The sequence below is a fragment of the Actinomycetospora sp. CA-084318 genome (genome assembly GCF_050955885.1).
In the GTDB taxonomy this organism is placed as follows: Bacteria; Actinomycetota; Actinomycetes; order Mycobacteriales; family Pseudonocardiaceae; genus Actinomycetospora.
Genome location: NZ_CP192098.1, coordinates 2,193,060 through 2,422,288, shown reverse-complemented (window position 1 = coordinate 2,422,288; position 229,229 = coordinate 2,193,060). Strand labels below are relative to the sequence as shown.

The 229,229-nt window shown below is 72.6% G+C and carries 214 protein-coding genes and 3 pseudogenes (2 of these 217 cut by a window edge); 73 read left to right on the top strand and 144 right to left on the bottom strand.

The genetic code is table 11. The annotated features are described in order from the left end of the window. The 10 genes in view from ACQPYX_RS11830 to ACQPYX_RS11785 are tightly spaced (at most 46 nt apart) and all read right to left on the bottom strand, a layout consistent with a single transcriptional unit that may run on beyond the window. Positions 1–792, bottom strand: partial view of a glycosyltransferase family 4 protein gene (locus ACQPYX_RS11830; RefSeq protein WP_433803106.1) — the 5' portion only. It extends 324 nt beyond the left edge of the window; only the first 792 of its 1,116 coding nucleotides appear in the window; its start codon is at positions 790–792; the stop codon falls past the left edge of the window. 2 nt (positions 793–794) lie between these two features. Further along, positions 795–1,499 (bottom strand): hypothetical protein, encoded by a 705-nt coding sequence (locus ACQPYX_RS11825; protein WP_433803105.1) that lies wholly within the window; start codon positions 1,497–1,499, stop codon positions 795–797. Beyond that, complete coding sequence (locus ACQPYX_RS11820) at positions 1,499–2,800, bottom strand: hypothetical protein (RefSeq protein WP_433803104.1); 1,302 nt, start codon at positions 2,798–2,800, stop codon at positions 1,499–1,501. The genes ACQPYX_RS11825 and ACQPYX_RS11820 overlap by 1 nt, the downstream gene beginning before the upstream one ends. Then, positions 2,797–3,531, bottom strand: coding sequence for an acyltransferase (locus tag ACQPYX_RS11815; RefSeq protein WP_433803103.1), 735 nt, complete (start codon positions 3,529–3,531; stop codon positions 2,797–2,799). The genes ACQPYX_RS11820 and ACQPYX_RS11815 overlap by 4 nt, the downstream gene beginning before the upstream one ends. After that, a complete protein-coding gene (locus tag ACQPYX_RS11810; RefSeq protein ID WP_433803102.1) occupies positions 3,528–4,304 on the bottom strand; it encodes a class I SAM-dependent methyltransferase in 777 nt (258 codons plus the stop codon). Before ACQPYX_RS11810 ends, ACQPYX_RS11815 begins: the two co-directional genes overlap by 4 nt. Then, positions 4,301–5,836 carry a polysaccharide biosynthesis tyrosine autokinase gene (locus tag ACQPYX_RS11805; protein WP_433803101.1) on the bottom strand — a complete coding sequence of 512 codons (1,536 nt, stop codon included), beginning with the start codon at positions 5,834–5,836 and terminating at the stop codon, positions 4,301–4,303. The genes ACQPYX_RS11810 and ACQPYX_RS11805 overlap by 4 nt, the downstream gene beginning before the upstream one ends. Beyond that, on the bottom strand, positions 5,833–7,383 hold the full coding sequence (locus ACQPYX_RS11800) for a hypothetical protein (RefSeq protein WP_433803100.1): 1,551 nt from the start codon (positions 7,381–7,383) through the stop codon (positions 5,833–5,835). Before ACQPYX_RS11800 ends, ACQPYX_RS11805 begins: the two co-directional genes overlap by 4 nt. After that, positions 7,380–7,988 (bottom strand): hypothetical protein, encoded by a 609-nt coding sequence (locus tag ACQPYX_RS11795; RefSeq protein WP_433803099.1) that lies wholly within the window; start codon positions 7,986–7,988, stop codon positions 7,380–7,382. Before ACQPYX_RS11795 ends, ACQPYX_RS11800 begins: the two co-directional genes overlap by 4 nt. After that, the gene (locus ACQPYX_RS11790; RefSeq protein ID WP_433803098.1) at positions 7,985–9,310 is read right to left on the bottom strand and encodes a glycosyltransferase; all 1,326 of its coding nucleotides are present in this window, start codon (positions 9,308–9,310) and stop codon (positions 7,985–7,987) included. Before ACQPYX_RS11790 ends, ACQPYX_RS11795 begins: the two co-directional genes overlap by 4 nt. Before the next feature lie 46 nt (positions 9,311–9,356). Next, positions 9,357–10,862: a sugar transferase gene (locus ACQPYX_RS11785; RefSeq protein WP_433803097.1), complete on the bottom strand. Its 1,506-nt coding sequence runs from the start codon at positions 10,860–10,862 to the stop codon at positions 9,357–9,359. Positions 10,863–11,271: 409 nt separating this feature from the next. Here ACQPYX_RS11785 and ACQPYX_RS11780 point away from each other — a divergent pair, with 409 nt between their 5' ends. Both ACQPYX_RS11780 and ACQPYX_RS11775 read left to right on the top strand, forming a co-directional pair. Further along, positions 11,272–12,897, top strand: coding sequence for a hypothetical protein (locus ACQPYX_RS11780; protein WP_433803096.1), 1,626 nt, complete (start codon positions 11,272–11,274; stop codon positions 12,895–12,897). A 70-nt stretch (positions 12,898–12,967) separates the two neighbouring features. Then, positions 12,968–13,777: a class I SAM-dependent methyltransferase gene (locus tag ACQPYX_RS11775; protein WP_433803095.1), complete on the top strand. Its 810-nt coding sequence runs from the start codon at positions 12,968–12,970 to the stop codon at positions 13,775–13,777. Positions 13,778–13,781: 4 nt separating this feature from the next. Here the strand turns inward: ACQPYX_RS11775 and ACQPYX_RS11770 are convergent, their stop codons facing one another. Both ACQPYX_RS11770 and ACQPYX_RS11765 read right to left on the bottom strand, forming a co-directional pair. Beyond that, complete coding sequence (locus tag ACQPYX_RS11770; protein ID WP_433803094.1) at positions 13,782–14,750, bottom strand: aldo/keto reductase; 969 nt, start codon at positions 14,748–14,750, stop codon at positions 13,782–13,784. A 121-nt stretch (positions 14,751–14,871) separates the two neighbouring features. Beyond that, positions 14,872–16,695, bottom strand: a complete 1,824-nt coding sequence (locus ACQPYX_RS11765) for an NAD(P)-binding domain-containing protein (protein WP_433803093.1) — start codon at positions 16,693–16,695, stop codon at positions 14,872–14,874. Positions 16,696–16,789: 94 nt separating this feature from the next. Between ACQPYX_RS11765 and ACQPYX_RS11760 the strand changes: the two genes are divergently transcribed. Beyond that, positions 16,790–18,535, top strand: coding sequence for an MFS transporter (locus ACQPYX_RS11760; protein ID WP_433803092.1), 1,746 nt, complete (start codon positions 16,790–16,792; stop codon positions 18,533–18,535). 133 nt (positions 18,536–18,668) lie between these two features. On the opposite strand, the gene ACQPYX_RS11755 is transcribed toward ACQPYX_RS11760, so the two are convergent. Both ACQPYX_RS11755 and ACQPYX_RS11750 read right to left on the bottom strand, forming a co-directional pair. Next, a complete protein-coding gene (locus ACQPYX_RS11755) occupies positions 18,669–20,123 on the bottom strand; it encodes a multicopper oxidase family protein (protein ID WP_433803091.1) in 1,455 nt (484 codons plus the stop codon). Position 20,124: 1 nt separating this feature from the next. Continuing rightward, positions 20,125–20,598 (bottom strand): hypothetical protein, encoded by a 474-nt coding sequence (locus ACQPYX_RS11750; RefSeq protein ID WP_433803090.1) that lies wholly within the window; start codon positions 20,596–20,598, stop codon positions 20,125–20,127. Between the two features lie 217 nt (positions 20,599–20,815). Here ACQPYX_RS11750 and ACQPYX_RS11745 point away from each other — a divergent pair, with 217 nt between their 5' ends. Next, a complete protein-coding gene (locus ACQPYX_RS11745; RefSeq protein WP_433803089.1) occupies positions 20,816–21,145 on the top strand; it encodes a PASTA domain-containing protein in 330 nt (109 codons plus the stop codon). Positions 21,146–21,209: 64 nt separating this feature from the next. Here ACQPYX_RS11745 and ACQPYX_RS11740 read toward each other — a convergent pair whose 3' ends face one another. The 5 genes from ACQPYX_RS11740 to ACQPYX_RS11720 all read right to left on the bottom strand — a co-directional run bounded on the left by ACQPYX_RS11740 (position 21,210) and on the right by ACQPYX_RS11720 (position 28,296). After that, complete coding sequence (locus ACQPYX_RS11740; protein ID WP_433803088.1) at positions 21,210–21,515, bottom strand: Dabb family protein; 306 nt, start codon at positions 21,513–21,515, stop codon at positions 21,210–21,212. 117 nt (positions 21,516–21,632) lie between these two features. Beyond that, positions 21,633–23,339, bottom strand: a complete 1,707-nt coding sequence (locus tag ACQPYX_RS11735; RefSeq protein WP_433803087.1) for a hypothetical protein — start codon at positions 23,337–23,339, stop codon at positions 21,633–21,635. A 189-nt stretch (positions 23,340–23,528) separates the two neighbouring features. After that, complete coding sequence (gene gmd, locus ACQPYX_RS11730; protein WP_433803086.1) at positions 23,529–24,584, bottom strand: GDP-mannose 4,6-dehydratase; 1,056 nt, start codon at positions 24,582–24,584, stop codon at positions 23,529–23,531. 103 nt (positions 24,585–24,687) lie between these two features. Further along, positions 24,688–26,952, bottom strand: coding sequence for a transglycosylase domain-containing protein (locus ACQPYX_RS11725; protein ID WP_433803085.1), 2,265 nt, complete (start codon positions 26,950–26,952; stop codon positions 24,688–24,690). Between the two features lie 111 nt (positions 26,953–27,063). Next, positions 27,064–28,296: a cytochrome P450 gene (locus tag ACQPYX_RS11720; RefSeq protein ID WP_433803084.1), complete on the bottom strand. Its 1,233-nt coding sequence runs from the start codon at positions 28,294–28,296 to the stop codon at positions 27,064–27,066. A gap of 306 nt (positions 28,297–28,602) precedes the next feature. Between ACQPYX_RS11720 and ACQPYX_RS11715 the strand changes: the two genes are divergently transcribed. Together ACQPYX_RS11715 and ACQPYX_RS11710 are read left to right on the top strand one after the other, a co-directional pair. Continuing rightward, on the top strand, positions 28,603–30,285 hold the full coding sequence (locus ACQPYX_RS11715; RefSeq protein ID WP_433803083.1) for a hypothetical protein: 1,683 nt from the start codon (positions 28,603–28,605) through the stop codon (positions 30,283–30,285). A gap of 105 nt (positions 30,286–30,390) precedes the next feature. Next, positions 30,391–30,624 (top strand): hypothetical protein, encoded by a 234-nt coding sequence (locus tag ACQPYX_RS11710; protein ID WP_433803082.1) that lies wholly within the window; start codon positions 30,391–30,393, stop codon positions 30,622–30,624. Positions 30,625–30,753: 129 nt separating this feature from the next. On the opposite strand, the gene ACQPYX_RS11705 is transcribed toward ACQPYX_RS11710, so the two are convergent. After that, the gene (locus ACQPYX_RS11705; protein WP_433803081.1) at positions 30,754–31,359 is read right to left on the bottom strand and encodes a hypothetical protein; all 606 of its coding nucleotides are present in this window, start codon (positions 31,357–31,359) and stop codon (positions 30,754–30,756) included. A 136-nt stretch (positions 31,360–31,495) separates the two neighbouring features. Here ACQPYX_RS11705 and ACQPYX_RS11700 point away from each other — a divergent pair, with 136 nt between their 5' ends. Together ACQPYX_RS11700 and ACQPYX_RS11695 are read left to right on the top strand one after the other, a co-directional pair. After that, a complete protein-coding gene (locus ACQPYX_RS11700) occupies positions 31,496–32,737 on the top strand; it encodes a hypothetical protein (protein WP_433803080.1) in 1,242 nt (413 codons plus the stop codon). A 34-nt stretch (positions 32,738–32,771) separates the two neighbouring features. Continuing rightward, on the top strand, positions 32,772–33,782 hold the full coding sequence (locus tag ACQPYX_RS11695; protein ID WP_433803079.1) for a patatin-like phospholipase family protein: 1,011 nt from the start codon (positions 32,772–32,774) through the stop codon (positions 33,780–33,782). An 18-nt stretch (positions 33,783–33,800) separates the two neighbouring features. On the opposite strand, the gene ACQPYX_RS11690 is transcribed toward ACQPYX_RS11695, so the two are convergent. Continuing rightward, positions 33,801–34,496, bottom strand: coding sequence for a maleylpyruvate isomerase N-terminal domain-containing protein (locus ACQPYX_RS11690; protein ID WP_433803078.1), 696 nt, complete (start codon positions 34,494–34,496; stop codon positions 33,801–33,803). 165 nt (positions 34,497–34,661) lie between these two features. On the opposite strand from ACQPYX_RS11690, the gene ACQPYX_RS11685 reads away from it, so the two are divergent. Genes ACQPYX_RS11685 through ACQPYX_RS11675 form a run of 3 tightly spaced genes read left to right on the top strand, consistent with a single transcriptional unit; the run spans position 34,662 to position 37,484 of the window. Then, positions 34,662–35,534, top strand: a complete 873-nt coding sequence (locus ACQPYX_RS11685) for an STAS domain-containing protein (protein WP_433803077.1) — start codon at positions 34,662–34,664, stop codon at positions 35,532–35,534. Beyond that, on the top strand, positions 35,531–36,397 hold the full coding sequence (locus ACQPYX_RS11680; protein ID WP_433803076.1) for a hypothetical protein: 867 nt from the start codon (positions 35,531–35,533) through the stop codon (positions 36,395–36,397). Before ACQPYX_RS11685 ends, ACQPYX_RS11680 begins: the two co-directional genes overlap by 4 nt. Before the next feature lie 37 nt (positions 36,398–36,434). Next, positions 36,435–37,484 carry a hypothetical protein gene (locus ACQPYX_RS11675; protein ID WP_433803075.1) on the top strand — a complete coding sequence of 350 codons (1,050 nt, stop codon included), beginning with the start codon at positions 36,435–36,437 and terminating at the stop codon, positions 37,482–37,484. On the opposite strand, the gene ACQPYX_RS11670 is transcribed toward ACQPYX_RS11675, so the two are convergent. Genes ACQPYX_RS11670 through ACQPYX_RS11635 form a run of 8 tightly spaced genes read right to left on the bottom strand, consistent with a single transcriptional unit; the run spans position 37,456 to position 46,225 of the window. Continuing rightward, a complete protein-coding gene (locus tag ACQPYX_RS11670; protein WP_433803074.1) occupies positions 37,456–38,163 on the bottom strand; it encodes a hypothetical protein in 708 nt (235 codons plus the stop codon). The genes ACQPYX_RS11675 and ACQPYX_RS11670 overlap by 29 nt on opposite strands. Next, on the bottom strand, positions 38,160–39,632 hold the full coding sequence (locus ACQPYX_RS11665) for a polysaccharide biosynthesis tyrosine autokinase (protein WP_433803073.1): 1,473 nt from the start codon (positions 39,630–39,632) through the stop codon (positions 38,160–38,162). Before ACQPYX_RS11665 ends, ACQPYX_RS11670 begins: the two co-directional genes overlap by 4 nt. After that, a complete protein-coding gene (locus ACQPYX_RS11660) occupies positions 39,629–41,065 on the bottom strand; it encodes an O-antigen ligase family protein (protein ID WP_433803072.1) in 1,437 nt (478 codons plus the stop codon). Before ACQPYX_RS11660 ends, ACQPYX_RS11665 begins: the two co-directional genes overlap by 4 nt. Beyond that, a complete protein-coding gene (locus tag ACQPYX_RS11655) occupies positions 41,062–42,318 on the bottom strand; it encodes a hypothetical protein (protein ID WP_433803071.1) in 1,257 nt (418 codons plus the stop codon). Before ACQPYX_RS11655 ends, ACQPYX_RS11660 begins: the two co-directional genes overlap by 4 nt. A 2-nt stretch (positions 42,319–42,320) precedes the next feature. Further along, positions 42,321–43,001 (bottom strand): acyltransferase, encoded by a 681-nt coding sequence (locus ACQPYX_RS11650; protein WP_433803070.1) that lies wholly within the window; start codon positions 42,999–43,001, stop codon positions 42,321–42,323. Then, positions 42,998–43,741, bottom strand: coding sequence for a class I SAM-dependent methyltransferase (locus tag ACQPYX_RS11645; protein WP_433803069.1), 744 nt, complete (start codon positions 43,739–43,741; stop codon positions 42,998–43,000). The genes ACQPYX_RS11650 and ACQPYX_RS11645 overlap by 4 nt, the downstream gene beginning before the upstream one ends. Further along, complete coding sequence (locus ACQPYX_RS11640) at positions 43,734–44,885, bottom strand: glycosyltransferase family 4 protein (RefSeq protein WP_433803068.1); 1,152 nt, start codon at positions 44,883–44,885, stop codon at positions 43,734–43,736. Before ACQPYX_RS11640 ends, ACQPYX_RS11645 begins: the two co-directional genes overlap by 8 nt. Next, positions 44,882–46,225, bottom strand: a complete 1,344-nt coding sequence (locus tag ACQPYX_RS11635; RefSeq protein WP_433803067.1) for a WcaI family glycosyltransferase — start codon at positions 46,223–46,225, stop codon at positions 44,882–44,884. Before ACQPYX_RS11635 ends, ACQPYX_RS11640 begins: the two co-directional genes overlap by 4 nt. Before the next feature lie 237 nt (positions 46,226–46,462). Here ACQPYX_RS11635 and ACQPYX_RS11630 point away from each other — a divergent pair, with 237 nt between their 5' ends. Continuing rightward, a complete protein-coding gene (locus tag ACQPYX_RS11630) occupies positions 46,463–48,610 on the top strand; it encodes a DUF222 domain-containing protein (RefSeq protein WP_433803066.1) in 2,148 nt (715 codons plus the stop codon). Positions 48,611–48,863: 253 nt separating this feature from the next. Here the strand turns inward: ACQPYX_RS11630 and ACQPYX_RS11625 are convergent, their stop codons facing one another. Further along, the gene (locus ACQPYX_RS11625; RefSeq protein ID WP_433803065.1) at positions 48,864–49,559 is read right to left on the bottom strand and encodes an HAD-IA family hydrolase; all 696 of its coding nucleotides are present in this window, start codon (positions 49,557–49,559) and stop codon (positions 48,864–48,866) included. A gap of 80 nt (positions 49,560–49,639) precedes the next feature. Here ACQPYX_RS11625 and ACQPYX_RS11620 point away from each other — a divergent pair, with 80 nt between their 5' ends. Continuing rightward, complete coding sequence (locus tag ACQPYX_RS11620) at positions 49,640–50,146, top strand: TetR/AcrR family transcriptional regulator (RefSeq protein ID WP_433803064.1); 507 nt, start codon at positions 49,640–49,642, stop codon at positions 50,144–50,146. 710 nt (positions 50,147–50,856) lie between these two features. Here ACQPYX_RS11620 and ACQPYX_RS11615 read toward each other — a convergent pair. Next, complete coding sequence (locus ACQPYX_RS11615) at positions 50,857–52,017, bottom strand: hypothetical protein (protein WP_433803063.1); 1,161 nt, start codon at positions 52,015–52,017, stop codon at positions 50,857–50,859. 57 nt (positions 52,018–52,074) lie between these two features. After that, a complete protein-coding gene (locus tag ACQPYX_RS11610; RefSeq protein WP_433803062.1) occupies positions 52,075–52,902 on the bottom strand; it encodes a FadR/GntR family transcriptional regulator in 828 nt (275 codons plus the stop codon). 173 nt (positions 52,903–53,075) lie between these two features. Here ACQPYX_RS11610 and ACQPYX_RS11605 point away from each other — a divergent pair, with 173 nt between their 5' ends. From ACQPYX_RS11605 to ACQPYX_RS11595, 3 genes are all read left to right on the top strand, one after another. After that, complete coding sequence (locus tag ACQPYX_RS11605; RefSeq protein WP_433803061.1) at positions 53,076–53,279, top strand: hypothetical protein; 204 nt, start codon at positions 53,076–53,078, stop codon at positions 53,277–53,279. A gap of 87 nt (positions 53,280–53,366) precedes the next feature. Then, the gene (locus ACQPYX_RS11600; RefSeq protein ID WP_433803060.1) at positions 53,367–53,843 is read left to right on the top strand and encodes a nuclear transport factor 2 family protein; all 477 of its coding nucleotides are present in this window, start codon (positions 53,367–53,369) and stop codon (positions 53,841–53,843) included. A gap of 38 nt (positions 53,844–53,881) precedes the next feature. After that, positions 53,882–54,595 (top strand): Clp protease N-terminal domain-containing protein, encoded by a 714-nt coding sequence (locus ACQPYX_RS11595; protein WP_433803059.1) that lies wholly within the window; start codon positions 53,882–53,884, stop codon positions 54,593–54,595. A gap of 9 nt (positions 54,596–54,604) precedes the next feature. On the opposite strand, the gene ACQPYX_RS11590 is transcribed toward ACQPYX_RS11595, so the two are convergent. Next, positions 54,605–55,483: an MOSC domain-containing protein gene (locus ACQPYX_RS11590; RefSeq protein WP_433803058.1), complete on the bottom strand. Its 879-nt coding sequence runs from the start codon at positions 55,481–55,483 to the stop codon at positions 54,605–54,607. 216 nt (positions 55,484–55,699) lie between these two features. Here ACQPYX_RS11590 and ACQPYX_RS11585 point away from each other — a divergent pair, with 216 nt between their 5' ends. Next, complete coding sequence (locus ACQPYX_RS11585; protein WP_433803057.1) at positions 55,700–57,043, top strand: dipeptidase; 1,344 nt, start codon at positions 55,700–55,702, stop codon at positions 57,041–57,043. 118 nt (positions 57,044–57,161) lie between these two features. Here ACQPYX_RS11585 and ACQPYX_RS11580 read toward each other — a convergent pair whose 3' ends face one another. Next, positions 57,162–58,022 (bottom strand): DUF4190 domain-containing protein, encoded by an 861-nt coding sequence (locus ACQPYX_RS11580; protein ID WP_433803056.1) that lies wholly within the window; start codon positions 58,020–58,022, stop codon positions 57,162–57,164. 179 nt (positions 58,023–58,201) lie between these two features. Here ACQPYX_RS11580 and ACQPYX_RS11575 point away from each other — a divergent pair, with 179 nt between their 5' ends. Both ACQPYX_RS11575 and mscL read left to right on the top strand, forming a co-directional pair. Next, positions 58,202–58,663, top strand: coding sequence for a hypothetical protein (locus ACQPYX_RS11575; protein ID WP_433803055.1), 462 nt, complete (start codon positions 58,202–58,204; stop codon positions 58,661–58,663). Positions 58,664–58,838: 175 nt separating this feature from the next. Continuing rightward, positions 58,839–59,222: pseudogene (gene mscL, locus ACQPYX_RS11570) on the top strand (large conductance mechanosensitive channel protein MscL); the annotation flags it as partial. A 247-nt stretch (positions 59,223–59,469) separates the two neighbouring features. Here the strand turns inward: mscL and ACQPYX_RS11565 are convergent. The 11 genes from ACQPYX_RS11565 to ACQPYX_RS11515 all read right to left on the bottom strand — a co-directional run bounded on the left by ACQPYX_RS11565 (position 59,470) and on the right by ACQPYX_RS11515 (position 70,977). Next, entirely contained in the window at positions 59,470–59,661 is a 192-nt protein-coding gene (locus ACQPYX_RS11565) for a hypothetical protein (protein WP_433803054.1), read from the bottom strand. 9 nt (positions 59,662–59,670) lie between these two features. Next, positions 59,671–60,348, bottom strand: coding sequence for an alpha/beta fold hydrolase (locus ACQPYX_RS11560; RefSeq protein ID WP_433803053.1), 678 nt, complete (start codon positions 60,346–60,348; stop codon positions 59,671–59,673). A gap of 10 nt (positions 60,349–60,358) precedes the next feature. Next, entirely contained in the window at positions 60,359–61,387 is a 1,029-nt protein-coding gene (locus ACQPYX_RS11555) for an LLM class flavin-dependent oxidoreductase (protein ID WP_433803052.1), read from the bottom strand. Further along, entirely contained in the window at positions 61,380–62,771 is a 1,392-nt protein-coding gene (locus ACQPYX_RS11550) for an MmgE/PrpD family protein (RefSeq protein WP_433803051.1), read from the bottom strand. The genes ACQPYX_RS11555 and ACQPYX_RS11550 overlap by 8 nt, the downstream gene beginning before the upstream one ends. Before the next feature lie 86 nt (positions 62,772–62,857). Further along, complete coding sequence (gene rutA / locus ACQPYX_RS11545; RefSeq protein WP_433803050.1) at positions 62,858–63,910, bottom strand: pyrimidine utilization protein A; 1,053 nt, start codon at positions 63,908–63,910, stop codon at positions 62,858–62,860. A 63-nt stretch (positions 63,911–63,973) separates the two neighbouring features. Then, positions 63,974–65,605, bottom strand: coding sequence for an amidase family protein (locus tag ACQPYX_RS11540; protein WP_433803049.1), 1,632 nt, complete (start codon positions 65,603–65,605; stop codon positions 63,974–63,976). Then, positions 65,602–66,765 carry an acyl-CoA dehydrogenase family protein gene (locus tag ACQPYX_RS11535; protein WP_433803048.1) on the bottom strand — a complete coding sequence of 388 codons (1,164 nt, stop codon included), beginning with the start codon at positions 66,763–66,765 and terminating at the stop codon, positions 65,602–65,604. Before ACQPYX_RS11535 ends, ACQPYX_RS11540 begins: the two co-directional genes overlap by 4 nt. Before the next feature lie 10 nt (positions 66,766–66,775). Then, a complete protein-coding gene (locus ACQPYX_RS11530; RefSeq protein ID WP_433803047.1) occupies positions 66,776–68,080 on the bottom strand; it encodes a CaiB/BaiF CoA transferase family protein in 1,305 nt (434 codons plus the stop codon). Beyond that, positions 68,077–68,607 carry a MaoC family dehydratase gene (locus ACQPYX_RS11525; RefSeq protein ID WP_433803046.1) on the bottom strand — a complete coding sequence of 177 codons (531 nt, stop codon included), beginning with the start codon at positions 68,605–68,607 and terminating at the stop codon, positions 68,077–68,079. The genes ACQPYX_RS11530 and ACQPYX_RS11525 overlap by 4 nt, the downstream gene beginning before the upstream one ends. Before the next feature lie 28 nt (positions 68,608–68,635). After that, on the bottom strand, positions 68,636–70,051 hold the full coding sequence (locus ACQPYX_RS11520; protein ID WP_433803045.1) for an MFS transporter: 1,416 nt from the start codon (positions 70,049–70,051) through the stop codon (positions 68,636–68,638). 113 nt (positions 70,052–70,164) lie between these two features. Further along, the gene (locus ACQPYX_RS11515) at positions 70,165–70,977 is read right to left on the bottom strand and encodes an HpcH/HpaI aldolase/citrate lyase family protein (RefSeq protein WP_433803044.1); all 813 of its coding nucleotides are present in this window, start codon (positions 70,975–70,977) and stop codon (positions 70,165–70,167) included. A gap of 78 nt (positions 70,978–71,055) precedes the next feature. Here ACQPYX_RS11515 and ACQPYX_RS11510 point away from each other — a divergent pair, with 78 nt between their 5' ends. Continuing rightward, positions 71,056–71,868 carry a FadR/GntR family transcriptional regulator gene (locus ACQPYX_RS11510; RefSeq protein WP_433803043.1) on the top strand — a complete coding sequence of 271 codons (813 nt, stop codon included), beginning with the start codon at positions 71,056–71,058 and terminating at the stop codon, positions 71,866–71,868. A 68-nt stretch (positions 71,869–71,936) separates the two neighbouring features. Here ACQPYX_RS11510 and ACQPYX_RS11505 read toward each other — a convergent pair whose 3' ends face one another. Both ACQPYX_RS11505 and ACQPYX_RS11500 read right to left on the bottom strand, forming a co-directional pair. Then, positions 71,937–72,677 (bottom strand): Type 1 glutamine amidotransferase-like domain-containing protein, encoded by a 741-nt coding sequence (locus tag ACQPYX_RS11505; RefSeq protein WP_433803042.1) that lies wholly within the window; start codon positions 72,675–72,677, stop codon positions 71,937–71,939. Positions 72,678–72,741: 64 nt separating this feature from the next. Beyond that, a complete protein-coding gene (locus ACQPYX_RS11500) occupies positions 72,742–73,467 on the bottom strand; it encodes a DUF4383 domain-containing protein (RefSeq protein WP_433803041.1) in 726 nt (241 codons plus the stop codon). Positions 73,468–73,608: 141 nt separating this feature from the next. Between ACQPYX_RS11500 and ACQPYX_RS11495 the strand changes: the two genes are divergently transcribed. After that, positions 73,609–74,529 carry an NAD(P)H-binding protein gene (locus ACQPYX_RS11495; protein WP_433803040.1) on the top strand — a complete coding sequence of 307 codons (921 nt, stop codon included), beginning with the start codon at positions 73,609–73,611 and terminating at the stop codon, positions 74,527–74,529. Between the two features lie 103 nt (positions 74,530–74,632). Here the strand turns inward: ACQPYX_RS11495 and ACQPYX_RS11490 are convergent, their stop codons facing one another. Further along, entirely contained in the window at positions 74,633–75,892 is a 1,260-nt protein-coding gene (locus ACQPYX_RS11490) for a hypothetical protein (protein WP_433803039.1), read from the bottom strand. 106 nt (positions 75,893–75,998) lie between these two features. Between ACQPYX_RS11490 and ACQPYX_RS11485 the strand changes: the two genes are divergently transcribed. From ACQPYX_RS11485 to ACQPYX_RS11475, 3 genes are read left to right on the top strand one after another with little or no spacing between them, the layout of a single operon-like run. Next, a complete protein-coding gene (locus tag ACQPYX_RS11485; protein ID WP_433803038.1) occupies positions 75,999–76,367 on the top strand; it encodes a hypothetical protein in 369 nt (122 codons plus the stop codon). Positions 76,368–76,411: 44 nt separating this feature from the next. Then, positions 76,412–76,735, top strand: coding sequence for a putative quinol monooxygenase (locus ACQPYX_RS11480; RefSeq protein ID WP_433803037.1), 324 nt, complete (start codon positions 76,412–76,414; stop codon positions 76,733–76,735). Positions 76,736–76,764: 29 nt separating this feature from the next. Beyond that, a complete protein-coding gene (locus ACQPYX_RS11475; protein ID WP_433803036.1) occupies positions 76,765–77,598 on the top strand; it encodes an NAD(P)-dependent oxidoreductase in 834 nt (277 codons plus the stop codon). Here the strand turns inward: ACQPYX_RS11475 and ACQPYX_RS11470 are convergent. After that, a complete protein-coding gene (locus ACQPYX_RS11470) occupies positions 77,564–78,115 on the bottom strand; it encodes an NADPH-dependent FMN reductase (protein WP_433803035.1) in 552 nt (183 codons plus the stop codon). The two genes, ACQPYX_RS11475 and ACQPYX_RS11470, sit on opposite strands and share 35 nt — an antisense overlap. A gap of 39 nt (positions 78,116–78,154) precedes the next feature. On the opposite strand from ACQPYX_RS11470, the gene ACQPYX_RS11465 reads away from it, so the two are divergent. Beyond that, the gene (locus ACQPYX_RS11465) at positions 78,155–78,328 is read left to right on the top strand and encodes a hypothetical protein (RefSeq protein ID WP_433803034.1); all 174 of its coding nucleotides are present in this window, start codon (positions 78,155–78,157) and stop codon (positions 78,326–78,328) included. Positions 78,329–78,335: 7 nt separating this feature from the next. Here ACQPYX_RS11465 and ACQPYX_RS11460 read toward each other — a convergent pair whose 3' ends face one another. From ACQPYX_RS11460 to ACQPYX_RS11450, 3 genes are read right to left on the bottom strand one after another with little or no spacing between them, the layout of a single operon-like run. Then, on the bottom strand, positions 78,336–78,941 hold the full coding sequence (locus ACQPYX_RS11460; RefSeq protein WP_433803033.1) for a TetR/AcrR family transcriptional regulator: 606 nt from the start codon (positions 78,939–78,941) through the stop codon (positions 78,336–78,338). Then, on the bottom strand, positions 78,934–80,517 hold the full coding sequence (locus tag ACQPYX_RS11455; protein WP_433803032.1) for a class I adenylate-forming enzyme family protein: 1,584 nt from the start codon (positions 80,515–80,517) through the stop codon (positions 78,934–78,936). Before ACQPYX_RS11455 ends, ACQPYX_RS11460 begins: the two co-directional genes overlap by 8 nt. Then, entirely contained in the window at positions 80,514–81,164 is a 651-nt protein-coding gene (locus tag ACQPYX_RS11450) for a nitroreductase family protein (RefSeq protein ID WP_433803031.1), read from the bottom strand. The genes ACQPYX_RS11455 and ACQPYX_RS11450 overlap by 4 nt, the downstream gene beginning before the upstream one ends. A gap of 132 nt (positions 81,165–81,296) precedes the next feature. On the opposite strand from ACQPYX_RS11450, the gene ACQPYX_RS11445 reads away from it, so the two are divergent. After that, positions 81,297–83,183, top strand: coding sequence for a flavin-containing monooxygenase (locus tag ACQPYX_RS11445; protein ID WP_433803030.1), 1,887 nt, complete (start codon positions 81,297–81,299; stop codon positions 83,181–83,183). Between the two features lie 18 nt (positions 83,184–83,201). On the opposite strand, the gene ACQPYX_RS11440 is transcribed toward ACQPYX_RS11445, so the two are convergent. The 8 genes from ACQPYX_RS11440 to ACQPYX_RS11405 form a co-directional block, all read right to left on the bottom strand. After that, a complete protein-coding gene (locus tag ACQPYX_RS11440; protein WP_433803029.1) occupies positions 83,202–84,716 on the bottom strand; it encodes a sodium:solute symporter family protein in 1,515 nt (504 codons plus the stop codon). Next, on the bottom strand, positions 84,713–84,976 hold the full coding sequence (locus ACQPYX_RS11435; RefSeq protein WP_433803028.1) for a hypothetical protein: 264 nt from the start codon (positions 84,974–84,976) through the stop codon (positions 84,713–84,715). Before ACQPYX_RS11435 ends, ACQPYX_RS11440 begins: the two co-directional genes overlap by 4 nt. Before the next feature lie 104 nt (positions 84,977–85,080). Next, complete coding sequence (locus ACQPYX_RS11430) at positions 85,081–86,442, bottom strand: carotenoid oxygenase family protein (RefSeq protein WP_433803027.1); 1,362 nt, start codon at positions 86,440–86,442, stop codon at positions 85,081–85,083. Positions 86,443–86,693: 251 nt separating this feature from the next. Beyond that, positions 86,694–86,885, bottom strand: coding sequence for a hypothetical protein (locus tag ACQPYX_RS11425; protein WP_433803026.1), 192 nt, complete (start codon positions 86,883–86,885; stop codon positions 86,694–86,696). Between the two features lie 23 nt (positions 86,886–86,908). Continuing rightward, positions 86,909–88,489: a hypothetical protein gene (locus tag ACQPYX_RS11420; protein ID WP_433803025.1), complete on the bottom strand. Its 1,581-nt coding sequence runs from the start codon at positions 88,487–88,489 to the stop codon at positions 86,909–86,911. 191 nt (positions 88,490–88,680) lie between these two features. Continuing rightward, positions 88,681–89,415 (bottom strand): hypothetical protein, encoded by a 735-nt coding sequence (locus tag ACQPYX_RS11415; RefSeq protein WP_433803024.1) that lies wholly within the window; start codon positions 89,413–89,415, stop codon positions 88,681–88,683. A 66-nt stretch (positions 89,416–89,481) separates the two neighbouring features. Beyond that, entirely contained in the window at positions 89,482–90,138 is a 657-nt protein-coding gene (locus tag ACQPYX_RS11410) for a class I SAM-dependent methyltransferase (protein ID WP_433803023.1), read from the bottom strand. A 37-nt stretch (positions 90,139–90,175) separates the two neighbouring features. Then, entirely contained in the window at positions 90,176–90,697 is a 522-nt protein-coding gene (locus ACQPYX_RS11405) for a hypothetical protein (RefSeq protein ID WP_433803022.1), read from the bottom strand. Positions 90,698–90,822: 125 nt separating this feature from the next. Here ACQPYX_RS11405 and ACQPYX_RS11400 point away from each other — a divergent pair, with 125 nt between their 5' ends. Further along, complete coding sequence (locus ACQPYX_RS11400) at positions 90,823–91,356, top strand: hypothetical protein (protein ID WP_433803021.1); 534 nt, start codon at positions 90,823–90,825, stop codon at positions 91,354–91,356. Positions 91,357–91,380: 24 nt separating this feature from the next. Here ACQPYX_RS11400 and ACQPYX_RS11395 read toward each other — a convergent pair whose 3' ends face one another. From ACQPYX_RS11395 to ACQPYX_RS11315, 17 genes are all read right to left on the bottom strand, one after another. Next, complete coding sequence (locus ACQPYX_RS11395) at positions 91,381–92,529, bottom strand: plasmid pRiA4b ORF-3 family protein (protein ID WP_433803020.1); 1,149 nt, start codon at positions 92,527–92,529, stop codon at positions 91,381–91,383. Between the two features lie 9 nt (positions 92,530–92,538). After that, positions 92,539–94,686: a DUF222 domain-containing protein gene (locus tag ACQPYX_RS11390; RefSeq protein ID WP_433803019.1), complete on the bottom strand. Its 2,148-nt coding sequence runs from the start codon at positions 94,684–94,686 to the stop codon at positions 92,539–92,541. Positions 94,687–94,782: 96 nt separating this feature from the next. Then, on the bottom strand, positions 94,783–96,045 hold the full coding sequence (ltrA, locus tag ACQPYX_RS11385; RefSeq protein WP_433798656.1) for a group II intron reverse transcriptase/maturase: 1,263 nt from the start codon (positions 96,043–96,045) through the stop codon (positions 94,783–94,785). Between the two features lie 660 nt (positions 96,046–96,705). Further along, on the bottom strand, positions 96,706–98,217 hold the full coding sequence (locus tag ACQPYX_RS11380; protein WP_433803018.1) for a hypothetical protein: 1,512 nt from the start codon (positions 98,215–98,217) through the stop codon (positions 96,706–96,708). Then, positions 98,214–98,906, bottom strand: coding sequence for a hypothetical protein (locus ACQPYX_RS11375; RefSeq protein ID WP_433803017.1), 693 nt, complete (start codon positions 98,904–98,906; stop codon positions 98,214–98,216). The genes ACQPYX_RS11380 and ACQPYX_RS11375 overlap by 4 nt, the downstream gene beginning before the upstream one ends. Before the next feature lie 8 nt (positions 98,907–98,914). Then, positions 98,915–100,483, bottom strand: coding sequence for a polysaccharide biosynthesis tyrosine autokinase (locus tag ACQPYX_RS11370; protein WP_433803016.1), 1,569 nt, complete (start codon positions 100,481–100,483; stop codon positions 98,915–98,917). Beyond that, entirely contained in the window at positions 100,480–101,883 is a 1,404-nt protein-coding gene (locus tag ACQPYX_RS11365; RefSeq protein ID WP_433803015.1) for an O-antigen ligase family protein, read from the bottom strand. The genes ACQPYX_RS11370 and ACQPYX_RS11365 overlap by 4 nt, the downstream gene beginning before the upstream one ends. 65 nt (positions 101,884–101,948) lie before the next feature. Further along, positions 101,949–103,157 (bottom strand): hypothetical protein, encoded by a 1,209-nt coding sequence (locus tag ACQPYX_RS11360; RefSeq protein ID WP_433803014.1) that lies wholly within the window; start codon positions 103,155–103,157, stop codon positions 101,949–101,951. Then, positions 103,154–103,837, bottom strand: a complete 684-nt coding sequence (locus tag ACQPYX_RS11355; protein WP_433803013.1) for an acyltransferase — start codon at positions 103,835–103,837, stop codon at positions 103,154–103,156. The genes ACQPYX_RS11360 and ACQPYX_RS11355 overlap by 4 nt, the downstream gene beginning before the upstream one ends. Beyond that, entirely contained in the window at positions 103,834–104,583 is a 750-nt protein-coding gene (locus tag ACQPYX_RS11350; RefSeq protein WP_433803012.1) for a methyltransferase domain-containing protein, read from the bottom strand. The genes ACQPYX_RS11355 and ACQPYX_RS11350 overlap by 4 nt, the downstream gene beginning before the upstream one ends. Then, positions 104,576–105,766, bottom strand: coding sequence for a glycosyltransferase family 4 protein (locus tag ACQPYX_RS11345; RefSeq protein ID WP_433803011.1), 1,191 nt, complete (start codon positions 105,764–105,766; stop codon positions 104,576–104,578). Before ACQPYX_RS11345 ends, ACQPYX_RS11350 begins: the two co-directional genes overlap by 8 nt. Next, complete coding sequence (locus tag ACQPYX_RS11340; RefSeq protein ID WP_433803010.1) at positions 105,763–107,064, bottom strand: glycosyltransferase family 4 protein; 1,302 nt, start codon at positions 107,062–107,064, stop codon at positions 105,763–105,765. The genes ACQPYX_RS11345 and ACQPYX_RS11340 overlap by 4 nt, the downstream gene beginning before the upstream one ends. Before the next feature lie 112 nt (positions 107,065–107,176). Beyond that, entirely contained in the window at positions 107,177–108,589 is a 1,413-nt protein-coding gene (locus tag ACQPYX_RS11335) for a hypothetical protein (protein WP_433803009.1), read from the bottom strand. Between the two features lie 141 nt (positions 108,590–108,730). Then, on the bottom strand, positions 108,731–109,897 hold the full coding sequence (locus ACQPYX_RS11330) for a hypothetical protein (protein WP_433803008.1): 1,167 nt from the start codon (positions 109,895–109,897) through the stop codon (positions 108,731–108,733). 92 nt (positions 109,898–109,989) lie between these two features. Then, positions 109,990–111,204, bottom strand: a complete 1,215-nt coding sequence (locus tag ACQPYX_RS11325; protein WP_433803007.1) for a hypothetical protein — start codon at positions 111,202–111,204, stop codon at positions 109,990–109,992. 21 nt (positions 111,205–111,225) lie between these two features. Further along, entirely contained in the window at positions 111,226–111,522 is a 297-nt protein-coding gene (locus tag ACQPYX_RS11320; protein WP_433803006.1) for a hypothetical protein, read from the bottom strand. Further along, entirely contained in the window at positions 111,519–111,857 is a 339-nt protein-coding gene (locus ACQPYX_RS11315; protein WP_433803005.1) for an SAV_915 family protein, read from the bottom strand. The genes ACQPYX_RS11320 and ACQPYX_RS11315 overlap by 4 nt, the downstream gene beginning before the upstream one ends. A gap of 291 nt (positions 111,858–112,148) precedes the next feature. On the opposite strand from ACQPYX_RS11315, the gene ACQPYX_RS11310 reads away from it, so the two are divergent. Beyond that, positions 112,149–112,859, top strand: coding sequence for a hypothetical protein (locus tag ACQPYX_RS11310; RefSeq protein WP_433803004.1), 711 nt, complete (start codon positions 112,149–112,151; stop codon positions 112,857–112,859). 64 nt (positions 112,860–112,923) lie between these two features. Here the strand turns inward: ACQPYX_RS11310 and ACQPYX_RS11305 are convergent, their stop codons facing one another. Beyond that, positions 112,924–114,288, bottom strand: a complete 1,365-nt coding sequence (locus ACQPYX_RS11305; protein WP_433803003.1) for an RNA polymerase sigma factor — start codon at positions 114,286–114,288, stop codon at positions 112,924–112,926. Positions 114,289–114,580: 292 nt separating this feature from the next. Here ACQPYX_RS11305 and ACQPYX_RS11300 point away from each other — a divergent pair, with 292 nt between their 5' ends. Continuing rightward, complete coding sequence (locus tag ACQPYX_RS11300) at positions 114,581–116,341, top strand: hypothetical protein (RefSeq protein WP_433803002.1); 1,761 nt, start codon at positions 114,581–114,583, stop codon at positions 116,339–116,341. Then, the gene (locus ACQPYX_RS11295; protein ID WP_433803001.1) at positions 116,338–116,469 is read left to right on the top strand and encodes a hypothetical protein; all 132 of its coding nucleotides are present in this window, start codon (positions 116,338–116,340) and stop codon (positions 116,467–116,469) included. Before ACQPYX_RS11300 ends, ACQPYX_RS11295 begins: the two co-directional genes overlap by 4 nt. 6 nt (positions 116,470–116,475) lie before the next feature. Here the strand turns inward: ACQPYX_RS11295 and ACQPYX_RS11290 are convergent, their stop codons facing one another. Beyond that, complete coding sequence (locus ACQPYX_RS11290; RefSeq protein ID WP_433803000.1) at positions 116,476–116,883, bottom strand: DUF1801 domain-containing protein; 408 nt, start codon at positions 116,881–116,883, stop codon at positions 116,476–116,478. Continuing rightward, the gene (locus ACQPYX_RS11285; protein ID WP_433802999.1) at positions 116,876–120,049 is read right to left on the bottom strand and encodes a BTAD domain-containing putative transcriptional regulator; all 3,174 of its coding nucleotides are present in this window, start codon (positions 120,047–120,049) and stop codon (positions 116,876–116,878) included. The genes ACQPYX_RS11290 and ACQPYX_RS11285 overlap by 8 nt, the downstream gene beginning before the upstream one ends. A 178-nt stretch (positions 120,050–120,227) precedes the next feature. On the opposite strand from ACQPYX_RS11285, the gene ACQPYX_RS11280 reads away from it, so the two are divergent. The 4 genes from ACQPYX_RS11280 (at position 120,228) to ACQPYX_RS11265 (ending at position 122,794) form a co-directional block, all read left to right on the top strand. Next, complete coding sequence (locus tag ACQPYX_RS11280; RefSeq protein WP_433802998.1) at positions 120,228–120,809, top strand: hypothetical protein; 582 nt, start codon at positions 120,228–120,230, stop codon at positions 120,807–120,809. Between the two features lie 141 nt (positions 120,810–120,950). After that, complete coding sequence (locus ACQPYX_RS11275; protein WP_433802997.1) at positions 120,951–121,505, top strand: DUF4190 domain-containing protein; 555 nt, start codon at positions 120,951–120,953, stop codon at positions 121,503–121,505. Between the two features lie 139 nt (positions 121,506–121,644). Continuing rightward, on the top strand, positions 121,645–121,917 hold the full coding sequence (locus ACQPYX_RS11270) for a hypothetical protein (RefSeq protein ID WP_433802996.1): 273 nt from the start codon (positions 121,645–121,647) through the stop codon (positions 121,915–121,917). 25 nt (positions 121,918–121,942) lie between these two features. Continuing rightward, entirely contained in the window at positions 121,943–122,794 is an 852-nt protein-coding gene (locus tag ACQPYX_RS11265; protein ID WP_433802995.1) for an alpha/beta hydrolase, read from the top strand. Between the two features lie 4 nt (positions 122,795–122,798). Here the strand turns inward: ACQPYX_RS11265 and ACQPYX_RS11260 are convergent, their stop codons facing one another. After that, the gene (locus ACQPYX_RS11260; RefSeq protein ID WP_433802994.1) at positions 122,799–123,164 is read right to left on the bottom strand and encodes a hypothetical protein; all 366 of its coding nucleotides are present in this window, start codon (positions 123,162–123,164) and stop codon (positions 122,799–122,801) included. Between the two features lie 105 nt (positions 123,165–123,269). On the opposite strand from ACQPYX_RS11260, the gene ACQPYX_RS11255 reads away from it, so the two are divergent. Then, entirely contained in the window at positions 123,270–124,019 is a 750-nt protein-coding gene (locus ACQPYX_RS11255; protein ID WP_433802993.1) for a hypothetical protein, read from the top strand. Positions 124,020–124,138: 119 nt separating this feature from the next. Here the strand turns inward: ACQPYX_RS11255 and ACQPYX_RS11250 are convergent, their stop codons facing one another. The 9 genes from ACQPYX_RS11250 to ACQPYX_RS11210 form a co-directional block, all read right to left on the bottom strand. After that, on the bottom strand, positions 124,139–124,546 hold the full coding sequence (locus ACQPYX_RS11250) for a type II toxin-antitoxin system VapC family toxin (RefSeq protein WP_433802992.1): 408 nt from the start codon (positions 124,544–124,546) through the stop codon (positions 124,139–124,141). 298 nt (positions 124,547–124,844) lie between these two features. Beyond that, positions 124,845–125,756, bottom strand: coding sequence for a hypothetical protein (locus ACQPYX_RS11245; RefSeq protein WP_433802991.1), 912 nt, complete (start codon positions 125,754–125,756; stop codon positions 124,845–124,847). Then, a complete protein-coding gene (locus ACQPYX_RS11240; RefSeq protein WP_433802990.1) occupies positions 125,753–126,763 on the bottom strand; it encodes a hypothetical protein in 1,011 nt (336 codons plus the stop codon). The genes ACQPYX_RS11245 and ACQPYX_RS11240 overlap by 4 nt, the downstream gene beginning before the upstream one ends. Beyond that, the gene (locus tag ACQPYX_RS11235) at positions 126,760–127,287 is read right to left on the bottom strand and encodes a UGSC family (seleno)protein (RefSeq protein ID WP_433802989.1); all 528 of its coding nucleotides are present in this window, start codon (positions 127,285–127,287) and stop codon (positions 126,760–126,762) included. Before ACQPYX_RS11235 ends, ACQPYX_RS11240 begins: the two co-directional genes overlap by 4 nt. A gap of 11 nt (positions 127,288–127,298) precedes the next feature. After that, a complete protein-coding gene (locus ACQPYX_RS11230) occupies positions 127,299–128,141 on the bottom strand; it encodes an NAD(P)/FAD-dependent oxidoreductase (RefSeq protein WP_433802988.1) in 843 nt (280 codons plus the stop codon). Continuing rightward, a complete protein-coding gene (locus ACQPYX_RS11225; protein WP_433802987.1) occupies positions 128,138–129,514 on the bottom strand; it encodes a UGSC family (seleno)protein in 1,377 nt (458 codons plus the stop codon). The genes ACQPYX_RS11230 and ACQPYX_RS11225 overlap by 4 nt, the downstream gene beginning before the upstream one ends. A gap of 9 nt (positions 129,515–129,523) precedes the next feature. Then, a complete protein-coding gene (locus tag ACQPYX_RS11220) occupies positions 129,524–129,838 on the bottom strand; it encodes a UGSC family (seleno)protein (protein WP_433802986.1) in 315 nt (104 codons plus the stop codon). 2 nt (positions 129,839–129,840) lie between these two features. Continuing rightward, the gene (locus tag ACQPYX_RS11215; RefSeq protein WP_433802985.1) at positions 129,841–131,124 is read right to left on the bottom strand and encodes an MFS transporter; all 1,284 of its coding nucleotides are present in this window, start codon (positions 131,122–131,124) and stop codon (positions 129,841–129,843) included. 105 nt (positions 131,125–131,229) lie between these two features. Next, positions 131,230–131,901 carry a GntR family transcriptional regulator gene (locus ACQPYX_RS11210; protein WP_433802984.1) on the bottom strand — a complete coding sequence of 224 codons (672 nt, stop codon included), beginning with the start codon at positions 131,899–131,901 and terminating at the stop codon, positions 131,230–131,232. Between the two features lie 128 nt (positions 131,902–132,029). Between ACQPYX_RS11210 and ACQPYX_RS11205 the strand changes: the two genes are divergently transcribed. Continuing rightward, complete coding sequence (locus ACQPYX_RS11205) at positions 132,030–134,090, top strand: acetate--CoA ligase family protein (RefSeq protein ID WP_433802983.1); 2,061 nt, start codon at positions 132,030–132,032, stop codon at positions 134,088–134,090. Positions 134,091–134,176: 86 nt separating this feature from the next. On the opposite strand, the gene ACQPYX_RS11200 is transcribed toward ACQPYX_RS11205, so the two are convergent. From ACQPYX_RS11200 to ACQPYX_RS11180, 5 genes are all read right to left on the bottom strand, one after another. After that, positions 134,177–134,776, bottom strand: a complete 600-nt coding sequence (locus ACQPYX_RS11200; protein ID WP_433802982.1) for a hypothetical protein — start codon at positions 134,774–134,776, stop codon at positions 134,177–134,179. Further along, the gene (locus ACQPYX_RS11195) at positions 134,773–135,651 is read right to left on the bottom strand and encodes a protein phosphatase 2C domain-containing protein (RefSeq protein ID WP_433802981.1); all 879 of its coding nucleotides are present in this window, start codon (positions 135,649–135,651) and stop codon (positions 134,773–134,775) included. Before ACQPYX_RS11195 ends, ACQPYX_RS11200 begins: the two co-directional genes overlap by 4 nt. A gap of 104 nt (positions 135,652–135,755) precedes the next feature. Further along, positions 135,756–136,475 carry a vWA domain-containing protein gene (locus ACQPYX_RS11190; RefSeq protein WP_433802980.1) on the bottom strand — a complete coding sequence of 240 codons (720 nt, stop codon included), beginning with the start codon at positions 136,473–136,475 and terminating at the stop codon, positions 135,756–135,758. A 24-nt stretch (positions 136,476–136,499) separates the two neighbouring features. Beyond that, positions 136,500–137,975 carry a DUF4407 domain-containing protein gene (locus ACQPYX_RS11185; protein ID WP_433802979.1) on the bottom strand — a complete coding sequence of 492 codons (1,476 nt, stop codon included), beginning with the start codon at positions 137,973–137,975 and terminating at the stop codon, positions 136,500–136,502. Next, positions 137,972–139,357, bottom strand: coding sequence for a hypothetical protein (locus tag ACQPYX_RS11180; protein ID WP_433802978.1), 1,386 nt, complete (start codon positions 139,355–139,357; stop codon positions 137,972–137,974). Before ACQPYX_RS11180 ends, ACQPYX_RS11185 begins: the two co-directional genes overlap by 4 nt. Before the next feature lie 224 nt (positions 139,358–139,581). Between ACQPYX_RS11180 and ACQPYX_RS11175 the strand changes: the two genes are divergently transcribed. Next, positions 139,582–140,049: a hypothetical protein gene (locus ACQPYX_RS11175; protein ID WP_433802977.1), complete on the top strand. Its 468-nt coding sequence runs from the start codon at positions 139,582–139,584 to the stop codon at positions 140,047–140,049. Between the two features lie 67 nt (positions 140,050–140,116). Here ACQPYX_RS11175 and ACQPYX_RS11170 read toward each other — a convergent pair whose 3' ends face one another. From ACQPYX_RS11170 to ACQPYX_RS11145, 6 genes are all read right to left on the bottom strand, one after another. Then, a complete protein-coding gene (locus tag ACQPYX_RS11170) occupies positions 140,117–141,238 on the bottom strand; it encodes a plasmid pRiA4b ORF-3 family protein (protein WP_433802976.1) in 1,122 nt (373 codons plus the stop codon). 111 nt (positions 141,239–141,349) lie between these two features. Next, on the bottom strand, positions 141,350–141,880 hold the full coding sequence (locus ACQPYX_RS11165; protein WP_433802975.1) for a GIY-YIG nuclease family protein: 531 nt from the start codon (positions 141,878–141,880) through the stop codon (positions 141,350–141,352). 509 nt (positions 141,881–142,389) lie between these two features. Then, a complete protein-coding gene (locus ACQPYX_RS11160; protein ID WP_433802974.1) occupies positions 142,390–142,620 on the bottom strand; it encodes a hypothetical protein in 231 nt (76 codons plus the stop codon). 574 nt (positions 142,621–143,194) lie between these two features. Continuing rightward, a complete protein-coding gene (locus ACQPYX_RS11155) occupies positions 143,195–143,575 on the bottom strand; it encodes a type II toxin-antitoxin system VapC family toxin (protein WP_433802973.1) in 381 nt (126 codons plus the stop codon). After that, positions 143,572–143,820, bottom strand: a complete 249-nt coding sequence (locus ACQPYX_RS11150; RefSeq protein WP_433802972.1) for a type II toxin-antitoxin system Phd/YefM family antitoxin — start codon at positions 143,818–143,820, stop codon at positions 143,572–143,574. Before ACQPYX_RS11150 ends, ACQPYX_RS11155 begins: the two co-directional genes overlap by 4 nt. A gap of 161 nt (positions 143,821–143,981) precedes the next feature. Further along, positions 143,982–144,281 carry a hypothetical protein gene (locus ACQPYX_RS11145; protein WP_433802971.1) on the bottom strand — a complete coding sequence of 100 codons (300 nt, stop codon included), beginning with the start codon at positions 144,279–144,281 and terminating at the stop codon, positions 143,982–143,984. Positions 144,282–144,555: 274 nt separating this feature from the next. Here ACQPYX_RS11145 and ACQPYX_RS11140 point away from each other — a divergent pair, with 274 nt between their 5' ends. The 5 genes from ACQPYX_RS11140 (at position 144,556) to ACQPYX_RS11120 (ending at position 149,199) form a co-directional block, all read left to right on the top strand. Beyond that, positions 144,556–144,876, top strand: coding sequence for a hypothetical protein (locus ACQPYX_RS11140; RefSeq protein WP_433802970.1), 321 nt, complete (start codon positions 144,556–144,558; stop codon positions 144,874–144,876). A gap of 94 nt (positions 144,877–144,970) precedes the next feature. After that, positions 144,971–146,413, top strand: a complete 1,443-nt coding sequence (locus ACQPYX_RS11135) for a protein kinase domain-containing protein (protein ID WP_433802969.1) — start codon at positions 144,971–144,973, stop codon at positions 146,411–146,413. A 132-nt stretch (positions 146,414–146,545) separates the two neighbouring features. Then, positions 146,546–147,604 (top strand): hypothetical protein, encoded by a 1,059-nt coding sequence (locus tag ACQPYX_RS11130; RefSeq protein WP_433802968.1) that lies wholly within the window; start codon positions 146,546–146,548, stop codon positions 147,602–147,604. Between the two features lie 61 nt (positions 147,605–147,665). Continuing rightward, complete coding sequence (locus tag ACQPYX_RS11125) at positions 147,666–148,532, top strand: hypothetical protein (RefSeq protein ID WP_433802967.1); 867 nt, start codon at positions 147,666–147,668, stop codon at positions 148,530–148,532. A gap of 58 nt (positions 148,533–148,590) precedes the next feature. Then, positions 148,591–149,199, top strand: coding sequence for a DUF2690 domain-containing protein (locus ACQPYX_RS11120; protein WP_433802966.1), 609 nt, complete (start codon positions 148,591–148,593; stop codon positions 149,197–149,199). Positions 149,200–149,631: 432 nt separating this feature from the next. Here ACQPYX_RS11120 and ACQPYX_RS11115 read toward each other — a convergent pair whose 3' ends face one another. The 7 genes from ACQPYX_RS11115 to ACQPYX_RS11085 form a co-directional block, all read right to left on the bottom strand. Further along, positions 149,632–150,228, bottom strand: coding sequence for a hypothetical protein (locus tag ACQPYX_RS11115; RefSeq protein ID WP_433802965.1), 597 nt, complete (start codon positions 150,226–150,228; stop codon positions 149,632–149,634). Continuing rightward, positions 150,225–150,941: a hypothetical protein gene (locus ACQPYX_RS11110; protein ID WP_433802964.1), complete on the bottom strand. Its 717-nt coding sequence runs from the start codon at positions 150,939–150,941 to the stop codon at positions 150,225–150,227. Before ACQPYX_RS11110 ends, ACQPYX_RS11115 begins: the two co-directional genes overlap by 4 nt. Positions 150,942–150,945: 4 nt before the next feature. Next, positions 150,946–151,212 carry a hypothetical protein gene (locus ACQPYX_RS11105; protein WP_433802963.1) on the bottom strand — a complete coding sequence of 89 codons (267 nt, stop codon included), beginning with the start codon at positions 151,210–151,212 and terminating at the stop codon, positions 150,946–150,948. A gap of 5 nt (positions 151,213–151,217) precedes the next feature. Next, positions 151,218–151,700, bottom strand: a complete 483-nt coding sequence (locus ACQPYX_RS11100; protein WP_433802962.1) for a hypothetical protein — start codon at positions 151,698–151,700, stop codon at positions 151,218–151,220. Positions 151,701–151,754: 54 nt separating this feature from the next. Then, complete coding sequence (locus ACQPYX_RS11095; RefSeq protein ID WP_433798860.1) at positions 151,755–153,068, bottom strand: ISL3 family transposase; 1,314 nt, start codon at positions 153,066–153,068, stop codon at positions 151,755–151,757. A 361-nt stretch (positions 153,069–153,429) separates the two neighbouring features. Continuing rightward, the gene (locus ACQPYX_RS11090) at positions 153,430–153,735 is read right to left on the bottom strand and encodes a hypothetical protein (protein ID WP_433802961.1); all 306 of its coding nucleotides are present in this window, start codon (positions 153,733–153,735) and stop codon (positions 153,430–153,432) included. Positions 153,736–153,981: 246 nt separating this feature from the next. Beyond that, positions 153,982–154,788 (bottom strand): hypothetical protein, encoded by an 807-nt coding sequence (locus ACQPYX_RS11085; RefSeq protein WP_433802960.1) that lies wholly within the window; start codon positions 154,786–154,788, stop codon positions 153,982–153,984. A 231-nt stretch (positions 154,789–155,019) separates the two neighbouring features. Between ACQPYX_RS11085 and ACQPYX_RS11080 the strand changes: the two genes are divergently transcribed. Both ACQPYX_RS11080 and ACQPYX_RS11075 read left to right on the top strand, forming a co-directional pair. Beyond that, positions 155,020–156,840 (top strand): DUF262 domain-containing protein, encoded by a 1,821-nt coding sequence (locus ACQPYX_RS11080; protein ID WP_433802959.1) that lies wholly within the window; start codon positions 155,020–155,022, stop codon positions 156,838–156,840. A gap of 2 nt (positions 156,841–156,842) precedes the next feature. Beyond that, on the top strand, positions 156,843–157,436 hold the full coding sequence (locus ACQPYX_RS11075) for a uracil-DNA glycosylase family protein (RefSeq protein ID WP_433802958.1): 594 nt from the start codon (positions 156,843–156,845) through the stop codon (positions 157,434–157,436). A 90-nt stretch (positions 157,437–157,526) separates the two neighbouring features. Here ACQPYX_RS11075 and ACQPYX_RS11070 read toward each other — a convergent pair whose 3' ends face one another. After that, positions 157,527–158,057: a hypothetical protein gene (locus ACQPYX_RS11070; protein ID WP_433802957.1), complete on the bottom strand. Its 531-nt coding sequence runs from the start codon at positions 158,055–158,057 to the stop codon at positions 157,527–157,529. Beyond that, positions 158,054–158,920, bottom strand: a complete 867-nt coding sequence (locus tag ACQPYX_RS11065; RefSeq protein ID WP_433802956.1) for a neutral zinc metallopeptidase — start codon at positions 158,918–158,920, stop codon at positions 158,054–158,056. The genes ACQPYX_RS11070 and ACQPYX_RS11065 overlap by 4 nt, the downstream gene beginning before the upstream one ends. A gap of 478 nt (positions 158,921–159,398) precedes the next feature. Between ACQPYX_RS11065 and ACQPYX_RS11060 the strand changes: the two genes are divergently transcribed. Then, positions 159,399–160,616, top strand: coding sequence for a hypothetical protein (locus tag ACQPYX_RS11060; RefSeq protein WP_433802955.1), 1,218 nt, complete (start codon positions 159,399–159,401; stop codon positions 160,614–160,616). Positions 160,617–160,710: 94 nt separating this feature from the next. Here the strand turns inward: ACQPYX_RS11060 and ACQPYX_RS11055 are convergent, their stop codons facing one another. The 3 genes from ACQPYX_RS11055 to ACQPYX_RS11045 all read right to left on the bottom strand — a co-directional run bounded on the left by ACQPYX_RS11055 (position 160,711) and on the right by ACQPYX_RS11045 (position 164,154). Beyond that, a complete protein-coding gene (locus ACQPYX_RS11055) occupies positions 160,711–161,376 on the bottom strand; it encodes a hypothetical protein (RefSeq protein WP_433802954.1) in 666 nt (221 codons plus the stop codon). A gap of 1 nt (position 161,377) precedes the next feature. Beyond that, positions 161,378–161,998 carry a hypothetical protein gene (locus ACQPYX_RS11050; RefSeq protein ID WP_433802953.1) on the bottom strand — a complete coding sequence of 207 codons (621 nt, stop codon included), beginning with the start codon at positions 161,996–161,998 and terminating at the stop codon, positions 161,378–161,380. Between the two features lie 278 nt (positions 161,999–162,276). Continuing rightward, positions 162,277–164,154, bottom strand: coding sequence for a hypothetical protein (locus tag ACQPYX_RS11045; RefSeq protein ID WP_433802952.1), 1,878 nt, complete (start codon positions 164,152–164,154; stop codon positions 162,277–162,279). Positions 164,155–164,383: 229 nt separating this feature from the next. Between ACQPYX_RS11045 and ACQPYX_RS11040 the strand changes: the two genes are divergently transcribed. Both ACQPYX_RS11040 and ACQPYX_RS11035 read left to right on the top strand, forming a co-directional pair. Beyond that, a complete protein-coding gene (locus ACQPYX_RS11040; RefSeq protein WP_433802951.1) occupies positions 164,384–167,269 on the top strand; it encodes an ATP-binding protein in 2,886 nt (961 codons plus the stop codon). A 77-nt stretch (positions 167,270–167,346) separates the two neighbouring features. After that, a complete protein-coding gene (locus ACQPYX_RS11035; protein WP_433802950.1) occupies positions 167,347–167,703 on the top strand; it encodes a hypothetical protein in 357 nt (118 codons plus the stop codon). Positions 167,704–167,731: 28 nt separating this feature from the next. Here the strand turns inward: ACQPYX_RS11035 and ACQPYX_RS11030 are convergent, their stop codons facing one another. Then, positions 167,732–168,916, bottom strand: coding sequence for a hypothetical protein (locus tag ACQPYX_RS11030; RefSeq protein WP_433802949.1), 1,185 nt, complete (start codon positions 168,914–168,916; stop codon positions 167,732–167,734). Positions 168,917–169,664: 748 nt separating this feature from the next. Between ACQPYX_RS11030 and ACQPYX_RS11025 the strand changes: the two genes are divergently transcribed. Further along, the gene (locus tag ACQPYX_RS11025; protein WP_433802948.1) at positions 169,665–170,057 is read left to right on the top strand and encodes a hypothetical protein; all 393 of its coding nucleotides are present in this window, start codon (positions 169,665–169,667) and stop codon (positions 170,055–170,057) included. Positions 170,058–170,218: 161 nt separating this feature from the next. Here ACQPYX_RS11025 and ACQPYX_RS11020 read toward each other — a convergent pair whose 3' ends face one another. The 3 genes from ACQPYX_RS11020 to ACQPYX_RS11010 form a co-directional block, all read right to left on the bottom strand. Then, on the bottom strand, positions 170,219–170,806 hold the full coding sequence (locus ACQPYX_RS11020) for a hypothetical protein (protein WP_433802947.1): 588 nt from the start codon (positions 170,804–170,806) through the stop codon (positions 170,219–170,221). A gap of 66 nt (positions 170,807–170,872) precedes the next feature. Further along, the gene (locus ACQPYX_RS11015) at positions 170,873–171,625 is read right to left on the bottom strand and encodes a hypothetical protein (protein WP_433802946.1); all 753 of its coding nucleotides are present in this window, start codon (positions 171,623–171,625) and stop codon (positions 170,873–170,875) included. Positions 171,626–171,913: 288 nt separating this feature from the next. Further along, positions 171,914–174,643, bottom strand: a complete 2,730-nt coding sequence (locus ACQPYX_RS11010) for an Ig-like domain-containing protein (protein WP_433802945.1) — start codon at positions 174,641–174,643, stop codon at positions 171,914–171,916. 76 nt (positions 174,644–174,719) lie between these two features. Here ACQPYX_RS11010 and ACQPYX_RS11005 point away from each other — a divergent pair, with 76 nt between their 5' ends. Beyond that, entirely contained in the window at positions 174,720–175,598 is an 879-nt protein-coding gene (locus tag ACQPYX_RS11005) for a hypothetical protein (protein WP_433802944.1), read from the top strand. On the opposite strand, the gene ACQPYX_RS11000 is transcribed toward ACQPYX_RS11005, so the two are convergent. Both ACQPYX_RS11000 and ACQPYX_RS10995 read right to left on the bottom strand, forming a co-directional pair. Next, the gene (locus ACQPYX_RS11000; RefSeq protein ID WP_433802943.1) at positions 175,526–175,972 is read right to left on the bottom strand and encodes a hypothetical protein; all 447 of its coding nucleotides are present in this window, start codon (positions 175,970–175,972) and stop codon (positions 175,526–175,528) included. The two genes, ACQPYX_RS11005 and ACQPYX_RS11000, sit on opposite strands and share 73 nt — an antisense overlap. A 134-nt stretch (positions 175,973–176,106) precedes the next feature. Further along, positions 176,107–176,400, bottom strand: coding sequence for a hypothetical protein (locus tag ACQPYX_RS10995; RefSeq protein ID WP_433802942.1), 294 nt, complete (start codon positions 176,398–176,400; stop codon positions 176,107–176,109). Between the two features lie 22 nt (positions 176,401–176,422). Here ACQPYX_RS10995 and ACQPYX_RS10990 point away from each other — a divergent pair, with 22 nt between their 5' ends. Next, positions 176,423–177,298 (top strand): FHA domain-containing protein, encoded by an 876-nt coding sequence (locus ACQPYX_RS10990; RefSeq protein ID WP_433802941.1) that lies wholly within the window; start codon positions 176,423–176,425, stop codon positions 177,296–177,298. A 140-nt stretch (positions 177,299–177,438) separates the two neighbouring features. Beyond that, positions 177,439–178,203, top strand: a complete 765-nt coding sequence (locus ACQPYX_RS10985; protein ID WP_433802940.1) for a hypothetical protein — start codon at positions 177,439–177,441, stop codon at positions 178,201–178,203. A gap of 25 nt (positions 178,204–178,228) precedes the next feature. On the opposite strand, the gene galE is transcribed toward ACQPYX_RS10985, so the two are convergent. The 11 genes from galE to ACQPYX_RS10930 all read right to left on the bottom strand — a co-directional run bounded on the left by galE (position 178,229) and on the right by ACQPYX_RS10930 (position 191,028). Then, positions 178,229–179,188 (bottom strand): UDP-glucose 4-epimerase GalE, encoded by a 960-nt coding sequence (galE, locus tag ACQPYX_RS10980; RefSeq protein WP_433802939.1) that lies wholly within the window; start codon positions 179,186–179,188, stop codon positions 178,229–178,231. 186 nt (positions 179,189–179,374) lie between these two features. Then, positions 179,375–180,271, bottom strand: a complete 897-nt coding sequence (locus tag ACQPYX_RS10975) for a glycosyltransferase family 2 protein (RefSeq protein WP_433802938.1) — start codon at positions 180,269–180,271, stop codon at positions 179,375–179,377. Positions 180,272–180,317: 46 nt separating this feature from the next. Next, the gene (locus tag ACQPYX_RS10970; protein WP_433802937.1) at positions 180,318–181,727 is read right to left on the bottom strand and encodes a polysaccharide biosynthesis tyrosine autokinase; all 1,410 of its coding nucleotides are present in this window, start codon (positions 181,725–181,727) and stop codon (positions 180,318–180,320) included. Next, positions 181,724–182,590 carry an O-antigen ligase family protein gene (locus ACQPYX_RS10965; RefSeq protein ID WP_433802936.1) on the bottom strand — a complete coding sequence of 289 codons (867 nt, stop codon included), beginning with the start codon at positions 182,588–182,590 and terminating at the stop codon, positions 181,724–181,726. Before ACQPYX_RS10965 ends, ACQPYX_RS10970 begins: the two co-directional genes overlap by 4 nt. A 434-nt stretch (positions 182,591–183,024) precedes the next feature. Further along, positions 183,025–184,167: a glycosyltransferase family 4 protein gene (locus ACQPYX_RS10960; protein ID WP_433802935.1), complete on the bottom strand. Its 1,143-nt coding sequence runs from the start codon at positions 184,165–184,167 to the stop codon at positions 183,025–183,027. A 59-nt stretch (positions 184,168–184,226) separates the two neighbouring features. Further along, entirely contained in the window at positions 184,227–184,841 is a 615-nt protein-coding gene (locus tag ACQPYX_RS10955; RefSeq protein WP_433802934.1) for a hypothetical protein, read from the bottom strand. A gap of 592 nt (positions 184,842–185,433) precedes the next feature. Then, on the bottom strand, positions 185,434–186,564 hold the full coding sequence (locus tag ACQPYX_RS10950) for a glycosyltransferase family 4 protein (protein WP_433802933.1): 1,131 nt from the start codon (positions 186,562–186,564) through the stop codon (positions 185,434–185,436). Then, positions 186,561–187,532, bottom strand: coding sequence for a GDP-mannose 4,6-dehydratase (gene gmd / locus ACQPYX_RS10945; protein ID WP_433802932.1), 972 nt, complete (start codon positions 187,530–187,532; stop codon positions 186,561–186,563). The genes ACQPYX_RS10950 and gmd (ACQPYX_RS10945) overlap by 4 nt, the downstream gene beginning before the upstream one ends. After that, on the bottom strand, positions 187,529–188,515 hold the full coding sequence (locus tag ACQPYX_RS10940; RefSeq protein ID WP_433802931.1) for a GDP-L-fucose synthase family protein: 987 nt from the start codon (positions 188,513–188,515) through the stop codon (positions 187,529–187,531). The genes gmd (ACQPYX_RS10945) and ACQPYX_RS10940 overlap by 4 nt, the downstream gene beginning before the upstream one ends. A 130-nt stretch (positions 188,516–188,645) precedes the next feature. After that, positions 188,646–189,563, bottom strand: a complete 918-nt coding sequence (locus ACQPYX_RS10935) for a WecB/TagA/CpsF family glycosyltransferase (protein WP_433802930.1) — start codon at positions 189,561–189,563, stop codon at positions 188,646–188,648. A gap of 46 nt (positions 189,564–189,609) precedes the next feature. Next, positions 189,610–191,028, bottom strand: a complete 1,419-nt coding sequence (locus ACQPYX_RS10930; protein ID WP_433802929.1) for a sugar transferase — start codon at positions 191,026–191,028, stop codon at positions 189,610–189,612. Between the two features lie 1,349 nt (positions 191,029–192,377). Between ACQPYX_RS10930 and ACQPYX_RS10925 the strand changes: the two genes are divergently transcribed. After that, positions 192,378–195,728: a protein kinase domain-containing protein gene (locus ACQPYX_RS10925; RefSeq protein WP_433802928.1), complete on the top strand. Its 3,351-nt coding sequence runs from the start codon at positions 192,378–192,380 to the stop codon at positions 195,726–195,728. 24 nt (positions 195,729–195,752) lie between these two features. On the opposite strand, the gene ACQPYX_RS10920 is transcribed toward ACQPYX_RS10925, so the two are convergent. Then, complete coding sequence (locus tag ACQPYX_RS10920; protein ID WP_433802927.1) at positions 195,753–196,982, bottom strand: hypothetical protein; 1,230 nt, start codon at positions 196,980–196,982, stop codon at positions 195,753–195,755. A 23-nt stretch (positions 196,983–197,005) separates the two neighbouring features. Between ACQPYX_RS10920 and ACQPYX_RS10915 the strand changes: the two are divergent. Further along, a pseudogene (locus ACQPYX_RS10915) lies at positions 197,006–197,392 on the top strand (FHA domain-containing protein); the annotation flags it as partial. 21 nt (positions 197,393–197,413) lie between these two features. Then, positions 197,414–198,064 carry an adenylate/guanylate cyclase domain-containing protein gene (locus ACQPYX_RS10910; RefSeq protein WP_433803844.1) on the top strand — a complete coding sequence of 217 codons (651 nt, stop codon included), beginning with the start codon at positions 197,414–197,416 and terminating at the stop codon, positions 198,062–198,064. A gap of 7 nt (positions 198,065–198,071) precedes the next feature. Here the strand turns inward: ACQPYX_RS10910 and ACQPYX_RS10905 are convergent, their stop codons facing one another. Genes ACQPYX_RS10905 through ACQPYX_RS10895 form a run of 3 tightly spaced genes read right to left on the bottom strand, consistent with a single transcriptional unit; the run spans position 198,072 to position 201,563 of the window. Continuing rightward, positions 198,072–199,379: a TldD/PmbA family protein gene (locus tag ACQPYX_RS10905; RefSeq protein ID WP_433802926.1), complete on the bottom strand. Its 1,308-nt coding sequence runs from the start codon at positions 199,377–199,379 to the stop codon at positions 198,072–198,074. Continuing rightward, positions 199,376–200,776, bottom strand: a complete 1,401-nt coding sequence (locus ACQPYX_RS10900; RefSeq protein ID WP_433802925.1) for a TldD/PmbA family protein — start codon at positions 200,774–200,776, stop codon at positions 199,376–199,378. The genes ACQPYX_RS10905 and ACQPYX_RS10900 overlap by 4 nt, the downstream gene beginning before the upstream one ends. Before the next feature lie 25 nt (positions 200,777–200,801). Next, positions 200,802–201,563, bottom strand: coding sequence for a hypothetical protein (locus ACQPYX_RS10895; protein WP_433802924.1), 762 nt, complete (start codon positions 201,561–201,563; stop codon positions 200,802–200,804). Positions 201,564–201,743: 180 nt separating this feature from the next. On the opposite strand from ACQPYX_RS10895, the gene ACQPYX_RS10890 reads away from it, so the two are divergent. From ACQPYX_RS10890 to ACQPYX_RS10855, 8 genes are all read left to right on the top strand, one after another. Further along, positions 201,744–202,421: a Crp/Fnr family transcriptional regulator gene (locus ACQPYX_RS10890; protein ID WP_433802923.1), complete on the top strand. Its 678-nt coding sequence runs from the start codon at positions 201,744–201,746 to the stop codon at positions 202,419–202,421. Between the two features lie 7 nt (positions 202,422–202,428). Beyond that, entirely contained in the window at positions 202,429–204,102 is a 1,674-nt protein-coding gene (locus ACQPYX_RS10885) for an MFS transporter (RefSeq protein ID WP_433802922.1), read from the top strand. Positions 204,103–204,207: 105 nt separating this feature from the next. Next, positions 204,208–204,648 carry a hypothetical protein gene (locus ACQPYX_RS10880; protein ID WP_433802921.1) on the top strand — a complete coding sequence of 147 codons (441 nt, stop codon included), beginning with the start codon at positions 204,208–204,210 and terminating at the stop codon, positions 204,646–204,648. 32 nt (positions 204,649–204,680) lie between these two features. Further along, the gene (locus ACQPYX_RS10875) at positions 204,681–204,878 is read left to right on the top strand and encodes a hypothetical protein (RefSeq protein ID WP_433802920.1); all 198 of its coding nucleotides are present in this window, start codon (positions 204,681–204,683) and stop codon (positions 204,876–204,878) included. 98 nt (positions 204,879–204,976) lie between these two features. After that, a complete protein-coding gene (locus tag ACQPYX_RS10870; protein ID WP_433802919.1) occupies positions 204,977–205,570 on the top strand; it encodes a GAF domain-containing protein in 594 nt (197 codons plus the stop codon). A 97-nt stretch (positions 205,571–205,667) separates the two neighbouring features. Next, a complete protein-coding gene (locus ACQPYX_RS10865; RefSeq protein WP_433802918.1) occupies positions 205,668–206,369 on the top strand; it encodes a S8 family serine peptidase in 702 nt (233 codons plus the stop codon). Beyond that, positions 206,366–206,986 carry a hypothetical protein gene (locus ACQPYX_RS10860; protein ID WP_433802917.1) on the top strand — a complete coding sequence of 207 codons (621 nt, stop codon included), beginning with the start codon at positions 206,366–206,368 and terminating at the stop codon, positions 206,984–206,986. The genes ACQPYX_RS10865 and ACQPYX_RS10860 overlap by 4 nt, the downstream gene beginning before the upstream one ends. A gap of 422 nt (positions 206,987–207,408) precedes the next feature. Next, positions 207,409–207,678, top strand: coding sequence for an acyl carrier protein (locus ACQPYX_RS10855; protein ID WP_433802916.1), 270 nt, complete (start codon positions 207,409–207,411; stop codon positions 207,676–207,678). Here the strand turns inward: ACQPYX_RS10855 and ACQPYX_RS10850 are convergent. Genes ACQPYX_RS10850 through ACQPYX_RS10835 form a run of 4 tightly spaced genes read right to left on the bottom strand, consistent with a single transcriptional unit; the run spans position 207,645 to position 212,512 of the window. Then, positions 207,645–208,610: an N-acetyltransferase family protein gene (locus ACQPYX_RS10850; protein ID WP_433802915.1), complete on the bottom strand. Its 966-nt coding sequence runs from the start codon at positions 208,608–208,610 to the stop codon at positions 207,645–207,647. The genes ACQPYX_RS10855 and ACQPYX_RS10850 overlap by 34 nt on opposite strands. Next, entirely contained in the window at positions 208,579–209,256 is a 678-nt protein-coding gene (locus ACQPYX_RS10845; protein ID WP_433802914.1) for a sugar transferase, read from the bottom strand. Before ACQPYX_RS10845 ends, ACQPYX_RS10850 begins: the two co-directional genes overlap by 32 nt. Continuing rightward, positions 209,253–210,476 carry a DegT/DnrJ/EryC1/StrS family aminotransferase gene (locus tag ACQPYX_RS10840; RefSeq protein WP_433802913.1) on the bottom strand — a complete coding sequence of 408 codons (1,224 nt, stop codon included), beginning with the start codon at positions 210,474–210,476 and terminating at the stop codon, positions 209,253–209,255. Before ACQPYX_RS10840 ends, ACQPYX_RS10845 begins: the two co-directional genes overlap by 4 nt. Next, positions 210,473–212,512 (bottom strand): polysaccharide biosynthesis protein, encoded by a 2,040-nt coding sequence (locus tag ACQPYX_RS10835; RefSeq protein WP_433802912.1) that lies wholly within the window; start codon positions 212,510–212,512, stop codon positions 210,473–210,475. Before ACQPYX_RS10835 ends, ACQPYX_RS10840 begins: the two co-directional genes overlap by 4 nt. Before the next feature lie 258 nt (positions 212,513–212,770). Between ACQPYX_RS10835 and ACQPYX_RS10830 the strand changes: the two genes are divergently transcribed. From ACQPYX_RS10830 to ACQPYX_RS10790, 9 genes are read left to right on the top strand one after another with little or no spacing between them, the layout of a single operon-like run. Then, entirely contained in the window at positions 212,771–214,606 is a 1,836-nt protein-coding gene (locus ACQPYX_RS10830; protein ID WP_433802911.1) for a polysaccharide biosynthesis tyrosine autokinase, read from the top strand. Beyond that, positions 214,603–215,880: a lipopolysaccharide biosynthesis protein gene (locus tag ACQPYX_RS10825; RefSeq protein WP_433802910.1), complete on the top strand. Its 1,278-nt coding sequence runs from the start codon at positions 214,603–214,605 to the stop codon at positions 215,878–215,880. Before ACQPYX_RS10830 ends, ACQPYX_RS10825 begins: the two co-directional genes overlap by 4 nt. Further along, entirely contained in the window at positions 215,877–216,641 is a 765-nt protein-coding gene (locus ACQPYX_RS10820; protein WP_433802909.1) for a sugar phosphate nucleotidyltransferase, read from the top strand. Before ACQPYX_RS10825 ends, ACQPYX_RS10820 begins: the two co-directional genes overlap by 4 nt. A 14-nt stretch (positions 216,642–216,655) precedes the next feature. Further along, positions 216,656–217,624: an NAD-dependent epimerase/dehydratase family protein gene (locus ACQPYX_RS10815; RefSeq protein WP_433802908.1), complete on the top strand. Its 969-nt coding sequence runs from the start codon at positions 216,656–216,658 to the stop codon at positions 217,622–217,624. After that, a complete protein-coding gene (locus ACQPYX_RS10810; protein ID WP_433802907.1) occupies positions 217,624–218,721 on the top strand; it encodes a DegT/DnrJ/EryC1/StrS family aminotransferase in 1,098 nt (365 codons plus the stop codon). The genes ACQPYX_RS10815 and ACQPYX_RS10810 overlap by 1 nt, the downstream gene beginning before the upstream one ends. After that, the gene (locus ACQPYX_RS10805) at positions 218,718–219,407 is read left to right on the top strand and encodes a DegT/DnrJ/EryC1/StrS family aminotransferase (protein WP_433802906.1); all 690 of its coding nucleotides are present in this window, start codon (positions 218,718–218,720) and stop codon (positions 219,405–219,407) included. The genes ACQPYX_RS10810 and ACQPYX_RS10805 overlap by 4 nt, the downstream gene beginning before the upstream one ends. A 24-nt stretch (positions 219,408–219,431) precedes the next feature. Further along, positions 219,432–220,133, top strand: coding sequence for a hypothetical protein (locus ACQPYX_RS10800; protein WP_433802905.1), 702 nt, complete (start codon positions 219,432–219,434; stop codon positions 220,131–220,133). Further along, positions 220,102–221,307: a glycosyltransferase gene (locus tag ACQPYX_RS10795; RefSeq protein ID WP_433802904.1), complete on the top strand. Its 1,206-nt coding sequence runs from the start codon at positions 220,102–220,104 to the stop codon at positions 221,305–221,307. Before ACQPYX_RS10800 ends, ACQPYX_RS10795 begins: the two co-directional genes overlap by 32 nt. After that, entirely contained in the window at positions 221,304–222,719 is a 1,416-nt protein-coding gene (locus ACQPYX_RS10790; protein WP_433802903.1) for a hypothetical protein, read from the top strand. Before ACQPYX_RS10795 ends, ACQPYX_RS10790 begins: the two co-directional genes overlap by 4 nt. Here ACQPYX_RS10790 and ACQPYX_RS10785 read toward each other — a convergent pair. From ACQPYX_RS10785 to ACQPYX_RS10770, 4 genes are all read right to left on the bottom strand, one after another. Next, positions 222,711–223,604, bottom strand: coding sequence for a glycosyltransferase (locus ACQPYX_RS10785; protein ID WP_433803708.1), 894 nt, complete (start codon positions 223,602–223,604; stop codon positions 222,711–222,713). The two genes, ACQPYX_RS10790 and ACQPYX_RS10785, sit on opposite strands and share 9 nt — an antisense overlap. Then, complete coding sequence (locus ACQPYX_RS10780) at positions 223,507–224,679, bottom strand: O-antigen ligase family protein (RefSeq protein WP_433802902.1); 1,173 nt, start codon at positions 224,677–224,679, stop codon at positions 223,507–223,509. Before ACQPYX_RS10780 ends, ACQPYX_RS10785 begins: the two co-directional genes overlap by 98 nt. A gap of 260 nt (positions 224,680–224,939) precedes the next feature. After that, the gene (locus tag ACQPYX_RS10775; protein ID WP_433802901.1) at positions 224,940–226,115 is read right to left on the bottom strand and encodes a glycosyltransferase family 4 protein; all 1,176 of its coding nucleotides are present in this window, start codon (positions 226,113–226,115) and stop codon (positions 224,940–224,942) included. Continuing rightward, complete coding sequence (locus tag ACQPYX_RS10770; protein ID WP_433802900.1) at positions 226,112–226,327, bottom strand: hypothetical protein; 216 nt, start codon at positions 226,325–226,327, stop codon at positions 226,112–226,114. The genes ACQPYX_RS10775 and ACQPYX_RS10770 overlap by 4 nt, the downstream gene beginning before the upstream one ends. Positions 226,328–226,683: 356 nt before the next feature. Between ACQPYX_RS10770 and ACQPYX_RS10765 the strand changes: the two are divergent. Beyond that, positions 226,684–227,181: pseudogene (locus tag ACQPYX_RS10765) on the top strand (protein kinase domain-containing protein); the annotation flags it as partial. Between the two features lie 71 nt (positions 227,182–227,252). On the opposite strand, the gene ACQPYX_RS10760 reads toward ACQPYX_RS10765, so the two are convergent. Together ACQPYX_RS10760 and ACQPYX_RS10755 are read right to left on the bottom strand one after the other, a co-directional pair. Beyond that, a complete protein-coding gene (locus ACQPYX_RS10760) occupies positions 227,253–227,753 on the bottom strand; it encodes an HAD domain-containing protein (protein WP_433802899.1) in 501 nt (166 codons plus the stop codon). Positions 227,754–227,815: 62 nt separating this feature from the next. Beyond that, positions 227,816–228,442, bottom strand: coding sequence for a peptidoglycan-binding domain-containing protein (locus ACQPYX_RS10755; RefSeq protein WP_433802898.1), 627 nt, complete (start codon positions 228,440–228,442; stop codon positions 227,816–227,818). Positions 228,443–228,645: 203 nt separating this feature from the next. Here ACQPYX_RS10755 and ACQPYX_RS10750 point away from each other — a divergent pair, with 203 nt between their 5' ends. After that, on the top strand, positions 228,646–229,229 hold the 5' portion of the coding sequence (locus ACQPYX_RS10750) for a serine/threonine-protein kinase (protein ID WP_433802897.1). 1,063 nt of this gene lie beyond the right edge of the window; the window shows 584 of its 1,647 coding nt (coding positions 1–584); its start codon is at positions 228,646–228,648; the stop codon falls past the right edge of the window.

Here is a 229,229-nt window from a genome sequence, read left to right as displayed (position 1 = left end):
CTCGTTGACGTAGCTCGACGGGAACAGGAAGACGTCGGCGGCGTCGAGCGCGGCGTTGACGTCGGCGGTGGAGCACGGGCCGAGCCACCGGACGGCGTCTCCTGCCGACCGGATCGCCGCGGCCGTCTCCTCGTCCCCGCACGGGCCGACGAGGGTCAGCGTCGCGTCCACGCCCCGGCGGCGCAGGGCCGCGCAGGTCTCGACGGCGGCCACCGACCCCTTGCTCACCGAGAGGTTGCTGACGTGCACCAGCGCGAGGCCCGACCGCGCCGCGCCTGGGCGGGCCGGGCACGGGTCGACGACGTGGGCGTTGCTCGCGAACCGGTGGTCGGCGCGCGAGGGGTACCGCCGCAGGAACGCCGTCCGCATGCTGGTGGACAGGAACAGGTGCCGGTCCTCCCGCCCGAGCAGCCGCGTGATCAGCACCATCGGCACCGCGCGCGCGGTGATGTAGGCGTACGAGTGGTGGTGGGCCACCACCCGCAGGCCGCGCGCCCGGGCCAGCGCGAGGACCGGCAGCTGGTACCAGAGCCCGAACCCGCCGAAGAGCGACACGTAGACGACGGCGCCCGCCGGCAGGCCGAGGACCACCCCGAGGGCACGCAGGTGGGCGCGGGCCCGCGACACGACGTGCCGGAGACCGTCCCCCCTCCCCGCGACGTCGACGACGCGCACGTCCTCGATCCGGTCGCGGACCCGCTCGAGCAGCCGGGCCGTCACCAGGCTGGCCCCGTGCACCGGGGGCGGGAGCGGCCCGATCCAGGCCGCGGTCGCGCTCTCCGAGGCGCTCATCGTCATCCTGCCCAACTGCGCACCAGGCGCACGTCGGCCGCTCCCGCGGCGTCCTTGTAGAACTCCCAGCACGCGAACCGCCCGCCCAGCGCGGCGATCCGCGGGTCGTCGACCGTCGCCGTCGAGCCGTCGGGCAACGAGAGCGACGCGGTCGACCCGGTGACGACCGCCTCGGCCGCGTATGACGTGCCGTCCTGCCGCAACCCCCCGTCGTGGAGGCCCTGCCGCAGGACCGTCAGCGATCCGGCGTCGATGACCCCGTAGAGCCACCGACGCGGCGTGATCACGAAGTGGCAGCGCGACCGCGGCACCGGCCCCTCGAGCGGGATCCCGGTGAACGCCGCCAGGCACAGCGACCCGGCCTCGGAGCCGGGGCCGAAGGCGAACGTCGCGCCGATCCGCACCACGTCGGCCCCCGCGTCCGCGAGGACGTAGGTGGCGGCGTGCGCGTCCGGCAGGCCCGCCTCCAGGGCCCCGTTCCGGACGACGGGTGGCGGCGCGTCGTGCGCGACCACCCGGAACGGCACGCCCTCGTCGCCGGTCACTGCGCCGGTGCCCGCCGCCCGCCGGGCCCAGTCGGTCGCGAGCCGGACCCCGGCCGCCACCGGCCGCAGCGCCGGCTCGACCGTGGACGAGCAGGCCACGAGCGCCGCCGGGACGGCGAGGGCCAGCGCCCCGAGGGCCGCGCGGCGGTCGAGCACCGGCATCACCGGGCCGCCTCCGGCACCAGGTCGACCGGCTCCGACGACGACATCGACGACGCCGGCCCCGACGACGACGCCGACGGCTCCGCGGCCCGCGGCCGCGCCCGGTACGCGGCGACGGTCTGCACCGCGACGACGAGCACCGCGGCGCCGGCCATCCCCCACGCCAGCCCGGGCACCCCACCCGCGAGCAGACCCACCGTGGCACCGCCGACGATCGCGAGGCTCGTGACGACCTGCAGCCCGGCCAGCAGCCGGCCGCGCCGCATCCCGCGCAGCGTCGCGGCCGCGGGGACCGACAGGCCCAGCACGGCGACCGTCAGCGCGGTCGGGGTGACCAGGGCGGCGTCGGCGACGTAGCGCGGGAAGAGCAGCCCCATGAGCACGTCGCGCAGCGGGATCGTGGTGCAGATCAGCAGGCCGAGGCCCGCCATCGCGAGGGTGACCCGGCGGCGCAGCGCCCGGAAGCCCGGCGGGAGGCTCCCGTCCGCGGCGACCGGGAAGCGGGCGAACATCGCGGTGGCGAGGACCAGCACGGCCGCCATGAGGGTCGTCGGCGGCTGCAGGACGAGCAGTTGCACGGCACGGAGCCCGGCCATCTCGCTGGTCGAGACCACGAGCCCGGCGAGCAGCAGGACCGCGTACATCTGGACCTGGCCGAGGACGGAGACGACCGTGAACCAGCCCGACAGGTAGGCGCCCTCCCGCAGCCACGCCCCGGGCCGGCCCGGCCGCTCGACGCCCACGGCCGCGAGCACGACGAGCCCGCCCAGCGCGCCGACGCCCCAGCAGGCGGCGAGGGTCGCCGGGCTCCACGCGCCCGTCACGGCGAGGACGGCGAGGCCCGCGCCCTGGACCAGCGCCCAGGCGCCGTCGACCGCGAGGGTCTCCCCCGTGCGCAGCCGGGCGAGCAGCACGTAGCGGCCGGCGTCGACGACGACCACCCCGACGATCCACGGCGTGAACGCGGCCAGGGAGGCGAACACGTCGCCGCCCGCGAGGCCGAGCCCGACGACGAGGACGGTCCCGCCGAGCCCGAACAGCGCGGCCGCGCCCAGCGCGGACCCGGCGAGCACGCGGCGCCGCTCGGGGGCGGCGACGGCGGGCAGGTGCGCGATCAGCGGCTCGGAGAGCACGGCCCGCGTGGCGGCCGTGAGCACCGTGACCACGGCGAAGGCGACGACGAAGGCGCCGAAGTCCCGCGGGGCGAGCACGAGGGACGCCACGAAGGCGGTGAGGTAGTTGGTGGCCGAGCTGACCACCTGGTCGGCGACCCCGAGCGCGGCCCGGCGGGACCCGCTCACAGGATGTCCACCTGCTCCCGGACGAAGAACGCGGACGCCGGGTCGATGGGGCGCACGGACCGGACCGGGACGCCGCCGTAGAGCGCGGGCTCCTCGGGCAGGGACCGGGCGACGACGCCGCCGGCCGCCACCAGCGAGGCGTCCGGCACCCGGCTGCCGGGCAGCAGGACCGAGCGGCTCATCACCAGCGAGTGGTCCCCGACCGTCACCGGGCGGGCGTCCTGGCGGACGGCGTCGAAGTCGACCGAGTGCGTCTGCACCAGCGAGCCGAAACCCGCGAGGGTGGCCCACGGCTCGAACTCGACCCGGGCCGAGGCGTCGACGACGTGCATCGTCGTGATGAGGGCGGCCCGGCGCAGGATCAGCGACGGGGAGCGCTCGACGCCCTCGTAGAACCCGGTGTCCTTCCGGACGCCGTTGACGAGGTTCAGCATCCCCAGCTTCGCGTCGCGCTCGAGGACGACGAGCTCGCACCCGCGGATGACGTTGCCGGCCGAGATCACCGCCCCCTCCTGCATGACGAGGCGGTCGACGTCGACCAGCGCCCGCCCGAGGTGGGCGCGCGGGTGGATGTCGTGCCCGAGCAGGCGCACCGCGAGCACGCGGCGGGCGCGGCCGGGGGCGAGGACCATCAGCAGCGCCACGAGCAGGCGCAGGCGGCGGTCGCGGAGGTGGCGGCGGGGGCTGGGCCCGATCGCGTCGACGTCGAGCGGGCGGTGGTCGTCGGTCATCGCACGTCCTTGCGGATGAAGATCATCAGGGTGGAGGCGGCCCGGGAGGGCACGATCCGCTGGAGGAGCAGGCCGGTGCGCAGGGCGGCCGGCGAGCGGCCGACGTAGCCCGGCTCGGCGTCGAACTCGTAGACGCAGTGCGCGTAGCGGGTGGTCGGGAACCAGCGGCGCAGCGCCCGGCGGGAGTTCAGCCGGTAGGCGGTCGGGAAGGTGTCGACCTCGGCCTTGGCGGGCTGGAGCCGGTGCAGCACGGTGGTGTGCAACGCGTTCGGGACGAGCCGGGTGGGGATCCCGATCGCGCCCCACTTGCGGGGCGTGCGGGCGCACAGCCAGCCGCCGGGGGCGAGCACCCGGTCGATCTCGGCCGCGGTGTGCGCCGGGTTCGCGACGTGCTCGAAGGTCCAGTCGCTGACGAGCAGGTCGACCGACCCGGTCGGCAGCGGGAACGGTCCGTCGGGCTCGATCACGTGGGCCTCGTGCAGGGCCGGGTTGGAGCGCACCGCCGGGTCGACGTCGAGGCCGATCAGCCGGGCGCACCGGGGCCCGAGGTCGTGCAGCGAGCGGCGGAAGGCGCTCGGGTCCTCGAGGAACGAGCCGCGGCCGGCTCCGAGGTCGACCACCGTCGCGTCGGGCGGCAGGACGGCGTTGACCCGGGACCAGAACTCGACGGACCCGTCGAGGCGGGTGTAGCCGCCGGCGGCCACCTCCGGGAACACGTCCGGGCGGACGTCGGTGGGGCGGACGTCGGTGGGGCGGGGGACGGACAGCGTCATGACGACCTCTCCTGGACCTGACGGTGGGGGCGGGACGACTCGGCGGCGGCGAGGCGACCGACGAGGTCGCCGACCGCGACCCCGTGGGTGGGCGTGCGGTGCGCGCCGCCGGCCACCGGTCGGTGCGCGGGCGCCGGGCGGGCGCGGCGGTGGCTCGCGGCGGCGCGCGGCTCGGGGACGGACGGGGCGATGTCGGCGTGGTAGCGGCCGGCGTACTGGCCCTCGACCGCGCCGGTCACCCCGTTGAAGACGACGCCGAGCGGGGTGACCCCCGCCGTCACGAGCTGTTCGTGGGCCCGGCGGACGAGCGGCGCGCCGGTCGACCCGGCGCGGACCACGAGGACGACGGCGTCGGCCCGGCGGGCCAGGGCGAGCCCGTCGGCGACCGGCAGCAGCGGGGGCGCGTCGACGAGCACGACGTCGTAGCGCTCGCGGGCCTCGTCGAGGACCGCTCCCATGCGCTCGGACTCGACCTCCTCGTAGGGGTTGCGGGGCAACGGTCCGCTGGCGAGGACCTCGAGTCCCGCCACCGGACCGGGCCGGACGGCGGCGGCGAGCGAGGCGCGCCCGGCGAGCACCCCGGACAGGCCCTCCCCCGCGGGCACCCCGAGGTACTCCGCGGCCCGGGGGCGGCGCAGGTCCGCCTCGACGAGGAGCACCCGGCTGCCGGCGTTCGCCTCGGCCAGGGCGAGGTTGACGACGAGGGTGGACTTCCCCTCGCCCTCGATCGCGCTGGTGACGGCGAGGACGCGGTCGGTGCCGACGCCGGCCGCCAGGTTGCCGTGCACCGCGCGCAGGCTCTCGGCGACGGGCGAGGACGGCCGGTCGCGCAGGGCCACCGGCGACCGGTCGAGCTGCCGGTCGCGGGGCAGCGTGCCGAGCAGCGGGCGCGGCACGAGCTTCGCGAGCTCGGCGAGGCCGAGGACGGAGCGGTCGAGGGAGCGCCGCACCACCGCGATCGTCACGCCGACGAGCAGGCCGGCCGCGAGGCCCAGGCCGAGGTCGATCAACGGCTGCGGCGACACCGGTCCGGGGACGAGCACCGGTCCCTCGACCACCCGGGCCGACACGGTCGGCGGCTGGGTGCGGTCGGCGGGCCGCTCGATGTCGGCGACCATGGCCGGGAACCGCCGGCCGACGGCGCCGGCGATCGCCTGGGCCCGCTCCGGCGAGGCGTCGGTGACCCGGGCGACGAGCAGCACCGTGTTCGGGGTGACGCTCGCGGAGACCTCGTCGGCCACCGACTGCGGGTCGTCGGGCAGACCCAGGTCGCTCACGACCTCCTGGCCGAGCCGGTAGCTGGAGAGCAGCTCGGTGTAGGACTTCACGCGGTCCTGGGAGAGCAGGCTGCCCTGGTAGGCGTCGGCGGAGCTGGTGTTCGACGCGGTGGAGACGTAGAGGGTCACCGTGGCGGCGTAGGACGCGGGCGTCAGCAGCACGACGACGCCGGCGAGGACGAACCCGACGAGGGCGGCGCCGGTGATCCAGCGCCACTGCGCGGCGAGGAGGGTGAGGTACTCGCGGGCGGTCACCGGAGGGTCCTTTCCGAGGGCGGCAGGAGGGTGGGGCCGGACCGCGCGTGGCGGCCGGTGCGGGGAGGGCGGGAGACCAGGGCGAGCAGGACCAGGAGCGTCACGATGCGGGCCATCGCCTGGAGCAGGGAGCCGCGGACGACGATGAACTCGTAGCCCGCGATGACGGGGGCGGCGACCGCGACCAGCGGCACCACGGGGGTGCGGACCCCGCGGAGGGCGACGAAGGCGTCGTCGAGCCGACGGGCCCCGACGCCGCAGAGCGCCAGCAGGCCGCAGGCACCGATCCAGCCGAAGTCGACGTACCCCTCGGCCCACAGCGGGGAGTCGAGGTTGCGGTTGGGGAAGCCGATCTCGTCCGCGATGAGGAACGCGGTGTTGTCGGGCTTGTCCGGCCACAGCGAGCGCGGCACCCAGAAGGTGACCGCGCCGAGCAGCTGCCGGCCGACCGTGTGCCCGTGGTGCTCGACGACGCGCAGGGCGACGCCGATGTCGGTGATCGAGGCGTAGTCGGTCTTGCCGAGCACGTAGTCGACCGGCTGGGAGTAGCTCGGGGTCCGGATGCCGTACTGCTTCATCGCCGACTCGGAGACCCGGAAGTGGTCGAGGTAGGGGAAGATGATCAACGAGCTGAGCGTGAACAGCGTGACGAAGGCGGTCAGCACGGCCGGCCGGGTGGAGAACCGCCAGCAGAAGAAGAACGCCAGGACGATCGCGAAGGCCCAGTAGCGGGGGTTCGAGAGCGGGTTGTTCATCAGGGCGTTCAGCCCGACGAGTGCGGCGCCGAGCACCCAGACCTCGGCCCGCCGCCGCTGGGCCGGGTCGTCCGCGAGCAGCTTCACCAGGCAGATCAGTGCGACGAAGGGCAGGACGTTGCCGATCACGGCGACCATGCCGCCGGTCGCGTTGGACGCCGAGGAGTAGAGCCCCGACGACGAGAGCTGGTCGAAGACCGCCTGGCGGTCCGACAGCAGCACCCCGGGCCCGCCGAGCAGCGCGACCAGCACCGGCGCGGTGACCAGCGAGACGACGCCGAGCGCCAGGACCCGCGACGGGTCGAGGACCCGGCCGCGCAGCCGTCCGGTCAGCGCCGTGGGCAGGAACGAGACCTCCCGCGGCCGCACCCGGGAGGCCACGTCGAAGGAGACCAGCCCGGCGAGGAGCAGCGCGGCCTGCTCGGTCGCGAGCGGGCCCAGCGTGAACCCGAGCGGGTTCTCGCCGGCGAGGGTCTGGGTCAGCCCCGCGACCGCCAGCCAGGCGTAGGAGAACATCCACAGCCCGAGCACCGCCCAGCGCGGCTCGGCCTCCCACATCAGCGCGCCGAGGCGCAGCGCGCAGTAGACGACCGACACCGCGAACAGGGCAGCCGCCACGCCGAGCTGCGCCGGCCCGCGCTCGAGGACGGGCGCGACGAAGACGGCGGCCGGGACCGCGAGCAGGATCGTCACCGAGAACAGCGGGAGCAGGAACTGCAGCCCGGTGAGCCGCCGCGGGCCCGACACCTCGGGGACGGTCTCCGGCGCCGCCGGCGGGAGGACGAGGGTCACCGGACCACGCCCTCCGCCCGACCCGGCACACGGCCGAGGGCCTCGCGGCGCTGCCGCGGCAGCGAGGGGATGACCGGTGCGGCGGGAGCGGCCGGGGCCGCCGGCGCGGCCGGGGTGTCCGGGGTCCGGGCGAGGACCGAGCCGGCGCTGACGAGCCCGTCGGCGGGCACGACGACGCCGCGCAGGACGATCGCCCGCAGCGCCACCCAGGCGCCGTCCCCGATGACGATGGGGGCGTTGTCGTAGGCGAACGCGGGGTCGCGCAGCCGGTGCGACCCGGTGCACAGGACGGCCTCCTGGGAGACGCAGACCTGGTCCCCGAGGGTGATCGCCTCGAGGTTCAGCAGCCACGCGCCCTCGCCGAGCCAGCAGTGGTCGCCGATCTCGAGCTTCCAGGGCCAGTGCACGCGGACGTCGTTGCGGATGTTCACCCCGCGGCCCACGCGCGCCCCGAAGGCCCGCAGGATCGCGGGGCGCAGGCGCGCCGGGCACCACCAGGCGCGGAAGACGAGGTTGGACACCGCCCACCACGCGATCTGCCACCCGGTGGAGCGGCCCTTGTCGTGGCCGGCACCGGTGAAGTCCTGCAGCCGTCGCGCGGTCACGACGCCTCCTCGGAGACCAGGGCGCGCACGGGCGCCGGGGCGGGGCGGTCGGTCACGACGACGGGTCCGGGACGCCGGGCCCGTCGGCCCCGGCGCTCGGCCAGGTCGGCGACCCACGCGACGTAGGCGTTGCGGGCCGCGACCTCCGACAGGGCGTCGCGGGCGAACAGCTGCCCGCGCAGCCCGAGGGTCCCGGCGGTGGCGGCGTCCAGGCCGCAGCGCAGGACCGCGCCGAGCAGCTCCTCCGGCACGCCGGGGTCGACCCGCACCCCGCCGCCGGAGGCCTCGATCTCGGCGCTCGCGGCGCTGCGGGGGCTCGTGGCCGCGACGACCGGGCGGCCGGCCGCGAAGTAGGAGGTGAGCTTGGAGGGGACGCACATCTCCTCGACCCCGGGCTTCTCGTTGAGGACGAGGACGTCGGCCGCGGCCATGGCGAGCTCGAACTCGGAGCTGGGCAGCGGGTCGAGGAACTGCAGGCTCGCGATCCCGTCGCCGTAGCGCTCGAGGTGGGCCCGGCGGGACCCGGTGCCCAGCAGGACGAAGCGCACCGCGGCACCGGTGGCGTCCGCGAGGCGGGCCGCCTCGACGACGTTCTCCAGGCCCTGCTTCGCGCCCATGTTCCCGGCGTGCAGGGCGACGACCTCGTCGTCGCGCCAGCCGAGCCGGCGGCGCAGCGCGAGCAGGTCGACCCCACCGGCCCGGACCGGGCGGACGTGGCTCCAGTTGCGGATCGTCGTGATGCGGCGGTCGTCGACGCCGAGGTCGCCCAGGGACCGCCGGAAGCTCTCGTGGATCGCGACGACGCCGTCCGCGCGGGTCAGCAGGGCCCGCTCCAGCGCCGCGACCACACGGGGGCCCCGGCCCCCGAGGGCGCCGGTCTCGGCGACCGCCCGGCCGTACAGGTCCTGGGTGACCACGCCGACCGCGGTCCGTCCCGGCGCCCGCCAGCGCAGCGCGGCGCCGACCGTGAGCAGGGCGGGGCTGACGGCGAGCACGACGTCGGGCCGCGCGCCGCGGTGCGCCCGCGCCGCGCCGGCGGCGAACGCGGCCTCCATGCGGATGCGGTCGGTGCCCGTCGGGTCGGCGGGGACGGGGTGCGCGATCCGGGTGAGGCGGACGTCGCCGTCGCGCTCGTGGAGGACGCCGTGGGCGCGGCGGTAGCCGGCGGCCACCTCCCAGTGCGGGTAGTGCGGGAGGCCGGTGACGACGTGGACGTCGTGCCCCGCGTCGGCGAGGAACCGGGCCATGCCGGTGGTGTAGGGGGCGATGCCGGTCGGTTCCGGGGCGTAGTTCAGGCCCAGGATCAGCACGGAGAGACTCATGGCGGGGGCTCCCGGGGCTCGTCGTGGTGGCTGGTCGGGGTGGCGGTCAGTACGCGCCGCGGCCGGTCAGCACGGCCGACACGGTGCGGGCGAGGATGTGGAGGTCGAGTCCGGGCGACCAGTTCTCGACGTAGCGCAGGTCGAGCCGCACGGTCTCCTCCCAGGAGAGGTCGGAGCGGCCGCTGACCTGCCAGAGGCCGGTCATGCCGGGGCGGACGAGCAGGCGGCGCCGGGCGTCGTCGGCGTACTCGACGACCTCGGCGGGCAGCGGGGGGCGCGGCCCGACCAGCGACATCGAGCCGGCCAGGACGTTCAGCAGCTGCGGCAGCTCGTCGAGCGAGTAGCGGCGCAGCACGGCGCCGACCCGCGTGACCCGGGGGTCGCGGCGCATCTTGAACAGCGGGCCGTGGGGGTCGTCGGACCGCAACGCGGCCCGCGCGGCCTCGGCGTCGACCGCCATCGAGCGGAACTTGACCATGCGGAACGGGCGGCCGCGCCGGCCGACGCGCTCCTGGCGGAAGAACACGGGGCCGCGGTCGTCGAGCCGGATCGCGATGGCGACCCCGATCAGGATCGGGGCGAGCACGACGAGCGCGGCGGCCGCGACGAACCGGTCGAGCAGGGCCTTCGACACGCGGGCGGCGCCCCGAAAGGTGGGCTGGGTCAGCCGGATCATCGGCAGGCCGTCGACCGGGGTCATGTGCAGCCGGGGGCCGGCGATCTCCATGAGCCCCGGGTCGACGACGAGGTCGAGGTCGGTGCCCTCGAGCTCCCACGCCAGCCGGTGCAGGTTGCGTCCGCTCCAGCCCGGGGCGGGCGCCACCGCGACCACCTCGGCCCCGACGCGGTGCACCTGCTCGGCCACGGCGTCGAGGTCGCCGACGACGGACACACCGGCGCACGTGCCGACCCCGGACGGGGTACAGGCGCCCACCACGACCCAGCCGTGTTCCGGCGCCCGACGGGTCCGGACGACGAGGGCCTCGACCGATTCCTCGGAGCCGACGACCAGCACCCCGGTCAGGCCCACCCCCTGCCGGCGCTGCCGGTGCAGCACGGCACGACCCAGGCCCCGCACCGCGAGGACGGCGAGCACGGCCGCGGGCAGGACGACCAGCGTCCAGGGGCGGAGCCGTTCGTCGTGCAGGGCCACCTCGCCCAGGGCGAGGACGAGCAGGGCACCGGTGCCGGCCTGGAGGACGCGGGTGTACTCGAAGCCGCCGGAGCAGACCACGAGCGGGTGCCAGCACCGCCGGACCGCCAGGGCCGCGCCGACGAGGACGACGAGCCCGCCCACGAGCGCGGCGCCCGCCGTCGGGCCGGTCACGCCCGGCACGAGCGCCGCGCCGACGATCCCGACGACCGCCACGGCGAGGAGGTCGGCGACCAGGATCCGCCGCGCCCACGCCCGGCGCACCCGCCGGACGGCGTCGATGCCGGCCCGACCGGTCGTCCCCGTGAGCGGGTCCCGGCCCGGGACCACCGCGTCGCGCCCACCCGTCGTCGGGAACGCCCCCGACGCCGGCCGGACCCGGTCGCTCGTGCTGGTCACCGGCACTCACCTCGTCTCGTCAACCCGTGTTGCGTGTGTCTTCGAGAAGCGACATCGACCGTTCAGCGGTAGGCGCTACAGCAATCGGAGTAGCCGAGGAGGTGCCGAAACCTGATCACGCACGGTGATATCCGTCGGAAAACGTCGTCGTGTTGGGAGTGGGTCGGAAATGACGCGGAAGACCGCCGACCCTGTCGCGGAAGGCCGCGAGTTCACCCGATAGGGGTGCTCGGGACTGGGCAGGGACGCGAACGCCCGGGGTGATGTTGTGCGCGATGCAATGGCGCATGTTCACCCGTCGGGGTGACCGGCCCGCGTCGAGATGGTGGCCCGGGTGGTCGGCGCACCTTCAGGTGAAGCCGCCGCTTCCCCTTCCACTCACACGAGCGGGCGGGCTACTCCTCAGGACATGGGAACCGGACCGAGCCGCCGTGAGCTGCTCCGCGCCGGCGGCCTCCTGGTCGCCGCCGGACTGCTCGCCGGCGCCCGACCCGCGGCCGCCGCGGCCCTCCCGGCACCCCCGTCCGGCTTCAGCGCGTCCACCCCGACGACCACCGCGGCGGCCCGGTCGGCGGGCTACGCGGTCGTCACCGACTTCGGGGCCGTCGGCGACGGCGGGTCCCGCCCGCTCTCCACCCGGTACGCCACGCTCGCCGACGCCCAGCGGGCGTTCCCCGCCGCCCGCAGCCTGTCCGACGAGCTCGACGGGGTCGCCATCCAGAAGGCCACCGACTCCGGCCGCGCGGGCGTCTTCTACCCGGCGGGGACCTACCTGCACTCGCAGGCGATCGTCGTGCGCGACCACCAGCGCCACCTCGGGGCGGGCGCGGCCGGGGCCTCCCCCACCGCCGTCCTGCGCAACACCCGCACGAGGACCACCGACTACGACTTCGCCCAGGCGCACAGCTTCCAGATCGGTGACATCCACCCGGCGGCGTTCGCGACCGGCCGCGCCGGGATCTCCTGGGCCACCCGCCCGCTGGCCCCGATCACGGCGGGCGCGCGGTCGGTGCGCCTCACCCAGTCCTTGGGCACGGTGCCGTTGAAGGTCGGCGACGTCGTCATGGTCCGCTGCGACAACGACCCGATGGTCAACCGCGAGTCCGTGGTCTACGACGCCCAGCAGTGGAACCGGGTGTCGTCGTACAACGCCGCCAGCGGCGTCGTCGGGCTGGAACTCCCCGTGCCGTGGACGATCGTCACGTCGTCGGCCGACCCGACCGTCCTCGACGGCCCGACGTTGTGCGTGAACGACGGCGCCGACTACTTCATGAACTGCCCCTGGTCGCTCTGCCAGGACATCGAGATCGGCCGGCTGTGGCTGGACTCCGCCGGGTTCACCGCCCGCAACGGCGTCTGGCGCGGCTGGTTCCACGACCTCGTGGTCGTCGGCGAGAACATGCTGGGGTTCAACGCCCTCGTGCTGTCGACGATCGAGCGGGTCAACGGGCGGTTCAGCTCCCGGATGATCGAGCTCAAGCACTCCTCGCACACGAGCACCGTCCGGGAGGTGTCCGCGTCCTGGGCGCCACCCTCGTCGGGCACGGTCGGGGTGGACGCCGACGCGGTCGACATCGGCGAGCAGAGCTTCGGCCTGACCCTCACCGGGATCCAGGTGAGCATCCCCGCCGAGGACACCGCGAACCGGCGCGCGCTCAACATCAGCACCGGCCAGGTCAGCTTCAGCGGGGCACTGACGCACCGCGGCACCGGACCGCAGCAGGCGGTGTGGGCGATCGTCGACTCGCAGGCCCCCGCCAACCCGCCGCGCGACCTGTCGCTCGCGCTGCTCGTCCGGACCCGTCCCGGGATGTACGCCTACGGCGTCGTCGGGTGGCCCGACCCGCGGCCCTCCTCGCCGGTCGGGGTCACGCTCAACCTGGACCAGGCGTCGTCGGGAACCCCGGCCGGACAGGCGTTCCACGTCGCCACCGGGCGGAACGTGACGGTCACGAGGATCGTCGGGGACCGGACCACGGCGTCCTGGTCGCCGCCCGGGCAGGCCCCGACCGGCTGCGCGAGCGTCCAGGTCTGACCGTCACCCGGCCGGGTTACTTCGGCCCGAACGGCCTAACGGCGGTCGGTCGGTCGGCGATGCGGGTCACATGACGACCGAGACCGTCGTGCCGATGCACGACCTGCAGGAGGCCGTCCACGGTGACGGCCACGACTACCTCTCCGGCTCGCCCCACCTGCGGCACGCCTACCTGAACCGCTGGATGCGCGACACGCTCAACGACGTGGTGGCCGGCCTCGCCGACCGGCTCGGGCGCCCGCCGCGGGTGATCGAGGTCGGCGCCGGGCACGGCGGCTTCACCGAGACGATGGTGTCCGCCGGCGCCGAGGTGGTGGTCACCGAGATGAGCGGCCCGAGCGCCCGCTCGATCGCCGCCCGCTTCCGGCACAACCCGCGGGTGCAGGTTCACCACGACCTCGACGGCCGGCTCGACGTCCACGGCGAGGCCGACCTCGTCGTCTACATGGCCGTGCTGCACCACATCCCCGACTACCTCGCCTCGCTCGAGGAGGCCGTCCGGATCGTCGCGCCGGGCGGCGCGATCGTCACGTTCCAGGACCCGCTGTACTACCCGCGCCAGCCGCGCACCGCAGTGGCCCTCTCCCGCGCCGCGACGCTCGCCTGGCGGGTGACCGAGGGCGAACTGGCCCGCGGCTTCCGCACGCTGTCGCGGCGGGTGCGCGGGATCTACGACGAGTCCCTGCCCTCGGACATGTCCGAGTACCACGTGGTGCGCGACGGCGTCGACGAGGACGCGATCGCCCTCCTGCTGCGCCGGTCCTTCGCCGACGTCGACGTGCACCGGTACTTCTCCACCCAGGGCGGCTGGACGCAGACCCTGGGTCAGCGGGTGCTGCGCCCGAACACGTTCGGGGTGGTCGCGCGCTCCCGGCGGTGAGCCGTCAGCGGTGCCCCGCGATGCCGCGGGGCTCGTAGGTCTCCGACAGCTCGGTGAGCTCGTGCTCGTCGAGCTGCAGGTCGACGGCCGCGACCGCCTCCTCGAGGTGGCGCAGCTTGGTGGCCCCGATGATCGGCGAGTCGACGACGGGCTGGGCGAGCAGCCACGCCAGCGCCACCTGGGCGCGGCTGACGCCCCGCTTCTCGGCGATCTCGGCGACCTTCTCGACGATGTGCCGGTCGGAGTCGCGGTAGAGCGTCTTGCCGAACTCGTCGGTTTCGCCGCGGGTCGTCGTCTCGTCCCAGTCGCGGGTCAGCTTGCCGCGCGCGAGCGGGCTCCACGGGATCGAGCCGACGCCCTCGTCGAGGCAGAGCGGGTTCATCTCCCGCTCCTCCTCGCGGTAGAGCAGGTTGTAGTGGTTCTGCATCGTGACGAATCGGGCCCACCCGTTCGCGTCCTGCAGGTGCAGCGCCTTCGCGAACTGCCAGGCGAACATCGATGACGCGCCGATGTAGCGCGCCTTGCCCGAACGCACCACGTCGTGCAGCGCCTCGAGGGTCTCCTCCAGCGGCGTCTCCGGGTCGAACCGGTGGATCTGGTAGAGGTCCACGTAGTCCATGCCGAGCCGGCGCAGCGAGTGGTCGATCCCGGTCATGATCGCCTTGCGCGAGAGGCCGGCGCCGTTGGGTCCCGGCCGCATCCGGTTGAAGACCTTGGTCGCGACGACGATCTCGTCGCGGTCGGCCATCTCGTTCAGCCACCGGCCGGTGATCTCCTCCGACGTGCCCTGCGAGTAGACGTCGGCGGTGTCGAAGAAGTTGATGCCGGCCTCGAGCGCGGCGGAGAAGAACGGCTTCGCCTCGTCCTCCGGCAGGGCCCAGGGCCACCGGTCGTTCGCCACGCCGTAGCTCATGGTGCCGAGGCAGATGCGCGAGACGTCCAGGCCGGTCGACCCGAGCTTCGTGTACTCCATGAACACGGTCTACCCGCGCTCCGGAGCCGCCGCACGCGTCGTCTCCGAAGCGGCCCGGAAACGCACGAACGGCACTTCCGCAGCATCTAGGTGCGCGAAAGTGCCGTTCGTTCGGATCAGGTCACTCCGTGTGGTGCGACTCCGCCAGCTTGTAGACCGGCGTGTCGATCCCCTCCTGGCGCGCCTTGAGCTGCAGCGCCAGGTAGAGCGAGTAGTGCCGCGACTGGTGGAGGTTCCCGCCGTGGAACCACAGGTTCCGCTGCTGGGTGGGCTTCCACATGTTGCGCTGCTCGCCCTCCCACGGGCCCGGGTCCTTCGTGGTGTCCGAGCCGAGGCCCCACACCTTCCCGACCCGCGTGGCCATCTCCTCGCCGATGATGTCGGCGACCGAGGTGATCATCGAGCGGTACCCGGTGGCGAGGACGACGAGGTCGGCCTCGAGGTGGGTGCCGTCGTCGAGGGTCACCCCGTCGGAGGTGAACTCCTTCACCTGCCCCTTGACCAGCTTCACCTTGCCGTCGGCCACGAGCTGCGCGGCGCCCACGTCGATGTAGTAGCCCGAGCCGCGGCGCAGGTACTTCATGAACAGGCCCGACTCGTCGTCGCCGAAGTCGAGGTCGAAGCCGGCCTCGCGGAGCTGGTCGTAGAACTCCTTGTCGCGGACCTTCGCCTCGTCGTAGGCGGGCCGCTGGAAGTCCGCCATGATCCGGTAGGGCAGCGACGCGAACGTCAGGTCCGCGGTGCGCGTGGTGATCCCGTTGGCCACGGCCTCCTCGGAGTACAGGCCGCCGAGCGCGAGCTCCATCAGGGTGTCCGACTTGATGATGTGCGTGGACGACCGCTGCACCATCGTGATGTCGGCGCCCGCCTCCCAGGCGGCCCCGCAGATGTCGAACGCGGAGTTGTTGGAGCCGATGACGACGATCTTCTTGCCCTCGTAGCCGGCCGGCCCGGGGTGCTCCGACGAGTGCTGGATCTCGCCGCGGAACGCCTCCATCCCCGGGAACTCGGGCTTGTTCGGCTTGCCGGAGACGCCCATCGCGAAGACGAGCTGGGCCGGCCGGAGCACGACCTCCTCGGGGCCGTTGCCGCGGTCACGGTGGACCGTGACGGTCCAGCGGCCCTCGTTCTCGTCGAACGTCGCCGACTCCGCCGTCGTCGAGCCCCAGTAGTTGATCTCCATGACCCGCGTGTACATCTCGAGCCAGTCGCCGATCTTGTCCTTCGGCGCGAAGACCGGCCAGTTCTCCGGGAACGGGATGTAGGGCAGGTGGTCGTACCAGACCGGGTCGTGCAGGGCGAGGCTCTTGTAGCGCTTGCGCCAGGAGTCGCCGGGCCGCTCGTTGCGCTCCACGACGATCGTCGGCACGCCGAGCTGGCGCAGCCGCGCCGAGAGCGCGATCCCGCCCTGCCCGCCGCCGATGATGACGACCTCGGGCTGGCGCGAGTAGCCGAGCTCCTCGGCCTCCTGCTCGCGGCTCTCCTTCCACGTCACGCGGTCGGGGTTCGCGCCGTGCTCCGTGCCGAACGGGCGCCGGTCGCCCTTGTTCTCCTCGTGGCCCTTGAGCTCGTCGAGCGTCGTCAGCAGGGTCCAGGCCTTGCCGTCCCTGAGCCGGACGTGGCCGGTCCCGCGACCGACCGCCGTCTCGAACGTCAGCCAGGACTCGTCGACCCCGTCGGCCGAGCTCGGCTCGCCGTCGACGGCGAAGTTCGTGGGGTCGATCCGGTCGAGCACGCTGGTCAGCAGGTCGGCGACCTCGTCGGTCCCCTCGACCGTGGCGATGTTCCAGGTGAAGGACACCAGGTCGCGCCAGTAGCACTCGTCGGCGAACAGCGACACCGCCGCACCGACGTCGCGCGCGGACAGGGCGTCCTGGAACGCCGACACCCATGCCTCGACGCGGTCGGCCACCTCGCTCCCGGGGCGATCCAGGGTCTGTGTCACGCGGCACCTCTTCTCGTGTTGCCCAGTGGTGAGGTGACCACGGTCACGCGTCGGGCCCGGTACGGGCAAGGGTTGCAGCGTTGTTGCGCGCTCTGTGACCCACCCGACCCCGTCCGCCGTCGAGCAGGCCCCGCGCCGCTGGTGGATCCTCGCCGTCATCGGCGTGGCCCAGTTGATGGTCATCCTCGACAACTCGATCGTGAACATCGCGCTGCCGTCCGCGCAGGCCGACCTGGGGTTCACCGACGCGCAGCGGCAGTGGGTCGTCACCGCCTACGCGCTGGCGTTCGGCAGCCTCCTGCTGCTGGGCGGACGGCTCTCGGACCTGTTCGGGCGGAAGGCGGCGTTCGTCGTCGGGCTCGTGGGCTTCGCGGTCGCCTCGGTGCTCGGCGGGCTCGCACCCGGCTTCGGGCTGCTCGTCGCGGCGCGCGCCCTGCAGGGCGTGTTCGGCGCACTGCTGGCCCCGGCCGCGCTCTCGCTGCTCACGACGACCTTCCCCGCGGGCCGCGACCGCGCCCGCGCCTTCGGCGTGTTCTCCGCCCTCGCCGGCTCGGGCGCGGCGATCGGGCTGCTGCTCGGCGGGACGCTCACCGAGTACGCCGACTGGCGCTGGTGCATGTACGTCAACGTCGTCTTCGCGGTGATCGCCCTGGTCGGGGCCCTGATCCTGATGCCGGCCCACCCGACGGGCGAGCGGCCGCGCCTCGACCTCGTCGGCACCGTCCTCGCCTCCGCCGGCCTCTTCGGCGTCGTCTTCGGCTTCGCGACCGCCGAGACCGACGGCTGGGGCTCCTGGCCCGTCTACGCCTTCCTGACGGCGGGTGTGGTGCTGCTGGCGGCCTTCGTCGCGGTCCAGCGGGTCCGCGCCGCGCCGCTGCTGCCGCTGCGTGTGCTGCTCGACCGCTTCCGGGGCGGGTCGTACCTGACGATCCTCGTCCTGACGACGGGGATGTTCGGGCTCTCGCTCTTCCTCGCCTACGTGATGCAGACCGAGCTGGGCCTCTCCCCCGTGCTCACCGGCGTCGCGTTCCTGCCGATGGTCGCCTCGATCATGACCGCGTCGACGACCGTGCCCGCGCTCGTCCTCCCCCGGCTCGGGCCGAAGCCGCTGATCGCCGTCGGCCTGCTGCTCGGGGCGGGCGCGCTGTTCTGGTTCTCGCACCTGTCGCCGGGGTCGACGTACGCGAGCGGCGTGCTCGGGCCGCTGATCCTGATGGGCCTCGGCATGGGCACCGCGATGTCGACGTCGATCAACACCGCGACCCTCGGCGTCGACCGGCAGGACGCCGGGGTGGCCTCCGCGACGGTCAACACCATGCAGCAGGTCGGCGGCTCGGTGGGCACCGCGCTGCTCTCCTCGATCGCCGGGACCGCCACGGCGACCGCCCTCGGGCTCGGCCTCGACCAGCGCGCGGCCGCCCTCGCCGGCTACGACCGCGCCTTCCTCGTCGCGTCGGCGATCTTCGTGGTGGCCGCCGTGGTGTGCGGGTCGATCGTGCCCGCCGGGCGCCCGCACGCGGTGGTGGCGGACTCGGGTCCGACGCCGCGGGAGCTGCCGGCCGCCCGCTCCTGGGGCGGCCCGGACACGGTCGACGCCCCCGGACTCTCCGGGCGGGTGCTCGACGGCGAGGCACCGATCGACGGCACGGTGACCCTGATCGACGCCCTCACCGGCGCCCAGGTCGGCACGGCCCGCACCGACGAGGGGCGCTACCGCCTCGAGGTGCCCCGCGCCGGGGAGTACCTGCTGGTCGTGTCCGCGCCCGGTCGTCGTCCGCTCGCCGAGCGGGTGCGCGTCGCGGCGCCGGAGCTGGCGGTGGCCCGGGACGTGCGGGTCTGAGCACCTCCCGGTGCAAGCAGTGCGTCACTGCTTGCACTCGACGCCAGGAAAGACGGCATCGTCGCCCGCGATCCGACGGTGCCGCTTTTCCTGTCACTGGGTGCAAGCAGTGACGCATTGCTTGCACCCGGCCCTACTCCGGGTCGTTCGGGGTGTCCGGGCCGGCGCGGTACGGGGTCGTCACGCCCTCGTACATCAGGTGCGCCACGAGCCCCTGCTTCGGATGGGCCAGGTTGTGGCAGTGGTCCATCCACACGCCGGGGTTGTCGGCGACGAACGCGACGTCGTAGGTCGCGCCGTCGGGGACGTCCAGGGAGTCGATCCACCACGGGCTCCCGGTCGCCGGCACCCCGTTGCGGGCGAGCACCACCGCGTGGTGCCCGTGCAGGTGCATCGGGTGGACCTCGCCGGAGGAGTTGCTGATGCGCATCCGCACCACGTCGCCCTCGCGCACCATGAACATCGGCACGTCGGGGTACATCCCGCCGTTGATCGTCCAGTACAGCCCCGGGACCCCGCCGACGAAGCCCGGGCGGCGGCCGATCGCGTAGTCGAACACGCGGTTCGGGGTCGTCGGGTCGAAGCCGAGCGCGACCGGTGAGCCGTAGCTCAGCAGGTCGACCGTCGCGGTCGGCACCGGCGCCGGGGCACCACCACCGCCCACGACGACCGCGGCGCCCCCGAGCTCGATGCGCGCCGGCGCCACGACCTCCAGGTCGGCCCGGCCGCCCGCGGTGACCAGGACGGCCGCGCCGGTCACGGGGGTCGGCGCGTGCACGTCGGTCCCGTCGACCGCGAGCACCCGGTAGGGCGCCGCCGACCAGGCGCGCATCGGCCCGTCGTCGGTGTTGGTGACCCGCACCCGCACCGTGCTGCCCGGCGCCGCGGGCACCGCGAGCTCCCCCGGCGCGCCGTTCACCGTGCGCCGCCCGTCGAACAGGTGCACGAGGGCGGTCGCGTCGGGTCCCACGCCCCCGGGCGGCTCCACCACGAGCGACCCGAACAGCCCACCCTTGACCTGCTCGTCCGCGACCTGGTGCGAGTGGTACCAGTACGTCCCGACCTGGTCGGCGCGGAAGCGGTAGACGAACTCCTGACCGGGCAGCACCGCGTCCTGGGTCACGCCGGCCACGCCGTCGTCCCCGTTCGGCACGTCGAGGCCGTGCCAGTGCAGCGTGATCCCCCGCGCCACGTTCTCGTTGAGCAGACGCACGACGACGACCTGGCCCGCCACGGCCCGGATCTCCGGCCCCGGCGTCCGGCCGTTCAGCGTGTAGCGCGAGCCGTCGGCCCGGGCGACCAGCGTGACCGTGACGTCCGCGGGGACCGAGGCAGGCAGCCGCAGCGTGTCCACCGGGCGCCCGCCCATGCCGTCGTGACCGTGACCGGTCATCACGGCCGGACCGCCCCCGTCGTCGGGAACGCCCATGTCGGCCACGGACCAGCTGCCCGCGGGCAGGCTCGCGGCCCAGAACCAGGCGATGGACGCGAGGACGACGAGCGTCGCCAGCACCGCGATCAGCGTGCGACGACGGGTGCGGCGGCCGCGCGCCGCGACCGCCGTCCTCGGCGGGGCCTGGGTGAGCACCTCAGGCGACGGGTGCGTGGTGGCTGCCCGTCGCGGCGGGCTCCCGCGTCGCGTCGGCGGCGCTGCTGCGACGCGCCGCGACGAGCGCGACCACGAGCAGCCCCAGGGCGACGGCGCCGTGCAGCATCCCGAGCGCGGGGATCGCGTGGGCGAAGATGCCGAGGGCGACCTGGACGACGGTCAGCACGAACGCCGCGGCGCCCCACGCGATCGCTCCCGGGAACCGGGCGAAGAACGAGGAGATGAGGAAGAGCAGCGCGAGCGCCGGCACGATGAGGGTCCCGTTCATCCCGTGGACCATGAAGCCGGTGACGCCGTCGAAGACGACGCTCTCGCTCTCCATCCCCGCCTTGTCCAGCACTCCCCCGCCCTCGATCCAGGCGGTGAGGCCGAAGATCGCCCAGGCGATGGCGGCCGCCTGGACGATGACCTCGAGCGCGAGCAGGTAGGCCAGGACACGGTAGACGGCGCGCATCACGTTCCCCCGGGTTCGATCACGGTGTGGTGGATCTCGCGTCCGCATCCGTGAGCCGTCGTCTCGATTCGCCGGATTCGAGCGGAGTGGCGGCTACTCTAAGTCCACATTGTGATCGACATCCTAGTCTTTACGGGTGAATCACCCTGTCCAGCGATCGTGACACGCCGCGGACACCCCGCCGACACGACGCGTCACCGGTCGGTACCGTTGGGGCATGGCCGACAGCCTCACCGACACGACCACGGTCCCCGAGCTCGTCGGGCTCGCCGCGGCCGACGCCCACGACGCGGCCCTCGACGCGCGCCTGCTGGCGATCCCGCAGAACGCCCGGCACACCGGCGCGGGGCGCAGCATCATCACCAACCAGCGCCCCAAGGCGGGTGCCACGGCGACGCCCGGCGACACCATCATGATCTGGGTCGACGACCCGGCCGCCGGTCCGAGCACCGACGAGGGTCCCGACGACGACGGGTCCGGCGGCGGTGGCGGCGGCTCCCGCCTGCCCGACGGCCCGAAGACCACCCCCACCGCGGGCGCCAAGTAGCGCCCACCGCTCCCGGGCCCGGCCCACGACCTCGTCGTGCGCCGGGCTCGTCGTGTCTCCGGGCTCAGTGCCCGAACTGCACCGCCGAGCGCGCGGCGATGAGCGGGGCGATCTGCTCGGCGATGATCCGCTTGTGCTCCGGGTGGTCGCGGTAGCGCAGGTAGGCGTCCTGGTCGGTGAACGTCGCCGACACGGCGAAGTGGGCGTTGCCCTGGTTCACCCCGAGGTCCGGCCCCGCCTGCCACGACTCGAGGCCCTCGAGCCCCTCCTTGCGGTCGATCCACTCCTGCAGGTTCCGCAGGATGTCCGCGACGGTCCCGGCCGAGGTGCCCTCGACCCAGCTGAACGTGACGACGTGCGTGACGGCCATGCCGCACACCCTGCCATCCCGGTCCCGACGAGTCGTCGGGTCGGCCTCACGTGATCACCGAGCACCTGCGGTGGTCGGCCGGACCTGCGCGCCACCGCAGGGGCTCGGTGATCACGGTCAGGGCTGCGACCGCGCCGCGAGCGGGACCACCCGGGCCGCCGGGGCCGCGTCGTCGGCCGGCTCGGCGGAGTCGGCCGACTCGACGGCGTCCGCGCCGGCCTCGTCGGGATCCTCGTCCCCGTCGTCTGACGATGTGGCGTCCCTGTCACTGGACGCAAGCAACGACGCTTCGCTGTCACCGGAGGGGGCGCCGGAGCCGGTGGTGAGAGGCGGCAGCGCCGCCAACCCCGTCCGCGCCCGCGCCACCACCGCCGGGTCGGCGGCCGCCAGGGCCGCCGTGAACGCCGCGCGGGCCGCGTCGGGGTGACCGGTCGACGACTCGAGCGTGCCGAGCTGGCAGGCCGCCTCGACGGCGAGGGCGGGGTCGCGGGAGCGGCGCAGCACCGTGAGCAGGGTCCGGGCGTCGGCGATCCGCCCCTGGCGCAGGGCGATGTCGGCGAGCACGACCTGCACGCCGAGCTGATCGGCGGCCTGGTCGAGGTGGCGGCGGGCGCGGTCGAGCCGGTCGTAGCGGTAGAACACGAGGCCGAGCCCGCGGTGCGCCGCCCGGGCCTGCTCCTCGTCGCCCACCGCGATGACGTAGGCGAACCACTGTGCGGCCTCGCGGTCGCGCTCCAGCCCGGCGTAGCCGCGGGCGATCCGCAGGGCGACGACGGGGCCGAGCGGGTCGGGCTCGAGGTCGGTCACCATCGCCGCCGCGAGGCTGTCCAGCCCGGCCGCGAGCATGGTGCGGGCGGCCGCGTAGCGCGCGTGGTGGTCGAGGCGGGCGGCGATGCAGGCGACGAGCTCGGCCGACGGCAGGCGGGCGAGGTCGACGAGCACCCGGGCGGGCGCGAGGTGCCGCTCCCCGCCGCGGGTCGTCCGCACGAGCCAGCCGGCCTCGACCAGACCCGTCACGATCGCCGTGAGGTCGCCGGCGGCGTCGTCGGGACGCAGGGCGTCCAGGGTCTCGAGGTCGAGCGCCGTGGGGATCCCCAGTCGGTGCCACACCGCGGCCAGGCGCACGACGTCCCCGGACGGCCCGGCGAAGGCCTCGCGGGCCGCCTCGAGCGGGGAGACCAGGTCGCCGACCCGGCGCCCGACCACGCGCGGCACGCCCCGGGCGGCCACCAGGGGGTGCGCCTCGCGCCCGACGACCTCGGCGGGCGTCAGCGGGGCGACCACGACCGGCGCGAAGCGCGGCGCGGCGAGCTCCCCGCGCGAGAGCGGGGCCAGCCCCCAGCGCACGGTGAACACGAGCCGCACCACGGTGTCGCGGTCGGCCCGACAGGCGGCGAGCACGTCCCCGCGGACCTGGTCGAGCAGGGCGAGCGGGGCGTCGTCGCACCAGACGACGACCGGGCGGGACGCGGACGCCCGCTTGCGGGCCCGCTCGACGACCTCGTCGAGCCGCGCGCGGTACGGGTCGTCGATCGCGACGAACAGGTCGTCGGCCCGGTGCCGCCGCACGCCGTGCGCCGCGGTGCGGGTGACCCCCGCCGAGGGCGGTCCGGTCACGACGACGACGGGGTGGGTCCGGGCGGTCAGCAGCTCGGCGAGCCGTTCGTCCGCGGCCCGCGGCAGGTAGTCGGCGTCGAGATCGCCGCGGCCGGTGTCGGGCAGCGCCGCCGTGGTGCCCACGCGGACGCCGACGAGCTTCTCGGCGACGCGCCCGAGGGAGGGCGCGCGCCGGGGACGGTCGGTCGGTGCCGAGGGAGCTCCCACGTACGCAGTGTGACGTATCGACCGCTTTTCGGTCACGTTTCGTCACGGTTCCGACCACCATCGAGCAGTCGCCGCCCGTGTGGTCGACCCGCAGGTCGACGCGTCGTGCACCGCTGTGGTGGGGCGTGGGTGACGGTCCCCCGGAACCCGGCCGGACCCGTCACACAGCGTGTCCGGCTCGTGTCCGGTTCAGCCCGCGATCGACCGGTCCTCGAAGCCCGGACCGGGGAACGGGGCGACCTCGGCGGTCGGTCCCTGCAGGTGCGACAGCTCGGCGTCGACCATGATGCGCGTGAGCTCGGGGGTGAACGTGCGGGGCCGCCAGCCCAGCTCGCGGGCGGCCTTCGACGGGTCGCCGATGAGGGCGTCGACCTCGGTAGGGCGCAGGTAGCGCTCGTCGAAGCGCACGTGGCGGGTCCAGTCGAGACCGACGTGCGCGAAGCTCAGCCGTGCGAAGTCCTCGACGGTGTACGCGGTGCCGGTGGCGAGGACGTAGTCGGCGGGCTCGCCGGTCTGCAGCATGGCCCACATGCCCTCGACGTACTCGGGCGCGAAGCCCCAGTCGCGCACGGCGTCCAGGTTGCCGAGGTAGACGTGCTGCTCGAGGCCCAGCGCGATCCGGGCCGCGGCGCGGGCGATCTTGCGGGTCACGAAGGTCTCGCCGCGGCGCGGGGACTCGTGGTTGAACAGGATGCCGTTGACCGCGAACAGGCCGTACGCCTCGCGGTAGTTGCGGGCGGTCCAGTACCCGAACACCTTGGACACGCCGTAGGGCGAGCGCGGGTGGAACGGCGTCAGCTCGTCCTGCGGCGGGGGCGTCGCGCCGAACATCTCCGAGCTCGACGCCTGGTAGAAGCGCACGTCCAGACCGATCATCCGGATCGCCTCGAGCAGTCGCACCGTCCCGACGCCGGTGGTGTTCGCGGTGAACTCCGGTTCGTCGAACGAGACGCGCACGTGGGACTGGGCGGCCAGGTGGTAGACCTCGTCCGGCGCGATCTCGGAGAGCAGCGACACCAGCCGCGAGGAGTCGGTCAGGTCGCCGTAGTGCAGGTGCAACCGTGCTCCGGGCTCGTGCGGGTCGCGGTAGAGGTGGTCGATGCGGTGGGTGTTGAACGTCGACGCCCGCCGGATCAGGCCGTGCACGTGGTAGCCCTTGGCGAGCAGGAACTCCGCGAGGTACGAGCCGTCCTGGCCGGTGATCCCGGTGATGAACGCGGTCTTCGTGGTCGGCGTCTGGTTCACGCGCGAGGTCCTCTCGTGGGGCGGTCGGGCCGAGGCGAGACGCGCCGACCCGCACCCCCTGTCGCGAACCACGGTCGGAACCACCCGATCGGGTGGTCCCGGCTCACGGAGAGGTGGGTGCCGCCGGCGGTGGCGCGACGTGCCCGGAGGACGCGACCAGCGCGATCGTCTGGCCCGCGATGCCCTGTCCGCCGCCCCCGCCAGGTGTCTGTCCCACCACGGTGCCCGCAGGTGACCGGTTGTCGACCTGCGACGTCGTCACCACGAACCCGGCCGCCCGCAGGGCCGCCGCCGCCGCCTCGATCGGCTGCCCGATCTCCTGCGGCACGGTGATCCGGTTGCCGCCGGTGACGAAGCGCGGGTCGGTCGCGGGCAGTGGCAGCACCGGCTGGCCCGCCAGGACGGTGGTCATCGCCTGGTAGTAGGTGGCGGCCGGGGTCTCGCCACCGAACAGGTTGCCGGTCGCGCAGGTGGTCGGCGGGGTGCCGTAGCAGATCGGCCGGGGCGACGACGAGTCGTCGAAGACGATGGAGGCTCCCGACATCTGCGGGGTCGCCCCGACGAAGGCGCCCGACTCGGAGATCTCCGTCGTGCCGGTCTTGGCCGCCGTCGGCCGGTTCCACCCGGCCGCCACGGCGGAGGCCGCCGAGGTGCCGCCGGGCTGGTCGTCCTTGGACAGGCCGGTCATGAGGGTGTCCGCGAGCTGCGGCGGGAGGGCCTGGTGGCAGGCGGTCGTCGGGACGGCCACCGGGGCCCCGGTGGCGTCGGTGACCGACATGATCGGGTCGGGCGGGCACCACGTGCCGTGCGAGGCCAGGGTCGCGCCGACGCTCGCGAGCTCCAGCGGGCTGGTCGGGGTCGGGCCGAGGGTGAACGACGCCTGGTTCTGGGCCTTCACCGTGTCGGCGATCGAGGGCCCGCCGTTCGCGGTCGGCTTCGCCAGGGAGGTCATGCCCATGTTCACGGCCATGTCGACCACCGGCGCCACGCCCGTCGTCTCCTCCAGCTTGACGAAGGCGGTGTTCGGCGATTGCGCGAGCGCGTCCTGCAGTGTCAGCTGGCCCGGGTAGTTGCCGTCGTTCGCGACGACGAAGCCGGGCGAGAGGGGCGAGGCGTACCCCGACGCCGGCACCGGGATGACGTTGGAGATCCCGCCGCCGCCCATGAGGTAGGTCGCGGCGGTGAAGATCTTGTAGACCGACCCGGCGCCGAGGTTCTCCGGCTCCGCGGGCAGGTCGTAGGTGGTCTGGCCGGCGGCCGCGTCGAGCCCGTAGCCGCGGTTCGCCGCGAGCGCCCGCACCGGGTGCGACGTCGCGCCGGGCTGGACGATCGCGAGGGTGTCGGCCACGTGCGGCTGCGTCGGCGGGACCTTCGCGTCCACGGCCTGCTCGGCGGCGGCCATCGCGGTCGGGTCCAGGGTGGTGCGCACGGTGTAGCCGCCCGAGCGCAGCTGCTCCGGGGTGATCCCGGCCTGGTCGAGGTAGTCGAGCACGTAGCTGCAGAAGAACCCGTCGTCGCCGGCCCCGACGCACCCGTTGGCGATCCCGTGCAGCGGGGCCGCGACGCCGAGCGGGGACGCCGTGGCGGCCGCCGCCTGCTCCGGGGTCAGCTCGCCCTGCTGGCGCATCTGGTCGATGACGACGTTGCGACGGCCGGTGGCGGCCTGCGGGTGGTTCACCGGGTCGTACGCCGTCGGGCTCTGCACCATCCCGGCGAGCAGGGCCGCCTGGGGCACCGTGAGCTGGTCGGGCGTCTCGTTGAAGTAGGTGCGCGCCGCGGCCGCCACCCCGTAGGACTGGTTGCCCAGGTACACGACGTTCAGGTAGCGGGTGAGGATCTCGTCCTTGGACAGCGAGTGGTCGAGCTGCTCGGCGACGCGCGCCTCGCGCAGCTTGCGCCCGAAGGTCGCCTCGGTGGCCTTGAGCTGCTCGGCGGGGGTCTTCGCCGCGACATACTCGTCGTAGTTCTTCACGTACTGCTCGGTCAGCGTCGAGGCGCCTTGCGTCGAGCCCCCGGAGCCGTTGTTCACCACGGCCCGCACGATGGAGCGCGGGTCGAGCCCGGACTCGCTGAAGAAGCGGCGGTCCTCGATCGCGACGATGGCCGCCTTCATCGTCACCGCGATCTGGTCGGACCGGACGATCTGACGATTCTGGTCATAGAGGTACGCAATGGGCGCACCGTTCATGTCGGTGATCGTCGTGATCGAGGGCATGTCGCCCCCGATCACGCCCGGCGCGGTGTCCTGCGCACCGACGATGGCCTCGCTCGACAGCAAGCCCAGGCCTCCGACCAGCGGGAACGCCATCCCCGCCACGAGAATCCCGGCAATCACCGTGACGGCCAGCAGCCGCACCTTCGACGTCATCGACCCCAGACCAGACCAATTCGGACGATTTCCCGACGACGGGTCCTCCCGCCCTCGCGACCATTCTGACGCGTCGTCGGGAAAAGCGGTGTCAGCGCCTCACCGCGTGCCTCACCATGTGACCGGAAGAGCATGGACGCCGTACACGACCATCGCGTCGCGGAACGCGATCTCGTCGAGCGGCGTGTCCACCCGCAGCGTCGGGAAGCGGCGCAGCAGCGCCGGGTAGGCGATCTGCAGCTCGACGCGGGCGAGCTGCTGGCCCAGGCACTGGTGCACGCCGTGACCGAACGCGACGTGGTGGTTCGGGGTGCGGTCGACGTCGAGGGCGTCGGGGTCGGCGAACACCTCCGGGTCGCGGTTCGCGATCTCGCCGGCCGCGATCACGCCCTCCCCCGCACGGATCGTCACCCCGCCGAGCTCGACGTCCTCGGTGGCCACCCGACGCCGGCCGAAGTGGGTGACGGTGAGCAGCCGCAGGAGCTCCTCGACCGCACCCTCGACCGACTCGCCCGCGCGCACCTTCGCGGCCTGTTCCGGGTCCTGCAGCAGCAGGAGGGTGCCCAGCGCGATCATGTTCGCGGTCGTCTCGTGGCCCGCGACGAGCAGCAGCAGTCCCATCGAGGCCGCCTGGTGGCGGGTGATCTCCCTGGTGAGCACGTGGCGCACGGCGAGCCGACCCAGCAGGTCGTCCTCCGAGCGCGAGGCCTCCCGCTCGGCGACGAGGCCCTCGAGGTAGGCCAGCAGTTCGTTGGAGGCGGCCACCGAGTCCTCCACCGAGGACCGGGTGTCGATCAGCGTGTGCGACCGGGCCTGGAAGAACGGGTGGTCGGCGTAGGGCACGCCGAGCATCCGGCAGATGACGAGGCTGGGCAGCGGGAGCGCGAAGGCCTGGACGAGGTCGACCGGCTGCTCCTGCGCGGCCATCGCGTCGAGCAGGTCGTCGACGGCCTCGGTGATCATCGGCCGGAGCCGCCGGATCGCCTTGACGCTGAACTCGCTGATCAGCATCTTGCGGAAGAACGCGTGCTGCGGGTCGTCCATCGCGATGAAGCTCGGCGCGGACCGCCGCCGGATCGCGACGCTCGGCGAGGTGGCGGGGTAGCCCGGGGTGAACACGTCGGCGGAGAACCGCTGGTCGGCGAGGACGGCGCGCACGTCGGCGTACCGGGTGACCAGCCAGGGGTGGCTGCCGTCCCACAGCGTGACGCGCCGGATCGGCTCCTGCTCCTGGATCGCGTTGAGTTCCCGCGGCGGGTCGAACGGGCACTGCCGCGCCATCGGGTAGTGCGGGTCCCCGGTGTCCGACGTGCCTGCCGCTGTGGTCTCCACGGTCGCCGTCATGACGGTCAGCCTCCAGTGGTGTTGGTTGCTGAGGCTAACGATAGACCAGGCTCGTCAACGTTGCAGACCGTGCAACGTTTCGAGCCGCCGGCCGGTGTAGCCGATGATCACTCGTTCAGCCGTACCGCCCGTCGAGGCCCCCCGTTCGTGTCCCTCGACCCCGGCGCGTCGACCTCGTGGGATGTCAGGGGCCGCGCCGTCGGGGGGCGCGCCGGACGGGGGTGTGTGGTGGCAGGGTCGTGCTCACGCTGCGGGGCGCCGCGGACGGACGACTGGGCGTTCTGCCGCTCGTGCGGGGCGGTCGACGTGCCCGCACCGCGGCAGGCGCCGCCGGAGGCCCGGGAGGCGCGCGCCGCGGTCGAGGCGCTCGCCCGACACGGGTCCCGCCCGGAGGAGCCCGTGGACCCGCCGTCGGGGCTGCTCCCGACGACGGGCCCCGCGTCCGGTCCCGTGGGACCGCGGTCCGGGCCCGTCCCGGCACCACGGTCGGCCCGCCACTCCGGCCCGATCCCGACGACGGACCGGGAGACCCCCGCACGCCCGGTCCCGCGGCCCCGCCGCCCGGAGGGCGAGGGCCGTCCCGCGGCATGGCCGACGATCGAGCCCGCGCCGCGCCCGGTCCTGCGCCCCGAGCCGTCCGGGCCGTCCGGGTCGTCCGGGCCGTCCGGGCGCCGCGGTCCGGTCGGACACCCGGAACGCGTCCGGGTCCCCCTGCACCACACGCCCGGCGCGGGGGTCCCCCGCGGGCCCGCGACGGTCGGGCGGCCGACCGTGCGCGTGGGATCGGTCGCCGACTGGGGCGCCGCGCTGCTGGCCGCCGTCGCCGTGCTCGCCGTGCTGGCCCTGCCGGGCGCACTGCTGGCGGTGACGCTCGGTGGCGACGCCGCGGGCGGGTCGCCGCTGCTGCTCCTGCCGATCGCCGTCGCGCTCGGGGTCGGCGGGTCGGTGGGCGTCACGGTGGGCTCGATCGGCCTCGGCGCGACCGTCGCCGCCACCCCGCTGCTCGTCACCGGCGCGGCCGTCGCCGTGGGCGCCGCCCTCGTGGTCGCCCGCACCCGGCCCGCCGCCGAGGTGCCGGTGCAGGCCGTCCGCGCCCTCGTCCTGTTCCTCGCCGGGCTCGCGGCCGTCGCCCTGGCGGGACGGGCCGCCGCGGGCGACGGCGCGCTCACCGTCGCCGTCGCGCCGACGCTGGTCGGCGGCGCCGTCTGGTTCGGCGGAGCGCTGGTCCTCGCGATCGCCTGGCGTCGTCCCGACGCGCTGCCGCCCGCCCTCCGCGGCCCGCGCGACCTGCTCGCCGGCCCCGTGGCCGGGCTCGCCGCGATCCTCGGGTCGTGCTGGCTCGCCGGCCTCGCGCTGGTCGTCGCCGCCGTGCTGGCCCGCGCCGGGGCCGTGCCGACCCCCACCGGCCTCGGCGGCACCCTCGGCGGGGGCACCCCGCCCGTCGTCTCCGTCCTGCTCGTCGTCGTCTTCGCGCCCGCGGCCCTGCTCGTGGCGTTCGCCGTCGCCCTCGGGGTGCCACTGACGCCCCGGCTGCCGTTCGCCGACGGCCAGGTCGGCCTGACCCACCTGCTCGGCGAGGGACCGTCCTGGTGGCTCGCCCCACTCGTCGCCGGAGTGGTGTGCACGCTCGGCGGGATGGTCGCGGCCCTGCAGGCTCCGGGTCCGGACGCGGCGGTGCGGCGAGGGTGGGCACTCGGCCCGGCCCTCGCGCTGCTGCTCGCGGCGGCGGTACCCGCGACCGCGGTGGTGGTCGGCCCGTTCGGTCTGCAGCTCGATCTCCCCACCGGCGTCGTGCTCGGTCTGGCCTGGGGCACGGTGGGCGGTCTGCTCGGCGCCGTCGTCGCGCCCGGCCTGCCGCCGGCTCTGCGCTCGGGCCGCCTCGGATCGGCCTCCACCCCGATGGGCCAGGTCACCGGGGTCGTGGTGGTGGTCCTGTTCCTCGCGGCCGCCCTGGTGGTCGGGTTCGCCACCGCAGCCCGACTCGGGTGATGGTTCCTCGTCCGATCGGGTGATCCGGTTAACGGCTGGACGGTCGTGGGCGACACCGACGGTGAGCCCCGTCCGGGGCCACCACACGATGTCGGGGGACACCACATGATCGCCACCGTCGCTGCCGCCGCCGGAGCCGCCGCAGGCGCCTGGCTCGTCGCGCCCTTCGTCTCGATGGCGCGTCGCGGCACGATCGACGACCGCGCCCGGGCCGCCGTGCGCGCCGAGGCCGACCGCGCGGACGCGATCCGCCGGGCCCGTCGTCGGGAGACCCTGGTCCTCGCCGCCTCGATCCCCGCCCCGCGTGCCCCGCAGCGCGAGGAGCTCCTCGTCTCCTGACCGGGCCCGGTGCCGAGCGGTGGCCCGCCGTCGCGCCGAGCGAGCACCTGCGGTGGAGGAGAGGGGTACGGCGCCACCGCACGTGCTCGATGATCATGGCGGTGGGAGCCCGTCGGTCTCCTGACCCCCTCAGGCGCGGAACAGGCGAACCGCGACCCCGTCCGCCACCGGCTCGACGTCCTCGAGCCGGAACCCGCCCGGCACCGTCAGCCCGCTCCCGGGCAGCGGGGGCAGGCGGGCGGGGAGCGGCCACCGGCGTCGTCGGGTGCGCAGCGCCGCCGCCCGCAGCACGAGCCCCTCCTCGGCGACCTCCGGACGCACCTCGAGCGCCACCGCCCGGGGCGCGCGCGACCAGCGCAGCACCGGCACGCCGTCCCGGAGCCCGACGAGCACCGGGGTCGTGGCGCGATCGAGCAGGGCCTGCACGGTCGGCGTCGGCAGCGTGCCCGTCACCGTCACCCCCGCGGGCTCCAGCGCCCCGGAGAGCCGGACGTCGACGGTCGCCACGTGCACCCGCACCCGGGGCACGCTCACCCCCGACCACTCGACGTCCGTCGCCTCCACCTGCACGTCGCGGACCCGCCCCGGGCGCAGCAGCGAGCCGCCCGCGAACGTCACCGACGCCACCCGCAGCCGCACCGGGCCCGCCGCGGTGGGCAGCGTGAGGACCCGGTCCCGCGCCCCGGCGGCCACCGCCGTGCGCAGCAGCGCGAACCACGCGTCCGCGAGTCCCATGATCGGCCAGTGTGCGGCGCCCGACGGCCGCACCTCCCGCCGGGTCCGTCCGTTCTGTGGTGCCATGGGTGCCATGGAGCAGTGCCGGCAATGCGGCGGGGGGCCGGTGCAGGGCGGATGGTGCCGGTCGTGCGGCATGCCCGCGGCCTCTCCCCCGGTCCCGACGACGGGTCCTGCCGCGGCTCCCCCGCCGGGCGGCACCCTCGTCCAGCACGGCGGGCCGTACCCCGCCGACCCGTACACCGCCGGCCCGCGCCCCGCCGGCCCGCCGCCCGGCCGCGCCCAGGCGATGCCGGTGCTGCTGTGGGCCGCGATCGGCGCCCTCGCGCTCGCGGCCGTGCTCTGCCTGACGACGCTGATCGGCACGCTCTCCGCCGCGGACGCCCTGTCCTCCGACGAGCTGGCTGTGCTCGCGAGCGCGGCCGGGACCGCGTCGCCCGGCCTCGCGCTGGTGGGCACCGTGTGGTTGGGCCTCGTCGCCGGGTTCCTGGCCCTGGGCAGCCGCCCGGCGCGGGCGTTCACGCTCGTCGGGGCGGTGCTCGGGGTGTGCGCGCTCGTCTCGGGGCTGCTCGTGGTCCCGCTCGCGGCGGCCGCCCTGCTGACGCTGGGCGCGGCCGTCGTCCTCGTGGTGGTCCCCGACGCGCGGGCGTGGTTCACCGGGCCGTACGGGCGGCCCCTGCGCGGCCCGGTGTCGGTGCTGCTGGTGCGCACCGGCGCGCTGGGCGCCGCCGTCGGGTGGGTCCTGGCGGCGGTGGCGCTGGGCGTCATCGGGCTGGTCGCGCTGGCCGGGGGGCTGGTCAGTGCCTCGGTGGGTGCCGACTCCGAGTTCGGCGCCGCGCTCGGCGGGCTGCTCGGCGTCATCGGCGGCTTCGTCCTCGTCGCCGCCGTGTTCTCCGCGGGCCTGGCCGCGGTGCTGTTCTGGGTGTTCGCGGCCCTCGCCCGCACGCCGCCGCGCTCGGCGCGCGGCGCGCGCATCACCGCGACCGTCCTCGCCGGGCTCGCCGGCCTCGCCGCGCTGCTCGCCCTCGACCGGTGGACGTTGCTCGGGCTCGCCGTCGCGGCGGCCGTCGTCGGTGCACTGTGGGTGCCCGACGACGCCCGGGCCCACTTCGGCGACCGGCCGCTGCCCGTCGTGCGGCGCCTGCTCGACCGGGTGCAGGCCCTCGGCCCGGCCCCCGCGGTCCCGGCGGTGGCCGGGCCCGCGACCGGGTCCGCCGCGGCGCCGGAGTGGTACGCCGCACAGGAGCCCGAGCGGACCTGGTCGGAGCGCCCGCCGTCGGGGGGTCCCTCGTCGGGCGCGGAGGCGGCCTGCGCGCTGTGCGGCACCCCGTTCCCGGCGTCGTCCTCCTTCTGCGGGAACTGCGGCGCGCGCAGGTGAGCGTCCCGCCGCCGCGCGGAGCATGATCGGCGGGGTGCGGCGCGCGGATCTGGTGCTCGAGGGCGGTGGGGTCAAGGGGATCGGCCTGGCCGGGGCGGTCGCCGCGGTGACCGACGCCGGGTACACCCCGCAGCGCATCTCGGGGACCTCCGCCGGGGCGCTCGTCGGCGCGATCGCTGCGGCCGGCGCGCGCGGGGACCGGCTGGGCGAGATCACCCGGCGCCTGGACTTCCGTGCGGTCGCCGACCGCCACGGGATCGGGCGGCTGCCGCTGGTCGGGCCGGGCCTGTCGCTGCTCACCGGGGCGGGCCTCTACGAGGGCGGCTACCTGCTCGAGTGGATCACCACCGAGCTCGCGGCGCTCGGGGTGCACACGTGGGGCGACCTGCGGCTCGACGACCCGGCCCTGCCGCCCGAGCAGCGCTACCGCCTCGTCGTGACCTGCTCGGACCTCACGCTCGGCCAGCTCGTGCGCCTGCCGTGGGACTACCGCGGCGTGTACGGGCTGGACCCGGACACCCAACCGGTGGCGGAGGCGGTGCGGGCGTCGATGTCGATCCCGTTCCTGTTCCGGCCGACCACGCTGGTGCACGCCGACGGACTCCGATCGACCCTCGTCGACGGCGGGCTGCTCTCCAACTTCCCGATCGACTCGCTCGACCGCACCGACGGCGCGGCCCCCGCCTGGCCGACCTTCGGGGTCACGATCACCACCCGGCCCGGTCTCGGGGACCGGGTGGCGCTCTTCCGCCTCCCGCTCGACGGCTGGCCCCAGCCGACCGCGCTGCGCCTGCTCGAGCAGCTCCTGACGACGATGGTGGTCGGCCGCGACCAGGCCTACCTGAACCGGCCCTGGGTCGCGGCCCGCACCATCCACGTGGACGCCGGCACCGTGGGCCTGCTCGACTTCGGGATCAGCCGCGCCCGCACCGACGCCCTCTACCGGCGCGGCTACGACGCCGCGGCGGCGTTCCTCGCCGAGTTCGACTGGGACGCCTACCGCGAGCGGTTCCGCGGCGAGGTGCCTGCGGCCCGTGAGCAGTGAGGGTCGCTCCAGCGACCGTCAGTGCTCACCCGGCGAAGCCACCGGCTGGTCGTCGGTCCGCGGGCCGAACACGCACAGCGGCGCCAGCCACGGCTCCGGGTCGCCGTCCCAGTCCCAGGCGCGCATCTGATCGAGGCTGCGGCGGCTGAACACGCCGCGCAGGAACTCCCACGGCGTGATCGTCAGGGTGGCGGCGGGACCGTCCCCGGTGCCGCCGGAGTACTCCTTCTCCCCCACCCGCACGGTCAGCGTCCCCGGCACGTCGAGCCCCTTGACGCGGCCGCCGCACAGCAGCCCCGCGACCCCGACCCACTCCTGGGCCGGCGGCACGTCGTCGCCGAGGGCCTCGACCAGGTCGCCGTCGTGGACGAGGACGTCGGCGCACGCCGGCGGCGGGATCACGCGGTCGTTGAGGCCCGCGACCATCGGGTCCACCAGCGGCGCCCACTCCGCGAGCACGTCCTCGACCGGGACGCCGAGCCGCGCGTCGACCTGGCCGGCGGTCCACTCGTCGTCGGGCGGGCCGGTGAGTCGCCCGCCGAGGGCGTCCGCCGCGATCCCCGCGAGGTGGGAGACCACGGAGTGCACCGTCCAGCCGGGGCAGGCGGGCACGGCGGTGCCGAGGGCGTCGGGGTCGAGGGCGGCGAGCGAGCGCATCCGCGCGTCGACCCGGGCGTGGGCGTCGCGGTAGGCGTCACCGAGGAGGACCGGCATGCCGCAGGACCCTAGTCACTCGGCGTCACGACCTGTGCGTATCGGGTGAACATGCGCCGAAAGTCCTCCCTGACGGCGGATGGCGGGTGATGCTGATCGACGGCTGCGGTCGTCAGGCCGCGCCTCGGACGTCGGGGGACGGACCGACCGGGAGTCACGCACGCGATGACGGTGGACGCGGGACCGGCACGCGCTCACCTGCTGCAGGTCGCCGAGAGCGACCACGCGCAGCGGGTCGGCACCGCCGCCTGGCTCGACCGCGAGCTCGCCTTCGGGGCCAAGGTCTTCTACAAGGGCTGGCTGGGCGACGACGGGCGGATCGAGAAGCACTGGATCGCCGGGCCGCAGGCCTCGGTGCGGACGCGGCGGGCCCTGGAGACCGGGCAGCTGGAGTTCATGGACTTCCCGCGCCTGATCGACGTCGTCGGCGGCACGGCGGAGGGGCTGCACCGGGTGCAGTCCGAGGAGCTGCACCGCGCGCTCGACGAGGGCTGGACGTCGGTGGCGATGACCCAGGAGTCCTCGCGCCGCCCGCTGGTCGACGCCGACGAGGTCGCGGTCTTCGCGCAGCAGGAGGGCGGCTACGACGAGCTCGCCGACCACTTCCCGCTGCACGTGCTCTGCCAGCTGACCACCGCCGTGGAGAACGAGGTCCACGTCGTGCACTCGCTGGGCATCCACCACCGCGACGTGGTCGACGTCGGGTGGGGAGCCCGGGAGTCCTGCGGGCGCTGGCGGGTCTCCGGCGACCTCGACGCTTACGTGGCCCAGCGGTTCGGCGGCGCGCTCACCGGGGCGATGCGCCGGGTGCGGGAGGTCGCCGACCAGGGCACCGGCGCGAGCCCGGACCTGCACGTGGACCTCGCCGGGGTCGGGTTCGTCGACGTCGCGTGCGCCCAGCTGATGGTCCTGGCGGCCCGCTCGGCGCCGCCGGGCCAACGGCTCGTGCTGCACGAGCCACCGCGGCTGCTGCGTCGCCTGCTCGACGCCCTCGAGCGCCCCGGCACGATCGTCCTGGACGAGGGCGGGACCGCGTGAGGTCGGGCGGGCCCGGGCTGCTGCACGCGGCCGTCGTCGCCGAGGACCCCGAGGACCTCGTCCGGCTCTGCCTGCCCGCGCTCGACGCCGCCCTGGCCGCCCACGCCCCCGCCGAGATCGTGCTCGACCGCCGCGGCGCCCGCGCCTTCCGCGACACCCGACCCGACGCCCCGCTGCACCTGCCCGCCCCGGTCGACGTCGACCCGCTCGGGCTGGCGCACCGACTGGCCGACCACCCGCCCGGCGCCGTGGTGATCGGCCGGAGCTGCTCCGACCTCCCCGCCCCCGACCGCGCGCTCGCCGAGGACACGCTGACCCTGCTGCTCGCCGACCAAGAGCTGTCGGTGCTCTGCGTGTACGCGCCGGCCCAGGTCGAACTCGCCCGCCGCACCCACCCGTGGCTGCTCACCCCGGACGGCCCGGTGACCTCCCCCGACCACCGCCCACCGGCGGCGACGAGCCCGGTGCCGGCCGCGGTGCTCGGGCCGTCGGTGGACACGGTGGCCGTCCCCGACGGGGCGGCGCTCGCCGACCTGCGGGCGCGATTCGCGGCGGCGGTGCGCGAGGCCGGACTGGACGGCGAGCGCGCCGAGGCCGCCGTGCTCGCGGCGCACGAGGCGATGCTGCTGGCGTGCGGGGTCGACCTCGTCCCCGGGCCGGTCGACCTCCCGCCCGGCGAGCACACCCTCGACGTCCGGGTCAGCACCGAGGCCGTCGTCGCCGAGTGCCGCGGGGTCCCGGGCGGCGCCGGGGAGGCCGCGGACGACCCGCGCTTCGCCCACCTCACCCGCTTCTGCGACCACGCGACCGTGCACGACGACCGCCACGGCCGCACCGTCCGGGTCCTCACCGGCACCCGCTGATCTTCCGGCCCGGCCGGGCACCTGACACGATCGGGTGATGGGCGTGCGGGGCGGCCGGGTCGTGCTCGCGACGACGCTCCTCGGGCTCGCCGCCGCGGCCCTCGTCCTGCACGTCGACCCGCCGGCACACGCGGTCGCGCTCGACGCCGCGGTGGCGGTCGCACCCGACGCCCCGCCCCTGCCCGCCCCCGACATCGGCCCCGACGTGCGCGCCGACGCGTCCGCGCTGCTCGGCGGCGTCCCCTCCCCCGCCGAGCTCGCCGCGAGCACGTCGGTCGAGCTCGTCGGCGCCACGCTCGCCGTCCGCGCCCGTGCCGCGTCCGCCGAGGAGGCCGCGGTCGTCGCCCGCGCCCTCGCCACGGCCGCGTCCCGTCGGCTCATGCAGGCCACCGCCGCCGGCCGCCCGGCCAACCGACCCGCCGTCGTGATCGCGGCGGCCGAGCCGCGCCCGACCGGACCGGAGCCGCACCCCGGCCTCGTCCTCGCCGCCGGGGCACTGCTCGGGCTGCTGCCCGGCCTCGTCGCGCTGCGCCGTGGTCCCGACGACCGGTCGGACCGGCTGCCGCGGTCCGCGCGCGACCCGGTGGTGCTCACACCGGGAACCGGTCGTCGCCACGCCCGGCGGCGGGCGGCGGTCCGCGAGGTGGCCGGGTCGGTGTGCACGGGCCGGGTGATCGCCGTGGTCGACACCGTCGAGCGCTCCCCGGTGTCGGCGGCCGTCGAGATCGCCACCGCGCTCGCCGCCGACGGCGCCCGGGTGCTGCTCGTGGAGGCCGGGCCACGTTCGCCGTCGTCGCGGGTGCGCCGGGTCGCCGACCCCTCACCCGGTGTCCGCGAGGTGATCGCCGGGACGGCGGTGACCGACCGGGCGATCCGGCCGTGGGCGCGCGGCGGCCTCGACGTGCTGCCGACCGGGCGCACCGGTCCGCCCCTGGCCGACGACGACGTGGCCGCCGTGCTCGCCCCGCTGCTCGAGCGCTACGACCACGTCGTGCTCGACGCGCCCGGCCCGGCCGATCTGACCGTGACCGTGCACGGCTCGCGCGTGGACCAGCCCGTCAGCCGGCCCACGTCTCCGCGAACGTGACGTCCGCCGAGTCGTCGGCGTCCCGGTAGAACTCCCACACCGCGACGGTGCCGCTGCCGGTGCCGAACCGGGGGTCGCGGACCGTGGTCGTCGTGCCGTCGGGCAGTCGGAGGGTCACCGTGTCGCCGACGGTGACCACGTCGACCGGGCGCGGGGTGCCGTTCTGGGGCAGCGCGAGCCCGTAGTCCGCGCGGGCGATCTCCTCAACCTTCCCGCCGGCGAGGACCCCCGCGATCCAGCGGTCCGGGGTGAACACCATGTGCAGGTGGCCCTGCACCTGGTCGACGCTCGGGGCGCCGTTCCAGGCCACGAGCGCCGCGGAGCCCGAGGTGCTGCCCGGGCCGAAGGCGATCCGCGCCCCGATCCGGCGGACCGGCGCGCCGACCGGCTGCGTCAGGTACGCCGCCGACGCCGCCGGCGGCAGGTTGCCCACGAGCACCCCGCCCCGCAGCGAGGGCGGCACGGTCGAGTTCGAGAGCAGCGTCGTGAACGGCACGCCCTCGTCGCCCACCGCGGGGAGCGGCCCGTCGGGACGGCCGGTCCACCGGGTGTGGCGCAGCAGCGGGACGTCCGGGACCGTCCCGGCCGTCGGCACCACCGCTCCGGAGCCGCACCCGGCGAGCACCCCGAGCAGGGCCGCGCCGCCCAGCCCGAGGACGCCGCGCCGGGAGAGGCTCACCGCGCGGCCCGGTGCGCGCCGCCGCCCGACCGGCGGGCGGAGAAGAGCTCGAAGCTCGCGACCGACGCCGTCGGGCGGGGCTCCAGGCCGACCAGGGCGCTGCGCCGCGGGGCGGGGCCGTCGAGGATCGAGGTCGGTCCGCCCCAGCCGTCCACCTCCGACGGGGCCGCGGTGGGCACGCTCCGCGCCTCGCCGTCCCCGGTCAGCACCGTCCCGACGATCCGGGCGCCGACCGCCTGCAGGGCCTCGGCCGCGGCCGTGACGGCCTCGGCGGGGGTCGTGCCGGCCCGGCAGAGCAGCACCGCGCCGTCCGAGCCGGCGGCGAGCACGGCCGCGTCGGCGACCGGCCCGAGCGGCGGCGCGTCGACGAGGACGACGTCGTGCGTGGCGCGGAGCTGCTCGAGCACCGTGCCGAGCGCGCGGGAGGTGAGCAGGCCGGACGGGTCGGTCGGCACCTCGCCGCTGATCAGCACGTCCACGCCGGCATGGTGCTGCAGCGCCGACCCCAGGGCGCAGCGCCCGCGCAGCACGTCGGTGAGCCCGAGGTGGCCGCGGAGCCCGAGCCGCTCGCGCAGGACCGGCGTGCGCAGGTCGCCCTCGACCACGGCGACCCGACCCGTCGTCGCGAAGGCGTGCGCGAGGGCCTGCACCAGGCTGGTACGCCCCTCCCCCGCGACCGCGCTCGTCACCGTGATCACCCGGACCGCCCGGTCGACGTCCGCGAACGCCAGGTTCGTGCGGACCCGCCGCACGCCCTCCGCGTAGCCCCCCTCGGCGTCCGGGACGAAGGCGCCCCGCACGGTCGGGAGGCTGCCCAGCGACGGCGCCCCGGCGAGGCCCGCCAGCTCGGTCGGGCGGCGCAGGGAGCGGTCGGTGGCGGCGGCGGTCACGGCGGCGGCGATGCCGAGCAGCAGCCCGACCACGGCGCCGACGACGAGGTTGACCGACCAGCGCGGCGACACGGCCGTCGGATCGGCGACGGCGGCGTCCACGGTGGCCACGGTGACCGCGGGCGCCTCCCCGGCGCCGGCCGGTCGCTCGAGCTGGCCGACGACCTGGGCGAACCGGGCGGCGACCGCGTTGGCGAGGTCGGCCGCGAGCGGCGCCGAGTCCTCGGTGACGGTCACCTTCATGACCGTCGAGTCGGTGTCGGTGGTGACCGCGACGTGGTCGGCGAAGTCGGCCGTGCTGCCGGGGATGCCGGCGGCGTCCATGACCGGGCGCAGCACCCGCTCCGAGGTGAGGATCTCGGTGTAGGACTTCACGCGCTGCTGGGAGAGCAGGACGCCCTGGTAGGCGTTCTGCGCGCTCGTGTCGTCGACCGCGGAGACGTAGAGGCTCGCGGTGCCGGCGTAGGTCCGCGGCAGGAACGCGGTGACCCCGGCGGCGACGGCCAGCCCGACGGCGAGGCCGGCGACCAGCAGCAGCCAGCGGCGGCGGATCGCGGTGAGCAGGGCGACGAAGGTCATGACGGTTCTCCCGGGGAGCGCACGAGGGTCGGGGCGGGGGTCGCGGGCCGGGCGCCGACGGTCACGGCGAGCCCGGCCAGCAGGGCGAGGGGGACGTAGAGGTAGAGGTCGGCGATCTGGTTCTCGACGACGCCGACCACCAGCCAGGCGCCGAAGGCGACGACCAGGGCCCGGGCGAGCCCGGCGGCCGGGCCGCCGGCCCGGGCGATCGCGCCGCCGTCGGCGAGCGCGCCGACGGCGGTGGCCACGAAGCCGAGGAACAGCAGCGCCCCGCCGGACGCGCCGAGCTGCAGGTAGATGCTGTGGCCCTCGGTCATCACGTGCAGCCCGATGCCGCGCAGCGGCGAGTGCTCGATGTCGAGCAGGGCCTGGGCGTGGATGCGGGCTCGGATGGCGTCGGACTCCGCGGCGCTCTCCGCGCCGGTGAGCCGCAGCTCTCGCCCGAGCCGGTCGAGCATCGTCGGGAAGAAGGCCACGAGGAGCGTGCCCGCGCCGACCGCGGCCCCCGCGAGGGGCAGCAGCAGACGGCGGCCGAGGCGGTCGACGAGCAGGGCGACCCCGACGGCCCCGAGGGCGACGACCAGCCCGCCGCGGGACCCCGAGACGAACAGCCCGCCGCCCATCACCGCGGTCGCGCCCGCCCAGAGCAGGCGCTCCCGGCCGCGGGTGGAGAGCAGGAACCAGACGGCCACCGGCGCGGCGAGGCCGACCGAGAGGGCCAGGTGGTTGGGCTGCGCGGTCAGCCCCGCCTGCCGGCCGCCGACGTCGACGCTGATGAAGTGCGCGCTGATCGCGGTCAGCCCGGTCTCGTCGGCGAGGGCGACGGCCGCGTTCACGGCCGCCCCGAGCACCCACGCGGCGGTGAGGGTCCGGACGAGCCGCGTCCGGACGCCGGGTTCCCGCCCCGCGACGGCGAGGCAGACCGCGAGCGGCAGCGCGAGCGCCGGGACGATCCAGCGGACCCCGTTGAGCAGGTTGGCGATGCCGGGGCTCGGGATGGCGGCCGCGGTGGCCGCGTCGATCGGCACGCCGAAGCGGGCGCTGAGGTAGCCGCGGTCGATCGGGAACAGCACCGAGCACGCCACCACCAGCAGCAACGCCGTCGGGAGCGGCCACACCCACGCGGGCACCGCGAGCCGGGCGCCGGAGCCGATCGCGAGCAGGGCGAGCACCCCGAGCGCCGCCGCGAGGAACAGGTGGCCCAGCGGGAGGCCGAGCGAGACGCCGTTCCAGGTGGCGGTCGCGACGGCGAACGCGAGCAGCGTGACCCCGACGTCGCCCGCGCCGCGCAGCACCACGACGACGCCGACCACGACGACGGCCGCCAGCGCCGGCACGGTCAGGTCCACCCCGACCAGGCGGGTCGCGTCGAGCACCAGCGCGCCCGCGACGACGAGCGCGACGAGGCCGCCGAGGACCAGAGTGCGGTTCACGCCGGCACCTCGGCCGTCCCGACGACGCGTGCGGGTCGCGGACCCGTCGTCGCGAACGCGGCGGCGCCCAGCGCGACGAGCGACGAGGCCGTGAGCCCCCACGCGAGTCCCGTGACCCCGGAGCCGGCCGCGCCCCCGACGACGAGGCCGGCTCCGGCACCGGCGAGCATCCCGGCGGCCGTGACCACCTGGAGCCCGAACAGGGAGCGTGCGCGGCGCTCCCCGCGGATCTGGGCGAGGAAGGGCACCGCGAGGGCGGCGAGCGCCGTCTGCAGCACGATCGGCACGACGAGCCCCGCGTGGCCGACGTACTGCGGGAACAGCGCGCCCATCAGGACGTCCCGCAGCGGGATGGCGGCGAGCAGCACCACCGCGAGTGCCCCGGCGCCGGCGAGGGCGACCCGCCGGGCGCGGAGCAGACCCGTGCGGTCCCCGGCGGCGGCGAGGCGCGCCATCACCGGGGTCGCGAGGACCAGCAGCGCCGCCAGCACCGTCACCGGCGGCTGGAACACCAGCAGCTGCACGGCGCGCAGGCCCGCCACGTCGTCGGCCACGAGCACCGCGCCCGCCACGAGCAGCACCAGGTAGATCTGGGCCTGCCCGAGCACCGAGGTGAGCGTGAACCAGCCGGCGAGGTAGCGGGACTCCGCGAACCACCGCTCCGGCGGGCCGACCCGGCGCGCCTCCGGCGTCACCGCCACGACCACGCCGAGCGCGATCAGGGCTCCGATCCCCCACGCGGCCGCGACCGACGCGACCGACAGCGCCCCGCCGGTCGTGAGGAAGACACCGAGGACGAGGCCCTGGGCGAGCAGCCAGACGACGTCGACGACGAGCGCCCGGTGGGTGTCGGCGCGGGCGAGCAGGACGTACCGGCCCGCGTCGACCACCAGGGCACCCGGCACCCACACCGCGAGGGCGAGCAGGGCGTCCCCGACGGGTCCGTCCCAGGCGAGCCCGCCGACCACGCACACCGCGAGGCCGCCGGCGCCGAGCACCGCCGCGGCCGCGAGGGCCGAGGCTCCCAGCGATGGGCGCCGCGCCGCGTCCACCGTCGGGAGGTGCGCGAGCAGCGGCTCCCCGATCACCGCGCGGGCCGCCGCGCTGAGCACCGTCACCACCGCGTACGCCGCGACGAACGCCCCGAACGCCTCCGGCGCCAGGACCGCCGACGCGACGAAGGCGGTGAGGTAGTTGCTCGCCGAGCTGACGAGCTGGTCCGCGATCCCGACGACCGCCCTCCCCCCGCGCATCGTCAGGCGATCTCGGACGTGGTGCGGTGCAGGAAGGGCATGTCCGGGTCGAGCGCCCGCGCGGGGCGGGCCGGCGACCCGGCGTAGACCTGGTGCTCGAGGCGCAGCGCCTTCGTCACCGTCGAGCCGGCGGCGACGATGCTGCGGGCGGGCACGACGGCGCCGGGCAGCAGCAGGCAGTGCGTGGAGACCATGGCGTAGTCGCCGAGCCGGATCGGCCGGGCGTCCTGGACCATGTTCGCCACGTCCACGGCGTGGGTCTGCACGATCGAGCCGAAGCCCGCGATCGCCGCGTAGTCGCCGAGCTCGACGAGGTCGCAGGCGTCGATGAAGTGCAGCGCCGAGATCATCGCGTGGTCGCCCAGCACGAGTTCCGGACGACGACCCTCGAGCCCGGCGAAGTAGCCGGTCGAGCGGCGGACGGCGTTGACCCAGACCAGCATGAGGATCACGGCGCCGGTGCCCATCGACACGCGCTCGCAGCCGCGGATGGCCACCAGGTGGCCGATCCGGGCGCCCTCGCCCATGACGAGGTGGTCGACGTCGACGAACGAGTGCCCGATCGACGCGGTGGGAGCCAGCTCGTGGCCGAGCAGGCGGGTGTGGACGAAGCGGCGCAGTCGGCGCGGGGCGACGACGGCGGCCGCGGCGGCCAGGGTGCGCAGGGTGCGGTGGGTGATCATGCCGCGACCCCGATCCAGGGCTGGTCCACCGCGAGGTCCTTGCGGACGGTGAAGCCGAAGATGTTGCCCTGGCTGCGGGCGAGGGTGTTGAGCCCGCCGTTGAGCAGGCCGATCACGCGGTCCCGGCCGCCGATGGCCGAGCGCACGCCCGGCGTCAGGGCGCGGTCGGAACCGATCAGCCAGCGGGAGTGGAACTCGATCGGCACGACCCGGCCCGGGTCGAAGCTGGCCACCGTCTTGCGGACCTCGTGGCGGGTCCAGCGGTAGACGTGGTTCGGGACGCCGCTGCCGTCGACACCCCCCGTGGTGCCGCCACCGTCGGCGACCGCGTCGTGCTCGTAGACCCCGGCGAGGCCGAGCGAGCAGGCGAGGCGCATGAGCGGCGAGTCCTGGTTCTCCACCGCGACCACGGTCTGGCGGGCGATCCGGTACATCTCGTGCAGCGCCTGGTGCGGCCGCGAGCAGTGGTGCAGCCCGGCGTGCCCGATGACGTGGTCGAAGCTCGCGTCGGCGTAGGGCATCGCGTGGGCGTCGCCCGCGGTGGCCCGGCGCAGCCGCGAGGACGGCGAGTCGGGCGCGAGGTTGGAGAACGTGCAGTTCGTCAGGCCCACCCGCGCGGTGACGTCCTCGTCGAACGCCCCGGCGAACTGGACGAGGATCGCGTCGTCGCGGCCGAGGACGCCGCGGTCGAGCAGGTCGGTCAGGATCGCGGCGTAGGTGCCGCCGCCGGCTTCAGCCATGGCTGGTCTCCCGGTAGAGGTCGGTGAGGGTCGAGACCCAGGCGCGGGTGGAGAAGTGCTGGTCGTAGGTCGCGCGAGCCCGACGGCCGAGGGCCGCGCGGTCGCGCTGGACGTCCTTGAGGGCGACGCCGAGCTCGTGCGCGTCGCCCGGGGGGACGACGACGCCGGTGCCGTGCCGGGCGACGTCGTCGGCCGCGCCGTTGCCCGCGTAGGCCACGACGGGCACGCCGGAGGCCAGGGCCTCGACGTAGGTCAACGGCGGCCCGGCCTCCGCCCAGAGGCTCGGCACGACGAGGCCGGTGTAGCCGGCGAGCCGGGCGCGCACCTGGCCGTTGCCCGTGCCGCCGAGGAAGCGGACGTTCGGCCGGTCCGCGTGGCGGGCCTCGAGCTCCTGCTGCTGGTCACCGGTGCCGATGACGTCGATCGGCAGGTGCGCGGGCCACGCGTCGAGCAGGGCACCGACGCCCTTCTCCGCGGAGAGCCGGCCGACGAACAGCCACCGGGGGTCGTGCACGTGGTCGGTGTGGTCGGGCGTCTGCTCGACGTCGGCCACCGCGTTCGGGACGACGACGACCTTGTCCCGGCTCACGCCGGCGGCGAGGTACTCGTCGGCGGCGCGTTGCGAGATGGTGATCAGCCGGTCGGCCCGCTTGATCACCGGGTGGTTGACGGCGCCGCCACGGGTGGCCACCGCGAGCGGGAGGGTGGCCAGCCGGGAGTGCTGGAAGCAGCGGTGGGTCACGGCGGCCCGCGGGGTGTGGACGCAGTCGGTGCACCGCTTGCCGTCGCGCAGCAGGGTGCCGGCGGGGCAGATCGGCCGGAAGTTGTGCAGCGTCGCGACCAGCGGCCCTTCCCACCGGGCGAGCCAGCGGGTGCCGAAGTTCGGGAAGAGGTTGTGCACGTGGACCACGTCCGGCCGGATGCGGTGCAGCATCTCGGTCGGGTCGGGGCCGATCCCGGTCGCGACGGTCGCGGCGGCCTCGAGCGGGTAGGTCCGACGCTGCCGGCGGAGGTCGTTGTGCTGGGCGACGACCACGACCTCGTGGCCCGCGTCCTGCAGCGCCTGCACCTGGGCGTCGACCACCACGTTCTCGCCGGAGGGCACCTCGGTGTGGTGGTAGCTGTGGACGAGCGCGATCCTCACGCCGGTTCCACCCAGGAGTTCGGCAGGCGTCGCGACCCGTTGTCGAGGACGCCGATGTCGACGGTGTCGGCCGGGCGCGGCTCGTGACCCGGGCGGCGGCGGGCGGCCGCGAGGCCCTCGACCCAGGCGACGTAGGCCTCGCGGGCGGCGTCGACGTGCAGCACGTCGTGGGCGAAGAGCTGGCCACGCAGACCCATGGCCTCCGACTCCCCCGGCTCCAGGCGGGTGTCGACGATCGCGTCGAGCAGGGCCCGCGGCGCACCCGGGGCCACGACGACGCCGGCGCGCGAGGCGGCGATCTCGGCGCTCGCGGCGGAGAGCGCGTTGGTGGCCGCGACGACCGGGCGCCCCGCGGCGAAGTAGGAGGTCAGCTTGCTGGGGACGCACATCTCGGCGACCCCGGCCTGCTCGTTGAGCACGAGGACGTCGGCGGCGGCGAGGGCGTCGGTGAAGCGCTCGGTGGGCAGCGGGTCGAGGAACTGGACGCGGCGGACGCCCCGCGCGAGGGCGCGCAGGTGGTCGCGGCGGCTGCCGTGGCCGAGGAGGACGAACCGGACCGGACACCCGTCGGCGTCCGCCTGGCGGGCGGCCTCGACGACGTTCTCCAGACCCTGCTTGGCGCCCATGTTGCCCGCGTGCAGGGCGATGACCTCGTCGTCGCGCCACCCGAGCTCGCGGCGGACCGCGGCGATGTCGGCGGGACGCCGGGTGACGGTCGGGACGTGGGTCCAGTTGCGGATCGTCGTGATGCGCTCCTCGTCGACCCCCATGGCGGCGAGCGACGAGCGGAACCGGCCGTGGATGGCGACGACCCCGTCGGCGCGACCGAGCAGCCGGCGCTCGAGCGCGGCGGCTCCCGCGGCGGCACGGCCGGAGCCGATGCCGGTCTCGGCGAGGGCGTGGCCGTAGAGGTCCTGCGGGACGACGCCGACGGCGGTCCGGCCCGGACGGCGCAGCGTCGCGGCGGCGGCGACCGTGAGCAGCGCGGGGCTGACGACGACGACGACGTCGGGGCGCGGCCCGGAGGCGACGACCCGTGCGGCGCGGGTGGCGAAGGTCGCCTCCATCGCGACGCGACCGGGCCCGACCGGGTTCGTCGGCACGGGGTGCGCGACGCGGGTGATGCGGACGCCGCCGTCACGCTCCTCGAGCCGGCGGCCCGTGTAGCCCGGCTCGACCTGCCAGCGTGGGTAGTGCGGGAGGCCGGTGACGACGTGGACGTCGTGGCCCGCCTCGGCCAGGAACCGGGCGAGGCCGGCCGTGTACGGGGCGATGCCCGTGGGTTCCGGGGCGTAGTTCAGCCCCATGACGGTGACCCGTAGCCGCGACTGCGGGGACATCCTTCACCTCCGTCGGAGTCGATCCACCAACTGGCGTGCACGGGCGTGCACGGACGTGCGCTGGATCGCTGGTCCCCGACAGACAGCAACCGTGTGGAACCACCGTTCGGAGGTTCACGCTGCCCCGTTCGGGGTAGCTCACGCCGGAGGAACGCTGATGCAGTGACTCCGTGACGCCGGAACTCGGAGAAAGTTGAAGAACTACTGGTCGTCACCGGAGAGCTACGCACCGATCGGGTGACGGAGGTCACGGGGCGTGATTGCTCCGGATGGGTACTGGATCTTCTCGAACTGGTGTTCGATCATAGGGGTATGGCGATCGAGGCAGGGTGGGACCCCGAGGCGGGGTCGCCGCTGCCTACGCCGCCGCCGTGGGAACCGGAGGAGCCGGCGTGGGTGCCGCCCTCGGCGGAGGACGTCGCCCGCTGGGAGGCCGAGAACGTCGCCGTCCTGCGGGACGCGGTGTTCCCGTGGGCTGAGTACGAGCACGAGGAACCCGCTGCCCCGGCCGCTGAGCCCGGGTGGGCGGTGCCCGGGGTGTCCTCCGACGCGGAGCAGTCGGGCGACGACGGCCTGTCGCCCGAGTCCGCCGGTCTGTTGGCCGAGGCGGCTGCCGCGGTGCGTGCGCAACGCCTGGCCGGAGCGCGGGTCTATCGGTCGCTACGGGCGCTGCGCCGTTCCGAGGTGCTGGCCGAGACCGGCTACCGGCGGATGAGCCGGCTGCTCGAGGACCACCTGCGGCTCGACCCGAAGACCGTCACCTACTTGGAGCGGCAGGCGGACGCGCTGTCCGAGTCGGTCATTCCGACCGGTGCCACCACTCCCGCCGATCTGCCTGCCACCGCGGGGGTGGTGGATGACGGGTTGGTGGACGAGCACCACGTCGAGATCATCCGCAAGACGATGGAACGTCTCGGCAAGGTCCCCGACCTCGAAGACTCGGTGCGCGCGGTCGCCGAGGAGCAGCTGGCTGGGTTGGCGGCGACGTTGTCGCCGAAGGGGTTGGCGTCGGCGGCGCGGGCGATCGCGGACCGGCTCGACCCCGACGGCGCCGCCCCGAAGGACGACAACGCCGCCGGGAACGAGTTGCACTACACGAAGCGGCGCAACGGGGACCTGCACGCCAAGCTGATCCTGCGGGAGTCGACGGCGGCGGCGTTGTTCGAGGACGCCATCCGGGCCGCCACCCCCGCCCCCGCCTCGTCGGTGGTCGCCGACCCGGAGACCGGCGCGGCGCCGGTGTCCGACGACGGGGCGCGGGGGCAGGACCCGCGCGACGAGGCCGACCGCTCCAAGCCGTCCCGCCAAGCCTCCGGGCTACTGGACCTGATCGCCGCCAGCCATCACGCCGGGCTGAACGAGCCCGAGCACCCGGGTGCGGTGCCGTTCCCCGACCTCGACCGTGACTTCGACACCACCGCCTGGCCCCCCGACCCCACCGACCCGGCCGAGGACACCGTCCCCGCTCACCCTGACGACGAGGCCGACCCGGCCGAGTCGGCCGACGAGGCCGACCCTGCCGATCCGGCCGAGGCTGGTGAGCACGGGACTGGCCCCGGGGGCCATGCCGGAACCGATGCCAATGGCACCGGTTCCCGGGATGCCGGAGAACCCGGGGCGGATGCCGCCGGCGAGCAGCGGCCCGACGAGCACGGGACCGACGAGCACGGGGCCGACCCCGGGAACCACGCCGGAACCGGTGCCGCCGGCACCGGTCCCGGCGATGCGGCCGAGCCGGAGCCCGAGCCTCCGCTGTTCGGCCCCGGACCACCAGACCCCGGTCCCGACGCTGACGCTGATCCCGAGCGGGAGGCCGAGCCGCCGCCGCGTCGCCCGTGGACACCCCCGGACTTCGACGCCATGGCCCTACCCGGCCGCGAACGGGTCACCCTCACCGTCACACTCGACTACGAGACGCTGCGCCAACAACTCGGCGACACCAGCACAGCGCTGGCACTGCTCGGGGACTCCACCTGGATCCGCCCCGAGACCGCGCGACGGTTGGCGTGCGACGCCGACCTCATCCCCATGGTCCTCGGCTCCAAAGGCGAGGTCCTCGACGTCGGCCGCAAAACCAGGGCCATCCCCACCGCCACCGGCCGCGCCGTCGTCCGACGCGACCGGCACTGCGCCTTCCCCGGCTGCGCCAAGAAAGCCCGGCACTCCGAAATCCACCACATCATCCACTGGGCCCACGGCGGCCACACCGAACCCGACAACCTCGTCTGCCTCTGCCGATACCACCACGACCTCGTCCACCACGGCGGCTGGCAGGTCCACATGCTCGACCACCTGCCCTGGTTCACCCCACCCCAGTGGCTCGACCCCACCCGACAACCCAGACACAACCGCCCCTGGCAGACCGGGACCGACCTTTCGGCGTGAAAGCCCCACGAAAGGCGGGACCGGTGTGATCGGACGCGTGAGCCGCCCGCGCCGACGCACCGCCCCGCCGGGGGGAGGGGGCGGTCGGGCGCCGGGGCCACACCGCGCGGCGACGGTGGTGCTGGGCACCGCCGTCGTCGCAGCGGTCGGGTGGCTCGCAGCGCCGTGGATCGCGATGGCGCAGCACGGCACCGTGGACCAGCAGCACGTGCGGTCGTGGGTGGAGGAGCCGGACCCGCCGCCGGCGATCCCGTTACCCCGCCGCCCGACGGTCCTGGACCAGGTCCGCGCCCTCTAGCTCGGCGAGCGAGTGGACGTGCAGGTCGGGTCGGGTGACGACCGACGCCGTCGGGGTCGCGCCCGCGCCGACCTGTCCGTGCCGGCGCTCGATCCAGCAGGTCCGCAGGCCGAGGGCGTGTGCGGCGCCGATGTCGTGGTACTGACTCTGCGCCACGTGGAGCACCTCGTCCCGCTGGATCCCGACGGCCGCGAGCTTGGCCAGAGCCGCCTCGAACATCCGCGGGTCCGGCTTGTTCACGCCGACCTCGTCCACCGTCACGACGTCGTGGAACGGGTGCCCGAGCGCCGGCCCCCACGCCTCGACCGCCGCGCGGTCCGCGTTCGTCAGCGCGACCAGGACGAACCGGTCCCGCCACCGAGCCAGTACCTCCGCCACGTCCGGGAACGCCGGCCACGACCCGAGCGACTGCCGGAGGGGCGACGGCACCTCCCCCAGCTCAGGGATGTCGAGGTCGACGGCGAGGCGCGTCGAGATCGGGTCGAGCATCGCGGGGAACGGCAGCTCGGGCGTGCGCTGCTGCTGGACGGCCTCGGCCGCGCCGAACGCCGCCAGCACCGCACCGTCGTCGGGAAGGGCGGAGAACTCACGCACGCACCGCAGGATCCCCGTCTCGAAGTCGATCAACGTCCCGACGACGTCGAACGTCATGGCCCGGATCATGCCCACCTCCAGCTATACCGAACGGTTTAGCCGAGACGGTGCCCCACCGGTCGGTATACCGTCAAGCCGTGACCACACCCGCCGGGCAGCGCATCCTCGAGCACGCCTCGGCACTCTTCTACGCCCACGGGATCACCGCCGTGGGCGTCGCGGGCATCGCCGAGGCCGCCGGCGTCACGAAGAAGACGCTGTACGACTGCTTCGGCTCGAAAGCCGCCCTGATCACTGCCTACCTGCAGCGTCGCCACGACCAGTGGTGGGCCGAGCTGCAGGAGCGCCTCGCCACGAATCCGGAGATCGACACGGTCTTCGACACGTACCTGGCGCACTCCCAGTTCGACACGGAGCTCGGCTGCGGATTCCAACGCGCCGCGGCGGAGCTTCCCCGCGATCACCCCGGCTTCGCCGTCATCCGCAAGCACAAGCAGTCCGTTCGCGACGAACTCGAACGCCTCACCGGCGACCCCGACCGAGTGGACTACCTGTTCCTGCTCCTCGAGGGAGCGGTCGCGCGCCGCGCGGTGGAGGGGACCACCGAGGCCCTGGAGCGGGCCCGCGACCTTGCTGCACGTTAGGTACGAGAACCGGCGGCGACCCGACCTCGCGCGGTACCGGCCGGAGCATCGTCGTAGCGAACGGTGGCCGAGGTACTCGTTCCCTCCACTGGCAGGGAGCAGTCATTCGCCCGACAGCTGACAGGACCGGCTCTCCTCCGAAGCGCAACCCTCTCGCGTCGGCGTGTCCTTGGAGACCCGGCGGAAGCGCACGGACGCCGAGCGGTACGTTGCGCAGCAAGATTCGGGCCGCCGTGCCGTGATCGCGGCATAACGGACGAATCCCAGGGTCGACGCCACACGATTGGGCGACCTCCCGACCACGGCGTCACCAACACGAGTTCCTACGGTCCCTATCGGGGCAGTGCACTCGAGTACTTTCCACAACCGAAGACATCGCCGCTGAGAACGATCAAATAGTGCACACGTGCAGCCTCGTGCGCCGAGGCACGTAGCGATGCTGAAACAGGGGGCTCTAGAAAGTGGAGATTTCGCAGGGACGCGGCTCGCGGCGCGTCATGCCGACGGTGCTGGGAGGCGGCAACCAAGTGCCCTCCGTGTATGCGAACAACTATAGCGCACATCCCGCCGTCCGCGACCGCGACCGCGATGGATTCCCGGCGACGAACTGCCCCGGCGGTGGACTCTCTCCGTACCCCTCCGTGTCGACGCCCGTCCCGAGCATCGACGACAATAGCGTTACTCGTGCGCCAGGCGGAGGGCTCTGACTCTCACGTACGGCGAGTCGGTCGCCAGAAGAGAGTCATGCCGTGACCAGGGACGAGCCAGGCCTGTAGATCAACACTGGCAACTCCGTCGGAGGTGAACCACGGCGCCGGCGCGCTCCGCACCTCCGTGGCGAACGGCTTGACGTTGAAACGTAGCTCCTCCCCACCCGGTAGATCGAAGCCCCTCGTATCGAAGCTCATGCGCTCGACGAAGCAGGGGTACGGAGCCTGCCACCAGCAGAAGCCGTCGTCGATGTGCTGGAGCGTCGTCGAACACAGGGTCAGACGCTGGATGGCACCCACGTCGGCCGGGCGTCGAGCCAAGCCGTGGAGATCGATCTCGAAGATGCGGAGCCGGTCCATCCAGAGCGCTTGATCGAAAGCTCCACCGGCGCCGAAGAAGGCCAGGTAGCCACCCCAGTCCCTCACCCTGACCTCGCGTAGATGCTTTCCGGGATGTCGCGCCTCGACGACCTCGGTTCTCCCGGCACCATCCGCATGTTCGACGCCCACGAGCACAGAATCGCGCAGACTCTCGACCGAGTCCTCGAACAGGGACTTCGTCTCGTCCTCCCGCACGAACCACATCTCGAAGAGGGGAAATCGGCACCCCTTGACGATCATGTCCCGCAGCGTCTCGTCCGAGGTCGCGAAAATGACGAGATTGCGCGTGGGAACGCGCTTGCGGAACGTGTACTTGGTTTCCATCACGAGGTGGTAATTGGCCTCATCCAACCTCGTCAGCCTGTAGTCGATCTCGGTGTGCTCGCTGATGGTGAGATCGCCGCCGTCGCCTGCTCGACCCTCTCCGCCGAGCAGGGCGGTCAGGAGAGCCTGGTTGTACGGCGACGGGCCGTAGACACGATCCAGGAGCCGCTCGGCCACGCGGCCCGGCGGGAGGACCTCGACGACACCGCGCTCGACGACCTCGTTGACGTACTCCACGTGTCCGAGGAGTTCTCGTCGCACGACCGCGATCACGACGACCGCCGCGACGGCCAGGGATCCGACGAGCACGAGGATGCCGCCGAGCAGGAACGACTTGTCCGTCGACGTCAGCACGACGACGAGAAGACCGGCGAGCGCGACCAGCGCGCCGCCCGCAGCCCAGCGTCCGAGTGGCAGACGACCGAGGTCGCTGCGCCGAACGTTCCCCCCGTTCACTCCCACATCTTGTGTGGCGATCGTGGCGTGAGACAACCACTGTGACGGGTCGGATGGTCAGGAACCGTCGGGCGGGTCCTCGAACATCGGGCTGTCCCGGATCTCGATGTAGGTCGACACGGTTGCCGGCGCGCGCTTCTCGGACGCCACGTCGACCTGGCGTCGGATGCCGGAGTAGAGCCCGAGGAGGTGGGTCGCCATGGCCATCCGGGCGCCGATCTCGTCCCCCCGGCGGATCTGGACCGCCACCTGGACGTGGTCGAGGGCGGAACGGTCGTGCACCTCGGCACTGGTGAAGCTGTGCTCACGCCACTCGGCGACCAGCGGAGTGAGCATGCCGTAGAGGCTCTTCAGGTACTCGTTCCCCGAGGCCTCCACGATCGCACCGTGGAACTCCTCGTCGGCCTTGAGCATGGCCGCACTGTCACCGGGGTCCGCGGCCTGGTCGATCCTGCTGAGCTTCACGATGTCGTCGCGCTGGCCGGCTGACGCCCGCGCGGCCGCGAGTCCCGCCGCCGCACCCTCGAGGGCGATCCGGACCTCCATGACGTCACGGACGTCGAACTCCCGCGCCGCCATGCGCTCCTGCATGACCTCGGCGGTCGTGCGGGAGGGCGTCGCGGACACGAACCAGCCACGGCCGCGGTTGACCTCCACCACGCCCTGGGCCTGGAGGCGCTGCAGACCCGAGCGCACCGAGCTCCGCGCCACCCCGAAGCGCCGCGCGAGCTCCGGCTCGGTGATCAGCTTCTCGCCGGGCGCGAGAATCCCCTCGCGCACCAGCTCGAGGATGCGATCGGCGACGAGGTCCGGGATCGGCTTGCGCGTGTCGGGCAGGGACCAGCGCTCACCGTCGGACCTGTCGTCCTGACCATCCGCACTCATACCGACCTCGCGAACTCCGGCGGCTCCGTCGTGCCGCCGAGCGACGTCGGACGACGGACACCTCAACGTAGCACGGGCACACAAGACATGTCGGACAGGAGAAGGGCGTTGACAGACAACTGCTGTCTTCTCATGCTGAGAGACATCAGACAACGCGATATCGGGGGAACACCATGAGCAGCATCCCTGCCGGTCAGCTCGTCCTCGTCCTCGCCCTCGGCTTCTTCCTCGTCATCATCTTCTGGCGCGTCGCCATCCCCATCATCATGGCCCTCGTGCTGGCCAAGCTGGTCGTGTCGATCGCCGCGATGGCCCAGACGCTCCCGCTCCAGCCGGCGACGTCCGCCCTGGCGGCCGTGGCCCCGCTCCTCCACTGAGGTTGTCGGACAACCGACCGGCGGGTCGTCCCGCTCCGGCGAACCCGGCCCTGGTCCGATCGCCAGGGAGGCGCCAGGCTCCGACCCATGCTCACCGCGGAGCACATGGCAGGCCTGATCCGGCGCTACTTCGACGGCTGCAACGACGCCGACGTCGAGGGGATGATCGCCTGCTTCACCCCTGACGCCGTGCACTACTTCCCACCCGGGATGTACGGCGGCGCCTGGCGCGGGGCGCGCACGATCGCGGAGAACTGGGCGCACCGGGTCGCGACCCTGGGCTCGGCGTGGACCGTCGACCGCCTCCTCGCCGACCCGACCAGCGCGCAGGCCGTGATCGAGTGGAGCCACTTCAAGACCGCCGAGGGCACGATCCTGCGCGGCGACGAGTGGTACGTGTTCGACGAGGAGTCCGGCCTGATCGCGGAGATCCGCGCCTACTACGCCTCCCCCGTCGACCCGGCGCGCACCGAGCTCGCCCTCGACGGCTTCGACTACGCGGGCCGCGGCTACCCGCTCACCTGCCCGGTGCCGCGACCGCACACGAGCCAGTCGTCCACCTGAGGTTGACGACGGCCGAAACGTCAACCTATGGTGGACGCATGACCTCACCGCCGGTCCGCCTCGACGACCTCATCCGCAGCATCACCACGGTCCACGACCAGCCGCTCGACCAGCTCTCCGACGCCGTCCTCGCCGCCGAGCACCTGGGCGAGGTGGCCGATCACCTCATCGGCCACTTCGTCGACCAGGCCCGCCGGTCGGGAGCGTCGTGGACCGAGATCGGCGCCAGCATGGGCGTCACGAAGCAGGCCGCGCAGAAGCGCTTCGTCCCGAAGGCCGGGAACGACCTGGACCCCGAGGAGGGGTTCAAGCGCTTCACGCCCCGGGCGCGGTCGGTCGTGGTGGCCTCGCAGGAAGAGGCCCGGTCGGCCCGCAGCCCGGAGATCACGCCCGGCCACCTGACGCTCGGCCTGCTCAGCCAGCCGGACGGCCTCGGGGCCCGCGCGATCGCCGCGCAGGGGGTGACGCCCGAGGCGCTGCGCCGCCGGATCGCCGCCGCGCTGCCCGCGCCGGTCGAGGAGCCGGCCGCCCTCATCCCCTTCGACGCCGCCGCGAAGAAGGTCCTCGAGCTGACCTTCCGGCAGGCCCTCCGGCTGGGGCACAACTACGTGGGCACCGAGCACCTCCTGCTCGCCCTGCTCGAGGACGAGGACGGCACGGGCGTGCTCACCGGGCTCGGACTCGACAAGGAACGCGTCGAGGCGGAGGTGGCCCGGCTCCTGACGACCGCGGCCGGGCAGCAGGAGCTGTAGGACCCGTCGTCAGGAATGCCGGTCACCCACGGCGAGCTCCCCGCCCGCGGTGACGTCGGCGTAGATCCCGGCGCACGCCCAGCGGCCCGCGACCTCCCGCTTCTCGATCTCGACGCGGTTGTGCTTCGCCACCGTGCGCAGCGTGTCGCGGTCCTCGGGCAGGTCCTCCTGCGCGAGGGTCGTCATGACGCACCGCATCGTCTGGAAGGTGTACGACACCCGCACCGCGTCGCCGAACGACATCTCCCGGCCGACCCAGTCGTTCTCGACGAAGCCCGGATCGGTGTCGTCGAGCACGACGTTCGGCCGGTAGCGCCGCGGGTCGAAGCGGCTGTCCGGCGCGAGCTCGCCGAGGCGCGCGAGGGTCGACGTCGTGATGACGTGCAGCGCCGCGAGGTCGTAGAAGCGGCCGGGCGGGGCGAAGGCGGCGACGTCGAACCGGCTGATGGCCTCGCCGGTGTCCTCCTGGCGCGCGGTGGTCGCGTCGATGATGTGCTGCGGCGCGAGGTCCTCGATCTCGGGCCAGATCTCCTCGAAGCCTGCGCCCTCGGGCGGGGTCGTGATCAGCGAGACCTCGCGGCCGAGGACGCCGGACAGGGCCCGGTTGACGTCCGGGTCGTCGCTGCGGCGGGTCGAGCCGTCCGGGAAGGTGATGACGACGGGCGGCGCCGGCTCCTCCGCCGTCGGCTCCGCGGTGAAGGCGGCGGAGAACCGCAGCAGCTGGTCCCAGCGCTTCGGGACCTTCGCGCTCGCGACGATGCCCGTCTCGACGTCGAGCAGCGCGTAGGCGCGGTCGCCGACCACACCGCGTTCGTCGAGGGTGGCGCGCTGCAGCGCCTCGCCCTGCATCGATTTGACCGGATAGCGGTGGATCGCGGCGATCGTCATGGGCGACGTCGTACCCGGTGGGATCTCCCGGACGAACCGGGCCGACCGGAGGGGGCCGGACGGCGGGCGGCCGGATGGCCGCACCCCGGTCCTCGACGTCGGCTCGGGGCGGGTTCTCGCGCCGCAGGTGCGGGAGTCCGGAGCTCCCGCACCGGAGGAAGTTGCTCCGATCGTGTGGAGCAGGACGGCAGCTGCGCCGGGTCCTAGGGTCGTGGCATGGCTGACGTACCCGCGGACCTGCAGGCCGCCGTCGACGCGGTGCTCCCCGACGCCCGGCGCGACCTCGACGGTCTCGTGCGCATCCCGAGCATCTGGGCGGACCCGGCCCACCGCGAGGACACGCGGCGCTCGGCGGACGCCGTGGCCACGCTCGCCCGCCAGGCCGGCGCGGCGTCGGTCCAGGTGCTGGCGGCCGAGGGCGGGGCACCGGCCGTCGTCGCGCACTGGCCGGCTCCCGAGGGGCAGCCGACGGTGATGCTCTACGCCCACCACGACGTGCAGCCCACCGGCGGCGACGACCTCTGGACCAGCGCCCCGTTCGAGCCCACCGAGCGCGACGGCCGGCTCTACGGGCGCGGCGCCGCCGACGACAAGGCCGGCGTGATGACCCACCTCGCGACGCTGCGCGCCTACGACGGCCGCCCGCCGGTCGGGGTGACGCTGTTCGTGGAGGGCGAGGAGGAGTCGGGGTCGCCGACCCTGTCCGCCCTGCTCGCCGAGCACCACGCCGAACTCGCCGCGGACGTCATCGTCATCGCCGACGCGGGCAACCCGGCCGTCGACGTCCCGGCGCTGACGACGTCGCTGCGCGGCCTCACGAACATCGTCGTCGAGGTGTCGATGCTCGAGCGCGCCGTGCACTCGGGGGTGTTCGGCGGGCCGGCCGGGGACGCGCTGACCGCGCTCTGCCGCCTGCTCGCGACCCTGCACGACGACAAGGGGTCGGTCGCCGTGCCCGGACTCGTCCGCGGCTCGTCCGACGTGCCGGGGATGTCCGAGGAGCAGTTCCGCGGTGACGCCGGCGTGCTCGACGGCGTCGACCTGCTCGGCACCGGCACCATCGAGGAGCGCATCGCCCAGCAGCCGGCGATCGCGGTGCTCGGCATCGACGCCCCCGCCGTCGAGGGTGCGGCGAACATCCTCGTGCACCGGGCCCGGGCGATGATCAGCGTGCGGCTGGCTCCGGGCGACTCGACGGAGTCGGCCTTCGCCGCCGTACGCGAGCACCTGGCGCGCCAGGCGCCGTGGGGCGTCGGGCTGGAGGTGTCGCTCCACGCCTCGGGCGAGCCGTTCGCGCTGTCGCCCACCGGGTCCGTGTACGACCTCGCCCGCGAGGCGCTCTCCACCGCCTTCGGCGCCGAGACCGTCGAGATGGGCATGGGCGGCACCATCCCGTTCATCGCCGAGTTCGCCCGCACCTTCCCGGGCGCGACCGTCCTCGTCACCGGCGTCGGCGACCCGGCCTCCCGCTGGCACGGGATCGACGAGAGCCTGCACCTCGGGATGTTCCGCCGCTGCGTCCTCGCGGAGACCCTGCTGCTGCGGTCGCTGGCGCGGTAGCCCTTCCCGACGACGGCTCGGGCCGGGTCCGCCACGCCAAGATCCTGTTCCGCCGCGCGATGTGCTCGCTCACCGATCACATCGCGCGGCTCGTCGCGATCTCGGTGTCGCGCGGGCCTCAGCTGCGCGACCAGCTGCAGGGGCCGGAGAACTTCACGTAGGCGTCGGAGGCCTTGACCACCATCGTCGTCGGGCCCTCCGCCACGCCGCCCGCGAGGAAGGAGTCGGACTCGCCGTCGGCCTCGGACAGCCGCGACCAGGTACAGAACTCGCCGCCCTCCGTGGACCACGTCCCCGGCGTGATGCGCGAACCGACGGCGTACGTGCCGGCCCCGAGGCTGCCGGCAGGGACGGACGCCCGGGTGGTCGTGGTCGTCGGCGGCGCCTCGACCGTCGGCACCGCGGAGGCCGGCACGGACGGCGCCGAGGACGTCGGCAGCGTGTAGGTCGGCTCCTCGTCGACCACGGGCGACTCGGCCACCGGGACCGGCGAGGTCACGACGACGGGGCTCGGCACGGTCGGCATCGCCGGCGCGGCCACCGGCGTCGAGGCGAGTGCGACGAAGAACAGCGCGTACAGCGTGCAGATCAGCAGCCCCAGCGCACCCAGCACCACCCCCGCGATCGAGAGCCCGCGCCCGACGTCGGACCGGCTCCGCGCGGCGACGACGCCCGCGACGGAGAGCCCGAGCCCGACCGGTGAGAGCAGCCACGACACGACGCCGACCACCGGCAGGAGGGCCAGGACCGCCCCGACGAGGGCGACCGCGAAGCCCGCGATCGCGAGCGGGTTCGTCGGCGGCGCGGGGGGCACGAACACCCCGCCTGCCGGCGGCACCGGCGGCGCGAGCACCGGCCGGTGCGCGAAGGGCTGCGGCGGCTGCAGCGGACGCGGGGCCGGGATCACCAGCTCGACCGTCACCGCCTCGGTCGCCTCGTCCTCGGCGCTCCAACGTCCCCAGGTGTTCGTCGTCGTCATCCCTGCTGCTCCCCCGACCGGTCGTGCGATGTCACCGGGCGAGTCGCAGACGATCAGAGCGGGGTTAACCGGCGGAGTGGAACTTCGCCCGCTCGGAGTACACGGGTGATCCACATCCTCCGGTCGAGTGACTTCCCGGCGTGTCGCGCGTTGCATCCGGTGAAGGGCAGGAGGCGCCGATGTCCGAACAGAGCACGGTGACCGGTCGACACGCGCGGCCGGAACCCACCGACACGCCGCCGACCACGGGCCGCCACGCCGCGCCGGAGGCCGACGAGACGCCGACCGGCAACGACGTCCCCGCCCGTCCACCGACGCGGCCGTTCGAGTCCGCCCGCACCCACCACCGTCGGCCGCGACCCCGCATGCGGCTCGCGCTCGTGCTCGGCGGGGGCGCGGCGGCGCTGGGGCTCGCGACCGTCGCGGGGATCGTCGTCGCGCTGAACGCGGACGACGACGCGCAGCCCTCCCCGGTCGCGGAGGCACCGGCGCCCTCCACCGCCGTGACTCCGCCGGTCGCCGCCCCGCCCGTCGTCCCGACCAGCCGCAGCGGCACCCGCTCGACGGCACCGGCCGCCTCGACCACGAGCCGCCGCTCGACGACCCCCAGGACCACCACGACGACGACCCTCCCCGGCTGAGTTCGGTCGGCGGCGCGTGTCGCGCGGTGTCCGGAGCGCGCCCCGGGACCCGCGACACGCTCACCGCACCGTACGCCCGGCCCACCGCGACCCGCCGTCCGGACCGCGACGACCCCGGGGCACGGTCCTTAGCCTCGCCACTCACGCTCCCCAGCTCCCCGGCCCGAGGACCACCATGCTCAAGGGATTCAAGGACTTCCTGCTGCGCGGGAACGTCATCGACCTCTCGGTGGCGGTCGTCATCGGTGCCGCCTTCACGGCGGTCGTCAACGCCTTCACCGACTCGTTCCTCAAGCCGCTGATCCAGCTGCTCTCCCCCGGCGGCGACCAGTTCCGCGGCACCGTGCGCGTCAACGGCGTCGGGTTCGACTACGCCGACTTCATCAACCAGGCCATCACCTTCCTGATCACCGCCGGCGTCGTCTACTTCCTCGTCGTCGCCCCGATGAAGGCCCTGCAGAACCGCCGGCTGCGCGGTGAGGAGGCCGGCCCGGCGCAGGCGACCGACGTCGAACTGCTCACGCAGATCCGCGACCTCCTGGAGGCGCAGGCCGAGCTGCAGGCCGAGCGGAACGCCCTTCCCGACGACGCGCGTGGTCCGGTCGCCCCGCACCGCCCGACCCCGCCGCCCGCGCCGCCCGCACCGCCCGCACCGCCGGTGGGCCCCCGACGCGGGTACGACGCCGAGACGGTGCCCGCCCACGCCGCACCCTCGGGGCACGCCGCACCGACCGGGCGACCGACCCCGCCACACCCGTTCCCCACCGAGGCGCCCCGGCACAGCCGCGCCGGGGTGCGCTGACCCCTCAGCGCGACCGGGCCGAGAACCACAACCACACGGCCACCAGCACCAGCGCGACCGAGAGCAGGTCGGCCGTGGTCACGGCGTGGGTCTCGGAGAGCACGAGCAGCTTCGGCCCCTCGACCGGCTGGTTCAGCGGGAGCCACAGGATCGCGAGCCCGACCAGCACGAGCGCGGTGATCCGCCGACGAGGCACCCACGGAGCCTAGGGCGTCCGGTCGAGCACCGACCGGATCGCCGCGGCCACCACCGCGGACTCCTCGTACACGGGAGTGTGGCCGCAGTCGGCCCACGACAGCTCCGCGTCGGGCAGGAGGGCGGCGAGCTCCTCCGCCTCGGCCGACGACCGGGCGCGGTCGTGCACGCCGTGCACCACCGCGGCCGGGCAGGTGATCGTCGGGAGGACGTCGGTCAGGTCGAGGTCGCGCTGGCTGCGCAGCACCTCGACGGCCGCCTCCCGCGGCACCGCCTCGGCGTAGGCGAGCAGCTGGGCGCGCACGTCGGGCGGCGGTGGGGTCGCGAACGACCGGTCGAGCACCGCCGAGAGCGCCTCGCGCCCCCACTGCGCGGCGAACCGGTCGATGATCGCGTCGACGTCGCCGTGGCGCCGCATGTGCGCTCCGGTGTCGACGAGGACGAGCCCCACGACGAGGTCGGGCCGCGCCGCGGCCAGCGTCGTCGCGATCGCCCCGCCGGTGGAGTGCCCGACCAGCACCACCGGCGCGGTCAGGTCCCCCGCGATCCGGGCGGCGACGGCGGGCACGGTCCAGGGACCCGGCGCGGTCATCCACGACACCGCGCGCACCCCGGGCACGAGCGCCGCCACCGGGTCGAACACGGCCGGCGAGCACACCGTCCCGGGCACCCCCACGACCGCCGTCATCGCGCCCGGCTCACCCGGCCGCGACCACCGCGGACTCCCGCAGGGCCGGGGCCACCTCACGGGCGAGGAGCTCGACCGAGCGGCGGCTGGACTCCAGCGGCATGCCGGCCCAGTCGGTGCGCAGGACGAAGTGGTCGATGCCGAGCTGGCGCCAGGCGAGCAGGGCGCGGCGGCAGTCGTCGGGATCGCCGATGACGAAGCGGTCGTCGGCGAGCGCGGCGAACTCCATCCGGAACGACTCCCGGTCGGGCATCACGCGGTCCTGGCCCCAGTCGGCGTAGACCTCGTACTTGCCCTGCAGGAACGGGCGGGCCCGCTCCAGGGCCTCCTCGCGGGTGTCCGCGCAGAACACCTCGCGCATCAGCGGTCGGGACGACCCCGGGCCACGGCCGTGCGCCGCGCGCTCCGCGTCGTACAGCTCCAGCTGCCGGTACACGGTCGCCGCCGTCGCGTGCGGGTTGATCATCCAGGCGTCCGCCAGACGGGCGGCGCGGCGGACCGCGTTGTCCGAGTTCGCCGCCATCCACACCGGCGGCTCGGCCACCGGCCGCATCAGCGCCTGCGCACCGTCGAGGCGGGTCCACGGCAGGTCGCGGGTCACCGTCTCGCCGCGCCACAGCGCCCGGACGATGTCCAGGTTCTCGGTGAACCGCCGGACCTTCTCCTCCGGCGGCACCCCGAACGCGGCGTACTCCTCGGCGCGGTAGCCGAGGCCGACCCCGAACACCGAGCGACCGCCGGTGACGACGTCGAGGCTCGCGTAGGCCTCGGCGGTGTCCACCGGGTGGTGCAGCGCGAGCAGGTGGATGCCGGTGCCGACCGTCATCTCCCCCGCCTCGGCCGCCACCCGCGCGAGCCACGGCAGCGGCTGGATGTGCGCGAACGACGCCGCCAGGTGGTGCTGCCCGGCGAACACCGAGTCGAGGCCCTCGTCGCGCGCGGTGCGGACGAGCGCCAGCTGCTCGGCGAGCACCGTGCGGGGGTCCTGGTCCGGACGACGCTGGTGGGTCAGGAAGACCCCGACCCGCACGTCACCCACGGCAGGCCTCGGCGAAGTCGATCGCCGGGGTGTCGTCGCCGAGGCCGAGCACGGCGGCCCGGACCCGGTCGGCGGTGGCCCGGTCGGCCGCCGTCCCGATCGTCTCGGCGAACTTGGCGTCGATGTCGGCGTTGCTGAGCGGGCGCTCGTCGTGCCCGCGATTGATCTGTTCCCGACGAGTCAGCCGGGTCCCGTCGGCGAGCTCGAGCTCGACGTAGCCGGAGTACGCCCGGGGGAAGGCGCCGTCGTGGTCCTCGACGACCTCGACCCGGCGGGTCAGCTCCAGGGTCGCCGGGTCGCCCAGCGCGTCGTCGTCGAGCTCGGCGAGCCCGAAGCGCCCGCGGCGCAGGGCCGTGGCCACCACGTAGGGCAGCGAGAACTTGGCGTCGTACTCGTCGCGGGGCGCCCACTTGTTGGCCGGCGGCTCGCAGACGACCTTCCCGGGCACCGGGTGGATCGCGCACCGGATCGACCGGACGTCCTCCGGGCGCACGCCGTGCTCTGCGCGCAGCGCGAGCGTCGCGTCGGCGAACGCGTGGATGAAGTGGCAGATCGGATACGGCTTCACCGCGGTGCGCATCAGCTCCCACCGCTCCCCCAGCCCGTCGGCCACCGCCGACGCGTCGGACTCGCGGGCCTGCAGGTGGGTGGCGTAGAGCCCGAACCGGCCCTCGTACACCGCGGCCGGGCCGCGCCAGGCCTGCTCGGCGAACGCCGCCGCCGTCATGCCGGAGCTCGCGGCCCATCCCGGGTGCAGGCGCTTGGTCCAGGAGCCGTCCTCGAGGAACTCCAGCAGCCCCGCCGACATCGAGCCGACGATGCCCTGGGCCGCGGTGATGCCCGCGGCGTCCAGGCCCCACAGCTTCGCCGCCGTGACCGCCGCGCCGAACGCCCCGGCCACCGCGGTCGGGTGGAACCCGACGTCGTGGAAGCCGCCCGCACCGCCGAGCCCGACCCGCGCCGACACCTCGACGCCGAGCACGTAGGCGAGCAGGAGGTCGCGGGTGGTCGCGCCCGCCGTCGTCGCCGCAGAGATCGCCGCCGGCAGCGCGGCGGCGGAGACGTGCGTGACCGCGGGGATGTGCGTGTCGTCGAAGTCCATCCCGTGCACGAGGACCCCGTTGAGGGTGGCCGCGTCGCGCGGGGCGAGCCGGTCGGGCATCCCGAGCACGGGGTGCTCGCCGGCGCCGAGCCGCCCCAGCGCGTCGCGGGCCTTCGTCGGGAAGTCGTAGACGGTGGAGGCGAACGCCAGCCCGACCGCGTCGAGCACGAGGTAGCGGGCGCGCTCGAGGACCTCGTCCGGGACGCCGCCGGGTGCGAGGCCGGCCGCGAAGTCCCCGACGGCGGCGGCGAGCGAGGTCCGCGGCGGGCTGTCGATCGTCATCGTTGACTCTCCTTCGACGGTGGAGGTGCCGAGGCCCGTGAGCAGAAATCCGTGCTGGAGCACGGATTTCTACTCACAGGACGCAGTCACCCCAGGAGCGGCTTGACCTTGGTCCCGAAGTCGTGGACGCCCTGCTCGAAGTCGTCGAAGGTGAACATCATCCCCTCGACACCGGGCATGTCCGCGACCTGGTCGATCTGGCGGGCGACGGTCTCGTAGGAGCCCACGAGCGTCGCCATGTTGAAGTTGACCGCGCCCTCGGGGAGGTTGATCGTGCGCGCGGTGCCGGACTCGTCGGCGGTCGTGTCGTTGCTGCCCTCGTCGGACATGTAGCCGAGGGCGGCGAGGTCGGCGCCGGCCTGGTAGGAGTCCCACTTCGCGCGGGCCTCCTCGTCGGTCTCGGCCATGATCGCCATGAACAGCGGCAGGGAGCGGACGTCGCGCCCGCTCGCCGAGGCGGCCTTCGCGAGGCGCTCGGTGGGCTCGCGGTAGACCTGCGGGTCGTTGACGCCCGGGGCGAGGATGAAGTTGTAGTCGCCGTACTCGGCGCAGAACTGCATGCCACGGTCGGACTGCCCGGCGCAGACGATGTCGACCTTGCCGGTGGGCCGCGGCGACAGCACGCAGTCCTTCATCTGGAAGTACTGGCCGTCGAGGTCGCAGCGCCCGGTCTCCCAGAGGTCGCGCAGTACCTTCACGTACTCGGTCGAGTAGTCGTAGCGGTAGCCGAAGTAGTCGTCGCCGGGCCAGAGCCCCATCTGCTCGTACTCGCCCTTGGCCCAGCCGGAGACGATGTTGACGCCGAAGCGGCCGGGGGCGATCGAGTCGATCGTCGAGGCCATGCGGGCCACGAGCGCCGGGGGCAGCGTCAGCACGGCCGTCGACGCGTAGAGCTTGATCCGCTCGGTGACGGCGGCGAGGCCCGCCATGAGCGTGAACGACTCGAGGTTGTGGTCCCAGAACTCGGTCTTCCCGCCGAAGCCGCGCAGCTTGATCATCGAGAGCGCGAACGCGAAGCCCTGCGCCTCCGCCTCCTGCACCACGCGGCGGTTGAGGTCGAACGAGGGCTTGTACTGCGGAGAGTTCTCCGAGATCAGCCAGCCGTTGTTGCCGATCGGGATGAAGACCCCGAAGTCCATCGTGACCACACCTTCCGAGGGAGCGTCCTGTTGTGAGCCGGACCACGAAAATACATCAGACGTTTATCGGTCGGAAGTCTTCCGTGTGACGGGTGCGGGTCGGAGCCGATGGTGCGCGGTCCGGGACTGGAACACCTGCGCGGCGCGCAGCGCGGTCGCCTCGGCGTGCGGCGGCGCGATCAGCTGGGCGGAGGTCGGGCAGCCGTCGGCGGCGAACCCGGTGGGCACGGCGAGCCCCGGGACACCGGTGAGGTTGCCGAGCATCGTCGAGCGCGACTGCGCCGCGTAGAGCGGGTATTCGACCCCGTCGACGACGACCGTGCCGTCCAGGCGCGGCGCAGTCGACGGGCAGGTCGGCACGACGACCAGGTCCGCGTGCGCGAACACCGCGTCCAGCTCGCGCTGCAGCTCGACCCGGAACTGCTGCGCCCGCAGGTAGTCCTGCGCGGGGGTCGTGATGCCCTGGCTGATCCGGCGGACCACCACCGGGTCGTAGTCGCCCCAGCGGTCCCGGTCGACGCGGTGCAGCGTCGCGGCCTCGGTGAACACGATCAGGTAGCCGATCGCCAACGCCGCGGCGGCCCCCGGGATCTCGCCCGGCACCACCTCCGCGCCCGCGTCGACCAGCTCGGCGACCAGCGCGTCCACCCCGGCCCGCACCTCGGCGTCGCACAGCTCGGTGAGTGCTCCGCCCGGCACCGCGATCCGCAGCCCACGGACGTCCGAGGGCGCGTTCTCGACGACGACGGGGCGCCAGGACCGCGGATCGCGGTCATCGGTGCCGGCCAGCACCTCGAAGACGCGCGCGACGTCGGCGGCGCCGTGCGCGATCGGGCCGACCGTCTCCGCGGTCCACGACAGCGGCACCACCCCGGACCGCGAGATCGCCCCGGCCGTCGGCTTCAGCCCGGTCAGCCCGGTCCACGCCGACGGCAGCCGCACCGAGCCGCCGACGTCGGTCCCGAGCGCGAACGGCACCGCGCCCGCCGCGACCGCCGCGGCGGACCCGGTCGACGACCCGCCCGCCCACCGCTCGCGGTGCCACGGGTTGCGCACCGGCCCGAAGCGCGGCGGGTTCGGGCCGCCGACCGCGAACTCGGTGGTCCCGTCCTTGCTGACCGGGATCGCCCCGGCCGCCTCGAGCCGCCGGACGACCTCCGCCGACGTCGCCGCCGGCGCGTCGCCGTGGCACCAGGAGCCGGCGGTCGTCGGGACCCCGGCGACGTCGATGACGTCCTTGACCCCGAACGGCACGCCCTCCAGGGGGCGCGCGGTCCCGTCGCGCCAGCGGCGCGCGGACTCCGCGGCGGACGCGGCGGCGCGGTCGTCGAGGAACCGGATCGTGCAGTTCAGCTCCTCGTGCGCGGCCCGCAGGTCGTGCAGCGCCCGGGCGATCTCGTCCTCGGGCGTCCGCTCCCCCGCCGCGTAGGCGGCGAGCAGGCCGCCGATGCCGTCTGGGTCGTCGTCAGGGAGGTTCCCGACGACGCCCGCGGTGCGGTCGGGACGGCGCACCCACCGGTCCCCGTCGGCCGGGTCGGCCGCCAGGTCCATCGCGCGGGGCCGGTCGCGCAGCGCGGTGATCGCGGGCTCCGCACCGGCGACGGCGGTGTGCATGGCCTCGACGAGGTCGTCGTCGAGGGTGAAGCCGAGCCGGGCGGCCTGGTCCCGGAGCCCGTCCGCCGTCGGGAAGCTCATCCCACCGTCGCCTTGCCCGCCAGCAGCGACTTCGCGATGCCGGTGCGCAGCACGTCGTTGGTGCCCTCGCCGATCGACATGAGCGGGGCGTCGCGGTAGAGCCGCTCGATCTCGAACTCGGTGGAGTAGCCGTAGCCGCCGTGGATGCGCATGGCGTCGGTGGCGCACTGCAGCGCGGTCTCCGACGCGAACACCTTCGCCATGCCGGACTCGGTGTCCATCCGGACGCCGTCGTCCATCCGCGAGGCCGCCCAGTAGGTCATCAGCCGCGCGGCCTGCAGCTGCACCGCGATCTCGGCGAGCCGCAGCTGCACGGCCTGGAAGTCACCGATCGGCTGCTTGAACGCCGTCCGGTCGCGGGCGTAGGCGAGGGCCTCGTCGTAGGCCCGCTGCGCGATGCCGACCGAGCGGGCCGCGATGTTGATCCGCCCCGTCTCCAGGGAGGACAGCGCCTGCTGCAGGCCCTTGCCCTCCACGCCGCCGAGCAGCTGCGAGGACGGGACCCGGACCTCGTCGAGCACGACCTCGCAGGACTCGGTGCCCTTGTAGCCGAGCTTGCCGATGTCCTTGGAGACCGCGAAACCCTCGGCGTCGGCGGGGACGAGCAGGATGCTCATGCCCTTGTGCGCGGGCTCGGCCCTCGGGTCGGTCTTGACGAGCACCGGCAGCGGGTCGGCGTGCCGGGCGTTGGTGATCCACGTCTTGGTGCCGGTGATGACGTAGTCGTCCCCGTCGCGGCGGGCCGTCGTGGAGATGCCCTGCAGGTCGGTGCCGGCGCCCGGCTCGGTGAGCGCGATACCGGTACGCCGCTCGCCGGTGGCCAGCTCGGGCAGGTAGGCGTCCCGCTGCTCCTGGGTGCCGTGCCGGGCGATCATCCAGCTCGACACGGAGTGGCTGCCGAGGATGCCGGCGATGCCCATCCAGCCCCGGGCGATCTCCTCGAAGGTCAGCGCGAAGGAGACGGTGTCGGCCGCGATCCCGCCGTACTCCTCGGGGATCGACAGCCCGAAGAGGCCGAGCTTCTTCATGCTCTCGACGATCTCCGTCGGGTACCGGCCGGAGTGCTCCCAGTCGCGGGCGACCGGCACGATCTCGCGGTCGACGAAGTCCCGCAGCGTCTCGCGGTAGAGCCGCTGCTCGTCGGACAGGGTGAAGTCCACGGTGTCTCCTTCAGCGGGTCGGCGCCGACGGCGCCTCGGGAACGGGGTGCTCGGCCGCGGGGGCTCCGGAGCCGACCTGCGACAGCGGCACCGCGGCGGTCTCCGGGTCCGGCGGCGGGCCGAACGCGGCCGCGGCGCGCAGGGCGGCGATGCGCTCGTCGTCGTACCCGAGCCCGGCGAGCACGGCGTCGGTGTCCTGGCCCATCGCGGGCCCGCCGCGGGCGGGGGCGACGTCGTCCCCGGGCGGGCCCACCCGCACCGGCGAGCGCAGCGAGCGCACGGTGCCGAACCGCGGGTGCTCGGTCTCGACGACGAGCGCGCGGGCCAGGGTGTGCGGGTCGTCGAGCGCGCCGGCGACCTCCTGGATCGGCGCGGACGGGATGCGCGCGGCGTGCAGCGGCTCGAGCCACTCGGCCACGGTCCGCTCGCGGAAGGCCTCCTCGAGGAGCGGGACGATGACGTCGCGGTTCCGGTCGCGGTCGGCGAACGACGCGAAGCGCGGGTCGGTCGCGAGCTCCGGGCGGCCCATCACCTCGGTGAGCCGCACCCAGAACTTCTCCTTCGCGCACCCGACCACCAGCCAGCCGTCGGCCGCCTCGAACGCCTGGAACGGCACGAGCGACGGGTGGGCCGAGTGGTGGGTGCGGGCCGGGGTGAAGCCCTCGGTCATGTGCCAGGTGGCGGGGTAGGTCAGGAGGCTGACCGCGGTGTCGTAGAGCGAGAGGTCGCAGTCGGTGCCGACGCCGTCACGGCGGGCGGCGTGGATGCCGGCGAGCAGGCCGATCGCGGCGACGAACCCACCGCTGTAGTCCACGAGGGACAGCCCGGTCTTCTGCGGCGCGCCGCCGGGCTCGCCGGTCACCGACATCCACCCGGCGAGGGCCTGGAGCACGTAGTCGTAACCCGGCTCCTCGGCGCGCGGGCCGGTCATCCCGAACCCGGTGAGCGAGCAGCAGACGATCCGCGGGTTGACGTGCTTGAGGTCCTCGTAGCGGATCCCGAGCTTGGCCGGCACGTCGCCGCGCAGGTTGGAGTACACCGCGTCGGCGGAGCGCACGAGGTCGTGGAAGACCTCGCGCCCGGCGTCGGTGCGGATGTCGAGCAGCATCGAGGACTTGTTCTTGTTGAACGACTCGAAGAACAGCGAGTCCTCGCCACCGGCGTAGGGCGGGACGTAGCGCCCGATGTCCCCGCCCGAGCTCGGGTCCTCGATCTTGATGATCTCGGCGCCGAGGTCGGCGAGGTGCATCGACCCGAACGGCCCGGCCCCGTACTGCTCGAGCGAGACGATCCGGATGTCCTCGAGCGGCCTCACGCCTGCGCCTCCTCGAGCGTGAGCGGCGTGGCGGCCTGCGGGAACAGCGACGCCGAGCCCGCGGAGTCGCGGCGGTGCACGTAGAAGGTGCGCTTGAAGCTCAGCACCTCGACCGCGTCCTGGTTCAGCGTGCGGGTCCGGATCGTGACGATGCCGGCGTGCGGGCGGCTCGTCGACCCGCGCGTGTCGAGCACGATCGACTCCGACCAGATGGTGTCGCCGACGAACACCGGCGCGGTGAGCTTGAGGTCGTCGAGGCCGAGGTTGGCGAACGCGTTCTGCGTGGTGTCGGTGACCGACTGGCCCATGGCGATCGCGATCGTCAACGGCGAGGCGACGAGCATCCGGCCGAACTCCGAGGACTCCCCCACCTGCGCGTTGAAGTGCGCCTGGTTGGTGTTCATCGTCAGGAGCGTGAACCAGGTGTTGTCGGTCTCGTTGATCGTCCGTCCCAGCGGGTGCTGGTAGACGTCACCCACCTCGAAGTCCTCGAGGAACCGCCCGCGCCAGCCGTCCTTGACCGTCATCGTGCTCCTTCCGTCGGCTCCTCGGACGCTAAACGTCTGAGGTTTTGCGGGCAAGAGCGTCCGCGCTGATGTCCTCCAGGGCCCGGTTGCTCGTGCGCTCGCCGAACACCAGCAGGACCACGCCCATGAGCAGGGCGGCGACGGCCAGGTAGACGTACACCGCGACCGTGCCCGCCCCGGTGTAGATCGCGGCGACGAGCACGCCGCCGACCACGCCCGCGAGGCGCCCCGAGCCGTTCGCGATCCCGGAGCCGAGCCCGCGCAGCTCGAGCGGGAAGACCTCGGCGATGTAGGTGTAGAGCACCGCGACGCCGGTCTGCATGAGCATCGAGGCCGCGAAGCCGCTGACGACGATCCACACCGGGTCGGTGACGAGGCCGAAGACGAGCAGCAGCACCGCGACGACGCACTGCAGGCCGAACACGAGCGTCTTGCGCTCGACGCGGTCGATCACCGGGAACGCGAGCAGTGCCCCGGGCACGGCCGCGATGGCGAGGATCGAGGCGAAGGTGAGCGACTGCGCGGTGGTGTAGCCGCGCTCCACCAGCAGCGTCGGCACCCAGGCGGTGAAGCCGTAGAAGCTCAGGATGAGGAACACGCACGCGGCGGCCGCGACCACCACCCGCCGACGCGCCCCGCGCAGCAGGTCCCCGACGGTCGCCGCGGGTACGGGCGGGACCGGCGTCGGCGTGGGCAGCTCGCGACCGGTCGCGGCGCGCGCCTCGTCCTCCATGCGGGCGATCAGGGTCTCGGTCGCCGGTGTGGTGCGGCCGTGCGCCGCCTGCCACCGTGCGGACTCGGGCAGCACCCGCAGGGCGACGGCCCCGAAGACCGCGCCGAGCGCCCCGAACACGAAGATCCAGCGCCACGCGTCCGGCCCGAGCGGGACGACGAGGCGGGCCAGCCAGGCCGCGATCGGCACCCCCGCCAGCCCGACGGCGAGCAGGATCGCCTGGTAGCGCCCGCGCAGCGCCCGGGGGAACATCTCGCTGACGTACACCAGCAGCACGCCGGTCATCGCCTGCAGGCCGAAGCCCGTGAGCACGCGCAGCACCCCGAGGCTCGTCGCGTCCCAGGCGGCCGCCGAGAGCAGCGAGAACGTCGAGTAGAAGAACACCGAGCCGATGAGCACGGGCCGCCGGCCGAAGCGGTCGGAGAGCCGACCCCCGACGATCGCCCCGACGAACATCCCGACGAAGCCCGCCGAGGTCACCAGCCCGACGGTGCCGATCGAGAGGCCCCACTCGGCGCGCAGGGCGGGCGCGGCGTAGGCGAACGAGTTGAGGTCGACGAGGTCGAAGACGAACAGCGCGCCCAGCACCACGACCCACCGGCGGTGGGTCCGCGTGACGACGGGCAGGCGGTCGATCCGGGCGGCCAGGTCCGGTCCCGGACCGGTGCGCGTCCCGGTCGACCGGGTGTCCGGCGGGTCGGTGGCAGTCATCGGCACTCCCCTCGTGCGGGCCTCCCCGACGGCGGCCCGTCCCGACCCGGCCGGCTACCGGCTGTAGCCCGGGTCACACCGACCGTAAAAGTCCGATGTATTCGACGCAAGGCTCATCGGGGGTCGGGCTCCCCCGCCCGCGCCAGGATCGCCCGGGCCCGGTCCACCACCGGCCGGTCGACCATCGCCCCGTCCACCACCGCCACGCCCCCGCCGGCGGCGGCCTCGACCACGGCGTGGGCCCACCGCACCGTGTCCTCGTCGGGGCGCAGCGCGCGGTCCGCGGGGCCGATCTGCGCGGGGTGGATGCAGAGCTTCGCGGTGAAGCCGCGGGAGAGCGCGTGGCGGCAGTCCGCCACGAGGAGCTCCTCGTCGCGGACCGCCGTGGTGACGCCGTCGACCGGGCCGGGCAGCCCGGCGGCCCGCGAGGCGAGCGCGAGCACCGCACGGGCGTGCGCCATCGCGTCGCGGTCGGCGTGGTCGGTGCCCAGCTCGCTCGCGAGGTCCACGCTGCCGAAGGCCAGGCGCACCACGTTCGGGCTGCTCGCGACCTCGGCGGCGGCCAGCAGCCCCGCCGCGGTCTCCACGAGCGCGAGGACCTCGACCCCGGCCTCGGCCAGCGCCGCAGGCCACGGCAGGCCGGCCTTCGGGAGCATCACGACGACGTCCCGCCCGGCCACGGCGGCGAGGTCGTCGGCGAACCAGGGGGTGTCGGCGCCGTTGATCCGCACGACGACCGTGCCGGTCGCGGACCCGCCGTCCAACCACTGCCCCACCGCCCGGCGCGCCTCGTCCTTGCCGTCGGGGGCCACCGCGTCCTCGAGGTCCAGCACCACGACGTCGGCGCCGGCGGCCGCGGCCTTGTCGAAGCGGTCGGGCCGGGAGCCCGGGACGAACAGGAACGTGGTGGCAGCGGCGACCGACATGGCGGGGAGGCTCGATCGTCGGACGTTTGAGTGTCAAGCAGGCCGTCGCCGTTCCCACGGCGCGTAGGCTCACGCTTCGTGGCACCGACACGTCCGTCCTCGACCTCCCGTGCGGGCGCCGCCGCGGGCGACGGCGGGTCCTCCCGGGCCGTGCCCCCGGCGCGGCTGCGGGTGCAGCGCGTCCGGCCCGCCTACCGCCAGGTCGCCGACGAGCTGCGGGCCCAGATCGTCGGCGGCAGCCTCGGCGCCGGGGAGCGGCTGCCGAACGAGGCCGACCTGAGCCAGGCGTTCGGGGTCAGCCGCAGCACCGTCCGTGAGGCGCTGCGCGTGCTCGCGAGCCAGCACCTCATCGAGACCACCCGGGGCGTGCAGGGCGGCTCGTTCGTCCTGGCGCCCGACCCGGCGCGGGTCGTGGAGGACGTCGGAGGCGCGCTCGGCGTGCTCGTCATGACGCCGCAGCTGCGCCTGCACGACCTGCTGGAGGCCCGGCTCCTGCTCGAGCCCTCCGCCGCGCGGCTCGCGGCCCAGCGGGCCGACGCCGACACCGTCGAGGCCATCCGCACCGCCGCCGGGGCGCCGCGCGACGGGCGCGACCCGAGCGGCTTCGTCGGCCACCTCGACTTCCACACCACCGTGCTCATGGCCACCGGCAACCTGATGATCACGATGATGGGCCAGCCGGTGAACGACGTGCTGCGCACCCGCCTGCGCCGCGTCGGCGTCGAGACCCAGGAGTGGGACCGCGTGGACGAGTGGCACCGGGTGATCGCCGACCACATCGCCGCGGGCGACGGCGCCGCCGCCGAGGAGGCGATGCGCGACCACCTCGTCGCGCTGCGCTCGCTCTACGAGCGCGACGGGCTCTGGACCGACGAGCCGGCGGGCCACTGACGCCGTCCCGATCCGAGCGAACGGCACTCTCGCGCACATAGATGCTGCGAGAGTGCCGCTCGATCACCTCACGGCCGGTCGGGCAGCCGCCGGAACGGCAGCTCGGTCTCCGTGGCCCCGCCGTCCCCGTCGGCCTCGACGCGGTAGGCCCGGGCGCCGTCGCGCTCGGTGAGGACCTCGACGAGCTCGGTGCCGCGGTAGAGCAGCCCGGCGCCGTCGTCGGTGGCGTGCGCGGTGGGCAGGATGCCCTCGGCGACGAGCCGGCGCAGGGTCGGTCGCCGCTCGGGCTCGGAGTCGTGGTGGACGCCGTTGGCGTACGGCAGCAGACCGAGCCCGTTGATCACCGGCTGCAGGGCCGGCCCGAACGAGTCGGTGGTGCCGCCGGTGTGCCAGCAGATCGAGCCCGCGGAGACGCCGGTCAGCACCACCCCGGCCTCCCACGCCTCGCGCAGCACCGTGTCGAGCCCGTGCAGCCGCCACAGCGCGAGCAGCCCGGCGACGCTGCCGCCCCACACCCAGATCACGTCCTGGGCGAGCAGGTGCGCGCGCAGGTCGTCGACGTTGGGCATCGGCAGCAGGGCCACGTGACTCGCCGCCCAGCCCAGCCGCCACGCGTTGTCGTAGAAGGTCATGACCAGCCGCGGGTCGTCGCCCACCGCGGTCGGCACCAGGCACACCCGCGGCGCCCGGCCCGTCACGCCCGCCAGCTCGACGGCGTGGTGGGCGAGCGGGGCGGGCTGCCAGTCGATGCGGTCGGCGCGGCGCAGGCCGCCGGAGGTGGCGAGGATGGTCGGGCCGTCGGCGGACATGATCGCGACGGTAGACCCGCCCCGCCCGTCGTCGGGAAGGAATCTCCCGACGACGGGTGCGGGGTCACCGCGCGGAGGCCATCCAGGCCGCCCGGCGCTGCTCGTGCGTGGTGCACCCCTCGAGCGCGGCGAGGCGCTCGGCGCCCGCCGCGTCGAGCGCCCCGGCGGCCTGGGCCCGGTAGGCCTCCGCGAGCTCGCGGTCGGCGCGGGCCTCGGCGACCGAGAGCGGCCGCGGCTGGTGGTCCTCCGGCAGCGTCGAGAGCGTCGAGTCGCTGGCGAAGCGGTCGACGACGCCGCGGGCGAGCCGGTCGGACCCGGCCAGGTAGGGGTTGTCCGGCGGCAGGTGCGCGGTCACGCGGCCGTAGCTGCCGACGACCAGCAGCACCAGGCCGGCGCCGATCGAGAAGAAGACGTTGGGCAGCCGGAACGCGAGCAGGTTGTACGGCGTCGCGAGCACGGCGAGCCCGACGAAGGCCGCCACCAGGAACGCGGCGCCCACGACGATCATCACGGTCGACGCGGGGCGGCCTCCACGGATCGCCGCGAGGACGAGGATCAGGGCGGTGACCACCGAGACCGTCGACAGCAGGCCGTTCGTGGACAGGCCGAGCAGCGGGACGCCGCGGGTCTCGAAGGCGGTCAGACCGCCGACGTAGCCGAGGATGCCGAACACTGCGATCACGGCGGCGACGAACAGGGCGCCGACCCGGTGGACGAGCAGGACGCGGCGGGCGGACGGGCCGGGGGCGTCCGCGGGAGCAGTGGTGGGGTGCGAACGGGCGAGGGTCATGACGGCCTCCTTGGTGAAGCGCGTCGAGCAGTCGTGGGCAACGGGATCGGACGCACGGGCATTGCCGCGATCCGGGGAGCTCACCCCTCCCCGATCCCGTGATCCCGCTCGCGAGGTTTGACCGCCGGGTAGCCCACCACCATGCGACTGTTGATCGCGGGCGCGTCGGGGTTCGTCGGGCACCGCCTGTGCGAGGTCCTCACCGACGCCGGCCACGCCGTGTCCGCCATGACCCGTCGCCCCGAGCGTTACACGGGGTGCGGCGAGCCGGTGCGCGGGGACGTGCACGACCCGGACTCCCTGCCCGGGGCGCTCGCGGGCCACGACGTGGCCTACTACCTCGTGCACTCGCTCGACCGGGCCGACTTCGTGCGGGCCGACGCCGACGGCGCCCGGGCGTTCGGACGCGCCGCCGCGGCGGCCGGGGTGCGGCGGATCGTCTACCTCGGCGGGCTGGGCGACGACCGCGACGACCTGTCCGACCACCTGCGCAGCCGCCGCGAGGTGGAGACCCACCTCGGCGAGGCCGGCGTCCCGGTGACCACGATCCGGGCGGGGATCATCGTCGGGCACGGCGGGATCTCGTGGGAGATGACCCGGCAGCTGGTGTCGCACCTGCCGGCGATGGTCTGCCCGCAGTGGGTCTACACGCGCACGCAGCCGATCGCGATCGACGACGTGGTGCGCTACCTGACGGCCGTCCTCGACACCGACGCGACGACCGGGCGGGCGTTCGACGTCGGCGGCCCGGACGTGCTCGTCTACGCCGACATGCTGCAGCGTGCCGCCGCGGTCATGGGTCGGCGCCGGCTCGTCATCGTGCCGGTCCCCCTGCTCACCCCGTCGTTGTCCTCGCGCTGGCTCTCCCTGGTCACCGACGTCGACACCGCCACCGGTCGCTCGCTGATCGACTCGATGTCGAACGAGGTCGTGGTGCGCGACGACGCGATCCGCCGGCTCGTCCCGTTCGAGCCGATGCCCTACGACGAGGCTGTGCGCCGCGCGCTGGACGACCGCGCCGCCGACTCCGTCCCGGTGCCGCGACGGGCCGCCGCGGCCTGACCGAAAGGTTTGGCACAACCGGGTAAGACCCGTTATGGTCCCGCGGCGGGCGGAGGCTCCAGCAGCGCGGGCCTCCTCCCCTCACGCCCCTGGGAGGTGCGGCTCAGCGCCGGGTCGCGTCGAGTCGCTCGAGGAACATCCCGGCGAACTCCGCGACCCCCGCCGAGCCCACCTGTCGGCGCAGCGACCGCCAGGTGAGGGTCAGCCCGTCGTCGTGACCGACCACGCCGAGCGTCACCGCCATCCGCGGTGACAGGTTCGGCGGGCTGAACCGGACCTGGAGCACCTCGCCCGCGTCCCCCATCGGCCCGAGCGTCGCGGGTCCGAGGTTCGACAGGATCGTCGTCTCCACGAACCGGCCCTCCACCAGCGGCAACAGGGTCGGCGACACCCGCTTCAGCCCGCGGGGCAGCACGAGCGCCGAGAGCACGTCGACGATCCAGCCCTCGGTGCCGCGCTCCTTGACCGCGCGGGTCTGCGCCGCGACCGCGGCGACCGTCGCGACGGGGTCGGCGAGCTCCCGGGTCGGTACGACGACCGCCACGTAGCTCGCGAGGTTCGCGACCACGTCCGCGTCCCCGTCGCCGCGCAGGTCGACCGGCACCATCACCGACACGCTGCGCCCGACCCGCCCGCCGTGCCGCTCGTTCCACGCGAGGACCGTGCGCAGGTGGGCGGCGAGCAGGAGGTCGTTGAGGGTCGCGCCGTCCGGCTTCGACTCCCGCAGGGCGGAGACGACCGCGGGCTCCAGACGACGGGTCACGAGGGCGTGGCGGGGACCGGCCTCTCCCCCGTCCCCGACGATCCGGGTCAGTGCGGCCCGACCCCACGCGTCGGAGGCGATCTTGGCCGCGCGCGCCGTGACGTCGCGCAGGCCCCGGGCCCCGGCCAGCCGCCGGAGGTCGCGCGCCCCCTCGACCCGGTCGTCGGGAAGGTCCCGCCCGGCGTAGGCGTCGACGACCGACGCCAGGAACCGCAGCGCGCCGCGGCCGTCGATCGCCGCGTGGTGGACACGGACGGCGAGCACGTCGCCGTCGTCGTCCCGTGCGACGACGACGGTGACCGCGCGGTCGTCGGGCAGCCGCGACTGCAGGACCTCCCGCGCCGACGCGGCGTCGTCGACCACCTCCACCGCGAGCGGCGCGTCGAGGACCCATCGGGCGCGCAGCGACCACGGCCGTTCCGGGGCGGGCCGGGCGCGGGCCATCGGATGGGCGTCGGCGGCGACGGCGAGGGCCGCCGCGAGGCGGGCCGTGTCGACGTGACCCGCGAGCCGGAGCTCGAGGTGGACGGAGAGCACCGAGACCGCCCGGAGGTCGAGGAACGCCTCGTCGAGCGGGGTCGCGGGGAGGATGCGCGGCACGGCGCGGAGTGCCCGCCCGCGGCGCCCGTCACCCGTCGTCGGGGGGATCGTCCGACCGGGTGACTAGACTCCGGCGGTCGCGTTCGTGATCACCCCCGGAGGACCCGTGTCCCGTCCCCTCGCGGTGTGGGTCGCCGTCGTGCTGATCGCCGCGACCGCCGTGCTGCGGGTGGTCGGCCTGTTCGTGCTGGGCGGGTTCGGCCTGCTGCCGATCATGGGGCTGGTCGCGCTGGTGGTCTCGATCATGGTCGCCGGCGCGCTGTTCCGGGGACTGCGGGGCACGGCCGACATCGCGATCGTGGTGCTCGTCCTCGCCGGGGTGCAGGCGGTCCTGACGGCCACCGAGCCGGAGCCGGTGGTGCGCACGCTCGGGATCGTCGAGGCGGTGCTGTCCGTCGTCACGATCGTCGTGCTGCTGCTGCCGCCGGTGCGGGCGTGGGCCGGTCGCCGGGTCGTGACCCCGGCCGGTCGCTGAACACCCCGGATTCCCTCGAGCCCGCTACGGTGGCGCCCCATCGGATGTCGCCCCACGAGAAGCCGGAGTCGTCGATGTCGCTGCAGGTCGTCGCCCTGATCACCGCCAAGCCCGGCTCGGAGGAGGTCGTGGGCCAGGCTCTCGCCGAGCTCGTCACGGCCACGCGGGGCGAGGAGGGCTGCCTGTCCTACGAGCTGAACCGCTCGGGTGCCGACGGCACCGTCTTCGTCACGGTCGAGCAGTGGCGCGACCAGGCCGACCTCGACGCCCACATGCAGACCCCGCACGTCGCCCAGGCCTTCGCCGTCGCCGGCGAGCACCTCGCCGCGCCGCCCGCCATCCACCCGCTCCTGCCGGTCGGGAGCTGATTCCCGACGACGGTGGGAGGCTCGGCTCCATGCGCATCGCGGTGATCGGGCTCGGCGGGATGGGCAGTGCCCTGGCCGAGCGGCTGCTCGACGAGGGCCACGAGCTCGAGGTGTGGAACCGGTCGCCGGGCCGCGCGGAGCTCTTCGACGACCGCGCCGGCATCCTCGCCGACCCCGACGCGGCGACGGCCGACGCCGTGGTCGTCTCGGTGGCCGACGACGACAGCCTGCTCCAGGTGGCGCTGCCGGACGGCGCGGCGCGATCGGCGTGGGCGGGCATGCTCGTCGTGAACGCCTCCACCGTCGCCCCGGCCACGCAGACCACCCTCGCCGCCGCGTACGGCGGACGGTTCGTCGCCGCCCCGATCCTCGGCGCGCCGCACGCGGTGCGCAGCGGGCAGGCGCGCTGGCTGGTCGGCGGGCCCGCGTCCGCCCGCTCGACCCTCGCCCCGCTCTGGGCGGCGTTCGCCACCACCACCGACGCCGGGGAGGACCCGGCCCGCGCGTCGGTGGTGAAGCTGCTGTCGAACCAGATGCTGCTGGTCGGGGTCGCGATGGTCGCCGAGACCGTGCGCCTCGGCCGCGCCGCGGGACTCGAGGACGACGCGATCACCGACCTGCTCCGTGACTCCCCGATGCTCGCGCCGGGGTTGGCCAACCGGATCGACGGCCTCGTCGACCCGGACCACGCCGGCTGGTTCACCGGCCCGCTCGCGGCGAAGGACCTCACGCACGCGCTCGGGTTGGGCGGCGCGGAGTCCCCGGTCACGACGGCGGCCCGCGACGCCTACCTCGAGGTGGCCGCCGAGGGGTGGGCGGACGCGGACGTCACCGCGCTGGTGGAGCTGGGTCGACGGCGCTGACCAACCCGTCCAGCGCGGTCGCGATCTCGGCCCGCACGTGTGGGTCGGCGATCAGGCCGTCGTCGCCGACCTGCGAGCGCACGAGCGGGACCCGTCGGCAGGCCGCGTCGACGACCCGGGCCCCGACGTAGCCCAGCACCGTGGCGAGCTCCGCGTGCGCAGCGGCGCCGCCGGTCGGTGCCGCGACCCCGGCGGCGTTGATCCATCCCACCGGGAGCCCGGGCATCTCGGCGCCACCGACGGTCCAGTCGAGCAGGTTCTTGAACGCCCCCGGGAGCGCGCCGGCGTACTCGGGGGTGCAGATCAGCAGGGCGTCGGCCGCCGCCAGGGCCGCTCGGAGCTCGGCGACGGTGGGCGGGAGCGGCTCGATGTCGTCGTCCGGGTTGAACGCGGGCAGCGCCGCGAGCCCGTCGTAGTGCCGCGTCCCATCCGGGTCCATCGCGGCCGCCGTGCGGACGAGAGCCGTGTTGGTCGACCCCGCCCGGGTGCTCCCCGAGATCAGCAGCACCGTCGCCACGGCGACCAGCGTAGGACCGGACCGCGATACGGTTCCGCCGTGGAGACCGACGAGATCGCAGCGGCCCTCGCGGGCGACCCTGCGCTCGTCGGGGTGGAGCTGGTCGATCTCCGGCGGGCGTCCGCTCTGCTGCGCTTCCGCGCCGCACGCGATGGTCTGTCACTGATCGAGACCCGGCCGGAGTTCCTCGGGGTCCTCCGCGACCGCGCCTGATCCTGCCTCAGCTCCGGCGTCCCAGGAGCCCGTCGACCAGCATCGCCACGTACACGTCCGCCACGACGTCCGGGGACCGCGGACCGACGGGGTCCAGCCACCGCGCCGTGCCGTTGAGGGCGTCGAGCAGCGCCAGCGCGGCGAGGCCGGGGTCGTCGACCGCGAACTCCCCCGACCGCACGCCTGCCGCGACCGTGTCCCGGACCCGCCGCTGGTAGTGCCGGCGGTGCTCCTCGACCTCGGCGCGGTGCTCGGGGGTCAGCGCCGCCAGCTCCTGGAGCCCGACGAGGAACTCGACCCGCCGCCGGACCAGGTGGTGCAGGTGCGCGCGGACGAGCGCGGCCAGCCGCGTGCCGGGGGTGCCGGCGTCGTCGAGCAGGGGCAGGGTCTCGGCCACCGGCTCGGCGGTGACCCGGCGGCAGATCGCCGCCAGAATCTCCTCCTTGGACCGGTAGTGGTGGTAGAGCGAGGCGCCGCGGATGCCGAGCTCGTCGGCGATGTGGCGGGTGCCGACGGCGTGGTAGCCCTCGCGGGCGAACAGCGCCGCCGCCGCGTCGACGATCTGCTCGGGGGTGACGCGGCGGCGCCCGGCCAGCTCGACCGGGTCAGACATCGACCCGCCGCAGCTCGCGCTTGAGCACCTTGCCCTGGCCGTCGACCGGGAACTCCTCGACGACGTGCACCGCCTTCGGGGTCTTGTACGACGCCAGGCGCTCGCGGCAGTACGCCACCAGGTCCTCCGGCGCCACCGGCGAGCGCACGATGACGAAGGCGGTCACGGCCTCCGACCAGTACTCGTCGGGCCGCCCCACGACCGCGGCGCGCAGCACCTCGGGGTGCGTGTGCAGGACCCGCTCGACCTCCTGCGACGACACGTTGAACCCACCCGACTTGATCATGTCGCGGGCACGGTCGGCGAAGAACAGGTTGCCGGACCCGTCGGCGCGGACGATGTCGCCGGTGCGCAGCCACCCGTCGTCGGTGAACACCTCGGCGGTCCGCTCGGGCTCGCGGAAGTAGCCCAGCATCACCGAGGGCGAGCGGCACCAGAGCTCGCCGGTCTCCCCCGGCGCGGCGTCGACGCCGTCCGGCCGGACGATGCGGGTCTCCAGGTGCGTGACGGGCGTGCCGATCCACGACGGGTCGGCGTCCGGGATGTCCTCGAGCCGCGAGAACCAGCCCACGGAGCCCAGCTGCGAGAGCTCCGACTGGCCCCAGTAGGTCCCCCAGACCACGCCCTCCGCGGCGTCGGCCCACGCGTCCACCGCGGCCGGCGAGACCTGCCCTCCGTAGGTCATCGCGCGGCGCACCGAGCCGACGCTCGCCGGCCCGAAGTCCGGGTGGCGGGCCAGCGCGAGGTAGAAGGTCGGGGTCTGCGCGACGACGGTGATCCGCTCGGACGCGATCAGGTCCAGGGCGCGGGCCGGGTCGAGGGCGTCGGGCAGCACGAGGGTCGCGCCCATCATCGTCAGGGTGGTCATCGACCCGAGCCCGGCGATGGTGAAGAACGGCATGGCGAAGAACCACGTGTCGTCCGGCCCGGTCCGCAGCCCCCAGCTCCACGCCGGCGCGGTGGAGATCAGGTAGTTCCGGTGCGGGATCATCACGCCCTTCGGCGTGGACTCCGTGCCGGAGGTGTACACGAGCATCGCGAGGTCGTGCTCGTCGACGTCGACGTCCGGCTCGTGGTCCGGGCCGGCCAGGACCTCGGCCAGGGGCGTCCACCCCTCGGCGCCGTCCCCGAGCACGATCCGCCCGAGCACGTCGGTGGTGATCGGGGTGAGCAGGTCGACGTACTCCGGACCCGCGATCACGACGGCGGGGCCGGCGTGGTCGAGCTGGCCCGCGACCTCGTCGCGACCGTGCAGCACGTTCACCCCGGTGAACGCCGCGCCGGCCTTCAGGGCGCCGTAGTACACCGCGACGACGTCGGCGGAGTTGCGGGCCATGACCGCGACCCGGTCGCCGCGCCGCACGCCGAGCGCAAGCAGGTGGTGCGCGACGGCGTTCGCGCGCCGGTCGAGCTCGCCGTAGGTGGTCTCGCGCCGCGACCCGCCCTCGTGGGAGACGAGCGCGACCCGGCCGCCCTGGGTGCGCGCGTGCCGGCGGAGCTGGTCGCCGATCGTCGCCCGGCCGACCGGGCGCCGGTGGACCGCCGGCAGCTCGCGGACGTCGGCCGCTGCACTCACGCGGGTGCCCCGGCGAACAGCGGGCGGCCGAACGTCTCGTCGAAGGTGATCTGCTCGACGGGGGTGCGGGAGAGCTTCGTCGGGAAGCTCCTCGCCGGGTAGCCGACGGCGACGTGGGCGGCGGTGATGTGGTCGTCGGGGACGGACAGCAGCTCCCGGACCTGCGGCTCGACGGCGCACAGCAGCGTCGTGACCGCGGTGGCGACGCCCTGGGCGCGCAGCGCGAGGCAGAGGTTCTGCATCGTCGGGTAGATCGACGCGCCGCCGACGACGGACAGGCGGCCGAGTTCGGTGTCGGTCGGGTGCAGCCCGGAGGTCTCGGCGCAGAGCACGAGGATCGCGGGGACCTGCGCGAGGTGGCGGGCGAAGTGGTCGGCGTCGAGCACGGTCTTCGGCAGCGCGTTGGCCTGCACGGTGCCCTCGCCGATCCCGGCGAAGTAGGCCTCCCACATCGGCAGGTAGAGGTCCGCGAGGGCCTGCTTGCGGGCGGGATCGCGCACGACGATCCACTTCACGGGCTGCCGGTTGCCGCCCTGCGGCCCGAAGCGGGCGGCGTCGATCGCCGCGTGCAGCACCTCGTCGGGCACCGGGTCCTCGCGGAAGTACCGGCACGTCCCGGTGGTGCGCATCGCCAGGTCCAGCTCCATCGCCGGTTCTCCTATCAGCGGGTAGGCCAGAGGATCGACACTGTGCTGTGGCTCCGACCACACGTCAAGCACTGACCTGCTCGGATCTCGGGCTTGCGTGACGACGCCCTACCCGCCGTAAGGTCCGGGGTCGTGACCACCGCCGCTCCGACCGATCTGCGCCGCGCGCTCGGGGCGGCGAACGTCCCCTGCCTGACGATGTGTCTGGTCCAGCTGACCGGCGACCTGCGCTGGCTCGAGGCGCCCTACGCCCCGACCCGGGCCCGCGGGATGGACGACCACGACACGGGCGGACTTCCCGACGACGTCCAGGACGAGATCCGGGACGCGGCCGCCCCCGCCGTCGAGGCGTGGCGGGCCGGGACACCGGTGGCGATCCCGGCGCCCCGCGGCGACCTGCTGCTGCGGATGCTGCGGACGTTCACCGGCGAGCCGGTCGGTGACGAGTTCGAGCCGATGATGGCCGAGACGCTCGGGGTCGCCGCCCCGGAGCCGACGCCCCGCCCGACCGTGCCGCCCGGCACCGACGCCCTGGTGATCGGCGCGGGGGTCGGTGGGCTGCTCGCCGTCGCGACCCTGCGCGAGATGGGCGTCCCCGTGACCGTGCTGGAGCGGAACACCGAGGTCGCGGGCACGTGGTGGGAGAACCGCTACCCCGGCGCGGGCGTCGACACCCCGAGCCACCTGTACTCCTACTCGTTCCGCCCGCACCCGTGGTCGACCGCGTTCGGCCGTCGCGACGAGGTGTTCGACTACCTGCGCGACTACGCCGACTCGGCCGACCTGCGCCGCTCGATCGAGTTCGGCACCGAGGTGGAGGCCGCCCGCTGGGACGAGGCGACGTCGCGCTGGGAGGTGACGACCCGCCGCGCCGACGGGACCCGTGCGACCCGGTCCGCGTCGCTGCTGGTCTCGGCCGTCGGCCAGCTCAACCGGCCGACGATGCCCGACCTGCCGGGCCTCGACAGCTTCGACGGGCCGCTCTTCCACTCCGCCCGCTGGCCCGACGACCTCGACCTGTCCGGCCGCCGGGTCGCGGTCGTCGGGACGGGCGCGAGTGCGATGCAGATCGTGCCGCGGATCGCCGGCGTGGCGGACACCGTGACCGTGTTCCAGCGCTCGCCGCAGTGGATCGCGCCGCACTCCGGCTACTTCGACGCGATCGGACCGGACAAGCAGCAGGTCCTCGCCGAGGTGCCGTTCTACGCCGGCTGGTACCGCGCGCGGCTCGCGTGGACGTTCAACGACAAGGTGCACCCCGCCCTCGTCGTCGATCCCGACTGGGAGCACCCCGAGCGGTCGGTCAACGCCGCCAACGACGGGCACCGCCGGCACTTCACGCGGTACCTGGAGGCCGAGCTGGAGGGCCGCCCCGACCTCGTCGCGAAGGCGCTCCCCCACTACCCGCCGTTCGGGAAGCGGATGCTGCTCGACAACGGCTGGTTCGCCGCGCTGCGCCGGGACGACGTCGAGCTCGTGACGGAGGCCGTGGCGGAGGTGCTGCCGCACGGGCTGCGGACGACGTCGGGCGCGGAGTACCCGGCCGACGTCGTGATCATGGCGACCGGGTTCGCCGCGCACGAGTTCCTGGCGGGCGTGGACGTGCGAGGACCCCGCGGCGCTCTGGCGCGGGTGTGGGGTCCCGACGACGCACGGGCGTACCTGGGCGTCACCGTGCCCGGGTTCCCGAACCTGTTCCTGCTGTCCGGCCCGAACACCGCACTCGGGCACGGCGGCTCGCAGATCACGATCATCGAGCTGCAGATGCGCTACGTCGCCCGGCTGGTCGCGGGCCTGCTCGACGCCGGCGGTACTGCTCTCGAGGTCCGCGAGGACGTGGCGGCCGCGTACGACGCGGAGGTCGACGCCGCGCACGCCGGGATGATCTGGACCCACCCCGGCATGACGAACTGGTACCGCAACGCCGCCGGCCGCGTGGTCAACACGCTGCCCTGGCGGATCGTCGACTACCGCGCCCGCCTCGAGGCGTCGGGAATGGGCGACTTCGAGACCCGCTAGGTCTCCACTCGAGGTCGGTCAGCCCGTCGCCGACGACGGGGCCGCCACCGGGTCCGTGTCGACGACCTCGCCGGGCTCGTCCCGCGAGCCGACGAGCAGCGATCCCACCACGCAGATCGCGACGTTGACCGCGAGCCCGATCAGTCCGCCCGGTACGCCACCGATGGTGGACAGGTCGGCGTAGGTGAGTGCGCCGGCGAGGACCGCTCCGGACAGCATCCCCCAGAACGCCGGCGCCGCCGCCATGCGTCGCCAGTACAGGCCCAGCACGAACACGGGCGCGAGCTGAACGATCAGCTCGAACTTGAGCACGAAGATCTGGTAGAGCGTGCCGGGCGGGTTCCAGGCGATCAGCAGCAGCACCCCGACCGCGACGACGCTCGCGATCTTGCCGACGAGGACCTGCTTCGACTCGGGGAGGTCGGGCTTGAGGTAGCGCCCGACGAGGTCGCGGGAGACCACCGAGGAGAACGCCAGCAGGGCCGAGTCCGCCGTCGAGACGATCGCGGCCACGACCCCGCCGAAGAGCAGGATCATCATGGCGTAGAAGAACAGGTTGATCCCGGCGACCTCGTTGGCGATCAGGCCGACGAGCTGCTCGGACTCGTCCTCGGAGAGCGTCGGGAAGAGCTGGGTCCCGACGATGCCCACGACGAAGACGATGCCGGTGGTCAGCAGCGGCATCCACGCCATGATCGCCAGGGAGCGCTTGAGGGTGCGCTCGCTGCGGGCGGCGTAGATGCGCTGGATGGCGTGCGGGTAGACCGCGGCGCCGAGGCCGATGAGCACGATCATCGAGAGCCAGTTGACCGCGTCCTCCCCCGACGGTACCGCGACCTTCGACGGGTCACTCGCCGCGAGGGACTCCACGGTGCCGCCGAGGTCGCCGCCGACCAGTGACAGCGCCCCGAAGAGCAGGACCGCGACCCCGATGAGCAGCGCGATCCCCTGCATGACATCGGTGTACGCGACGGCGCGCATCCCGCCCGACCACGAGTACACGAGCATGACCAGGACGAACGCGATGACGCCGATCTCGTAGGGCACGGTGGCGCCGGTGAGTCCGGCGATGCCCTGGCCCATGGCGACGAGCTGCTCGAGCAGGTAGTTGGCGAGCCCCCACAGCATCAGGATCGCGGTGAGCACGACGAGCTTCCCCGACCCGAAGCGGTGCCGGATCCAGTCGGTGGGGGTGATGAAGCCTTCGCGCTTCGCCAGCACGTAGAGCCGCGGGGCGAACAGCAGGTAGGCCGCGATCACGGCGACCATGAACGGCACGGACTGCCACCACGTGAAGCCCTCGCGGTAGGCCTGCGGCGCGTACCCGACGATCGAGTTCCCGCTGTACTGCGTGGCGTAGAGGGTGAAGAACAGGGCGACGAAGCCGAGCCCGCCGCCGGAGAGGTAGTAGCTCTTCGCGGACTTGTCCGACCCGCCGCCGCGGCCCGCGACGTAGCCGATCGCGAGCATGAGGACGGCGTAGAGGCCGAGGATCAGCACACCACTGACGCCGGAGAAGCTCAGCCCGGTCACCGCTTCGCCTCCGCCCCGGTCGCGGCGGCCTCTTCCTCGGGCTCGACGAGGTTCCACGCCCGCAGGCAGGCCCAGCAGGTCAGTGCGGAGAAGGCCAGCGTGGCGGCGACGCTGATCCACAACCAGTACGGCACGCCACCGATCAACGGCAGCAGGGAGCCGGTGGGCAGGTACAGCGGGACGCCGACGACGATCACCACGGCCATCGTCACCCACAGCCAGCGCAGGCGGATCGGTTCGCGTCGTACGTCGTGCGGCATCGGGCGGCTCCGTCGTCGGTGTCGTGCGGTGACCGAGGGCGCGACCACGACACACGAACGTCAACGGGACCACAAGGGGCGAAACCGACGAACCGTCCGGCTTCTCAGGCCGGGATCCAGCTCCCGTGGAACCCGGCCGGCACGCCGCGGGGCAGGGTGACCGCGGCGACGGTGCGGGTGACGTCTCCTGCGTCGAGCACGAGCAGGCGGGACGCCGAGCCGTCGCGGCGGGTCGTGATCGTGAGCAGCCAGCCGTCGTCCTCGGCGCGGTCGGGGGCGGCGGAGGGCACGAACACGGCCTCGCCGGCGGAGACGTCGTCGCCCGGGTCGTGGGTGGTGGTGACCCCGGTGTCGAGGTCCAGCTTCACCACGGAATCGCTGCGCCGCCCCGACGCGACCGCGTACCGGTACCGCGCGGTCCGGCCGACGCGGTCGTCGTCGAGCGTGGGCATCTCGAGCGGACGGTCGTCGAGCGGGGTCTCGGTGACAGCGCCGGTGGTGAGGTCGAGCGTCCAGCGGTGGTAGCGGGCGACGCCGAGCGCGACGGCCTCGGACGCCGGGTCGCGCTGCGGCCGCTTGCGCCGCTTCGAGGGGAACAGCGCCGCAGCGTCCGCCCCGGAGTACCGAGCGGCGTCGAGCTCGATCCGCCCCGACCGGTCGTCGGGAACGAAGCGGGCCGTGCCGACGTGGAAGACGTAGCAGGGGTCGATCTCGAACCAGCGGACGGGAGCGACCGGGTCGGTCAGCGACATGACGCCCAGGCGCGCGCCGTAGCGCTCCTCCCAGCCGAACGGCATGCCGGAGACGACCATCCGGCGCCAGGCGAAGGTCATGGGCAGGTCGAGGAAGATCGCGTGGCGGTCGGTGATGGCGAGGTCGTGCATCATCGTCGGCCGGTCGACCGTGACCGGACGGCTCTCGACGAGCTCGCCCGTCGCGGAGAGCCGGTGGTAGGTCAGGTACGGCGGGAACGGCGAGTAGCCGTGGAAGTGCATCTCGCCGGTGACCGGGTCGGTCTTCGGGTGCGCGCACATCGCGGTCGTCAGGCGGCCGCCGAAGTCCTGCGGACCCACCGTGGCCAGGTCCTCGTCGACCTCGTACGGGAACCCCTGCTCGACGAGCGCGAGCAGCTTCCCGGCCTGCGGCACGATGTGGGTGTTGGCCGGGACGGCGGTGAGGTCGGGACCGCGCAGCCCGAGGAACGGCTTGCCCTCGAGCGCGCGGGTGCGCACCCACCGGTTGCGGTACCACTCGGCCCGGCCGTTCCGCAGCCGCAGGCCGTGCAGCATCCCGTGGCCGCGGAACCAGTGCCCGGGGTCGTCGCCGGGCAGCGGGTTGGGGCCGTTGCGGATGTACCGCCCGTCGAGCTCCGGCGGGATCGCGCCCTCGACCGGGAGGTCGACGGCGTCGATCTCGTCGGGGACCGGGGTGTAGCGGTCGCGCGTCGGGGGCGCTTCGGCGGTCATCGTCCCCGAGTGTGCGCCGTCGGGGCGGTGGGCGCCGGTTCCAGTGCAAGCAATGCGTCACTGCGTGCATCCAGTGCCAGGAAATCCGGCACCGTCGGGACGGGGTCGCGCGAGTGTGTCGATCTGCGCCACCGCTGACGCACATCGCCGCACTCGCGCTCGAAACAGCTAGGCAGTCGATCACGCCGAGCGCGACATCCGGGACCGTCGCACTCGGCATGATCATTCGATGAGCTGTCAGACCGCCCGGATCACGCCCGCCGGGTCCGCTCGTCCACCACCCGACGGGCCTTGAACGTCGTCTCCGGCAGCACGCCCGGATCCAGCAGGACGACCGGCACGCGGATCTGCAGGACCCGCCGCAGCGCCGCCTCGACCCGCTCGGTCAGCGCCGCCCGGTCCGACCCGACCGCGGCGGGGCCAGTCCCGTCGATGGGCAGCAACGGCACATCTCTGACGTCGACCGTCAGGACGACGCCACTCGCACATCGGCCGGCGCCGACTCCCCCGCCCGACGGGGCGCCGGCACTGCCGCCCACTGCGCGTCGCGGGTCCGCAGCGCGGCCTGCCGGGCCGCGCGGAGCCGGCGTTGCGGGTCGAGCGCCCGCGACTGCCCCGGCCGGTCGGACCGGACGGCGCGCAGGTGCACCCACTCCGGCCGCCCGGCGTCGAGCACCTCGTCGACGAGCCCGCGCTCGACGTCGAGCTCCACCGACGCCGCGGACCAGGCGGGGCCACGCAGGTCGGGGGCAGCGCCGTCGAGGACGATCCGGGTGAGGTCGAGGTCGCCCGACGACCGCGCCAGCGCGGCCCGCGCCAGCACGAGGGCCTCGCGCCAGGGGCGGGGGTCGGAGTCGGCGAGGTGGTCGTCGAGGTCGTCGGCCGCGTCCTGCGCCTCCTGCGTCCGCCCGAGGCGGGCGAGCACCGGGATCACGACGATCCGGGCGCGGGTCCCGCGCTCGCGGTCGGCCGTCGTGGCCGCGGCCGCCCGGAGCCACCGGACCGCGGCCTCGTCGTCACCGTCCTCCCGGGCCATCGTCGCGAGGGCGAGTGCGGCGCCCGCGGCGAGCTCGTCGTCGCCGTCGGCGGCCAGCTCGAACCGCCGGCGCGCCTCGATGCGGCCGTCCGTGTTGGCCTCGCTCAGGGCGAGACGCGCGAGCACGTCCTGCGTGGCGCGATCGGCGCCGTCGATCCCGGCGAGCAGGTCGTGCGCGGCGCGGCGTCGTCCGCACCGCAGCTCCGCGAGCCCGGCCGCCCGCCGCGACGCCCGCGCGTCCTCGGCGTCCCCGCGCGCGGCGACCGAGCGGTGCCACCGCGCCGCGGCCTCGTCGTGCCCGTACTGCTCGGCGGCCGCCGCGACCGCCCACGCGGTCTCGACCGGCACCTCGTCGGGATCGAGCCGCCCCAGCAGCACCGCCCCGACGCCGGCGTCCCCGCGCGCCACCGCGACCCGGCCGGGGATCAGCAGTCGGGCGGCGTCCCCGGCGTCGCGCAGCCGTCGCGCGAACGCGGTCGTGACCGGCCACCCGGCGGGGCTCTCCGCGAGGTCGACGACGGCGGGGTCGGGCGCGAGGTGCGGCTGCCCGTCCCGCTCGACCCGGTGGACCAGTCCGGCGTCGATCGCCGCGGGCAGCTGGTCGGCGTGGTCGGTCAGCAGCGCCAGCTCGGTCTCGTCCAGGGCGTTCCCGACGGCGAGCCGGTGCCGGTCGGTCACGGCGGTCACCACCGCGCGGACCGCGTCCGGGACCTCGCAGGCGTCGTCCGGAAGGGCGTCGACCAGGAGGAACGGCAGGTCGGGCACCGGGCCGAGGACCGCGTCGAGGACGGCGGGGCGGGCCCCGATCAGCCCCTGCGGCGGCAGGGCTTCGAGCTCGGCGGGCGTGGCGTCGAGGAGCACGACGAGGTCGTCGCCGTGCCGATCCCCCGCCGCGACCAGCGCCGCGCGGACCGCGACCACCGAGGGACCGGTGACCAGCACCCGGCCGCACTCGGCGAGGGCGGTGTCGATCTCCTGCTGCGTGACCGCGTCGTCATCGTTCCGCGTCATGCTCGGTATGTCCGCCGGGGGTCGCCCGGTGTTGCACCGCGCGGCAGCTGCTCACCCGTCCGAGCCGTGTGGTTAGCCCGGTCGGCCCAGCGATCAGGGCGTCGGCAGCCACTCCCCGACCTTGGACAGGACGTGCAGGTCGGAGAGGCCCCGGAGCCGCGCGAGCACGACGCCGTCGTCGGGCACGACCGTCACGACGGGTACAACCGGCGCACCGTCGAGACCACCGAGCCGGCGCGGGCCACCTCGAACTGACACCGCGTCCCGTCCGCCGACGAGACGATCACGACCGCCATCCGCGCGTTCCGCGGACTCGTCCCCCGTCGCACCGCGAGGCCGTCGGCGGCGAGCACGCGGATCGTCGGGCCGGGGCGGGTCGCGTCGTCGCGCCGGTCCGCCGCGAACACCAGGTCGTCGTCGAACGCGAGCAGCGAGCCGCGCGCGGCCCCGTCGGCGTGGATCAGCGTCGGCCGCCCGAGCCCCGGATCGAGCAGCACGACCTCGCGGCGCCATCGCGGCGTCTCCGGCGCCCGCTCGCTGAGCACGAGGTACTCGCTGTCGCGCTCGGGCGGCACGCGGCCGGCCCACAGCACGTCCTGGACCTCGGACGACCCGTCGCCGCTGGTCCGTTCGCGCCACCATCGCGGCCCCCACCACGGCGGCTCCGAGAGCAGCACGAGCCACGACCCGACCGCCGCGAGCAGCCCGGCCAGCGTCACGAACCCCCCGAGCGGCGGGACGATCAGCGGCAGCGCCCCCAGCGTGACCAGGAACAGCCCCACGCCCGGGACCAGCGTGATGGGCGCCGACCGGGTCGGCTCCGGCGACACCCACCCGCGCCACGCCCCGCTCCAGGCCAGCGCGCCGACCCCTAGCAGCACGGCGCCCAGGACCAGCGCCACGAGGGAGATCGGGGACAGCACCACGGAACCGATTCCACCGGAATCGGTGCTCGGGCACACCCCTTCCCGACGACGGGTGTGCCCGGCTCGTCAGGACGGGCGGCGGTGCGCGGTCAGCAGGTGGGCGGGCATGACGAGGCGCCCCTGCTCGTCGCGCGGCGGCTCGGCGGCGAGGGGCAGCTCGAGGACGTGGATGGTGGAGTCGACGACCGATTCGACCGCCCACGCCCCCTCGACCGCCGTGGCGAGCTCGTCGGCGGTGACACAGTTCGGCGACATCTCGGGGGTGAACGGGGCGGAGACGTCGAAGGCGAGCACGAACAGCGCCGCACCGGGGCGGGCGGCCCGAGCGATCGAGGCGACGTAGCCCGGCCGCAGCTCCACCGGCAGCGAGTGGAAGAGCGTGCAGTCGACGACCGTGGCGAAGCGGCCGTCGTGCCTGGTGAACGCGGAGATGTCGGCGACCTCGAACGCGGCGTCCACCCCGGCCGCGGCCGCCGCCTCCCGGGCCTGCGCGATCGCCGTCGCCGACCGGTCGATCCCGACCGCCTCGACCCCCCGACGAGCCAGCTCGATCGTCGTCACCCCGACGCCGCACCCGGCGTCGAGCACCGGGCCGGCAACCCGCCCGCCGTCGATCAACGCCGCGATCGGCGGCTGCGGCACCCCGATGTTCCAGGGCACCGTGGCCGCCCCGTCGACGAGCGGGGTGCCGCGGTAGGTGGCGTCGAAGTCGGGCAGGCTCATGGTCAGAACCTCTCTGGGCGGCGAGTATCGGACGCGATCATGCTCCGCCCGGCAGCGCTCGCCGCGCCTCGGCGGGCAGGAACCCGACGACGTGCACGGCAGGCCGGCAGGCTTCGGCGGAGTCGCAGGCCGTCTGGACGCCATCGGCGATCTCGCCGCCGGTGAGCCAGCCGCTGCCCTCAGCCGCCTGACCGAGCGCGACGAGGGTCGACCCCGCGAGGTGCCGCTGCGCCCAGGTCGTGTCGTGGGCCCAGGACGAGGTCCCGACCACCTCGACCGTCCTCGTCCGCCGGTCCAGCAGCTGCACCAACCCTGCCGCCACGGGTTCGCGGTGCGGTCGGTGGCACCAGAGCACGACCAGCTCGGGCACCGCGCCGTCGAGCGCCGTGGCGACCCGATGGACGAACTCCGCGGGGTCGGTCCAGTCAGCTGCCACCCACCGCCCGGCCGGAGCTCGCCGTCGCGACGGGACCACCACGTCGCGCCCACGTCCGACGAACTCGTCCACGACCCGGGCGAGCATGCCCGTGCCGCCCACCACCAGCACCGGTCCGGTCACGGCTGGGAGCGCACCACATCCGCCGCGGGCGGGAGCTGCCGGCGGCACCGACGGGTGACCCCTGTTGAGGCCGCGCGTCGGACGGGACGACAGTGCACTCGGCAGCTCGCTCGGGGGGAGCAGCATTGACCGAGAACGATCCTGGGCCGCAGTACGGCCGCCACGCGGTTCCCGACGACGACCCGGCCACGACCGATCTGCTCGGCCTCCACCGGACCACCGCGAGGCGACCACGACGGTGGCGGTTCGCCCTGGTCGGCGCACTGGCGGTCGTCGTGCTCGGCCTCGCCGTCACCGCGGGGGTGGTGATCGACCGGCTGTCGGTGGACGCGCCGGCTCCCGTCGCGGCGGCACCGGCGAGCACACCAGCACCACCCCCGCCGCCGCAGACCTCCACTCCCCTGCCTACGTCGATGACGACACGCACGTCGCGGACGACCACGAAGCCCACCACGACCCGGGCGACCACGAAGGCCGACACCGGACCGGGCTGTGGCGGACGTGCTGTCGCGCGTGGCGTGTTCAACCCGGCCTGCGCGGAGTACCAGGGCTACCTCGACCCGGGACGAGCCGCCGGCCGACAGCCCTCGAGCGGCGACCTGCAGACCGAGTACGGCTGCGAGAAGGGCTACATCCCGAAGTCGGAGTGCCCGGGCTGATCGCGGGATGCCCTCCGGGTCTGCTCACCAGCTCCGGTAGTGCGGTTGCGTCGCAGCCGGTCCCTCGTTCGCGACGATCCGGCTCACCGTCGGCAGCAGCCACAGCGCGCCCGGTCCCGCGAGATATCGAGGATGGTCTTCGTCATCGACGATCAGGTCGAGGCCCCGGAGGACCGAGGAGAGATCGCCGAACGTCCACCTCAGGTCCGACGGCGTCATCGGTCGTCCCTCGATCTGCCACCGCGGCCCGAGGTCGTCGTGAATGCGTTCCGCGAGTTCGTCGGCGTCGATCGGGCCGTCCTGCACGATCCTGACGAGCGCCGCGGACGTGAGGACGGCCGTGAACCCGTCGTCGGGAGCGAACCACGAACGGAGCCGGCGAACGATCTCGAGGTCGTCCGCCGCCGCCTTCGTGGGCACGAGCGCGCCGTGCCGCATGCGGAGGAGCCCGCACTCGCGCAGGACCTCGCGTAGTGCGGCGAGCGGCCACAGGTCCTGCTCCATGCGGACGGGCTTTTCGTCGTAGGCCCAGGAGGGGCGGTGTTCCTGGACTGCGTGCAGCACTGAGCGGGGAAGGTGACCCGCCGGCGTCAGGGTGGTCCCGGAACCGAGAGCGTCCAAGGTGATCCGCACGCTCTCCGGGACCGCACCCAGGATCGGCCGGACGGCGAGGTCGCGCGACGCGAGATCGAAGCCCGGCAACTCGCCTCCGACCCACGCGACGGCGTTTCCGTGCTCGGGGTGATCGGGGTCCGCCAGGATCGCCTGCAGCCGTTCGAAGCCGTACGTCCCTCCGCAGTCCTCGAGCGGGCACCCGCCTCGCCCGTCGACGAGGCCTGGTTCCCCGCCCGCTCCGAGCACCTCGACGTCGTGCATCCAGCCGTCGCCGAAGTCGTACAGGTAGGTCCAGCGGGCGCCGAGCCCACGGAGCCTGAGACCTCCCTCGTCGACGGCGTCGTCGTCCTCCGGATCGGGTTGGTACCGGACGCCGTCTGCCTCGAACTCGTGCAGGTGGACGGCCACCCATCCCATCGCGGCCTGCAGGACCTGGTGCACCTCGGCCAACGTGGACGTCGCCGGGAGGTCGACGACCCGCTCCACCGGCGGGTCCACGTCGCGCAAGCTGACTCGGAGCCTCGTCGTCCGCACGAGGGCAGTCTCTCCGAGCCTCATCACCATCGATCACGCGGCGGGGCTCACTACCTGCCAGGGGCGGTTGTGTCTGGGTTGTCGGGTGGGGTCGAGCCATGTCGGTGGGGTGAACCAGGGCAGGTGGTCGATCATGTGGACCTGCCAGCCGCCGTGGTGGACGAGGTCGTGGTGATACCGGCAGAGGCAGACGAGGTTGTCGGGCTCGGTGTGGCCGCCGTGGGCCCAGTGGATGATGTGGTGGATCTCGGAGTGCCGGGCTTTCTTGGCGCAGCCGGGGAACGCGCAGTGCCGGTCTCGTCGGACGACGGCACGGCCGGTGGCGGTGGGGATGGCCCGGGTCTTGCGGCCCACGTCGAGGACCTCACCCTTGGAGCCCAGGACCATGGGGATGAGGTCGGCGTCGCAGGCCAACCGGCGGGCGGTGTCGGGGCGGATCCAGGTGGAGTCCCCGAGCAGTGCCAGCGCTGTGCTGGTGTCGGCGAGTTGTTGGCGCAGCGTCTCGTAGTCCAGCGTCACGGTGAGGGTGACCCGTTCGCGGCCGGGTAGGGCCATGGCGTCGAAGTCCGGGGGTGTCCACGGCCGGTGCGGCGGCGGCTCGGACTCCCGCTCCGGATCAGCGTCGGGGTCTGGTGGCCCGGGGCCGAACAGTGGCGGCTCGCCGGATTTCTCGGGGTCCGGCCCGGCCGGGTCGGCAGAACCGGTGCCGGCGGCACCGGATCCAGCGCGACTCGCGGGGTCGGCCTCGTGAGCGGGCTCGGTGTCCTCGGTGTCCACCGGCTCCGGCCCGGACGGGTCGCCAGAACCGGTACCGCCAGGACCGGTGCCGGTGGCACCGGTCCCCGCGTTGCTCCCGCGGTCGGCTGCGTGCTCGTCGGGCCCGTGCTCGTCGGGCCGGTGCTCGCCGGTGGCGTCCGCCTCGGGTTCTCCAGCATCCCGGGAACCGGTGCCGGACGCACCGGTTCCGGTGCGGCTCCCGGGCTCGGCCTCGTCGGCCTTATCGGTGTCATCGGCGGGGTCGGAGTTCTCGGTGTCCTCGTCGGTGGGGTCGGGGGGCCAGGCGGTGGTGTCGAAGTCACGGTCGAGGTCGGGGAACGGCACCGCACCCGGGTGCTCGGGCTCGTTCAGCCCGGCGTGGTGACTCGCCGAGATCAGATCCAGCAGACCCGAGGCTTGGCGGGACGGCTTCGAGCGGTCGGCCTCGTCGCGCGGGTCCTGCCCCCGCGCCCCGTCCTCGGACACCGGCGCCGCCCCGGTCTCCGGATCCGCCACCACCGACGACACCGGGGCGGGGGTGGCGGCCCGGATGGCGTCCTCGAACAACGCCGCCGCCGTCGACTCCCGCAGGATCAGCTTCGCGTGCAGGTCCCCGTTGCGCCGCTTCGTGTAATGCAACTCGTTCCCGGCCGCGTGGTCGTCCTTCGGGGCCGCCCCGTCGGGATCGAGCCGGTCCGCGATCGCCCGCGCCGCCGACGCCAACCCCTTCGGCGACAACGTCGCCGCCAGCGACGCGAGTTGTTCCTCGGCGACCGCGCGGATCGCGTCGTCGAGGTCGGGGACCTTCCCGAGGCGTTCCATGGTCTTGCGGATGATCTCCACGTGGTGCTCGTCCACCAACCCGTCATCCACCACCGAAGCGGTGGCGGGCAGGTCAGCGGGGGTGGTGGCGCCGGTCGGGGTGACGGTCTCGGACAGCGCGTCGGCCTGCCGCTCCAGGGAGGTGACAGTCTTCGGGTCGATCCGGAGGTGGTCCTCGAGCAGCCGGCCCATCCGCCGATACCCGGTCTCCGCGAGCACCTCGGAACGCCGGAGCGCGCGTAGCGACCGATAGAGCCGCGCCCCGGCCAGGCGCTGCGCACGGACTGCCGCAGCCGCCTCGGCCAGCAGGGCGGCGGACTCGGGCGACAGGCCGTCGTCGCCGGACGGCTCGCCGGACGGCTCCGCGTCGGAGGACACCCCGGGCACCGCCCACCCGGGCTCAGCGGCCGGGGCAGCGGGTTCCTCGTGCTCGTACTCCGCCCACGGGAACACCGCGTCCCGCAGGACGGCGACGTTCTCGGCTTCCCAGCGGGCGACGTCCTCCTCCGCGGGCGGCACCCACGCCGGCTCCTCCGGTTCCCACGACGGCGGCGTGGGCAGCGGCAGCCCCGCTTCGGGGTCCCACCCTGCCTCGATCGCCAAGCCTCTATGAGTCGGGTGGCCCGGGGGAATCTCACCCCCGGGCTCCCACAGATCCCGGCGTGACAATCTCTTGTCACCGGGCTCTTGCCATCTTGTTCATCGGGCCGGAGGAACGCTGGCGACCCATTTCCAGTGCGCGAACAGGCGGGGATACCTTCCGATGATCCCCAGCCAGCACCGGACGGCCGCCTTCTGCGCTCGCAGTCGTTTGTATTTCTTGCGGATCCATCGCACCAGGTAGGCGTTGATGCGGGCGAACAGGCCATACAGCGCGGAGCGGTAGAACGCCCCGTAGTACTGCATCCATCCTCGCACCATCGGATTCACCCAGTGCGCGAGTTCGGAGAAACTCAGGCGTATGTGCCGGTGCAGTCGCCAGGACCGCACCTGCGCACTGATCCGTGTGAGGGCAGCCTTGCTGATCGCGGGAAGGAACCCAGAGAAGGTCCGCCCGCCGCGACCTTTGGCTTCGCGTTGACGGAAGGTGAACCCCAGGAACGTGAACGACGTATGCTCCGCGGAGCGACGCCGGTTCCCGTCCTGGCAGTAAACGATCCGTGTCTTGTCGGGATGCAGACGCAACCCGACCTGTTCCATGCGCTCGCCGATCGCCGCGACCATTGTCTCGGCTTGCTCGCGGCTCGTGCAGTGCACGACCGCGTCATCGACGTAGCGCTCGAAGGAGATACCGGGAAAGGCCCGGTCCATCCACGTGTCGAACGCGTAGTGCAGGAACATGTTCGCGAGCACCGGTGACACCGGCGACCCTTGCGGCGTTCCACGGTCGCGAGCGACGAGGTCACCGTCACGAGTCTGAATGGGTGCTTGCAGCCAACGCGTGACATACAGGACGACCCATCGCTGGTCGGTGTGCGCCTCGACCGCCTTGATGACGAGGTCCCACGGGACGCTGTCGAAGAACTTCTGGATGTCCAGATCGATCACCCAGTCGGTCTTCCAGCAGCGCTTCCTGCAGGTCTCGACCGCATCGAGGGCCGAGCGGCGCGGGCGGTAGCCGTAGGAGTCCGGGTGGAAGATCGGTTCGACCGACTTCTCCAGCCTCCGTGCCACCACAGTTTGCGCCACCCGGTCCGCCACGGTCGGAATACCCAGGACCCGTGTCCCGTCGCCGTGAGCTTTCGGGATTTCCACCGCCAGCACCGGCGAAGGTAGATAGCTACCCGAGGACATCCGATTCCAGATCTTGTAGAGGTTTCCCCGCAGATCCTTCTCGAACTCCTCGACCGAGCAGCCATCCACCCCCGCTGCACCCTTATTGGATCGCACCTGCTCCCAGGCCTGTTGCACCTCCCACTTCGAAATGACGAACGACTTGCCCGAGGACTTCAGTTCGCTCACTGCGATTCCTCCCGGCTAGATTCCGGTTGATCGAACGAACAAATCACAGATGGCCCGACCCCTTCGCTCCACTCCCACCGCGTCAAGCAGGAGATTCACAGCTACTACGAGTCGGTCCGCCGGCGCCCACCGCATCGGTACTCAGTCCCTCCCGGTTTCAGTCGGTCGGGATTCTCCCTCTCGCCACCGCAGAGATGGCAGTATCGGTGCACGCCTTCCCACGTTCCCCACCGGAGCAGCAGACCGGGCTCACGCCGCCTACATGCCGGGCACCGACTGGCCAATAAACGGGCTCCCGCCAGCCTCATCCCAGGATTGTTCGAACGTCCCGGTTCTGATGCCATCCACACTAATTACGACACTTCACAGGCTACGACGCAGCGTCTTCCCGATCCCCACCTGACACCTCACACGGTGCCTTTTCCCACATCGCTCACCACGACAGTCTTCAGCTAACGCAGCAGTGGGCGGTTTGGAGCCTCCCCCGTAGGTCGACTCCGAAGGGCCACAACCTTCATCTCCGATGGAGCAACACAAGAAACAGGACTCCGCCTACATCAGAGCCTCCTTCTTGTGCGCGTGGCACACTCGAACACCAGTTCGAATAAGACAAGCCGCACTCAGAGCAACTTCATGATCGCGAACGGAGCAACGCGCAGCTCAAGGACCCAGGTCCCACACCACCAGGTCGATCGCTCCCCGCACGTCGCCGCGGTAGACGATCGGACGCCCACACAGGTCGAGATCGAGCTTCGGTCCGTTGCCGAACCACGGCTCGGCCGGACGACACGAGAACGGCTCCCCCGGGTGCAGCAGCCGCGCGTAGTACCGCACCCCGAGCGAGTGCAGGTACGCCGAACCCTGTCCGTCGGACAGGGCTTCGAGGTACCGAGGTGACCCGACGAGGCCCTCGAGCTGGACCACCGGGTGCTGCGTCGATGCGGCGAACGACCCCGCCCAGTCCCCCATCGCGAGCACCGACCCCGGCGGCAGCGTCCGGTCCGCCCACTGCCCGGCGTCGATGTCGCGGGTGTAGGGCGACGACGACGGGTCGCGCGGCAGCACCTGCACCGCCTCCTTGCCCGCGAACACGACCAGCACGAGCACGGCCAGCGCGACCACCACCGACGGAGCGGACCGCACCGACGACAGCCGCCCACCGATCACCGCCGCCGAGAGCACCAGCGCGACCGTGCCGGTCGAGAAGTACCAGCTCTGCAGCTCCCAGCCCGGCGTGGTCACGACATACCAGGCGACCTGGATCAGCTGGGCCAGCACGAGCAGGACGATCAGCACCCGCCGGTCGACCGACGCCCAGCGGTACGCCACCGCCGCCAGCACCAGCACGGTGAGCCCGAAGCACATCGGCACCGGTCCCAGCGACCCGTAGAGCAGGAACTGCCCCACCGCCGCCCAGTTCGTCCCCGTCCCGAGCTGCTTGGCCACGCCGCTCACCGGCAGCGCCGTCCCGAGCAGCGCGACGTTCACCGCCGCGTACGCGGCCAGGGAGACAGCGGTGGGCAGGACCACAGTCGCAACGAGCCGCACGGAGCGCCACCGCCACCACCCGACGACCGCGACCAGTCCCGCGAGCACCGCACAGTCCAGGCGCCCCAGGGCCAGCAGGGCGAGCAGGACGCCGAGAACCCGCACCGACCCGACGTCGGGAACGGCCCGGAGGAGCCGACGACGGAGCACGAGATCGACCAGCGCCAGCAGCAGCACCGCCACCAGCGCGTTCTCGCACCCGCCCCACCACCGCGCGTGCGGCAGGAGGACCACCAGCGCGGCCAGGGCCGGGACGGACCCGCCGGAGATCCGCCACACCAGCCACAGCGCCACCGCCCAGAGCGCGACGAGCAGCACCATGACGATCACGAACGCGCCGCCCCGGTCCACCCCGAACACCCGGAACAGGCCGGTGAGCAGCAGGAACCACAAGGGCTGGTAGCCGTTGGTGGGCTGGAGCCCGTCGAACGTCGAGCCGTCCCCGGCGGCGGCGTGCAGGGCGGTGAGGACGTAGTAGTGGACGTCGTCGGAGCCGAAGGCGAGCAGCCGCCACGGGTCGGGTGTCAGCACCACCGTCACCAGCTTGACCGCGCCGAGCACCACACCCGCCGCCCAGTAGATCGCCGCGGCGGCCGACACCCGCGCCGCGGGCGGCGCGATCACCCCGCCCACGTCGCGTACATCCGGACGTCGGAGGAGTTCGGGGTGAGCTTGAAGAACTCCCAGGTCGCGAGCGAGCCGGCGACGACGGCGAAGCGGGGGTCGTCGACCCGGCGGACCGTCCCGTCGGGGACCGCGATCCAGGCGGTGGTGCCCGCGAGCCGGACCTCGCCCTGCACCGGGGTGCCGTCGAGCGGGACGGGCGCGGAGTAGAAGTCGCGCGCGACCTCGTCGACGGCGCCGTTCGTGATCACCCCGAGGATCCAGCGGTCGGAGGTCAACGACAGGTGCAGGTTGGCGCGCGGCGGCTGCTCGGGGGTGAAGGCCACGAGCGCGAGCGCGCCGCCGGCGTCGCCCGGGCCGAAGCCGAACCGGGCCCCGAGCCGGTGCAGCGGTGAGTCGAGCTGCTGCCCGACGTAGATCGCCCCCGGCTTGCGCGGCATGTTCCCGACGAGGGCCCCGTCGGACACCGAGGGCCGCTGCGGCGCCCCGGAGAGCACCACCGAGAACGGCACCCCCTCGTCGCCGGCCGCGGGCATCGGTCCGTCGGCGCGGTTGCTCCACACCGTCGACACCCGGTTCCCGACGACGGGGAGCGCGGCCGGGTCCGCCGTCTCGCCCCGCGAGCCGCAGCCGGTGAGCAGCGCCGCTCCCCCGGCCAGGCCGAGGGCGAGGGCCGCACGGCGGGACATCGCCGGGCTCATCCGTCGTCGCGCCGGCGACCGGGGACGACGTGGACGGTGCGCGGCACCGTGCCCGCGGGCGGGACGTAGGTCCCCCGCGTCACCGGGTCCTCCCCCGGACCGGTCCAGCGCGGCGTCCCGACGGCGGGCGACTCGGGCGCACGGGTGGTCGGGGTCGTCTCGGGGCCGGTCACGACCGGCGCAGCCGGCGCGGGAGCGACCGACGGCGCCGGCGACGGAGGAGCCGCCGGCGGCGTGGGCCCGTACGTGTCGTACCCGCCGCGGGGCGCGTCGGTCATGGTCAGCACCGTGCCGTGCAGCCGGGCGCCCACGGTCTGCAGGGCCTCGACGGCTGCCGTCACCGTCGCGCGCGGGGTGGCGCCCGAGCGGCACAGGAGCACGGCCCCGTCGCACCCGGACGCGAGGATCGCGGCGTCGGCGACCGGGCCGAGCGGCGGGGCGTCGACGAGGACGACGTCGTAGTGCGCCCGCAGCGTCGCGAGCAGGTCGGCCATGGCGGCCGAGGACAGCAGCTCGCTCGGGTTGTGCGGCAGGGTCCCGGCCGCCAGCACGTCGACGCCCGGCCCCCAGGTCTGCAGCACCTGCGTGAGTTCGACCCGGCGTCCGAGCACGTCGGTGAGGCCGGACCCGGCGACGAGCCCGAGGCGGTCGGCGATCGTCGGCCGGCGCAGGTCGCCCTCGACGACCACCACGCGCGAGGTCGGCGCGAACGCGGCGGCGAGGGCGATCACCAGGGTCGTCTTGCCCTCGCCGGACTCGCTGCTGGTGACCGTGAGCAGCGCCGGCGGCCGGTCGACGTCGGCGAAGAGCAGGTTCGTCCGGATCCGGCGCACGGCCTCCCCGAACGGCCCGCTCGGCACGGCGGCGGGGGCGGCACCGCCGCGCAGGGCGCGGTCGGTCGGTACGAGACCGAGCACCCCGACGCCCGTGGCAGCGGCGAGCTCCTCCGAGGTCCGCAGCGTGGTGTCGGCGGCGCTGCGCACCACGGCGGCGGCCGCGCCGACGAGGAGGCCGAGCACGGCGCCCACGACGAGGTCGAGCGTGACCTTCGGGCTGACCGGGTCCGACGTGGGCTGCGCCTGGTCCACGACGTCCACGCTGACCGGGGCGGGCGCGCCGGGCACGCGGGGCCGCTCGAGCTGGCCGACGACCTGGATGAACCGGGTGGTCACGGCGTTGGCGAGGTCGGCGGCGCGCTGCGGGTCGTCGTCGCGCACCGTGATGCGCAGCAGCGTGCTCTCGGCGTCGGAGGCGACCGACACCTCGTCGGCGAGGTCGGCCACCGACGCGAGTCCGAACTGCTGGACGACCGGCGTGAGCACCCGCTCCGACACCAGGATCTCGGTGTAGGTCTTGACCTTCTGCTGCGAGAACAGCGTGCCCTGGTAGGCGTTCGAGGCGTTGGCGGCGGAGTCGGTCGCGGACACGTAGACGCTGGCCGTCGACGCGTACACCTTCGGGCTGAACAGCACGGCCGCCCCGGCCGCGAGCAGTCCGACGGCGAGCCCCGCCACGACGAACAGCCAGCGGCGGACGAGTGCGCGCCACAGAACGGTGAGGGTCATGCGGGTCCTCCGACGGTGCGGGCCCGCGCGGCGGCGAGTCCGGCGACGATCGCCACGGGCAGGTACAGGAAGGCGTCGGTGAGCTGGTTGACCACGGCCCCGACGAGCAGCCAGGACACGACGGACACGAGCAGGACACGGGGCAGGCCGTCGCCGACGTCGCCGAGGCGGCGGACCTCGAGCACGAAACCCAGCACGAACACCCCGAAGCCGAGCAGCAGCAGCACGCCGCCGGAGGCGAGGAGTTGCAGGTAGACGTTGTGCGCGTCGGCGGCCACCGGCAGGCCGAGCCCGTGCAGCGGCGAGTGCTCGACGTCGGCCAGTGCCTGGCGGGCGATGCCCTCGCGGATCGCGTTGCTCTCGTCGGCCGAGTCGGCGCCGGAGAGCCGGAGCTGCTCGGCGACGCGGTCGAGCAGGGCCGGGAACGCCGCGACGGCGACGACCGCGACCGCCACCACGCCCCCGACCAGCGGCAGCACGAGCCGTCGTCCGGCCCGCAGCGCGAGCACGGTGAGGCCCGCGCCGAGCACGGCGGAGATCAGCCCGGCCCGCGAGGCCGAGGTCACCAGGCCGCCGGCGAGGACCGTCCCGACGACGAGCCACGCCAGTCGGCGTGCCAGCGTCGGCGCCACGAGGTTTCGCCAGGTCACCACGGGGACCGCCACGGCGACGGCGAGCGCGACGTGGTTCGGCTGGATGCTGAGCCCGGCCTGCCGACCGCCGACGTCGACGATCGGCACCAGGCGGGCGCTGATCGCGGTGAGGCCGAGCTCGTCGGTGATCGCGACGGCCGCGTTCACCGCCGCCCCGAGGGCCGCGGTGATCGCGAGCAGCGGCGCGAGCCGTGGTCGGGCGGCGATCGCGAGGCAGGCCGCGACGGGCAGGGCGGCGGCCGACACCAGCCAGCGCACCAGGTTCACGACGTTGGCCAGCGCGAACGGCGGGGTCGCGGTGGCCACGGAGTCGGGCACCGGGACGAGCGTCCGGGTCGCCAGGTAGCCCGGCGACGGCGGGAAGTACCAGGCGAGCACGGCGACGAGCACCAGGACGGCGGGCAGCACCCACACCCAGCCCGGCACGTGGATGCGGCGACCGGTCGCGACGGCGACCGCGGCGAGCACGACGAGGGCCCCGGCGAGTGCGGGCTGCGCGACCGACAGCCCGACCCCGGACAGCCCGTTCCACGTCGCGGTCAGCGCCGCGAGCAGGAGCAGCCCGACGCCGAGGTCCTCCACGCCGCGCACCGCGACGACCCCGAGCACCACGGCCATCGCCGCCACGACCGGCACCGACCGCGACACCGGCACCAGCCCACGTGCGTCGGCGAGCAGCACCCCGACGACGAGCGCCGCGGCGACCACGACGATCGTCGCGAGCACCCGGGCGTCCGGTCGCTCCATCCGCGTGAGGGGACGATCCGCCCGCCCCGGCATCGTGAGGGTTCCCCTCACGCCGAGCTGGGCCGTCACGCGGCCACCACGGAGGTCCCGACGACGGGTCGCTCGAGCCGGAGCGCGCGGGCCACGATGGCGACGAGGGCGATCACGGTCGCGACCGTCATGCCCCACGCCAGGCCCACCACTCCGCCGAGCGCGAGCCCGATCCCGGCGCAGCCCAGGAGCGAGCCGGCCTGGACGAGCTGCTGCGCGAACAGCGCCCGGCCCTGCCGGAACCCGCGGATCTGCGCCTGGAACGGCACGGTCAGCGCGCCGATCGCGGTCTGCAGGGCGATCGGGACGACGAGCACGGCGTAGTCGGTGTAGCGCGGGAAGAAGGTCGAGAGCAGCACGTCGCGCAGCGGGATCGCGAGCAGCGCCAGCACCCCGATCAGCGCCATCGCCTTCAGCGCCGTCCCGCGGGCGCGGCGCAGCCCGACGAGGTCGCCCGCCGCCGAGCACGCCGCCATCGGCGGGACCAGCAGCACCAGCAGTGCGGCCATCAGCGTGATCGCCGGCTGGAACACCATGAGCTGCACGGCGCGCAGCCCGGCCGTGTCGACGGCGAGCAGCACCGCCCCGGCGAGCAGCAGCACGAGGTAGATCTGCACCTGGCCGAGCACCGAGGTCGCGGTGAACCACCCGGAGAGGTAGCGCGACTCGGCCCACCACACGCGCGGCGCCCCGAACCGTTCCGGCGCCACCACGACGAACGCGACGACCGCCGCCACCGCGCCCAGCCCCCACGCCGCGGCGAGCCAGCCGATCGACCACGACCCCCACGCCAGCACCCCGCCGAGCACCGCGAGCTGCACGACCACCCACACCGTGTCGACCACGAGCGCCCGCCCGGTGTCGCGGCGCGCCAGCAGCACGTAGCGCGCGGCGTCGGCGACGAGCGCGGCCGGCATCCACCCGGCGAACACCAGCAGCGCCGTGAACCACGCGCCGCCCGCCGCGCACACCAGCGCCGACGCCACACCGAGCACGAGGGCGAGGGAGAGCGCGGAGGCGCCCAGGCGTCGTCGTCGGGACGGATCGGTGGTGGGCAGGTGCGCGAGCAGGGGCTCGCCGACGACCGCGCGGGTCCCGGCGAGCAGGACCGTCACCACCGCGTAGGCCAGCACGAACGCCCCGAAGTCGACGGGGACGAGCACGAGTGAGGCGAGGAACGCGGTGAGGTAGTTGGACCCGGAGCTGACGACCTGGTCGGCGACGCCGAGCGCGGACCGCCTCACCAGGCGCCCGGCGCGCCGTCACGCGGGCGGTTGAAGTACCCCCAGGTCAGGTCGGTCTCGCGCAGCGGTCGGGCCGGGACGCCGCCGAAGAGCTGGTGCCCGACGAGCTTGCCGTTGACCACCGAGCCCGCCGCGACGATCGAGCAGCTGGGCACGATCGCACCCGGCAGCAGCGTGGACCGGCTCGCGACCAGCGACGACTCGCTGATCCGCACCGGCGCGCAGTCCTGCTTCAACGACTTCAGGTCCACCGCGTGGGTCTGGACCAGCGAGCCGAAGCCCGCCAGCGAGGCGAAGTCCTCGAGCTCGACGAGGTCGCAGGCGTCGATGAAGTGCAGCATCGTGATCAGCGCCTTGTGGCCCATGATCAGCGCGGGGCGCCGCTCGACGTCACGGAAGTAGCCCTTGTCCGCGCGCACCGAGTTGATCCAGACGAGCATCTGGATGATCGACCAGTCGCCCAGCCGGACCTCCTCGCAGCCGCGCAGGATGACGAGGTGCCCGATGCGGGCGCCCTGCCCCATCTCGAGGACGTCGACGTCGATCAGGGCGTGGCCGATCGACGCCGTGGGGTGCAGGCGGTACCCGAGCAGGCGCGTGTGCACGAACCGGCGCAGCGGCCCCGGCAGGAACACGGCCAGCAGGGCGACCAGGGAGCGGAGCCGGCGCGAGCGGATCATGACGAGGCCTCCGGGGCGATCCAGGGATGCGGGGCGGCCCGGTCCTTGCGGATCGTGAAGCCGAAGATGTTGCCCTGCCGGCGGGCGAGGGTGTTCAGACCGCCGTTGAGCAGCCCGATCACCCGCTCCCGGCCGCCGATCGCGGCCCGGACGGACGCGGTCAGCGCCCGGTCGGACCCGATGAGCCAGCGGGCGTGGAACTCGATGGGCACCGCGTGCCCCGGGTCGAACGTCGCGACGGTCTTGCGCACCTCGCGGCGGGTCCAGCGGTAGACGTGGTTCGGCACGCCGGTGCCGTCCACGCCCCCGGTGGTGCCGCCACCGTCGGCGACCGCCGCGTGCTCGTAGACCCCGGCGAGCCCGAGCGCGCACGCCGCACGCATGAGCGGCGAGTCCTGGTTCTCCACCGCGACCACCGTGCGCCGCGCGATCCGGTACATCTCGTGCAGCGCCTGGTGCGGCCGCGAGCAGTGGTGCAGCCCGGCGTGCCCGAAGACGTGGTCGAACGAGCCGTCGTCGTAGGGCATGCGGTGGGCGTCGGCGTGCTGGCCGTCCGCGAGCCGGGAGGACGGCGAGTCGGGCGCGAGGTTGGAGAAGGTGCAGTTCACGAGCCCGAGCTCGGCGGTGATCTTCTCGTCGAACTCGCCGGCGAACTGGACGAGGACGCTGTCGGTCGCGGCCAGCACGCCGCGCTCGAGCAGGTCGGACAGGATCGCGGCGTAGGTGCCGCTACCCGCTTCAGCCACGCGCGGCCTCCCGGTACACGTCGGTGAGCGCCCGCACCCAGGCGTCGGTGGAGAAGTGCTGTTCGTAGACGGCGCGCGCCCGCGGGGAGAGCCGCGGCCGGTCGCGCGCGACATCCTTCAGCGCGACGGCGAGGTCCTCGTCAGGGACGCGGAGCGGAGCGGAGCCGGACCGCTGCTGGATCGGCCCGACGACGACGCCGGTCCCGTTCCGGGCGATGTCGTCGGCGGCCCCGTTGCCCTCGACCGCGACGACCGGCACCCCCGCGGCGAGCGCCTCGACGTAGGTGAGCGGCGGTCCGGCCTCGGCCCACAGGCTCGGTACGACGAGGCCGGTGTAGCTCGCGAGCCGGGCGCGGACCTCGACGTTCGACATCGCGCCGAGGAAGCGGACCTCGGGCCGGTCCGCGTGCGCGGCCCGCAGCTCCTGCTCCTGTCCGCCCGAGCCGATCACGTCCAGCTGCAGTCCGGCGGGCCACCGCGCGAGCAGTTCCGCGAGGCCCTTCTCCGCGGAGAGCCGGCCGAGGAAGACCCAGCGCGGGTCGGTCTCGTGCGCGACGGCCGAGCGGACCGGACCTAGCTCGTCGTCGGGAACGGCGTTCGGTACGACGACGAGCCGGTGCGGGTCGACCCCGACCGCGCAGTACTCGGCGGCCGCCCGCTCCGAGATCGTGATCAGCCGGTCGGCCCGGCGGACGACCGGGTGGCGCGTGGCGCCGCCGCGGGTGCTGACCGCCAGCGGCAGCGTCGCGACCCGCGACTCCTGGAAGCAGCGGTGTGTCACCGCAGCCCGCGGGGTGTGGACGCAGTCGGTGCAGCGCTTCCCGTCGCGCAGCAGCGTCCCGGCCGGGCAGATCGGCCGGAAGTTGTGCAGCGTCGCGACCAGCGGCCCCTCCCACCGGGCGAGCCAACGGGTGCCGAAGTTCGGGAAGAGGTTGTGCACGTGGACCACGTCCGGCCGGATGCGGTGCAGCATCGCTGTCGGGTCGGGCCCGAACCCGGTGACCACGGTCGCGGCGGCCTCCAGCGGGTAGGTCCGGCGGCGGCTGCGCACGTCGTTGTCCTGCGCCACGACGACGACCTCGTGGCCGGCCGCGACGAGCGCCTCCTCCTGGGCGTTCACGACGACGTTCTCGCCGCTCGGGACGTCTCTGTGGTGGAAGCTGTGGACGAGCGCGATCCTCACGCGCCCTCCCGCTCGACCGGCCGCACCGGGAGCCGGCGCAGCGTGCGGCGGCGGCGCTGCGGGATGACGGTGGCGGCGGGCAGCACGCCCGCGAGGCCCTCGACCCACGCGACGTAGGCCTCGGCGGCCGCGTCGACATGCAGGACGTCGCGGGCGAAGAGCTCACCCCGCAGGCCCGTCGCGAGGGCCTCCTCCTCGTCGTCGACGATCCCCAGCACGGCGCCGAGCAGGGCGTCCGGGTCGCTGGCGGACACGGTGATCCCACCCTCGGACGCGGCGATCTCGGCGCTCGCGGCGCTCTGCGGGCCGGTGGCACCGACCACCGGGCGGCCCGAGGCGAAGTACGACGTCAGCTTGGACGGCACGCACATCTCGGCGATCTCGGCGCGCTCGTTGAGGACGAGGACGTCGGCCGCGCGCAGAGCGGTCTCGAACTCGCCGTCGGGCAGCGGGTCGAGGAAGTCCAGGCGCTCGACGCCGCCCGCGAGGACCTCGAGGTGGCCGCGCTGGTGGCCGTCGCCGAGGAGCACGAAGCGCACCGGCAGCCCGCGGTGGTCGGCCAGGCGGGCGGCGTGCACGACGTTCTCGAGCCCCTGCTTCGCGCCCATGTTGCCCGCGTGCAGGGCGACGACCTCGTCGTCGCGCCACCCCAGGGCCCGCCGCAGCGCCACCGGGTCGCCGGTGGCGGCGCCGACGTGGGTCCAGTTGCGGATCGTCGTGATGCGGCGGTCGTCGACCCCGAGGCCCACCAGCGAGCGTCGGAAGCGCTCGTGGATCGCGACGACGCCGTCGGCAGCGCCGAGCAGGCGGCGTTCGAGAGCGGCGGTGGCAGCGGCCTCGCGGCCGGTGAGGATCCCGGCCTCGACGGCGGCGCGGCCGTAGAGATCCTGCACGACGACGCCGACCGCGGCCCCGTGCGCGCGGTGCCGCAACGCGGCCCCGACGGTGAGCAGCGCGGGGCTGACCGCGATCACGACGTCGGGGCGCGGTCCGCCGACGAGCGCCGCCTGGGTCGCGAACGCGGCCTCCATGGCGATCCGCGCCCGCCCGGTGGGCCGGTCCGGGATCGGGTGGGCGACCCGCGTGATGCGGACGTTGCCGTCGCGCTCGTGGAGGCGGTGCCGCAGGTAGCCCGGGGCCAGCGACCACTGGGGGTAGTGCGGCAGGCCGGTGACGACCTCGACCCGGTGGCCCGCGTCGGCGAGGAAGCGCGCCATCCCCGTGGTGTACGGGGCGATGCCGGTGGGCTCGGGCGCGTAGTTGAGCCCCAGGATGCGGACCTCGAGAGCGCGCGTCACGCGCTGACCTGCTCCATGCGGACTCCCATGTTCACCATATCGAGTGACCACCATTCGGGGTTACTCATCGGTTCGAAGTGACCGTCAACTTCCGGATCTTCGTGTCGGATCGTCACCGGAAGAGCGATCCGTCCACGCCGCCCTTCATCTCGGGCGGCGGGACGACGCCGTACACGGTCGCCAGCAGCGAGGGCGCGACGTCGAGGACGTGGATCTCGCGGCGGACGTCGCCGCGCCCCGTCGCCCCGATCTCGCGGTCGACGAGGATCCCCTCGGGGATGTGGTACGCCGTGTTGCTGCCGCCCATCCGCTCCCGCACGGCGAGGCCGAGCTCCCCGTAGGTCGCGCTCATCCCCTCGAGGTGGGCCGTGCGCGGGTCGTCGTCGGCGACCGCGGTGTACCGCGTGCTGAAGCCGACCGAGCGGCCCTGCTGCTCGACGCGCTCGAACAGCGGGGCGCCGCGGTGGTCGAGGACCTGCGGGAGCGCGCGGGCCGCCCGGGCGGCAGCGTCGACGGTGTCGAAGGCCAGGGAGCACATCGGGTGCATGGCCAGCTCCTGCTCCGCGGGCCCGGAGCCGAGGAACCGCGCGAGCGCGGACCCGTCGTCGAGCACGAGGAGGCCGGAGGTGTCGACGCGGTGGTCGATCGGGCCCTGACCCATGCTCGCGGCGACGACGAGCCGGTCGCCGGGGCGCAGGGCCCGCTCGACCCGCGCGAGCTGGCGGTCGGCCAGCGCCATGGCGGTGTCGCAGAAGGTGGCGTAGACCGGGTCGGGCTCGTAGTCGAACGCCGGCGCGTACTCCGGGACGGCGTCGCCCCAGTAGCGGTGCATCATCGCCGCGACGTGGTTGGTGAAGAACGCCGAGAACCGCGGCCGATGGGTGCGGTGCAGGCGCCAGTAGAGGTCGAAGGCCGGCAGCACCTGCATCATCGGGCGGGCGGCCTGGACGCGGGGTTCGCGCCGCTCCCGCACGAGGTGGGCGGCGAGCTGCACGGCGGACGCGGGCGTGAGGCCGCGCCGGACGAGGTCGAGGCCGGTGCGCACGAGGTCGCGCGCCGAGAGCGGCGCATCCGAGGAGTAGGCGTTCTCGGACGTCATCTTCAGGTTGAACCGCTGGAACGTGCCCAGCTCGGGCGGCTCGGTGGCGGCGTCGCGGGCGAACGTGTCGGGGACCGAGAAGCCGCCACTGCGGTGCCGGCGGGGCGGCCAGGTCTGCAGCAGCCCGAACGTGCCGACCCGGATGCCCGCCTCGTCCAGCGGCTCCCACAGGTCGGTGCCGCGGAACGTCGCCGGGTCCTGCCCGAGCTCGAAGCTGTTGTGGTCGGCGGCGTACATCGAGCGGTGGAACGTCGGCCAGGTCCGCCACGGGCTGAGGTGCGCGGGGTCCTCGTTGACGGTGGTCCACGTGGTGCCCTCACGCAGCAGCCGCGCGAGCGTCGAGCCGGGGTGGTCCGCGACGAAGGCGTCCACCAGCCGCCAGGGCACCTCGTTGAGCTCGTAGAGCACGACGGTCGGTTCCCGCATCCGAGGGACCCCCGATTTAGTGAATGAGCGCGCTGACGTCGGCTCGGACGCCGCGTTGATCGTTCGAACGAGTGAACCCGTTACCGGCAACTCGGGCCGCCGGGGACGCCGGTCACACCCGACCGGCCGGTAGGGTCACGGTCAGTCGTCGATCAGGGCACGTGCGCCGGAGTCGACCTCGACGCGGGCGGTCGCCTCGGACCACCGGATGCCCAGGTGCACGAATCGACCCAGGAGGTCGTCCCGGCGGAGCTCGCGCAGCGGCACCACGACCTGGCGGCCGTCGCCGTCGACCAGCTCGAGGCCCGGCCGCCACCAACGGCCGCGGGCCCTGCGGACGGCGACGAGGTCGTGGAGGTCGACCCACGAGCGTTCGTCGGCGGCCCAGTCGGCGCCCACCCCGGTGTAGGTCACGGTGGCGATCCAGGCGATGCTGCCGACGATCACCAGCAGGCACGTCCCGAGGACGAGCGTGCTCATCGTGCTGTCGAGCAGCCACCCGACGCCGAGCGTCGCGCCGACCAGGGCCGCCAGGGCGGCCACGACCAGCCCGACCACGAGCAGGCCGACGAGGCTGAACCCCGACGTCCCCGACAGCAGCGGCCCTCGCCCGGGCGGCGGGGTCTGCGGTCGGCGCGGCACCCGGGGCGCCGCGTCGGGCGCGCTCCACGGGGCGGGCGGCGGCAGGGGCTGCCCGGTCCACGGGTCGGGACGGGCGGGGAGGTGGTCGGTGGTCGCGTCCGGGCGTGGACGTCGTTCCACGTCGAGCCGCGGGCGGGCGACGAGATACGCGCCGCCCGCCACCGGGTCGTCGCCGACGACCTGCGTGGCCACCCCCGTGATCCGCACGTCGTGCACCGACCGTGACCAGCGCACGCCCAGGTGGATCAGGTCCCACATCAGCGGGTCGGCGCGCAGCTGACGGAGCTGCCGCTCGACCCGTCGTCCGGAACCGTCGACGAGGCGCAGCGCCGGCTGCCCGTAGGCGACGGTCATGCCCCGGACCTCCACGAGGTCGTAGAGGTCGACCCAGTGCGTTCCGTCGGAGAGCCAGTCCGCGCCGACGGCCAGGTACTCCCGACTCACCCCGCGACCCCACGCCGCCAGGAGCAGCACCACCACGCCGACCGCGATCCACGCGCCCACCGGGACCGACGCCGGTCGCTCGAACAGGCCGGCCGCACCCAGCACGGCCGCGACGACGACGAGCCCGCCGACGAACAGCCCGACCCCGAACGCCGTCGTCTCCGACCGCCCGGCGAGGACCGGACCACGACCCGGGGGCGGCGGCTTCGGTCGGCCCGGCATCCGTCGTGCCGGTGACGCCGCACGCGGTCCCGGGGCGGGCGGGGGTGTCGGCAAGCCCGTCCACCGGTCGGGGCGGGGCGGGAGCCCGTCGGTCACGGGACGAGGCTCTCGACGCCGGCCTCGATGTCGTCCCAGTGGTAGCCCACGGCGTACGCCGCGCCGGCCCCCGCCGCGATCGCCAGGAGGGTGACCGGGAGCGCGGCGACCGTGGCGACGCCGAGTGCCGTGACGAGCGCGGTCCCTCCCGCCGTCACCGCCCACGAGACCCCGGCGCCGACAGCGAGCGTGGTGCCCTGCTTCGCGACGGCCGAGGTCGCCGAGCGGCCCGCCGCCAGGTCGGTGGAGACCCCGACGCCGGCCGAGACGACGCTGGTGACCGGCAGTCGGGCGAGGACCGGCCTGGCGGCCGCGAGCAGCCCCGTCTCGGCCCGCTGCCCGGGCGCCCAGGTGAGGCCGTCGAGGATGCGACGGCCGACGGAGGTCTCGCTCGCCCCGCCGGTGAGGGTGCGCAGGGCGTTCGCGTTCGCCGTGCTCGCGCCCCCGGCGCGGAGTTCCTCGGCCGCGCTCGCCGCCGCCCGGCGGGCCGCCACGTCGAGCGGCACCCCGGGCGCGAGCATGATCGCCGTCATCGCCTGCCGCTGCAGCGCGGCCTTCGCCGCGACGTCCTCCCACGTGCGCGCCGCCCCGTGCAGGCCGCCGAGTGTGGAGGTGAAGCTCGAGACGACCAGCGTGACGTCCTTGATCGTCTGCACCGCCTCGTCCGTCGGCGCCCGCATTCGCGCCACGACGTCGGTCTGCGCCTCCGCGTAGCGAACGCGGGCGTCGTCGGTGATCTGGCGGGCCCGGTCGAACGCCGCCTGCTGCGCGGCCGCCGCGGCTGTCGCCTGCTGGTGGGCGGCGACCTGCTCGGCCGGGAGCAACTGCCCGACCGGCGGCGTCGGCAGCGGGCCCGGCGCGGCGACCGGGTCTCCGATCGTCTCGCCGGTGACGGGCAGACCGGCCGCCGCGGCCTCGGCCCGCGCGCGGGCCATCGTGTCGAGCACGCCCTGCACCGAGGTGGCGAACTCGTCGAGGGCCTGCGCCCCGATGCGCGCCTGCATCGACGTGGTGTCGCCGGCCGCGCCGATCCGGCCCGCCTGGTCGCGGAACGCGTCGCCGGCCGGGCCGCTCCAGCAGTCGGCGGAGTCGTTGCGGGCCCCGACGACCTCTTCCGCCGAGGTCGCGCCCGCCCGCGCGACCCCGTCGAGCCACTGCGCGGTGCCCCGGCACGACGCCGGGTCGGCGTCGACGTGGGTGTCGATCGGCACGGCTCCTCGCCCTCAGTCGCCTCAGTCGCCGAAGCCGGGGACCGAGCGGATCGCGCCCGCCGCCGACGCGTCCGACTGCCGGTAGACCTCGGCGGCCTGCCCGACCGTCTCGCCCCCGCGCTGCGCCGCCTCCGCGAACCGCGCCGCCGCCTGGGTGACCGCCTCGAGGTAGGCCAGCACCGCGCCGGTCGCGGTGCCCGCCACGGGCGTGCCCGCCCCGCTGCCCGCCGCCGTCCCCAGCACCGTCGCCGCGTTCGCCATCCGGGTGCCGACCGCCTGCACGCGGCCGGCGTCGACGTCGAAGCCCGGCGTCGTCACGCCGCCTCCCGCCGCAGGTCGAGCGGCAGCGGGAGATCGGCGCCGACCACCTGGGCGCCGCTCACGGTGAGGAGGTCCGCCACGTCGTCGGCCGCGAACACGCCGTACGGCTGCCCCGGTCCGCAGCAGCGCACCAGCGACGTGGCCGACGAGAAGACCGGCAGCGCGAGCCGTCCGTCGGTGAGCGTCCGCAGCTCCACGAGGGCCTGCGCCCCGGTCGGCACCTCGTGGACCGGGATGAACACGTGGCGACCGTCGAGGAACTCGTCGGGCTCGGGGACGACGGGCTCCGGCCCGAGCGGCGGGGCGTCGTCCGCCGCCACGACGATCTCCACGGCACGCTCCTCCCGATCCGGACTTCAAGGACGGTAACCAGATCCGCGCGTCCCGTGGGGCCGTTCCACCGATGTCCCCACACTCGTTCCGCTCGGCAGTTGATCATGCCGAGCGCGACCCCCCGGCCGACCCGGTGTCCCCTCGTCGGGGGACGACGCTGTCGTCCGCAGGACCGGCTCCTCGGGGGACGGGACGGACCCGGTCCCGGCGGCAGAGTTCTCGGTGTCAGCACGGGAAGCGCCCACCAGGACTCCTCCCCGCACCGCGTCCCTCACCCTCGGGAGCACGTCATGCGCCTCACCCGGATCGCCGCCGCCACCCTGATCGCCGGCTCGCTCACCCTCGCCGGCACCGGCGTCGCCCTGGCCGACACCGTCACCCCCGTCACCGCCACGTCCAGCACGGTCTCCGCTGCGGCCGAGCCGGGGGTGCTCACCCTGTCGGCGTCGTCGGTGAAGCCCGGCGCCCAGATCACCTTCTCCGGCACCTTCGCCGAGCCCGCCGCCTCCACCGCCACCGGCCCGATCACCGTCACCTCGTCCGCCTTCACCGGCCCGGCGACCATGTCCAAGACCGACCCGGAGGCGTTCTCCGGCTCGGCCACCATCGCCTCGAGCGCGAAGGCCGGCACCTACACCGTCACCGCGTCCTCCTCGGCCGGCACGGTGTCCAGCCGCATCACCGTCACCGGCACCGTCCCGCCGCCCGCTCCGACGCCCGCCCACCACAGCGGCACCGCGACCACCGGCACGGCAGCACACGCCGCACACCACGGCACGACCGGCACCGGGTCCACCGACTCGGCCACCGACACGACCGACGTCGTCGCGGTCACCGACCCGGCCAGCTCGGACGTGCTGCCCTGGCTCCTCGGCGGGGCGGGCGCGATCGTGCTGATCGGCGGCGGCGCCTACGCCATCGGCCGCGGCCGCCGTGGTGGCCGGGTCGTCGAGCAGGTCCGGGACGAGGAGCCTCGGACCGAGGTGATGAGCCGCCGCTGACGCCTCGACTCCCCCGCACGAACGGGCCGTTCGTCACGATCTTCCGTGACGAACGGCCCGTTCGTCAGTTCCCGGGGGCCGGCGCGAGCGTGGGCGGCGCCGTCGTGGTCTCGGCCTCGCGTGGATCGTCGGTCTGCGGCGGCTGCGCCGGATCCGGGCCGGCCGGCGGGGCGACCGGGGGACGCGGCGGCGGGGACACAGCCGTCGTCGGGATGACCGTCCCGTTCGAGGCGGCCGGAGGCGCCGCGGGAGCCGGGACCGGGCCGGGCGGGGGCGCCCCGGGCGGGGGCGGGACGGCGAAGGTGGGCATGTCGAACCCGAAGCGGGGCGGCGGTGGCGTCGTGGGCGCCGCTCCCCCGCCGGCGCCCGGGGCCGGTGCGGACGGCTGCTCCGTCACCGGCCCACCCCCGACCTCGGTGACCAGCGGTGCGCCTCCCGCCGCGAACAGCCCGGCGACCGGGACTGCCGCGGCGAGCGCCAGAGCCGCGCTGCCCGACGAGAGCCCGGCGAACAGACCGGCCCTCGCCGCGGGCGGCCACCACGCCCGGGTCCCGCGCGCGGGCACCGCCGCTGCCACGTGCTGGAGGCTGGCGGCCTTGAGCCAGCGCGGGGTCGGGAGCACCACCGGCACGGCGCCGAGCAGCGTCCGCGGGTTCACGGCGTCGGCGCGGTCGGCGGTGCAGGTCGGGCAGAGGTCGATGTGGCGGGCGGTGCGCTTGCGCCACAGGACCGTGACCTCGCCGTCCCACCCGGCGACGAGCGCGGTCAGCTCCGGGCAGCGCGACCGGCCGGCTCGCGCGCGTCGGGCGAGCAGGAGCGCGGCGAGGCTGCGTTCGAAGGTGGAGCGGGCGCGGTTGAGCAGGGTCGTGGTGTTCGTCAGGGTCAGCCCGAGGACGGCCGCGATCTCCGGACCGTCGAGCTCCTGGTGGTAGTGCAGGGCCAGGGCGGCGCGGTCGCGGTCGGCCAGCCCGCGCGACGCCTCCCCCATCAGCTCGGCGAGTTCCCGCTGCGACGCGCGGGCGGGTGGGTCGGGCGCGGCGCCGGGCCGGTCGGGCAGGTCGTCGGTGACCACCTCGCGACGGTCGGTGCGGCGTCGTCGGGAGACCTCGTGTCGGGCGATCGCGAACAGCCACGCCCGCAGCGCCGACGGGTCGCGCAGCTGGTGCAGCCGCGTCGCCGCGGTGTGGAACACCTCCTGGACGCAGTCGGCCGCGGCCTCCCGGTCGCGCAGCAGGCCGAGGCCGAAGCGGAAGAGGGCGTCGCCGTAGCGGTCGTACACGGCTGCGAGTTCGGCCGGACGTTCCCGTGCGGCCGCGACGAGCTCGGCGTCGGACCGGTGGCCCCGCGGCGTCGGGATACCGACCGGCACCGTCACCAACGGCTCGATCCACCCCAGCGGCAACGGCTGCGAATCGGTCTCCGCGCTCACCACACCCCCGTCCTCCCGAGCCCCCGGCCGCTCATCGATCACGGCGCGGTCACTGTTTCGGGCGACCGGCTCCGTCGTCGCGGACGACGACGGAGCCGGCGCCGGGACGAGGCGAGCCGGTCCCCCCGGGCCGGCCGCGCGACTCGTCCGGCCGTCAGAGGCGACGACGAGCCGCGCTGTCACGCTTTTCCCCTCAGTCACCCGCCCGGACGCAGTGGGCCACACGAACAGCCCAACCAGTGTGACCTGCCGTCAGGAAAGGATCAGCACGGACGTTCTGAGGGGGGCGCAGGTGAACGACGATCTCAGGCCGGTGGCGAAGCGGGTCGAGAGCATCGAGGGGAAGGTGCGCGGGCTGAGCAGCACCGTCGGTGCGGTGGCGGGCGGTGTCCGGGACGTGCAGTCGTCGGTCACCCGGCTCACCCTGAAGCTCGACTCGGTGGACCTCGCCGTGGCCGGCGTGCACGGCGCGGTCTCGGACCTGGAGAACCACCAGGAGACGACCCTCGACGAGCTCCGGACGTTGCACACCGAGTTCCTGGAGTACCGGCGTCGGACGGAGCTGGCGCGGGCGAAGCAGGCGGCGCAGACCGAGCTGATCAAGGTGAGGCAGGAGCTCGACACGACGTACGGGCACTACGACCGCGTGCGCCGCAGCGCGATCGGGATGCTGCAGGCCATGGACGCCGGTCTGGTGTCCGACGCCGCCGTCCGCGGCCTGTCCGAAGAACTCATGATCACGACGCCGGAGTACTGGCTCGCGCCCGCGCTCGTCGCGATCGGCGGGTGGTTGGGCGAGGACCGTGGCCTGGTCGGGCGCGCCGTGACGGAGGCGGCCCGCCGCGATCCGGACAAGGCGGCGCTCTTCTTCATCCTCGTGCTGCAGCGCCATCGTCGGGAGGCGGCGGTGGCGCGGTGGGTCGAGCGGTACCTCGCTCAGCGGGACCCCTTGGCGCTCGCGCCGGAGTTCCGCATCGTGCTCGACGCGGCGACGACGGGTCTGCTGGGCGCCGCGCCCCAGGTGATGATCGCGGATGCCGTCCGGCGGTGGGCCACCCAGCTCGGCACCTACCCGCACCTCGCGGAGGCGCAGGTGGCGCGCTGGGAGACGATGCTGCGGGGGCTGGCGTCGCCGGCGCCCGACCTCCCCGGGCTCGCGGTGCACGCCCCGGCCTGGAAGCGAATGGCCGAGCTGTCGCGACGGGCGAGCGTGTTCGCGGGTGGCCTGCGCTTCCTCGACGACGTTCTCGTCGCCGAGGCGCCGCCCGACCAGTCGCTCGTCAAACGGGTCGACGCGCTGCTCGAACGGCTCGCGGCGGACTTCGACCGCGAGGAGGCGCCCTTCCGACGACAGGCCGAGCGGCTCATGGCCATCGTCGAGTACGAGGGGGACGCCGAGGCCGCCGACGCCGCGCGTGCCGCCACGAGGACGTCGGACGAGCCCGTCGACCTCGCCTCGCTGGTCTCGGACGCCGCGCTCGGCGGCGCGGACGCCGTCGCGGTGCCCGCCCCGACCCGCCGCCTCGCGGTCGCCCTCTCCGGGAACTGGGCGGCGGAGGCGGTGCGACGCATCGGGGACCGGCTCGCCGAGGCGCAACCGCAGGGCGTGCACCTCGTCCACGGGACCTGGAGCGGCATCCTCGACGAGTCGACGTCGGTCGAGGACCTGGCGCTCAGCGTCCGCGAGCACCACGACCAGCTCACCGAGGACGCGGTGGCAGCGGTGCGTCTCCTCCCCCGCGCGTGGCTGGCCGGCGTCGCGGGGGTGCTGGCGGTCGCGCTCGGGGTGCTGGCGCTCGTCAACGGCTTCGTCGTGCTGGGCGTGATCGCGGTCGTGCTCGGGCTGGCGGGGTCGGTCTTCGCCTCCGTGGAGCACCGGGCGCTCCCCGGGCGCCGGGATCGTGCCGAGCGAGAGGGGATCCTCGCGGCGCGCGAGGCGGAGAAGGCGATCCGGCAGGCCGGGGACGAGGCGATGCTCTGGCTGGACGACTTCGAGAGAGCACTGGCGACGGCGGGCACGCTCCGCGACCGACTTGCGGCGTTCACGCCGTGACCGGGCCCGACGACGGCCGGATCGACCCCGCCGATCCGAGGTTCGACGCCGTCCCGCTCCCGCCCGAGGGTGACGACGCGGCACTGCCTCTGCCGGACTGGGATCCGCTGCCGCCGGACGACGTGTAGGGCGACTCAGACCTGCCCCTCCCCGCCCACCTCGACGGCCCGGCGCACCACGTCGGCGAACGCCGACAGGTCGAGATCGCCAGGGCGGCGGACGCGGATGCAGCTCCGCCCGACCGAGACCGTCCCCAGCCCGGCGGCGTGGACCTCGGGCAGGTAGCGCCCGTCCTCGAGCGCACTCACGTAGACGCTGAGGTGCTTGCTGCCGCCGCGCATCGAGATCAGGTCGGCGTCGCCCTCCCGGCCCGAGGCGTACCGGTAGTGGAAGGCGCCGTACCCGAGCAGGGTGCCGCGGCGGGTCGGCGGGAGGAGCTCCGGCGCGACGTCCGCGACGGTCTGATGGACCTCCCGGGCGATCGCCACCTGCTGATCGCCGAGCGAGGCCAGGAACGACGCCAGGTCCGGTGGATCACCCACGCTTCTCCCCCATCCCCAGCGGCAGCTCGACGTCCTCGCCGTCGAGCACGGCCCCCACCCGGTCGGCTGCGTCCGCCCACGGCGACCAGCCCAGAGCGGTCGCGAGCTTCTCCGCCGCCGCGACGTCGGTCCGCGCCGCGGCCCGGTCGCCCAGGACCATCGCCGCGAGCCCCGCGAACAACGCCGCCGGACCGGTGATCACCGCGCCGTAGCCCAGGATCACGACCGCGTCCGGGTCGGCGGGCAGCTCGGCCCGCACGAGGCGGGCGGTCTCGTGGTCGTCGAGGCTCACGGCGGCGCTGGCGGCCATGCACAGCGCGGGGCGGTCGAACAGCCGGCTCGCGGTGGCCGCGCGGCGCTCGCGGAAGGCGCGGAGCAGGTCGACGGCTTCCCGACGACGTCCGGCGCGGGCCCGCGCGACGGCGGCGGCCGCCGCCCAGGCCGGGATGGTCGGGTTCTGGGTGGCGGCGCCCTCGGCGAGGTCGCCGAGCGTGTCGGCGGTCCCGGTCATCCAGGCCGAGATCATCAGGTGGACCCCGAAGGCGGAGAGCGCGTCCCCGACGCCGAGCTGCTGCCCGAGCTCGAGCGAGGACTGCGCGGCGGCGCGGGCCTCGTCGTAGTCGCCACGGGCCAGCAGCAGCGCCGACCCGAGGACCTCCGCCGCCCAGATCAGGCGCGGCCGGTGCCAGCGCCGGGCCTCGACCGCCAGCGTCTCGCGCAGCCGCAGGGCCCGGTCGACGTCGCCAGCACCCAACGCGGCCGTGAGCAGGAGTTCGGTGGCGTCGAGGACGATCGTCGGGTCCCCGGTGCGCCGGGCGAGGTCGAGCGCGCTGCGGGCCAGCGCGAGTCGCCGGGCGGCCGATTCCGGTCCCTCGACCAGCTGGCGCACCTCCAGCGCCCGCGCCCGCGCCCGCACCGCCACCGACGCCCCGTCCGCGGCGGCCCGCGACTGCAGCTCCGCGACCAGGTCGGGCCGTGCGACCCCGGCCAGCGACTCCTCGCGCAGCAGCGCCACCAGCAGGTCGATGCGCGCGCGGGGCGGGAGCGGCACGGCCTCGGCGCGGTGCAGCCGGGCGAGCCGTCGCGGGTCCCCGGAGACGGTGCGACCCAGCGCCTCGTCCCCCACGGCGGCCTTCACGACGAGGCCCGGGTCGCCGTCGGCGCGGGCGAGGGCGGTGTCGAGCAGGTCGTCGGCCTCGTCGGTCCGTCCGAGCCCGGCGAGCACGAGGCCGCGGTGGACGTCGACGACCGGGTCGTCCTCCCGCGCGCACGCCTCGAGCAGCTCCAGAGCCTCCGCGAGGGCGCGCCGCTCGTAGGCCAGCACGCCCGCGTCGCGGCGGGCGAGCCCGACCTCCGCAGCCGGCAGCCCCGCCCCGAGCACGTGGCGCAGGCGGACGTAGGCGTCGTCCTCGGGCTGCAGGTGGTCGAGCCGCGCGCGGTGCAGCTCGCGCGCCACCGAGGTGGGCACCGACTCGCGGACCGCGGCGGCGACGAGGTCGTGGCGCAGATCCACCCGCTCGCCGTCGACGGCGGTGAGCCCGATCGGGACCACCGACCGCAGGTCCTCGACGACGTCGAGCCCGCGCCGGCCGAGCACGGCGGCGAGGGCCGGGGTCGGCACCGGACGCAGGACCGCCAGCGCCTCCAGCGCGCGCCGGACCTCGGGTCGCAGGGCGTGCAACTGCTGGTCGAACACCGCGCGCAGGCGGTCCGGGACGCGCCCGACCGCCGCCCGGACCGCAGCCTCGTCGGGCTCCGCCGCGAGGACGTCGAGCAGGGCGGTGACGTGCAGCGGGTGGCCACCGGTCCGGGCCGTGACGAGCGCGGCCACCCGGACCACGGCGTCGTCGGGAAGGTGCCCCAGCCGGGCCCGCGCCAGCTGGACGACCGCCGTCGGCGCGAGCTCGGCGAGCGGGACGAAGAGCGTGTCGGTGTCACGCGCCAGGTCGGCGCGGCAGGCGCTCCAGTCGGGCCGCGCGACGACGTCGGGCACGCGGGCCGCGACGAGCACGACGACCTCGGGCGGCAGGCCCTGGCGCACCAGACCGGTCAGCGCGCCGAGCGAGGACGAGTCCGCGCGGTGGGCGTCGTCGAGCGTGACCAGCACCGGGCCGTCGGCCGACAGCTCGGCCAGGCGTCGCCGCACCCAGGGCACCGGCGCGCCCGCGGGACCGTCCGGGGGCGGGCCGAGCGCCTCGACCCACGCCGTGAGCGGGGTCGCGCCCTCGTCCCAGGCGCCGCGCAGGACCTCGCCCGTCGCCGCGTCGCGGACCGCCGCGAGCAGCGTCGACTTCCCGATGCCCGCCTCTCCCTCGACGACGACGAGCCGCCCCTGGGTCGGGTCGGCGTCCGTGGCCGCTGCGATCGCGGCGAGCTGGGTCTCGCGGCCGACGACGCGACGCCGGGGACGACCCGGCGTCGGGAGGGCGGCGGACCGGTCGAGGAGGACCCGGCGGTAGGCGTCGCGCAGCTCCTCCCCCGGCCCGACGCCGAGCTCCTCGGCCAGGTGGCGGCGGGCCGCGAGGAAGGCCTCGACGGCCTCGCGCGGGCGACCCGCCTCATGCAGGGCAGCGACGAGCAGGGCGTGCCAGGCCTCCCGGTCGGGGTTCGCGGCGGCGAGCGGCCCGACCACGTCGACCGCCTCCAGGGCCCGCCCGAGCGCGAGCAGGGCGCGGGCGCGGACCTCGAGCACGTGCTGGTGGCGGGCCTCGGTGTGCTCGCGCGCGACGTCGAGCCGCGGCGTCGAGACCCCCGGCCACGGCGGTCCGGTCCACTCCGCGAGGGCACCGTCCGCGGCCGCCAACATCGCGGCCGGCTCCTCGGCCGACAGGGCGACGCCCGCGAGCCGGTGGAAGCGGCAGACGTCGACCCGCTCGGGGTCGAGGTGCAGCGTGTACGCGCCGGCGGAGGACGACAGCTGCTCGCGGGGGATGCCGAGGAAGTCCCGCAGGCGGGTCAGCCGGGTCTGCAGGGTGCCCCCGGGGTGGCGGGGCGCCGGGGTGTCCGCCCACAGGTCGGCGACGAGGGCGTCCCGGGTGATCGGGGTGCGGGGCGCGGACGCGAACAGGGTCAGGAGCACCTGGACGGCCGAGCTGGTGGGCTCCCGTTCGCCCTGTCCGTCGTCCACGGCCACCCGGCCGAGCAGACGCACCCTCAGGTCACCCATTCGCCCCCCTGAAGTGCGCAACGCCCCCCGGCGCATGGCCGACCGTAGTTCACGTTCGGGACGGACGCGACCGTTCACGTGATCGGGGCACAACGGCACACGAATTGATTGACACTGGGTGATCGCCACCCGAGTCGGATGTAAGGGAAGCGAAAGCCCCACCGGGTGGACTGGCGCCGTGACCGTGGAGGAACCGGCGACCGTCGAGGCGTTCGACGTCCTCGCCGCGCGCGCCCACTCCACGATCGACCTCGACCTCCTCCTCGCCGACCACCCCGAGGCGGTCCTCGCGGTGCGGCGGGAGGCCGCGGTCGCGTGGTTGGCGACGCCCTCGCGGGGCCCCGGACCGGCCGGGACGCGGGCGGTCGTCGCGGTGCTGCGGGTCCTCGGCCCCACCCCGGCCCTGGAGCGGGCGTGGTTGCGGTGGATCGAGGAGGGCCGCTTCGACGGTCATCCCGACGACGAGGCCGGCGCGTCCGCCCGCGATCTCGTCGACGGTCTGCGGCACTGCGTCGAGCACGGCGTGTTCGGGGAGGACCACGCGCTCGTCCACGGTGCGCTGGCGCACTGGTCGGGGTTGCTGCGGAGCCCCGAGCCGGACCGGCGTCGCCGGGGGCTGTCCGCGGTGGCCGCGATGGTGGCGTCCGGGCGACGGTTCCCTTCCGCACTGCCGGGTGTGGTGACGCGGGCGCTGCGGGACGACCCGACGGACGAGGCAGCCCGGTCGCAGGAAGCGGTGAACGCGCTGTTCGACAGGTAAGCGCTTCAGCATGAGCTGTTCGAGTGAAGATCGGTCGTGTGTCACACGACGGTGTCACGGTTCGTCAGATCCACTCGATCACCGGCCTACCGACCGCGCGGGCACTCCGTCCGCGCGGCGGCTCCCGGTGAGGACTCGTTCATGACGCAGCAGGTGCCTCCGTACACCTCCCCCGAGCAGCCCGTTCCGGGCTACGCCCCTGCCCCGCAGGCGCCCGCGAAGACCAACACGATGGCCATCCTCGCGATCGTCTTCGCGTTCGTGTTCTCGCCGCTCGGCATCGTCTTCGGCATCATCGGCCGCAAGCAGACCGTCGAGCGCAACGAGAACGGCCGCGGTCTCGCGACGGCCGGCCTGTGGCTCTCGATCGTGTTCGTCGTCCTCGGCATCGTCTTCGCCGTGCTGAGCGCCGTCCTGGCCGCCTCGATCGCCAACCAGGTCTCCCAGCTGCCCCAGACGCCGTCCGCGTCCCAGTCGGCTCCGGCCGCCCCGGTGGTGCAGCCCGACCAGCTCGCCCCCGAGGTCGCGGCCCAGACCGCCGCGCAGGACGTCACCTGCCCCTCGCCGCTGCCCGGCGAGATGGGCGCCAGCACCACCTGCTCCGGCACCGTGGACGGCGAGCCGACCTCCTTCACCGTCACGGTCAACGCCGTCAACGGCACGCAGATCGGCTTCTCGATCGTGAAGGCCGGCTGAGTTCCTCCAGAGCGCCAGGACCCGTCGTCGGGACGTTCCCGACGACGGGTCCTACCGTTTCCGGCGTTTGGCGGAGGTCGCTGTCGCTCACCCCGGGTCACCCGGCCTGCCGTCGGGTTTCCCGACCTGGAGGTCACCGGTGACCGCTGCGCCCGACGCCGACGTCATGATCAGCCTGCTCCGCCAGCTCGACGAACACCTCGGCGACTCCCGTGCCGAGGGCGGCGCCGACGTCCCGGGTCCGGACTGGACCGTCAACGGCACCGAGGTCGACCCCGAGCAGCGTGCGCGCGTGGTCACCGAGGCCTCCGACGCCGGCTACATCGAGATCACCCACCTCGACCGCTTCCCCCTGCCGACGGCGATCACCCCGGAGGGCCGCCAGCTCGCCCGGCGCGAGGCCCGCGACTGAGGTCTGTACCCGGCACACTTCGCAGGTGACTCGAGCCCGGCGCGGTGTGCTGCGGCGCGTGCTCGTCGTCGCGGGGGCGATCGTGGCCCTCGTCGCGCTGCTCGTCGGCGGGCTCTGGCTCGGTCAGCGACATCTGATCTACCTGCCCGACACCGGCCCGGTCCCCGCGGCGGCGAGTGTGCTGCCGGGGGCCGAGGACGTCGTACTCCGGACCGCGGACGGAGAGGCACTCGGCGCGTGGTTCGTGCCCGCCCGGGGCCCGCGGCGGGACGTGACGGTGCTGGTGTTCAACGGCAACGCCGGCGACCGGTCCTTGCGCGCACCGCTGGCCGCCGCGCTGCGCGCGCAGGGGGTGGACGTCCTCCTGCTCGACTACCGCGGTTACGGCGACAGCTCGGGATCGCCGAGCGAGGAGGGACTGGCTGCCGACGCCCGCGCCGCCCACGAGTACCTCGTGACCACGCGGAGCGTCCCGCCGCAGCGCCTGATCCTGCTCGGGGAGAGCCTCGGGGGCGCGGTCGCCGCGCGGCTCGCCGTCGAGGCCCCGGTCGCCGGGATGGTGCTGCGCTCACCCTTCACCGAGCTGGCCGCGATCGCCGAGCGCCTCTACCCCGTGCTGCCGGTGCGGCTGCTGCTGGCCGACCGGTTCCCGGTCGCCGAGCTCGTCAGCCGGGCCGGGGTCCCGACGACGGTGGTGCTCGGTGAGGACGACCGGCTCATCCCGCCCGCGCAGAGTCGGGCGGTCGCTGCCGCCGCGCGGGCCGAGGTCGTGGCCGTCCCCGGCGCCGACCACAACGACGCCGTCCTCGGGCACGGGCCGGCCGTCGTCTCGGCGGTGACGCGCCTGGCGGACTCCCTCTCCGGACCCGCCCGCTGAGGGGTCACCTCCGACTTCGGAGCACCTTGGCCGTCGTCACCGCGAGCACCACCGTGCCGAGCGTCTCGACCACCAGCGAGGTCGGCGCCAGGTCGTAGGACAGGCTCGAGCGGAGCCCGAAGAGACCCACCGTCAGGGCCAGCACCAGCGCCAGCCACGACCCGGCCATGAAGACGAAACTCAGCACCGTGACGACCGGCGCCAGTCGGCCCCGCAGCGCGAGCATCGCCCCCGCGAGCACCAGCGCCGCGATGCCCTGCAGCGTGAACAGCACACCCAGCAGCCCGCCGGTGCTGGTCGCCACGAGATAGAGGTGGATGACCCCGACCGCCAGGAGCGCCACCGCGCTCAGCACGCGCCACGTCCACATGGGTCGTCCTCCTCGTCCCGTCTGCCGGACTTCTACCAGGCCTGACCGACAAACTGGGTGAGTTCATCCCGCGATGACCGGGTCGGGCAGGGCATGCTGCCGTCCGTGTCCGACGTGCACCCGGGGTCCGAGCCCCGTGCCCGTGACCGTGCGGAGGCGTGGCTGCTGGTCGTCCTCGCCGTCGTCGCGCTCGCCGGGTGTCTCCTGCGCGGACCGGTCCTGCTCGGCGATGTGGTCGGGCCCGCGCCGACCGCCTGGTGGATCACCCCGGTCGTCCTGCTCGGACTCCTGCTGCTCGCCGTCGAGTCCGTCCGCGCCGGCCGACTCGCCGATGCCCGGATGCGCGCGGTCCGGCTCCCGGTGGCGATCGCGCTGCTCGCCGAGATCGTCCTCGCCGTGCTGCCGTGGCTCGCCGCGCCGGCGGTCGTCGTGGGCGTCGTCGCGCTCGCCGTGGCGGCGGCTCGGCTCCTCCCGCTCGAGCCCGCGCGCAGCGTGCGCCAGCGGATCGCGCTGCACGGGCCGGTGTTGCTGGCGCTCGGCTGGACCGCCGCCCTGACGCCGGCCGCGGGCGAGTCGCTGGGTGCGACCCTCGGGCTCGGCGGGGGCGAGGCGTCGGTGCTCCTCGCGTGGGCCGCCGTGATCGTCGTGGGCATCGCCGGCACCTGGGTGATCGACCGGACCCGCGCGCCGCTGCCCTTCGCGATCGGCCTGCTGTGGGGGCTCGCGTGGACTCTCCCGGGCGGGCCGGAGTGGATGGTGACGCCCGTGCTCGTCGCGATCCTCGCCGTAGGCTGGGTCCTCGTCCGCCGACTGACCCGCACCGGACCGCCGACCTGGTCGGGCGCCTTCGCCTGACCCGGCAGGTACTGCCGTAGGCAGTTGATCATGTCGAGCGCGACGGCCGGAGTGTCGCGCTCGACATGATCAACTGCCTACAGACGAACGAGGCGTCCTCGGCGGCACGGGGGACGGAGTCAATCCGCGTCGTCGGGTGGCGTCAGGATCCGGCAGCGCGGTCCGTTCGCAGCAGCCAACCGCAGGTCGAGCGTCATCAGCGGCACCCCGTAGGCCTCGGCGAGCGCGACGGAGGCGGCGTCGTACACGCTCACCGCTCCTCGCAGCTCCCAGGCGCGGGTAGCCAGGGCCGGGTAGTCGACGAGAATGACCGGGAGGTCGAGCAGGTCGCGATGCGCGAGGCACCCGATGTCGTCGCTGACGTCCCCGCGAGCGATCGCGCGCCGCGGGATGTCCGTTGCCTCGAACGGCATCAGATGCGGTGCCACGACGTCGTCCCGGCTCGACGCCGCCCGGACCCACCGCCCGACCGTGCCGTCGTCGAGCAGCCCCGCGACCACGGCCGACGCGTCGACGACCACGCTCACGCGCGGTCAGCGTCCCGCGCGGCGAGGATCGAGTCCGCGGTCACCCGTGAACCGGTCGCGGCCGTGCGGGCGCCGACCCGGGACCAGAACGTCTCCGGGTCCGGTCGGGCGGCCATCGCGATCAGCTCCCGGCGGAGGTGTTCCTGGAACGATCGCCCGGCACGCGCAGCGCGAGCGGCGAGTTCGTCCTCACGTCCTCCGGGACGTCCCGGATGGTGATCGAGACCATGCAGTCAGTCTGCATGCATCGCAGGCACATCGGCTGCATCCCGGTGATCGCCCTTCCCGGGCCCTGCTCTCACGGCACCGGGCGGGTGACCCCGCGCGACCCGCCCGCCCAGCCCGGCAGGTGCAGCATCTTCACGCCCGGCCCGCCGGCCACGACGAGCCGCAGCGCCTCCGGTCCGGCCGAGACCGGCGCTCCGAGCCGGGCACTCCCCCGCGCGTGGAGCTCGGACGCCACCGCGAGGCCGTCCAGACGACGGGCGGTCTCGGGCGGGAGCACCACCGTCTGCTCGCACGTGGCCATCCGGTCGAGCCCGCCGCCGGCGCGCGCGGGGGAGGCGAGGGCGTCGGCGAGGGGTTCGAGGACGTCGTCCGGAGCGGTGAGGTCGTCGCGCGGGACGACCTCCGCCGTCCCGGCGAGGGCGAACACGGTGACCTCGTCCGCCGGTCCCGACGCCGCGAGACAGCACCCGTAGCGGGCGGGCTGGGCCGTGGTGGCCATGCTCGTCACGCCGGTCGTCACGCCCCCGATCGTCGCCAGGGTCAGCGCCAGGGCCCGCCCCACCACCCCGTTCGCGTGCGGACCGGGTCCGAGCATCCCGGTCGACGACGACAGCCCGAGGTCCGCGACGAGGTCGCCGCGGACGACGAGCCCGACGGCCGGGGTCCCCGTCGTCGTCTGCACCCCGAGCAGGTTGAACTCCGGCTCCAGGGCCGCGACCGCCGCCGTCAGGACCAGCGGGACGACGCCGGGCCGGCACCCGGCGAGCACGCAGCACCCGGCCACGGCGCGCGCCGTGAGCTCGCCGAACAACGGCGGGACCAGGCCGAGCACGTCGTCGGGAGCCGCGATCCCGGCGAGCATCCGCTCCCACCGCTCCGGGGTCGGGGGCACCACGGGCAGCCCGTCCCCCACCCCGAGCGCCAGCAACCGCGTCGTCGCCTCGTCGACCGACGTCCCGGGCGACACCGGGGAGAACGTCACCGGCGGACCCGCACCGAGACCAGCTCCGTCGCCCCGAACGACGGGATCCACGCCGAGTGCTTGCCCGCTCCCCCGGCCACCGTCACGTGGAGCTGCTCGGGGCCGGTGCTCACCGTGTAGGAGTCGCCCTCGGGCTTCACACCCCACTCGACGAACTGCTCGCGGTTGCCCGGCGAGATCCGCTCCACCGGGATGCGCGCGTGCGTCCAGAGGTGCTCGCGGATCGACCCCACGTCCCACCCGTCGCGGTGCAGCGTCGCGGCGTGCTCGGGCCCGAGGACGAGCAGGTGCGGGCCGCGGACGTAGACGTTGTTGGAACCGCTCTCGGCCATCGTCCCGGCGATCGTCGTCAGGATCTCGAGCCCGGTCGTGCTGCCGTGGTCGTTGACGTTGTGCGGCGGCTCCGCGGCCATCACCGAGACCACGGGATCGTCGGGACCGAACCCGCGCTGGACCGCGAGCCCGGACCACGGGCTCTCGTCGGACTCGGCGAAGCAGAACGTGTACTTGGCGGGCGACCCCTGCGTGGACCGGTCGAGCGTGCCCGGCTGCGCGCCGCCGACGTGCAGCAGCACGAGCGAGAGGGCGCGCCCGAGGGTGGCGTTGTTGCGGTTGCCCGGTCCGAAGCAGTTGCCGCCGGCGTGGAACCCGGTCCGCGCGCTCCCGGAGACGAGGACCATCGGGGCGCAGGGGTGGGTGGTGGCGAGCGACCCGTGCAGGTTGTAGGCCGGGGTCGTCACCGCCTCGAGCGCGGCGAGCAGCAGCGGGAGCAGCCCGGGCCGGCAGCCCGCCATCACCGCGTTGGCCGCGACCGACCGCAGCGTCGGGGTCACCCCGGTCGGCGGCAGCGCCGCCAGCCCGTCCCCGGCGTCGTCGGGAAGACCGGCGAGCATCGCCTCGACGCGCTCCTCGGTCGGCGCGACGGTGGGCAGCCCGTCGCCCCAGCCGCGCTCGTCGGCCCAGTCCTCCCAGACGGCGGACTCGGGCACGTCGAGGGTGTCGGTCACGGCAGCACCTCCATCGTCCGGAAGGCCTCGAGGACACCGTCGTAGGCCGCGTCGATCCGCCCCGCGAGCTCGGCCTCGGAGAGCCCGCCGATGGGATGGTCGATCACGACGAGGCTCGGGTCGGCCTTCCGGGCCCGCGCCTGCGCCTGGACCAGCGGCAGGAAGGAACGAGTGACGACGAGGACGGAGCGGGCGCCGCGGCGCTCGAGCTCCAGCGAGTCGTGGAGACTCCACGACGAGCACGAGCCTCAATCACCGATCGCCACCACCGCGAGCCGGTACTGCGCGCCGAGGTGGTCGAGCAGCTCCGGGTCGGCCCCGGAGGCGGCGCTGGGCTTCGAGGCGACCGCCATCGGGCCGAGCCCGTGGTGCTCGAAGAGGCGGCGCCCGAGGGTCTCGAGCAGGACCGTCGCTCCGGGCTTGGAGTTCGACAGCCCGCAGAGGGCGCCCGTTCCCGACGACGGGGCGCTCGTCTCGGTGAGGTCGGCGGGCCGGAGCCCGGAGGTCGGGTCGACGATGCGCACGGCGGATCTCCTCAATGCTCGGCGGCGAGCAGGTCGATGACGGCGAGGCCGGCCCGACGACCGTCGGCGGCGGCCTCGAGCAGGGTGGGGGTCCCGCCGGTGCGGGCGACGTCGCCCGCGAGCAGCACGTGCGGGTCGCCGCCGGCCGCGTCGAACAGCGCGCGGCGCGGACGGGTGACCTCGGCGAGGAACACCCCGGCGGCCTCGACCGCGCTGCCGTCGTCGAGCCGCACCGCGGTCAGCGCCGACGCCCCCTCGAGCGCGGTGGCGGTGACGTCGCGGCGCACCTCGACGGTCGCGGATGCCGACACGGCCCGCTCGGCGGCGGCCGACCACGACACGCGCGCGGCCACCACCGTCACGTGCGCCGCGACGCCCGCGAGCTCGAGCGCCTCGGCCGCCGCCCACTCATCGCCCCCGAGGACGACGACCTTCTTCCCCGCGTAGAGGGGGCCGTCGCACGACGCGCACTCCGACAGGCCCCGGCCCACCCACGCCTGGGCGTCCGGCAGCGCGGCCTCGTCGGGGGCGAGGCCCGTCGCGACGACGACCGCGCGCGCCGTGGCCGGGCCGTCCAGGGTCTCCAGCGACACGGGCCGGCCCGGCGTGAGCCCGGTGACCTCGCCGTAGGCGATCTCGACGCCGGCGCCCATGGCCTCGTCGAGGAGGGCGCCCGCGAACTCGGGCCCCTGCGGCACCCCGCCGGGCCAGGCTGACACCGCGCCGAGGGAGATCAGGCGTCCGCCGGGCGCGAGCATGTCGTACGCGACGGTGCTCAGTCCCTGTTCGGCGCAGGTGCGGGCGGCGGTCAGCCCGGCGATCCCGGCGCCCACCACGGCGACGTCCCAGGTCATGAAGGGTCCTCGATCCGATGGCTCACGGGCACTCCCTGGACGTGGTTCTGGACGAAGCCGCGGGACTGGTTGCGGCTCTCGTTGCCGGCCAGCACGATCCCGAGGTCGTCGGGCCGGGCGAGCATGGGGACGACCCGGTCGGGTTCCGTGCCCCCGTACCGGGCGTCGAGCTCCCCGGACGCCGCCATCGCGTCGAGGTCGAAGCTCGTCGACCCGACGTTCCACGCGCACCGCTGCAGCGCCGACGCCGAGACGAGCAGGTGCTCCCCGAGGTGCGCGCGGATCGCCGCCTTGTCCACCCCGCCCCGGGCGAGCGCGGCCGCCACCGCGGGACCGAGGACGAGCAGCGGGTGGAAGGCGCCGAACTCCAGCCCGGTGTACGCCCACGGCCCGATGGCGTCGGCCATCCCGCGGGTGAGGGCGTCGAGGTGGTCGCGCACGGTCTCGCCGCCGGAGTAGATCGGGGCGCTCACGGTGACGACGCTCTGCACGGTCACCACCGAGTCGTCGTCGGCGAACCCGCGGTCGGCGCGGAACGACGGCCAGCCGAGCCCGCGCACGGCGTCGTCGTTCTCGGCGAGCGCCACGTGGAAGGTCGACGCGATCGCGCCCTGGTCGGTGTGCTCGGGCGGGATCCGCAGACCGGCGAGGTTGCGGAGGTAGAGCCGCGTGAAGCGGCCGATCGACGTGTTGGCCCGGCGGCCCACCCGCAGCGCGCCGGTGCCGCTGTTCAGGTCGAGCCGCTCGACGACCGGGCCGGAGAGCACCACGAGGGGCTCCCACCCGGGGGTGGACCCGGCGTCCTGCACCCGCCAGACCGGGTCGGCGAGGCACTCGACCACGGCGACGAGGACGCCCATGTACTCCGGGCGGCACCCCGCCATCACCCCGGTGACCGCGACGCTGCGCACCGTCGCCTGCCGCTGCTCCGGTGCGAGGACGCCGAGCACCTCGTCGGGATCGCGTCGGGTGTGGGCGAGGAACGCCGCGACCCGCTCGGGGGTCGGCGGGACGATCGGGAGGCCGTCGGTCCAGCCGCGCGCCTCGAAGTGCTCGGTGACCGCGTCGAGGTCGCCGCGGACGACGACGTCGGTCGGGGACGGCTCGACGTCGGGAAGAGCCTGGTCCGAAGCTGCCGACCCCGCCACCAACGCGTCGACGACGGCGGGTGCCACCTGCTCCCGCATCTTCGTCCGGAAGGTGACGGTGTCGTCGGTGAGGATCACGCCGGGGTAGCTGACGATCGGGACGTGGGGCACGCCGAGGGAGCGCCCGATCGCGCGTCCCATGCCCTCGAACCCCGCTCCGCCGATCGCCACGGCCGGGACCCCGGCGCGCTCGGCGGTGGCCGCTGCCCGCATCACGGCAGGCATGCAGGAGCCTCAAGCACCCACCGCGGCGACCACGAGGTCGACACGGTGCGAGCGCAGCAGCTCGGGCAGGGCCTCCAGGACGCGGCGCTCCTCCGCGGCCGACGCGTGGAAGTTGCCGAACTCCTCCCACCCGACGAACGCCACGTCGCCGTGCCGTTCGCGGGCGACCTCGGAGATCACCTCGAACATCTCGGGGCCGCGGAAGAGCTCGTCCCACAGGTAGGCCACCCGCGCACCGGCGAGCTCCGCGGGCCGCTCGTGCTCGGTGACGTCGCCGGTCACCCGCGGCGCCAGGGGCCACATCGCCTCGTACTGGGGTTCCACCGTCACTCCTCCGCCGTGATGGCGCGACCGGACCGGTCGCGCAGGAACAGGGCCGCGATCGTGACGATCGCGGCGCCGAACACCGCGATCCCGACCGCGATGCCGTAGCCGGACGTGGTGGCGACGATGCCACCGATGAGCGTGCCGATGCCCGAGAGTCCGCGGCCGATGTTGTAGGCGGCCGCCGAGCCGAGCGACCGGATGCGGGTCGGGAAGAGCTCGCCGAACCAGACCCCGAAGATGCCGAAGTAGCCGAGGAAGAGGCTGGAGAGCAGGTAGAGCCAGACGAAGCTGCCGAGTGCTCCCCCGCCGACGGCGATCGTCAGCATCACCGCGAACACGATCGTCTGGAGCCCGGCGAAGGCGACGAACACCCGGCGTCGTCCGAGCAGGTCCGAGAGCCAGCCGGCGAGGATGAAGCCGACGAACGAGATGGCCGACGCGATGTAGAGGACGGTGCTCGCGTCCCCGGTGGAGAAGCCGAGGTCGGTCTTGAGCAGCGAGGGCATCCAGGTCGTCGCCGTGTAGGGCACCCACTGCCCACCGAAGGCGACGAGCAGGCCGAGCCCGACGAAGGGCAGGCTGTCGCGGGCGACGAGCTGGCGCCAGGGCGAGCGGGCGGCGGTGCGGGCGAGGTCCGCGGAGAGCCGGCCGGAGGCCTTGCGGGCCTGCAGCTCCTCCCACTGCCGCGACTCCCGGCAGGCGTAGCGGATCCAGACGCAGGCCAGGGCGGGGAGGACGCCGACGAGGAAGGCGTAGCGCCAGTCGGGCACGAGCTGCGACACGAGGATCGCCAGCGCGTAGGCGGGCCAGAGCGACGACTGCACCAGGCCGCCGCCGAGTCCGCGGCGCTTCGGCGACCACGCCTCGTTGAGCCAGGCGAACCCGACGGCCCACTCCCCGCCCGTGCCGATCCCGGTGATGATGCGCAGGACGACGAAGACCGCGAAGTTCGGCGCGAAGAACACGAGCCCGGTGGCGATCGAGTAGATCAGGATCGACCAGATCAGGGTGCGGCGGCGGCCGTAGCGGTCACCGAGCCAGCCGAACACCAGCCCGCCCACCGCGGAGCCGATGAGCTGCCCGACGATCGCGACGCTGAAGACCCCGGCCGACACGCCGAAGTGCGCCATGATCAGCGGCGCCAGGAGCGTCGGCAGCATGAAGTCGAAGTACTCCATGCCCCAGCCGAGACAGGCGGCGCCGAGGATTCGGCGCCGCTCGCCGGACGTGTACTCGGGCGGGGCGTCGACGGCCGGGCCCGCCAGGGGTCGCTCCGTGGTCATGGTCGGCCTCCCCGGGCCACCGCGTCGGCGCGGCGTCTCACCCGGGAGGCGAGGTTAGGTGGGTCACACCGCCGAAGTCCAGGACGGATTGGATGCAATCCGCCGCTACGAGGACGGCCGCCCCAGCGCCGCGTGGAGGTCGGCGACGGTGATGTCGCGGTGCGCGTTCATCAGCTCGACGAGGCCCTCGACGTCGCTGCGGCGCAGCGCGGTGATCATCCTGCGGTGCTCGCGGACGACCCGCTTGCGGCCGGCCGCGTCGTAGAGGTGCACGGTCCGGTAGGGCTCGCTGCGGGTCCAGAGCCGGTCGATCTCGGCGACCACGAGGTCGAGTCCGGAGTACCCGAACATCGTGAAGTGGAAGGCGCGGTTCCCGGCGACGATCGCGGCCACGTCGGTGCGGTCGACGTCGGCGACGATGGCCTCGTTCAGGCTGGTCAACTCGGCGATCTGGTCGGGTCGCAGCCGCGGCAGGGCCCGCAGGACCTCGGTCTCGAGGGCGCGGCGCATGAGGTAGACCTGCGCGAGTTCGTCGGCCGAGAGCCGGGCGACGGTGTAGCCGACGTGCGGCTCGTGGCGCAGCACGCCCTCCGCCTCGAGCGACTTCAGCGCCTCGCGCACCGGGATGCGACTGACCCCGAGGCGGGCGGCGAGCGACTCCTGCCGCACCTGCTGACCGGGCACGAGCTCCCGGGTGCGCAGCATGGTCCGCAGCTCGTCGATCACCCGCGCGACGGTCGTGACCCGCCGCGCGGTGTCCGGTGCGGCCCCGCCCATGCGCACCAGCCTAGCGAGGTCCCGTCCTCCGACAGTGGGATACGAAACCGTGTGCATCGTTGTCGGTCGATCGGTCTCCGGCCTACGGTGCGGTCCGCGTCGTCGTGTGGTCGCGGAGGAGGTCCGTGGTGGAGCGAGGTCCCCGGGAGCCGGTCCGGGACGACTGGCAGCGCATCCTGAACCCCCGCTCGGTCGCCCTGGTCGGCGCCTCCGGCCGCGCGGGCCACCCGATGGCGCGCCCGCTCGACTGGCTCCGCGACCGCGGCTTCGCGGGTCGGGTGCTGCCGGTCAACCCCCGGTACGACGAGCTCGGCGGCCTGCCCTGCTACCCCCGCCTCGCCGACGTGCCCGGTCCCGTCGACCTCGTGCTCGCCCTGGTGCCCGCCGAGCGCGCGATCGCCACGGTCGAGGAGGCGGGCGCGGTCGGAGCCGCCGCCGTCGTCGTGTTCGCCTCCGGTTTCGCCGAGGTCGGCGGCGACGGGATCGCCGCGCAGGCCGAACTCGCCGAGGCCGCCCGCCGGGCGGGCGTCCGGGTGATCGGTCCCAACTGCCAGGGGCTCTACGTCGCCCGCAGCCGACTCTTCGCCACCTTCACCGCCGCCGGGGAGCGCGCGCTGCAGGGCAGCAGCGGCATCGCCTACGTCGGGCAGAGCGGGGCGATCGGCGGAGCAGTCCTCGACGTGGCCGCCTCCCGCGGGCTCGACCTCACCGCCTGGGTGAGCACCGGCAACCAGGTCGACGTCGACGTCACCGAGGTCGCCCGGGTCCTGGTCACCGATCCCGACGTGCAGGTGCTCGCCGTCTACGCCGAGGCGATCCCCCGGCCCGCCGAGTACGTCCGCCTCGCCGCCGAGGCCCGCGCCGCGGGCACGGCCCTCGTCGTGCTGCGCAGCGGCCGCAGCGAGACCGGACGTCGCGCCGCGCTCTCGCACACCGGGGCGATGCTGCCCGAGAGCACCGCCTTCGACCTGGTCTCCCGCGAGCACGGGGTGGTCCTCGTCGACGACGTCGAGGAGCTCCTCGCCGCCGCCACCCTGCTGCGGACCCAGACCCGCCCGCGCGGCCCGCGCGTCGCCGCCGTCACGAGCTCCGGTGGGGCTGGAATCCTCGCCGTCGACCGCTGTGTCGACGTGGGGCTCGCCGTCCCGGAGCTGGCCGAGCCGACCCGCGAGAAGCTCGCCCGGCGCGTCCCCGCCTTCGGCTCCGTCGCCAACCCCGTCGACGTCACCGCGCAGCTGTTCAACGACGGCGGCGGGGCGTTCGGGGAGGTCTGCGCCCTCGTGCGCGACGACCCCGCGGTCGACGCCGTGATGGTCATCCTGACGATGCTGGTCGGCGAGACCGCCCGCGCGCTGGCGGTCGACCTTGCCGCGACCGTCGCGGACTCGCCCGCCGACTCGCCTCCAGTCGTCGTCGTGTGGATGGCGGGCGAGGACGCGACCGTGGGGGGCCGGGCCGTCCTGCGCGAGGCCGGCGTGCCGGTGTTCTCGTCGATCGCCGTCGCCACCCGGGTGCTGGCGGCCGTCGCAGCGGCGGCCGCTCCCCCGGCCGCGTCGGCCGCCGCTGTGTCCTGTCCCGACGACGCGTGGGCCCTGCTCTCCTCGCTGGGTGTCGCCGTGCCGCGGTCGGCGCTGGTGTCGTCGGCCGCCGAGGCGCCCGAGGCCGCCGCCGCGGTGGGTGGGACTGCCGCGCTGAAGGCGGTCGCTCCGGGGCTCGAGCACAAGACCGAGGCGGGGGCGGTGCGGCTGGGTGTCGACGAGGTTCGTGCCGAGGAGGCGGCGGCGGCCCTGCTCGAGCATGTGCCGGGCGCGGAGGCGGTGCTCGTGCAGGAGATGGTTCCGCCCGGCGTCGAACTGCTCGTCTCCGTCGACGGTGGGCGCGACGGCTGGCCTCCGGTGCTCACCGTCGGACGTGGCGGCACCGAGACGGAGCTCCATCAGGACCTGGCCCACGCTCTGGCTCCGGTGAGCGCCGAGACCGCGCGGGCGCTGCTCGACTCCCTGCGCTGCCGGCCCCTGCTCGCCGGTCACCGTGGTGCACCGGCGGCTGACGTCGATGCCGCCGTCGATGCGATCGTGCGGATCAGCGAGGCCGCCGACATCGCCGGGCTGCAGGAGCTGGAGGTGAACCCGCTCGTCGTCGGGACGTCCGGCGCCATCGCTGTCGACGTGCTGCTGGAGCGGGCTTAGCACGAACCACCAGACCGCAACCGAGTCCATCGGACTCGGTTGCGGTGTCGTCGGAACGGCTCGGCGGACCGTGAGCGGCGACTGCCTCAGCCGATCGGCTCCGTATCGTCCGGCGGCTTCGCCTTGCCCTCCTCCCGGGACCATGTCCACAGGGCGCGGTCGAGAGTGCGGAGGTCCGTCCCGACCCGAGCAGCGATGGTGCGGCACAGCGCGAGGTACTCGGGGTAGGTGGGGTCCGGCCCGGATAGTTCGCTGCGCGCACGCAGCGTTTCCAACGCCCGGAAATCGATGACAGTGAACCGGTCGGGCGCCCATACGGTCAGCAGGGCACTGGCCATCCGGACGTTCACTCCGGACAGCAGATCGAGGATGCGATAACCGAGCCGTTCCGGTGCCACGAAGGCAAGCCTCGTCAGGTCACGGATGTCGTCGTCGCTGTTGGACTCCAGGTAGGGCTTCGGGCGGGCCGACTTCCACGTGCCCGCGCGAAGGAAATCCACCCGCTCGTAGTGCCCCCGACCGGCCACCCCGCGCCTGACCTCGCCGAAAAGCGCAACTTCCTCGGAGCCCATCGGGTATCGCGCGGCCCAGTGGTCGACGAAGTTCCGGTCGATCTGTCGGTCCTGCCCGTTCTCCCCCATGGCTCGACCCTCGCAGACCGTATCGGACACGACGAGGGTGCTCACTCCATCGAGGTCGACGGCCCGGGGGTTCCCCTCTCGTTCGGTGACCCCGGCCAGACGGCGACGACGGTGCGATCGTCGTCGAAGCTCTTCCGGGCGAAGTCGACCTGGGCGGCGAAGGCCAACCCGGACGGTGGCTGCGCCCAGGCTCCGGCGAGGAAGGCCCCGACCTCGCCGTGCCCGTCGCCGAGGGGATCGCCGACACCGTCGGTCATCAGGGCGAGAACCTCGCCGTCGACGAGCATCACCGCGGCTGTCTCGAACCCCGTCACATGCGGCAGCGCCGACGTCGCCGAGGAGGCGATCTGCTCTCCCTCGTTCTTCACGGCGAACGGGCTGGACCAGCCTCCGTCGACCCCCCGGACCCATGCCGTCGAGTCCCCGACCCGGAGGACTGTCACCGCAAGTCGGCCCTCGTCGTCGGACTCGAGGTCCATCACGGCGACGATCAACGTCGTCGAGAGCCATCCCGCCAGTTCGAGCGTGCTCAGCGACTCCACGTCCTCGCCGCGGCGCCTGAGCAGGCCGCGACCACGCGTCACGACCGCATCACCGACGACCTTGAGCACGTGGTCCCAGAGGATCTCCTCCGGCGCGCACGACCGCAGCCACCCAGCCACGACCTCACAGCTCTGACGGGCCGCGACGCCGGCCGCCTCGTGCGAGAACCGGCCCGCCGAGACCCCGTCGGTCACGGCGATGACGAGGTGGCGGTCGTCGTCGGTCCAGCGGACGCAGTAGTCGTCCTGCCGCACGATCCCGGCGTGCCGGTGGGCGAGTCCGCGCACGCTCGCTCCGCGCACCTGCACGGGGCCCAGGGACGACTCCCCGAACACGGTGTCGTGGTGCTCCGGGAACAACCGGTCCGGGGTGCTCACGACTACGCCCGCTGCCTGGCCCGGCGCGCCGACGGTGAACGGAGTGACGGAGCCGGCCCACGACACCTCCGGCAGCGCGAAGGAAACGGTGTCCTCCTCGGCGCTCACAGGAAGTCGTCGTCCTCGGCGGAGTAGGTGACGATGCCGGGCGGGAGCTGGGCCTGGTCCGGGAGGACGATCCCCTTCTCGCCGCGTGCGAGGCTGGCACCCGAGGCGATCACGCTCGAGATCAGGATCTCGGTGACCGCGTTGATGGCCTGACCGGCATCGGCGCCCCGCTCCATCATGTACATCTGCATCTTCTTGGGTCCGGTGGCCGGGTGGATCAGCTCCTGCATCACCGCGGGGTCGGCCTGGTCGACGCCGCAGGGGATGACGTTCGGCCATTCGCGGAAGGTCTGCGTGAGGTCGGCGAACGCCTGACGCCAGACGTCGTCGTGATCGGTCGGCAGCCCGTCGGACAGGAAGAAGACCGCGGGCCGGTGGACCTGTAGACCGTCCGCCTTCAGCTGTTTCACGTCGGTCTCGATCGCGGTGCGCAGCTCCCAGAACGCGCTGGCGTAGGAGGTCATCCCGCGCACGTTCATCGTCGGGAGGGTCCCGACGGTGAGCGGGTCGCAGAGCGGCAGTCGCACCCGCGCCTCGTCGCCGAAATCGATGACCGAGAACCTGACCTTGTCGGCCAGGATCGGGTTCTTCGCCAAGGCGTCACGGACGGCGGGCATGACCTCGTTCGCCGAGTCCAGCTTCGGCCCGAGCATGGAGTAGGAGACGTCGACGACGAGGTAGAACGGCAGGATCTTGGCGCCGGCGGGAACGGACACGGCTGTTCCTTTCGAGGTGGAAGGTCAGTTCCGGACGACGGGTCGCGCGGACGCCGTCGCCTGGATCGGGATCTCGAGGGTCTGGAGTGCGGACAGCGGGATCGGGCGGGTCACGGCCTCGTCGTCCGGCGCGGCGTCGATGACGACGGGGGCGTCCTGCTCGGGAGCTGCGGGCCCCAGCGGGAACGGGCCGCTGCTCTGCGCCGCGTACCAGGCCCGCAGCTGCTCGTCCGAGCGCGCCATCGCGACGTGTGCCCAGACGTCGACGGCACGCCGGCTCACGGCTCGGTGGGTCTCCATGATGTGGGCCGTCGCGTCCTTGCCCGCCTCGATCATGCGGTCGGCGCGATCGGCCTCGATCGCGTCCCGCACCCGCCGTCGGGTGTCGTCGTCGCGCTGCCGCTCGTCCTCGTCGTCGGCGAGGACGTCGACGTCCTCGCGGGCGAGGATGGTGTCGTAGGTCGTCTCACGGCTGGTCAGCGCGAGGACCTTGACGATCACCGGCAGCAGCTCGATCAGGAAGAACAACAGGAAGACCGCCAGGTGCGCGAGCTGCATCGTGCCATTGCCGGCGGAGAGGCGGCTCAGGGCCTCCAGTCGGGCCAGGAGGCCGCCGCCGTTCTCCGCGGCGTCCGCGGCCGAGGCCTCGAAGCGGGCCTGCTCCCCGGTGAGGGCGGCGAGCTCGGCCTGCGCGGCGGGGAGCTGGTCGCGGGCCTGCTGCTGGAGCTGCGGGCCGGAGGCGTCGATGCGGGCCTCGGCGCGCGCGGTGGCCGCGTCCAGGTCGCGCCGGACCGCGTCGCGCTCGGCCTTCTTCCCGTCCGCGAACGCCTGCTTCTGCTTCTGGAGCGCGCCGATGCCGGGCGTCCCGGACCCGCCGGGGCAGCCGATCCCCTGGGTCTCGCAGATGGCGGCCTGCTCGGCCTGCTCGTACGCGGCCTGCGCGGCGTCGAACGCCCGCTGCCGGCTGATGACGTCGGGGTCGGCGGCCGCCGAGGCGCGCTCGCGACCCGACGCCACCGCCTCGAGCTGGGCGATCTTCGCCTCGAGCGGTGCACGCTGGGCGAAGGTCCGGTCGATCTCGGCCCGCGACTGCTGCCGCTGCTCGTTCTGCATGACGACGAGTTCGCCGTCGATCTCGGGCTTGAAGATCTGCAGCGTCATCGGGGTGGAGATGACGGTGCCGATGACGGCCGCGAGCAGCAGCCGGACGAGCACGCCGGTCGCCGTCCGGACGAAGCCGTCGCCCCGTCGCATGCTGACCACCAGCATGCGGTCGAGGTTGAGCACGATGACGCCCCAGGCGAGCGCCACCACCAGGGCGACCACGGGCCCGAAGCCGACGGCCGTCGTCAGGGCGAAGTAGGCCGAGGCCGCGCCGACGAGGGCCGTCGAGAGGATGACCCCGCCCGTCGTCGCGAACTTCGCGGTGTCGGAGGGGGTCCGCGCCAGGACGTCGGTGCGCGCACCGGCGATGCGGGCGAGGAACAGGGACGGGGTCATCGAGAGGCTCCGCGGCGGGTCGGTGTGCGGTGTGGGAGGGCGGTCGGGTCGGCGAGGAACCAGGGCACCTCGGGCAGGGTCGGGACACCGGGCACGGGGCTCGGCTCGACCGAGAAGGTCTGCACGGACGGGAACGCCGTGCCCATCGATCCGTAGATCGCAGGAGGCAGGCCGACGAGCGGGGTCGCGCACGGCTCGGGCAGGGCCGGGGTCGCGAGAGCGGGAATCGGAACCGGGAGCTCACTCGACGGCCAGGAGGTCATGACGGTGACGGCGCCCGCGACCCGGTCGTCGTGACCGACGCCGTTCTCGGCGCGCAATCGCAGGACACCCGAGATCGAGGGGGCGACGTCCAGGCGCCCCGGACCCGGCCGGGCGTGCACGCGGCCCAGCACCCGTCCGCCGGCGGTCACGGTGACGTCGGCGGCCCGGTCGAGATGCCAGAGGACCGCGGTGGTGTCGCCCGGAGCGACGAGGGTCGAGCCGAGTCCGCACCCGCCGAATCGCGGGGGTTCGATCGCCTCGCCGAGTACCCGCGAGAGGTGCACGAACCAGTCGGCGGCACAGGGCCGCCCGGCCGGGTCGTCGTGCAGCGACCCCCGGAGCAGGTCGAGGCCCTCGGCGGACAGGGCGTCGACGGCCCACGACGGGTCCCGGTTGACCGAGCTCCAGTCGCGAGGGGTCAGCACCCGCAGAACGAAGAGGCCGAACTTGTAGACGTCGGCGGCCGGCGTGGCCGGGCCGCTCTCCGGCGGGTTCCAGTCGGGCGTGTGCAGCGGCGGGAGCGCCGACGGGAGCGGCCGCACGGCGTCGCAGTCGAGCAGGAGCGCCCGGGGACGTCCCTCGAACCGCACCAGCACGTTGCGGGCGCTGAGGTCGCCGTAGGCGAGGCCCATGTCCAGGTGGAGGAGCTGGAGGATGCCCGCGAGGTCACGGCAGATCCGCAGTCGGTCCTCGTCCCCTGGCGCGACGGCGAGCCCGAGTGCGTTGGGGCCGTGCGGCTCCGGGCTCATCAGGCCCTGCGCGTCACGGACGTCGGTGCTCGTCGTCCCACTCGGCAGGGTCATGGTCCGGACGAAGGCGGCCGGGACCCGGGGCAGGAGCACACCACGCAGCTCGTCGCCCTCGACCACCCGACGGATCGGCCACGCCGTGGAGGCGTCGAGCCGGTGGCGGAGCGAGATCGGCAGGGCGAGCCGGGCCGCGACGATGTCGGCCGAGACCGGGTCCGGAGTGCGCGGCCGGGCGTACTCCTTGTAGACGAGCTCCCCGGTGACGTCGCCGAGGCGCAGAGACGGCGCCTCGATCACGACCGCCTCGGCTCCTGCACCCAGCGGTGCACCGAGCACGCCGAGGTCGGACGGCGCCAGGTCGATGCTCATCGGCATCTCCGACCGCGCGCAGCACTGCTCTCCATCGTGTCTCCCCCCGACCGCGGCTCGACGTGCCGATGACCTCTCGCGGCGCTGACGCTGCGTGTTACAGACGATCCGCGGAGCGCGCCGGCACCACTTCGGACCCCCGATCGGACTAACCGCAGGCGGTAACCCGTCGAAGATCAGAACCGACAGTGCCGTCGAGACCACGTCAACTCGGGGGAGACGACATGACCGCGCCCGTCGCACCGCCGCACGTCCTGCCGGACGGCACCTGCTCCTTCTGCGCCCTGCCCGCGTACACGCACCTCGGTGTGAACGGGCCGGTCGACCCGGCGCGGTGGCACTGGGGCGAGGCGCCCGCGCCGGCTCCCGCGCCCGCTCCGCAGCGGCGTCGTCGGTTCGGCGAGAGCGAGACCGATGCACGCGCTGCCCAGGTTCTCGGGAACACCGGCCACGCGGCGCCCGCCTTCCGCACGAAGCACCGTCGCGAGCCGCAGTCGTTCTGGCAGCGCACGAAGCTCGAGGGCGCGATCGCGCAGGGGCAGCCGCCATTCCCGCACACCGGGCACCTGATCGTCACGATCTTCACCGGCGGCACGTGGGGCATCGTGTGGGCCGCCCACTACTACTCCTCGGCGCGCTACCGCTACCTGCGCTCCCGCCGTCGCGCACTCGTGCAGGCCGGCCTGATGTAGGGCGTGAGTACGTCGTCGCATCGTCGACGTGCTGCCGGAGCGACGCTCCCGGCGCCGGACGCGCTGATCAGCGGTAGTGCGGCTGGGTCGAGTGCTCGCTCCACGCGGCGACCATCCCGACCGCGGCCGGCAGCAACGGAATGGCCGGACCTGCCGTGTACGCGCCCCGACCCTCGTGGACGATCTGGTCGAATGCCTGCAGGGCGTTCGACACGCCGGCGAACTCCATCCGGACGTCCCAGGGCGTCACCGGCTCGCCGTCCACCGTCCACCCGTGACCGATGAGCTCCAGGACCCGGGCCGCCAGGTCCGGCGAGGCGATCGGACCGTGGGCGACGACCACGGCCAGCGCGTTGACGACCAGCTGGTCGACGAAGACGTCCCCGGTCTCGAACCATCCCCGCAACCGTCGCACGACCTCGAGATCGTCGGAGGCCGCGCGGGTCGGGCTCAGCACTCCGTTCTGCACGCGGATGAGCCGGACCTTCCGCATGATCGCGCGCAGCTGCGCGAGCGGCGGCAGGTCGTCCTCGCGACTCGCAGGCTTCTCCCCGAACGCCCACTGCGGTCGCTGCGCCTGGACGGCTCGGACGATCGTGCGGGGCAGCCGGCCGGCGGCGGTGAGTTTCACCCCGCCGTCGAGCAGGCCGAGGAACAGTCGCACGCTCTCGGGGACCGCGCCGACGACCTGCCGCACGTGCCGGTCGGTGGCCGCGAGATCGAACCCCGGCGGTCGTCCGCCGACCCAGGCGAGCGCGTCCCGATGTTCGGGATGCTGCGGGTCGGCCAGCACCTCGCGGAGCCGCTGGAAGCCGTGCGGTCCACCGCAGTCCTCTAGCGGGCACCCGCTCTGCCCGTCGACGCAGCCCGGCTCGTCCCCGCCGACGCCGAGTACCTCCACGTCGTGGGTCCAGCCGTCGCCGAAGTCGTACTCGTAGACGAACCGGTCGCCGAGGTCCGGCAGCGTCGCGGTCGACTCGTCGACCTCGTCGTCGGGCGGCTCGACGTCCGCGGGCCCGTACCGGACCCCGGCCGCCTCGAAGGCGTGCAGGTGAACGTTGACCCAGCCCATCGCGGCCTGCAGGAGCAGGTGCAGTTCAGGCAGGGCCGAGCGGGCCGGGACGTCCACCACCCGCTCGACCTCGGGGTCGACGCCCTGCAGGCGGACCCGGAGTCTCGTCGTCTGCACGCCACAGTCTCGCGCCCTGCGACGGTGAGCCCTCGGCAGGGGACGGCGGAGCCGGGGTCGGCCAGCCGCCGAGCACAGACCACCACGGCGGAACCGAGTGGACGTCGGACCTCAGTCGGCGCTGTGGCGATAGCGCTCGCGCGCGGCGACCACGACGTCCCGGGTGGGGCCGGTCGCGTGGTCGACGTTCAACGGCGGTCCGAGTGTCCGGATGACGTCAGCCTCCACCTCCCGCGGGCTCGGATGGATGCACCAGGACAGCCGCAGATGTTCCGTCATCCAGGACGTCAACCGGGCCTCGTCCTGGTCGAGAAGCACGACGCGATCCGCTTGGCGTCGAGTGCGCAGCATGAGCTCGTCGAGCAACAGGCCGGCCAGGGTCCGCCGAAGCGTGGACTGCCCACTACGACGCATGTGGTTGCCCTGCAGCCGTCTGCGCAGGTTCGTCGCGAGACCGACGTACACCAGCCGGACGGAGGTGTCGGAACCGTGAGCGGGCCCGTCGAACTCCGGGAGGATCGAGGGCGACGCCCACCAGGCGTACAGCCCGGAGTCCCGCGGGACCTCCGACGCGATGGCCTCCGGTTCGATGAGTACGGCCGAGACCAGGGTCTGCGCACTCGCGGAGAGGACCTCGGCCACCGCCACAGTGTGGCGGCCCCGGGTCGGCTCCCGCCGCCCACCCACGCCGCCCCGACGGACTAGGTGCATGACGGACTGGCCCCGTGCCACTACAGATCGCTCGGTGACCCCGCCAGGCGGCTCACGGTCACTGATCGCACTTCTCAGGGCAGCGGACCGCTGAGAGTGAGGAAGGAGCAGCGAGGGTCGGGGCTCGAACCAGATCGAGGAGAGGGTGTCTCGGCCAGGGCGACGTAGGCGGCGTCGGACAACGCCACGGAACTGCGCAGCTCCCAGGCGCAGGCCGCAACGACCTCGTGGCCGACGTGCTCGACCGTCTGCCCCGTCGCTCCCGATGCCCCGCCGCTCGTCAGAACCACGTCGCCGGAACCGAGTCCATCCGACTCGGTTCCGACGTCGTCGAATCCCCTCGGCGGATCGTGATCGGCGGCTGCCTCAGCGATCAGCTACCCACGCGGAGGAAGTCGTCGCCCGGGACTGTCGGCGTGCGGACACAGCTCCTGGCGTCCTCAGGCCCGGGCCAACCGGAACACCGGCCGCCCCTGGTCGTCGAGCCCCGTCACGGAGAACGAGAACCGGCCGTCCGGGCCGGACGAGGAACCGATGTCACCCACGCCCAGCGTCGTCCGCGACCCGCCGGCGCGTCCCGCGTCGAGCGAGAAGATGACGCCGGGCCCCGCGGGTTCCAGGGTCGCGCGCTGACGAGGCAGGTCGAAGGAGAGCGGGCGGTCGACGACCACCTTGCACTCCCCGTCGCCACACGCCTGCGCGTTCGCGCCGTCGGCGGGATCGACCGGCGGTTCACCCGCGCGCTCCGGAGCAACGGTCGACGGCGTCGAGGTGGGTGGGGCCGATCCGGCGCCAGGCGTCCCCGAACATCCGCCGAGCAGCGCGAGGCCCACCGCCAGCGCAACGAGGAGTCCCGGCAACCGTGGTCGGGGGTGCGGACCACCCAAAGGCCGAGTCCGATCCTTCACCGTCACCCGTCCTCTCGACGCCCGTCGACCACACCTGCAGCGCGGAGCGTGCCGACCTCCCTACCAGCACCGGAGCCGGACCGCTCGCCCGCGGACAGGGTCGGCCCTCGCATCACCGGACGACTCGCGCGCGCCCGGCGCACAGAACGCCGTCACCGCGGAGCTCCCGGAGTCCGGGAGGGTGACCGGGGAAGCGATGTCGCGGAGGTCGGCGCTCGTCGTCCCGCTGGGCAGGGTCATGGTCCGGACGGAGACCATGGGCGGTTCCCCGCGGAGAACCGAGTCCGCCGGACTCGGTCCGGCGGGTCGCCGTCGTCGGCCGGTCGGGAGGCGACGATCAACAGGACACGATCTCGAGTTCCTTCTCGAGGCCGACGAGGTCCTCGGCGTTGCGGGTGTACAGGCGCTGCGCGTGGGCGTGCGCGGTAGCCGCGATGAGGAGGTCCATGCCCCGCGGGCGAGGACTTCGACCGGCCTGGGCCACCGCGGAGGCGAGGAGTCCATAGCTGGTGGCGACGGCATCGTCGACCGGGATGGCGTCGAATGCAGCACGCAGGGCGGTCAGACGGCGCAACCTCTCGCCCCGGACCGCGCGGTCGCGGCCGACGAGCACACCGTAGTGGAGCTCCGCGAGCGAGACGGTACTGATCGCCAAGTCCCCCTCGAGTTCGCCGACGTCAGTCCCGATCAGGACGCTCGTGTCGAGGATCGCCCTCACCGGTCTCCCCACGGATCGCGCAACTCCTGGTCGACCTGGTCCCGATCGAACTCCCACTCGGGGTCGGCCGGACCCTCGAACACCTCGGCGACGTCCGACCAGGACCGCCAGCGCCGGGACTCGGCGGGCACCAGCACCGCGCTCGGGCGGCCGGACACGGTGACCTCGATCCGCTCGCCACCCTCCACGCGCCGCACGAGCTCGGATGCGTTCTGCCGCAGTTCGCGCAGCCCGACGGAATCCATGAAGCGACGGTAGCACCCGTGCTACTTCTTGGGAGATCGTTCGGTCCATCTCGCCAGGAGTCGCCGGCTCCCCGCTCTTCGCGTCCCTCCGGACGACACTCCGCGCACCCGTCGATCGGCTCGTCCGTCGCTCGGAGCCTCCTTTCGCGTCCCGCTGCTCGTCAGAGCCGCGGCGGACCGGAGGGAGGACCGGGCCGTCGTGGGGTACCGGGCGGAGGTTGCTGCGGCGCAGCAGGACGCGTGGCCAGTGGCTGGAGGGCGTCGTCACGACGCGGCGATCCGGGGGCAGATCGAGATGGCCAGGCGAGCACGACCGCCATGACCAGCGCGATCAGCGAGAGCAGGTCGGCGGTGGTGATCCCCCGCTCCTCGGCGAGTTCGAGCAGGACCCGCCCCTCGACCGGTCCGTTGATCCGCACCCAGATCACGGCGCCGAGGACGAGCAGGATCGCGAGGAGCACGCGCCGTACCGAGAATTCCACGGTTCACCAGACGCAAGAGACGCGCAGTTCGTTCCCCGCGACCGTCACCCGCCGTCCTCCGAGAGCGGGAGCGCTCGGTGACGGGTGGCTGGGGCTGGAGCCCGGCGTGACTGCCTCACTCACGTGATCTCGCCCCGCGACACCGGCGCCGTCCACCCCCGACGTCAGGGATGGGAGCGAGCACGCGATCTTCCTAGCGTCCTGTCCGTCGAGAGAGCTCCAGGCTCTCTCCCCCAGAGACAGGACCACGGACATGCCCGCCTCCTCGACCCGCTCCCGTACCGCCGCCGCCACGCTGACCGTCGCCATCGCCCTCGGCGGTCTCGGCATCGGCGCCGGGACGGCCACCGCGGCACCCGCTCCCGCCGCACCGCAGATCGTGCACACCAACTGGTTCTCGGACTGGAACACGTGCATCTGGGGCATCGGCACCCCGACCGCGCTCGCCTGGCGCTACGCGGGCACGGCCAGGAACGTCGCTCTCGGAGTCCTTCGCAGCCGCGATCGCAACGGACTCGTCCGGACCTACGGCAACCACGTCATCTCGGCCTGCGAGCGCTTCATCCGCTCCTGACGACGTCCGGCCGGCGGCTCCACCGAGCCGCCGGCCCGCGTTCCCGATCTATGCTCCCTCCCGGCGCGGGGGCGTGGATCGGCATGGGGCGTGGATGACGGGGGACCTGTTCGGGCCGTACCGGGTGGGCGCCCGGCTCGGTAAGGGCGGCATGGGCGAGGTCCACGAGGCCTTCGACACCCACCGCGAGCGCACCGTCGCGCTCAAGCGCCTGCACGCCGACGACCAGGACGACCCCGACGTCCGCGAACGCTTCCGCCGCGAGTCCCGCATCGCCGCGCGCCTGGACTCCCCCCACGTCGTCCCGATCCACGACTTCGGCGTCATCGACGGCCGCATGTTCATCGACATGCGCCTCGTCCGCGGCCGCGACCTCGGCGCCCTGATCCACGCCGAAGGCGCGCTGCGGCCGGAGCGCGCCGTCCATATCGTCGAGCAGGTCGCCGACGCCCTCGACGCCGCCCACCAGGCCGGCATCGTCCACCGCGACGTCAAGCCCTCGAACGTCCTGCTCGCCAACACGTCCAGCGGGTCTGACTTCGTCTACCTCGCCGATTTCGGCATCGTCCACGTCCGCGAGGCCACCGAGCAGCCGCGCCTGACCGCCACCGGCTCCACCCTCGGCACCCCCGCCTACATGACCCCCGAGCAGCTGCGCGCCGACCCGTTCGACCAGCGCCTCGACGTCTACGCCCTCGGCTGCGTGCTCTTCGAGGCCCTCACCGGCCGCCCGCCGTTCGTCGGCGAGCGCCTCGCCGTGATGCTCAGCCACCTCAACGACGCCCCGCCCCGCCCCTCCTCCCTCGCGCCGCTCCCGGCCGGGCTCGACGACGTCGTCCTCACCGCCCTCGCCAAGGCCCCCTCCGGCCGGTTCCCGACGACGGGTGCCCTCGCGGCCGCCGCCGCCGAGGTCGTGCGCCAGGACGCGAAGGCCGCCGAGTCGCTCACCGAGGCCCGCACGTTCGAGACCGCCCCGTCCCAGCCGGCTCCCCCGCCCCGCCGTCAGGTCCCGCTCCGCCCGGTCCCTCCCCCACGTCCGATGCCCGTTCCCGACGGCGGGTCGCCCGGCCCGGGCGCCGACGTCACCGGACCGATCCCCCGGCCCAGCCCCCGGCAGCCGCCGGCAGCTGAACCCGCCGTGGCGGCCGCGCAGAAGCAGACCGGCCTGATCGCCCTGGTCCTCGCCGTGATCGTCCCCCCGGTCGGGGCCGTCCTCGGTCTCGTCGCCCGCCGCCGCGGTGAGGCCACACGTGGCACCGCAGCGCTCGCGATCGGCGCCGTGCTGACCGTCGCCGCCGTCGTCGCGGGGATCCTGTTCCTCCGGACCCCGGCGGTGCCGGCGTCGACGGTCGAGGCGCAGATCGTGGCGCAGTCGGGGTTGGCGGCGGACCAGGTCTCGTGCCCGGACTCCCTGCCCGCCGAGGTCGGCGCCTCGGTCGTCTGCACCGTGTCCAACGGCGGTCGCACCCAGCAGCTGCGCGCGTCGGTGACCGGCGTGAACGACCGCCAGGTCACCTTCGACATCATCGCGGAGTAACCGAGCCGTCACTCTTTCGCGAGAATCGATCGGTCTCGGAAAGAGCACGACAACGACACGTAACTGTTTCACTGCGCGACTCGATCACCAGTCACACGGCCGGGGGTGAGGCCGTGGTGAAGGGGGACGTGCATGACGAGGACCAGCGACGAGGCGCCCGAGCCCGTCACCGAGCATCTGCGCGGCGCCGACCTGCGCGCCCGCGCGCCGCAGTCGGCCATCCCGACGCAGGGCGGTCCTCCCCTCCCCCCACCGCGCTCCGGCCCGTTCCCGATGGGCCCGCGCGTCGTCGGCCCACCCAGCGGCCCCGCGCAGCGCTCGCCCCTGGTCACCCCGCAGGGCCGTCCCACGCCGCAGCACCCCTCCGGCGAACAGACGCCTCTTCAGGACGACGGGTCGGTGCCGGTCAAGCTGCGGCTGGGGGCCTGGGGCCGGCAGCTTCGTGAGGTCGTCTCGACCCCGACCGGCCGCTGGTCGGTAATCGGCGTCGTCGCCGTGCTCCAAGTGTTCCTGCTCTTCAGCACCGTCATGTGGTGGGCGGGCGGTGGTTCGACCGTGACCGCCTCGGCGAAGCTCGCCCCGATGACCTGGACCGGCATCGTCTACGACGTCGGCGCCGCCGGCGTGAACCTCCGCTCCGCGACCACGGTGACTCCCGACAGCGCCAAGGACACCGCCGCCCGCGGTTCCCGACTCGCCGTTTCCTGCGGACAGACCGGTGACGTCGTGCAGAAGGGCACCGTCAACACCGCGACCTGGCTCAAGACGACCGACGGCCTCTTCGTCTCCATGCTCTACGTCCGCGTCCCCGACCGGCAGTCCATCCCGAGCTGCGCCGACTCCACCGTCGACGCCCCGCTCCTCGCCCTCGCCGACCCCACGAACCCGGACCTCCCTCCCCCGCCCGGTACCGCTCTCGGCTCCGAGGACGACACGTCGGGTACGCAAGCCGCCGGTGGCGGCACAGCGAATCGCGCAAAGGGCGCCGCTAGCGGCGGCCTCGTCGCTCCGGCGGTCCCGCCCGGCTCCACTCCAGTTCCCTCGGCGGTCGCGCCGAGAGACCCGGCCCCCGGGTCACGGCCGACGATCGGTACTGGCTCGGCCACGACGACGACCACTGCTCCACCGATGACGACCGCCACCAACGACTACAACTACGAACCGGACCCGAACACCACGCCGGTCGGCTGACCCTGCCAAGTACCTCGCCGCATCCGAGTCGCCGCGACTCGGTTCCACGACAGGGAAGTCGATGACCCAGCTCGACGAGTCGGCCGACCGCGCCCGCCCGGTACCGACCACGCCCCTCGAGGTCCACACCGACCACCGGCGTGCACACGTGCACCCGTGCGTGACTGCCATCGACGGCCGGGCCCTCGAGATCAACGACCGCCTCGTCATCGGTCGGGACGAGACGTGCGCGCTGTCCTTCCCCACCGAGACCCGCCTCTCCCGGCGCGCGCTCGCCGTCGTGCCGTCCGGGGGCGGGGCGGTCCTGACCTGCCTCAGCCGCACCCACGGCCTCGTCGTCGACGCCGACGGCGCCGTTTCCCGGCTCCCTCCGGCCGCCGACGACGGGCCCGCCGGCGGCTATGTCCTGACCCGCGGCAGCGCGACCGTCACCGGCCCCTCCCGGGGCGCCTCCCCGTTCTCCCTGACGATCACCGCCGCGGCGGCCGCACCCGCCGTCGTGACCATGGATCCGACCGGGACCGCCACCAGCGAGCCGGTCCGGCTGCGGACGCACACCAAGGAGTTCGTCACCGCCCTGCTGCTGTGCCGGCACCGGCTGCTCGACGCGACCAACCTCGCCCCTCCCCCGGAGGTCCCGGAGCTGACCCGGGCCGTGCTCGCGGCGACCAACAGCTGGCACCTCGTCGCGGCGCTGGACCGCGACGAGGCCACGCGGAAGCGGCTCACCGGGCGCATCCACGAGCACCTCAAGGCGCTACGGGTGAAGCTCGTGCGCGGCGGGCTGGCCGAGCGCGGCGCGCGCCTGACGGCGTCGGTGATGGTCGACCTGCTGCTCGCCACCGGCGCGATCACCCGCTCCCACCTGCGCCTTTTCGACGACGAGGCCTGGCTGCGCGCCCAGGAGGCCCAGTGGTGGGACGCGTGAGGACCACCCCTGAGCTCGGGGATGGGTTCGCCCCGCCGATCTCCCTAGCGTTCGCGCCATGACGCTGACGACGCCCGCTCCCGCCCGCCGCTCCGCCCCGGAGTCCTTCGCGACGACCGCAATGCCCTCCACCATGACCGCGCCGATCACGGCCGCGGTGCCTGCCCCTTCCCGACGGCGGGTGTGGCTCGGCGGCGTGGCCGCGCTCACGGTCGCCGGGGTCGTCACCGGGGTCGTGCTCAGCTCGAGCGGCGCACCTGCACCGTTGCCGACGGTCCCGGCGGTCCCCGTGGCGCCCGCCTCTCCGGTCTCCGCGGTGGGCACCGACGCGGCGACGTCCGGCTGCACCACCGACGCCCGGACCGTGAACAGCCGCGTCCTGACCGCGCAGCAGGGGCCCTTCGAGGTGCCGATCGGCACCCTCGAACTGCGCGAATCCGCCGCCTGCGGCACCGCATGGGCCCGCTACACCCTCGCCGCCGCCGCACCGGTCGCGGCGATCGCCATCGAGGGCGACACCCGCCAGGAGGTCCCGCTCGTCGCCCGGGGCCGGTTCGCGCACGGCGTGACTCCCATGGTCGGCGCCACCGCGACGGTCCGCGCCGAAGCCGTCCCGGCCGGCGGCGCCGTCCTCCCCGGCCACACCCTCGACGGAGGAACTCCGTGACCCGTGGCGTCCTCACCGCATGGATCGGCGGCGCCGTCGCCGCCCTGGCGATCCTCGCCGCCCTGCTTTGGCCGATGGAGGCATCGGTGGCACCGCTTCCTGCCACGGACGCGTCGGCCTCGACGCCCGCGCCGATGCCCGCCGTCGCGCCAGCACCAGTCGTGGCGGCACCAGTCGAGGAGGCCGCGACCACCGACGCACGGGGCCGGGTCGTACGGCCGAAGCCCGTCCCTGCGGTGCCCCCGGTCGCCGCGCGGGTGCCGACCGCAGCAGCACCGCCGGCCGCTGTGGTGCCAGCATTGGCCGCTGCCCGTGCTCCGGCGCCTCCGCCCACAACCACTACAACGACGATGGCTTCCGACGGCGGCGGCATCCTCATCCCCGGTGGCGGCGCGGAGCGAGCCGGCGGGTGAGAGACGGATCGGATCGAGCTCAGTCTCCGCCGAGTAGACGGAGCGGAAGGGCACCCGCGCTCTCAAGTGCCCGTTGATAGCGGCTGAAGAAGGCCCGTCGCGCCTCCGGTAGGACGATCTTCTTCTCCCAGGCGACCTCGATCTTCCGACGGTTCTCGGCGAGCAGATCCTCCACCGGCTCACGGTGATTTTCCTGCCAGTAGATCGACAGGAAAGGGCCGACGAGGTGTGAGCATCCGTCGGCCGAAGAGGCTATCTGGACCTCCAGCCGACTCTGCGGAAGGTTCTCCTTCGCGTCCAGGACCGCCACGACCGCGACGAAGCGTCGGCTGTACTCCGATCCGAGCCCGTGACGCTCGATGATGTCGGCGGCCAAGATCTTGGTCTCTGCCCGCGTGTCCGCGACACCCGTGGTCTTGCCGATGTCGTGTAGCCAGACGAGCAGCATGACGCTCCGAGTATCAGCGTCCGGGTGCAGATCGAGCAACTCCATCGCGATCCGTTCCACGATGAGGATGTGGTATCTCCAGTACCACGTGGCGTGCACGAAGGGAGGAGCCGTATAGCGCCGATGAGCCTCGTCCCGAACAGCACGGAGGTACTCGTCGTCGGTCACGTCGTCGTCGACCCGGCTACCCCGGGCAGATGATCCCGGAGCTCGTGGAGATGGACGCGGAGCCCGGCCCAGTCGCACGTTCTTGACAGCGCGCTCGAGGGCGATCTCTGGCACACGCGGGAGAACACGTTCGTGTCCTCGCGACGTTCGGGATGCTCGATGACCAGGGTTGCCACCAAGTCGGACGCGGACGTCGGTTCGACGCGGTGGAGCGTCTCGTGACCCAACCCATAGACGGACCCCGCCGCGAGAAGATCGGCCTTCTGTTCGTGCAACGAGCTACGCCCCACGAGCTGGAAATCGAACTCCCGACTGCGAGGCGCTCGGTGACGGTAATGGTGGTGCGAGCCGTCGGCGGCCATCTCCGCGACGAAGGTCCGGTGGCACAACGCGCCGAAGAGCACACGCGATGAGAACGACCACCGATGATCATGGATGTCCGGCTCGCCGTGCGCCTCGTCCGTCGGACGCCACAGGTGCAGTCGGACGTAGCGACCTGATCGCCCACTCCCCCGTAGGGTCGCTTTGAGGAACCCGTTGGGGTGTCGGTGCGCGTCCTGGAAGATTGATCGGACAGCAGGGTCCCCGCCGCGCAATGCATCGTCGACCATCTGTGCGACGTCCAGACGATCGAGAACCTGTTCGATACCGCCGATGGTGTCGCTGCGCTCGATCTGCCGCCAGAACGCGTCGACGGAACGGGAGCAGTCCACGCTGTTATGCGGCCTCGTCAGCGGCTGCGTCGAAGTCGTAGGCCTGGGCATTCTTCCACAACCCCTCAGCCTGATCGGCGTAACAGTCGAACCATTCCCCGTCCTGAGGACTCAAGGAGAACATTGGCCGCGACTCGCCGGACAGGCGGTAGCTGTACAGCTGAATGTGGATCTCCGACCGGGCCGTGCCCGGGTTGAAGTAGTTCATCCCGAACTTCATCGCCGACCGCGTCAGGCGGACCTCGAGCTTGCCTTCGGTGGATCGGCGCAAGGCCGTCAGCTTGCGAAGCGCATGTCGAATTCCACCTTGATCTCGTCTGGCGTGGGCCGACTGATCTGGCAACGCGCGTCCAGCGCGGCATCGTCAGCGTCTGGGTCCGTCAGCAGGATCCGCACGTGCGCCCCACGGCGGAGACTGATCTCGAGTGCACCGTAGGACTCCCGGATGGTCCGTCCCATGGTCACCCCGGCCAAGTACAACGACTCTGCGGAAGCTCTCTTCGGCACTAGGTCCGGCGAGAACTGTGCCCTGAAGACGTCGCCGTGCGACTCGGCCGCACGCTCCGCGATCGATCGCGTCACCAACTGATTGAACGCGACCACAGCAAGGATGGCCATTACAGCGCTCGTGGTCTTGTCGGGCGGCAGAATGTCGAACACCGAGAGAGCGCTCGCGACGAGCGCGACTCCGACAGAGGTGTAGATATCGAGGTTCTTGCGGTCCTTCAGGTCCCGCCTCACCTGTCCGAAGACCGCCAAGAGAGCCTCCATCCGTCGGCGCAAGGCATCCGAGGATATCTGGCTCTTCCGGAATCAGAGTGCGAGGGCGCCGCAGTGCAGTAGAGATCTGATCCGGTAGTTGATCATGTTGCGGAAGCCCAAGGCGTTGCGTCGGAGGGCTTCGAGTCGGCCGTTGATCGCCTCGGTCGGCCCGTTCGAGGCCCGGTGGTCGAAGTAGGCCAGGACGTCGTCGCGGCGCCGGTGCAGCGTCCGGCCGAGGGTCGCCAACTCCTCGAGCCCGTCGGGTAGCCCGGTCCGGAGCCGGTCGATCACCGCGGTGAGCAGCGCCTTGCCGCGGGCACGATCATGCTGTTCGTAGGCGGCGATGATCTGCTGGTAGGCCCACCAGGTCACCTCGACCGCGACGTGCTCGTCGAACGCGAACACGGTCTCCAGACGGGCTCGTTGCCGCTCGGAGAGCAGCCCAAGACGAGTGCGCAGGGTCCGCCGGACGCGGTAGAGCGGGTCCCCGGTGCGGCCGCGGTGGCCCATCGTGTCCTGCTGGACGCGTTGGCGGCACAGGTCGAGCTTGTGCCCGGCCAGCGCGACCACGTGGAACGGATCCATGACCGTGACCGCGTCCGGGAGGGCTTCGGTGGCGGCGTTCTTGTAGCCGCCGAACCCGTCCATGGCCACGATCCGGACCTGGTCGCGGAAGGCCTGCGAGCGGGCCTCGAGCCAGCTGGTCATCGCCGCCGCAGAGCGTCCGGGGACCATGTCCAACAGCCGAGCAGGACCTGTACCTGCAAGAACAGCGGTCAGGTCAGTGATCACGGTGACAAACCCGTCCGCCTCAGCGGTACGGACGTGGGCCCACTTGTGCTCGTCGACCCCGATCACCTCGACCCCGGCCAGCCGGGCGGGACCGGCGGTGAGCAGCAAGGCGGTGGTCGCGGCGACGGCGATGTCGTTGACGGTGTCCCAGCTGCGGCCGAGCTCGCGGGCGACCGCGGCGACGGTGGTCTTGTCCAGCATCAGCCGGCGCAGGATGAAGCTCGCGCAGCGTTTCGTGGTCGAGGCGCCGGCCCGCGCGAGTCGGCTGGTGTCGTGGACGAAGACTGCCCGGGCGCAGCCGTCGTGGCGGCACTCGTAGCGCGGGACACGGACGCGCAGCTCAAGCGGGTGGCCGACCACCGGGACGTCACTGACCCGACGCTCGGTGCTGTCGCGGTACACCCCGGCCAGCCCGCAGCCCGGGCACCGTCCTGCCCCGTCGACGAGCAGTTCGCACCACAGCACCGTGGTCTCCCCGGTCAGCGCGGCGTCGACGATCCGGACCCCGAGCTCGACGGTGCGGATGATCGTGTCGGCCACGATCTGGGCGGGCAGGGTCGTAGGCTGCGACATCGGGTCCCCGAGATGTTGGCGCTGGTTGGCGTAGGAACCGCCATCATCAACTTCTCGGGGCCCGCCTCACCGCAGCGACACGACCCCACCGCACCGGTCGATCACGTCCTCAGCTGCACTCCATTTCCGGAAGAGCCGGATATCTCTTCTGCCGATGCCGACGGTGGGCCGAACGAGCGTCTGACGCCCGGAGCGCGCGCTTCTTTCACGGCGCGGAACACACTCGCGCACGAGATGTCATCGAGCCGTCACTGAGAGTCCTGAGAAGTTCAGCGAGGAGCAGCTGGATGTCGCGACCTCATTCTCCGACTCCCGCAGTCGTGGATCGTCGGCGCCGATCGTGTCTCAGTGCTCGATCTTCCTAGTCAGGCGACAACCGACAGATTGCGGACGGGACCGCGTTCGGGTCGAGGACCAGCACCGCGTCGGCGTCAGCCAGCCAGGCGTCGAACTCCTCGAGGTTGCCGGAGATCGGACTCCCGGCGAAGGCCCGGAACACGTCGTCGACGAAACCCAGCCCGACCGCGGGGTCCTCGGTGACGAGGGCGGCCTCGAGCGCGGGGGCCACGACGGCCGAAGCGAGGATGTCGGCCCCCTCCCCGAGCGCTCGCGTCTCGAGCGCGAGGAGCTGCGCGGTCTCGGCGGCCGCCCCGGCCTCGAGGGACAACTGCGCGATCCGCTCGGCGTCGACCTCCTCGCCACGCGTGGCCTCGAGGGCACTCCGGATGCGAACCCGACATCGGCGACTTCCTCCGTCAGGTCAGGCAAGCCGCGAACGTCCCTGAAGGCACGTCCGTCCTCCGGAATCTTGACGTGCTGGTCTGGATGGCTCAGAGGGATCGAGACAACTGAGGCCTAGCTCCGATCCGTCGTTCCCGGGGCTGCCCGAAGATCGACGTTCTGCTCTGGGGCGTCACTGCTTGGTCCAGACGCAGGAACCACTGATCTTGACGTACTTGTCCGACGACTTGATCTCGAGAATGCCCTGGCCCTCGACGTTCTCGTTGTCGATGATCGACCCGATCCCGCCGTCGAGGTTGCGGAGCCGCTCGTAGTAGCAGCGCCCGGAACTCACGGTCTTGTACGTGCCGGGCTGGACCTCGCTGCCCACCTCATAGGTGCCGGCCGTCAGAGTTCCGCCGGACGTCGTCGTGCCGGCCTGGGCTCCGGACTCTGCGGCACCGTTGGTGGACGATCCGGCGGTGTAGAGCAGGAACGACGTCGCGCCGTTGATGACGGTCCCCGGAGCGGGCACGGAGCTCGTGACGATCTCGTTGGCAGCGGCCGCGCCGCCTGGTGCCGACACCGATGTCGAACCGCCGAGCTGTCCGCGCAGGATGTCCGCGGCGGTCTGCGCGGTCTGTCCGCGGAAGTCGGGCATGTACATCGACCCGTACGGGAGTGGCGTGGTCGAGGTGCTGCTCGGACGGCTCGCAGCGCTCTCCGGCTTCGAGGTGACCGCGACGGTGATGGCAGCCGTGGCGGCGATGAGCACGACGGCGGTGACGACACCAATCCCGATCCAGGTCCACGCTGCGACCCCGCGCCTGGGATGGTGCGAGGCAGGTGCCGCGGGGGCCGACCCCGGAGCCCATGAGGGCTGATGATCGACCCCGTCACGCCCCAGGTTCTCAGTGGGCCAGCGGGGACCCGGGACGTCGGGACGAGCCGTGTCGATGCTCGTCCTGAGTGGGTTCTCGTCCGGCGCCTGAGTGCTCATGTCGTCCCCCTCTTCCTCGCTGATCAGCGAAGTACCGGAGGAGACGTCGAGGGGCGGATGGGCCTGGTTACAGCGATTCCTGGCGGATCGGCCCTTTCGTAGGGCGTTCGAGATGTGGGCGCGTTCTCTTCGTGACCATCAGGTCCGGGGGATGCGAGCGAACGCCTGGCCGGAGAGCGTGACAGTCGACCTCGTAAGGTCACGAACAGGTCACGGACGCGAGGGGGACACGTGGACGCCAGCGCACGCATGCCGCGGGATCTGTTCGACAGCAAGCTGATCTACGAGATCCCGACGTTCCAACGGCCCTACGTGTGGACCGAGGAGAACCAGTGGCAGCCGCTCTGGGACGACGTCACCCGCGTCGCCGAGGCCGTCGAGCAGGCCGACGACGAGGGCGTGCGGCGGCTCCCGGCGCACTTCCTCGGGGCCGTCGTCGTCAAGCAGGCCCCGGCTCTCCCTGGTGACCTGCAGCGGTACGCGGTGATCGACGGCCAGCAGCGACTGACGACGTTGCAGGTCCTCCTCGACGCCGCAGCCGTCGTCATCGCGAAGCACGGTCACGACGCCGATGCCGAGAGCATCGAGGAACTGATCCTCAACAAGGCACGCCGTTTCGCGGGCACGCCCGAACGCTTCAAGCTGCGTCCCTCGCGCGTGGACCGTGCGGCCTTCGAAGCCGCGATGGACGACGACGTCCAGCCCGGCGAGGAGCTGCGACGCTCGCAGATCGTCGGCGCCCACGACTTCTTTCTCACCGCGATCGAGGAGTGGGCGTCGGAGTCCACCGACCCGGCGTCGAGACTGAGCGCCCTGACCCACGTCCTGCGCAGCAAGCTCGGCGTCGTGTCGATCCTGCTCGCCGAGAACGACGACGAGCAGCTCATCTTCGAGACCCTCAACGACCGCGGCACCCCGCTCCTCGGCGCGGACCTGATCAAGAACCACGTCTTTGGCGCGGGCGAGCGACTGCAGGCCGACGTGGACCGGTGGAACGAGGAGTACTGGCGCGACCTCGACGACGGCTGGTGGCGCGAGCGGGTCAGCCAGGGCCGGCTCTACCGCTCGCGGATCGACCTCTTCGTGCAGTACTGGCTGACGATGCGGACGCGACAGGAGATCTACGCCGAGGAGATCGCCCGCGAGTTCCGGGAGTACGCGAGCGAGCACTTCACCGATCTCGCGCGCGCCGAGGCACTCCTGCGGGAGTTCCGCCGCGACGCCGACACCTTCCGCGAGTTCGCGCAGATGGACACCGACAGCCCGCGTGGCCGCTTCTACTCGGTGGTGGTGGAGAACCTGGAGCTCGGCGCGACCACTCCGCTGCTGCTCTGGCTCATCAGCCGGAACCGCAGCGTCCCGACCGAGCAGATCGACCGTGCGCTCGGCGCCGTCGAGAGTTGGGCGGTGCGCCGGACACTCCTGCGTCGGGTGATGAAGGACGTCAACAAGATGGTCGTCGCGCTGCTCGACGCCGTGGAGTCCGCCGGCCCGGAGCGAGCCGGCGACGAGACCGTCGCCTTCCTGTCCCGGCAGAGCTCCGACGCGCGGGTGTGGCCCACCGACCGCGAGGTCCTCGACGAGCTCCCGACGATCCGCGCCTACGGCAACATCAACCAGCGCCGACTGCGGCTCGTCCTCGGGGCGATCGAGCGGTACTGGCGCACCGCATGGCACGGCGACGTCTCGCTGCCCGATCGGCTCGACATCGAGCACGTGATGCCGCGCCGCTGGCGAAATCACTGGGCTCAGGACGTCGCCTCCGACCCGGAGCGGGCGTCCCGGCGCGACCGCCTCGTCGACACCATCGGCAACCTCACGCTGGTCACTCGGCGGCTCAACGCGTCGCTGTCCGACCGTGCCTGGCAGGGCACCGAGTCCCGCCCCGGCAAGCACGACCTGCTCGAGCGGTTCAACTTGTTCGTCCTGAACAAGAAGCTGCTCGACGGCCACGCGGAAGAATGGACGGACGACGACATCGTCGGGCGGAGCCTCGAGCTCGCCGGCGCCGTCGTGGAGATGTGGCCGCGGGACCCGGCCGGAATCGTCTGACCGTGGAGTCGTTCGAGAACGACAAGCCGTGGGTGCTCGACCGCAAGCGGGCGCGGCTCCATGAACCCCACATCGCCCCCCTCGTCTCCCTGGCGGACCGCGTCGCCGCCGAGCGCGGCCTGAACCCTGGCGCCGTGCCCTACCCCGATCCCGACCACGGCGGCACCCGCGCTCGCGTGCTGTTCGTGCTGTCCCATCCCGGCGCGGCGGCGCCCGACACGCGCTTCCTGTCCCTCGGCAACCCGGACAGCAGTGCGTGGCTCTGCCTGCAGCACTGCGTGCGCGTGGGTCTGCCGCTCGACACGATCACGCACTGGAACGCAGTGCCCTTTCCGATCGCCGGGAAGACGCCGAGCGGCACCGAGAAGCGGCAGGGCGCGCCGTGGCTGCGTCGCCTCGTCGACCTCCTCCCCGACCTCGAGGTCGTCTGCCTGCTCGGCGCGCCGGCCCGCGACGCCTGGCCGCTCGCCTTCCCGACGACGAGCCCGTGCCGCGTGGTCGAGGGGCCCAGCCCCGGTCCGCCCCGCATCAACCATCGCGGGGTGAAGGAGGAACTGGCCGCGACCTTCGACGAGGTCGCCGCTGCTCGGGGATGATCGGCTCCTGCCGAATGGCCGGAACGTCCGAACCCCTGCAACGAAACCACGACCTGCGTCGATCCGCGACCGCCCGGGGGTCGGAGGCGATCAGTCGGAGCAGGTCCGCTTCACGAGGTCGCAGGAGTAGCCGACCGGCCAGAGCACAGTCCCTGCCCCCGCTCCCCAGCGGACTCGCGCGTTGACCTTGACGGCGACCACGCGGGTATCGCGCGAGAGGTCGAGATGACCGTCGGTCACGTACACCGTCCCGTTCACCGCCGGCGAGTTGAGCGGCATGTACTGCCACGTCGGGGAGGCGCTCGTCCGGTACGCCACGGAGGTCGACGCGATGTCCGCGCCCTTCTGTGTCACACCGTCGTCGCGGAAACTCACACCGACCCTGAGGTCTCCGTGGTCGCAGCGGTCGAGAGCGGACACCGTGACGTACATGCGCCAGGTGACGGGCAGCCCCTGGCCGAGCCAGGCGAAGCCGGGGTCCTCGGCATGAAGGCGCGTACGCGTGCAGTCGGCGTCGGCAGCGTGCGCTGTCGACGCGCTGAGCGCCAGGCCCAGTGCTGCTGCACCGAGCACACCGACGAGACGCCGGACGACCCGTCGCCTCCGTGACGTGCCGCTCATGCCCGGACCCCCGGCCAGTAGGCGTTGATGCACATCGCCGGCGCACCGTTGTCGTAACCCATCTCGAAGGCGTACTTGCGTTCGGCCGGCGAGCCGTGCGGGTCGGCCCCGCCGGTCTCCGCGTCCCCGATGCTCTCCAGGGCCGCCACGGCCTCCTCCTTGTCCGTGTCGGTCAGATAACCGCTGTAGTACGCGGTGTTGGCCCAGACTCCGGCGAAACAGTCGGCGATCAGCTCCTTCTCCTTCAGGCGCACGGGCCGACCGAAGGCGTCGACCCCGACGATCTCGGGCAGGCGGGCCTGTCGCCGAAGCTCGTCCTGCACGTGGTGGCCGAACTCGTGAGCCACGATGGTCGCGGCGGCGAAGTCGCCGACCTGGGCGGACTGGCGACCGAAGATCGATCCGTCCCACATGTTCATGAAGGTGTCGACAGGAAGGATGATCGCACCGGGATCGGCCGGGTCTCCGTCGATCCCGCAGTAGTAGGCATTCGGATGGGCCGAGGTGATCGGAGTCGACAAGCAACGGCTCTGGAACTGGTAGCCCGGCGTGACGATCTGGTAGGACACGAAGGGTTCGCGGAGCCCGACCGATGTCAGGTAGGACGTCCACACTCGGTCAGCGTCGAGCACGACGGCCTGGAGCTGCGCCGCGACCGTCTCGGTCGTGAGCATCTCGGCTGCCTGTCCACCGTCGAACACCGCGCCGGAAGGCGCCTGCGGCACCTCGGTGTCCCCGATCTCGTCGAGTGGGCTCTGCGCTGGAACGGACAGCGCCTGCGACGTCATGGCGTACGTCGGCGGAGCCGCACATCCTCCGACCACGAGTGCCATCATTCCGGCCGCCAACAGCCCGAGCACCATCCTGGAACGAGTACGCGACATGACTTCTCCCTTTGGCCATCGATCCGTCCGGCGGCGTCGCAGACAATAGGTAGGGGTGAACATCGCCTCCGCCTCTGTCCGCTCGGCCGGTGATGGAATAAGTCTGTTGCACGATTCGACACCGACATATCGCGGCTTGGTCAGAGCTCCTGTCGACTCCGGACAGGGTTGTCTTACCTCGAGGTAAGCCCCGCTCGGGACGAGGCTCAGGGGCCCCGTCGACGAGCGACGTCACGAGGACTGCGTCACTCCAGGGAAAGAAACTGCACCCTGCCGATGAGCGGGTCCACGGTCCGAGCGTAGGCATCCACTACGGCGTTTCCAGATGTCTGAGGAAGGTAGACGGCGGGCCCTCGGCGACCCCCTAACGGCGTCGTTTCCTTCGCAGAGTCGGGTGGCCACCTCCCTTCGAAGCATAGGAAAGGCGCCCGAAAGGGCGAGCTGATGTCGTACCGCCGTGCCCTCGAACGGAACGAAAGACTCGATCGACGCGTCGACGACCCTCGCCGATCCCAAGACCGCGAAGGCTCCCGACCCGTCCGGGGCGAAAGTCGCCGAGCCGAATGCCGCGAAAGAGCCCGCGATGGCCGCCGAGTCCCTGCGCGAACTCGTCACCCGCGTGCGGCAGCGCTACGACACACAGACGACGTGGACCGTCGGGGCACTCGTCGCGGTGGGGACGCTCGTCTTCGGATCCCTCCCCTTCGCGAATGCGGCCGGCCAGGACTTCTTCCCACTGTTCGGCGACACTCTGGGGGGCGGCCTGTTCTTGTCGGCTATCGGCATCGGCCTGGTGCTGTGGGCGCGGTCCCGGACCCTCGAACCGCAGGACGCCTCGCTCGGTGAGCTCCAGATGACGCTGGCGAGGTTCGATGCATCGAAGATGACGTGGTGGAAGAACGGGTTTCTCCGGTGGTTCCGACCCACCGTCGACGCGAACTACGAGATTTACCGGATCCTCGAGAGCGACGACGCGAACGCGCACCTCGGCCCCGGGATATCCGGCCGCACACCGGCCGAGAAGGTCAAGGCCCTGGTCAGGCGGATCGGGGAGCTGGAGAGCACGTCCCTCGATCACACGAAGGACGTCGCTGGGGACGAGGCCGGGCGGGCCCTGGCGCGCACGGCCCTCGCCGATGTGGCGAGCGCCCTGAAGCAGCGGGCCGCCGACGCCGGCAGCCCGAGCCGCTGGCTCGAGCTCCAGAACGGCCATATCGGTCGTCTCGCCGAGTCCGGTCGCCAGCAGGTGGCGAAGGGCCGGGGTGACGCAGAGCTCGAGATATACCTCGGCCACCGGGAGCTGCTGCTCGCCGAATCGGCGATCGCCCAGGTTCGCGGCACCTTCCGAGCAGGACGGATGCTGCTGCTCGTCGGCGGGCTGCTCACCCTGCTCGGTGCAGCGATCTACACGGCCGATCTCCCGGCGAAGGCCGGAGCGCCCGCCGCCACGCCCCCCGCGCTCGGCACCGCAACGCCGATCACCGTCGCCGTGCGGCCTGGGAACACCCGGCTCGACAGCGGATGCCGGGGAACCCTCGCGGGATACCGGCTCGCGCCGACGGGCGAGATCACCCAGGCCGGCCGCGACGGACCCTTCACTGTCTTCGTCACCTCACCTGCCACCTGCACGGGTCAGATCGAGTTCGCCGAGGACGAGGCCGACGGTATTCCGTGAACGGGATCGGCGACCTCCAGGTGCTTCGGCCGGTTGCGGTCATCGCCGCGCGATCCGAGCCGCCACCGACGTCGGCCAGCCGGGTCGGGCGGTCTCAGGCCCCGAGCTGCAACTGCGGAGACCGCAGCGACGACGGGTAGTGCGCGGCGGCCTTCGACAGCCAGCCCTCCGGCAGCCAGGTACCCGTCAGCACCTGGTGGTGCGTTGGGAAGCGCCGCATCGCCCAGAGGACGAAGACCAGCTCCGACCAGTCCGACGTGAGGATGATCTGCTCCGAGCCCTGCGGCTGGAGCTGCAACTGTCTCGGCGTCACCATGTCGGCCATGACGATGTCGAACCAGCTCCAGCTGGAGATTCCACGATCGTTGCGGAGGTAGGCCCCGGCACCGGTGACGAAGAGAGTCCCGGCGTCGACGTTGTACCAGCGGGGGGTTGCGGCGGCCTCGGCCGCCTTCCGACGCGACGAGTTGCCGACCGCCCGCCCGGCGGCCATTCCCGCGCCCAGCGCCAGGCCGAACAGCCCGCCCCCGAAGACGGCCCCACTGTGGTGCATGTAGCTGCCGTCGCCCGCCGCGAAGAACCGCGCGATCTCGTACGTTCCACCCGCCCAGAACTCCTCGCTCGGGTCGTAGGCCGGAGGGAATGGCGCCGTGAAGCGCCGGGGAGGGTCGACCGGACCGCCGCGTGCCAGCTGTGCGGCGATCTCGCACGTCATCCAGAGCGCCGAGTCGTGCTCGGTCCAACCCGAGGCGTCGGTCATGTCAGGTGCCCTTCTCATCGTGGTGGCCGAACTGCGTTCGCAGGGCGCGGCCGACCTCGTCGACCCGAGACCGCGCGTACTGCCCGAGACCGGCGTCCCACGCGTCGACCATGCGGTCGACCGTGTAGCCGTCCCCGCCGGGGACGCCGATGTCGACGGCCGTCCCGAGAGCCGCCTTGCCGAACGCCTGGGCGGTGTCTGCGACCTTCTCCCACCGCGTACGGTCGTCCTTCTCCCCGCCGGGTTCCGCTTCCTCGGTGGGCGGCGACGGGTCGCTGTCGGCGGGCGCGGGCGATTTGCCCGCGTCCTCCTGCACAGGGTCATCGTCCTTCTCCCCGGTGACCGACCGGACCTCGAGCGCAGCATCGGGGTCGGCCGACTCGTCCGGGGAGGGCGACGTCTCGACGACCGCAGGCGATCGCTCCGCATCTGAGTCGGCGAGCTGCACACGGTCCGGCTCCCTCAGCACCTTCGAGTCCGGCTCAGTCAGGGCCGTCTCGTCCGGTGCCATCAGGGAGTTCTCACCCGGCTCGGAGAGCGGAGAGCGGTCGTCGGGAGTGCGTTCGGCGTCCGGCGACGCAGGAGAGGTGTCCGGGACCGTTGAGGGAGGCGTGTCCAGCACCCGGACGTCGCGCGGTTCCTGCTCCGCCGGCTCGGTGGGACGTAGCGACCCGTCGCCCGGGCCCGTCGGCTCGAGGCCCGCCTTCCGGTCCTGGAAGGCCTGCAGGCCGGCCTCGAACTCCGCTGTCGGGCGCAGGCTGCCGTCGCCGGGCGGCGGGCCGTCGCCGGACGAGTCACGCGGCGGGGTGCGTTCGAGGCGGTCCGACGGCGAGGGCGGGTCGGGCGGCTTCGGGGGTTCGGGCGGACGCGGGGCGTCGCTGCCCTCGCGGAGCTGCTCACTCATCGCTCGGCCCCCGCGAGCGGGTGGGCGCTGAGGCGCGGCGCCTGGACGAGCGCGGGGTTGCAGTCGCCGGCGACGGCCCGCCGCCCCGTCGGCCCCACGTCGACCAGGACGAAGCAGCTCGGGGCGAGCTCCTGGAAGGCGGTCGGCTCCAAGGCGAAGTCGTAGGAGCGCTGGATGACCGTGCCGTCCGTCTCGGCCCGCGCCGTGCTGAAGGAGCTGCCGACCGACTCGGAGCTCGAGACCGAGACCGACTCGCCGTAGTTGGTGCCGTGGTTGCTGTGACCACCGCCGGCCCCGAAGCCGCCGCCGGAGTTCTGGCCGTAGCTCCGGCCCTCCGTCACACCGTTGGTGCTCGTGTGCGAGGTGCCGCGGGTGGTGGTGTTGCCGACCGAGCGTGAGATCTGGCCGAGGACGTACCGGTGCTGCCGGCCGACGAAGGACGCGGCCGCCTCGGCGTCCTGCGGATTGCCGAGCCTCATGAAGATCGTGGCGGCGTCGGCGCGCCCGACGAGGTCGCGGGCTTCGTCGCGCAGGTTCTCGAACAGCAGCACGAGCCGCACACCCGCGCGAGCGGCACGGCGGGCGAGGCTCTCCACCCGGTCACGGCCGACGTCGTCGGCGCCGACGACCACGAGGACAGGACGCGGAGGCCAGCGCTCCGATCGCCCGAGATCGTCGATGACGAGCTGGACCAGGAGCCGTTCGGCGATGGCACGCCGCCAGTCCGAGTCGCTCTCGGTGGTGAGCACCGCCAGACCGTCCGCCGGCCAAAGTGCGGCGTCCGCGTCGGCGGGCTCGTCGGTGACGAGCAGCCCGAGCTCCAGGCTCAGGTGCCGCAACTCCTCGCGGGCCCGCTCGCTCTGACCGACCACGACGTCCACCGCACCGGCGAGGCGTCCGACCTCCTCCGGCGAGAGTGGCCCGTCATCGTCGTGGGCTGAACGCAGCACGTCGAGGCCGGCGACGATCCGGCGAAGGTCAGGCTGTCCGTCGAGACGGCGGGTGACGGCGTGCAGGAGGTCGACGTCGAGGGCGCGCGAGGCCTGGGCCTCACTGCGGCTCCGCACCGCGAGGACCGCCTCCGCCAGCACCTCGGCGAGCTCCTGCGGAGCCAGCCGGGCGAGCAGACCGTCCACCAGGTCCGGACCGTGCCCGAGCCGTACCGCGACGCCCCCCGCATCGGCGTAGCGGGCGAGCGAACTCGCGACCTCCCGGAAGTCCAGGCACAGCACGGTGCTGCCCTCCGCCAACGCGGTGCATCCCATCGTCGTCAGCAGGCACTCCCACCCGCGTCCGGCTCCCCCGTAGACGTCGACCCGGGTCGCCGAACGGGAGAGGAGCAGCGGGAAGTGCTGCTGGGCCGAGGCGACCCGCTGCGTCTCGGCCGCATCCCAGGCCGACCGGCGCTGGTGGTGGACGACCTCGTGCCGTCGGAAGGCCTCCCGTGCCTCAGCCAGCTGACGGGTGTGCGCCTGCTGCGCACGGTTCACCTCGGACACCGCGCTGCGGTGCCCGACGATGCCGGTCCCGAAGAACGCAGCGCTGACGAGCAGGAACACGAGGAACGTCACGACGTGTGAGGCGGAGGCCCCGGAGACGAGACCGAGCAGGAACACCGCGCTCCCGATCACGACGAACTTGGTCAGTCGGCGCTTCGCCTGCTCACGGCGGTGGACGAGACCCCGGAGGTCGGGCGGCCAGGGCTCGTACCAGCGGGGCTCCGCCTCGCCGTAGGCCGCCGCGGGTGGCGTCTCGACGAACTGCCAGCCCCAGCGTTCGGGCGCAGCGGCGAGCTGCCTCGCCAGGGCCCGATCGCGAGGATCGAGGGCCGTCGAGTACGAGTCGAGCGTGCGTGCCGGTCCGGCAGGCGCCACGTCCCCATCCCCCCACGTGCAGCAGGAGCGTCGTCCGAACGCCCCGGCACCGATGTCCAGGGTGTCGTTCGGGTCGACCGGACCGGGTCGTTACCGCGACCCAGTGGCACATCACTCCAACAGCGCAACGCGTTCGCTCGAACAGACGTACGCGCCGTATGACGTGTGCTCGATAGACAGCGGCAGGTGTTCGAGCTCCCGGAGACGTGGGGCGTGCGGGAGGGGTCACGTGGGCGGGTCAGGGTCGTTCGACGACATGCGCTGGTACCGCTTCCGCTCGCTCCCCCGTCCACCCCGGGACCCGGCGACGCCCGATCGCACGCGTGCGCAGCTCTTCGCGGCCCTCACCGCTGCCCACGCCTCCCTCGACGGCGCCGTCGATGCGCGCCTCGGTCTGGGGTGGTGGCGAGCGCCCGACGGTGCGGTGCGGGTCGCCCTCGGAGCGGCTCCCGTTCTCCCGCTGGTCATCGGCGGCGATCCCGACGACGGGTCCGGCGCGCCCGTGCTCTACCCACCGGGGTCGCGGGTGGAGCCGCTGGGTCCCGAGGAGGTCGACGGGGAGCTCGGGGCGTTCCCGCACTGGGTCGCCTGCGGTGGCCAGGCGGATGCCCTGTGGACGGCCGGTCTGCGTCGCGACACCGACCGGGACCCGATCCGCGGCGGCTTCGAGGACTACGCCATCCACCTGCCGCACCCGTTCGCCTGGCTCGTGATCGCCTCGCCCGTCGACGCGGGGGCACTGGAACGTGAGATCACCGGCCTCGAGGCGCGCTTCCCCGCCATGCGCCTCAAGATCAGCTCGGAGAAGGACCGTGTCGAGCTCGAGCGATCGGAGCGCCGGTACCGCGATCTCGTCCGAGCCCGGGCTGCCGGCTCGTGGGACATCCGCATCGCGGCGGGTGGCCGGACGCCGGGCGAGGCGCGCTCGACGGCGGCGGTGCTGTGCTCGGCGTCCGAGTTCGACGACGTGCCGTTCGTCCTGGTCCCCGACGCCGACACGACCGACCTCGGCTCGTGCCTGTCCGCGCCACGCACCCTGCGGGGCGGCGCGACGACACCGTTCCGAGCCGGCTCCGAGGTCCTCCTCGCCGCGGCGCCCACGCCGTCGGAGGAGCTCCCGGGCATCCGGCTCGTGGACACCCACACCTTCGACCTCACCGTCGAGGGCGACTCCGGGCCCGGCTGGTCGCTGGGCACGATCCTCGACCGCGCCGAGCAGCCGGCGGGGCCCTACCGCATCGCGCGGGCAAGCCTCAACCGACACGCGTTCGTCTGCGGCGCGACCGGCTCCGGCAAGTCCCAGACCGTGCGCTCGCTGCTCGAGGCGCTCGCAAGCGGTCCTGCCCCGGTCCCCTGGCTCGCCGTCGAGCCCGCGAAGAGCGAGTACGCCCGGATGGCCGGGCGGCTCGGTCCGGGTGCGGTCACGGTGATCCGGCCCGGTGACCCGGACGCTGTGCCGGCCTGCCTCAACCCCCTCGAGCCCGAACCGGGGTTTCCCCTGCAGGCCCACGCCGATCTGGTCCGTGCGCTGTTCCTCGCGGCCTTCGAGGTGACCGAGCCCTTCCCGCAGGTGCTCGGGCGCGCGCTCACCGAGGTCTACGCGGAGTCCGGGTGGGACCTGCTGACCGGGGAACCCCGCCCCGCGCATGCTCCACGGCTGCGTCGCACCGATACGCCACAGCCCGCCCGCCCCCGCTATCCCGGCCTGCGTGACCTGCAGGGCGCCGCCCGTCGGGTCGTCGAGCAGATCGGCTACGGCCCGGAGGTCGCCGCCAACGTCCGCGGTTTCGTCGACGTCCGGATCGGCAGCCTGCGTTCCGGGACGCCCGGCCGCTTCTTCGACGGCGGGCACCCCCTCGACGTCGCCGGCCTGCTGCGTCGCAACGTGGTCCTCGAACTCGACGGCGTCACCAACGACGCGGACAAGGCGTTCGTCATCGGCGTGGTCCTGATCCGGATCGTCGAGCACCTCCGCGTCCACCCGCAGGCCCGGCCGGGGCTCCGGCACGTCCTCGTCGTCGAGGAGGCCCATCGGCTGCTCAAGAACGTCACCGAGGGCCCGGCGGCGGGTGCGATCGAGCTCTTCGCCTCCCTGATCGCCGAGATCCGCGCCTACGGCGAGGGGGTCGCGGTCGTCGAGCAAATCCCGTCCAAGATCCTTCCCGACGTCGTCAAGAACACCGCCGTCAAGATCGTCCACCGCCTCCCCGCGGCCGAGGACCGGGAGACGGTCGGCGCGACGATCAACCTCTCCCCCACCGACTCCGAGCTCGTCGTGGCGCTCCCGCCCGGTCGAGCGGCGGCCGCGAACGACGGCATGGACCGCCCGGTCCTGGTCGCGTTCCCGCTCGGGGAGGAGCGCGAGTCCGACCACGGGGTACGCCGCGACCCGCCCCTGGCGCGGACCCGGAGCCCGTTCTGCCCGGCCTCGTGTAAGACACGGCCGTGCACGGCCCGCCGCCTCAACGACGCGGACCACCACGCGTACACACCGGTACTCGTGGTGTGGGTGGAGGCCGTGACGATGTGCCTCCTGCTCGGACTGCGGACTCCCGCACCCTCGCGCCGCACGATGACAGAGCTCGTCGACGTCCCGTCCGAGGACCTGCACTGCGCGTTGCTGCACGCCGCCGAACGCGCGGTCGACGCCCGCCGCCCCCTGCTGCGCGGGTGGGTCGACGCGCACGGCTTCACCGAGCGTCTCCTCGGCGAGATCGGTGGACTCCTCGGCGGCGGGCCCCTCGACGACGACTGGCTGCGCTGGACCGCCGGGCCGCGACGCTTCCAGCAGGTCGAGGAGGACCTGCACGCCCGTCCGCCGGCCGATCCCTTCGTTCCCGACGACGGGTGGCTCGCGCTCGGCGTCGACCTCGACGCCCCGACCGCCGGGGAAGCGCTCGCACAGCTCCGGCGCCTCCCCGCGTTCCAGCCGGGCGGCGACCGCGTGGTCGCCGGCGACCTGGACGCCAGCGCGCTGCGCGACGCGGTCCGCGACCTCGGGGGCGGCACCTCACGTCGGGCGCTCGAGACCGCCCTCGCCGCAGCCGTCGGCCGTTCCCGCCTCGTCGAACTCCTCCTCCTGCACACCGCCCACCTCATCGCCACGGAGGCGTGATGCCCGCCGACCACACCAGCCCCGAGAGGTCCGCGCCGTCGACCGAGCTCCCGCCTCCGTCGCCGGACGCTCGCAGCGTGCAGACGGAGCCGCGCTCCGAACAGCCCGAGCAGGAGGTTCAGACGGTGTCGGGCTGGAGGAAGGTCGCCTTCTTCGGCGCCGCACTGGTGGCCGGCTTCCGCGGCATCGGAGGTGACGCGCCGATCCAGGAACACGACACCCCGCAGCCCCGCCCGCAGCCGACCGAGCTCTCGATCCGCGCGGCCCCGGGACCGCGGATCGAGCAGCCGAAGGAGGACGCCGACAGCTTCCCCGAGATCGTCCTCGGTGTCGCCGATGAAGCTGGCAAGGCCGTCGCCGGGATCGGTACGCAGGGCGCCGAGCAGATCAGCGCTCACTACGGCCGGAAGAACGAGGACGACGAAAAGGCCTGACGATGTCGAGCACGTCAGCTCCGGGGGCTCACGCCGTGCGTCCGCTCGCCGAGGTCACGACATCGCCGGACGGGTGGTGTCCACGCAGGGTCTCGACCGCGAGGCCGATCAGGCTCGCCAGCAGTCCCAGCACGAAGGGCACGACGACATAGAGCCCGACGAGGACGTCGAACACGTTGCCGGCGAACAGGGCGGTCACGAGGTCGCCTGCCGCGCACCACCAGGCGAAGGCCCCGCCGATGAGGAGGACCATCCCGCCGACGAGGGACAGACCGCCGTACAGGGCCAACCAGCGAGGAGCCGGACGCCGGCGAAGACGGTCCGCGACGGCGGCACGAGCCCGAGGAGCGAGATCGGGTTCGTCGAGGTGATCGGCGAGCGCCCAGTGCCCGTCGAGTTCGAGGATCGGCAGCGCGTTGGTGACCAGGTCGACCAGGCCGATCACGGCCAGTCTCCAGAACACCGCGGTGATCAGTGCACTGCTCGAGAGATGTGCCGTGATGGCCAGGAGGCTGATCGAGACGACGTCGACGGCCAGACCGACCAGTGCCTGCACCACCCGTGCCCGACGCGGTAGGTGGAGAGCATCGGTGGAGTCCACGTAGTAACTGACCGAACCCCAGTAGAACCCGACCCCGGCGCGTCGAGGCCTCCCGCCGTAGTGGACGAGTGCAACGGCGTGGGCGAGTTCGTGGGCGGCCGCCATGGCGAGGACGACGACGAAGCCCAGCAGTCCATCCAGCGCCGGGTGCGAGCTCACGGTCGGTCCGGAGGGGCGACCGAGCGCCAGAGCGACGACTCCGCCCAGCACGACGACACCGAGCACGACGAGCCCTACCCGACTGAGGAGGACGGGGACGAGGTGTCGGTCGATGAACCGCGCAGGCGCCTCGATGCCCGAGAACTCGAGCCCTGCGCGGGTGAGAGCCCACGATCGCGACCGTGCCTGGTCGCCGTCAGCCTCGGTTCGAGGCCTTGCGACACCGGAAGGCTCGCTGTCGACCAGGACGCCCGCCGCGAGCATCTGGTCGATCAGCTCGGACCCGGGCAGCACTGTCAGTGAGGACGAGCGCGCGGCAGCGTCGAGAGTGGCGGCGAGTCGATCGCGGCTGTCGCCGACGACGAATTGCGCGGCGATCTCTGCGGCGCCGGGATGTTCGAGCAGGATCGCGTCGGCGTCGTCGGAAGCGAACACGAGACCGCGCTTGCTCACACGCCACCGCGTGTCATCGCCGAAACGAATCATCATCTTCCCAACGGATCGTCCATCTCCGCGTCAAGCGACGCAGTAGGACTCTGGCATCTCGGGAACGGATCGACCCTGACCAGAAGGTAAGAGAGTGCTTACTCGACCACCACAGTACTCAAACTTTGGGCGGACAGCTTTTCGTCGTTGCACCGCGGCATACTCGTAACCGACGTCGCAAGAATGAGAACACGGAGGTGCTCGACGATGCTGTCCCGAACTTCACGCCGCACGCGCGGTCGGCGTCTTCCCTGATCGGACCGACAACGATGGACACAGAGCGAAGGAGGTGAATTTTGTGCTGACTCACGTCAATCGTCGGAGCCGCGGCCGCCGTACCCCCTGAGACCCATCCGGCGCCCGCCGGTCGAGTCTGTCGAGAGCCCCGACGAGGCCCGGAAAGGGCTCGTCGGGGCTTTCGTGCGCCATGCCTCCGACCTCGTGGTCTTACCTGCCGGGAAGAAGACTCTTACCCCCGCCGTGGAAGACCCTGCCTGCGCCGGTCATAGGCCTTCTCCGCGCCGAACGGCAGGCTCGTACCTATCAGCACACCACACGAACACGGGAGCACGTGATGACTGACCGATCCACCATCGTCACCGGCGAAGCAGCCGAGTCCACCCGCACCGGCGGCTTGCGGCGACTGAAGCGTCGAACCACACGTGGTCGTCGGACCGGCGGGTGAACCCGAGAATCACCTCGAGGAGGAGAAACCGTGAAGAAGATTCTGAGCACCCTTGCCGTAACTCTCTCGATCGCCGCCGCGACTCTCTCGGCGTCTCTCGTCAATACTCCGGCAGCACACGCGGGATGCGATTGGCGCTACAACGTCTGGTGCGTTCCCCCGGCTCCGAGACTCGAACTCAGGGCCCCGTCGTGGCCCGACCCTCGTCCGCCCCTGGCCGCGAAGAACAGCGCCTGGTGCACTCAGGGGTTCATCTACGCGTCCGAGTATTCAGGCTGGGCGCGAGTGGATGCGGACAAGGTGAACAAGAGGATGTGGCCCGACTACTACCACTACGGCTACGTCTATGTGGTGGCCTATCGCGGAACCTGGGTCCAACCCGACCATGACCGGGGGTACACCACCGTCGACTGCGACGCCTGAATGAGGTCGCAACAGCCTGACCACCTATGGCGTCGCAACCCACCGAGTGGGTCATGACGTTCGATCACGGGTCGAACGATTCGGGCCGGGAGTACGCGACAATGGCTGCTTGTGTTCGACGATGTGTGCGCCGGTCGAGCCCGGCGCTTCCGAGCAGTGAGTCACCCTCGATCGGCGTCTCCGCTCAGATTCTCGGCATCCGCTTGGTCTCTTGCCTCAACCAGTCGACCATCGTGACTGCGGACCCACCACAGGCCTGAGGAATCGCGGAACGAGCATGCGAGATGGACCCGGCCGGCAGCGAGAAGTTCGCCGAGATCGTGTCCCTCGACGAGGGTATGAAGCACCCTCGATGCTCGTGGGAGGACTCTCGGTACAGAAGTGGGGGCGAGAACGTTGTACGGGACGCGTGCTGCCCCCTCCGGACCGATCATGACGATGGAGACCGAGTACAGCGGTAGGGAGCTCGCGTTGCTGAAGCGCACGACCGACGACACGGAGTGCGGGAGCCCTTCGAAGATGAGCGGCTCCTTCTCTTCGAACTCCACCCACAACGCCAGCTTCGTCGCCTCCGCCCTCCTCTCCCGTTCGGAGCCTGCTCTTTGTTCGGCGCGTAGAGACTCGACCTGGAGCTGCTGGGCACGATTCGATCGGACCGCCGCGAGCGCGGCGACGCCCGCGAAGCCGAGAGCGGAAACAGCTCCGACACCGGCCAGCCAGTCAGGCACCGAGCCCCAGTCGATCGACATCAATGCAGCATAACCGTGACCATGCCAGCCACCGATCGGCCGGCGGTGGTTTCGCGGTCTGTCGATTTATGGGGCCGAAGAGCCGGCAGGTTCCGCGGGGAGCGGACGGGGAGCCGAGCCCGGGTTCTGCACGTTCTCGCCCGTCCGGAACAGGTATCGCCGCACGGCTCGCACCACGGGGAGGGCGGTGTCGACCTCCCACGCCTCCAACATGACGTCGTCGGGGGCGGAGGCACGAAGCCAGGAGATATCGTCCTCGGCAAAGGCGCCGAGGTGTTCGGCGAGCGACCCGTTGGCAGCCTCGTCCAGGTGAGCGAGAAGTGCCTCGCCGAACGCGGGGCGGCCGGTGCCGACGGCGAGGAGGAAGCGCGCGAGGGCTAGCTGGGGCAGGTCGGCGAGCTCGGCCTTGAGCAGCCGATAGGTGTTGAGAAAGCGCTTGAGCACCCGCGGCGAGCGCGCGAGCAAGGGAGCGAGGTCGAGCAGCGCGTGACGCTCCGAGTTCGAGACGTCGAGCGCAAACGGCACCACCGTCGCTGACCCAGGGACCGAGGCCGTCGCCGCCTCTTCGACCGCTCGACGCGGAGGACTTGAGCTGTCGCCTGGCTGCTCGACGGACGGCACCTCACGTTCCGCGCGTGGCCCAGTCGGGGCATCCGAGGTGTGGATCGACCCGTCATCCGGACGTGCCACCGGCCCGAGCAACGCGTCGAGCATCGACCGGGATGTCCTCGCGTCGAGCGCGTCGACCCACTTCGGGAGTTGGAAGATCTTCTCGAGGTAGTCGTGCGGAGTGATCCGACCGTCCGCGAGCTGAGACAACCCGACGGCGGTCGAGTCCGTGTGTCGCCGTACGCGACGGAGGTCTTCCATCGCACTGGCACGGGACCGAGGGCACCTGGAGGAGATACGGAGCTTCTCCACATCCCGCACGATCACGCGGGTGTCTCGGCAATCGACCGCCGCGCGTTGGCTCTGTCGAACACATCCACCCGGATGCCGCAGCGCAACGCGCGCCCGTGCTGCACCGCGCACTCGTCCGCCGTGGAACGCCCTGCGGCTGGAGCACGGCCGTCGCGCCTTCGCCGACTGCGGCGAATCGCTGCCGCCTCACGCCAGTGCGGACCCGCCGTCGTCGTCCCCGACGCTGTCGAGCTCGATGACCGTCGCCGTGCCGTCGCGCTGGTTGAGCACGTAGGCGTACCGGCCGTTCGCGCTGAAGCGGATGCCGCTCGGTGACGGGACCGGCACGGACGAGCGCGAGCCGTCAGCGAGGTCGATGAACACGACCTCGCCGTCGTCCGGCCCCGTGCCGTAGGCGAACACGTACCCGAAGCGGCCGTCCGGGGTGAACTCGACCTCGCTCGCGTAGGGGCCGGCGGTGAAGGTCGTGGCCGTGGAGTCCGACCGGTCGATCACGGTCACCGTCGACCCGTCCGCCGTGCGGTCGCTGATCAGGAACGCGCGGGTCCCGTCGGGGCTGAAGGTCACGGTGTAGGCGCCGGAGCCGAGCGCGATCCGCTGGGCCTGACCCGTCGCGACGTCGACGACGGTGACGGCACCCGACCCGAGCGACTCGCCGTCGGGACCGCCTCCCCACTGCCCGGGGTCGACGTAGAACGCCTGCCTGCCGTCCCGGCTGAAGACGGGCGTCGTCCCCGCGGAGGTCCCCACGGCCACCGTCGTGGTGGACCCGTCCGAGGTGTCGATCATGGAGACGACGCCGTCCCAGTTCGTGAGGAAGGCACGGCTCCCGTCGGGGCTGAAGGTCACGTCGTTGACGTAGACGGGCCCGACGAAGGTCCGGGTGCTGTCGTCGGCAACGCTGATCAGCGTCAGCGGAGAGCCCTCGGGCTCCCACCCCAACAGGTAGGCGTGCGAACCGTCCGGGGTGAACCCGAACCGGCCGTAGCTGTCGAGGGTCGCCACCGAGTCGTCGGCGACGTCGATGATCGTCAGCCGGTCGAGGTCCTGGACGTAGAACTTCGAGCCGTCCGGTGCGAACTGCGCGCTGAGGACGGTGCTGTGGGCGTAGTCGGTCGTGTCGATGGTGTCGACGAGGACGCCTCGCGCGGTGTCGATGATCGTGACGGTGCCGTCCTGACGGTCGACGAGGTACCCGCGTGTTCCGCCCGCAGACATCTGCATGGGGTCCGGGGCGGTGCCGAGGTCGATCGTCGCGAAGGAGTGGTCGGCGGTGTCGATCACCGTCAGCCGCTGGTCGCCCCCGCCGTAGATGTTGCTCACGAACGCGTACCGGCCGTCGGCGCCGAACTGGATCCAGGACGGGTACCGCCCGACGGGGATGACGTCCACGGAGTCGTCCGCGGTGTCGATGACGGTGACCGTCCCGTCCACGGCCTGGGTGTCCACCACGTACGTGTACCGACCGTCCGGCCCGAACACAGGCTGGCCGTAGCCCGGCACACTGCCGATCACGGTGTGGGTGGCGGTGTCGATGACGACCGTCCGCCCGTCGGTGATGCTGGGCATGTAGGCGCGGCGCCCGTCCGGGCTGAAGGTCAGGTACTGCGGACTGGGCGTCTCGATGGTCGTCAGGGACCCGTTCGCCGTGTCCACGACGTAGACCGTGTCGCCGAGCTGGTCGCTCAGGTAGGCGTGGCGGCCGTCCGGCGCGAAGTAGACCCCGCCGTGCGGTCCCTGCGCCTCGATGGTGCGGACGACGGAGTCGGTGGCGGTGTCGATCACCGTGATCGCGGCGGGATCGCTGTAGTAGCTCTCGTCGGTCCGACTCGTCACGAAGGCGAGCCCCCCGTCGGGGCTGAAGAGCACCTCGTCCACGCGGCCGGGGACCGCGATGCTGCTGATCAGCGTGTTGCTCCCGGCGTCGATGACCGTGATGACGGTGCCGCTGGGCGCCGGGGCGTCCAACGCGGCGAACGTCCTCGCCGTCGCGAGGCTCGACCCACCGGCGCCGACGGCGTAGAGCCGGCGCCCGTCCGGGCTCGCGTACAGCGACTGCGGTCCGGTCCCCACCGGGATCGCCGCCACGACCTCCGCGGGGCCGGGGTCGACGACGACGGTCACCGGGACCGACACCGCCTCGCCCCGGCCGTCGGAGACCAGGACCTCGAAGGTGACGGTGTCGGTGCCGGGCGTCCCCGCCGCCACGCGCCGGGCAGCCGCGGTCGGGGTGAAGGTGTACGTGCCGGTCGCCCGGTCCACGGTCACCGTCCCGACCCCGGGCTGGCCCACGACCGTGAACTCCAACGGGTCCCCGTCGTCGTCGCGGACCCCGAGGCTCCCCGTCACGACCCCGGTCATCCGCTCGGTCGTCGGTACCGGCGGGACGCTCGGGACGACCGGCGGGGTGTTGGTCGCGGGTGAGGCCACGACGACCGGCACGGTCACCGCGATCGCGTGGGGCCCGAACAGTCGATCAGCCAGCACCGGGTGATGGCGCCCCAGCAGGCCGCGCAGCGCGTCCGTGGCCTGACCCCGCCCTGGAGCGTTGTCGCGGACGAGCACGGTGAAGGAGTCGGTGCCACCGGTACGCGCCAGCGCCGCGTCCGCGGTGTAGACGAAGGTGCCGTCCGGGTTCACGACGACCGCGCCGCGTGCGGGCTGCCCGACGATGGAGTAGGTGAGCCGGTCCCCGTCCGGATCCGTCGCGTTGAGGTTCCCGGTGACCTGGCCGGTGGTGCTCGGTGCCTGGGTCGGGCTCGCGGACGGACTCTGGTTGAACACCGACCCGCCGCGGCGGAACAGCGCCCACTGCGCGAGCAGCAAGGCACTCGAGGGCGCCGCCGGAGCGGTCGGCGTGGTCGGCCCCGACGGCGGGAGGACACCGGCGAGGCCCAGGGCGATGCGGGTCAGCACGTTCTGTACCGCGACGCGCGTGACCTGGTTCGTGCGGGTCCCCCGCTGATCCTCGGCTCGGCCGGTCCGTGCGACCGTGCCGGCCTCGCGCTCCGGTCCCTTCCCGACGGCGGGTCGCGCCGCCGGCTTTGCCGCTCGAGCCGCCGGTGGAGCCGAAGGCGCAGCAGCCGGCTGCGGGGCCGGGGCCACGGCGGCGTTCGCGGAGGACGACGAAGTCGCCGAGGAGATCGGATCGGCCTGCGGGACGGGTGTCGAGGTGGTCGTCCGGGTCGGCGTCGGCGCCGCATCCTTCGCCCGCTCCGGCGCCGCTTTCGGGGTCGAGGCCGGCTCCGGCCGTCGGCTCGGTTCGGACGCGGACGTCGGGGCTGGCGCCGAGGGCTGCGTCGTCGCCTCGTCCTCGGTCTCGTCCTCGGTGGCATCCGACGACGACGTGCCGGACTCCTCGCTCTGCGGGCTGTCGTCGGTCGCGCCGTCAGCCGCGGACGGCTCCGCCGCCTCGTCCCCCTCCCCTGCCGCGAACTGCACCACTGCCGGCGCGGTCGTCGCACTCGCCTCCGGCACCCCGCCCTGCAGGAACACCCCGGCGCCGACGGCGGCCACGAACGTGGTGCGGGCGGCGTACGTCGCGACCGTGCGCGGCCGCTTCGCCCGCCGCGCGGCCTTCCGCGCACGCGCGGCCTCCACGCGGCGCGGCCCGCTCCTGGTCCTGACGGGCTTCTTCACCGGACTCCCCCTCGTCACGGCGACGGAGCCGGGCTCAACACTCTCCGTCGCCTCCTACCACGACTATCAGGCCATTCGTGGCTTTCGGCGGCCTCTCATCAGAGGACTCTCGCCGAGAGTCACCACCGAGGAAGGCCAGACCAGCTCGCGCAGCTGGATTCAGCCGGAGGCCTTGGCCGCCCAGCAGACCAACGCCACGGTTGACCGCTCCGCCGGGTCGGGGCTCCGGTAGGCCGCCTCCAGCTGCTGGGCCAGCGTGACGGTGTCGACGAACAGGCCGAACCGCGGAAGCCCGGTCAGCCCACCGAGCCCTCGCTCCTCGAGCGCGTCGGCCAGGGTCTGGTCGACCGTGCCCTCGGTCAACGAGTCGCAGGCTGCCTCGACCACCGCGTCGCGCACCGGACCCTGTGTCCGTTCGTTGGCCTGTCTCAGGGACGTCAACCACGGAGGGCGGACCGGCGTGGCCCCCTGAGCGACGTCCGTGATGTCTCTCGACGACGTTCCCACCGACCGCGCCAGCTCGTCGACCGATGCCGCCGGCAGCCGCACCGAGCGCGCAGCTGGGCCGGCAGCTGCCACGATGTCCGGGACGATGTTGATGATCACACCTCCACCACTGGAGGCCGCCGCGGTGGTCAACGCCACTCCGATGACCGCGCTCGTCCCGACAGCGATTCTCCACCACATCGACCACGGACGATTCTTGCCCATGTCCTTCTCCCTTCTCCTGGTGGTGCGGCTCAGACGCCGCTGGACTGATGGATCGCGTTCTCGGCCGCGACCTCCTGGGCCACGATCACGCGGTAGTAGCCGTACACCGCCGCGATGACAGCGCCGGCGAGCACGCCGTAGTCACCCAGCACCACGGCCAGCGCGAGAAAGATTCCCACCGGGAGAATGAGGTCGATGATGTTGCGGAAGTAGACGGCCAGCCCGATTCCGCCGAACACCAAGCCGATCCCCGCCGCTACACCGGCGTTCTTCCCGTGCGGGGCGGGGAGCTTGCGCATGAGGGTCTCGATAGCGTCGATCACGACTTCTCCTCAAGAAGGGGTGGTGGCCGCGTTCCCGCCGCTTCGGCGGGACCTGCTGTGCTTGACACGGGAAATTCTGCTGCGGCGCGCAGCCCAGAAGAATCGCCGGCAAGCCACCAATGGCACCGACTCCGGTAAGGGTCGTGTCACCTTCCCGCCAGGGTGCTGCGGGCCTCCGAGACGAGGCGGCCGACCCGTCTCGCCCGGCGTGCCGTCGGTGCCGCACACTTGGAGGAGCCGGACCGAGACCAGCGCGCAAGGGGGATCCGTGGCCGAAGACTCGGTCTCCGACACCGACACAGCGACCTCGACGCCGAGCTTCCTCGAGGTGTCACGGCCCGGCGGCACCGAGGTGGTCCTGCTGGTCGGCACGACCATGACCATCGGGCGCGCGCCCAGCAACAACGTGGTCCTCGCGCACGACGGCCACGTGTCCTCCCTGCACGCCGTGATGCAGGCCTACGGGACCAGCTGGGCCATCCGCGACCTGGGCAGCACCAACGGCACGGTTGTCGCCGGCGAGCGGCTACTCACCGAACGTGCCCTCCGCCACGGCGACATCATCATGATCGGCAGTACCCGTGTGACCTACCGCGGTCCGGACACCGGCCGCGCTGCAGATCGGACCAACACCCGGCGCAGCGCCCCGGAGCTCACGCGTCGTGAGCGGGACGTCCTGCACGCACTCTGCCGACCCCTGGCCTCCGACGCGGTCTTCCGTGAGCCCGCGACCGCTCGCGACATCGCCGCGGCCCTCGTCGTCACCGAAGCCGCCGTCAAGCAGCACCTCCTGCGGCTCTACGACAAGTTCGAGCTGGACCCCGCCAGCACCCGTCGCCGCGTCGAATTGGCGAACGAGGCACTCCAGCGCGGAGCGGTGAATCCCGCCGATCTGTAGCCCGGTCCGGGCGAGGCTTACCGTTCGGACACACAAGCCTTACCCAATTGCGACAGAGACCTCGTGGTCGGAGTCATGGGAACGGTTCTCGACGCGCGACAGGGTTCTTCCCAGTCCCAGCGACGAGGAGGAGCCTCACCATGTCGAACACCGCGACCACCACGGCGACGCACGAGCCCAGGCGTAGCGGGTCCCGTGCATTCACCCGCATCGTGCTTCCGGTCGTGCTCGCCGGGGGTATCGGTCTGGCCGGCGGCGTCGGATACGCCACCATCGCCCACCAGGAAGCGCTGATCTCGGACGCCTCCCCCGCTGCGAGCGGCCACCCCGCTAAGACCCGCCCGGCAAGGCCCGCCCCTGTCGCCGCCGCGACCCGCCCGAGCGGTTCCCAGACGGCGCATGCCGACGGCGAGACGGACCTCGGGGCCGGATCCGGCTCGAGGGCCGACGCGGTGCCGACGACCGGGAACGGCGGGTCCGGCACGGACACCACTGCGGATGAGGACACCGCCGGCGAGCAGAGCGCCGCCGACACGGAAGCCGTCACGACCGACGAAAGCGATACGACGACGAACACGGTCACCGGCAGGGGTGTCACTCCGCCCGCTCCGGAGACGGAGACCCCCGCCGAGACTCCGCCGGCAGCAACGGTGCCCGCCGCCCCAAGTTTGGCCGGCCCGGTTCCGGCCGGCTCCGCGCCGACCGCCACCCGGATCGACGAGAACCACACGTCGCTGAACTACGTCCCGGAGCAGGTGCCGAGCTCGAGCAGCACCGGAGCAACTGACGGCTATCCGCAGACCCGCGCGCAGAGCCAGCACTACGAGCAGCAGGCCAAGATCACCCAGTCCATCCAGGACACGATCACCTGCACAATCGGATGTGTCCGCGTCGTCGGACACTGACCACACGGTGCGCTCCGCCCCATCCCTAACGGAATCCCGGCCGGCTGTCGGTCATCGCATCGATCCCTCGGGCGGCTTGCCACCCCAGGACGTCCGCGATCCGCGACGCGTCGGCCACCACGCGGGCCGGGTCGCCCGGACGACGGCCGACGATCTCGTAGGGCACCTGCTCCCCCCGCGCCGCCGACACCGCGGCGATCACCTCGAGCACGCTCGTCCCCGCGTTGCGCCCCACGTTCAGCGCGCCCGGGGACCGCCCCTCCAGCAGCGCCGCGGCCGCCGCGACGTGGGCCTCGGCGAGGTCGGAGACGTGCACGTAGTCGCGCAGGCACGTGCCGTCCGGCGTCGGCCAGTCGTCCCCGAACACCTTCACCGGTTCACCGGTCCGCGCCGCGCGCTCGACCAGCGGCAGCAGGTTCGTCGCGCCCCGGTCGGCGAGCGTCGCCGACGCCGTGCCCGCCACGTTGAAGTAGCGCAGCGCCGTCCAGCCCAGGCCCTCGGCCTCGGCGTGCCGGCGCACCGCCCACTCCCCCGCCAGCTTCGTCTCGCCGTAGGGGCTGGTCGGCAGGGTCGGGTGGTCCTCGGCGACCGGCTCGGCGGACGTCTCGCCGTACACCGCCGCGCTCGAGGAATACAGGAAGCGCCCGATGCCCGCCGCCGTCGCGGCGCGCAGCATCGCGACCGTCCCGCCCACGTTGTGCTCGAAGTAGGTCAGCGGCTCCGCCACCGACTCCGGCACCGACTTCTTCGCCGCCAGGTGCACCACCCCCGCCACGTCCCGACGACGGGTCAGGTCGGCCAGGACCGTCCCGAGTTCCGGGTCGAGCAGGTCGTGGTGAAGCAGCTCGACGTCGTCGGGCAGGCGTTCACGCAGACCGGTGGACAGGTCGTCGAGGACGACCGCGTCGTGGCCGGCGGCCCGCAGCGCCCGCAGCACGTGCGAGCCGATGTACCCGGCACCGCCGGTCAGCAGCCAAGCACACATGGTTTGTCCTCACGTTCATAGTGCGGAATAACGATGTCGACGGCCTATCGACCAATTTAAATAGTGCCATCAACAAAGGAATCTCCTGCGTGACAAGGATGGACACGTCTCACGCAGACAGATAGATGCGCCCTACGCGAGCATAGGTAGGTCAGGTCTGACGAATCGATCTGAGGACAGAGCCCTTCACCTGCCGTCGAAAGTCGGATCCGTGACACGACCCGGGGAGTCCTGCCCCCGCAAGACATCGTGCAAGGCACGGGCGTTGCCCTTTAACCTTCCGACTCGATCGAACCTTCGCGGGCGATCACGCACCAGGCCCGCTAGATTGCCCAGCACCCGCATGCAGATCGATCGAATGCATTCACGGCGACTAAAAACCCCAACTCTGAGCAGGTGCGCCGGATTCGCAATCTGCGAATATCCGAGACGGGCCTCATTGACCCGCCCTCCCCTCACACCCCGATGAACACCCACCGCTCCAGAGATCCTGGCTAGATTGCCATGACGACCAGCACGGATGGAAATGTCACGGTCCTCGAGCCAACCGTAAAGAGGGAGAGCTTCGTCAAATTTCTCTAACTCGAGAAGTGACGACCTCATAACCATGTTACAACCGTAGAGCTTATCCGGATGATTCCAGGCGAGATCAGGCGTGCGAACGCCCGCGTCAGCATAAGATTCAAGTACCGATGCCGCCTCCGCCCATGACAGCTCACCGACGGCCGCCCCATCCGCGAGGACGACACCATCTGCAGCAATCAGCGACTCGAAGTCCTCGAACGCTTGAACAGATCGCTCGAGATAGGTCTCATGGGGCAAGAAGTCATCATCGAAGAAGGCGATGAGGTCGTGGTCTTGAGAAACGGCGTCGATACCAACATTTCTCTGCTTCGTGAGCCCTTTCGGAGAGATCACAACACGGAAGGGCGAGTCTTCTGCAACGTCCTTAGGCGCGTCTTCCAGGCCTGGAACGCTGAGGACGACGCTTATAGGGACTAGAGTCTGGCGGGCAAGCGCCTGCAGGCATTGGGTCACCACGGCTGGCCTTCCCGCCGACGCGATTACAACTGCGACTCTCACGCATGACTCTCAATCGCCGGGGAGCCTACCTTCTGTCGCAAATCACTCACCTGCGACGCGTTGGACTCGGCTTGATGTGCGTGTCAGTCACATCTGACCTGTCTACATTCTCGACAGAGCGCGAGGGCGCGTAGTCATAAGCACTATCCTCTCGGGAGGAAAGATGGACTCTGTTTAGAACAACACCCAAGATTCTCGCGTCAACCGACGACAACGCCACTTGCAATGTTCGAAGGTCTTCGTTGCGCGTGCTCCGATCTTGCACAACCACCAAGACCGCATCGGCTCGGCTCGCCAGTACCGTCGAATCCGCGACAGGGAGGACTGGTGGCGAGTCGATGAGCACAATATCGACAAAGCCTTGGAGTTCTTGAAGGACCCCTTGAGCCCGTTCCGACCCAAGCAGCTCGCTTGGGTTCGGCGGCAGTTCGCCAGCAGGGAGAACCCACATATTGCCGTTCACCCGTTGAAGGGCCTGGGGTAGTGGAATCCGACCTACTATCGCCGTCGTAAGACCAGGCTGTTCCGCCACCCCGAGTCGTTCCGCCACCGTTGGGCGGCGCAAGTCCGCGTCTACAAGACAAACTCTTCTTCCCATTTCAGCAAGAGCAAGTGCAAGATTCAAGGTCACATAGGACTTGCCCTCTCCGGCCTTGCAGCTAGTTACGACAATGGATTTTGCCGCTTTATCCACAGCTGCGAAGTCGAGACCCGTTCGCAACTTCCTGAATTCCTCCGCTGTACGACTACGGGGATTGTCTCGAACGACCAACGTTGCTTCGTCCACGCTCGTGCCGATACCTGCTACCGCGGATAACCCCAAGGCCTCGAGACCGACCCTGCCGCGAACTGTATCGGTTAGTGCATCACGCACGACGCCGACCGATAGACCTATCGCCAGGCCCAGCAGAGCACCTACTACGAGGTTGACCGGAATCCGTGGCCAGTCGGGGGAGGACGGCGTTTGCGCCGGGGCAACGACTGTGGCCCGAATAGGCGATGGCTGGCCCGGACTCGGTGCCTCGATCGCTTCGACCGTTCGCGCGAGCTGCGTGACGGTCGCGTCCGACAGACGGACAGCCGCGTCGGAGGACGGACCTTCAGCAGTAACCTCCACTATGACAGTGTCGGTGGGCGCGTCTGCGGATACGAGGCCCTGCAGATCGGCAACAGACTCCGACGACTGCAGGACTTGTTTGACGGAGTCCAGTACCAAGGGACTACGAGCCAACTCCGCGTACGACTTCACCCGTTCACTCGAAAACGTTCCACCCTGAGACAACTGATCTAACCGGCTAGTGTCACCTCGAGCTGACACAAAGAGCTGACTTGTTGACGAGTACCGGGGTGGTATCACCAAACTGATGACGCCGGCAAGCACCACACCAACGAGAGCCGCGCCCGTCATCAGTAGCCAATTCTCAAGGAGAATCGTCCGAAATCGATTCCAGTTCACACTTCACCGCCAGAGGACAATCGGCTGGTACTTGCAGGTAGCGTATCTCGAAGACACAGCGTGGAAACTAGCAGGAGCACGAGAGTCATCGACGGTGCCTGCAGCGTAGGGTTAACGAAGCTCGTCAAGACGCCGAAGATCACTAAGAGGGCGGCAAAAGGCCTATAGGACTCTGGACTCCCCGCATTTTGGACCGATCTTGCAACAGCAATAATCGCGAAGATCGCAACCGGCAGGGTCCCGATGATTCCTACGTCGACCAATAACTCAAGCCACGTGTTGTCCAGATTCGACTGAAGCTGGGCAGAAGGTAGAGCCGTTAGCCCCAATCTATGGCCAGAGTAATAACCAAGACCGGCAATCGGGTTATCCGACACCGACTGGAACGCCACGCGCCAAATGACAGTCCGCCCGGTCAGCGTTTCAAGAGACTGGTCGTCCTGCCCTCTTAGGAAGTATTCCGTAACCGAGGACGTATAAGAAAGAATAAGCAGAGCGAACGGCACCGAGGCCAGGAGAAAGAGAACCGACGGAAGTGGACGGTGACGGAGGCCGAAGACAACAGCCAGCAGGATCACCAATACAGCTAGCGCCACTCCGATCCTCGTCCTCGTGAGCAAGAGCACTGCGACGTAAGCGAAAGCTAGGACTACCTGAAGCCATGGACGTTTCGAGACAAAATCAGGCCCAATGCGAATAGCAATGGAAAGCAGCCCCGCTAGAGCCACATACGCCAAAGGATTGGCGCTAATCTGAGGAATAATCGAACCTAGTCGAGAGATTTCCTCGCCCTTCGCGACCGCGAACGCCAAAGATGGAGCGATGAACGCACCAACTATCGTTGCGGTGAGAATGATGTGCACAAGCCCTGCCGCGGACCTCATGGTCGCGTGATTGCTCTGATAGTAGCGAGGTATAAGCGATAAGGCATAGAATGTGCCTAATAGTGGAACAACTTTGAGTAGCGTCGCGCGGGGCTCTACTGACCAAAGGCTACTTGCTACGCAAACTAGAACGAACGCATATAGAGCGACCAGCGCGTTATCTCGAATTTGTCGCAACGGTTGCCACGTTAGACGGACAAAGATCGCTAGAACGACAACGCCACCGCCTCTTACGATATCGAGCGGTCCAAACCCTCCCGCCTCGACCTCATCACCAGTTCTAGCGGTGGAGTAGAAGAATGGAAGAAGAACTGCAACCCATAGGAGCGCCTGGGCCCACTTTGATTCTGATACCTCGATCCCACGCAATGCAACTTCTGATTGACTTCTCGTCCGCGTTTTTTCAGCGCCGTTCACCCGACTCGCGCTTCTTTCGCTCTTGATAATGCTATCTCGTAACCGCTCATCAGCGAGGAGAGTGACTTCTCGGGCGAAAACCTGTCCGCGAAGGTCGCGTAGGCAGCTTCTTGACGAGTTGTATGTTCCTCTACACGGGACTCCGCAAGGTCTCCCATGGCTGCAGACAGGTCTTCTACAGTCGGCGGCACGCAGATTCCGTTGGAGCCGTTGATCACGTTGGCTAGTGCACCGAGATTCGTGGCGATCACCGGGAGCCCAGCCGAGAAGGCCTCGACGGCGACCCGAGGGAGGCCCTCATAGCATGTACTCGGGATAATGAGCGCACTCGAACTTCGCATCAAGCCCAATACTTCATTCTGGGTCTTTCGGCCTAGATACTGTACCGATGGCGCATCGGCAGTGGCCCTCAGCACCTCCTCGATCAGTGGCCCCGAGCCGACGACTTGCAGACGAGGCGCTCCCGGACCGAGAGCCTTGTGTGCCCGTAAGAGCAACGAGATGCCTTTTTCCTCACTGAAGCGGCCTACGTACAGGAGAGGATCGTCGCTCATCCCGCGCGGCTCGTTCGTCGCCGGCTCCAAATAACGATTCAGGATGGTGTTCCCGCGCACCGTTACTCGATCGGCGTCGAGACCTACCTGGTCAACTAGGTAGGTCTCGAGCTCAGGCGTGAGCGCGAAGTAGTGATCGAGCGCCTTCAGGATGGGTAAGGCCCGCAGCCTTTTGGCGGCAATCGCCGCGCTCTGCCATTTGCTACCCCGATAGCAGCTATTCAAAACGCCAGGCAACTCTGTCTTTCTACCCTGACACATGTGACAAGGATCCCCGTCTAGCTGGTGTGTCCCAGCCATGCAGGTGAATCGGTAGTTGTGCACCGTCATCACGGTAGCGGCATTCGACCGCTGTATGCGGTTGAGTGCCCGTAGAGAGAAGAAGGGCAGGGCGTTATGGATATGAACAACGTCTGGGTAATAGCTATTGAGGATCCTGCTAACGTTGAGCGAGCCACCTTTGCGCAGCTCTGCATAAGCGGTCGTCGTGCGAGACTGCCCAGTGCCCAAAAAGGCGTCCGATTCGACCGCGAGCACTTCGACCTGCACTCCTGCTTGACGCAGTAGCTCGACGTCCGTACTCACTGCTTCATTCTCACCACTTGGACTCGAACGATCGTATGAGTTGTGGACTAGGAGCACCTTCACGAGCCCTCCTTCAAATGAACTTGTCCTGCGCCCTTGCTGTTCAAGGTTCGCGTAATGATGAGCAATATCGCTGAGAAGAGCACCGACTGGATAGCGAGGCTGGCTCCAAGTATCTCGGGGACGGGCAGCAGTACATAGGAAAAGCCGACGCAAGCGCCCGCCACTGTGGACAGCGTGCGACTCACAAGAATCTCTCTCATTCGATGCCTGGCTCGCAACACCGCGACGCGTCCGAGTACGAATGAGTAGCTCAGTACCTGCACGCCTGCCAAGCAGATGAGGGTGAGAGATAGGCGGACCTGCTCGTTGAACAGCAGTTGGCTGACTATCCCACTAGCCAACATCAAGACCGTGGTATAGACCAAAGCCGTTGCAACAGCCACGGTAGAAACAAGCGGCAGGAGCCGGCGCCCAGCGTAGCCCTGCGCGAGACGCGGTAAGAGAAGCATATTCAGTACGGGAAACAGTGCGGCTAGAGGCCCGATGAGGGTTTGCCCGGCCCGGAAGTCAGCCAACCCAAAATCGTCGGTCGACAGCTCAACAACGATGAGGATGAGAGCCTGTTGGCCGAATGCGAAGATGAGCCCGTCGAGAACGAGGGATCCGCCCATCTTCCCGTGGCCATCAAACCACGTCCTGAGCGCTCCACGTGAGAGGCTCGGTCTAATACGAAGCCGTCCTACCCCGTAAAGGCCAGCAAGAGATGCGCATGCTCCCCATGTGGCCGTAACATTCGCGCCCGATGGGTCCGCGGGCACAATGATGAGCACAGGTAGAAGTACGCACCAAACGCCGTCGACCTCAAATGCGATCCGCGAATCCAACCTCCGAAAAGCGATGAACCGCGTGGCGTCCTGTAGAAGTAGGCCCGCAATGACCGCAGACAACGCTATGATCGTAGGTCTGTCCAGTGCAGAGCCGAGCACGTAGAGGACTCCGCCTACCACCAAGCCACCCGCGAAGGATGCGCTGAGAGCTACTGTTTCAGACGATCCGCGTCGTGACTCATGACTAACAAGGCTAGATTCTAGAAGAAAGGAGCGATTCAAACCCAGCACAATGAGATAAATGGTGAAGGCGAAAGAAAACCCTACCAGTCCATCCTTGCCGCTGGAGTAAGAGACGAAGACTAGGACAAGCGAATTGCTCGCCGTGGACGCGATCTGGTCAAGTGTCGTCCAAGTCGCCCCTCGTCTTGCCGACTCAACCACCGTTCGCGACCGATTTCCAAAGGTCGACCAGTTTCCGGGCGAGCTCCCGTGGGGAGTGATGCAACTCATACTGGTTCCGAACTGCCGCCTGAGCCTCGATCAGAATAGACCTATCCTGCGCAGATCGTTCCAAGATCGCAGCCAACTGACTACTCTCGCCTTCGTCGAAAGCGAGTTTGTCGTAATCGACGACTTCTGGCAAGGCGCCGCTACGGCTATAGATAACCGGTACGCTTCTAGCCATCGCTTCCACGGCGACGCGTCCGTATTGTTCACGCAATCGAGGTGTGGACACAGACGGAACGATTAGGGCGTCAAGCGTTCCGATCAGCTCGAGCGCATCCGGTTGCGGCATCTCGCCAAGACTTTTGGCAGACACGCCTGTTAGCGTCTCGATTTCCCCTGCTTGTCGGTTAGCGCCTGCAAGGACTAACTCGAGACGATGCCTAGTTGTCGGCGCGACGAGGGTCAGCGCATTGATGAGTACATCCAACCCTTTCTCTGGTGCGTCGCGTCCCACGAAACCTAGCCGGAGCTTCGAGACATCGTGTTGCGGCACTGTAGGAATTTCTGCACGCCGGGAAAGGCCCGCAGATACCGGGTCTGGAGTCGCGATCCCAGGGACTACGCAGGTCGGAAGCTGCGGGTTGCATGATAAGGCAAGGCGCGAACCTTCAGCGTTCCAGCTGACGTAAGCTGCCGCTCTATGCAACGTGAACCCTAGGAGTTTGTCTCTTACGGTTCGTTCCAGCCCGTGGCCGAAGTAGAACTGATTGTCGGCCCCGTGAATTACGACTGGACACGAAGCCATCGCCAACGACTGGATGGCAGGTACTCCCCATGCCTCACAGTGAACGTGCAGTACATCGGGTCTGAGTTCGCGTAACTTAGAGCGAAGACCCTTGAAGTACCACCAAGTCGAGTCACGCCCCTTCCTAAGTGGGAGGGGCTGAAGGTAGTGTTCAAGACCTGATTCTGCTCTTTCACCTGTAATGTAGGGATCGAGCTGACGGGTAGGCGCTGCGCCTGCCAGGTGAAGTTCGATGCCGTCGATCAGCGCAGCCTCCTCCCACAGATCGAGCTGACCTGGGACGAGGTGGTTAGTAACGACTAGTACCTTCACTGTTCGTCCAGTTCGGCTTCAACCATGATGCGGGCGAGCTGGTCGGGCATGGTCTGCGCCTTCCAGCCCAGCTCCTTCTCGGCCTTGGTGGCGTCACCGATCAGGGCGTCGACCTCGGTCGGACGCAGATAGGTCTCGTCGAACCGGACGTGGGACTCCCAGTCCAGGTTCACCGCCCCGAAGCAGTACTGGACCCACTGCCGCACCGTCGTCGCCGTTCCGGTCGCGAGCACGTAGTCGTCCCCGCGGTCGGCCTGCAGCATCCGCCACATGCCCTCCACGTACTCCGGGGCGTACCCCCAGTCCCGGACCGCGTCCAGATTCCCCAGGTATACGAACTGCTCCTTGGCCTGCGCAATCCGCGCCGCCGCCCGCGCGATCTTGCGGGTCACGAACGTCTCCCCGCGACGCGGGGACTCGTGGTTGAACAGGATCCCGTTCACCGCGAACATCCCGTGCGCCTCACGGTAGTTCCGCGCCATCCAATACCCGTACACCTTCGCCGCCCCATACGGGCTGCGCGGATAGAACGGGGTCTGTTCGTTCTGCGGCGGCGGCGTCGCCCCGAACATCTCCGAGCTCGACGCCTGGTAGTAACGGGTCTCGATCCCCACCATCCGGATCGCCTCGAGCAGCCGGGCAGTGCCGACCCCGGTGGTGTTGCCCGTGTACTCCGGCTCGTCGAAGCTCACCCGCACGTGCGACTGCGCCGCCAGGTGATACACCTCGTCCGGACGGACCTTCTCGATCAACGTCACCAGCCGACTCGAGTCGGTCAGATCCCCGTAGTGCAGCACCAGACGCTGGTCCGGGTCGTGCGGGTCCTGATACAAGTGCTCGATCCGACCCGTGTTGAACGTCGACGACCGGCGGATGATGCCGTGCACCTCGTAGCCCTTCGCCAGCAACAACTCGGTCAGGTACGACCCGTCCTGACCGGTGATACCCGTGATGATCGCGCGCTTCATTCCACAACCCCCGACATCTGCTCAGCGCCGGCCCCCTCGCCGGCGACATCGGTCAGGTACCAGCGGTAGGTCGAGGCCAGGCCCTCGGTGAGCCCGATCCGGGGCTTCCACCCCGTCGCCGCGATCTTCGAGACGTCCAGCACCTTGCGGGGCGTCCCGTCCGGACGCGACGTGTCGTAGACGATGTCCCCCGAGAAACCCACCGTCCGGGCGACCGCCGACGCCAACTCCGCGATCGTCACGTCCTCACCGGTCCCGACGTTGATCGGCGCCGGATCGTCGTAGGCCTCCAACAGGTGCACACACGCCGCCGCCAGATCATCGACGTGCAGGAACTCCCGCCGCGGCGTCCCGGTCCCCCACACCGTCACACTCGGTTCCCCGTTGACGGTGGCCTCGTGGAACTTCTGGATCAACGCCGGCAACACGTGCGAGGACTCCAGGTCGAAATTGTCCCCCGGCCCGTACAGATTCGTCGGCATCGCCGAAATCCACCGACGCTCGTACTCGCGACGGTAGGACTGCACACCCATGATCCCCGCGATCTTCGCGATCGCGTACGCGTCGTTCGTCGGCTCCAACGCCCCCGTCAGCAGCGAGTCCTCCCGGATCGGCTGCTCCGCGAACTTCGGATAGATGCACGACGACCCCAAAAACAGCCGCTCCGTCCCCGCCGCGTGCGCCGCGTCCAGCAGATTCGCCTGGATCCGCAGGTTGTCGTGCAGGAACTCCACCGGCCGCGCGTCGTTCGCCGCGATCCCACCCACCCGAGCCGCCGCATCCACCACGACATCGGGTCGGGTCGCCGTCACGAACTCCCGCGCCGCGTCCGCATCCCGCAGATCCACCTGCGCCGACCGGGCCCCCACCACATCCGAGAACCCCGCCGCCCCCAACGCCCGCACCACCGCCGACCCCACCAGGCCCCCCGACCCGGCCACCAACACACGCGCGTCGCGCGGTAGTAACTGCTGTGCCGTCACCGGCCCCCCCGTGGTGGCGCAACCAAGCCCACTGGAGCCTGACAGGGCACGCACAGTAGGCGGAAGCGAGGGGCCTGCCAACCGTAGACTCGAACGAATGGCGGTAGGTGTCGTGTGCTGAACGGTGGAGTCACGCGGCCGATCGGCACTGTCGAGCCGTCTCGAGCACGGCCTTCGCGTGGGTCTGGGCACGGCGGTAGCGATACGCGGCGTACACGAAGCGCGAGTTGCCGAAGAGGTAGCGGCGCCACAGCCGGCGCGGCTCGCTGCTGAAGCGGTGCACCCACTCCAGCCCGGAGTGCTGCATCCACGTCGGGGCCTCGGGCTTGTTACCGGCGATGAAGTCGAACGCGGCGCCAATCGCGACCGCGACGACGCCGGCGTCGCGCGCGAGCTCGACGGCCGCGCGGTCCTGCTTCGGAGTCCCGAGGCCCACCCAGACGATGTCGGCGCCGGACTCCCGGATGCGTGCCGCCTGCTCGGCCCGCTCGTCGTCGGTCAGAGGGCGGAAGGGCGGCGACTCGACCCCGACGATGGACGCAGCCGGAAACCGGCGCAGAAGCTCGTCGCGGAGCTTCTCGACGACCTCGGGGGTGCTCCCGAGCAGGTAGTGCCGCGTTCCGTGGAACTGGCCCTGCTCGACGACATCGAGGAACAGGTCGTTGCCCCGCACGCGGTCGGCGCCCTCGGCCGTCACGCCCACCAGCTTGTTCATCCACGCGACCGACTTGCCATCCGCCAGGTTCAGGCTCGCGTTCTGCAACATGAAGCGGTAGCCGGCGTTCTGGTCGGCCAGGGAGAGCGTGTAGGCGTTGCACAGGTGGACGTCGGCGCCCTCGGAGCGGTTCTTCCGAGCCAGGTGCAGGACCTGTGCAACCGCCACACCCGGGGTGCACGCGGAGATCGGAACCCGAGCGCAATAGATCCGCTGAGTCGGGGTCGCTGCCGTGTCGGGCGCCGGAACGACCACCTTGATGTTCTTGGAGCGCTGCAGCGGGATCGACGCGGCGTCGACGTCGGAGACGGTGATGGCGGTGTTCTCGGGCATAGCTCTACCCCCGGATGAATGCGTGGTTGATGAGAGAATTGCTAGTTCAGTACGCGCCGCGGCCGCGAGTGACGGCTCCGACGGTCTTCCAGAGAATGTTCATGTCGAGGGCCGGCGACCAGTTCTCGACGTAGCGCAGGTCGAGTCGCACCGACTCGTCCCAGGTGAGGTCCGAGCGGCCGCTGACCTGCCAGAGGCCGGTCATGCCCGGGCGAACGAGGAGCTTGCGACGGGCGTCGGTCTCGTACTGCGCCACCTCGCGGGCGAGCGGCGGGCGGGGGCCGACCAGGGACATCGAGCCGCTGAGCACGTTGAACAGCTGCGGGAGCTCGTCGAGCGAGAGCCGGCGCAGCGTCGACCCGACTGCGGTGATGCGCGGGTCGCGCTTCATCTTGAACAGCGGGCCCGCCGCCTCGTTGTCCACGGAAAGCGTCGCGACCATTTGGTCGGCGTTCACGACCATCGAGCGGAACTTCACCATGCGGAAGTGCTCGCCGTTGAGGCCGACGCGCTCCTGTCGGTAGAAGACCGGGCCGCCGTCGCGCTTGATGAGCACTGCGATCGTGAGGAAGACCGGGGCGAGGACGAAGAGGAGCGCGGCAGCGCCGAGGCGATCGATGCCGGCCTTGACCGCGCGGGTCACGCCGTCGAAGCGGGGCTCGGTGAGGCGGAGCATCGGGAGGCCGTCGACCGGGGCGACGTGCAGCCGCGGGCCGCCGATCTCCATGAGGCCGGGGTCGACGACCAGGTCGACGCCGGTGCCCTCGAGCTCCCAGGCCAGCGCCTGGAGCCGCTTGGGGCTCCAGCCGGGGGTCGGGGCGATGGCGACCACGTCGATGCCGAGTTCGGCGACCTGGCGGGCGACGCCGTCGAGGTCGCCGACCACCGGGACGTCAGCCACGGTGGCGGAGCCGTCGGAGGCCTCGCCGGTGGAGGTGCAGGCGGCGACGACGGTCCAGCCGTGATGCGGGACCCGCAGGGTCCGAGTGACCAGGTCGGTAATGCCCTGCTCGGTGCCGATCACCAGGACCGAGGACATGCAGAGGTCCTCGCGGCGCGCGGCGTGCAGCACGCGGCGGATGAGGTAGCGGCCGCCGAGGATCGCGAGCCCGGTGACCGGCAGGACTCCGATGACCCAGGGGCGCAGGTCGTTCGCCTTGGCCATGTAGCCGATGAGGGCCAGGACCAGGGAGGCGCCGACGAAGGCGCGGACGAGCCGGTTGAACTCCTCGGCGCCCTGGCCGATCACCTGCGAGTCCCAGCAGCGCATCGTCGCCATGAGCGTCAGCGCCACGCCTGCACCGATGCAGCTGGACACCGCGGCGGCTTGCAGGTCCCAGGAGCGGGTCGCGACGCCGAGGGCGGTCGCGATGGCGGCCACGCCGATGACGATGCCGAGATCCGACGCGACGACAGCACGCAGCAGCACTGCGCGCCAGGTCTGCGTCGACGCCGGTCCCCCCACCGGCGCCCCCTGCGGGGACCGCGGCGCAGAAACGCCGGCGTGATGCCGGTTCCCCACGAACCCGATGTCCGTGCTCACTTCGTGTGACCCCCCACTGTCACGGACGGCCAGATCGTTACCTGCGGGCCCCGGAGGTCTCCTCCGTTCGCCTGCAGCCCCCACCGTCATCCGTTGGTGCGCTCTCGACGGCGCTATCGGGGTTTGGGGTTCTTTCCGTTACCAAGCCTCGACAGAGGAACCGGCGTGTCGTGACGACACGCCGCAACGGTCTGACGACGCTGAGGTCTACTTCACTCGTCAGTGTCCACAACGTCCTGACTGTTGCTACCCGGAGTGTCCGAATGCCGACGAGTTCCAGGGCCATGCGGCCGAACGCGTTGCTCGGAGATCGACGTCACGCCGCGTCAGAGCACGATCCGGTCGCGACGCAGCCGAAGGCGGGCCACAGCACGTCGCGGCGCGACATGACCGACCGCCTTCGAGGCATGTCGGCGAGCGAGGTCTGCTGGAACCCAGAACAGATCGCACTCCGGTCGCCGGTGAAGCCGTAGCGCCAGGCGACGGCCGTCGAGGTGTTCGACTGGGCGCGCAGGCCGAGCTGGTTACTGCGGCAACGAGTCCGAAGCGACACCGAAGTCGCGCCGCAACTGGGAGGACTGCGACATCAGCCCTGAGCGTGAGAGCTGCGATGAAAGGCGGCTGTAAGAACGCTGCGTCACCGTAGCGCTGCCCGGCTAGGAGTCGGGTCGCTCTCAGGGCCGAACGCCGGTGATCAAGGCCGACGTCTTGTGTACGGAGCGCGTCCATCCAGAGGGGAGCTCCCATGACCAGGACCCGCGCACTCGCACGTCGTCGTCCCGAGCCTCTCCGACGCCCGCCGGGCCCGAGCGGGCGCCCGCGGTGACGATGGAAACTCCAGGGCGACGGACCGGACCGTCCGGTGGTTTCGGCGGCACGGCCCATGCCTCGAGTGACCGCTCGTCCGCGACCGTAGGACAAGGTGGCGACGGCGGCAGCGAGCCGCAGTGAGGGGCACCCGGAGGGCGAGGCGGATACGCCTCCGCCGAGGGCGAGTCCTCCACCGAGACCGGCGGAGAGGCCGGTGATCCCGACCGCGAGACCGCACCACGAGCGACGACGGGACGGGCACCGTCGCCAGCTCAAGGAAAGCGGCGGGGCCGAATCCGTTCGCGCCGCCCCGCTGTCGCCATTCCTCGTTGGACCGCGTGTTGTGACTGACTGCGACACGGCGAATGCGAACCGCAGTGAGATCTTCCGACAGAGCTTCACGTGAACCGCAAGAAGGGCACATCGGTGCCGAATGACGTAACGCGAGAGCTCTTGTCGCGATGTTCGAGACAACCGTGTCTGGTGCGGATCAGGCGAAGGTGCAGCACGGCGAAGGCGTCGATCGGGGGGCGGACATGGCGGGACAATGGATCTTGCCGGGATTCACGGAAATCCGAGAGCTGGGCCGCGGAGGTACCGGGACCGTCGTCATGGCGACGGATACAGACGGCCGTCAGGTCGCCATCAAGTATCTGAGCGCCGACTTTCTCGCCGACGCCGAGTTCCGCCGCGCCTTCGCTCAGGAGGCGGCCATCCTGGCGGGCATCCGCACGCCGCACGTCATCCAGCTCTACGACTACGTCGAGGCGACCGACGGCTCCGCCATGGTCATGGAGCTCGTCGACGGCGCTTCCCTGCGCGCCACCCTCTCCGAGCACGGCGCCACCGAGCCGGAGTCCGCCCTCGCGGTCCTCAAGGGCTCGCTGATGGGTCTGGACTTCGCCCACCGGGCCGGCGTGGTGCACCGCGACTACAAGCCGGAGAACGTGCTGCTCACCCGCGAGGGCGAGAGCAAGCTCGCGGACTTCGGCGTCGCGATCCGTACCGGAGGAGTCGGCGACGGACTCGGCACGCCGACGTACATGGCTCCCGAGCAGTGGGCCGGGGGCATCGCCTCCCCGCACGGCGACGTCTACGCGGCCACGGCGGTCTTCGTCGAGTGCATCACCGGTCGGGCGCCGTACTCCGCGGGCAACCTCAACGCACTTCGGGAGAAGCACGAGACGGCACCGATTCCGGTGGAGACGCTGCCGGAGTCCGTGCGCGATCTGGCGACCCGCGGTCTCGCCAAGCGTCCCGACTCGCGTCCCGCCGACGCCGGTGTCTTCCTCGCCGACCTCGAGCGGGCGGCGGTCGCGGGCTACGGCGCCGGGTGGGAGACGCGTGGTCGCGCCGAGCTGGCGCGCCGGGTCGCCATGCTGGCGCCGTTGCTGCCGGCCGCCGGTGTTGCAGTTGCCCCCGCCAACGCCCTGAGTAGTGTGCAGGCCCTCGCTGGCGTGGTCGGCAGCGCGGGCACGGCCGGCGGGATGGCGGGCGGCACGACCCTGGTGACCACCTCGCTGGGCAGCACCGCCGCCGGTGCCGGCGGCTGGTTCGCGACGATGGCGGCCGGGCTGGGCATCACGGGGACAGTCGCTGCGGCGGTCGCCGGCATGGTGGTCATCGGGGGCGTGGTCTTCGTCGTCGCCGTCGGCCAACAGTCTCCGGCCACGCCCGTCGATCCGCCGGCGCTCGCCCTCGTGCAGCCCGCTCCCGTCGCTCCGGCGCTCGTCGCGCCGCCTGCGCCGGGCGTCGCGGCGGTTCCGGAGGTGGCTGCGGCGCCCGCACCTGCGGCCGCACCGGGCGTCGTCGCGCAGATTCAGCCCGCGGCCGGCGTGGCGGCTCCGCCCGTCGTCGAGCCTGCAGCCGCCGCCGCACCGGGCGTGGTCGCGGAGCCGCCGGCGCCGCCTGCGGGAGTGCCTGCTCCCCCGGTCCCACCGGGTTCACAGCCCGAGCCGCCCGCGCCGCCGACGTCCGCACCGCCGATCCCGCCCACCTCGACCCCGCCAGACACTTCTCCCACCCCGACCACGTCGCCGAGCAGTCCTCCGACCTCGACCTCCACTCCGCCGACCGGCACCAACAACCGGGCGCTCGAGTCGGAGGACGGTCCCGGGAGCAACGCCTCCTCGAGCATCGACGTCGCCGAGGGCTCGGACAACACCGCCGACTCGACCGCTCGTGGTGGCAGCACCGTGACCGGCAGGATCACCGGAGCCGGCAGTTCGCGGAACACGCTGACGGCAAGCGGTGACAACGGAGCCGTGATCGACGGCCTGGTGGCCGGCGCGGGCGACCCACCCAACGACGACCTCATGGACGGCACCGCACCGGGGTACGACAACACGCTGACTCTCGATGGCACCAACAGCCGTGTCGGGGGCCGTGTCGGAGGCGTGGGGAACACCGCGAACGCCGTCGCCAATGATACCGGCACCGGCTCCTCGGAGGGAGCCGACGTCTACGTCGTGGGAGACGGCAACGTCGCCGACGCTCAGGCATTGGGCGCAGGCAGCAACGCGTTCAGCTCCGCGGTGGGTGACGGCAACAACGCGTTCTCGAGCGCCCAGGGCGCGGGCAGCACCGCCATCGCCGATGCACGCAACGGCGTGTACGCTGGCGCCTTCGCCTCTGACGGTGCCTTCGTCGAGGCCACGAGCAGCGAGCCAGGGGCAGATGCCGAGGCCGTAGCCAGCGGGGCAGGCTGGATGGCCTCCGCTCGGTCTGCGGCAGGCCCCGACGGCAGGAACGTGTACTGCTCTGCGGGCGGAGGGGCCGGCTCCGCCGGGGCCACATATCGCTCCCAGCGGTGCTCGAGCAGGGCGGACACGCAGGGGAACGTCAGCGACACGTTCACCGAGGGCGGGAGTGCCGTTGCGACGGTAGGGGTCGGGAGCGGTACGGGAAACACGGCCTCAGCCTCGTCGGACACGGGTGCGGCCACCGCGAGGATCACCGGTAACGGCAGTTCGAACAGCAGCGCGCGAGCACGGGCCGTCAACGACGCCGATGCGACCGCGACCGCGAGGGAATCGGACAGCTTCAGCGAGGCGACGGCAGACGGCACGGGGGCCAACGCCGAATCCCAGGCGTCCAACGGCGGCTTCGCCACTGCGACCGCCACCGGTACGAACGCTGTCGCGCAGGCGTCGGCGGACGGACCCGGGGTAGCCGAGGCGATTGCCACTGGGAGCGGCACCTCCGCAACCGCGAACTCGTCGAATGGTGGCGCCGCCCTCGCGTCCACGAGCGACCCCGCAGCCGTGGCCACGGCGATGGCGGTGGGAGCGGGGTGGACCGCGATCGCCAACGCAAACGGGGTGAGCTGCAGCGGGGGAAGCGCGCCGGGGTCAGTTTCGGCGAGCTACGGCACCCGGCGATGCACCGGGTACGGCGACGGGGTCAACAACACGATCGAATATTTCGACGATCCGCCCGCCGGACCGGTCTCGGGGGCATCGATCGTCGACACCGGCAACTCGCCGGTCGGTGCTGGAAGTCCTCCCCCGGACGATGCGTCAGGGACTCCGACGCCTACGGCGGACGGCTCGGGAAGCGAAGGGGTTCCGTCCGGCGGAGCCGAGCAGACCGGCGACGACCCCGGACCGTCCGCCACGCCCCCGACTCCACGACGGACCGTGACGGCCACGAACACCACGAGCACTAGCAGTGCGCCACCGCGCGACGAGCCGGTCGCTGCCGACAACACCTCTGGCGACCAACCGGATCAGGAGGCGTCGAGCACCGAACCCGACAACGACGGCCCGTACGAGCCGGAGAGCAGCAACGACGAGGACGAGAAGACCGGGTGACCCGTCGGCCGCATACGGGACGCCTCACCGGCAGTCGTACACGAACTCCGTCCGCGCTTCCGTCGCGTTCGGCTCGCTGACCCGCAACGTCGCGTTGGCCGGGTACCGGCCCCGGCCGGTGATCTGCCACAACAGGTGCACGTCGACGCTGGTCACGCCATCGGCGAGCTGCTCGTTGCGCGAGTCGGTCTCGCTGCCGTCGCTGCGTGACCAGGAGTAGGTGATCGTCCCGCCCCGACCGTTGGTGCGGATCGTTCCGAGCAGGTCGACGGTGGCATCGCACGTCGGGCTGCTACCGGTAGCCGGCACCACGGTCGCGCCCACGACCTCGAGATCGCTCGGCTGGAGGACGAACCAGGCGACGGCACCGACCAGGAGGACGACGGCCAGGAGCACGACGACTGTGGGGGTTCTCCTGCCGCGCCGCGAAGCGGAGCCGGCGCCGGACGTTGACGCGGCCGTCGAGGTCGTGGTCCAGCCCGGCACGGTGCTCCCACCCGATCCGGGTGCGAGGCCAGTGGACGACGGCTCGATCGGCCGGTTCAGCGTCCCCCCGGCATCCCCGGTCGGCTCGATCGGCCGGTTCAGCGTCCCCCCGGCATCCTTGGTCAGCTCAATCGGCCGGTCGAGCGTGGTCCCGGCATCAGCCGTCGAGAGGAGGGGGCGGACCAGGGTGCCCGGGGAGGGTGCGTCGGGCTCCCCGCTTCGGGTCGGTGCCTCCGCCGCGACGGTCGAGCCGACCGGTCGGACGAGCGTGTCCGGCGCACCGGTCGTCGCCGCGGGGGGCTGCTCCAGAGCGGTCTCGGCGGCGGCGGCGAGAGCCCCCGCTCGGCCGTACCGAGTGGCCCTGTCCGGAGACGTCGCGGTGGCGATCACCTCATGGAGCCGGGCGGAGACGTCGGGATTGAGGTCGGGGAGGGCCACCCGCGGGCCGTCCGCGTCCCGGCCGGTCGAGGGATCTCCGGTCAGTGCGGCGTGGAGCACCCACCCCAGTGCAGCGACGTCCGACCGACGATCCGGCCGGTCGCCCGCCGCCTCGGTGCGGCTGAGGTCGGCGCGCATCACGGACGCGTCAGGGCGGAGACCGTCGGCCACGTGCAGCACGACGTCGGCAGCGGCGATGTCTCCATGGGTGTCGGGCGTCGCGTCCATGGTGTCGGCGAGCTGCCGGACCACCGCCACGGCAATCGGGGCCGGCAACGCGCCGTGCGTCCGCAACCACGTGGCGAGATCGACGTGATCAGCGTTTTCCACGACGGCCTCCCGAGGAACGAAGAATGCGCGCGACGCGACCATTCAGCCCGACTGTCCGATCACCGCACGTCCGAGCTCGGAGGTACCGTACGTCCTCGAGTCAGCGGGGGGTACAGATGGTGGACGAGCAGGTGACCGAGCCCAACGGTCACGTTGTCGTCGACGGACCGGCTCGATCGACGATCGTCCCGATCTACGACCAGCTTTTCATCGGGCGGGAGTGCGGCGGTATCGCCGAACGGCGACGGCTGGTGATCGACGATCCCGAGGTGTCGCGGAGCCATCTCGAGATCCGAATGGACCCGGAACGGCGCCGTGCGTACGCCATCGACAGCAGCACGAACGGGTCACTCCTCAACGGTGCGCGTCTGGAACGCGCGGTTCCGACGGCGTTGCATCCCGGCGACGAATTGCGGCTCGGTTCCCTGTCCATGGTGTTCCACTCGACGGTGGTGGAGACCGCGGCCTCGCCCGGTGACTTCATGGTGACGCGGACGCGGATCAGCCAGGCCCGGATGGTCATGGTGGTCGGCGACATCGCGAACTACTCGACGATCTCCGAAGCCACCGAGAGCACTCGGATCGCCGACGGGCTGCACGTGCTGTGGCAGGAGCTGGGCAAGGTCCTGCGCGACCATCGCGGCACCCTGAACCACTACGCCGGGGACGCTCTGTACGCGGTGTGGGAGCTGGGCGCGATCCCCGAGGCCAACGAGCTCGCCGTGGACTTCGCGTTGGCGGCGCACCAGCGGGTCACGGAGCTGGGACCGGACCTGCCCCTGCGCAGCTCCGACGGCTCCCCGATCCGCATGGGGTGGGCCGTGGTGCAGGGCGAGGCGGCGCTGGCGGCGTTCACCCGCTCCGTCGAGGCCGTGATCGGGGACTCCACCAACCTCGCATTCCGGTTGGCCGGCCTGGCGGCGCGGGACGGGCGGGCCGAGGTGCTGGCCACGAGCACCGTGCACGATGCGGCTCCGGCAACCTTCCATTGGGGCACTCCGGAGCAGGTGCAGGTGAAGGGCCGGACGGTGACCGACACGATCTACCCCGTCCTCGGCCGTGAGGGGGCGGTCGCGGTCTGAGGAGCTGTCAGAGCAGCCCGGGCCGGAGCAGCACCGTCGGTGCCAGTACCGGCGAGCCCATGACGGGGCGGTCATCGTCGCCGACGCCGACCACAGCCTCGAGGAGCGCCTCGAGAGTCGTCGAGAGCCCGAGCTGCGGGAGCGACCCGGCCGGCTCGCCCGCGGCGATCAACGTGGCCGAAACGCCCACGTCTACCTTGCCCGTCACCGGGCTGATGCCCGCCCCCTCACCGGAGAGCTGGTGCACGTGGACCGCGTCTGTGACCTCGACCAATCCCGCGGGGTCCAGCCGCAACGTCGTCGGGGCCACCCCGGGAAGGCTCTTGTGGCTCCCGCGCCGAGCGTTGCCGGTGGAGCGGCCGTCGGGAGCGGTCGCGGTGGTGTGCAGGGCGCCAACGGCCTTCCCACGGTCGATCAGCGTCGTACGACGACGCGGGACGCCCTCGTCGTCGAACGGCGCGGCGTGCGCGGAGCGAGGGCAGAGTCCGTCGTCGGTCAAGGTCACGACGGGGGCCGCCACGGTCTCGCCGTGGCGGCCGGCGAACGGGCTGCGGTGGTCCAGCGCCGGTCCGGTGAATGCACGGCCGACGGCGGTGATGACGGCGGCCGCCACCTCGGGACTCAGCAGCACCGGCAGCCCGGAGGGAAGGCGCCCCGCAGGCTCGAGAAGGGCCACGGCCTGGTCCACTGCCTCAGCGGCCACGGCGTCCGGATCCAGGTCGTCGGGTGACATCGCCCAGCCGTAGCCGAAGCCGGTGAGGACTCCGTGGTCGGGTCCATGGCCGGGAGCGACGACGTCGAGGAGCAGTTCGGTCGAGGCCCGGGTGTGCTCGGCCCGCACGCCCCGGGTCGAGGCGATCAGCAGGGTGGCGCGCTCCTCCCGGAAGGTGGCGGTGTCCACGACCGGCACCCGTGGGTCGAGTGTCGCGGCGCGGCGGGCGAGTTCGACGGCGCTCGCGATGGCCGCTTCCACAGGCACGGGGGCGAACGGAACTCCGGAGGCGGGGACGGTCGTAGGTTCCGGCAGGAGGTTGCCGTCGTCGGGCTCCGTGACCGTGGTGTGCTCGCGCGCGGCGTCCAGAGCCGCGGTGAGGCCCGAGGCGCTCAGGTCGTTGGTGGACGCGTAGCCGAGCCTGCGGCCGGTGATCACGCGGATGCCGACGCCGCAGACCTCCGAACGACCGACGTTGCGGAGTGTGCCGCCGTCGCCGACGTCGACCCGCGTGGTCAGCCGGTGCAGGCCGTAGACCTCGACGTCCTCGTCGGCGCCGCACCGGTCCAGCACGGTCCGCCCTGCCGCCGCCAGCCCCGTCATCGGGTGCCGGCGATCGTCAGGCCGTCGATGCGCATCGTCGGGCTGCCGTACGACACCGGCACCCACTGCCCGTCGTTCCCGCACATCGCCTGCGCGAACGACAGGTCGTCAGCGATCGGCCCAATGCCGGCCAGGGCGGCCGGACCCGATCCCAGGAGGGTCACGCCGCTCAGGGAGTCGGTCAGCTCGCCCCGCTCGATCAGCCGAGCCTCCGCAGCGGTGAAGGTGAAGTCACCGGTCGTGGTGTCGACCTCGCCGCCGGACAGCTGCGTGATGTACACGCCGCGGTCCACCGTCCCGAGGACGTCCGAGGTGGTGGCGGTCCCCGGAGCCAGGTAGGTGTTGCTCATCCGGCACAACGGCGGGTGCGCGGCTGACTCACGGCGCCCGTTGGCGGTGCCGGGTCGGCCGAGGAGGGCTGCGTGGTTCCGGTCGGTCAGCGCGGCCACCTGGACGCCCCGGTCGATCAGCACGCCAGGAGCCGCGGGTCGTCCCTCGTCATCGATCGCGTACGAGCCGAAGCCGCCCGCCCATGTCGGGTCGTCCACCAGGGTGACGTGTTGGCCCGCGACCCGGTGGCCCTGGCTGGCGGCGTAGACGGAGGTGCGGCGGACGACGCCGTCGGCCTCGAGACCGTGACCGCACGCCTCGTGCATGAGCATGCCTCCACCGCCCGCGCTCAGCACCACCGGGAGCGGTCCTCCGGGCGCGGCGCGCGAGGTCAGCTTGCGCACCGCCTGCGCGGCAGCCGCCGCACCTACCGACTCCGGCTCCCGGTCGTCGAAGAGCTCGAGTCCGCCACCGATGCCCGGTCCTTCGAAGCCGGTGGCGGTGCCGTCGGCGGAGCGTGCGACGACCCGGCACGTGACGCGGGTACGGACGCGGGTGTCGCGGCGGACATCGCCGTCCGTCGTCGCAACGAGGACGTGCTGGGTCACCTCGACGAGCGTCACGGAGACGGAGCGGATCTCCTTGCCGACGCGCGCCCCGTCCGCGACCCGCCGCACGAGGTCGGCCCGTTCCGCGGTGTCGCCGTCTCCATGGCCTCGCCGCGGGGAGTTGACCGGCGCCCCGGCGTGCTCCGTCAGCTCAGCAGGAGCACTGCCCGGCGGATGGCGCAGGACGCCGGCGGCGACCTGCGCTGCTCCGGTCAGGGCCTCACGGGTGAGCACCGTCGTCGACGCTCGCCCTTCGCGACCGGACCTGCCCACCCGGACCGCGGCGCCGAGGTCGCGATCGGTGCGTACCTCGACGACGCCACTGTCCAACCGCGTCGTGCGGCTGTCCCGGTGCTCAACGAAGACCTCGGTCCACGCGCCACCGCCCCGCTGTCCGGCTGCGAGCGCAGCAGCGATCACGTCGAGGTCGACGAGCCGGGGGTCAGAGGGCGCATCCATCGCGTCGGTGGCGAGTCGGGCCGGGTCAGGATCGTCCGCGAAGCGCGTGGCCCTCAGCGTCGTCGTCCTCGCTGCGCTGGGCGTCGGCACTCCGTCGGAAGGCGTGCCCCTGGGCATCGTCGTCCTCGTCGCGCTGAGCCTCCGCAAAGCGACGGAAGCCGTGGCCCTCGGTGTCGTCGTCCTCGTCGCGCTGACCATCCGCGGTCCGGCGGAAGGCGTGCCCCTGGGCGTCGTCGTTCTCGTCGCGCTGGGCATCGGCGGACCGCCGGAAGGCGTGATCCTCGGCGTCGTCGTCGCGCTGCTGATCCGCCATCCGCTTGAAGGGCATGTGCCCCTCGGTGTCGTCGTCCTCGTCGCGCTGCGTCTCGGCCGCCCTCTTGAAAGGCATGTGTCCCTGGACGTCTTCGCCCTCGTCCTGCTGGGTGTCGACGTACCGTCCGCGTACGGCGTGACCCTCGACGTCGTCGGTCTCTTCCCGCCGGGCGTCGACGTACCGCCCGCGCATGGCGTGGCCCACGAGATCGTCCGTCTCGTCACGCTCCGCATCAGCGCCGTTGAAGCGGGCGCCGTGCCCCTCGACGTCGTCGGTCTCGCTCCCCTCGCCGTCGGCTCCCCGACCACGAATCGCGTGTCCTTCGACGTCCTCGTCCTCGACGCGCTCCACGTCGGCCACCTTCCCGCGAATGGCGTGACCCTCTACGTCGTCGGTCTCGCTCCGCTCCACCTCAACCGCTCGACCGCGCATCGCGTGGCCCTCAACGTCGTCGGTCGGGTCCTGGCGGGTCATGGCGTACTCCTCACGTCAGCGGTGTGCACAGACTGCGCGATCACCCAGCTGCACGCTGTCGCCTTGACGACACGATCGGAGTCAGGTTCGCGACCGTTACTCACTCTTCGTGCTCGCACGAAGCCTTGTTGGCCCGCGATGACCCTGTCAGGATCAGCCGCTCACGAGCTGGGGGGCTGGGTGGACGAGCAACGGGGCGTGCAAGCGCTGGCAGTCTGTCCGCTGTTCGCCGACGTCAACGAGGCCGATCTGCGGCAGCTCGCATCGGCGGGCTCCATGCGGCGTTACCGGCGCGGCCAGCTGCTGTTCTCCGAGGGCGACCCCGGCGACTCGATGTTGGTCGTCGTGGACGGCAGCCTCAAGGCCGTCAGCGCATCTGCCCACGGAGAGGAACTCCTCCTCGCCGTGGTGGACCCGCCGGGCGTCGTCGGGGAACTGACCGTCGCGGACGGAGGCCGACGCTCGGCCACCGTGACCGCCCTGACGGACGCTTCGGTCCTGCGCCTGGAGCGCGACGTCGTGCTCGCGGTGGCGGCCGGCTCCCCCGCCCTCACCCACGCCCTGCTCGGTTCCCTGGCAGAGGTCGTGCGTCGACTCACCGGCGCCGCCGCAGACCTGGTCTTCCTCGACACGCCTCGGCGCGTGGCGAAGTTCCTGCTGTCCTTGGAGGCGAGCGAGAGCTCCACCCGCATCCGCAGCCGGCTCACCCAGACCGAGATGGCCCACCGCGTCGGCACCTCCCGCCAGAGCCTGAACGCTGCGCTCCAGGGATTCCGGCGGCGCGGATGGATCACGGTCGCCGGACAGGAGATCGAACTGCGCGACCCGGTCGCCCTCCGCCACTACGTCGAGAGTTGAGCCGGTCGTGACCGCACCCCCGGACACCGCCAGGTCCGCCACCCGCTCCGTGCTGAGCAGGCGGGACTTCCAGCTCCTGCTCGCGTCGTTCACCACGTCACGCGTCGGGGACTTCCTCTACGCGGTCGCGCTCATCGCCTACGTCTACGGCCAGACCCAGTCGGCCGCCTGGGTCTCGGCCGCCACGTTGGGCCGTTTCATCCCGGGCGTGGTGCTCTCACCGCTGGCCGGGGTGCTCGCCGACCGCTACGAGCGCAAGGCCGCGATGGCCCTCAGCGAACTCGCGCAGCTGGTCGCCATGACGGCACTGACCGTCGTGGCCGCCCTCTCGGGACCGGCCCTGGTCGTCGTCGTGCTGTCCACCCTCGGTGCGGCCGCGTCGACCATGAACCAGGCCGCCGCATCCGCGTTGGTGGCCGCCACCGTCCCCGAGGACGAGCTGACCGCCGCGAACTCGTTGATGAGCACAGTCAGCACCGTCGCTTTCACCGCCGGCCCGGCCATCGGTGGCCTGCTCCTGATCGTCAGCAGCGCCACGGTCGCATTCGGAATCAACGCCGCGACGTTCGCGGTGTCGGCCGCATTCCTGCTCGCGATGCGCAGCCGGTCACGACCGACCGCGGCGACCGAGCATCCGGGCCCCCTGCGCGAGCTCCGGGACGGCATCGGTGTCTTCCTCGGCAACCGCACCGTCGCCCTACTGGTCCTCTGCCTGACCGCGGGCACGGTGGTCTTCGGGGTCGAACTGGTCGCGCTCGTGCTGGTCAGCACCGACCTGTTGGGCACGGGCGAACAGGGCCTCGGTTGGCTGCTCGCCGCTTCCGGTGCGGGCGGTGTGGTCGGCGCCGCGCTGACCACCCGCCTGGGCGCGACGAATCGCCCGCGTCTGGTCATCGCGGTGCTCACGCTGCTCACCGGGCTACCGTTCGCCAGCCTGGCCTGGATCGAGCTCCCGGTCCTCGCCTACGTCGTCCTCCTCGTGGAGGGCGCGGCGATCGTGGCGCTCGAGGTACTGGTCGAGACCGCGATGCAACGAGGCATCTCCGCCGACGCACTCGGGCGGGTGTACGGCCTCGTGCTCTCCCTCACCGCGATCGGGACGGCACTCGGCACCGCCGCGGCCCCGCTGCTGATCGACGGGCTGGGTCTACAGCTCACCCTGGTCCTCGTCGGCGTCATTCCGGTCGCCCTGGCCGCTGCATCACTGGTGCTGTTGCGGCATTTCGACGCGGACATGACGAGCGCCGGTCGCGCGCTGGCACCCCGCGTCCGGGTCCTCGAGCAACTTCGGATGCTCGAGGGCGCCGACCTGCCCACCCTGGAACGGCTCGCCGACGCCGCGGTGGAGGAGACGGTGCCGGCCGGCAGCGTGGTGATCCGCCAGGGCGATGTGGGCGGTGACGTTTTCGTGCTCGTCGACGGCACTCTCCTGGTCGAGCACACGTCCGGCGGCGTGACCCGCCAGATCAACGAGATGGACGCACCCGACTACTTCGGCGAGATCGGCCTCGTCCAACGCACCGAGCGGACCGCCACGGTCACTGCGTCGTCAACCGTGACGCTCTGGCGGATCCCCGGCCCGCTGTTCCTCGAAGCAGCGACAGGGCAGAACACGATGTCCTCGGCCTTGTCCGGCGCGATCTCGACCCGCCTCGCGCGCACCCCGGGGGCACTCGCGTGACAGGTGTCGGAGACCGGACATCGCCGCTGTCGTGCATCCGACAGCTATCGATCGCACCTGAACCCAGACTTCCCGGACCGCAACCCGCACCAAGGAGCGCCTGAGATGCCCGAGAACCTCCCCATCGACGACACCGAAGGCCACGGCATCCGCGGCAAGTTCGTCGACTCCGAGCGCGACGAGACCGACGACACCGAAGGCCACATCATCAAGACCGGGCGAGCCGACGCCGAGCGCGACGAGACCGACGACGTCGAAGGCCACGCCATCCGCATGAAGTTCTCGGGCGCCGAACACGACGACGCTGACGACGTGCAGGGGCACGCCGCCCGAGCCCGCGTTGCCGACGCCGAGCGCGACGAGACCGACGACGTCGATGGTCACGGCTTTCGGCTCAAGGCTGATGGACAGCGCGACGAGACCGACGACGTCCAAGGCCACGTCGCCCGGGCCGGGCGCGCCGACAACGAGCGCGACGAGACCGACGACGTGTCCGGTCACCTCAGCGGTGCCCTCGGCGCGAAGAAGCAGGACGACGCGAACTGACGCGTCGACGAACGGACCGAGGAGATACAACGATGACCGAGAACCTCCCCGGCGATGACGTCGAGGGCTATGCCGCGAGGATCGGTCGCGCCGACACCGAGCGCGACGAGACCGAGGACGTCGAGGGCCACGCCTTCCGCAAGGCCGCCGACGCCGAGCGTGACGAGACCGACGACGACGTGCGCGGGCACGTGGGGCACCTCGGCGGTCCCTTTGACCCGAAGCGCTGAGTTCCAGAGCACGCCGCACGTCGGCTCCGACCGGTCGCCCGGCGCGGCGTGCGGCACAGTGCTCGACATCGGCTGATCGCTCCGCAACGCTCCCGTACATGCCGGTCGAGGCCCCCGACGAGATCCTGAGTTCGATCGTCGCCCTCGGTCGGGCCGTCTTCGGTGCCGCGGCCTGCTCCCTCGCCCTCTTGGAACCTGACGAGGAGCACCTGGTCTTCCACGCAGCGGCCGGCGCCGGCGCGCACGAGGTGCGCGGGTTGCGGCTCCCGGTCGATCGGGGCATCGCGGGCTGGGTGGTGTCGTCGGGACAACCCATCGTTGTCCACGAGGTCCGCGCCGATCCCCGCTTCGCCCGTGATGTCGCCGAGTCGACCGGCTACGTCCCGACCTCGATCATGGCGATGCCGCTCGAGACCTCACGCGACCTTCTCGGGGTCATCGAGGTGCTGGATCGGGCTCCGGTGGAGGGCCGTGACGACCTCGGACTGCTGGCCCTCTTGGCCACCCAGGCGGCTCGGGCGGTGGAACTGCTCCGCGGCGCCGATCAGGCGAGCGCCCGGTCGCCTGAGCTACCCGAGGTGCTCGCGGTCCTGCACCGTCTGGGCGCCGAGGAGCAGCAGGCTGCGGCCACGCTGCTCGCAGGATTCGTGACCTACCTGGAGCGGCGTGGTGGACCGTCCGGCCTGGTCTGAGCACTTCGAAGCCGACCGGCTCGCCGACGTCCGCCCCCTCGACACCCGGATCGACCGGGAGTGGGCCTGGGGCGGGGCCACCGGCCGAGGTGTCAGGGTGGCGATCGTGGACAGCGGCGTCGACGGTGATCATCCGCAGGTCGGTGGCGTGCAGGGCGGCGTGGTGCTGGAGTACGACCGGGACGCGGCCGACGGCGTCCGCGCCACCGCGGGTCTGCACGACGACCTCTTCGGCCACGGCACCGCCTGCGCTGGAGTCATCCGCGGGATCGCCCCGGAGTGCGAGATCCACAGTGTCCGGGTGCTGGGGTCGGGGCTCACCGGCAAGGGACTGGTCTTCGCCGCCGGCCTGCGCTGGGCGATCGAGCACGGCATGGACGTGGTCAACCTGAGTCTCAGCACGTCGCGGTCCCAGTACTTCGCGCTGTTCCACGAGCTGGCCGATCAGGCCTACTTCGCCAGGACGGTGCTGGTGGCGGCGATGAACAACGTCGTCGCGGAGACGTACCCGTCGCAGTACTCCTCCGTCTGCTCGGTCGCCGCACGGCCGGCCGGCGCCGGGCCGGGCTTCTCCTACAACCCCGCCCCGCCGGCCGAGTTCGGAGCGGCCGGCATCGACGTCGACGTCGCCTGGCTCGACGGCGGCACCCTCAACGCCACCGGCAACAGCTTCGCCGCTCCCGTGATCGCGGGACACGCGGCCCTGATCCTGAGCAAGCACCCCGGCCTGACGCCCTTCCAGGTGAAGACGGTGCTGCAGGCCACCGCCGACAACGCCGTCGCCAGGGAGCAGGGATGACTCGGACCGATCGGATGGCCTCCGGGACCATCGGCAGGGCGTCGCAGGTCCTCGTGACGGTGCTGGTCCTCCTGGTCGTCGCTGGTGGCTGCGGTGCGGACGACGAGGCAGCCGGTCCGCTGCTGCTCGCAGGGCCGACGACGGACATCGTCGTCGCCATCCCCACCGGCTGGCACCAGGTGATCAACAGCGCGAACCCGATCCTCCCGCAGATGGTCGCGCCCACGAACTGCCTGGGGAGGAACGAGGTCGCCTGCGCCACCGGACTCGCGAGAATCGCCACCACGACCGCACCGACCGCCGAGGTCGCAGCCGAGGGCGTGCGGAACGCGGTCAGCACCGCACCCGGCGTGACCCCCGGTTCCAGCCTCTCGCGAGGTCCCGCACGACTCGCTCAGCGCGACGGATACCGACACCGCTTCACCTTCAGCAACCAGGGCGGACCGCTGACAGCCGAGGTCGCCGCCTTGCCCACCGGTGCCGCGGCGCCCGATCCGCAGGGCAACCGCTCGTTCTCCGTGGTGCTCGTCTGGCTCACCACCAAGCCAGGAGCACCCGCGGTCGAGGTCATCGACGAGGTCGTCGACTCGGTCAACGTCCTCGAGGCCGGTCGGTAGCAGGACCGGCTGCCTGCAGGCGCGCCGATCACCTCGCTGCGCGGCACCGTCTCGCTCCACTACTCGACGGTGCCGGCCGAATCTGAAGGAAATCGGCACGGCGAGAAGGGCAACCACCTCCATTTCCGCCACGAGACAATCGCTCTGCGTGAGCCGTCGTCATGCAATTGTGAGCTGCAGGGCCAGGACCTTCTCCTACAATATGCGGGACGGAGGGGCCGGGGGGCAGGGGTGAAATTCGTTGTCGGAGCGGCGGCGCTCGCAGGGCTCGCGTGGGTGGCGGCACCGTGGGTGGCGATGGCGTGTCGGGGGACGTGCGACCAGCGAACGCTCGAGGAGATGCGCGAGCCGGTGATCCCGGCCCCGCGAACGGCTCACCACGACCGAAGCACCAGGTCAACGCGTAGGGAAAGGTCCACGACGTGAACGCAGGGGACGCGGACGAGACGGTCAGACGCGTGCACGAGGTAATCGAGCGGGAGGTCCACGTCGACGTCGGGACGCCCGACACCGACCTCGTGGAGGAGGGCCTGCTCGATTCTCTCGCACTCGTGTCGCTGATCGTGGCGCTGGAGGCCGAGTTCGGCGTCATCGTCGACCTCGACGAATTCGACCCGGACGATTTCCGGACGGTGTCGGCCATGGCGGCCTACGTCCGTCAGCAGAATTCGCCTTCCAATCTGGTGACGTAGGCGTCGGTGCCGGCGAGGGCCCTCGTCAGACGTGGGTCCCGGCTGTGGGCGAGGGCCCACGGTCCGAGCGACACGGTCGCGCCCAGACCCTCGAGGCTGCTCATGAAGTCCGGCTGCAGGCGCCCGACGGTCGTCGGGCTCCCGCCGACGTCGGCGAGGTCGCCGAGGAGGTGGGCCAGGACCGGACCGGCGGCTCCGGTCGCCGCTCGAAGGGCGAGCACGCCGTTGTAGCCGGCGGGATTCGCGTAGGCCACGAACCAGCCTCGCACCCTCTCCCTGCGATCGAGAACGACCCGGCGGAGCAGGTCGCCCCGGTAACGGGCCGACTCCAGGAACCCCATCAGCCACGACATGGAGTGCTCGTCGTACGTCGGTTGCCAGGCATGACCGGCCGCCGACTCCCGGACCCGGGCCAGCATCTCGTCGTCGTCCGCCGGCCGGGTCGACCACCCGGCGGACGGCTCGACGGTGGGCGCCACGACGGTCCACGACACGCTCGGCGTCGGCAAGACGACGGTGCCCGGCGTCCCCTCCCAGACGCGACGGGACAGCGCGTTCGAGTTCTCCACCGTCGAGACGTCCTGAGGCCCGCGCACGAACCGCATGTGCAGCGCGGCAGCCGCCATCCCGGCCCGCGTGTCGTCCTGATCGACCATGAAACGCACGGAGGAGGCCACGCGCACCGGTCGTCCCTCGAACACCGCGGGCCGCGGCACCACGGCGACGAAGCCGAGCACGTCCCCGTCGCTCTCGAAGACCAGCGAGGGCAGCTCGTCGTCGAACCACGGGTGCGTGAACAAGGTCTTGCCGTAGAAGGTCTCGAGGTACGCCGCGAACTCGGGCGACGGCGCCCGACCGTGCAGCATGCTGCGTCGGTGCAGGGCGAGGACCTGCGCGGCGTCAGCCGGCTCGTAGGGTCGGATCGATCCCATCGCGGCCGTCCTCTCGCGTCATCGAGTCGTCCAGCGGATGCCTCGGCCCCGGGAAGTCCGGGTTCACGCCACCGGCGCCAACGACACCCGTCGGCCGGAGGACACGACCCACCGTCTGCACCAGGATGCGCAGGTCGAGCGCCGCCGAGCGGTGTTCGATGTACCAGAGGTCGAGTTCGATGCGCTCCGGCCAGCTCAGCGCGTTCCGACCGTTCACCTGCGCCCAGCCGGTGATGCCCGGGAGCACGGCGAGTCGTCCACGCTCGTGCGTCGAGTACCGGGCGACCTGCTCGGGCAACGTCGGTCGCGGTCCGATGAACGTCATCTCCCCCACGAGGATGTTCCACAGCTGCGGGATCTCGTCGAGGCTCGACCACCGCAGGAACCGACCCAGACGCGACTGACGGTCGGCGTCCGGCTCGTCGGGGTGGCGCAGCGGACGCATCGTCCGGAACTTGACGATGTCGAACTCCCGCCCGCCCAGGCCCGAGCGCCGTTGCCGGAACAGCACCGGTCGGCCGGAGCTCAGGAGGACCAGGACCGCGACGACGAGGCAGATCGGTGCGGCCACGAGCGCGAGGACGAGCACGACGACGACGTCGACCGCACGCCGCGGCCACGGCACCCGGAACCGGGGGGTCGTCATACGGATGCCACCTCGAGGATCTTGCGTACGGCCTCGACGAGGTCCTCGACGTCGTCGTCTGCCAGGGTCGGATGGACGGGGAGGACGAAGGAGGTCCTTCCGAGCTCGGCACCGACCGGGGTCGGCCTGCGCGGCTGCCACGCCCGCGGGAAGGCCCGTTCGCGGTGGATCTCGGTGCACCCGCCGAAGGCGCACGGCAGTCCCTCCGCCAGCACGGACGCCACGATCCGGTCCCGCTCCCACCCCGGGCGCAGGAGTTCCGGACGCACGTGGACCCAGAAGCGGTACCAGGAGTGCTCGACCTGCGGCGGCGGGGTCGGGAGGCGGAGGGCCGGGATGTCGTCCAGCCCCGCGATGAGCGTCGAGGCATTCCGTCGTCGCCGGGCCACCCAGTCGTCGACCTTCGTCAGCTGGCGGCGGCCGACCGCCGCCTGGACCTCGGTCAGGCGGGCGTTCGTGCCGAAGCTGTCGTGAAGCCAGCGGAAGCCCGGCCGCGGGTCCGGCTCGGTGACCGACACCCAGTTCTTGCCGTGGTCCTTGCCCTCCCAGCACGCCCGCCGGACGTCGGGATCGTCGGTCGTGATCGCACCGCCCTCGCCCGCGGTCGTCATGATCTTGTCCTGGCAGAACGACCAGGCCGCGGCATCCCCGAGCCCACCGACGGGCCGCCCGTCAATCCGGGCTCCGTGCGCCTGGGCGCAGTCCTCGAGGATGCGCAGTCCGTGCCGGTCGGCCACGGCGCGGATCGAGGCAACGTCCACGGGCCAGCCGGCCATGTGGACGACGATCACGGCGGTGGTCCGCTTCGTGACGGCCTCGAGCACCAGCTCGGCGGTCAGGCACTGCGAGAGCGGCTCCACGTCCACCACCACCGGCACCGCACCGACGGCGACGACCGCGCTCGCCGTGGCGATGAACGTCGCCGTGGGAACGATCACCTCGTCGCCGGGGCGGACGCCGAGGGCGCGGAGCGCCAGTTCGAGCGCCACGGTCCCGTTGCTGACGGCCACGGCGTGCTTCACCCCGACCCAGCGGGCGAACTCCGCCTCGAAGGTTCGGCCCTGGTCCCCGGTCCAGTAGCTCACGCGTCCGGACGCCAGGACCTCCGCGGTCGCCGCGAGGTCGTCCGGACCGAACGCGGGCCACGAGGGCACGGGAGTCCGACGGACCGGGACGCCCCCGGCCGCCGCGAGCTGCCGGTGCAACGTCGGCCCCGTCATGGCTTCGCCATGATCGACCGCGGGGCCACGTGCACCGGCGCGAACAGGGCGGGGGCGCCGACGCGCGCACTCGGCACGGTCGGCTCGGACACCTCGTCCTCGCCGGCCGCACCGTCGCCGACGCACAGTCCGGCGAGAGCCGTGGCCGCTCCCTGGTGCGCCCCGGCGAGCGCAGCCACCTCGGCGGCGAGCGCGGGCACCGGGACGGCGGTGATCGAGGGATGGCAGCGCTCGCGGCGATCCTCCCCCTCTCCCCCGCCGAAGAGATCCTCGTAGAGCTTCTCGCCCTTGCGCAGGCCGGTGTAGACGACCGGCACATCCGTGCCGACCGTCGCCATCAACCGCCGGGCGAGCTCCACGATGCGCACCTGCTGACCCATGTCGAGGACGTGCACCTGGCCCGGCCGGCCGAGCGCACCGGCCTGGAGCACCAGCTGCACGGCCTCCTGGACGGTCATGAAGTAGCGCCTGACCTCCGGGTGCGTGACCGTGACCGGCGCGCCGGCGGCGAGCTGCTCGACGAACGTGGTCACCACCGAACCCCGGCTGCCCAGGACGTTGCCGAAGCGCACCGACAGGTAGGGCAACCCGCTCTCGGCGGCCGTCGAGGCGACGAGTCGCTCCCCGATCCGCTTCGACTGCCCGAGCACGCTCGTCGGGTCCGCGGCCTTGTCCGTGGAGATGTTGACGAACCGCTGCACGCCGCTCGCGACCGAGGTCCGGAGCACGTTGACCGTGCCGAGGACATTGCTCTTCCACGCCTCGTCGGGATACTGCTCCAGCATCGGCAGATGCTTGAGCGCTGCCGCGTGGAAAACGATCTCCGGGCGACGTGCGGCGAACAGCCGATCGATCGTCGCGGCGTCCCGGATGTCGGCGAGAATGACGTCCGGCGAGTCGAGCAGTGCCCGCCCGTAGATGGACAGTTGCAGGGCGTGGAGGGCCGACTCGTCCCGGTCGAGCATGAGGAGCTCGGCCGGATCGAATCGCGCGATCTGCCGACACAGCTCCGATCCGATCGACCCCCCGGCACCGGTGACGAGAACTCTGCGTCCGGTCAGGTACGGCGACACCACCGACACGTCGGTCTCCACGGGCCGCCTGCCCAGGAGCTCATTGATGTCGATCTCACGGAGATCCGCGATTCCGATCACCGGTTTCAGACGCTCACCGAGAGGCGAGAGGACCTTGACCTGGATACCGACCTCGGCCGCGACCCTCCGCACCCGCCGAATCAATTCGACATCAGGATTCCTGATGGCGATGACGAGCAGCTCCGCTCCGGTGCGGCGTGCGACCTCGGCGACGTCGAACCCCGATCCGAGAACGGGGACACCGCACACGCGCTGTCGGCGGAGGGCGGGGTCGTCATCGAGGAGGGCCGTCGCCCGCAGGCCCCCCTCGGTGTCCCCCATCATCGACCGCACGAGCTGGGCTCCGGTGTGACCGGCCCCGTAGACGAGGACCCGCAAGGCCGAGTCCGGGTCGGGGCGGGACCCGGCGTCGCGGCGCGCGCGGACGGCCAGACGCAGCCCACCTGCGAGAACGAGGGTCGCGACCGCCGCCATCGCCGGGACCGATCGCGGGACGACCGGGACTCCGGACACCACCACCACCGCGCTCACGAGGGCACCCGTCGAGAGCACGACCCCGCCGAGCAGCACGGCTTCCTGTGCCGACCCGAGCGGGTGTCGGCGGAGATAGAGGTACGACGCCGAACCGAGGAGGTACTGCACCCCGCCGGCGAACAGGGCGACGACGAGGGCCCCGAGCACGGCACCGGCGGCCGGGCGCCAGTCGTAGCGTGCCGCGAGTGACAACTGCATGCCGACGAGCCAGGCGAGAAGATCGCAGCCGGGCCAGACGAGCCGACCATGAATGCGGCCGACAACCGCCATGTTGCCCCCCGGAACGTGGACGTGAGATCGAACTACCGCGTCCCTGATTCGGGCGCGGACCCCCGTTTTTCGTGCGTCCCCCGACGGCGCGACCGAAGTTCTACTCTCACTCGATCGTGTCGTCCACCTTTCGGGCATTCAACTCCGCGCAGTGACGGCACGACTGCGGTCCGAGGCCGTTCAGCAGAAAATCTTGATCCGGACGGTTCCGGAGATCCTCGGGATCGGCCGAAGCATTGACACGGAGCGTCATGGTCGACTTGCATGGTCGGCGTCATCGCAGACGCCTCGGAACAGATCTTCTCCGCGTGGGGACGGAGAAGATCGAGAAGCTCCCGACGGTTCTTTCCGTCGGCCTCCGGACGAATGGCGAAGGGCGATCACCGAGGGGGAACCGTGTCGTTGAAGGACATTGCACTCGCCGCGCGTCGCCGGTGGGTCGCAGTGCTCGTCCTGGCCCTGGTCGGGATGATCGTGGGATTCGCCGTCGGCATGTCGTCCCCACCGCAGTACTCGGCACGGACGTACGTCTACGTCTCCGGGCAGTCCACCGACGAGGGGTCGGCCTACGAGGGCTCCCTGCTCGCCGAGCAGAAGGCCCGGGCGTACTCGGAGATCGTCTCCTCGGGCTCGTTCCCGACCCGGGTGGCGGCCGCCGTCGGTGGCGACCCCGGGCAGATCGCCTCCCAGGTGTCGGTGTCGACGCAGTCGGACTCCTCGCTGATCGAGGTGGTCGCCACCGATCCGGCACCCGAGCGTGCGGCCTCGCTCGCCGACGCGAGCGCGGCCGCCGTCGTCGACCTCGTCGGAGCCCTCGAACGCCCGTCCCCGGAGCGACCGGGCACCGTCACCGCCACGCTCGTCGAGCCGGCGATCGTCCCTCTCGCGCCGTCCAGCACGGACCCGCAGACCTACGTCGTCCTCGGGCTCGTCCTCGGGCTGGTCGTCGGGCTCGGGGCGGCTGTCCTGTGGTCGGCCCTGGACACCACCGTGCGCGACTCGTCCGGGCTCGCCGCCTTGACCGACGGGCCGGTCCTCGGGGTCGTGCCACGCGACCCGCGTGGCGGCAACCTCGTCGGGGACGCCGACCGCCTGTCAGCCGTCGCCGAGGCCTTCCGCCAGGTCCGGACGAGCCTCGGATTCGTCGCCATCACCCGCAAGCTCCACACCGTCATGGTGACGAGCGCCGTCCAGGGCGAGGGCAAGTCGACCACCGCCGTGGACCTGGCGCTGGTCCTCGCGCAGCAGGGCAAGCGGGTCCTCGCCGTCGACGCCGACCTCCGCCGGCCCCACCTCGCCGAGCTGTTCGGGCTCCCCGGCGAGGTCGGCCTGACCAACGTGCTGCTCGGCCAGCTCCCGCTCGAGGACGCCGTGCAGCCCGGGGCCGACGGTCAGGTGTCGGTGCTCGGCCGCGGCCCCGAACCGCCGAACCCCGCCGATCTGCTCACCTCGCCGGCCTTCGGCGGATTCCTGCAGAGCCTGGCGGGACGCTACGACGTCGTCGTCCTCGACACCCCGCCCCTGCTCCCGGTCGCCGACGCCGCGATCATGGCCCAGCGCTGCGACGGCGTCGTCCTGGTGGTGCGAGCCCAGAAGACGTCGGGGCGGCTGGTCACCGAGGCCGTCCAGCGTCTCCGCGATGCCTCGGCGGTCTGCGTGGGCAGCGTGCTGACGATGGTGCGGACCGACACCGAGAAGTACCGGTACTACAAGCCGGCCGCTAACGGGGCCGACGCCGCACCCACCTCGTCTGCCTCCCCGCCCTCGTCCGCTCGCTCACGCGATATCGACGACGACACTCCGACCGTGCAGGGCGCGCTGCGGTTCCCGGCCGAGGTCGCGGAGCCGGCAGTGACGACCTCCGAGCTGTTCGTCGAGCGCTACCGCCCGCGTCCGCGGCCGATGCCGGACCCTCGACCCGCGCCCGCCCTGGAGGCGACGGCGACGGAAGCCGCCGACGGGCCGGGCGACGAACGCGCGGAACCCGACGACGTGGTGGACGCCGAGCCGCAGACCCCGGAACCGTCGGAAGCCACGGAGGAGTCCCCGCTCCCGAATCCCACGAGTCCTGCGGGTAGCCGCGATTGCGGGACGGAGGTGGCGGAGACCCCCGAGGTCACCGGGACCGTCGCGACCACCGAGGCCTCCCAGGACGTCGAGGGGTCCGAGATCTCCGAAGCCCCCAAGGACTCCGGGTCGCGCTCGACCGTGCCGGCACGGGCCTCGTCGTGATCGCGACGTCTCCCGACACCGATTCCCCGTCGGAGGACCGGGCGGCCACCCCCGGCAGCCGCGCTCTGCTCACCTCCGGCCTGGCCGCGAACGGCACCGCCCTGGGGCTCTCCGCGCTCGTCGTCGCGCTGACCGCGCTGGTGCTCGGGGCGGAGGGCCGGGGCCAGATCGCCGTCGCCACCGTCATCGCGTCCTACACCGTGGTGGCCGTCGGGCTCAGCCTGGAGTCCGGCATCCTCCACTTCGGCCGCGCCGCCGACGTCGGGTCCGCACGCCGCTTCCGTCGACGGGTCACCCTGCTCGTGCTGGCGACCTTCGCCGTGGCCGTCGTCGTGCTCGCCGTGGCCGCCTTCGTCGCCGTCCGCCCGACGTTGCCGCTACCGGTAATCGCCGTGTTCGCCGTCGGCTACGCGGCACCGATCGTGGTGGTGCCCGCCACCGCCCTCGACCGCCTCGACGGCCGCCACCACGCCGCGACCTGGCGGCCGGTGTGGGTCCTGGTCGCGCAACAGGTCGGTGGCGGCGTGGGCCTGCTCGTGGCCGCCGACGTCACCGCCTTCCTGCTCGGAGGTGGCCTGGCCGGGCTCGGGGCGACGGCCCTCACCCTCTACCTCCACCGCCGCGGGAGCACGCTGCGGCACGCCGCCGAGGACGTCGCCCTGCCCGGCCACCGGGACCTGCTCGCCTACTCCGTGGCGGGTCACGGCGGCGTCGTCCTGCACCTGTTCGCGCTGCGGGCTCCCCTGATCGTGCTGTCGGCGGTCGTCGGGGCGAGCGCGGCCGGCCAGTTCTCCATCGCCACCTCGTTGGCCGAGATCTCGCTGATCGTGAGCCAGAGCCAGCTGGGGCGGGTGCTCGCGGCTGCGACGACGGACCCGGCGAGCTTCGCCGTACTGCGCCGGGAACTCGTGCTCGGCGCCGTGCTCTGCACCCTGCTCGGGTGCGGCCTCGCGGTCGTGGCCTCCGTCGCGCCGCGTCTCCTCGGCCCCGAGTTCGCCGGCGTGTTCTGGCCGACCCTGGTCCTGCTGCCCGGGATGGTGGCGCTCGGGGCGTGGCGCCTCGCCACCAACGACCTCGCCGCCCGGGGCCACCCGGGGGCGCGGACGACGTCCGCGGCCGCCGGTGCCGTCGTCGTCGCCGTCGGTCTCGCGGTGCTCGTCCCGTCCTTCGGCCTCCTCGGGGCCGCCACCGCCGCGAGCGTCGGCTTCGCCGTCATGGCACTCACGCTCCGGCTCCTCCCGCTCCGTCCCCGCCCCACCGAGGAGTTCGCGTGACCCCGCCTCCCTCACTCCCCTGCCCGGCGCGCGTCGTGGTCCTCGCCGGCGGCCGTGGCACCAGGCTGCGGCCCTACACCGCGGTCCTGCCCAAGCCGCTGATGCCGGTGGGCGACCGCCCCATCCTCGACATCATCCTGCGCCAGCTCCACCGCCACGGGTTCCGCGACGTCACGATCGCGACGGGGCACCTCGCCCAGCTGGTGGAGACGTTCTTCGGGAACGGCTCCGAGGTCGGGCTGCACCTCGACTACCACCGGGAGACCGAACCCCTCGGCACCGTCGGTGCCCTGGCGACCGTGCCCGGCCTCGGGTCGGGGCCCTTCCTCGTGATGAACGGCGACGTGCTCACCGACCTCGACTACGCCGAGCTGCTCACCGAGCACGTCCGCTCCGGAGCGGCCGCGACGATCGCGGTCGCCCGCCGCACCGTGCAGATCTCGCTCGGCGTCATGCACTTCGACGACCACGCCGACGACTCCCGGGTCACCGACTACGTGGAGAAGCCGACGCTCGAGTACGAGGCCTCGATGGGCGTCTACTGCTTCTCCCCGCAGGTCCTCGAGTACCTCTCGCCCGGGGCCTACCTCGATTTCCCGGACCTCGTCCTGCGGCTGGTCAAGAGCGGGGAGACGGTCCGGGCCTGGCGCCCCGACGCCTACTGGCTCGACATCGGCCGCCACGACGACTACGAGCAGGCGCATGCCGAGTTCGAGCAGATGCGGTCCCGGCTGCTGCCCGACGACCTGGTCGTCTCGTGATGACGGAGGACCGTATGACGACGCTCGTGACCGGCGGTGCCGGCTACATCGGCATCCCCCTGTCCGAGGAGCTGCTCGACTCCGGCCGCACGGTGCGGGTCCTGGACAGCCTGGTGCACGGACAGGAGGACCTCGTCGCGGACCTGTCGGCCCGTGGTGCGGAGGTGCTGGTCGGCGACGTGCGCGACCCCGCCGCCCGCGCGGCGGCGCTGTCCGGCGTCGACGAGGTCGTGCACCTGGCCGCGATCGTGGGCGACCCGGCCTGCGCGGCCGATCCGGACGGATCCCGCGAGATCAACGTCGAGGCGACGCTCGCCCTGGTGCACGATGCTCAGGCGGCCGGGGTCGGCCGACTCGTGTTCGCGTCGACGTGCTCGAACTACGGCCGCATGGCCGACCCCAGCGTGCCCATCACCGAGGAGGGCGAACTCGCTCCCGTGTCGCGGTACGCGGAGCAGAAGGTCGCCGTCGAGGAGCACCTGCTGCACTCCGACCTCGGCTCCCTGGGCGCCACGTGCGTCCGCTTCGCGACCGTCTACGGCGTCGCGCCCCGCATGCGTTTCGACCTCACGGTCAACGAGTTCACCCGGGACCTGTGGGCCGGCCGCAGGCTGGATGTCTTCGGTGAGCAGTTCTGGCGGCCCTACGTCCACGTCCGCGACGCCGCGCGGGGGGTGCGTCTCGTCCTCGACCGGTCGTCGAGGGAGGTCGCGGGGCAGGTGTTCAACGTCGGCCACTCCGACGAGAACTACCGGAAGCTGGACATCGTCGAGGCCATCCGCAAGACGGTCACCGACGGCGAGGTCGCCTACGTCGAGCGGACCGAGGACCCCCGCGACTACAAGGTGTCGTTCGAACGCATCCACCGCGAACTCGGCTACGTGCCGGTCATGACCGTCCCGGACGGCGTCACCGAACTCGTGGCCGCACTCGACGACGGCCGGTTCCCCGACCCGTGGGCCCGCCGCTACCGCAACACCTGATGACCACCACCGAACTCGCGGTCCCGCTGTTCGACCTGCGACTCACCGACGCCGATCTCGACGCCGTCGCGCGCGCGCTCCGTGCCGGCGAACTCGGGTCGGGTCCGCTGGTGGAGACCTTCGAGGAACGCTTCGCCTCGCACCTCGGCGCGCGGCATGCCGTGGCGGTGTCGTCGTGTACGGCGGCCCTGCACCTCGCCCACCTCACTGCCGGAGTCGGCCCCGGCGACGAGGTGATCGTCCCGTCGATCACGTTCGCGGCGACGGCGAACGCCGCCCTGTACTGCGGCGCGACCCCGGTGTTCGCGGACATCGTCGGACCGGCCGACCCGCAGATCGACCCGGACCAGGTCGAACGGCTCGTCGGCCCGCGGACCCGTGCGGTCTGCGCGGTGCACTTCGCGGGCTACCCGGCGGCGGTGGACCGGCTGCGCTCGGTGTGCGATCGCCGCGGCATCGCCCTGATCGAGGACACCGCCCACGCCCCCCTCGCGGATCTGGAAGGGCAAGCCCTGGGCACCTTCGGGCTCGCCGGCGCCTTCTCGTTCTTCTCCAACAAGGTCCTCTCCTGCGGTGAGGGCGGGCTGCTCTGCACCGACGACGACGAGGTCGCACGGCGAGCCCGCACGTTGCGGGCGGCACCCGGCGACGGCGGGACCTTCGACTACGGGTTCGACGGACCCCGCGCCGCCCTCCTCGCCTCGCGCCTTGACGGGCTGGCGGCCGACGTCGCGGCCCGCCGGGCGCTGGTCCACCGCTACCGGGCGGCGCTCGCGCGGATCGACGGGGTGTCCGTCCCCTTCCGCGACGCCGACGTGGACCACAGCAGCTGCTACGTCATGCCCGTCCTCGTGGACGACCCGGCGCGGCGCGGGCCCCTGCGCCGGGCCCTGCGCGACCGGCACGGCATCCAGACCTCGCTCCTCTATCCCTCGATCCACGAGTTCACCGCCTTCCGCGCACGTTACGGCGAGCAGCACCTCCCCCGCTCCCGCGACTGGTCCGACCGCGAGGTGACCCTGCCCCTCTACCCGCACCTCACCGAGGAGCAGCAGGACCGGGTCGTCGAGGCCGTGACCGAGGAGCTGGACGCATGATCCCCACCGACGATGAGATCGCGGCCGTCGTCGAGTGCTTCCGGGGCGGCTGGCTGACCCAGGGCCCCCGTGTGCGGGAGCTCGAGACGGTCCTCGGTGACCTGTTCGGCTGCCATGTCCGCGCCGTCGGGACTCCGACCGCCGCCCTGCAGCTGGCCCTGCGCGTGCTCGACGTCGGGTCCGGGGACGACGTGCTGGTGTCTCCCGCCGTCGCGACGAGCGCGCGGGTGATCGTGGCGTCCTCCGGCGCCACACCTGTCGTCGGGACCCTCGAGGGGATCTCCTCGCGGACGGCCGCCGTGGTGGTGGACCGTCACCGCGGGAGCGATCTCGTGGAGCTGCGACGGGCGTGCGACGCGCACGGGGTGCGGATCATCGAGGAGGTCACCGGTCTGCTGGACGGCCGACCGGCCGAGGTCGGCGGGGACCTCGCCTACCTGTCGCTCGCGGCGCCGCTCGGCGTCGGCTCCGGCGGGGCGGTCCTGACCGCGTCCGAGGCTCTCGCCGACCGTGTCGCCTCCCTGCGCTCCCACGCCATGACGTCGGGAACCTGGGAACGCCACCACGGGCGCGAGGAGACCTACGACGTCGTCGACCTCGGCTACAACCACCGGTTCGACGAGCCCCGCGCCGTGCTGGCGCTGCGCCGCATGGCCGTACTCGGCGCGAGGGTGCAGACACGATGAGGGCCAGGGAGAACGATCGGGACCGTGCACCGCGACGTCGTCACCCGCGCTCGCCCGTCGCGGCGGCTGCTCTCCCGGCGGGGCCGCGTGGTGGCGCTGGCGCTGATCCTCGTGACGGTCGTCGTCGGAGGGGCACTGGCCCTGCGCTACGAGGGAACGTCCTCCCCGGGCCGGATCGACCAGGAGATCACGACGGCGCTGGAGGGCTGGCCGGCCTGGTTCCGGGGCATGGTCGATCTCGGCGACCCGGGCCCGCTCCTCGCCCTGATCCTGGTGGTCGCCGTGGGCGCCGTACTCGCCCGCCGGGGTGTCCTGTTCGCCCTCGTCGCCCCCGTGGTGGCCGTTCTGATCAGTCACGGCATCGCCAAACCGCTGGTCGGCCGGACGATCGGCGAGGGCCTGGCCTACCCGAGCACGCACATGACGGGGGTCGGGGCCGTGCTGACGGTGATCATGGTCCTGATCGCCGCGCAACGCAGCTGGCCCCGCGCCGTGCGTCTGGCGGTCCTGCCGGTGCTGCTCGCGATCGCGCTGGTCTACGCCGGGACGCTGTCGGCCCTGGCCTTCCACTACCCGACGGACACGATCGGCGGGCTCTGCCTGGCCGTCGCCGTGGTGCTGGCGTGCGCCTTCGCCAGCGACGCCGTCGCGGGCAGGTTTACGCGCGTGTCGACGGAGCTCGAGGGGGAACCGCATGATCAGGAGCCGGGACGCGCGGGCAGGTGACCTCGTCGTCTACGCGGTCTCCGTCGCCGCGACGGCGACCAGTCTGCTGCGCGGTCAGCTCGGAGCGATGGTCGCGCGCGGGCACCGCGTGGCGGTGGTCTGCTCGCCCGGCGGCGGGATGGAGGAGTTCGCCCGTGCCGAGGGGGTGGAGTTCCACCCGCTCCCGATGACCCGCGGCCTGCTCGGGCCGGGGGACCTCGTGTCGTTCCTGCGGGCGGTCCGCCTGCTGCGCCGCCTGCGACCCGCCGTCGTGAACGCCGCGACGCCGAAGGCCGCCTTCGTGATCGGCCTGGCCGCCGCGGTCGCCCGGGTACCGGTCCGCGTCTACTCCCTGTGGGGTCTCCGCCTCGAGGGCGAGCGGCCGGGCGGCTGGCGTCACCGGCTGCTCTTCGTCGCGGAGTGGGTCACGAGCCGCGCGGCCACGGTCGTGCTGTGCGCAGGCCCGGAGCTGCGGGACAAGGCCGTCGCGCTCGGGGTCCACGCCGGCCGGCGGTGTGTGGTGCTCGGCGAGGGTTCCACCAACGGCGTCGATCTCGACTACTTCGCGGCGCCCGGGGCGATCGCCCGCGCCGACCTGCGCCGGGCCCAGGACCTCGATCCCGACACGGTCGTCTTCGGCTTCATCGGACGATCGACCGCCGACAAGGGCGTCGGGGCCCTCGTCGAGGCGTTCCGCGGGATGAGCAGCCGCACGCCCCGCCTGCTCGCCCTGATCGGGCCCGCCGACGACACCGACCCGCTCCCTGCGGCGACGACCGTGGCGATCGAGCTCGACCCGAGCATCCGGCACGTCGGCTACGTCCCGGACCTGCGGACCTGGTTGCACGCCTTCGACGTACTGGTCCTGCCGACCCGGCGCGAAGGCCTCCCCAACGTGCTGCTCGAGGCCGGGGCCGCCGGGCTGCCTGCCGTCACGACCACCGCGACCGGGTGCCGGGACGCCGTGGAGGAGGGCCGGACCGCTCTGGTCGTGCCGATCGACGACCCGGTCGCGCTCGGCCGGGCGCTGGACCGGCTCGCCGACGACGCCGCACTCCGGGCCGCGATGGGGGCCGCCGCGCGCGACCACGTCACCCGCCGGTTCGACGAGAAGGCGGTGTGGGCCGCCGTCGCGGACTTCTACGACCACGAACTCGCACGCACCGACCTGCGGCGTCGGGAGACCGCGGCATGATGCGACGGCGCGTCTTCCTGACGACCGCGCTCGCCTCCGCCGGCCTGGCCGCCTGTTCCGCCGGCCTGCCGCCCTCGACCGTGCGCCTGCCCGAGCCGCCCGAGCCGACCGCCGTCCCGAACGCCCTCGATCTCGCCGACTTCGGCGCCGTGGGCGACGGCGAGACCGACGACTCCGCCGCGCTGCAGGAGGCCGTCGACGCAGCCGCCGGACGACGGGCCGTGGGCCTCGACGACCGGCGCTACCTGGTGGGCGACGTCCGCCTCCGCTCCCGGACGCGCATCGTCGGTCCCGGGACGTTGGTCTTCCGGCCGGGCGCGCGGCACACGCTGACCGTGAACCCGGGCACCGGGGGCACCGCCGATCCCGCCGACAACGTCCGGGACATCACGATCGACGGCGTCGACTTCGTGGGGACCTCCCGCGACGGGTTCTCCGAGTTCGAGTACCAGATCTGGCTCTCGGCGGTTTCTGATGTGACGATCCGGGCCTGCCGCTTCGAGGCGTTCCAGGGCGACGCGATCATGATCGGCTCGGGGGAGGACGCCGGGGTCGAGCGGCACAACCGGCGCGTCAAGGTGCTCGACTGCCGGTTCGACGGTGTGAACAAGCAGAACCGCAACGCGATCAGCGTGATCGACGTCGACGGGCTCCAGGTCACCCGATGCGGCTTCACCCGATGCTCCCGTCCCGACATGCCCGGGGCGATCGACGTCGAGCCCAACCCGGCTGACCGGACGGCCGTCCTGAAGGACCTCGCCTTCACCGACAACCTGTTCGCCGACATCGGAGGCAACGTGGCCGTCGTCGGCCTATCGATCACCCCGCCCGTCCTCGACCGACCGTTGTCAGGACTGGTGATCCGCGGCAACACCTTCGACGGCTACCCCCGGTCGGCGGTGCGATTGGCGTGGGAGCGGCGCGAAGGGACCAGAGACGACGTCTCGGTCGGCGCCGTCGTCGAGGGCAATGTCGCGTACGGACGCGCCGCTCAGTACTTCGGCGAGTTGCGCGGACTGCGAGGAGTGATCCTCTGCGCCAACCGCGTCGAGAACGTCCGCGGCGCCGGGGTGCTGGTCGGTTACTTCGGTGGACGATGTGTCGACGTCAGCGTCGACGACAACGACTGGACGGATGTGGCCCCGAGGTCGAGCTCGGTCGTGACCGCTGTGTCGTGTGACCGGTTGACGGTGTCGGACAACCGGCTCCGTGGAGGGACCGCGCCCGCGTTGGTCGGCTTCTTCCCTCGCGGGACGACCTCGCAGGTCGCCGTGACCAGGAACCCCCTGCCTGCCGGGGTCGCCGTCGGCATCCTCGACGACGGGCACGTGACCACGCCGCAGCAGAACCGTGCGTCGGACAACGGGGCGGGTACGATCGAGGAGTCCCTCTTCGTGTCGGAGTCAGGCTGACCGTTCCTGTTCACCGTCGCCGGCCGTCGGCGCGGGGGCGAGCGGGCGGCACGCGCAACGCCACCAGACCATGGCGGCCCGCATGTTCCCCGAGCACAGCTCGCGCAGCGCACGCGCGGTCAGACCGAGCACCTGGATGGCAGTGAGCAGACCGGTCGGGAGACCTCTCGAGCGCCACGCGATCCGCTCGCTGGCCATGGCCCAACTCAGGATCGTCAGATCGAGACCGGCTCGCGAGCTGCCTGTCTCGTGAAAGACCCGGGCCTCGTTCGCCACGACGAGATCGACACCGGCCGACCGAGTGCGGAGGCTGAGGTCAGCATCCTCCTGATAGAGGAAGAAGCGCTCGTCGAACCCACCCACCCGCTCCCAGGTCGCGCGGCTCGCCATCAAGGACGCGCCGCTCAGCGTCATGTCCAGCGGCACCGTCAGCATGGTGTCGGGACGACGGAGCACCGCCGTCCTCCGCCGGTCGAACCGACGGCGCCCGACGTTCAGCCATCGGATCGTCGAGGCGCTCGGCGAAATCCCGAGCTGGAGGCACTCGAACGCGTCAGTCGCACTCCGGGAGTCGCGGCGCGACGTCTGTCGCGGCGCGACGAGAGCCTCGCGGGCGGCGACGTCGACCATCGCATCGACCGAGTCGGCCTCGTACACGACATCGGGGTTGGAGATGAGGACGAAGTCTCCGCGAGCTGCGGCGATCCCCAGGTTGCACGCCCATCCATAGCCACGGTTCGCGGAGCCGTCGATGACCACGACGCCCGGGGGCGACCACCGGGAGACCTCACCCGTCGGTCCGACATCCACTACCGTCAGCTCGTCCACCTGGGGCCGGAGTGAGTCCAAGGTCGTGCGCAAGCGCTCGGCCCCGGAATAGAACACCACGACGGCCGAGATCACGAACGGGCCCCTCCTGGTCGTGCTGTTGCGCATGAGCGGCACACACGCCGATGACCGCAGCGAACACGAGACCCATCTTCATCGTCTCGATCACGGGCTCGGTGGACGAGAGCAGCAGGCCCGTTACTGCGAGTGTACGACCGTAGGAGCCGACCGGCCCGGTCAGGATCCACGCGGTGCCGATCACGAGGAACACCAGCCCGACCAGGCCGAACTGGGCCACGAGGCTCAACCAGACGTCGTGGACGTAGGTGGCCTGGCCGAACCCGGAAGCTGCGAGCGAGTCGCTGAGCCGACCGGCCCCACTACCGAGGACCGGACGGTCGCGAATCGCGTCGACCGCCACACCCCACAGTTCGGTCCGGCCGTTGAGCTCTCCGCCCGCTGCGTTGCCGGAGCGGAGACGGCCGATGACGCCGGCCGTCGGCGCCACCACGACCAGGACCGCCGTGGCGGCCGCCACCGCGAGGAACCACAGGTGCTGCCGGTGCCGCACCAGGACCACGAGAACGACGACGGCGAAGACGACGGTGCTCGTCCGCGAGGCCTGTGGCGCCGCCATCGCGATGAACACGATGGCACCGGCGATGTTCAGGATCGGCCGTCCCCGGCCCGTGCAGGCACGGTGCACACACGCGACGGTCGCCAGGGCCAGCAGCGCTGCGATGTAGTTGCTCGCCCCGAAGATGCCCGCAGCCTGCCGGGCCGCCAGGCTCTCGGCATCGGCTGTGCTCAGCGCGCGGAGACCGTCCGCTCCCGCGACGAGGGACACCCACACCAACGCCACATGGAGCGCGGCATCGGCGTCGTCGGGCCGGTCGAGACCGCGGCGGCGGCCTCCGATCAGCATCGCGATGAGGCAGGTCAGGAGAACGATCTGTTCCAGTACCGCGTACTTCCCGGGCGACGTCACCGCCGGCCGCAGGAATTGGTCGATGAGCACGAGGCCGAGCAGGAACGCGGCGGGCACCGCACGGTGCACCCAGGCCTCGAGCCTCCCGTTGGTGAGCCGCACACAGGTTCCGAGCGCGATCGCGACGGCCACGATCAGCGCCACGGGCAGGCCGTCGATCCGGTGCCCGACGTACAGGGCCGAGGTGACGAGGCCGACGATCGTGACCGCCCGGCGTCCCCGGGCCTCCCCGACGAGCACGAGCAGCGGTGGGACCACGGCCACCCACGACGCGACCGGCGTCACTGCCGCGACCGACAGCGCGGCAGCAGTGGCCGTGATCGCACCTTTCCCGACACGGTCGGACGCCCGCGGGTCGGGGCTCCGACCGTCCGTGCGAGCCGCGTCGGTGACCGTCGACGGCGTCATCGGTCGCACCGGGACGGCGGCAGGCCGTCCGCCCATGTCCGCCACCTCCTCTCCAGGACGTCGGCCTGATAGCCACGCGCGACCTCGAGGTTCCGACGTGACGCCGCCCGACGGAGTTCCGGGGACACGATCAGCCTGCTCAACGCGTCGGCGAGTGCGGAGGCGTCACCGGGGGGCACGAGCCAGGCGTCGTCGATCAGCTCAGGTGTCCCCCCGACCTCGCTCGCGACGACGGGCAGTCCACGCGCCATCGCCTCCAGGAGAACCCGCGGCAGGCCCTCGACCAGCGACGGCAGCGCGAAGATGGCCGACTCGTCGAGGAGCCGGGTCAACTCGTCCTGGTCGTTCACGGTCCCCGGCATGTCGACATGATCGAGTCCGAGCTCGTCGCGCAGCACGCAGAGGTCATCGTGCAGACGACCGCCGCCGACGATGGTGACGAGGACCTCGTGCCCCCGGCGCCGCAGCTCCGGGACAGCACGCAGCAATACGTCGTGACCCTTGTACGGCTGATCCTGATGTCCCACGGTGATGATCCGGATCGGCTGGTCCGGCCGCGCCTGCACCTCCGGAATGAAGCGGTCCGCAGGGAGTCGGACGTCGGAGACTCCGACCGCTCGAGCGTCGGGACGCGGGGGGTACAGGCGCTGGAGCGCGTGTTGCGTCACGAAGGCCGCGTGGCTGGCACCCCTCACGGTCCATCGCGTGTGAGCGGCCTGCATCCGTGCCAGCAGGCGTCCGTGGACGCCTCCCATCAGGTTCTCCAGCACCGCCGCCGGGTCCCCGACGACCTCCGCCGCGTAGCGACGGCCGATGAGCCGGCAGACGGTCGCGGCCAGGCCGCCGATCGGACCGGGTAGGTGCACCACGATCCGATCTGCCTGGCGCACCGCGCGCACGACGGCCGGGAGGACGCGTGGAACGGCCAGCACCAGCCCACGCATTCCGACGTAGTTCGGTAGGGGGAGCACCGTGGTCGGGGTACCGACGCCGGCATCGCGGACCCGGGAGTCCGCACGAGCCATGACGTCGACCTCGAAGCCCGCCCGGCGGAACCGGTCGAGTCCCGCGGCCTCGGCACGGTGCAGGGCACGCCAGACCCCGTCCGTCCCGAGCCCGAAGCGGGCCTCGGTGAACACCGTCACCCGTCGGCTGTCGGGAGCTTCCTTCACGAAGCCTCCGACCCGTCGCGGCTGATCGTGATCGCCGTCGGTCGTGATTCGTCGGCGGCGGTTCGCGGCACCGGCAGATCGAGATCGCCCCGAAGCCCCGCCATCCGGTCCTCGCGCGCGGTCCTCTGTACCAGTCGCAGAATGCGAGCAGCCCGCGTGAGCGCAGGAATGGCGGCGGCAGCCACCAACAACACGACACCGATCGCCGTCATCCGTCTTCCCCCCGGAGCAGCAGGGCCGTAGCGACCTGCTGTGACGTGGATTAGACCCGCCCGACCGAGTCGTCCGCCAGTGTCCGGAGGTAGGGATCGCCGTGTGCAACCGATTCGCTACCGGTCGTCCTCTCCAAGGTGGGACTGGCGCAACGAGTTCGCGCAATCCGCACTGTGCGTGGAAGCGCGACTACGACCCGCAACACAACCCTTTGTGGATCTCGAGCTGCACCCCGTTCCCGACACTCTTGGCGTGACGCCGAAGCTATTCATGCGATATCGGGAGGAACCGAACGCCGACGCGGGAGCGACCGTGTGTGGTCGGGTCGATCGGGGGGGGTGAGCAGTGGCGGAAAATGGATCTTGCCGGGCTGTACGGAGGTCCGTCCACTGGGTCGCGGTGGCACGGGAACTGTGGTCCTCGCGAGCGACGTGGACGACAGCCGGGTCGCGAGCAAGTACCTGAGCCCCCGGTTCCTGGCCGACCCGGAGTTCCGCCGGGCCTTCGCCGAGGAAGCGGTTCTCCTGGCCGGAATCCGCACGCCGCACGTCGTCCAGCTGCACGACTCGTCGAGGACGACGGCAGATCAGCCATGGTGTGCGGCTCGCCGACGGCGCCTCCTTGCGCGCGACCCAAGAGCGAGCACGGCGCCACGGAGCCGGAGTCCGCCCTGGCGGTGCTCGAGGGATCCCTGCTCGGTCTCGACTTCGCGCACCGGGCGGGAGTGGTGCACCGCGATTACAAGCCGGAGAACGTGCTGCTCATCCGGGACGGCGAGAGCAAGCTCGCAGACTTCGGGGTCGCGATCCGCACCGGTGGGGCCGGCGACGGCCTGGGCACCCCCGCCCACATGGCCCCCGAGGATCCCGGCGACCAACAGGTCGCGTCGCCGACTGTGCGCCACCCTGGAACCGGACGAGACGATCAGAGCAGTCCGAGGAACCGCTCCGCGGCCGCGATCTGCGGCTCTCCCAGGCCCTCGACCGGAGGAACGTCGATCAGGGCGGTCGGCTCGGTCCGGGCCGCCAGGAACTCGTCGCGCCCCCGACCGTGGTCGACGTGCTCGTCGTCGAACCAGACGAGGGGACGCCCTGCCGCGTACGCGAGCATCGTCGGGTACTTCCAGTCCGTGGTCAGCGTCGTCAGGTCGAGCTCGACGACCGGGAGCTCCGGCAGCCCGACCTCGAGACGCGCGTACTCGTTCGCGAGGCCGTTCCAGTAGGTGGCCCACACCAGCTCCGCGTCGTACTCCCGGCTCAGGCGCCGCAGTTCGGCGCCGTGGGTGCGGTTCCAGAAGGTGCGCATCATGCGTTCCTGACGCAGCCGCTTCGACGGGCGGTAGCCGAGCTTCTGACCCCGGCTCCGCGACATGTTGTAGGGGTTCAGCACACCGTCGATGTCGACGGCGATGAGTGCGGGTTCCATTGCGTCCCTCCCGGCGCCCGGGGGTGGCCGTGCCCCGGTCACGGAGCACGACCACCCGTCGATCACGACGGCCCGTGGCGGAGGCAGCTGAACATCGTGAGCAGGTCGGTCCCTGGAACGGTGCGCGCGACCTCCGCCCCGTCGACCTTCTTGCCCTTCTTCAGCATCGTGTACAGCTTGCCGATCCTGGCGATCTTGCCCACGCCCGGCAGGCCGGTGTTGTTCTCCTCCATGCACGAGCCGAAGTCCTCCTCGGACACCGTCCGACCCGGAACGACCGGCCGTTCCTCGGCCTCGGGCAGGGAGGTCGTCGTCGGGATGACTCCGTAGCAGGACTTCTTGAACGCCGCGGGCAGGCTCGGGATGAGCCGGTCCCCCGTCGCGGGTCCGACGACGCCGTCGACCTCCAGGCCGTGCAGCGCCTGGAAACGTCGGATGGCGTCGAAGGTGTCCTGCCCGTAGTCCCCGTCGGGCTCACGGAGCAGGGCCCGCTGCACGCACTCCACGGGGAAGCCCGAGTTCCCGACGAGGCCGGGGTAGCCGTTGAGCTCGAGGCTCGTCGAGTTCGGCCCCACGAAGTCCGCCCCCTCCTCCGCCGAGGCGGCCGGCGCGACGCCGACGGCCAGGCCGACGATCACCGCCCCTGCCGCGACCGCCGCGCCGAGGCGGCGGCTCATGGTCGTGCTCATGGTCGGTCCTCCTCCTCCCGTTCGGGCCGGCCCTGGTGCCGGCTCTGAGGAAGGACCCTGCGCCGCAGCGCGCCGGAGCCGTATCCCTGAGCTCAGGGGGTGCGCGATCAGTGAACGATCTGGACATTTCGCTCGGTCCGGTTAACGCTCCGCGCAAGGATCTCGATGACATCGCGAATCCGTTACTCGTGTGGGGGTGCGCGGTGAGCGCAGAGAAGTTCGGCAACTACGTTCTGTACGAGTTGCTGGGGCGGGGCGGCATGGGCGAGGTCCATCGCGCCTACGACACCGTCCGCAAGCGCACGGTCGCGCTCAAGCGGCTGCCGGTGTCGCTCGCCCGCGACGAGGCGTTCCGGAAGCGGTTCCGCACCGAGTCCGAGGTGGCGGCCCGCCTGACGGAGCCGCACGTCCTCCCGGTGCACGACTACGGCGAGATCGACGGCCGGCTCTTCCTCGACATGCGCTACGTGCAGGGCCCCGACCTCGGCAGCCTCCTCTCGCGGCGCGGGGGCCTGCCGCCCTCGCAGGCCGTGGGGATCGTCGAGCAGGTGGCCGCGGCCCTGGACGCCGCGCACGCCGACGGCCTCGTCCACCGCGACGTCAAGCCGTCGAACGTGCTCGTGACGATGGCCGACGCCGACACGCCCTCGTTCGCCTACCTCACCGACTTCGGCGTGGCGCAGCTCGGCGGCGCCGACTCCAGTCTGAGCAGCACGAACGCCACCGCCGGCACGTTCGACTACATGGCGCCCGAGCGGTACACGAGCCGGCGCGCCGACCTCCTCGT

Bases quoted from the DNA above. Each gene is read 5' to 3' on its own strand.
- ACQPYX_RS11780 (WP_433803096.1), top strand. From the start codon at position 11,272: ATGGGAACCGGACCGAGCCGCCGTGAGCTGCTCCGCGCCGGCGGCCTC.
- ACQPYX_RS11605 (WP_433803061.1), top strand. From the start codon at position 53,076: ATGAGCAGCATCCCTGCCGGTCAGCTCGTCCTCGTCCTCGCCCTCGGC.
- ACQPYX_RS11725 (WP_433803085.1), bottom strand. From the start codon at position 26,952: ATGACGTCGAAGGTGCGGCTGCTGGCCGTCACGGTGATTGCCGGGATT.
- ACQPYX_RS11095 (WP_433798860.1), bottom strand. From the start codon at position 153,068: ATGTCGCAGCCTACGACCCTGCCCGCCCAGATCGTGGCCGACACGATC.
- ACQPYX_RS11225 (WP_433802987.1), bottom strand. From the start codon at position 129,514: ATGCCTGCCGTGATGCGGGCAGCGGCCACCGCCGAGCGCGCCGGGGTC.
- ACQPYX_RS11825 (WP_433803105.1), bottom strand. From the start codon at position 1,499: ATGCCGGTGCTCGACCGCCGCGCGGCCCTCGGGGCGCTGGCCCTCGCC.
- ACQPYX_RS10905 (WP_433802926.1), bottom strand. From the start codon at position 199,379: ATGACGGGGCTGGCGGCGGCAGGGCGGACCGTGCTGGACCGGTGCGGC.
- ACQPYX_RS11085 (WP_433802960.1), bottom strand. From the start codon at position 154,788: ATGAGCACTCAGGCGCCGGACGAGAACCCACTCAGGACGAGCATCGAC.
- ACQPYX_RS11770 (WP_433803094.1), bottom strand. From the start codon at position 14,750: ATGGAGTACACGAAGCTCGGGTCGACCGGCCTGGACGTCTCGCGCATC.
- ACQPYX_RS11125 (WP_433802967.1), top strand. From the start codon at position 147,666: ATGACCCAGCTCGACGAGTCGGCCGACCGCGCCCGCCCGGTACCGACC.
- ACQPYX_RS11520 (WP_433803045.1), bottom strand. From the start codon at position 70,051: ATGACTGCCACCGACCCGCCGGACACCCGGTCGACCGGGACGCGCACC.
- ACQPYX_RS10815 (WP_433802908.1), top strand. From the start codon at position 216,656: ATGACGACGCTCGTGACCGGCGGTGCCGGCTACATCGGCATCCCCCTG.
- ACQPYX_RS11260 (WP_433802994.1), bottom strand. From the start codon at position 123,164: ATGTGGACGTGGCGCGTGCTGAGCGCGGTGGCGCTCCTGGCGGTCGGG.
- ACQPYX_RS11020 (WP_433802947.1), bottom strand. From the start codon at position 170,806: ATGTCGATCGACTGGGGCTCGGTGCCTGACTGGCTGGCCGGTGTCGGA.
- ACQPYX_RS11790 (WP_433803098.1), bottom strand. From the start codon at position 9,310: ATGAGTCTCTCCGTGCTGATCCTGGGCCTGAACTACGCCCCGGAACCG.
- ACQPYX_RS11675 (WP_433803075.1), top strand. From the start codon at position 36,435: ATGGGCGTGCGGGGCGGCCGGGTCGTGCTCGCGACGACGCTCCTCGGG.
- ACQPYX_RS11370 (WP_433803016.1), bottom strand. From the start codon at position 100,483: ATGACCCTCACCGTTCTGTGGCGCGCACTCGTCCGCCGCTGGCTGTTC.
- ACQPYX_RS11275 (WP_433802997.1), top strand. From the start codon at position 120,951: ATGACGCAGCAGGTGCCTCCGTACACCTCCCCCGAGCAGCCCGTTCCG.
- ACQPYX_RS11395 (WP_433803020.1), bottom strand. From the start codon at position 92,529: ATGAGGCTCGGAGAGACTGCCCTCGTGCGGACGACGAGGCTCCGAGTC.
- ACQPYX_RS11750 (WP_433803090.1), bottom strand. From the start codon at position 20,598: ATGCGCGCCGTCTACCGTGTCCTGGCCTACCTGCTCGCGCTCGAGGTC.
- ACQPYX_RS11355 (WP_433803013.1), bottom strand. From the start codon at position 103,837: ATGATCCGCTCGCGCCGGCTCCGCTCCCTGGTCGCCCTGCTGGCCGTG.
- ACQPYX_RS11610 (WP_433803062.1), bottom strand. From the start codon at position 52,902: ATGAGTGCGGATGGTCAGGACGACAGGTCCGACGGTGAGCGCTGGTCC.
- ACQPYX_RS11585 (WP_433803057.1), top strand. From the start codon at position 55,700: ATGGCTGACGTACCCGCGGACCTGCAGGCCGCCGTCGACGCGGTGCTC.
- ACQPYX_RS11550 (WP_433803051.1), bottom strand. From the start codon at position 62,771: ATGACGATCGACAGCCCGCCGCGGACCTCGCTCGCCGCCGCCGTCGGG.
- ACQPYX_RS11595 (WP_433803059.1), top strand. From the start codon at position 53,882: ATGACCTCACCGCCGGTCCGCCTCGACGACCTCATCCGCAGCATCACC.
- ACQPYX_RS11460 (WP_433803033.1), bottom strand. From the start codon at position 78,941: ATGTCTGACCCGGTCGAGCTGGCCGGGCGCCGCCGCGTCACCCCCGAG.
- ACQPYX_RS11285 (WP_433802999.1), bottom strand. From the start codon at position 120,049: ATGGGTGACCTGAGGGTGCGTCTGCTCGGCCGGGTGGCCGTGGACGAC.
- ACQPYX_RS10925 (WP_433802928.1), top strand. From the start codon at position 192,378: ATGTTCGAGACAACCGTGTCTGGTGCGGATCAGGCGAAGGTGCAGCAC.
- ACQPYX_RS11690 (WP_433803078.1), bottom strand. From the start codon at position 34,496: ATGCCGGTCCTCCTCGGTGACGCCTACCGCGACGCCCACGCCCGGGTC.
- ACQPYX_RS11185 (WP_433802979.1), bottom strand. From the start codon at position 137,975: ATGACCCCGTCCCTGTTCCTCGCCCGCATCGCCGGTGCGCGCACCGAC.
- ACQPYX_RS11310 (WP_433803004.1), top strand. From the start codon at position 112,149: ATGCGCCTCACCCGGATCGCCGCCGCCACCCTGATCGCCGGCTCGCTC.
- ACQPYX_RS11420 (WP_433803025.1), bottom strand. From the start codon at position 88,489: ATGACGCGGAACGATGACGACGCGGTCACGCAGCAGGAGATCGACACC.
- ACQPYX_RS10955 (WP_433802934.1), bottom strand. From the start codon at position 184,841: ATGGGCGGATCCCTCGTTCTCGACGGGCTCATCTTCGCATTCGGCCAA.
- ACQPYX_RS11525 (WP_433803046.1), bottom strand. From the start codon at position 68,607: ATGACGGTCAAGGACGGCTGGCGCGGGCGGTTCCTCGAGGACTTCGAG.
- ACQPYX_RS11650 (WP_433803070.1), bottom strand. From the start codon at position 43,001: ATGATCACCCACCGCACCCTGCGCACCCTGGCCGCCGCGGCCGCCGTC.
- ACQPYX_RS11375 (WP_433803017.1), bottom strand. From the start codon at position 98,906: ATGTCCCGCCGTGCGGCCCTCGCCCTCGGCCTGGCCGGGGGAGCGGCG.
- ACQPYX_RS11775 (WP_433803095.1), top strand. From the start codon at position 12,968: ATGACGACCGAGACCGTCGTGCCGATGCACGACCTGCAGGAGGCCGTC.
- ACQPYX_RS10790 (WP_433802903.1), top strand. From the start codon at position 221,304: ATGATGCGACGGCGCGTCTTCCTGACGACCGCGCTCGCCTCCGCCGGC.
- ACQPYX_RS11665 (WP_433803073.1), bottom strand. From the start codon at position 39,632: ATGACCTTCGTCGCCCTGCTCACCGCGATCCGCCGCCGCTGGCTGCTG.
- ACQPYX_RS11150 (WP_433802972.1), bottom strand. From the start codon at position 143,820: ATGGATTCCGTCGGGCTGCGCGAACTGCGGCAGAACGCATCCGAGCTC.
- ACQPYX_RS11480 (WP_433803037.1), top strand. From the start codon at position 76,412: ATGTCGCCCCACGAGAAGCCGGAGTCGTCGATGTCGCTGCAGGTCGTC.
- ACQPYX_RS11230 (WP_433802988.1), bottom strand. From the start codon at position 128,141: ATGACCTGGGACGTCGCCGTGGTGGGCGCCGGGATCGCCGGGCTGACC.
- ACQPYX_RS11335 (WP_433803009.1), bottom strand. From the start codon at position 108,589: ATGCGGGAACCGACCGTCGTGCTCTACGAGCTCAACGAGGTGCCCTGG.
- ACQPYX_RS11365 (WP_433803015.1), bottom strand. From the start codon at position 101,883: ATGGAGCGACCGGACGCCCGGGTGCTCGCGACGATCGTCGTGGTCGCC.
- ACQPYX_RS11450 (WP_433803031.1), bottom strand. From the start codon at position 81,164: ATGGAGCTGGACCTGGCGATGCGCACCACCGGGACGTGCCGGTACTTC.
- ACQPYX_RS11655 (WP_433803071.1), bottom strand. From the start codon at position 42,318: ATGCGCGGGGGGAGGGCGGTCGTCGGGATCGCGGACCAGCTCGTCAGC.
- ACQPYX_RS11710 (WP_433803082.1), top strand. From the start codon at position 30,391: ATGATCGCCACCGTCGCTGCCGCCGCCGGAGCCGCCGCAGGCGCCTGG.
- gmd (WP_433802932.1), bottom strand. From the start codon at position 187,532: ATGAAGCGCGCGATCATCACGGGTATCACCGGTCAGGACGGGTCGTAC.
- ACQPYX_RS10985 (WP_433802940.1), top strand. From the start codon at position 177,439: ATGTCGAACACCGCGACCACCACGGCGACGCACGAGCCCAGGCGTAGC.
- ACQPYX_RS11815 (WP_433803103.1), bottom strand. From the start codon at position 3,531: ATGACCGACGACCACCGCCCGCTCGACGTCGACGCGATCGGGCCCAGC.
- ACQPYX_RS11540 (WP_433803049.1), bottom strand. From the start codon at position 65,605: ATGAGCTTCCCGACGGCGGACGGGCTCCGGGACCAGGCCGCCCGGCTC.
- ACQPYX_RS10895 (WP_433802924.1), bottom strand. From the start codon at position 201,563: ATGACCCGCCAGGACCCGACCGACGACGTTGAGGGCCACGCGATGCGC.
- ACQPYX_RS10835 (WP_433802912.1), bottom strand. From the start codon at position 212,512: ATGCCCGAAAGGTGGACGACACGATCGAGTGAGAGTAGAACTTCGGTC.
- ACQPYX_RS11505 (WP_433803042.1), bottom strand. From the start codon at position 72,677: ATGTCCGCCGACGGCCCGACCATCCTCGCCACCTCCGGCGGCCTGCGC.
- ACQPYX_RS11210 (WP_433802984.1), bottom strand. From the start codon at position 131,901: ATGGGCGGGGCCGCACCGGACACCGCGCGGCGGGTCACGACCGTCGCG.
- ACQPYX_RS11645 (WP_433803069.1), bottom strand. From the start codon at position 43,741: ATGGCTGAAGCCGGCGGCGGCACCTACGCCGCGATCCTGACCGACCTG.
- ACQPYX_RS10770 (WP_433802900.1), bottom strand. From the start codon at position 226,327: ATGACGGCGATCGGTGTCGTGTTGTTGGTGGCTGCCGCCGCCATTCCT.
- ACQPYX_RS11495 (WP_433803040.1), top strand. From the start codon at position 73,609: ATGCGACTGTTGATCGCGGGCGCGTCGGGGTTCGTCGGGCACCGCCTG.
- ACQPYX_RS10805 (WP_433802906.1), top strand. From the start codon at position 218,718: ATGATCCCCACCGACGATGAGATCGCGGCCGTCGTCGAGTGCTTCCGG.
- ACQPYX_RS10795 (WP_433802904.1), top strand. From the start codon at position 220,102: ATGATCAGGAGCCGGGACGCGCGGGCAGGTGACCTCGTCGTCTACGCG.
- ACQPYX_RS11175 (WP_433802977.1), top strand. From the start codon at position 139,582: ATGACCGCGCCCGTCGCACCGCCGCACGTCCTGCCGGACGGCACCTGC.
- ACQPYX_RS11500 (WP_433803041.1), bottom strand. From the start codon at position 73,467: ATGACCCTCGCCCGTTCGCACCCCACCACTGCTCCCGCGGACGCCCCC.
- ACQPYX_RS11065 (WP_433802956.1), bottom strand. From the start codon at position 158,920: ATGGTGCTCGGGCTGTTGGCGGCCGGAATGATGGCACTCGTGGTCGGA.
- ACQPYX_RS11140 (WP_433802970.1), top strand. From the start codon at position 144,556: ATGCCCGCCTCCTCGACCCGCTCCCGTACCGCCGCCGCCACGCTGACC.
- ACQPYX_RS11810 (WP_433803102.1), bottom strand. From the start codon at position 4,304: ATGACGCTGTCCGTCCCCCGCCCCACCGACGTCCGCCCCACCGACGTC.
- ACQPYX_RS11590 (WP_433803058.1), bottom strand. From the start codon at position 55,483: ATGACGATCGCCGCGATCCACCGCTATCCGGTCAAATCGATGCAGGGC.
- ACQPYX_RS11625 (WP_433803065.1), bottom strand. From the start codon at position 49,559: ATGACGTTCGACGTCGTCGGGACGTTGATCGACTTCGAGACGGGGATC.
- ACQPYX_RS11700 (WP_433803080.1), top strand. From the start codon at position 31,496: ATGCCCGCGGCCTCTCCCCCGGTCCCGACGACGGGTCCTGCCGCGGCT.
- ACQPYX_RS11635 (WP_433803067.1), bottom strand. From the start codon at position 46,225: ATGTCCCCGCAGTCGCGGCTACGGGTCACCGTCATGGGGCTGAACTAC.
- ACQPYX_RS11515 (WP_433803044.1), bottom strand. From the start codon at position 70,977: ATGTCGGTCGCCGCTGCCACCACGTTCCTGTTCGTCCCGGGCTCCCGG.
- ACQPYX_RS11705 (WP_433803081.1), bottom strand. From the start codon at position 31,359: ATGGGACTCGCGGACGCGTGGTTCGCGCTGCTGCGCACGGCGGTGGCC.
- ACQPYX_RS10875 (WP_433802920.1), top strand. From the start codon at position 204,681: ATGACCGAGAACCTCCCCGGCGATGACGTCGAGGGCTATGCCGCGAGG.
- ACQPYX_RS10870 (WP_433802919.1), top strand. From the start codon at position 204,977: ATGCCGGTCGAGGCCCCCGACGAGATCCTGAGTTCGATCGTCGCCCTC.
- ACQPYX_RS10880 (WP_433802921.1), top strand. From the start codon at position 204,208: ATGCCCGAGAACCTCCCCATCGACGACACCGAAGGCCACGGCATCCGC.
- ACQPYX_RS10755 (WP_433802898.1), bottom strand. From the start codon at position 228,442: ATGAGCACGACCATGAGCCGCCGCCTCGGCGCGGCGGTCGCGGCAGGG.
- ACQPYX_RS10900 (WP_433802925.1), bottom strand. From the start codon at position 200,776: ATGGATGCGCCCTCTGACCCCCGGCTCGTCGACCTCGACGTGATCGCT.
- ACQPYX_RS11575 (WP_433803055.1), top strand. From the start codon at position 58,202: ATGTCCGAACAGAGCACGGTGACCGGTCGACACGCGCGGCCGGAACCC.
- ACQPYX_RS11330 (WP_433803008.1), bottom strand. From the start codon at position 109,897: ATGCCGGGCCGACCGAAGCCGCCGCCCCCGGGTCGTGGTCCGGTCCTC.
- rutA (WP_433803050.1), bottom strand. From the start codon at position 63,910: ATGGACTTCGGGGTCTTCATCCCGATCGGCAACAACGGCTGGCTGATC.
- ACQPYX_RS11055 (WP_433802954.1), bottom strand. From the start codon at position 161,376: ATGACCGACGCCTCGGGTTGGACCGAGCACGACTCGGCGCTCTGGATG.
- ACQPYX_RS11560 (WP_433803053.1), bottom strand. From the start codon at position 60,348: ATGACGGCGGTCGTGGGGGTGCCCGGGACGGTGTGCTCGCCGGCCGTG.
- ACQPYX_RS11430 (WP_433803027.1), bottom strand. From the start codon at position 86,442: ATGACCGCCGAAGCGCCCCCGACGCGCGACCGCTACACCCCGGTCCCC.
- ACQPYX_RS10845 (WP_433802914.1), bottom strand. From the start codon at position 209,256: ATGACGACCCCCCGGTTCCGGGTGCCGTGGCCGCGGCGTGCGGTCGAC.
- ACQPYX_RS11740 (WP_433803088.1), bottom strand. From the start codon at position 21,515: ATGGCCGTCACGCACGTCGTCACGTTCAGCTGGGTCGAGGGCACCTCG.
- ACQPYX_RS11135 (WP_433802969.1), top strand. From the start codon at position 144,971: ATGACGGGGGACCTGTTCGGGCCGTACCGGGTGGGCGCCCGGCTCGGT.
- ACQPYX_RS10850 (WP_433802915.1), bottom strand. From the start codon at position 208,610: ATGGGATCGATCCGACCCTACGAGCCGGCTGACGCCGCGCAGGTCCTC.
- ACQPYX_RS11180 (WP_433802978.1), bottom strand. From the start codon at position 139,357: ATGAGCATCGACCTGGCGCCGTCCGACCTCGGCGTGCTCGGTGCACCG.
- ACQPYX_RS11580 (WP_433803056.1), bottom strand. From the start codon at position 58,022: ATGACGACGACGAACACCTGGGGACGTTGGAGCGCCGAGGACGAGGCG.
- ACQPYX_RS11130 (WP_433802968.1), top strand. From the start codon at position 146,546: ATGACGAGGACCAGCGACGAGGCGCCCGAGCCCGTCACCGAGCATCTG.
- ACQPYX_RS10840 (WP_433802913.1), bottom strand. From the start codon at position 210,476: ATGACGGGGCCGACGTTGCACCGGCAGCTCGCGGCGGCCGGGGGCGTC.
- ACQPYX_RS11600 (WP_433803060.1), top strand. From the start codon at position 53,367: ATGCTCACCGCGGAGCACATGGCAGGCCTGATCCGGCGCTACTTCGAC.
- ACQPYX_RS11745 (WP_433803089.1), top strand. From the start codon at position 20,816: ATGGCCGACAGCCTCACCGACACGACCACGGTCCCCGAGCTCGTCGGG.
- ACQPYX_RS11685 (WP_433803077.1), top strand. From the start codon at position 34,662: ATGACGGTGGACGCGGGACCGGCACGCGCTCACCTGCTGCAGGTCGCC.
- ACQPYX_RS11120 (WP_433802966.1), top strand. From the start codon at position 148,591: ATGACGCTGACGACGCCCGCTCCCGCCCGCCGCTCCGCCCCGGAGTCC.
- ACQPYX_RS10760 (WP_433802899.1), bottom strand. From the start codon at position 227,753: ATGGAACCCGCACTCATCGCCGTCGACATCGACGGTGTGCTGAACCCC.
- ACQPYX_RS11720 (WP_433803084.1), bottom strand. From the start codon at position 28,296: ATGACGGCGACCGTGGAGACCACAGCGGCAGGCACGTCGGACACCGGG.
- galE (WP_433802939.1), bottom strand. From the start codon at position 179,188: ATGTGTGCTTGGCTGCTGACCGGCGGTGCCGGGTACATCGGCTCGCAC.
- ACQPYX_RS11215 (WP_433802985.1), bottom strand. From the start codon at position 131,124: ATGACCACGGAGCGACCCCTGGCGGGCCCGGCCGTCGACGCCCCGCCC.
- ACQPYX_RS10910 (WP_433803844.1), top strand. From the start codon at position 197,414: ATGGTGTTCCACTCGACGGTGGTGGAGACCGCGGCCTCGCCCGGTGAC.
- ACQPYX_RS10935 (WP_433802930.1), bottom strand. From the start codon at position 189,563: ATGCCCGAGAACACCGCCATCACCGTCTCCGACGTCGACGCCGCGTCG.
- ACQPYX_RS11435 (WP_433803028.1), bottom strand. From the start codon at position 84,976: ATGCCGCACGACGTACGACGCGAACCGATCCGCCTGCGCTGGCTGTGG.
- ACQPYX_RS10810 (WP_433802907.1), top strand. From the start codon at position 217,624: ATGACCACCACCGAACTCGCGGTCCCGCTGTTCGACCTGCGACTCACC.
- ACQPYX_RS11410 (WP_433803023.1), bottom strand. From the start codon at position 90,138: ATGAGCCTGCCCGACTTCGACGCCACCTACCGCGGCACCCCGCTCGTC.
- ACQPYX_RS11475 (WP_433803036.1), top strand. From the start codon at position 76,765: ATGCGCATCGCGGTGATCGGGCTCGGCGGGATGGGCAGTGCCCTGGCC.
- ACQPYX_RS10860 (WP_433802917.1), top strand. From the start codon at position 206,366: ATGACTCGGACCGATCGGATGGCCTCCGGGACCATCGGCAGGGCGTCG.
- ACQPYX_RS11070 (WP_433802957.1), bottom strand. From the start codon at position 158,057: ATGAGCGGCACGTCACGGAGGCGACGGGTCGTCCGGCGTCTCGTCGGT.